This window comes from Massilia putida (assembly GCF_001941825.1).
In the GTDB taxonomy this organism is placed as follows: domain Bacteria; phylum Pseudomonadota; class Gammaproteobacteria; order Burkholderiales; family Burkholderiaceae_D; genus Telluria; species Telluria putida.
Genome location: NZ_CP019037.1, coordinates 172,546 through 403,231, shown reverse-complemented (window position 1 = coordinate 403,231; position 230,686 = coordinate 172,546). Strand labels below are relative to the sequence as shown.

At 65.2% G+C, this 230,686-nt stretch carries 197 protein-coding genes, 6 pseudogenes, 1 riboswitch and 3 other annotated features (2 of these 207 running past the window's edge); of the genes and pseudogenes, 111 read left to right on the top strand and 92 right to left on the bottom strand.

Translation table 11 applies throughout. The annotated features are described in order from the left end of the window. Together BVG12_RS02190 and BVG12_RS02185 are read left to right on the top strand one after the other, a co-directional pair. On the top strand, positions 1-242 hold the 3' portion of the coding sequence (locus tag BVG12_RS02190) for a bifunctional 3-(3-hydroxy-phenyl)propionate/3-hydroxycinnamic acid hydroxylase (RefSeq protein ID WP_075790952.1). 1,324 nt of this gene lie to the left of the window's left edge; 242 of the gene's 1,566 nt are visible here — the last part of the coding sequence; its start codon lies off the left edge, out of view; it ends in the stop codon at positions 240-242. 103 nt (positions 243-345) lie between these two features. Further along, positions 346-1,431, top strand: coding sequence for a porin (locus BVG12_RS02185; RefSeq protein ID WP_075790951.1), 1,086 nt, complete (start codon positions 346-348; stop codon positions 1,429-1,431). A gap of 93 nt (positions 1,432-1,524) precedes the next feature. Here the strand turns inward: BVG12_RS02185 and BVG12_RS35755 are convergent, their stop codons facing one another. Beyond that, entirely contained in the window at positions 1,525-1,956 is a 432-nt protein-coding gene (locus BVG12_RS35755; RefSeq protein ID WP_370662808.1) for an IS1595 family transposase, read from the bottom strand. A 538-nt stretch (positions 1,957-2,494) separates the two neighbouring features. Here BVG12_RS35755 and BVG12_RS02175 point away from each other — a divergent pair. From BVG12_RS02175 to BVG12_RS02110, 14 genes are all read left to right on the top strand, one after another. Further along, the gene (locus tag BVG12_RS02175) at positions 2,495-3,619 is read left to right on the top strand and encodes an FAD-dependent oxidoreductase (RefSeq protein WP_075790950.1); all 1,125 of its coding nucleotides are present in this window, start codon (positions 2,495-2,497) and stop codon (positions 3,617-3,619) included. Positions 3,620-3,648: 29 nt separating this feature from the next. Then, the gene (locus BVG12_RS02170; RefSeq protein ID WP_075790949.1) at positions 3,649-4,584 is read left to right on the top strand and encodes a VOC family protein; all 936 of its coding nucleotides are present in this window, start codon (positions 3,649-3,651) and stop codon (positions 4,582-4,584) included. After that, complete coding sequence (locus tag BVG12_RS02165; protein ID WP_229503628.1) at positions 4,581-4,949, top strand: Rieske (2Fe-2S) protein; 369 nt, start codon at positions 4,581-4,583, stop codon at positions 4,947-4,949. The genes BVG12_RS02170 and BVG12_RS02165 overlap by 4 nt, the downstream gene beginning before the upstream one ends. A gap of 81 nt (positions 4,950-5,030) precedes the next feature. After that, positions 5,031-6,314 carry a histidinol dehydrogenase gene (gene hisD / locus BVG12_RS02160; RefSeq protein ID WP_075790948.1) on the top strand — a complete coding sequence of 428 codons (1,284 nt, stop codon included), beginning with the start codon at positions 5,031-5,033 and terminating at the stop codon, positions 6,312-6,314. Continuing rightward, positions 6,311-7,069, top strand: coding sequence for an SDR family NAD(P)-dependent oxidoreductase (locus tag BVG12_RS02155; protein WP_075790947.1), 759 nt, complete (start codon positions 6,311-6,313; stop codon positions 7,067-7,069). Before hisD ends, BVG12_RS02155 begins: the two co-directional genes overlap by 4 nt. Positions 7,070-7,159: 90 nt before the next feature. Further along, entirely contained in the window at positions 7,160-8,152 is a 993-nt protein-coding gene (locus BVG12_RS02150; RefSeq protein WP_075790946.1) for a fumarylacetoacetate hydrolase family protein, read from the top strand. Then, on the top strand, positions 8,149-9,093 hold the full coding sequence (locus tag BVG12_RS02145) for an NAD-dependent epimerase/dehydratase family protein (protein WP_075790945.1): 945 nt from the start codon (positions 8,149-8,151) through the stop codon (positions 9,091-9,093). Before BVG12_RS02150 ends, BVG12_RS02145 begins: the two co-directional genes overlap by 4 nt. Positions 9,094-9,111: 18 nt before the next feature. Next, positions 9,112-10,287: an alpha/beta hydrolase family protein gene (locus BVG12_RS02140; RefSeq protein WP_075791025.1), complete on the top strand. Its 1,176-nt coding sequence runs from the start codon at positions 9,112-9,114 to the stop codon at positions 10,285-10,287. A 79-nt stretch (positions 10,288-10,366) separates the two neighbouring features. Next, a complete protein-coding gene (locus BVG12_RS02135; RefSeq protein WP_075790944.1) occupies positions 10,367-10,666 on the top strand; it encodes an antibiotic biosynthesis monooxygenase family protein in 300 nt (99 codons plus the stop codon). Positions 10,667-11,042: 376 nt separating this feature from the next. Continuing rightward, a complete protein-coding gene (locus tag BVG12_RS02130; protein ID WP_229503627.1) occupies positions 11,043-12,722 on the top strand; it encodes a DUF1302 domain-containing protein in 1,680 nt (559 codons plus the stop codon). A 16-nt stretch (positions 12,723-12,738) separates the two neighbouring features. Further along, positions 12,739-14,091, top strand: coding sequence for a DUF1329 domain-containing protein (locus tag BVG12_RS02125; RefSeq protein WP_075790943.1), 1,353 nt, complete (start codon positions 12,739-12,741; stop codon positions 14,089-14,091). Positions 14,092-14,125: 34 nt separating this feature from the next. Then, complete coding sequence (locus tag BVG12_RS02120; protein ID WP_075790942.1) at positions 14,126-15,226, top strand: WD40/YVTN/BNR-like repeat-containing protein; 1,101 nt, start codon at positions 14,126-14,128, stop codon at positions 15,224-15,226. After that, positions 15,226-17,673: an efflux RND transporter permease subunit gene (locus BVG12_RS02115; RefSeq protein WP_075791023.1), complete on the top strand. Its 2,448-nt coding sequence runs from the start codon at positions 15,226-15,228 to the stop codon at positions 17,671-17,673. Before BVG12_RS02120 ends, BVG12_RS02115 begins: the two co-directional genes overlap by 1 nt. A gap of 25 nt (positions 17,674-17,698) precedes the next feature. Continuing rightward, the gene (locus tag BVG12_RS02110; protein ID WP_075790941.1) at positions 17,699-18,877 is read left to right on the top strand and encodes an MFS transporter; all 1,179 of its coding nucleotides are present in this window, start codon (positions 17,699-17,701) and stop codon (positions 18,875-18,877) included. 2 nt (positions 18,878-18,879) lie between these two features. On the opposite strand, the gene BVG12_RS02105 is transcribed toward BVG12_RS02110, so the two are convergent. Next, positions 18,880-19,791, bottom strand: coding sequence for a LysR family transcriptional regulator (locus tag BVG12_RS02105; protein ID WP_075790940.1), 912 nt, complete (start codon positions 19,789-19,791; stop codon positions 18,880-18,882). A gap of 185 nt (positions 19,792-19,976) precedes the next feature. Between BVG12_RS02105 and BVG12_RS02100 the strand changes: the two genes are divergently transcribed. Both BVG12_RS02100 and BVG12_RS02095 read left to right on the top strand, forming a co-directional pair. Then, on the top strand, positions 19,977-20,993 hold the full coding sequence (locus BVG12_RS02100) for an SMP-30/gluconolactonase/LRE family protein (protein WP_075790939.1): 1,017 nt from the start codon (positions 19,977-19,979) through the stop codon (positions 20,991-20,993). An 85-nt stretch (positions 20,994-21,078) separates the two neighbouring features. Continuing rightward, positions 21,079-22,638, top strand: a complete 1,560-nt coding sequence (locus BVG12_RS02095; protein WP_075790938.1) for a methyl-accepting chemotaxis protein — start codon at positions 21,079-21,081, stop codon at positions 22,636-22,638. A gap of 478 nt (positions 22,639-23,116) precedes the next feature. Here the strand turns inward: BVG12_RS02095 and BVG12_RS02090 are convergent, their stop codons facing one another. The 3 genes from BVG12_RS02090 to BVG12_RS02080 all read right to left on the bottom strand — a co-directional run bounded on the left by BVG12_RS02090 (position 23,117) and on the right by BVG12_RS02080 (position 25,301). Continuing rightward, positions 23,117-24,103, bottom strand: coding sequence for a hypothetical protein (locus tag BVG12_RS02090; RefSeq protein WP_075790937.1), 987 nt, complete (start codon positions 24,101-24,103; stop codon positions 23,117-23,119). 281 nt (positions 24,104-24,384) lie between these two features. Next, a complete protein-coding gene (locus BVG12_RS02085; protein ID WP_075790936.1) occupies positions 24,385-24,843 on the bottom strand; it encodes an RES family NAD+ phosphorylase in 459 nt (152 codons plus the stop codon). Then, entirely contained in the window at positions 24,840-25,301 is a 462-nt protein-coding gene (locus tag BVG12_RS02080) for an Xre family toxin-antitoxin system antitoxin (protein WP_075790935.1), read from the bottom strand. Before BVG12_RS02080 ends, BVG12_RS02085 begins: the two co-directional genes overlap by 4 nt. A gap of 142 nt (positions 25,302-25,443) precedes the next feature. Here BVG12_RS02080 and BVG12_RS02075 point away from each other — a divergent pair, with 142 nt between their 5' ends. After that, positions 25,444-25,683 (top strand): hypothetical protein, encoded by a 240-nt coding sequence (locus BVG12_RS02075; protein ID WP_075790934.1) that lies wholly within the window; start codon positions 25,444-25,446, stop codon positions 25,681-25,683. A gap of 12 nt (positions 25,684-25,695) precedes the next feature. On the opposite strand, the gene BVG12_RS02070 is transcribed toward BVG12_RS02075, so the two are convergent. The 4 genes from BVG12_RS02070 to BVG12_RS02055 form a co-directional block, all read right to left on the bottom strand. Next, entirely contained in the window at positions 25,696-26,256 is a 561-nt protein-coding gene (locus BVG12_RS02070; protein ID WP_075790933.1) for a LuxR C-terminal-related transcriptional regulator, read from the bottom strand. Positions 26,257-26,389: 133 nt separating this feature from the next. Continuing rightward, positions 26,390-28,012, bottom strand: coding sequence for a bifunctional 3-(3-hydroxy-phenyl)propionate/3-hydroxycinnamic acid hydroxylase MhpA (mhpA, locus tag BVG12_RS02065; RefSeq protein ID WP_075790932.1), 1,623 nt, complete (start codon positions 28,010-28,012; stop codon positions 26,390-26,392). 27 nt (positions 28,013-28,039) lie between these two features. Next, on the bottom strand, positions 28,040-28,987 hold the full coding sequence (locus BVG12_RS02060; protein WP_075790931.1) for a VOC family protein: 948 nt from the start codon (positions 28,985-28,987) through the stop codon (positions 28,040-28,042). Positions 28,988-28,990: 3 nt separating this feature from the next. Further along, positions 28,991-29,827 (bottom strand): fumarylacetoacetate hydrolase family protein, encoded by an 837-nt coding sequence (locus BVG12_RS02055; RefSeq protein ID WP_075790930.1) that lies wholly within the window; start codon positions 29,825-29,827, stop codon positions 28,991-28,993. 145 nt (positions 29,828-29,972) lie between these two features. On the opposite strand from BVG12_RS02055, the gene BVG12_RS02050 reads away from it, so the two are divergent. Continuing rightward, positions 29,973-30,668, top strand: a complete 696-nt coding sequence (locus BVG12_RS02050; protein ID WP_075790929.1) for a TetR/AcrR family transcriptional regulator — start codon at positions 29,973-29,975, stop codon at positions 30,666-30,668. 7 nt (positions 30,669-30,675) lie between these two features. On the opposite strand, the gene BVG12_RS02045 is transcribed toward BVG12_RS02050, so the two are convergent. Next, a complete protein-coding gene (locus tag BVG12_RS02045) occupies positions 30,676-31,941 on the bottom strand; it encodes an MFS transporter (protein WP_075790928.1) in 1,266 nt (421 codons plus the stop codon). Positions 31,942-31,969: 28 nt separating this feature from the next. After that, positions 31,970-32,863 (bottom strand): SphA family protein, encoded by an 894-nt coding sequence (locus BVG12_RS02040; protein ID WP_075790927.1) that lies wholly within the window; start codon positions 32,861-32,863, stop codon positions 31,970-31,972. 208 nt (positions 32,864-33,071) lie between these two features. On the opposite strand from BVG12_RS02040, the gene BVG12_RS02035 reads away from it, so the two are divergent. Together BVG12_RS02035 and BVG12_RS02030 are read left to right on the top strand one after the other, a co-directional pair. Further along, positions 33,072-33,641, top strand: coding sequence for a nuclear transport factor 2 family protein (locus BVG12_RS02035; protein WP_075790926.1), 570 nt, complete (start codon positions 33,072-33,074; stop codon positions 33,639-33,641). A gap of 107 nt (positions 33,642-33,748) precedes the next feature. Next, positions 33,749-35,254: an amidohydrolase family protein gene (locus BVG12_RS02030; protein ID WP_075790925.1), complete on the top strand. Its 1,506-nt coding sequence runs from the start codon at positions 33,749-33,751 to the stop codon at positions 35,252-35,254. Here the strand turns inward: BVG12_RS02030 and BVG12_RS02025 are convergent. Together BVG12_RS02025 and BVG12_RS02020 are read right to left on the bottom strand one after the other, a co-directional pair. Further along, positions 35,242-36,195 (bottom strand): sensor domain-containing diguanylate cyclase, encoded by a 954-nt coding sequence (locus tag BVG12_RS02025; RefSeq protein WP_075790924.1) that lies wholly within the window; start codon positions 36,193-36,195, stop codon positions 35,242-35,244. The genes BVG12_RS02030 and BVG12_RS02025 overlap by 13 nt on opposite strands. A 73-nt stretch (positions 36,196-36,268) precedes the next feature. After that, positions 36,269-37,351, bottom strand: coding sequence for a porin (locus BVG12_RS02020; protein WP_075790923.1), 1,083 nt, complete (start codon positions 37,349-37,351; stop codon positions 36,269-36,271). A 145-nt stretch (positions 37,352-37,496) separates the two neighbouring features. Here BVG12_RS02020 and BVG12_RS02015 point away from each other — a divergent pair, with 145 nt between their 5' ends. Continuing rightward, positions 37,497-38,429 (top strand): LysR family transcriptional regulator, encoded by a 933-nt coding sequence (locus BVG12_RS02015; protein WP_229503626.1) that lies wholly within the window; start codon positions 37,497-37,499, stop codon positions 38,427-38,429. Positions 38,430-38,447: 18 nt separating this feature from the next. Here the strand turns inward: BVG12_RS02015 and BVG12_RS02010 are convergent, their stop codons facing one another. The 4 genes from BVG12_RS02010 to BVG12_RS01995 are packed head-to-tail and all read right to left on the bottom strand — an operon-like array spanning position 38,448 to position 43,272. Then, on the bottom strand, positions 38,448-39,785 hold the full coding sequence (locus BVG12_RS02010) for an MFS transporter (RefSeq protein ID WP_075790922.1): 1,338 nt from the start codon (positions 39,783-39,785) through the stop codon (positions 38,448-38,450). A gap of 36 nt (positions 39,786-39,821) precedes the next feature. Beyond that, complete coding sequence (locus BVG12_RS02005; protein ID WP_075790921.1) at positions 39,822-40,739, bottom strand: VOC family protein; 918 nt, start codon at positions 40,737-40,739, stop codon at positions 39,822-39,824. Between the two features lie 25 nt (positions 40,740-40,764). Then, a complete protein-coding gene (locus BVG12_RS02000) occupies positions 40,765-41,601 on the bottom strand; it encodes a fumarylacetoacetate hydrolase family protein (RefSeq protein ID WP_075790920.1) in 837 nt (278 codons plus the stop codon). A gap of 36 nt (positions 41,602-41,637) precedes the next feature. Beyond that, a complete protein-coding gene (locus BVG12_RS01995) occupies positions 41,638-43,272 on the bottom strand; it encodes an FAD-dependent monooxygenase (RefSeq protein ID WP_075790919.1) in 1,635 nt (544 codons plus the stop codon). A gap of 111 nt (positions 43,273-43,383) precedes the next feature. On the opposite strand from BVG12_RS01995, the gene BVG12_RS01990 reads away from it, so the two are divergent. Continuing rightward, entirely contained in the window at positions 43,384-44,313 is a 930-nt protein-coding gene (locus BVG12_RS01990; RefSeq protein WP_075790918.1) for a LysR family transcriptional regulator, read from the top strand. Here the strand turns inward: BVG12_RS01990 and BVG12_RS01985 are convergent. After that, positions 44,304-45,926, bottom strand: coding sequence for a methyl-accepting chemotaxis protein (locus BVG12_RS01985; protein WP_075790917.1), 1,623 nt, complete (start codon positions 45,924-45,926; stop codon positions 44,304-44,306). The genes BVG12_RS01990 and BVG12_RS01985 overlap by 10 nt on opposite strands. A gap of 297 nt (positions 45,927-46,223) precedes the next feature. On the opposite strand from BVG12_RS01985, the gene ppsA reads away from it, so the two are divergent. Then, positions 46,224-48,578: a phosphoenolpyruvate synthase gene (ppsA, locus tag BVG12_RS01980; RefSeq protein ID WP_229503639.1), complete on the top strand. Its 2,355-nt coding sequence runs from the start codon at positions 46,224-46,226 to the stop codon at positions 48,576-48,578. A 2-nt stretch (positions 48,579-48,580) separates the two neighbouring features. Beyond that, on the top strand, positions 48,581-49,621 hold the full coding sequence (locus tag BVG12_RS01975; RefSeq protein ID WP_075790915.1) for a PrpF domain-containing protein: 1,041 nt from the start codon (positions 48,581-48,583) through the stop codon (positions 49,619-49,621). A gap of 83 nt (positions 49,622-49,704) precedes the next feature. Here the strand turns inward: BVG12_RS01975 and BVG12_RS01970 are convergent. Next, positions 49,705-50,927 (bottom strand): IS3 family transposase gene (locus tag BVG12_RS01970; protein ID WP_156895495.1). Its coding sequence is split into 2 segments (ribosomal slippage): positions 49,705-50,639 and positions 50,639-50,927, totalling 1,224 coding nucleotides; the frame shifts between segments, so codons are not numbered across the junction. Continuing rightward, positions 50,533-50,649, bottom strand: a sequence feature (AL1L pseudoknot). Its footprint overlaps the gene before it by 117 nt. A 120-nt stretch (positions 50,928-51,047) precedes the next feature. Between BVG12_RS01970 and BVG12_RS01960 the strand changes: the two genes are divergently transcribed. The 13 genes from BVG12_RS01960 (at position 51,048) to BVG12_RS01900 (ending at position 67,338) form a co-directional block, all read left to right on the top strand. Beyond that, entirely contained in the window at positions 51,048-51,839 is a 792-nt protein-coding gene (locus BVG12_RS01960) for an SDR family NAD(P)-dependent oxidoreductase (RefSeq protein ID WP_075790913.1), read from the top strand. Between the two features lie 101 nt (positions 51,840-51,940). Further along, positions 51,941-52,348 carry a c-type cytochrome gene (locus tag BVG12_RS01955; protein WP_083684401.1) on the top strand — a complete coding sequence of 136 codons (408 nt, stop codon included), beginning with the start codon at positions 51,941-51,943 and terminating at the stop codon, positions 52,346-52,348. Further along, complete coding sequence (locus tag BVG12_RS01950) at positions 52,345-52,893, top strand: hypothetical protein (protein WP_075790911.1); 549 nt, start codon at positions 52,345-52,347, stop codon at positions 52,891-52,893. The genes BVG12_RS01955 and BVG12_RS01950 overlap by 4 nt, the downstream gene beginning before the upstream one ends. Before the next feature lie 11 nt (positions 52,894-52,904). Further along, entirely contained in the window at positions 52,905-54,443 is a 1,539-nt protein-coding gene (locus BVG12_RS01945) for an FAD-binding oxidoreductase (protein ID WP_075790910.1), read from the top strand. Positions 54,444-54,467: 24 nt separating this feature from the next. Beyond that, entirely contained in the window at positions 54,468-55,421 is a 954-nt protein-coding gene (locus tag BVG12_RS01940; protein WP_075790909.1) for a LysR family transcriptional regulator, read from the top strand. A 159-nt stretch (positions 55,422-55,580) separates the two neighbouring features. Further along, complete coding sequence (locus BVG12_RS01935; protein ID WP_075790908.1) at positions 55,581-56,864, top strand: MFS transporter; 1,284 nt, start codon at positions 55,581-55,583, stop codon at positions 56,862-56,864. 78 nt (positions 56,865-56,942) lie between these two features. Beyond that, positions 56,943-58,616 carry a DUF1302 domain-containing protein gene (locus BVG12_RS01930; protein WP_075790907.1) on the top strand — a complete coding sequence of 558 codons (1,674 nt, stop codon included), beginning with the start codon at positions 56,943-56,945 and terminating at the stop codon, positions 58,614-58,616. A gap of 25 nt (positions 58,617-58,641) precedes the next feature. Further along, positions 58,642-59,985: a DUF1329 domain-containing protein gene (locus BVG12_RS01925; protein ID WP_156895494.1), complete on the top strand. Its 1,344-nt coding sequence runs from the start codon at positions 58,642-58,644 to the stop codon at positions 59,983-59,985. Positions 59,986-60,050: 65 nt separating this feature from the next. After that, on the top strand, positions 60,051-61,133 hold the full coding sequence (locus BVG12_RS01920) for a WD40/YVTN/BNR-like repeat-containing protein (RefSeq protein WP_075790906.1): 1,083 nt from the start codon (positions 60,051-60,053) through the stop codon (positions 61,131-61,133). Beyond that, positions 61,130-63,574, top strand: coding sequence for an efflux RND transporter permease subunit (locus BVG12_RS01915; protein ID WP_083684398.1), 2,445 nt, complete (start codon positions 61,130-61,132; stop codon positions 63,572-63,574). The genes BVG12_RS01920 and BVG12_RS01915 overlap by 4 nt, the downstream gene beginning before the upstream one ends. A 129-nt stretch (positions 63,575-63,703) precedes the next feature. After that, the gene (locus tag BVG12_RS01910; RefSeq protein ID WP_229503625.1) at positions 63,704-64,927 is read left to right on the top strand and encodes an FAD-dependent oxidoreductase; all 1,224 of its coding nucleotides are present in this window, start codon (positions 63,704-63,706) and stop codon (positions 64,925-64,927) included. 63 nt (positions 64,928-64,990) lie between these two features. Further along, positions 64,991-66,241, top strand: a complete 1,251-nt coding sequence (locus BVG12_RS01905; protein ID WP_075790905.1) for an acyl-CoA dehydrogenase family protein — start codon at positions 64,991-64,993, stop codon at positions 66,239-66,241. 38 nt (positions 66,242-66,279) lie between these two features. After that, entirely contained in the window at positions 66,280-67,338 is a 1,059-nt protein-coding gene (locus BVG12_RS01900) for an alpha/beta hydrolase (RefSeq protein WP_075790904.1), read from the top strand. A gap of 14 nt (positions 67,339-67,352) precedes the next feature. Here BVG12_RS01900 and BVG12_RS01895 read toward each other — a convergent pair whose 3' ends face one another. Beyond that, the gene (locus BVG12_RS01895; RefSeq protein WP_075790903.1) at positions 67,353-70,103 is read right to left on the bottom strand and encodes a winged helix-turn-helix domain-containing protein; all 2,751 of its coding nucleotides are present in this window, start codon (positions 70,101-70,103) and stop codon (positions 67,353-67,355) included. Between the two features lie 379 nt (positions 70,104-70,482). Between BVG12_RS01895 and BVG12_RS01890 the strand changes: the two genes are divergently transcribed. The 12 genes and pseudogenes from BVG12_RS01890 to BVG12_RS01830 all read left to right on the top strand — a co-directional run. After that, a complete protein-coding gene (locus BVG12_RS01890) occupies positions 70,483-70,986 on the top strand; it encodes a cupin domain-containing protein (RefSeq protein WP_075790902.1) in 504 nt (167 codons plus the stop codon). 58 nt (positions 70,987-71,044) lie between these two features. Beyond that, positions 71,045-72,052, top strand: a complete 1,008-nt coding sequence (locus tag BVG12_RS01885; protein ID WP_075790901.1) for a hydroxyquinol 1,2-dioxygenase — start codon at positions 71,045-71,047, stop codon at positions 72,050-72,052. A gap of 50 nt (positions 72,053-72,102) precedes the next feature. Then, on the top strand, positions 72,103-73,566 hold the full coding sequence (locus BVG12_RS01880; protein WP_075791018.1) for an aldehyde dehydrogenase family protein: 1,464 nt from the start codon (positions 72,103-72,105) through the stop codon (positions 73,564-73,566). A gap of 32 nt (positions 73,567-73,598) precedes the next feature. Next, positions 73,599-74,729: a maleylacetate reductase gene (locus tag BVG12_RS01875; RefSeq protein ID WP_083684392.1), complete on the top strand. Its 1,131-nt coding sequence runs from the start codon at positions 73,599-73,601 to the stop codon at positions 74,727-74,729. Beyond that, positions 74,729-75,598, top strand: a complete 870-nt coding sequence (locus BVG12_RS01870) for an intradiol ring-cleavage dioxygenase (RefSeq protein ID WP_075790900.1) — start codon at positions 74,729-74,731, stop codon at positions 75,596-75,598. Before BVG12_RS01875 ends, BVG12_RS01870 begins: the two co-directional genes overlap by 1 nt. A gap of 2 nt (positions 75,599-75,600) precedes the next feature. After that, on the top strand, positions 75,601-75,828 hold the full coding sequence (locus BVG12_RS01865) for a 3-hydroxyacyl-CoA dehydrogenase NAD-binding domain-containing protein (RefSeq protein WP_075790899.1): 228 nt from the start codon (positions 75,601-75,603) through the stop codon (positions 75,826-75,828). Positions 75,829-75,875: 47 nt separating this feature from the next. Then, positions 75,876-77,074 (top strand): IS3 family transposase gene (locus BVG12_RS01855; protein WP_156895493.1). Its coding sequence is split into 2 segments (ribosomal slippage): positions 75,876-76,167 and positions 76,167-77,074, totalling 1,200 coding nucleotides; the frame shifts between segments, so codons are not numbered across the junction. Then, positions 76,157-76,273, top strand: a sequence feature (AL1L pseudoknot). It overlaps the preceding gene by 117 nt. A 70-nt stretch (positions 77,075-77,144) precedes the next feature. After that, positions 77,145-77,885 carry a 3-hydroxyacyl-CoA dehydrogenase NAD-binding domain-containing protein gene (locus tag BVG12_RS01850; RefSeq protein WP_083684389.1) on the top strand — a complete coding sequence of 247 codons (741 nt, stop codon included), beginning with the start codon at positions 77,145-77,147 and terminating at the stop codon, positions 77,883-77,885. A gap of 165 nt (positions 77,886-78,050) precedes the next feature. Next, positions 78,051-79,736 (top strand): methyl-accepting chemotaxis protein, encoded by a 1,686-nt coding sequence (locus tag BVG12_RS01845; protein ID WP_075790897.1) that lies wholly within the window; start codon positions 78,051-78,053, stop codon positions 79,734-79,736. Continuing rightward, the gene (locus tag BVG12_RS01840; protein WP_075790896.1) at positions 79,733-80,035 is read left to right on the top strand and encodes a Dabb family protein; all 303 of its coding nucleotides are present in this window, start codon (positions 79,733-79,735) and stop codon (positions 80,033-80,035) included. The genes BVG12_RS01845 and BVG12_RS01840 overlap by 4 nt, the downstream gene beginning before the upstream one ends. Positions 80,036-80,232: 197 nt before the next feature. After that, positions 80,233-80,361 (top strand): annotated as a pseudogene (locus tag BVG12_RS35960) (IS3 family transposase); the annotation flags it as partial. Positions 80,362-80,427: 66 nt separating this feature from the next. Continuing rightward, positions 80,428-81,317 (top strand): annotated as a pseudogene (locus BVG12_RS01830) (IS3 family transposase); the annotation flags it as partial. 130 nt (positions 81,318-81,447) lie between these two features. Here the strand turns inward: BVG12_RS01830 and istB are convergent. Both istB and istA read right to left on the bottom strand, forming a co-directional pair. Continuing rightward, complete coding sequence (istB, locus tag BVG12_RS01825; RefSeq protein WP_075790895.1) at positions 81,448-82,200, bottom strand: IS21-like element helper ATPase IstB; 753 nt, start codon at positions 82,198-82,200, stop codon at positions 81,448-81,450. A gap of 91 nt (positions 82,201-82,291) precedes the next feature. Then, positions 82,292-83,821 (bottom strand): IS21 family transposase, encoded by a 1,530-nt coding sequence (istA, locus tag BVG12_RS01820; protein WP_075790894.1) that lies wholly within the window; start codon positions 83,819-83,821, stop codon positions 82,292-82,294. Between the two features lie 207 nt (positions 83,822-84,028). Between istA and BVG12_RS01815 the strand changes: the two are divergent. From BVG12_RS01815 to BVG12_RS01805, 3 genes and pseudogenes are all read left to right on the top strand, one after another. Beyond that, positions 84,029-84,235 (top strand): annotated as a pseudogene (locus BVG12_RS01815) (integrase core domain-containing protein); the annotation flags it as partial. Between the two features lie 930 nt (positions 84,236-85,165). After that, the gene (locus tag BVG12_RS01810) at positions 85,166-85,936 is read left to right on the top strand and encodes a hypothetical protein (protein WP_075790893.1); all 771 of its coding nucleotides are present in this window, start codon (positions 85,166-85,168) and stop codon (positions 85,934-85,936) included. Beyond that, complete coding sequence (locus tag BVG12_RS01805) at positions 85,933-87,186, top strand: tyrosine-type recombinase/integrase (RefSeq protein ID WP_075790892.1); 1,254 nt, start codon at positions 85,933-85,935, stop codon at positions 87,184-87,186. Before BVG12_RS01810 ends, BVG12_RS01805 begins: the two co-directional genes overlap by 4 nt. Before the next feature lie 257 nt (positions 87,187-87,443). Here the strand turns inward: BVG12_RS01805 and BVG12_RS01800 are convergent. The 5 genes from BVG12_RS01800 to BVG12_RS01775 all read right to left on the bottom strand — a co-directional run bounded on the left by BVG12_RS01800 (position 87,444) and on the right by BVG12_RS01775 (position 91,372). Next, a protein-coding gene (locus BVG12_RS01800; protein ID WP_156895493.1) for an IS3 family transposase occupies positions 87,444-88,642 on the bottom strand; the annotation gives its coding sequence in 2 pieces (ribosomal slippage) (positions 87,444-88,351 and positions 88,351-88,642; 1,200 coding nt in all). Next, positions 88,245-88,361: a sequence feature (AL1L pseudoknot), on the bottom strand. It overlaps the preceding gene by 117 nt. A gap of 145 nt (positions 88,643-88,787) precedes the next feature. Continuing rightward, on the bottom strand, positions 88,788-89,216 hold the full coding sequence (locus tag BVG12_RS01790) for a hypothetical protein (RefSeq protein WP_075790890.1): 429 nt from the start codon (positions 89,214-89,216) through the stop codon (positions 88,788-88,790). Between the two features lie 84 nt (positions 89,217-89,300). Further along, positions 89,301-89,519 carry a hypothetical protein gene (locus BVG12_RS01785; protein ID WP_075790889.1) on the bottom strand — a complete coding sequence of 73 codons (219 nt, stop codon included), beginning with the start codon at positions 89,517-89,519 and terminating at the stop codon, positions 89,301-89,303. Next, positions 89,519-90,178, bottom strand: a complete 660-nt coding sequence (locus BVG12_RS01780; RefSeq protein WP_075790888.1) for a tyrosine-type recombinase/integrase — start codon at positions 90,176-90,178, stop codon at positions 89,519-89,521. The genes BVG12_RS01785 and BVG12_RS01780 overlap by 1 nt, the downstream gene beginning before the upstream one ends. 132 nt (positions 90,179-90,310) lie before the next feature. Next, positions 90,311-91,372: a ribonucleotide-diphosphate reductase subunit beta gene (locus tag BVG12_RS01775; protein ID WP_075790887.1), complete on the bottom strand. Its 1,062-nt coding sequence runs from the start codon at positions 91,370-91,372 to the stop codon at positions 90,311-90,313. Positions 91,373-91,423: 51 nt separating this feature from the next. Here BVG12_RS01775 and BVG12_RS01770 point away from each other — a divergent pair, with 51 nt between their 5' ends. The 6 genes from BVG12_RS01770 to BVG12_RS01745 all read left to right on the top strand — a co-directional run bounded on the left by BVG12_RS01770 (position 91,424) and on the right by BVG12_RS01745 (position 94,844). Further along, the gene (locus BVG12_RS01770) at positions 91,424-91,870 is read left to right on the top strand and encodes a VirB4 family type IV secretion system protein (protein WP_075790886.1); all 447 of its coding nucleotides are present in this window, start codon (positions 91,424-91,426) and stop codon (positions 91,868-91,870) included. Next, positions 91,867-92,538, top strand: coding sequence for a type IV secretion system protein (locus BVG12_RS01765; protein WP_075790885.1), 672 nt, complete (start codon positions 91,867-91,869; stop codon positions 92,536-92,538). Before BVG12_RS01770 ends, BVG12_RS01765 begins: the two co-directional genes overlap by 4 nt. Then, positions 92,535-92,843, top strand: a complete 309-nt coding sequence (locus tag BVG12_RS01760; RefSeq protein ID WP_156895492.1) for an EexN family lipoprotein — start codon at positions 92,535-92,537, stop codon at positions 92,841-92,843. Before BVG12_RS01765 ends, BVG12_RS01760 begins: the two co-directional genes overlap by 4 nt. Before the next feature lie 11 nt (positions 92,844-92,854). After that, the gene (locus tag BVG12_RS01755; RefSeq protein WP_075790883.1) at positions 92,855-93,880 is read left to right on the top strand and encodes a TrbL/VirB6 family protein; all 1,026 of its coding nucleotides are present in this window, start codon (positions 92,855-92,857) and stop codon (positions 93,878-93,880) included. 269 nt (positions 93,881-94,149) lie between these two features. Next, a complete protein-coding gene (locus BVG12_RS01750) occupies positions 94,150-94,518 on the top strand; it encodes a hypothetical protein (RefSeq protein WP_075790882.1) in 369 nt (122 codons plus the stop codon). Further along, positions 94,515-94,844, top strand: a complete 330-nt coding sequence (locus tag BVG12_RS01745) for a hypothetical protein (protein WP_075790881.1) — start codon at positions 94,515-94,517, stop codon at positions 94,842-94,844. The genes BVG12_RS01750 and BVG12_RS01745 overlap by 4 nt, the downstream gene beginning before the upstream one ends. Positions 94,845-94,876: 32 nt before the next feature. Here the strand turns inward: BVG12_RS01745 and BVG12_RS01740 are convergent. Further along, a pseudogene (locus BVG12_RS01740) lies at positions 94,877-95,155 on the bottom strand (IS3 family transposase); the annotation flags it as partial. Here BVG12_RS01740 and BVG12_RS01735 point away from each other — a divergent pair. Beyond that, a complete protein-coding gene (locus BVG12_RS01735; RefSeq protein ID WP_075790880.1) occupies positions 95,106-95,420 on the top strand; it encodes a diguanylate cyclase domain-containing protein in 315 nt (104 codons plus the stop codon). The pseudogene BVG12_RS01740 and the gene BVG12_RS01735 overlap by 50 nt on opposite strands. 67 nt (positions 95,421-95,487) lie before the next feature. On the opposite strand, the gene BVG12_RS01730 is transcribed toward BVG12_RS01735, so the two are convergent. Continuing rightward, positions 95,488-97,170, bottom strand: a complete 1,683-nt coding sequence (locus BVG12_RS01730; protein ID WP_370662807.1) for an electron transfer flavoprotein-ubiquinone oxidoreductase — start codon at positions 97,168-97,170, stop codon at positions 95,488-95,490. A 128-nt stretch (positions 97,171-97,298) separates the two neighbouring features. Here BVG12_RS01730 and BVG12_RS01725 point away from each other — a divergent pair, with 128 nt between their 5' ends. Then, positions 97,299-99,455 (top strand): molybdopterin-containing oxidoreductase family protein, encoded by a 2,157-nt coding sequence (locus BVG12_RS01725; RefSeq protein WP_229503623.1) that lies wholly within the window; start codon positions 97,299-97,301, stop codon positions 99,453-99,455. 11 nt (positions 99,456-99,466) lie between these two features. Here BVG12_RS01725 and BVG12_RS01720 read toward each other — a convergent pair whose 3' ends face one another. Next, positions 99,467-100,828 carry an MFS transporter gene (locus tag BVG12_RS01720; RefSeq protein WP_229503636.1) on the bottom strand — a complete coding sequence of 454 codons (1,362 nt, stop codon included), beginning with the start codon at positions 100,826-100,828 and terminating at the stop codon, positions 99,467-99,469. Positions 100,829-101,006: 178 nt separating this feature from the next. Between BVG12_RS01720 and BVG12_RS01715 the strand changes: the two genes are divergently transcribed. Next, positions 101,007-101,801, top strand: coding sequence for a tyrosine-protein phosphatase (locus BVG12_RS01715; RefSeq protein WP_075790878.1), 795 nt, complete (start codon positions 101,007-101,009; stop codon positions 101,799-101,801). Here BVG12_RS01715 and BVG12_RS01710 read toward each other — a convergent pair. Both BVG12_RS01710 and BVG12_RS01705 read right to left on the bottom strand, forming a co-directional pair. Beyond that, positions 101,798-102,643, bottom strand: a complete 846-nt coding sequence (locus BVG12_RS01710; RefSeq protein WP_083684383.1) for an SDR family NAD(P)-dependent oxidoreductase — start codon at positions 102,641-102,643, stop codon at positions 101,798-101,800. The two genes, BVG12_RS01715 and BVG12_RS01710, sit on opposite strands and share 4 nt — an antisense overlap. Continuing rightward, positions 102,640-103,422: a DUF2889 domain-containing protein gene (locus BVG12_RS01705; protein WP_075791013.1), complete on the bottom strand. Its 783-nt coding sequence runs from the start codon at positions 103,420-103,422 to the stop codon at positions 102,640-102,642. Before BVG12_RS01705 ends, BVG12_RS01710 begins: the two co-directional genes overlap by 4 nt. A gap of 188 nt (positions 103,423-103,610) precedes the next feature. Here BVG12_RS01705 and BVG12_RS01700 point away from each other — a divergent pair, with 188 nt between their 5' ends. From BVG12_RS01700 to BVG12_RS01665, 7 genes are all read left to right on the top strand, one after another. After that, positions 103,611-105,065, top strand: coding sequence for an aldehyde dehydrogenase family protein (locus BVG12_RS01700; RefSeq protein ID WP_075790877.1), 1,455 nt, complete (start codon positions 103,611-103,613; stop codon positions 105,063-105,065). A gap of 393 nt (positions 105,066-105,458) precedes the next feature. Continuing rightward, positions 105,459-106,295, top strand: coding sequence for a cytochrome P450 (locus tag BVG12_RS01695; RefSeq protein ID WP_156895491.1), 837 nt, complete (start codon positions 105,459-105,461; stop codon positions 106,293-106,295). Between the two features lie 3 nt (positions 106,296-106,298). Then, complete coding sequence (locus BVG12_RS01690) at positions 106,299-106,481, top strand: rubredoxin (protein WP_075790876.1); 183 nt, start codon at positions 106,299-106,301, stop codon at positions 106,479-106,481. A gap of 112 nt (positions 106,482-106,593) precedes the next feature. Continuing rightward, a complete protein-coding gene (locus BVG12_RS01685) occupies positions 106,594-106,914 on the top strand; it encodes a 2Fe-2S iron-sulfur cluster-binding protein (protein ID WP_075790875.1) in 321 nt (106 codons plus the stop codon). Next, positions 106,911-108,155, top strand: coding sequence for an SDR family oxidoreductase (locus BVG12_RS33335; protein ID WP_083684377.1), 1,245 nt, complete (start codon positions 106,911-106,913; stop codon positions 108,153-108,155). The genes BVG12_RS01685 and BVG12_RS33335 overlap by 4 nt, the downstream gene beginning before the upstream one ends. A gap of 108 nt (positions 108,156-108,263) precedes the next feature. After that, positions 108,264-108,491: a TetR/AcrR family transcriptional regulator gene (locus BVG12_RS35600; RefSeq protein ID WP_156895502.1), complete on the top strand. Its 228-nt coding sequence runs from the start codon at positions 108,264-108,266 to the stop codon at positions 108,489-108,491. A 69-nt stretch (positions 108,492-108,560) separates the two neighbouring features. Beyond that, positions 108,561-108,803: a hypothetical protein gene (locus BVG12_RS01665; RefSeq protein WP_156895490.1), complete on the top strand. Its 243-nt coding sequence runs from the start codon at positions 108,561-108,563 to the stop codon at positions 108,801-108,803. A 120-nt stretch (positions 108,804-108,923) separates the two neighbouring features. On the opposite strand, the pseudogene BVG12_RS01660 reads toward BVG12_RS01665, so the two are convergent. Continuing rightward, a pseudogene (locus BVG12_RS01660) lies at positions 108,924-110,072 on the bottom strand (IS5 family transposase). 164 nt (positions 110,073-110,236) lie between these two features. Beyond that, positions 110,237-110,812 carry a TetR/AcrR family transcriptional regulator gene (locus tag BVG12_RS33325; RefSeq protein WP_169926777.1) on the bottom strand — a complete coding sequence of 192 codons (576 nt, stop codon included), beginning with the start codon at positions 110,810-110,812 and terminating at the stop codon, positions 110,237-110,239. An 87-nt stretch (positions 110,813-110,899) separates the two neighbouring features. Here BVG12_RS33325 and BVG12_RS01650 point away from each other — a divergent pair, with 87 nt between their 5' ends. Continuing rightward, positions 110,900-111,850 (top strand): alpha/beta hydrolase, encoded by a 951-nt coding sequence (locus BVG12_RS01650; RefSeq protein ID WP_075790873.1) that lies wholly within the window; start codon positions 110,900-110,902, stop codon positions 111,848-111,850. A gap of 353 nt (positions 111,851-112,203) precedes the next feature. Further along, entirely contained in the window at positions 112,204-112,857 is a 654-nt protein-coding gene (locus BVG12_RS01645) for a TetR/AcrR family transcriptional regulator (protein ID WP_075790872.1), read from the top strand. A gap of 17 nt (positions 112,858-112,874) precedes the next feature. Here BVG12_RS01645 and BVG12_RS01640 read toward each other — a convergent pair whose 3' ends face one another. Continuing rightward, the gene (locus BVG12_RS01640; RefSeq protein ID WP_169926776.1) at positions 112,875-113,591 is read right to left on the bottom strand and encodes a TetR/AcrR family transcriptional regulator; all 717 of its coding nucleotides are present in this window, start codon (positions 113,589-113,591) and stop codon (positions 112,875-112,877) included. Positions 113,592-113,675: 84 nt separating this feature from the next. Here BVG12_RS01640 and BVG12_RS01635 point away from each other — a divergent pair, with 84 nt between their 5' ends. From BVG12_RS01635 to BVG12_RS01625, 3 genes are read left to right on the top strand one after another with little or no spacing between them, the layout of a single operon-like run. Next, entirely contained in the window at positions 113,676-114,695 is a 1,020-nt protein-coding gene (locus BVG12_RS01635; RefSeq protein WP_075791009.1) for a phosphotransferase family protein, read from the top strand. A gap of 17 nt (positions 114,696-114,712) precedes the next feature. Then, positions 114,713-116,008 (top strand): acyl-CoA dehydrogenase family protein, encoded by a 1,296-nt coding sequence (locus tag BVG12_RS01630; protein WP_075790871.1) that lies wholly within the window; start codon positions 114,713-114,715, stop codon positions 116,006-116,008. After that, positions 116,005-116,748 carry an SDR family NAD(P)-dependent oxidoreductase gene (locus BVG12_RS01625; protein ID WP_075790870.1) on the top strand — a complete coding sequence of 248 codons (744 nt, stop codon included), beginning with the start codon at positions 116,005-116,007 and terminating at the stop codon, positions 116,746-116,748. The genes BVG12_RS01630 and BVG12_RS01625 overlap by 4 nt, the downstream gene beginning before the upstream one ends. Before the next feature lie 2 nt (positions 116,749-116,750). Here BVG12_RS01625 and BVG12_RS01620 read toward each other — a convergent pair whose 3' ends face one another. The 7 genes from BVG12_RS01620 to BVG12_RS01590 are packed head-to-tail and all read right to left on the bottom strand — an operon-like array spanning position 116,751 to position 124,906. Then, positions 116,751-118,127, bottom strand: coding sequence for an FAD-binding oxidoreductase (locus BVG12_RS01620; RefSeq protein ID WP_075790869.1), 1,377 nt, complete (start codon positions 118,125-118,127; stop codon positions 116,751-116,753). Between the two features lie 32 nt (positions 118,128-118,159). After that, positions 118,160-118,960: an enoyl-CoA hydratase-related protein gene (locus BVG12_RS01615; protein ID WP_075790868.1), complete on the bottom strand. Its 801-nt coding sequence runs from the start codon at positions 118,958-118,960 to the stop codon at positions 118,160-118,162. Next, complete coding sequence (locus BVG12_RS01610; RefSeq protein ID WP_075790867.1) at positions 118,957-120,003, bottom strand: bile acid:sodium symporter family protein; 1,047 nt, start codon at positions 120,001-120,003, stop codon at positions 118,957-118,959. Before BVG12_RS01610 ends, BVG12_RS01615 begins: the two co-directional genes overlap by 4 nt. Before the next feature lie 9 nt (positions 120,004-120,012). After that, positions 120,013-121,455 carry an MFS transporter gene (locus BVG12_RS01605; RefSeq protein ID WP_075790866.1) on the bottom strand — a complete coding sequence of 481 codons (1,443 nt, stop codon included), beginning with the start codon at positions 121,453-121,455 and terminating at the stop codon, positions 120,013-120,015. Between the two features lie 12 nt (positions 121,456-121,467). Next, a complete protein-coding gene (locus BVG12_RS01600) occupies positions 121,468-122,835 on the bottom strand; it encodes a DUF1329 domain-containing protein (RefSeq protein ID WP_075790865.1) in 1,368 nt (455 codons plus the stop codon). 21 nt (positions 122,836-122,856) lie between these two features. Continuing rightward, complete coding sequence (locus BVG12_RS01595) at positions 122,857-123,645, bottom strand: SDR family oxidoreductase (protein ID WP_075790864.1); 789 nt, start codon at positions 123,643-123,645, stop codon at positions 122,857-122,859. A gap of 13 nt (positions 123,646-123,658) precedes the next feature. Next, positions 123,659-124,906 carry an amidohydrolase family protein gene (locus tag BVG12_RS01590; protein WP_075790863.1) on the bottom strand — a complete coding sequence of 416 codons (1,248 nt, stop codon included), beginning with the start codon at positions 124,904-124,906 and terminating at the stop codon, positions 123,659-123,661. Positions 124,907-125,033: 127 nt separating this feature from the next. On the opposite strand from BVG12_RS01590, the gene BVG12_RS01585 reads away from it, so the two are divergent. Both BVG12_RS01585 and BVG12_RS01580 read left to right on the top strand, forming a co-directional pair. Continuing rightward, on the top strand, positions 125,034-125,687 hold the full coding sequence (locus BVG12_RS01585; RefSeq protein WP_075790862.1) for a TetR/AcrR family transcriptional regulator: 654 nt from the start codon (positions 125,034-125,036) through the stop codon (positions 125,685-125,687). Positions 125,688-125,773: 86 nt separating this feature from the next. Beyond that, positions 125,774-127,018, top strand: coding sequence for an alpha-hydroxy acid oxidase (locus BVG12_RS01580; protein WP_075790861.1), 1,245 nt, complete (start codon positions 125,774-125,776; stop codon positions 127,016-127,018). Between the two features lie 84 nt (positions 127,019-127,102). On the opposite strand, the gene BVG12_RS01575 is transcribed toward BVG12_RS01580, so the two are convergent. The 14 genes from BVG12_RS01575 to BVG12_RS01510 all read right to left on the bottom strand — a co-directional run bounded on the left by BVG12_RS01575 (position 127,103) and on the right by BVG12_RS01510 (position 145,529). Continuing rightward, complete coding sequence (locus BVG12_RS01575) at positions 127,103-127,891, bottom strand: SDR family NAD(P)-dependent oxidoreductase (RefSeq protein ID WP_075790860.1); 789 nt, start codon at positions 127,889-127,891, stop codon at positions 127,103-127,105. Then, positions 127,888-129,615 carry a methyl-accepting chemotaxis protein gene (locus tag BVG12_RS01570; RefSeq protein ID WP_169926775.1) on the bottom strand — a complete coding sequence of 576 codons (1,728 nt, stop codon included), beginning with the start codon at positions 129,613-129,615 and terminating at the stop codon, positions 127,888-127,890. The genes BVG12_RS01575 and BVG12_RS01570 overlap by 4 nt, the downstream gene beginning before the upstream one ends. Before the next feature lie 130 nt (positions 129,616-129,745). Continuing rightward, on the bottom strand, positions 129,746-131,281 hold the full coding sequence (locus BVG12_RS01565) for an AMP-binding protein (protein WP_083684357.1): 1,536 nt from the start codon (positions 131,279-131,281) through the stop codon (positions 129,746-129,748). A gap of 1 nt (position 131,282) precedes the next feature. Next, positions 131,283-131,975 (bottom strand): phenylacetate--CoA ligase family protein, encoded by a 693-nt coding sequence (locus BVG12_RS01560; RefSeq protein ID WP_156895489.1) that lies wholly within the window; start codon positions 131,973-131,975, stop codon positions 131,283-131,285. Further along, positions 131,972-133,285 carry a phenylacetate--CoA ligase family protein gene (locus BVG12_RS01555; RefSeq protein ID WP_083684354.1) on the bottom strand — a complete coding sequence of 438 codons (1,314 nt, stop codon included), beginning with the start codon at positions 133,283-133,285 and terminating at the stop codon, positions 131,972-131,974. Before BVG12_RS01555 ends, BVG12_RS01560 begins: the two co-directional genes overlap by 4 nt. A 25-nt stretch (positions 133,286-133,310) precedes the next feature. Further along, positions 133,311-133,754 (bottom strand): Zn-ribbon domain-containing OB-fold protein, encoded by a 444-nt coding sequence (locus tag BVG12_RS01550; protein ID WP_075790856.1) that lies wholly within the window; start codon positions 133,752-133,754, stop codon positions 133,311-133,313. Between the two features lie 2 nt (positions 133,755-133,756). Continuing rightward, positions 133,757-134,923 carry a thiolase C-terminal domain-containing protein gene (locus BVG12_RS01545; protein WP_075790855.1) on the bottom strand — a complete coding sequence of 389 codons (1,167 nt, stop codon included), beginning with the start codon at positions 134,921-134,923 and terminating at the stop codon, positions 133,757-133,759. A gap of 25 nt (positions 134,924-134,948) precedes the next feature. Next, positions 134,949-137,480, bottom strand: coding sequence for an efflux RND transporter permease subunit (locus BVG12_RS01540; RefSeq protein ID WP_075790854.1), 2,532 nt, complete (start codon positions 137,478-137,480; stop codon positions 134,949-134,951). Positions 137,481-137,539: 59 nt separating this feature from the next. Next, complete coding sequence (locus tag BVG12_RS01535; RefSeq protein WP_156895488.1) at positions 137,540-138,643, bottom strand: WD40/YVTN/BNR-like repeat-containing protein; 1,104 nt, start codon at positions 138,641-138,643, stop codon at positions 137,540-137,542. 77 nt (positions 138,644-138,720) lie between these two features. After that, on the bottom strand, positions 138,721-140,097 hold the full coding sequence (locus tag BVG12_RS01530; RefSeq protein ID WP_083684350.1) for a DUF1329 domain-containing protein: 1,377 nt from the start codon (positions 140,095-140,097) through the stop codon (positions 138,721-138,723). Between the two features lie 19 nt (positions 140,098-140,116). After that, a complete protein-coding gene (locus BVG12_RS01525; RefSeq protein ID WP_083684347.1) occupies positions 140,117-141,769 on the bottom strand; it encodes a DUF1302 domain-containing protein in 1,653 nt (550 codons plus the stop codon). 173 nt (positions 141,770-141,942) lie between these two features. After that, positions 141,943-142,920, bottom strand: a complete 978-nt coding sequence (locus BVG12_RS01520) for a flavin reductase (protein WP_075790852.1) — start codon at positions 142,918-142,920, stop codon at positions 141,943-141,945. Positions 142,921-143,058: 138 nt separating this feature from the next. Next, a complete protein-coding gene (locus tag BVG12_RS01515) occupies positions 143,059-144,399 on the bottom strand; it encodes an aldehyde dehydrogenase family protein (RefSeq protein WP_229503622.1) in 1,341 nt (446 codons plus the stop codon). 20 nt (positions 144,400-144,419) lie between these two features. After that, positions 144,420-145,529, bottom strand: coding sequence for an NAD(P)-dependent alcohol dehydrogenase (locus BVG12_RS01510; protein ID WP_075790850.1), 1,110 nt, complete (start codon positions 145,527-145,529; stop codon positions 144,420-144,422). Positions 145,530-145,706: 177 nt separating this feature from the next. Between BVG12_RS01510 and BVG12_RS01505 the strand changes: the two genes are divergently transcribed. Further along, positions 145,707-146,738, top strand: coding sequence for an NADP-dependent oxidoreductase (locus BVG12_RS01505; protein WP_075791005.1), 1,032 nt, complete (start codon positions 145,707-145,709; stop codon positions 146,736-146,738). Positions 146,739-146,804: 66 nt separating this feature from the next. Here the strand turns inward: BVG12_RS01505 and prpF (BVG12_RS01500) are convergent, their stop codons facing one another. From prpF (BVG12_RS01500) to BVG12_RS01470, 7 genes are all read right to left on the bottom strand, one after another. Beyond that, positions 146,805-148,013, bottom strand: a complete 1,209-nt coding sequence (gene prpF / locus BVG12_RS01500; RefSeq protein WP_075790849.1) for a 2-methylaconitate cis-trans isomerase PrpF — start codon at positions 148,011-148,013, stop codon at positions 146,805-146,807. A gap of 59 nt (positions 148,014-148,072) precedes the next feature. Then, positions 148,073-150,673, bottom strand: coding sequence for a Fe/S-dependent 2-methylisocitrate dehydratase AcnD (gene acnD / locus BVG12_RS01495; RefSeq protein ID WP_075790848.1), 2,601 nt, complete (start codon positions 150,671-150,673; stop codon positions 148,073-148,075). A 10-nt stretch (positions 150,674-150,683) separates the two neighbouring features. Continuing rightward, positions 150,684-151,847 carry a bifunctional 2-methylcitrate synthase/citrate synthase gene (gene prpC, locus BVG12_RS01490; protein ID WP_075790847.1) on the bottom strand — a complete coding sequence of 388 codons (1,164 nt, stop codon included), beginning with the start codon at positions 151,845-151,847 and terminating at the stop codon, positions 150,684-150,686. A 15-nt stretch (positions 151,848-151,862) separates the two neighbouring features. Next, positions 151,863-152,753 (bottom strand): methylisocitrate lyase, encoded by an 891-nt coding sequence (prpB, locus tag BVG12_RS01485; protein ID WP_075790846.1) that lies wholly within the window; start codon positions 152,751-152,753, stop codon positions 151,863-151,865. Positions 152,754-152,923: 170 nt separating this feature from the next. Further along, on the bottom strand, positions 152,924-153,769 hold the full coding sequence (panC, locus tag BVG12_RS01480) for a pantoate--beta-alanine ligase (RefSeq protein ID WP_075790845.1): 846 nt from the start codon (positions 153,767-153,769) through the stop codon (positions 152,924-152,926). Positions 153,770-153,771: 2 nt separating this feature from the next. Next, positions 153,772-154,701 (bottom strand): electron transfer flavoprotein subunit alpha/FixB family protein, encoded by a 930-nt coding sequence (locus BVG12_RS01475; RefSeq protein WP_075790844.1) that lies wholly within the window; start codon positions 154,699-154,701, stop codon positions 153,772-153,774. Positions 154,702-154,906: 205 nt separating this feature from the next. Then, complete coding sequence (locus BVG12_RS01470) at positions 154,907-155,656, bottom strand: electron transfer flavoprotein subunit beta/FixA family protein (protein ID WP_075790843.1); 750 nt, start codon at positions 155,654-155,656, stop codon at positions 154,907-154,909. 111 nt (positions 155,657-155,767) lie between these two features. Here BVG12_RS01470 and BVG12_RS01465 point away from each other — a divergent pair, with 111 nt between their 5' ends. Then, the gene (locus BVG12_RS01465) at positions 155,768-155,977 is read left to right on the top strand and encodes a hypothetical protein (protein ID WP_075790842.1); all 210 of its coding nucleotides are present in this window, start codon (positions 155,768-155,770) and stop codon (positions 155,975-155,977) included. Between the two features lie 22 nt (positions 155,978-155,999). On the opposite strand, the gene BVG12_RS01460 is transcribed toward BVG12_RS01465, so the two are convergent. Next, positions 156,000-159,461 carry a pyruvate carboxylase gene (locus tag BVG12_RS01460; RefSeq protein ID WP_075791004.1) on the bottom strand — a complete coding sequence of 1,154 codons (3,462 nt, stop codon included), beginning with the start codon at positions 159,459-159,461 and terminating at the stop codon, positions 156,000-156,002. Positions 159,462-159,684: 223 nt separating this feature from the next. Here BVG12_RS01460 and BVG12_RS01455 point away from each other — a divergent pair, with 223 nt between their 5' ends. The 23 genes from BVG12_RS01455 (at position 159,685) to BVG12_RS01345 (ending at position 185,594) form a co-directional block, all read left to right on the top strand. Further along, positions 159,685-160,746: an acyl-CoA dehydrogenase family protein gene (locus BVG12_RS01455; RefSeq protein WP_169926774.1), complete on the top strand. Its 1,062-nt coding sequence runs from the start codon at positions 159,685-159,687 to the stop codon at positions 160,744-160,746. 8 nt (positions 160,747-160,754) lie between these two features. Further along, entirely contained in the window at positions 160,755-161,954 is a 1,200-nt protein-coding gene (locus BVG12_RS01450; RefSeq protein ID WP_075790840.1) for an acyl-CoA dehydrogenase family protein, read from the top strand. Between the two features lie 9 nt (positions 161,955-161,963). Further along, positions 161,964-163,136 (top strand): acyl-CoA dehydrogenase family protein, encoded by a 1,173-nt coding sequence (locus tag BVG12_RS01445; protein ID WP_075790839.1) that lies wholly within the window; start codon positions 161,964-161,966, stop codon positions 163,134-163,136. Further along, the gene (locus tag BVG12_RS01440; RefSeq protein WP_075790838.1) at positions 163,136-163,912 is read left to right on the top strand and encodes an SDR family NAD(P)-dependent oxidoreductase; all 777 of its coding nucleotides are present in this window, start codon (positions 163,136-163,138) and stop codon (positions 163,910-163,912) included. Before BVG12_RS01445 ends, BVG12_RS01440 begins: the two co-directional genes overlap by 1 nt. Before the next feature lie 9 nt (positions 163,913-163,921). Beyond that, positions 163,922-164,926 carry a phosphotransferase family protein gene (locus BVG12_RS01435; RefSeq protein ID WP_075790837.1) on the top strand — a complete coding sequence of 335 codons (1,005 nt, stop codon included), beginning with the start codon at positions 163,922-163,924 and terminating at the stop codon, positions 164,924-164,926. After that, positions 164,926-165,330 (top strand): DUF6285 domain-containing protein, encoded by a 405-nt coding sequence (locus BVG12_RS01430; protein ID WP_075790836.1) that lies wholly within the window; start codon positions 164,926-164,928, stop codon positions 165,328-165,330. Before BVG12_RS01435 ends, BVG12_RS01430 begins: the two co-directional genes overlap by 1 nt. Positions 165,331-165,357: 27 nt before the next feature. Continuing rightward, complete coding sequence (locus tag BVG12_RS01425; protein ID WP_075790835.1) at positions 165,358-166,539, top strand: acetyl-CoA C-acyltransferase family protein; 1,182 nt, start codon at positions 165,358-165,360, stop codon at positions 166,537-166,539. Positions 166,540-166,847: 308 nt separating this feature from the next. Continuing rightward, entirely contained in the window at positions 166,848-168,368 is a 1,521-nt protein-coding gene (locus BVG12_RS01420; protein ID WP_169926773.1) for a class I adenylate-forming enzyme family protein, read from the top strand. Between the two features lie 18 nt (positions 168,369-168,386). Then, the gene (locus BVG12_RS01415; RefSeq protein ID WP_075790834.1) at positions 168,387-169,241 is read left to right on the top strand and encodes an enoyl-CoA hydratase; all 855 of its coding nucleotides are present in this window, start codon (positions 168,387-168,389) and stop codon (positions 169,239-169,241) included. Between the two features lie 29 nt (positions 169,242-169,270). Next, the gene (locus tag BVG12_RS01410) at positions 169,271-170,560 is read left to right on the top strand and encodes an FAS1-like dehydratase domain-containing protein (protein ID WP_075790833.1); all 1,290 of its coding nucleotides are present in this window, start codon (positions 169,271-169,273) and stop codon (positions 170,558-170,560) included. Positions 170,561-170,564: 4 nt separating this feature from the next. Next, positions 170,565-171,779, top strand: a complete 1,215-nt coding sequence (locus BVG12_RS01405; protein WP_075790832.1) for an acyl-CoA dehydrogenase family protein — start codon at positions 170,565-170,567, stop codon at positions 171,777-171,779. After that, the gene (locus BVG12_RS01400) at positions 171,776-172,855 is read left to right on the top strand and encodes an acyl-CoA dehydrogenase family protein (protein WP_075790831.1); all 1,080 of its coding nucleotides are present in this window, start codon (positions 171,776-171,778) and stop codon (positions 172,853-172,855) included. Before BVG12_RS01405 ends, BVG12_RS01400 begins: the two co-directional genes overlap by 4 nt. Further along, a complete protein-coding gene (locus BVG12_RS01395; protein ID WP_075790830.1) occupies positions 172,855-173,298 on the top strand; it encodes a PaaI family thioesterase in 444 nt (147 codons plus the stop codon). Before BVG12_RS01400 ends, BVG12_RS01395 begins: the two co-directional genes overlap by 1 nt. A 20-nt stretch (positions 173,299-173,318) precedes the next feature. Then, positions 173,319-174,116, top strand: coding sequence for an alpha/beta fold hydrolase (locus tag BVG12_RS01390; RefSeq protein ID WP_169926772.1), 798 nt, complete (start codon positions 173,319-173,321; stop codon positions 174,114-174,116). Positions 174,117-174,202: 86 nt separating this feature from the next. Beyond that, positions 174,203-175,408 (top strand): acetyl-CoA C-acetyltransferase, encoded by a 1,206-nt coding sequence (locus BVG12_RS01385; protein ID WP_075790828.1) that lies wholly within the window; start codon positions 174,203-174,205, stop codon positions 175,406-175,408. 28 nt (positions 175,409-175,436) lie between these two features. Further along, positions 175,437-177,590 carry a 3-hydroxyacyl-CoA dehydrogenase NAD-binding domain-containing protein gene (locus BVG12_RS01380; RefSeq protein ID WP_075790827.1) on the top strand — a complete coding sequence of 718 codons (2,154 nt, stop codon included), beginning with the start codon at positions 175,437-175,439 and terminating at the stop codon, positions 177,588-177,590. Then, positions 177,587-178,372 (top strand): enoyl-CoA hydratase-related protein, encoded by a 786-nt coding sequence (locus tag BVG12_RS01375; RefSeq protein WP_075790826.1) that lies wholly within the window; start codon positions 177,587-177,589, stop codon positions 178,370-178,372. Before BVG12_RS01380 ends, BVG12_RS01375 begins: the two co-directional genes overlap by 4 nt. Before the next feature lie 10 nt (positions 178,373-178,382). After that, positions 178,383-179,540: an acyl-CoA dehydrogenase family protein gene (locus BVG12_RS01370; protein ID WP_075790825.1), complete on the top strand. Its 1,158-nt coding sequence runs from the start codon at positions 178,383-178,385 to the stop codon at positions 179,538-179,540. A gap of 16 nt (positions 179,541-179,556) precedes the next feature. After that, positions 179,557-180,528, top strand: coding sequence for an NAD(P)H-dependent flavin oxidoreductase (locus tag BVG12_RS01365; RefSeq protein WP_075790824.1), 972 nt, complete (start codon positions 179,557-179,559; stop codon positions 180,526-180,528). Positions 180,529-180,545: 17 nt separating this feature from the next. Further along, the gene (locus BVG12_RS01360) at positions 180,546-181,727 is read left to right on the top strand and encodes a lipid-transfer protein (protein WP_075790823.1); all 1,182 of its coding nucleotides are present in this window, start codon (positions 180,546-180,548) and stop codon (positions 181,725-181,727) included. Position 181,728: 1 nt separating this feature from the next. Next, complete coding sequence (gene fadB / locus BVG12_RS01355) at positions 181,729-183,864, top strand: fatty acid oxidation complex subunit alpha FadB (protein WP_075790822.1); 2,136 nt, start codon at positions 181,729-181,731, stop codon at positions 183,862-183,864. 7 nt (positions 183,865-183,871) lie between these two features. After that, complete coding sequence (locus BVG12_RS01350) at positions 183,872-184,747, top strand: alpha/beta fold hydrolase (protein WP_075790821.1); 876 nt, start codon at positions 183,872-183,874, stop codon at positions 184,745-184,747. Positions 184,748-184,826: 79 nt separating this feature from the next. Next, the gene (locus tag BVG12_RS01345; RefSeq protein ID WP_075790820.1) at positions 184,827-185,594 is read left to right on the top strand and encodes an enoyl-CoA hydratase/isomerase family protein; all 768 of its coding nucleotides are present in this window, start codon (positions 184,827-184,829) and stop codon (positions 185,592-185,594) included. A gap of 107 nt (positions 185,595-185,701) precedes the next feature. Here the strand turns inward: BVG12_RS01345 and BVG12_RS01340 are convergent, their stop codons facing one another. From BVG12_RS01340 to BVG12_RS01315, 6 genes are all read right to left on the bottom strand, one after another. Then, positions 185,702-186,916 carry an acyl-CoA dehydrogenase family protein gene (locus tag BVG12_RS01340; RefSeq protein WP_075790819.1) on the bottom strand — a complete coding sequence of 405 codons (1,215 nt, stop codon included), beginning with the start codon at positions 186,914-186,916 and terminating at the stop codon, positions 185,702-185,704. A gap of 35 nt (positions 186,917-186,951) precedes the next feature. After that, positions 186,952-188,073, bottom strand: a complete 1,122-nt coding sequence (locus tag BVG12_RS01335; protein ID WP_075790818.1) for an acyl-CoA dehydrogenase family protein — start codon at positions 188,071-188,073, stop codon at positions 186,952-186,954. A gap of 13 nt (positions 188,074-188,086) precedes the next feature. Next, positions 188,087-190,237: a 3-hydroxyacyl-CoA dehydrogenase NAD-binding domain-containing protein gene (locus tag BVG12_RS01330; RefSeq protein WP_075791002.1), complete on the bottom strand. Its 2,151-nt coding sequence runs from the start codon at positions 190,235-190,237 to the stop codon at positions 188,087-188,089. Positions 190,238-190,271: 34 nt separating this feature from the next. Then, entirely contained in the window at positions 190,272-191,480 is a 1,209-nt protein-coding gene (locus BVG12_RS01325; RefSeq protein WP_075790817.1) for an acetyl-CoA C-acetyltransferase, read from the bottom strand. 179 nt (positions 191,481-191,659) lie between these two features. Next, positions 191,660-192,499 (bottom strand): FadR/GntR family transcriptional regulator, encoded by an 840-nt coding sequence (locus tag BVG12_RS01320; protein WP_083684338.1) that lies wholly within the window; start codon positions 192,497-192,499, stop codon positions 191,660-191,662. A gap of 143 nt (positions 192,500-192,642) precedes the next feature. Beyond that, entirely contained in the window at positions 192,643-193,767 is a 1,125-nt protein-coding gene (locus tag BVG12_RS01315) for an NAD(P)H-dependent flavin oxidoreductase (RefSeq protein WP_075790816.1), read from the bottom strand. 183 nt (positions 193,768-193,950) lie between these two features. Here BVG12_RS01315 and BVG12_RS01310 point away from each other — a divergent pair, with 183 nt between their 5' ends. From BVG12_RS01310 to BVG12_RS01290, 5 genes are all read left to right on the top strand, one after another. Continuing rightward, positions 193,951-196,080 (top strand): acetate--CoA ligase family protein, encoded by a 2,130-nt coding sequence (locus BVG12_RS01310; RefSeq protein WP_075790815.1) that lies wholly within the window; start codon positions 193,951-193,953, stop codon positions 196,078-196,080. Beyond that, positions 196,077-197,615, top strand: coding sequence for an acetyl-CoA acetyltransferase (locus BVG12_RS01305; protein ID WP_075790814.1), 1,539 nt, complete (start codon positions 196,077-196,079; stop codon positions 197,613-197,615). Before BVG12_RS01310 ends, BVG12_RS01305 begins: the two co-directional genes overlap by 4 nt. After that, positions 197,612-198,430 (top strand): enoyl-CoA hydratase-related protein, encoded by an 819-nt coding sequence (locus BVG12_RS01300; protein ID WP_229503634.1) that lies wholly within the window; start codon positions 197,612-197,614, stop codon positions 198,428-198,430. The genes BVG12_RS01305 and BVG12_RS01300 overlap by 4 nt, the downstream gene beginning before the upstream one ends. Positions 198,431-198,472: 42 nt before the next feature. Next, positions 198,473-199,264 (top strand): enoyl-CoA hydratase/isomerase family protein, encoded by a 792-nt coding sequence (locus tag BVG12_RS01295; RefSeq protein WP_075790813.1) that lies wholly within the window; start codon positions 198,473-198,475, stop codon positions 199,262-199,264. Positions 199,265-199,394: 130 nt separating this feature from the next. Further along, the gene (locus BVG12_RS01290) at positions 199,395-200,474 is read left to right on the top strand and encodes an amidohydrolase family protein (RefSeq protein WP_075790812.1); all 1,080 of its coding nucleotides are present in this window, start codon (positions 199,395-199,397) and stop codon (positions 200,472-200,474) included. Between the two features lie 294 nt (positions 200,475-200,768). Here the strand turns inward: BVG12_RS01290 and BVG12_RS01285 are convergent, their stop codons facing one another. The 6 genes and pseudogenes from BVG12_RS01285 to BVG12_RS01260 all read right to left on the bottom strand — a co-directional run bounded on the left by BVG12_RS01285 (position 200,769) and on the right by BVG12_RS01260 (position 208,653). Continuing rightward, entirely contained in the window at positions 200,769-203,015 is a 2,247-nt protein-coding gene (locus BVG12_RS01285) for an acyl-CoA dehydrogenase family protein (protein WP_075790811.1), read from the bottom strand. A gap of 102 nt (positions 203,016-203,117) precedes the next feature. Further along, positions 203,118-204,341, bottom strand: coding sequence for a D-amino acid dehydrogenase (locus BVG12_RS01280; protein ID WP_075790810.1), 1,224 nt, complete (start codon positions 204,339-204,341; stop codon positions 203,118-203,120). A gap of 161 nt (positions 204,342-204,502) precedes the next feature. Continuing rightward, positions 204,503-204,596, bottom strand: a riboswitch (glycine riboswitch). A gap of 59 nt (positions 204,597-204,655) precedes the next feature. After that, a pseudogene (locus tag BVG12_RS34910) lies at positions 204,656-204,903 on the bottom strand (L-serine ammonia-lyase, iron-sulfur-dependent, subunit alpha); the annotation flags it as partial. A gap of 75 nt (positions 204,904-204,978) precedes the next feature. Then, complete coding sequence (locus tag BVG12_RS01270) at positions 204,979-206,244, bottom strand: MFS transporter (protein ID WP_075790809.1); 1,266 nt, start codon at positions 206,242-206,244, stop codon at positions 204,979-204,981. A 24-nt stretch (positions 206,245-206,268) separates the two neighbouring features. Beyond that, positions 206,269-207,444 (bottom strand): M20 aminoacylase family protein, encoded by a 1,176-nt coding sequence (locus BVG12_RS01265; RefSeq protein ID WP_075790808.1) that lies wholly within the window; start codon positions 207,442-207,444, stop codon positions 206,269-206,271. Positions 207,445-207,492: 48 nt separating this feature from the next. After that, positions 207,493-208,653, bottom strand: a complete 1,161-nt coding sequence (locus BVG12_RS01260; protein ID WP_083684335.1) for a porin — start codon at positions 208,651-208,653, stop codon at positions 207,493-207,495. Between the two features lie 146 nt (positions 208,654-208,799). On the opposite strand from BVG12_RS01260, the gene BVG12_RS01255 reads away from it, so the two are divergent. Next, positions 208,800-209,702: a LysR family transcriptional regulator gene (locus BVG12_RS01255; protein WP_075790806.1), complete on the top strand. Its 903-nt coding sequence runs from the start codon at positions 208,800-208,802 to the stop codon at positions 209,700-209,702. 64 nt (positions 209,703-209,766) lie between these two features. Here BVG12_RS01255 and BVG12_RS01250 read toward each other — a convergent pair whose 3' ends face one another. From BVG12_RS01250 to BVG12_RS01200, 11 genes are all read right to left on the bottom strand, one after another. Beyond that, positions 209,767-210,390, bottom strand: coding sequence for a TetR/AcrR family transcriptional regulator (locus BVG12_RS01250; RefSeq protein WP_075790805.1), 624 nt, complete (start codon positions 210,388-210,390; stop codon positions 209,767-209,769). Positions 210,391-210,580: 190 nt separating this feature from the next. After that, entirely contained in the window at positions 210,581-211,732 is a 1,152-nt protein-coding gene (gene prpF / locus BVG12_RS01245; RefSeq protein WP_075790804.1) for a 2-methylaconitate cis-trans isomerase PrpF, read from the bottom strand. Positions 211,733-211,842: 110 nt separating this feature from the next. Further along, positions 211,843-214,443: a Fe/S-dependent 2-methylisocitrate dehydratase AcnD gene (gene acnD / locus BVG12_RS01240; protein WP_075790803.1), complete on the bottom strand. Its 2,601-nt coding sequence runs from the start codon at positions 214,441-214,443 to the stop codon at positions 211,843-211,845. A gap of 127 nt (positions 214,444-214,570) precedes the next feature. Beyond that, positions 214,571-215,728: a bifunctional 2-methylcitrate synthase/citrate synthase gene (gene prpC, locus BVG12_RS01235; RefSeq protein ID WP_075790802.1), complete on the bottom strand. Its 1,158-nt coding sequence runs from the start codon at positions 215,726-215,728 to the stop codon at positions 214,571-214,573. Then, on the bottom strand, positions 215,725-216,630 hold the full coding sequence (gene prpB / locus BVG12_RS01230) for a methylisocitrate lyase (protein ID WP_075790801.1): 906 nt from the start codon (positions 216,628-216,630) through the stop codon (positions 215,725-215,727). Before prpB (BVG12_RS01230) ends, prpC (BVG12_RS01235) begins: the two co-directional genes overlap by 4 nt. 236 nt (positions 216,631-216,866) lie before the next feature. Then, positions 216,867-218,255 (bottom strand): diguanylate cyclase domain-containing protein, encoded by a 1,389-nt coding sequence (locus BVG12_RS01225; RefSeq protein WP_075790800.1) that lies wholly within the window; start codon positions 218,253-218,255, stop codon positions 216,867-216,869. 139 nt (positions 218,256-218,394) lie between these two features. Beyond that, positions 218,395-219,987, bottom strand: a complete 1,593-nt coding sequence (locus tag BVG12_RS35595; protein WP_075790799.1) for a methyl-accepting chemotaxis protein — start codon at positions 219,985-219,987, stop codon at positions 218,395-218,397. A 56-nt stretch (positions 219,988-220,043) separates the two neighbouring features. Then, positions 220,044-220,451 carry a type 2 periplasmic-binding domain-containing protein gene (locus BVG12_RS01215; RefSeq protein ID WP_075790798.1) on the bottom strand — a complete coding sequence of 136 codons (408 nt, stop codon included), beginning with the start codon at positions 220,449-220,451 and terminating at the stop codon, positions 220,044-220,046. A gap of 10 nt (positions 220,452-220,461) precedes the next feature. Continuing rightward, positions 220,462-221,589: a hypothetical protein gene (locus BVG12_RS01210; RefSeq protein ID WP_075790797.1), complete on the bottom strand. Its 1,128-nt coding sequence runs from the start codon at positions 221,587-221,589 to the stop codon at positions 220,462-220,464. Between the two features lie 244 nt (positions 221,590-221,833). After that, positions 221,834-223,102, bottom strand: a complete 1,269-nt coding sequence (locus tag BVG12_RS01205; RefSeq protein WP_075790796.1) for a cytochrome P450 — start codon at positions 223,100-223,102, stop codon at positions 221,834-221,836. Between the two features lie 18 nt (positions 223,103-223,120). After that, on the bottom strand, positions 223,121-223,672 hold the full coding sequence (locus BVG12_RS01200; RefSeq protein WP_075790795.1) for a glutathione peroxidase: 552 nt from the start codon (positions 223,670-223,672) through the stop codon (positions 223,121-223,123). Positions 223,673-223,798: 126 nt separating this feature from the next. Here BVG12_RS01200 and BVG12_RS01195 point away from each other — a divergent pair, with 126 nt between their 5' ends. The 3 genes from BVG12_RS01195 to BVG12_RS01185 all read left to right on the top strand — a co-directional run bounded on the left by BVG12_RS01195 (position 223,799) and on the right by BVG12_RS01185 (position 226,382). Next, positions 223,799-224,260 carry a bacteriohemerythrin gene (locus BVG12_RS01195; RefSeq protein WP_075790794.1) on the top strand — a complete coding sequence of 154 codons (462 nt, stop codon included), beginning with the start codon at positions 223,799-223,801 and terminating at the stop codon, positions 224,258-224,260. Positions 224,261-224,370: 110 nt separating this feature from the next. After that, the gene (locus tag BVG12_RS01190) at positions 224,371-225,771 is read left to right on the top strand and encodes an aromatic ring-hydroxylating dioxygenase subunit alpha (protein ID WP_075790793.1); all 1,401 of its coding nucleotides are present in this window, start codon (positions 224,371-224,373) and stop codon (positions 225,769-225,771) included. A 41-nt stretch (positions 225,772-225,812) separates the two neighbouring features. Next, a complete protein-coding gene (locus BVG12_RS01185) occupies positions 225,813-226,382 on the top strand; it encodes a 3-phenylpropionate/cinnamic acid dioxygenase subunit beta (protein ID WP_075790792.1) in 570 nt (189 codons plus the stop codon). Positions 226,383-226,430: 48 nt separating this feature from the next. Here the strand turns inward: BVG12_RS01185 and BVG12_RS01180 are convergent, their stop codons facing one another. The 5 genes in view from BVG12_RS01180 to BVG12_RS01160 are tightly spaced (at most 23 nt apart) and all read right to left on the bottom strand, a layout consistent with a single transcriptional unit that may run on beyond the window. Next, on the bottom strand, positions 226,431-227,627 hold the full coding sequence (locus BVG12_RS01180; protein WP_229503633.1) for a multidrug effflux MFS transporter: 1,197 nt from the start codon (positions 227,625-227,627) through the stop codon (positions 226,431-226,433). Then, entirely contained in the window at positions 227,628-228,662 is a 1,035-nt protein-coding gene (locus tag BVG12_RS01175; RefSeq protein WP_075790791.1) for an oxygenase, read from the bottom strand. Beyond that, positions 228,659-229,573, bottom strand: a complete 915-nt coding sequence (locus tag BVG12_RS01170; RefSeq protein ID WP_075790790.1) for a Rieske 2Fe-2S domain-containing protein — start codon at positions 229,571-229,573, stop codon at positions 228,659-228,661. The genes BVG12_RS01175 and BVG12_RS01170 overlap by 4 nt, the downstream gene beginning before the upstream one ends. A gap of 23 nt (positions 229,574-229,596) precedes the next feature. After that, complete coding sequence (locus BVG12_RS01165; protein WP_075790789.1) at positions 229,597-230,523, bottom strand: quinone oxidoreductase family protein; 927 nt, start codon at positions 230,521-230,523, stop codon at positions 229,597-229,599. Next, positions 230,523-230,686 carry the end of an SDR family NAD(P)-dependent oxidoreductase gene (locus tag BVG12_RS01160; protein WP_075790788.1) on the bottom strand. Its footprint extends 679 nt past the window's final position, so the window shows 164 of its 843 coding nt (coding positions 680-843); its start codon lies beyond the right edge, outside the window — the gene reads right to left on this strand; its stop codon occupies positions 230,523-230,525. Before BVG12_RS01160 ends, BVG12_RS01165 begins: the two co-directional genes overlap by 1 nt.

The window sequence follows — 230,686 nt, the reverse complement described above, 5'->3', positions numbered from 1 at the left end:
TGGCTGCGCGTGCGACGTCGCTGGGCACGCTCGTCAGCGTCACGCCACGCAACGCCGGATTCGCACGCGTTGCGGGAAGCATCGAGACCCGCGAACTGGACGGCGTCGTCGCCGGCTGGCTGGCGCGGCACGGCTGCCGTGCTGCGATCGTCCGGCCGGACCATTACGTGTTCGGCGTCGCCGCCAGCGCCGGTGCGCTGTTGGAGCTGCTGGGAGGGCTGGAATACCGCCTTGCAGCGTAGGCGGCGCAGGCGGCGCGGGCCAGGGGACGGCGTCCCCGCCCGCAGCGGTCGCACGGGCAGCCGGCGACACGATAACAAGGATTCGAATATCCAAAGGAGACACATGAAAAAGACGACCATGGCAGGATTCGCGCTCGCCGCACTCTCGTCGGGCGCACAAGCCCAGACGAATGTCACGTTCTACGGCCTGATCGACCTCGCCGTGCAATCCGGACGGACCAATGGCGTGACGACGACGCGCGTCGATTCCAGCGCCGTCGCGCCGACGCGCTTCGGCTTCCAGGGCAGCGAAGACCTCGGCGGCGGCACCCAGGCCATCTTCCGCCTCGAAAGCGGATTCAATGCGGACACCGGCGCACTCGCCAACAACGGCGTGCTGTTCGGCCGCGAGGCGTGGGTCGGGCTGAAGGGCAATCTGGGGCAGGTGCAGGTCGGCGTCAACTACACGCCGCTGTTCCTCAGTTATGTGACGTATTCGCTGGGCGAGTTGAACACGCTCGGTTGGGGCAACGCCACCAACAACTTCGTGTTCGTACCGGCGGCGCGCACCGCGAACTCGATACGCTATACCTCGCCCACCTTCGCCGGCCTGACGCTGCGCCTGTTCCACGGACTGGGCAACGAGAACGCCGACGGCCAGCCGCACGGGTTGGGCAAGACGAGTTCCGCCGCGCTGACTTACCGGAACGGTGCGCTCGCGGTGGACGTCGACTATTTGCAGCAGGCCTACGCGAACACGGCGGCTCTCACGGCGGCGACGCCGGCGAAGACCGGCCGCTATTGGCTGCTGGGCGCCTCGTACGATTTCGGACTCGTCAAGCCGGCCCTCATCTATCAGTCTCACTCTCGTAGCAACGATGTGGCGTCGGCGATTAACGCGAGCTTCGCCAATCCCGACAACCATTTCTACGAGCTCAATGCGCTCGTGCGGGCGACGCCGCGCGGCACGCTGCTGGTCAGCTACGGCCAGTACACGAAACGCGCGAGCAGCAGCGGCAATGCGAAGTCGTACGGCTTGCGCCACGACTACCTGCTGTCGAAACGCACGGGTCTGTACGGCGGCATTTCGCGCGTGCAGAACGAGAGCACGGCCAGCTTCACGGTCAGCTCGGCCGGCGGGCCCGGTATCGCGGTGGCCCCGGGACAGAGCATCAACAGCGTCATCTTCGGAACGATCCACCGGTTCTGAACCCCGCCATCTCCATGCCGATAGTCCGGCCCCGTTCGCCCGAACGGGGCCGTTTCATTTGGCTGTGTTCGCGATAATTGAGCAAATGGCCGCTTAACCGAGCTGAACTGCTGCGTACAGCAAGCGGGCGGGTGTCGTCAGTCGGCGCGCATCCAATAACCGCTGCCATCCCGAGTAATTGATTAGATAGCGACTCGCCACACCACGGAACCGCACCAGCCAGCTTTTGAATCGGCTGTGCCAGCTGTTCACATTTTGAATGTGGATCGCGCCGCGCGCCCGGACGCCGGCTTTCACATTCACCGCTTCATGCGTGATGCCGGCCTGCTCTGCGAAATGACGATAGGCGATGGCCCCGTCGCTGATCAGCAGAACGTCGGCGGGCAGCACGGGCGGGAGGTATCGATGCAGTTGCGCCACCGTCACCTGGCCGCGTCCCGTGTAAAAGTCGAGCGTCTGGCCGCTGCGGTCGCGCGCGACGAGCAGACAGTCGTGCTCCCGGTTGATGCCCCGCCGCTGCGCCACGCCACCGCGCCAGCGGTGTGCGGGTGAGTGCGTTATGGGTGCGCCTGCAACCGAGACAGCGGAAGCGCTGCAGTCCGCTCGCCTGGCCGCAGCGGTGCTTGCGGGCGCAACCGCAATGCGGACACGGCCGGCCCGCCGTCGCCTGTTCGATCAGGGCAATGCACTCGGACGGATGGCCGATGCTCGCGAGCCATTCTCGTAACCTGGCCAGGTCGTCTGCGGACAAAGCGACCGCCGACAACATGGCGAACAATTCGTCGAACGTCAGGCTGCGCATCGTTACTCCTCATGAGTTAACTCGACGATGCGTCTGACCTTCACAACGGGTTTCAGTTCACATAAATAACGCGAACACAGCCTTTCATTTCGATATCCCTTAGCGACTTTAACGAGACACCATGAGCTGCCATGGCGGCGTTACCGCATGCCGACGCACCGGATTTCTTGATGCCTCGAACCGTTATAAACGGTTTTTAAAAAGCCCGACGACTCTCTATGATCTCTCGCATGTATCTAACAACAAACGGAGCATGGAGACATGAAGAGCCAACGAGTATTGATCATCGGCGGTGGCATCGGCGGCATGGCCGCCGCCATCAGCCTGCGCAAACGGGGCGACCAGGTCGACCTGGTTGAGCTCGACTCCGACTGGCAGGTGTACGGCGCTGGCATCACGATCAGCGGACCGACGCTGCGCGCTTTCTCCACGCTTGGCATCATCGACCAGGTCATGGACCAGGGCTTTTGCGCAGACGGCGTGCGCCTGTGCGATGCGGATGGAACGCTCCTCACCGAATTGCCGACGCCCCGGCTGGCGGGTATCGATGTCCCGGGTGGCGGTGGCATCCTGCGTCCGGTCCTGGCCAGAATCCTGTCCCAGGCGACACTCGCATCCGGCACGTCGGTGCGCCTGGGCGTCACCTTCGTCGGCATCGAGCAGGACGAGGACGGCGTTGACGTGACGTTCACCGATGGCTCGCGTTCTCGTTACGACCTCGTGATCGGGGCCGACGGTCTCAGCTCCAAGGTGCGTCAGGCCGTGTTCCCGCACGCACCGAAGCCCGAATTCACGGGGCAGGGTTGCTGGCGCGCCCTGGTCCGGCGCCCTGCGGAGATTGACCGTCCACACATGTTCATGGGCCCGCGCGTGAAAGCCGGCGTCAACCCGGTTTCGCAGGACGAGATGTACTTGTTCTTTACCTTGCACGTGCCGGACAACACGTTCATCGATCCCAAGGAGTGGCCGCAGCGCCTGGCGACCGAGCTGGCTGGTTTCGGCGGTCCGGTCGGCGCGATCCGCGACGGCCTGAACGCGGACTCCCGCATCCTTTACCGCCCGCTGGAAACGCTCCTCATCACGTCGCCCTGGTATCAGGGGCGCGTGGTGCTGCTCGGGGACGCCGTGCATGCGACCACGCCGCACCTGGCCTCCGGTGCCGGCGCGGCCGTCGAGGACGCGCTGGTGCTGGCCGAGGAACTGGCGCGCCATCCGGCATCCCTGGCGACCGCACTCGAGGCTTACATGCAGCGCCGCCTTCCACGTGCCCGGCTGATCGTCGAAAACTCGGTGAAGCTAGGCCAGCTGGAACGCTCGCCGGACTCGCGGCAGGCGTTCTCGCAACTGATGCGCGATTCCCAGGCCGCCCTTGCCGGCCCGATCTGATCACAAGACCCAAACAAGGAGCCAATCCAATGAATATCCTCGGACCCGATACCCTGGTGTTCGGTGTCGACGATGTCGCCGCCTGCAAGCAATGCCTGAAGGACTACGGCCTGGTCGAGGTCGCGGCGTCGGACACGCATGGCGTATTCGAAGCACTCGACGGCACGTCGGTGGTCGTACGCCACGACAGCGACCCGGCCCTTCCGCCGCCGATCGGAAAATCGCCCAACATCCGCGCAGTGATCTACGGTGTGAAGGACCGCGCGACGCTTGCGCAGATCAAGGCCGAACTGTCGAAGGACCGCGACGTCCGCGAGGACGCCGACGGATCGATCCATGCCGTCGACGATATCGGCCTGGCGGTTGGCTTCCAGGTCAGCGTACGCCGTCCGTACGAGGCGCCGGCCGTGCCGGTCAACGTGCCTGGCCGTCCAGCCCAACGTCCCGTCAACCAGGTCGCGGCCGATCCCGATGCCGCGCTGCCGGTGCCGCGCAGCCTGTCGCACGTGGTGCTGTTCGTGCCCGACGTCGCTGTCGCCGAGCGTTTCTATGTCGAGCGCCTGGGCTTCCGTGTGTCGGACCGCTTCACCGGGACCGGACCGTTCCTGCGCCCGGCCGGCTGCGCCGACCACCATACGCTGTTCCTGATCCAGGCGCCCGCTTTCATGAAAGGTATCAACCACTTCACCTTTCACATGGGCAGCGTGCACGAACTTCTGCGCGCCGGCGCTGCTTTCGCCGCCAAGGGTTACAAGAGCTTCTGGGGGCCGGGCCGCCACATCTACGGCTCCAACTGGTTCTGGTACTTCAACTCGCCGCTGGGCGGCACGCTGGAGTACGACGCCGACATGGACACCCATGACGACAGCTGGACCCCGCGCGAGTGCACGGCGGCCGAGGACACGTCGCAGGTGTTCCTGTTCAGCCTGCGCGAGCCGTGGTTTCCGAGCGGCGGCAACCATTGAGTGCGGCGCCCCTGCCCGACGCGCCACAACCGCTGTGCCGCCTCGACCAGGTCCCGGACGGCACCGCGCGCGGCTTCGATCCAGGCGGTGCGGGCGAGGATACGGTCTTCGTCATCCGCCGGGGCGAGCGCGTGTATGCCTACCGGAACAGTTGCCCGCACAACGGCCGTCCCCTGGAATACATGCGGCACCGGTTCCTGACGCACGACGGGACGCAGATCATGTGCTATGCGCACGCGGCGCGCTTCGGGATCGAGGATGGGGTCTGCACCCATGGCCCCTGTCTCGGCGCGGCGCTCGACGCACTGCCGGTGCGGGTGGAGCAGGGCGAGATTTTCCTCGACCGGCGCGGTCCGGACGACTGACTGCGCGCCAACGAATACCAGCCACATACCAGCGACATCCTCACATCGAGGATTCACTTAAAACACATCACAGGTGACACCATGATCAAGTATCTGAAGAAGGGCAAGTCGGTCGAGGCCAAGGCGGAAATCAACGCGCAGGTGCGCACGACCGTCGAAAACATCATCGCCGACATCGAGGCGCGCGGCGAGCAGGCCGTACGCGAGTATTCGGAAAAATTCGACAAGTGGAATCCGCCCTCGCTGCGCCTGTCGCAGGAAGAGATCCAGGGCTGCATCGATTCGCTTAGCCCGCAGGCTCTGGAAGACATAAAGTTTGCCCAGGCCCAGATTCGCCGCTTCGCGCAGGTGCAGCTGCTGTCGCTGCGCGACGTCGAAGTCGAGACCTTGCCGGGCGTCGTCCTCGGGCACAAGAACATCCCCGTCAATTCCGTCGGCTGCTACATCCCGGGCGGTAAATATCCGTTGCTGGCGTCGGCGCACATGAGCGTGCTGACCGCGAAGGTCGCCGGCGTGAAGCGCGTGATCGCCTGCGCGCCGCCGTTCGACGGCAAGCCGTCGCCGGAAATCGTCGCCGCGATGGCGCTGGCCGGCGCCGACGAGATCTATGTGATGGGCGGGGTGCAGGGCGTGGCGGCGATGGCGATCGGTACCGAGAACATCGCGCCGGTCGACATGATCGTCGGCCCGGGTAACGCGTACGTGGCCGAAGCCAAGCGCCAGCTGTTCGGCCGCGTCGGCATCGACCTGTTCGCCGGCCCGACCGAGACCATGGTCATCTGCGACGATACCGTCGACGCCGAACTGGTCGCGGTGGACCTGCTCGGCCAGGCCGAGCACGGCCCGACATCGCCCGCGTACTGCGTGACGACGAGCCGCAAGATCGCTGAGGAATTGCCGGCCGCGATCGAACAAGTGCTGGCGCGCCTGGACACGGCGCCGGTGGCCAGCGCCTCGTGGCGTGACTACGGCGAGATCATCCTGTGCGATACCAACGAGGAGATGCTGCAGGAGTCCGAGCGCATCTGCTCCGAGCACGTGCAGGTGATGACGGAAGATCCCGACTGGTTCCTCGACCGCATGACGAGCTACGGCGGGCTGTTCCTCGGCCACCGCACGAACGTCTCCTATGGCGACAAGGTGATCGGAACCAACCATACGCTGCCGACGATGGGTGCCGGCCGCTACACGGGCGGCCTGTGGGTGGGCAAATTCATCAAGACGCACACCTACCAGCGCATCCTGACCGACGAGGCGTCGGTACAGATCGGCGAAGTGTGCTCGCGCCTGTGCGCGCTGGAGCACTTCTCGGGCCACAAGGAGCAGGCGGACATCCGCGTGCGCCGCCTGAAGAAGACGGCATGAGCACGCACGCGTTGCAAGGCAGGGTGGCGCTGGTGACCGGCGGCGCCGGCGGCATCGGCGCCGCCATCTGCCGCGAACTGGCCGCCCAGGGCGCGGCCGTCGTGGTGGGCTACAACAGCTCGGCCGACAAGGCTGCGACACTGGCGTCGCAGCTGCCGGTGGCGGCGCTGCCGCATGCGGCGCTCGCCGCGCCGGTCACCGACAGCGCGGCCCTGGCCGGCCTGGCGGACGAGATCGGGCGGCGCTACGGCCGCTGCGACATCCTCGTCAACTGCGCCGGCACGACGAGCTTCGTGCCGCACCACGACCTCGATGCGCTGGACGACGGGTTGATCGAGCGCATTCTGTCCACCAACGTGCGTGGGCCGTTCGCCGCCGTGCGCGCACTGCGCGCGCTTCTGGAGGCGAACGGGAACGGCCTGGTCGTGAACGTGTCGTCGATCGCCGCCGTCACCGCGATGGGCAGCAACGTGATGTATTGCGCGTCCAAGGCGGCCGTGGACAACATGACCAGATCGCTGGCGCGCGCGCTGGCGCCGGCGATCCGCGTGGTGTCGGTCTCGCCGGGCCTGTCGGACACGGAATTCGTCAAATCCATGGACCATGGCTGGCGCGACGAGCAGGCCGCCCGCACGCCGTTGAAACGCCTGGCCGATCCGCGCGAAGTGGCGCTGGCGGTGGTGGCCGTGGCCACGCACCTGACGTTCACCACCGGCGCCGTGATCCCGGTCGACGGCGGCCGGCCGCTCCAGTGAGCCGGACATGAACGACGACTTCGCCCCGGACCACGTCGAACTAATCGAGCTGATCCAACGAGGATCGGCATATCACCAAGGAGACAATCCATGAAACTGGCGACCCTGAGAGACGGCAGCCGCGACGGCCGCCTGCTGGTCGTATCGCGCGAGCTGCAGACGGCATGCAAGCCCGCGTGCGTGTCGACCATGCAGCAGGCGATCGACCGCTGGGACGAGGTCGAGCCCCTTCTGCAGGACATCTATGCGCAGCTCAACCGCGGCGAGGCTCCCGAGTCCTTCCGCTTCGATCCGCGCGCGGTCGCCGCGCCGTTCCCAAGGGCCTATCAGTTCATCGACGCATCGGCGTTTTTGAATCACGGCGACATCATGGAACGCGCCTACAACCTGACCGTCAAGAAGGACAAGGCGGTCCCGATCCTGATCCAGCGCCAGGCCGACGATTTCTACGGGCCCTGCGACGACTACCCGTTCCCGAGCGAAGCCGACAACGCCGACTTCGAGGGCGAGGTCGCTGTCGTGCTGGACGACGTGCCGTCCGGCACCAGGGCCGAGGACGCGCTGGGCCACGTCAAGCTGCTGATGCTGTTCAACGACGTCAGCATGCGCACCCACCTGTTCCGCGAACTGGGCATGGGCTTCGGCTTCATCCTCGCCAAGCCCGCCACCGTGTTCGCGCCCGTGGCCGTCACGCCGGACGAACTCGGCGATGCCTGGCGCGATGGCCGCGTCCATCTCGACTTGCGTGTCGAGCGCAATGGCGAATGGTTCGGCAATCCGAACGGGCGCGAGATGGACTTCAGCTTCGCCGACATCGTCGCCCACATCGCGTACAACCGCCGCCTCGGCGCCGGCACCGTGATCGGGACGGGTACGTTCTCGAACAAGGATGTCGGGAAGGTCGGATCTGCTTGCCTGGCCGAACGCCGTGCGCTCGAGACGATCGCCAACGGCGAGGCGTCGACCCCATTCCTGCGTTACGGGGAGCGCCTGCGTTTCGACATGCTCGACGGCGCCGGCCAGTCCGTGTTCGGCGCCATCGACCACCGCTTCGTGCCCGCCGCGCGCAAGGAGGTCCAATGAGAGTCCTCGTGACCGGCGCCAACGGCTTCGTCGGCAAGGCCCTCGTCGACCGTCTGCTGGCGACGGGCGCCGGCGGCCGGGCCGTCGAGTCCCTGAGCCTGATGGACATTGCCTTCGACGCCCAGGCGAAGGACCAGCGCGTGCGCCGGTTCGAAGGCAGCATCGCCGCCGAAGGGATGCTCGACGACCTGTTCGCCCAGCCGTACGACGTGATCTTCCACCTGGCCAGCGTCCCCGGCGGCGCGGCCGAGCGCAACTTCGAGCTCGGGCTCGAGGTGAACCTGCAGGGCACCCTGGCGTTGCTCGAGCGTAGCCGGCGCCAGGTGCAGGCACCGGTGTTCGTGTTCGCCAGCACCATCGCCGTGTATGGCCGGATGGGGGCGAAGGTCGATGATGCGACGCCGCTCGCACCGCAGCTGAGCTATGGCGCGCACAAGCTGGCCGGCGAGATCCTCGTGAAGGACTACAGCCGGCGCGGCTGGGTCGACGGCCGCATCCTGCGCCTGCCCGGCATCGTGGCGCGTCCCCCGGTGCCGAACGGCCTGCTTTCTTCGTTCATGAGCGACATCTTCTGGCGCCTGTCCGCCGGCGAACGCTTCACCTGCCCGGTGTCGCCGCAGGGCGTGGCATGGTGGATGTCGGTCGCCTGCTGCGTCGACAACTTCCTCCACGCAGCCGCGCTGGCGCCCGGGCAGGTCCTGGGCCGCCGGGAATTCACGCTGCCGGTGCTGCGCCTGACGATCGCGGAACTGGTGGACGGCCTGGCGGAGATGTATGGCGCCGACCGCCGCGGTCTCGTCACGTACGCGCCGAACCCCGAGCTGGAGGCCGCGTTCGCAAGCCAGCCGCCACTGGACGCCCGTACCGCCGAGGGGCTTGGCTTCCGTCACGACGGCTCGATCGGGGAACTGATCCGCAACGCATTGCAACGAACTCAATAGGAAGAATCAAACATGTCGATGTTCCAATATTTTCCCACGAATTACGTCTGGAGCCTGGCCGTCAACGCGGCGCTGGAAAGCGGTGGCAGGATCGGCGAGATCGACGAAGTCTGCCGCCCGCTGCGCGACCTCGCCACGCAGGGCGACGATCCCGGTACCGAAGCCTTCTTCCAGGCCTGGGTCGCCATGGGCGACAAGCTCGTCGACCTGGCGCAGGAAGACAAGGCGCTCGGGCGCCGCTACAGCGCCGGCGAAAAGCTCGACCGCGCGGTCCAGTATTTCGCCTGCGCGGAACGCATGCAGGCGCACGGCTTCGCGCCGCGCAAGGTGCTGTACCAGCGCTACGTCGCGCTATTCCAGGAAGCGCAGGAACTGATGGGCGTACGTTGCGAGCGCGTCGAGATCCCGTACGGCGACGCCAACCTTGCGGGGATCCTGTTCCATGCCGAGGGCGTCGCGCCGGACGCACGCCAGCCGGTCATGCTGTGCGTGAATGGCCTGGACAGCACGAAGGAAATGCTGGCACGCACGCAGATCACGAAGCAGTTGACCCAGCGCGGCATCGCCTGCCTGTACCTCGACCAGCCGGGCACCGGCGAGGCGCTGCGCCTGCACGCCATGCCGGCGCTCGTGAACAGCGAGGCCTGGGCGGGCAAGGTGGTCGACTACCTCGAGACGCGCGCCGACGTCGACCCCGGGCGCATCGGCATGATGGGTGTGTCGCTGGGCGGCTACTACACGCCGCGCGCGGTCGCCTTCGAGCCGCGTTTCGCACTTGGCGCCGTGTGGGGCGCCAACCACAACTGGGGCGAGATGCAGAAGCGTCGTCTCAAGCGAGAGGGCGAGAACCCTGTGCCGCATTACTGGGAACACGTGCGCTGGGTATGGGGTGCGAACGACATGGACGCGTTCATGGCCAAGGCCGAGCAGATACACCTGAACGGGATCCTGGACCGCGTGCAGGTGCCGTTCCTCGTCACGCACGGCGAGCAGGACCGCCAGATCCCGGTGGAATACGCGTACCAGACCTATGACCAGCTGGTGAATAGCCCGAAGCGCGAGCTGAAGATCTTCACGGATCGCGAAGGCGGCGTCCACCATGTCAGCCTCGACAACATGGCGAACGCCGGCGCGTTCATCGCGGACTGGATCGCGGAAAACCTGGGCGGCCGCGTCGGCGCAGAGTCCCGATGAGCGCCGACGATAAGCGGCGCCCAAATGCGCTCGACTTTTACCGTGCGACCGCTGGTGCGGCCGTTTAACAGGAGGGAATATGGTATTGGAAAGTGCAGACATCCTCGTAAAACCCGGCATGGAAGCCGTATTCGAAGCGGGCGTGGCGCAGGCGGCGCCGCTGTTCCGGCGCGCGCGCGGCTGCCTCTCCATGGTCTTGCAGCGCGGGATCGAAAACCGGCGCGCATACCGCTTGCTGGTGCGTTGGGAATCCCTGGAGGACCACACCGTGCATTTCCGGTCGAGCGAAGACTTCCAGGCGTGGCGCGCCCTGGTCGGTCATTGCTTCGACGGGCTCCCGGTCGTGACGCATCTGGAAACGGTCGTCAATGCCTTTTGAACAGTGATCGATTGATGTACCGATTTTCTTGATAGTTCAAACCGGAACAAACGGTTTTCAATGCGTGTGTCTCATGTCTATCATGGGATAACAAAAGGACTCCCACACGGAGCCAAAAGACCAACAAGGAGACATCGTCATGACCCCGTACCGCACCGACCCGGCGCAACCCGCCACCTTCGCTTTCCGGCCCGTGGCCGCACGATAGCGCCGGCTGACGGTGGCGCGACGCCCCTCCGTCAGCCGTCACGCAGTCCACCCGCTTCATAGATCGCCGCATGCGGCAAGCATGCGTTCGTCCGGTCGCGCCGACATCGGCGGCGCGCCGGGCCTGACACAAGAAGGCTGGTCATCCAGCCCACCTAAGGAGACATAGATGCAAAGCACCCGCGATTCATCCGATGCAGGCATGTCCAAGGCGCCGAAGGCGCGCTTGCTGACGGTCCTGCTGGCCCATCTGTTCATCGTGCCGGCCGTCCACGCGTCGGAGCTGGACAGCGGCAATCCCGATCTCAAGCTGCGCTGGGATAACACAGTGAAGTACAGCACGGGCGTGCGCGCGAAGAACGCGTCGGACGCGCTGAAGGTCGATCCCAACCAGGACGACGGGGACCGCAATTTCGACCGCGGATTCATCTCGAACCGTGTCGACCTGCTGTCCGAGTTCGACGCGAGCTACAGGCAGTTCGGCGTGCGGGTCAGTGGCGCGGCATGGTATGACTTCGCCTACAACACGTCGAACGACAACGACAGCGCGCCAGGCACCGTGAACGCCTTCGGTGTCGCGCATGACCGTTTTCCGAGCCAGACCCGGAAGTACAACGGGCGCGATGCTGAGATCCTCGATGCGTTTGTGTCCGGCCGCTTCGAACCGGCGGGCACACCGGTCACGTTCCGCCTCGGACGCCATGCGCTGATCTGGGGCGAGAGCGTGTTCTTCGGCGGGAACGGCATCGCAGCGGGCCAGGCGCCGATCGACGTCAACAAGGCGTTGTCGGTGCCGAATCTGCGCTTCAACGAATTGATCCGCCCCGACAACCAGGTGTCGGGCCAGATCCAGCTCACGCCGAACCTGGCGGTGGCCGGTTACTACAAGCTCGGCTGGGAAGAAAACCGCCTGCCGGGCCTCGGCAGCTATTTTTCCGGGATGGCGCCCGACTTCACGCTGCCCGGGTCCGACATGCTGTACGTGCCGGGTGCCGGCACGTCGATCTTCTTCCGCCGCGCGGCCGACATGAAGGGCGGTCGCTCGGGGCAGGGCGGCCTGCAGTTGAAATACCGGCTCGGGGACAGCGATCTCGATCTCGGCTTCTACGCCCTGCAGTACAACGACCGCAACTTCCAGGTCCTGGTCAAGCCGGGCTCGTTCAGCACGCCGCCGGTGGCGCCGAATCAGATCGGCGAGTACCAGCTCGCCTACCACGAGCATACCCGTACGTATGGCGTCAGTGCGAGCACGTCGGTCGGCAACGTGAACTTCGCGGGCGAGGTCTCCGTGCACCGCAACCTGGCGTTGCAGAGCGTCGCCCAGGTGGACCTGGCGGGCACCAGCGACAACAACCACAATCCGCTGTACGCCGTCGGCAACTCGCTGCAGGCCCAGTTCTCGTGGATCGCGTCGCTGGGTCCCAGCTTCATCGCCAGCGAGGCGAGCTGGGTCGGCGAGGTCGCGTGGAATCGCCGCACGAGCATCACGAAGAACGCCGGCGCGCTCGACCCGAACACGACGCGCAACGCGTGGTCGCTGCGCACTATCTACGAGCCCTCGTACCGCCAGGCCTGGCCCGGCATCGACATCAGCGTGCCGGTCGGTCTCGGCTACACCCCGAGCGGCAGGTCGTCGGTGGTGGGCGGCTTCGGCGTGTCGCACGGCGGCGACGTCAGCGTCGGCATCAACGGCGCCTACCTGGACACCTGGCGCATCGGCATCAACTACACGCATTACTTCGGACCGGAAGGCACGTTCCTGGTGCCGATTTCGCTGGCCAACCAGACCTTCAAGCAAAGCCTGAAGGACCGCGACTTCGTATCGCTGTCCGTGCGCCGCACCTTCTAACATCGAGGAGACAACTATGATTCGACCACACAAGACCGCGCTGGCGACCCTGTGCAGCCTGCTGGTGCTGGGCGCAGCCGCCCACGCGGCCATGCCCGATGAGGCGGCGCAGCTCAAGACCACGCTGACCCCGCTCGGCGGCGAGCGTGCCGGCAACAAGGACGGCACCATCCCCGCCTGGGACGGCGGCTATACGAAGGCCATTCCCGGCTTCGCCAACGGCGGCAAGCGCGGCGACCCGTTCGCGAACGAAAAGCCGCTGTACACCATCACGGCTAAGAACGCGGCCCAGTACGCGGACAAGCTGACCGACGGCGTCAAGGCCATGCTGAAGAAGCACCCGGACACGTTCCGCCTCGACGTGTATCCGACCCACCGCACGGCGGCCGCTCCGCAGTGGGTGTACGACAACACGTTCAAGAACGCCACCAGCGGCAAGCTGAACGGCATGGTACCGGAAGGCGTCTATGGCGGCGTTCCGTTCCCGATCCCGAAGAACGGCGCCGAAGCGATGTGGAACCACCTGCTGCGCTGGCGCGGCAGCGACTGGCACGCGGACTTCCGCGGCATCCAGGTGACCGCCGACGGCAAGCAGGTCACGACCGTCGACGGCCGCGGCGACTTCCAGATGCCGTACTACTTCAAGGACGGCAGCGCGGGCAACTACAACGGCGAATACTGGCTGATCCGCCTCGTCAATGCCGGCCCGCCGATCCGCGCCGGCGAAGCGATCGTCGGTCGCGAGAACCTGAACCCCGAGCGCACCCAGGCATGGGTCTACCTGACCGGCCAGCGCCGCGTACGCAAGCTGCCGATCGCCTGCTGCGACACGCCGACCCCGGCGACGGCCGGGATCATGTCGTTCGACGAGGTGGACGTCTTCAACGGCCGATTGGACCGGTTCGACTGGAAGCTGGTCGGCAAGAAGGAGATCTACATCCCCTACAACAGCAACAAGATGCTGCAGCCGAAGATCGCGGACCTGATCGGCGAGCACCACCTGAACCCGGACTACGTCCGCTGGGAGCTGCACCGCGTGTGGGTGGTCGAGGCCAACCTGGCGCCGGGCAAGCGCCACCAGGCGCCCAAGGGCCGCTACTACCTGGACGAGGATACCTGGGCGGCGGTACTGGGCGACCGCTGGGATGCCAACGGCCAGCTGTGGAAGACCATGTTCGCGAACCCGATCGTGATGCCCGACCTGCCGGCCACGGCGCCGCCGCAGGAATTCGGCTTCTACGACCTGGTTTCGGGTGCGTGGTACGTGAACGGCGTGCTGAACGAGAAGGCCGAGCAGTACAAGATCATGCCTCGCTACGGCAATACGGTGTTCACGCCGGAAGCGATGGCTGGGGAAGGTCAGCGCTGAGCATGTCGGCACGGTGGTTATCGCGGAGCGAATCATGAAGTTCAAGTATGTTGTTTCGATGCTGGCGGTGGCCGGCACGCTGGCGGCCGGTGCCGCCCACGCGGCGGTCCCGGTCGCGGATCCGTTGACGCGGCCCGCGACGATGGTGCGGCAGCCCGGCCGGGTCTTCCTGGCGGGGCTGGCGCACGCCGGCAAGCGTCTGGTGGCGGTAGGCGAGCACGGCGTCGTCGCGCTGTCCGACGACGGCGGCAAGTCCTGGCGCCAGGCCAGGGTGCCGACCAGCGTCACGCTGACGGCGGTCCAGTTCCCAACCCCACGGCAGGGATGGGCCACCGGACACTACGGGGTGGTCCTGCACAGCGCAGACGGCGGCGAGACCTGGTCGCGCCAGCTGGACGGCGTGCAGGCGGCGCAACTCGCGCTGCGCGACGCCCAGGCCGAGACCGGGGCGCCCCGTGCGGCGCGCGACCTGGCCGACGCCCAGCGCCTGGTCCGGGACGGACCGGACAAGCCCTTCCTGGCGCTGCATTTCGGCGACGCGCTCAACGGGATCGTCGTCGGCGCCTACAACCTGGCGTTCCGTACCCGCGACGGCGGCAAGACGTGGACGTCGCTGATGGGCCGGCTCGACAACCCGAAGGGCAACCACCTGTATGCCGTGCGATCGACGGGCGACGTCGTCTACATCGCGGGCGAGCAGGGACTGCTGCTGCGCGCCACGGACGGCGGGCTGCATTTCGAACGCCTCGACACGGGCTACAAGGGGAGCTTCTTCGCCCTGTGCCTCCCCGGCGCGGACGAAGTCGTGGTGGGCGGCCTGCGCGGCAACGCATATCGCTCCCGCGACCGCGGCGCGAGCTGGAACAAGCTCGAATCGCCCACGCCGGCGGCGATCACCGCCATCGGGGTCCGTGGCGCCGACGGCATCGTGGCGGTCAACCAGGCGGGCCAGGTGCTCGCCGCCGGACCCGGCGCCACCGCGCTGGTCCCCTTGAACGTTCCGGCCCTGCCGCCGCTGAACGACCTGCTGGTCGACGCCGACGGCAGCATAATCGCCGCCAGTGTCTTTGGCGTGCTGCGCCTGCCGGCCGTCGCGCCATCCGCCGCTCCCACCGTTTCCATGGCCGCAAAATGATGCCGACAACCTCTACCGACCGCAACGCGCCGACCGATCTGGCGCGTTTCGACCCGCAGTCCGGTTCGTTACTCGAACGCCTGTTGTTCAACCATCGCCTGGTCGTCATCGTGCTGTGCGCCGTGATCACCGGCATCCTCGGTTTCCAGGCCAGCAAGCTGCGCCTGAACGCGAGCTTCGAAAAAACCATTCCGACCGGTCACCCGTACATCGCCAACTACCTGAAATACCAGAAGGAGTTGAGCGGTCTCGGCAACGCCGTGCGCATCGTGGTCGAGAACCCCGCGGGCACTATCTACGACGCCCGTTACCTCGCGACGCTGGCGAAGATCAACGACGAGGTGTTCCTGCTGCCGGGTGTCGACCGGCCGTTCATGAAGTCCCTGTGGACGCCGAACACGCGCTGGACCGGCGTGACGGAGGAAGGACTCGAAGGCGGTCCGGTGATCCCCGAAGACTACGACGGGAGCGCTCCCGGCCTGCGCAAGCTCGAAGCGAACGTCGCGCGCTCCAACGAGATCGGCCAGACCGTGGCGCTCGACGGCCGCTCCAGCGTGATCTACGTGCCGCTGATGGCCGTCGACGCGCATGGCAGGGCGCTCGACTACCGGGTCTTGTCCGCCGCGCTGGAAACGATCCGCGCCAGGTACGAGACGCAGGGCGTACGCATCCACGTGACGGGCTTCGCCAAGATCGTCGGCGACCTGATCGACGGCCTGCGCCAGGTGCTGCTGTTCTTCGGCATCGCGATCGCGATCGCGGCCGCCATGGTCTACTGGTTCACCCGCTGCGTGCGCTCGACCGTGCTGGTCGTCGTGAGTTCGCTGATCGCCGTCGTCTGGCAGCTCGGGCTGTTGCCCACGCTGGGCTATGCGCTGGACCCTTATTCGATGCTGGTACCGTTCCTCATCTTCGCGATCGGGATGAGCCACGGCGCGCAGAAGATGAACGGCATCATGCAGGACATCGGGCGCGGCGCCCACAAGCTCGTGGCGGCGCGCTTTACCTTCCGGCGCCTGTTCCTCGCCGGCCTGACCGCACTGCTGGCCGACGCCGTCGGCTTCGCCGTCCTGCTGGTGATCGACATCCGGGTCATCAAGGAACTGGCGGTCGCCGCCAGCATCGGGGTTGCCGCGCTGATCTTCACGAACCTGATCCTGTTGCCGATCCTGCTGTCGTACACCGGCGTCAGCCAACGCGCCGCCGAGCGCAGCCTGCGCGCCGAGGCAGCCGAGGCGTCCGGCGCCGACAAGGAGCGCCTGTGGCGCGTCCTCGACCTGTTTACGCGCAAGTCGTACGCGACGCTGGCGGTGCTGTGCGCCTGCGTCGTCGCCGCTGCCGGCCTGGCGGTGAGCCACCATCTGAAGATCGGCGACCTCGATCCGGGTGCGCCGGAACTCCGTCCGGATTCGCGCTACAACCGCGACGTGGCATACATGAACCAGCACTACGGCGCCAGCAGCGACGTCTACGCCGTCCTGGTCAAGACGCCCGACAACGGCGGCTGCTCGAGCTACGACGTGCTGAAGCGCGTCGACGCCCTCGAGTGGGAATTGCGCCAGCTCGACGGCGTGGAGTCGGTCAACACGCTGGCGTTGTTGAACCGGCGCATGCTGAGTGGCCTGAACGAGGCCAGCCCGAAGTGGTATGAGCTCGTGAAGAACCAGGACATGCTCAATACGGTGACGGCGGGCGCGCCGCGCGGCCTGTACAACGAATCCTGCGGCCTCCTGACCCTGTACGTGTACCTGAAGGATCACCGGGCCGACACCCTGGCGCGCGTCGTCGCGCACGTCGAGGGCTTCGCCGCGGCCAACAACAGCCCGGACGTCCAGTTCCTGCAAGCCGCGGGCAGCGCGGGTATCGAGGCCGCCACGAACATCGTCGTCAAGCGCTCGTGGTACGAAATGCTGTTCCTGGTGTATGGCGCCGTCGTCGTCCTGTGCTTCGTCACCTTCCGCTCCTGGCGCGCCGTCGTGGTGGCGATCCTGCCGCTGATGCTGACGTCGGTGCTGGCCGAGGCATTGATGGTGTGCCTGGGCATCGGTGTCAAGGTCGCCACGCTGCCCGTGATCGCGCTCGGTGTCGGCATCGGCATCGACTACGCGCTCTACATCCTGAGCGTCATGCTGGCGCGCATGCGTGACGGAATGAGCCTGTCGGAAGCCTATTACCGGGCCCTGCTGTTCACGGGCAAGGTCGTCATGCTCACCGGCGTCACGCTTGCCGTCGGTGTTGCGACATGGGCTTTCTCGCCCATCAAGTTCCAGGCCGACATGGGCATTCTGCTAGCCTTCATGTTCCTGCTGAACATGCTCGGCGCGCTGATCCTGCTGCCCGCGCTGGGACACTTCCTGCTGCGCCCGCGCATGGCCGCGCGGCACGCGCCGCCGGCGTGCACGGCCGACGGTGCGCCGGTCGCGGCCGGCACGCCGATGCCGGATTGATGTGCAGTACCCACTGGAGAAATCTATGAGCAGCAACCAAGCCACTCGTGGCACATTCGCCCTGATGCTGGCCCATGTGGCCGGCCTGATCGACCTCGTGGCCTTGCCGCTCTGGGTCGGCACCCTGGTCCAGCATTACGGACTCGATTTCGAGCACGCGGGCCTGACCGTCACCCTGTTCCTGCTTGGCGCGGTCGGCGCCAGCGTCTGGTCCGCGCCACGCTTCGACCGCGTTCCGCGTCGCCTCTGCGCGGCCGGCGGCTTCGCGGTGTCGGCGGCGGGGCTGCTGATGGCGTCACGGGCGACCGCATGGCCGGCACTGGTTGCCCTGCACATCGTCGCCGGGATCGGGACCGGCTGCGGCCTGTCGATGGCCCACGGTGCCATGGGACGGTCGGGCAATCCCCACCGCCTGTTCGCGCTGGCCGGCACCGCGCTCGGCGTATTTGCGGTCGTGTTCTATGCGCTCGTGCCCCGACTGATGGCCACCGCCGGCAGTCCCAGCCTGTTCGTCGTGATGGCGGGGCTGATGGCGAGCGCGGCGCTGGCATCGCTTGGCTTTCCCGCCGACCAGGCCAGCGGCGCCGGCGCCACGCGGCCGTCCGAGCCCGTGCGCGTTCCGCGGGCCGTGTGGCTGCTGGTGACGGGCGTCGCCTGCCTGGCGCTGAACCAGTCGATCATTTTCAGCTTCCTCGAGCGCATCGGGATGGCGCGTGGATTCGGGCTCGACCATGTAAACAGCCTGCTGGCGGCAATCGGCATCGTGAACCTGTTTCCTGCGCCGCTTTCCGGCTTCCTGCAGAAGCGCCTGCCGCAGGTCGGCGTGGCGATCGGCGCGACGTTGGTACAGGTTGGACTGGCGTTCACGATTTCCAGTTCGTCGAGTTTCGCCCCCTACGCCATGGCGGCGAGCTTCTACGCGTTCGTGATCATCTTCGCCCATCCCTTCGTGTTCGGGCTGACGGCGCGCCTGGATCCCAGCGGGCGCACCAATGCGTTGACCCCCGCGATGCTGATGATCGGTTCCGCGCTGGCCCCGGCGATCGCGGGCATCGTCGCCCAGCGCTTCGGCTTCGCGGGCCTCGGCATGGCGGTCGCCGGGTTCGGCGCCATCGGCGTGACGTGTTTCGCCCTGCTGGGCCGCGGCATGAAGCGCAGCCGGGCAGGCCAGGCGCCGTTGACTGCGGCGCCCGCCGCGGACTGAAGTCAACCGTGGATCGTCGCGCTGTGCTCGCGCAGCACCGAACGCATCCACGCCATGCCCGGATCGCTGTCCGCAAAGCGGTTCCACTGCAGGCCTGTGGAAATGGTGGGCAGCTCGAAGAGGTGGTCGACCACGCGGATCGGCAGCATCGTCGCGTAATAGTCCGCCAGCGTGCGCTGGATGGTCGCGATCCGGTTGGTGCCGACGATGGCCTGGGGCACGGCATAAAAGCCCATCGTGATCATCTCGATCCGGCGCTCGTTGCCGAAGCGCTTGAAGAACCATTCGTCGATGGAAGGCGTGCGGTTGTTGCCGAAGCGCGTGAGCACATGGCCCATGCGCATGAACTGCTCCAGGTCGATCGTGTCGCCGACCAGTTCGTTGTCCGTGGCGACGATGCAGACGAAGCTGTCATCGAACAAGGGTTCGCTGGGGTGGTCGGACGACAGGTAGGCCTGCGGCATGATCAGGAAGTCGGTCTCGCCGCGCGCGAGCGACTCCCACGGTACGGACGAATGCGGCAATACATCGAGCGTAACGTGCGGCGCGATTCGGCTCAGCGCCGGGGCGACCTTCGAGATCAGGACGGTGCTGATGTAGTCGCTCATCATCAGCGTGAACGAGCGGACGGCCGCGCCGGGATCGAAACTCGGCTTCGTATTCACCATCGCCTCCGCCTGCAGCAGCATGTTGCGGGCGGGGCCGACAAGGCTTTCGCCGAGCGGTGTCGGAACCATCTTCCGGCCGACCTGGATCAGCAGCTCGTCGTTGAAATAGTCGCGCAGCCGCCCGAGCGCGTCGCTGAGGGTGGTCTGGCTGATGTTCAGCCGCTGGCCCGCCCTGGTGACGCTGCGCTCCGCGAGCAGGGCGTCCAGGGCCACGACCAGGTTGAGATCGAGTCGTTTGAATCGCATGAGGTCTCCATTGTTTTACCGATTTTTTTGATAGTTTAAAACGATATAAACGGTTTTCCATAGGTTTTTTTCTTGCTTATGATCGTTCGACGAGCAAAGTGTTTTATCCGGACCGCATGCGCACCCTGTCGCAAGTCGGCAGAACGTGCGGACTACTCACTCAACTATTTGACAAAGAAGCAATAATGACGACAAATCCACTCAAGGGCTGGCAGGTCGACCGGGCACGGATCCGTACGGTTGGCCAGGATCTTCAGCGTCCGGAATGCATCCTTGCCCAGCGTGACGGCAGCCTGCTGGTCGCGGACGCGCGCGGCGGCGTGATGCGTATCGATGCCGACGGCACGCAGCGGCTGATCGTGCCGACACGGTCGGGCGACGCCGACACGCAACAAGGCTTCGAAGACCGGTATGTCATGGCCAAAGGCTCGCTGCCGAACGGGCTGGCGCTGTTGGAAAACGGCGACATCGTCATCGCCAACTGGGGCACCGACAGCGTCGAGTTGCTGACGCGCGAAGGGACGCTGCGCACGCTGTATTCGGAAATCGACGGCCGCCCGATTGGCAAGGCCAACTTTGTCGCGCGCGACTCGAAAGGACGCGTATGGCTCACCGTCACGACCCGCATGGTGCCCTGGACGGATTCGATCAACGCGGGCGTGCTGGACGGCTATATCGCGCTGATGGACGACAAGGGGATCCGCATTGTCGCCGAGGGCTTCGGCGGCACCAACGAGATCCGCTTCGACGCGAAGGAGGAGTGGCTGTATGTCGTCGAGAGCAACGCCCGCCGCATCTCGCGCCTGCGCGTTGCAGACGATGGTTCGCTGTACGGCCGCGAAATCTACGGTCCGTCGCAACTGGATGGATTCCCTGACGGCTTCGCCTTCGACGCCGCCGGCAACTTGTGGATTACGCTCATCATGAGCGACAAGCTGATCGCACTGACCCCCGACGGCGACGTGCTGACCCTGCTGGACGACGGGAACCCCGAGGCCACGGCCACCCTCAACCGCCATTACGCGGACAAGACCCTGACGCCGGAAATCATGCAGGCCGCGAAGGGCACGCTGGCGCCCTGGATGGCGAGCCTGACGTTCGGCGGCCCCGACCTGCGCACCGTGTACCTCGGCAGCTTGATGGGAAACACCATCCCGTATTTCCGGTCTCCGGTGCCAGGCCTTGCCCTGATTCACTGGTAAGCCGCCGGGCCCGCGTGCGCGTGGGCCCGTCCGGCGGATACGCCGCACGAAGACGGCGCCGTCGCATCGACCACAACGGAGACTCATGAACATCCATCTTTCCATCAAGGCCCGCCTGCTGGGCGGCTTGGCCATCCTTTCCATCCTTTCCGGCGTCGCGGGCGTCGGCAGCATGGTCAGCTTCACCGTCACCAAGGGATCCGTGGATACCCTCTACCAGCAAGGGTTCCAGGCGGTTCGGCTGGTGGGCCGCATGAAAATGGACCTCTTGGCCGCACGCGATCTGGCCTCTTCGGCTGGCGAAGCGCCGGCGATCGCAAGGCGGATGCAGGACCTGGCGCAGGCCTGGGCCGCCTATACCAAACTGCTGCAGAGCGACGACGCCAGGAGCGCGAACGCAACGTTCCACGCCGCGTGGACGAAGCTTGCCTTGGACGCGAAGTCGCTGCAGAGCGGTGCGGATGCCGCAGCCTTTCAGGACACGCTGGCGCAGGCGATCGGCGGCGCCGAACGCCTGGAGGTCGCGCAAGGCAGGCGAGTGGAGATCGCGTACGCGAAGGCTCAGGAGGACTATGCATTCTCGATTCAGTGCGCCTCGATCATCATGGTATTCAGCCTATTGACGGCCGGCGCCGTCGGCGTGTCGCTGGTGACGTCGATTTCCAGCCCGCTGCGCAAGATGATCGCGGCGATGAAGGCCGTCGCTGCGGGCGACCTGACCCAGCCGATCGACGTCGCATCGAGGGACGAGATCGGGCAGATCGCGGCGGCGCTCAAGCACATGCAGGAGGGCATCGGAAAACTCGTCGCCGATGTCAGGCATACGACCGAGGTGCTGCTGCCCCTGGCCGAGGAAATCGCCCAGGGCAGTGCTGCGCTCGCGGCCCGAAACGAGGCACAGGTGGGCTCGCTGTCGCGGACCGCGGCCTCCATGGAAGCGTTGACGGCAGCCGTGCAGCAGAACGCCGAGAATGCGGGGCGGGCCGACACGCTTGTCAGTCACGCCGCCGACGTGGCTGCACGCGGCGGTACGGCGGTGCACGAGGTGGTAACGACGATGGGCGAGATCGGCGCCGCGTCGACCAGGATCGTCGACATCATTGCCGTCATCGACGGCATCTCGTTCCAGACCAACTTGCTGGCCCTGAACGCCTCCGTGGAAGCGGCGCGCGCCGGCGAGCAGGGCAGGGGGTTCGCCGTGGTGGCCGCCGAGGTGCGCAACCTCGCGCAGCGCTCGGCGCTAGCGGCGAGGGAAATCAAGGCATTGATCGGCGAATCGGCCGCCAAGGTGGACGACGGCCAGCGCCTGGTCGGCGAAGCCGGCGCGACGATCGGCGAGGTGGTGGACGGCGTACGGCGCGTGACCGGCATGGTCGGCGATATCTCGGCGGCCAGCGCCGAGCAAACGCGCGGCATCGAGCAAATCGGCGAAGCGATCCTCTCCATGGACGGGGCGACTCGCCAAAACGCGGCCATGGTCCAGCAGGCCAGCGCGACTGCGGAAGCTATGCGCGAGCAGGCCCGCAAGCTGTCTCACATGGTGGCCCGCTTCAAGCTCGAACCGGGCCCGGACGGGGCCGTTCCCGAAGGGCATGCCGACCGCGTCGCGCGGGCTGAAGTCGTCTACGAACTGACGCAAGCATGAGCGCATGGCCCTTTTGATATTCCGGTCTTTAGGACAAATATGATTCCGGTCAGGGTTGCGCGATGATGATGTGCGGCCTCCAGCCTTTCCGCGCTGGGTGACGGGCCGGAAGATTCGCTGCTTTTAGCGACCAAAGGACTTCGGGCAGAAGTGCGTGGGCCGTAGCGTCAGTTCTTCTGCGAACACGGCCGCTATTTTTGTGCCAGGACTATAGTCGTGTACGTCCGCTTGGACTACCTCCAGCGCCAGGTGGACAGTGCGGCGAAGCCGGTCCTTAATGGCTGCCCAGTCCCGACCAGTTTACACCTTGTTGCTCTCGTTCCAGCACATCCCTTTTAGTCTTTCATCTTTGATCTTTGATCCACCGCTCATTCGTCTTTAAACCGACCTCGGCACACAAAATTCCTGACACCTCCATCACGCCGGGAACCTGAGGCGGTGGAGCGTACGCGATTTCGCTAAAGATGCCGAACCCTGTTCATCGGCAAAGCCGAATACGATCTACACCGAGTTCTCGGCACAACTCGTGTTCACGTTGCGTCAGCCATGCTTTAGCCTGATCGCGGCTACCTTCGATACCCGATTCATTCATTGCTCTTTTCGCAAGCCGAGCCCGTTCGCTTCTGTCATCGGTAAAAAAACAGTAAAGCCAGGCTTGATTGCGAAAGAAGCGGGTCACCACCCCCACCAGCTGCTCGGCCTGTACCAGCGCAGGCTCGCATTGTTCAATGTGGTAACCGAGCTTTGCCTTGATTGCCCGGTTCACCCGAGTGGAAGTTCTCGCCTCGACGAAGGCAGCCTTGATATGTTCCATTTCAACAGTAAGCCGCAGGAACTGCTGATAGTCGATTGCTGAAAGCCCATCAAGGACGCCAAGCGTATGTTTGATGATGCTGGTCTCAGGGGTATTTTTCCCCGACTTCTGGTCGTACCGAACTTTGACTCCTTCGATGACGACGCTGGCATTACCGGTCTTCGCCATGTTCACGATTCTCCGGCGGAACTCGTGTCCGACACTGCTCAGGAACTCGTCGAGCTGCATACGTGCTTGCCTGACCCGAACGATGGCTGCGCGCAACTCGTTCTCAAAATGCGTGCTTTGTTCGACCAGGCTTCGAACTTTATCCGCTCGTTCCTTCTCGCGCCTGGCGTTCATGGCAAGGCTGATGTCTTTAAACACTGTGCTGTCAGCGCCGAACTTATCGTTCGCACAATCCGCGCCCAAGATGGTAACCGTGCCGTCTTTTAGTTTTGCAACCCAAACATGGTTGTGCGGCGTGCCACACAAGGTGCCGCTTGCGCGTTGAACACAGCAGCATTGCTTTTCAACGAAGTGGTACCACCCGAGGATCTGCCGGTAGTTCTCATGGGTCAGCGGATTGTTGGGGCGGTACTCCGGCAGCGAGGTAATCTGCTCAAAGCTTTCGAAGTTGAGGAGCTCGGGGTTACTTCTGGCAGTTTGCATCCGGACCTCCAGTGATGAAGTTGACTCAATTTTACTGTATGCCAATACAGTATTGTCGAGCAATGTTGTTCAGTTGCGAAAAAATAGACGCCCTTTCTTGACCCCGGGGCGCTCGGATGGGGTCGAAAATCCGTCCGTGAAACGCTAAAACCTGTCGGCAAATCTATTCAACTTAGCTTGGACTACGTTGAATACAGCTATCTCTTCGGTATGGTTATACCGGTATTCATACCGCGGCTTTCAATACCTGCCCGGGACGACGATCGGCCGCGACGCTACGTTTACTGCTTGAACATGCGCTGGTCGAACGAAAACGGCCGGATGACGGTCAACTCCACGTGTTGAAAGTCAGGATGCCGCGGATTCAAAATCACGTTGCTTTCTTCCGGCAGCACCGCTGACGGCACGCGCATGGCGAGCGCTTCACCACGCTCGAGCCATTCGCGGCCGAGAATCTGCGCGCTGACCGAGGTCGGCAGTTCGTTCCAGTCGGACGGCAGTTCGGTCATTGCAGGAGTAAAAATATTGCTGTGATCGGGGATATTGACCGCGACCAGGACCAGCGGCGGTAGTGGTGCCGATCCAACGTGTACGAATTTCTCAAGCGCGCAGATGGCGATCGACGCACCGCAATACAGTGCAGGCAGCCCGACCGGATTCCACCGTCCGCCATACAGCGCTGAGCCGGCACATAAGCGGTCAAGTGCGTATTTGCGTTGGGCAATTCGCCATATCCTCATACGGCGCCGCCCGTGGCGATCGCGTTCAGAACATGGCGTACGGCTTTCGCACCCGGTTCCGTGTCAAGATAGTCGAGTGGGGCCGCACCCCGGAATGCCTGGTTGGGCGAGCGCAGCCACTGCTTGGCCGCCAACTCATCTTCAAACACATCTTCCGCCATGGCCGAGACGTCTGCCAGTCGCCAGAGCCGTTCGGAGGCCGACGCGTCCAGTAGCGCGTGACGCTTGACCAGTCTGTGGGCTGTGGTATCGGGCACCCGCGTAATGGCCCGGATCCGGGCTGCGGGAACCTCAAAATAGTCGCCGGCGGCTACCAGCAGGTCGGCTCCAAAACCAGTACGGATGGCTTGCACCAGGTCGCGCCCGAAACTCAGTTCGTGGCGCAAGGCCGCAAAGGGATTCTGGGCCGAACCCGGCTGTTGCGAATCAGTACTGTCGGGGGACGTGGCTTTTGTCATGATGCCTCCATTTGAAAATTCATGATATACCAAATGGAATGAGGCCGCCACATGCTCTCAATGGTGCTGGTTTTTGATAGTAGGCATGAGCCAGCCGAAGCTCGTCCGTTGAAGCAAAAACGCCCCAGCTTATGAAGTAAAAATGCCACTTACCGGTGGAGCGAAAATAGACCGCCATCCGCTGCAGGTGCTGGAAGGGCAGGGGATCGCGACCCGCAGCTATCACCCGCTGGCCGACGTGCAGGACGAACACGAGGTGGCGGACTACCTCGGCGACATCGCTGGCGTCATCGCGCAATGCGTCGACGTGATGCCGGCACATGATGTTTCCCTCGCGACCGTGATGGCCGGCATGACCGGGGAAATGCCGGCCCGTCGCTGATTTCCCGATGCGTCATGCCGCCGCGCCCGCCAACCTGTATGCCAGCTCGAGGGCCGTGGCCGCACCGAACTTTTTCATCATCCTGGCCCGGTGCATCTCCACCGTGCGGGGCGACAGATTGACGGAACGCGCGATCACCTTGCTCGTCTTGCCCTCCACCAGGAAGGCGGCGATCTCGCGCTCGCGCGGCGTCAACTGCGCCGTCACGGGGCGCGTCATGCTCACGTCTTCGAATGTCCAGATGGTGGGGCCCGCGGAATCGCGGGTGCCGGAGAGACAACCCGTTACGTGACACCAGAACAGGTCGCCGTCACGCCGGCGCATGATGCGCTCGTCCGAATAGCGTCCCGTTCGGTCGAGCATCGCCGTCACGCGGTCGCCGGTGCGCAGGAACTCGTCCATCGTGGGATACAGCACCGCGAACGAGCAACCGTGCAGCGTTTGCGGATCATGGCCGAACATCTCTTCCAGCGCGCGGTTGCACGCCACGATCGTGCGGTCGATGGCGACGCACATGCCCACCGGCGCATTCATGAAGATGGCGGCATAGTCGATAAAGAACGTTTGGTTCATGTCTACTTTGCGCAGATCAAAAAAAAGCTCGCATCCTGCGGACGCGAGCTTGAACTCCATGGTCTTCAACAAGAACCAGGAGAAGACGAACAAGACTATAGGTTGCGCCGTCGTGCCGGACAATAGCGTAGAACTACGATCCTGACGCCGCCGTGCAGGCAATGCCGCTCTCAACTGCAGACGGCTTGACGCCATACCGATCCAGTGCGGCCTCCAGGCGGCCCAGCAGACCTGCAATCCCCGACGACCGTGCTGTGCTCCCGTACACGTAAAAATCGGGGCGGACGAGCATCGCACGCGCGCCGTGACCATCCATGAACGCCCCGAACTTGCCGTCCAGGTCCAGCACGGCGCCGGGTGCCATGCCCTCGTCGTCGAGTTGGACGATGCGCACGCCGAGGCGTTGCGCGGCATCGGCGCTTGCCGGCGTCAGCGCCGCCTTCTCGGCCGGACCGCGCAGCACGAGCGTGAAGCCGAGACCGACCACATCGTCGAAGCGGCCGATGCGGCCCTGGTACCTCACCATGCCATGCGGGCTCAGCTTGCCCGCCACGCTGCCGCCGGCGCGGTCGATGAGTCCGGTGGTCAGCGACGGGAACGGCGGCGGCGGCGGCATGCTGCCGTCGAAGAATGCCTGGTCGCGCCGCGCGGCCGCTTCCGCATCGGGGATACAGATCACCTTGCCCAGGTACATCGACAGGTCGACGATGTCGCTGGCGTGGGGACGGCGCTCTTCCTGGTACGTGTCGAGGAGGCTGTCGTGCGCCTGTCCCGTCAGCACCAGGTGGAGTTTCCACGACAGGTTCCACGCATCGCGCAGGCCGGCGCACATGCCCTGGCCCATGAACGGCGGCATGACGTGGGCAGCGTCGCCCGCGATCAGCAGGCGGCCGCGGCGCCAGGTGTCGGCGATCAGCGAGCGGAAGGTATACAGCTTGTGGCGCACCATCGTCGCCTGATCCGGGCGCACCCATGGTGCGAGCAGGCGCCATGCGGTCGCCTCGTTTTCCAGCTCCTCGCGCGATTCGCCCGGCATGCGCATGAATTCCCAGCGGCGGTAGTGGCGGCCGTCGCACACGCCCGCCGGCACGATCGTGGTCGGGCGGGCCGGATTGCAGTACTGCGCGGCGGCGGGGACGTCCAGTGTCACGCCCTCGTTCGGCAGGATGTCGATGACGAGCCAGTCCGCTTCGAAGCCGCGGTCCTCGCGGGCGCCGCCGATGGCCTCGCGCACCATGCTGTTGGCGCCGTCCGCGCCGAGCACGTAGCGGGCGCGCGCGATGCGCAGCTCGCCGCTGTCGACGTGGCGCGCGACCACCTCGGCGTAGTCCGGCGTCTGGCGCACGTGCTGTACTTCCCAGCCGAGGTTGACCTCGATCTCGGGCCGTGCGCGCACCGCCCGGTCGAACATGCGTTCGAGGGTCGGCTGGTGCACGAAGTTCACCTCGGTGCCGCCGGAGATCGATTCGGCCGACCAGTCGATGTGCAGCAGTTCCTTCCACTCGGCGTTGAACCAGCGGTAGGGCGGGGCGGGATGGCTGACGCCCGGCAGCTCGTCGCGCAGGCCGTTGGCGGCCAAGACGCGGTAGATCTCGTGGTCGATACAGACCGCGCGCGGCAGCGGATAGCGTTCGGTCCAGCGCTCGAACACGGCCACGCGGTGACCCTGGCGCGCCAGCATCAGGGCGCTGATCTCGCTGACGGGGCCGTAGCCGATCTGGATGACGTCGTAGACAACGTCGTCGTTGGTGTTCATGTCTCTGCTCCTCTCTTCGTATTCTGTTCAGGTCACTTCGTAGTTGCGCGTGAAATCGGCGGGCGGCACGTCGCCCCATACGTACAGCGAGTCTTCCGGCGGATGGTCCGCCGCCGGCCAGTCCTGGGTGGCCGCGACGTGATCGATGTCGAACGAGTATTCGGCGTAGCTGCCCCACGGATCGCGCACGTAGCGGAAATAGTTCGACCCCAGCACGTGGCGGCCGAGTCCCCAGCCGTCGGCATAGCCCGCGGCCGCGCACTGCTGCTTGCCGAGGGCGACGTCGTCGAGCGAGGCCACATCCCAGCTGCAGTGGTGCAGTCCGTAGCCGGTCGACGACGCCAGCGCGATCAGGTGATGGTCGCTGCCGTGCGCCCCATGCATGAACGCGATGATCGAGCCGGACCGGTCGGACAGGCGCAGGCCCAGGATGTCCGTATAAAAGTGCAGCGCGGCGTCGACGTCGGCGCTGAAGGTCAGGATGTGTGACAGGCGGCGCGGCAGCACGGGGCGTACGTCGCTGCGGTGCGGCGCGCGTCCCGCCAGGCTTGCCTCGGGCGGGAAGGTGCGCGGCGACTTGGCGTCCGGCGTGCACTTGTCCGCCACGACCAGTTGTTGCGCCATGCCGTCCGGGCCGCTGAACCAGATCCCGCATGGGTCGGCGCCCGCCGGCGCCTGGATGCGTGCGACGCCGTGCCGGTCGAGATGCGCGGCAAACGCGGCGAGGTCGTCGGCGTAGATGCCCCAGCTGATCCAGGCGAGCCGCTTCGCCTCGCCCGGGAGGACGCGCGCCCAGCGGTGCGGGTGGCCGTAGGTGTACAGCGACAATCCGTCCCCCTCGGCCCGCACGTCCAGGCCGAAGCTGCGGTAGAAGTGCGCGGCGACGTCGAGGTCGGGCACGTCGAGCGCGAATTCATGAATCGAGTGCACGCCGAGGACGCCCGGCCGGCGTGCGCACGCGATGGCGGCGTCCATGGCTCAGACGACGCGCTGGGTCTGGGTGCCCAGTCCGTCGATGGACAGCGTCACGACGTCGCCCTTGCGGAGGAATTGCGGCGGTTTCATGCCCAGGCCGACACCGGCCGGCGTGCCCGTGATGACGATGTCGCCCGGCAGCAGGGTCATGAAGCGGCTCAGGTAGGAGACGAGTTCGGCGACGGAAAAGATCATGTCGGCGGTATTGCTGGCCTGCTTCACGTCGCCGTTGACACGCAGTTCCATCTGCAGCGCCTGCGGGTCGCGGATCTCGTCGGCGGTCGCCAGCCACGGGCCGATGGGGCCATACGTATCGAAACTCTTGCCCTTGCCCCACTGGCCGTTGCGCTTGAGCTGCCAGTTGCGCTCGGACACGTCGTTGGCGAGGCAATAGCCCGCCACGTGAGCCAGCGCGTCCTCGACCTTGACGTTGCGCGCCGTGGTGCCGATGACGAAGCCGAGTTCGATTTCCCAGTCGGTTTCTTCGGAGCCCGGCGCCAGTACGATGTCGTCGTCGGCGCCGGAGAGGGAGGTCAGGGCCTTCGTGAACACGACGGGTTCTTGCGGGATGGGCAGGCCGGATTCCTCGGCATGCTTGCGGTAGTTGAGGCCGATGCAGACGAACTGGCGCACGCCCGCGACCGGGACGCCGAAGCGCTGCTTGCCTTCCACGAGGGGCATACGGTCGAGACGGATCGCGGCCAGCGCCTGCAGGCGCGCCGGCGCGAGCCACTCCGGCGTGAGATCGGGCACCAGCAGGGACAGGTCGCGCAACTGGCCGTCGCTGTCGATGGCGCCAACTTTTTCCTGGCCCGGTTGGCCATAACGAAGCAATTTCATGGTGTCTCCAGATGTTGATATGACGAAGCGTCAATTTGAATAATCGTCCAATTTGACGATAATGTCAAATCAAAATCAGGGTTGGCCTGGAACGAATCGCGTAAAATCGCGATTGTTGCCGTATCGCCTCAAACTAGGACTCCGCATGGCCAGACAACCAATCCCGATCGCCAATCCCGACTACCGTGCCCGCGTGGGCCAGCAACGCCGCGAAAAGACACGTGCCCTCATGATGCAAAGCGCACTGCGGGTCTTCGCGGCGAAGGGGCCGGACGTTCCGGTGATCGATGATTTCATCGCGGCGGCCGGCGTTGCGCGGGGAACGTTCTACAATTACTTCAAGACGACGGCCGACCTGTTGGCGGCCGTGGCGGGGGAAATGAGCGATGAAGTATTGGGTACCATCGACCCTATCGTGCAGAAGTACGACGACCCGGCCTTACGGATCGCCGTCGGTACGCGTCTCTACGTGAGGATGGCGCTGCGTTATCCGATCTGGGGCGAATTCCTCACACGGATCGGCTCGCGCCACACGGTGCGGGGCAAGCTGCTCGATACCTATCTCACGCGCGACATCCAGGCCGGCATGGCGAGCGGGCGCTTCCCCAAAACGAACGCACTGGTCGTCCGCGACATCATCCTCGGCTCGATCTTCTACAGCATCGAAACGCTGCTGACCGAGCCGGGGCACCCGGACCATATCGAGGACATGCTTAGCACCGTCCTGCACGGCATGGGCCTGCCGCTCGACGAGGCGCATGCCATCGCCGCCATGCCGCTGCCGGCGACCGGCAGCGTGGACGGGCCGATCTTCTCCGTGCTCGAGCCCGGGCAGGACTAGCAGCGCGTCAGGTCACGTTGGACGGCGCGGTTCGACGCTTGCCCTGACTGGCCACGCGTGCCGGCGCGGTTTCGCGCAGCGCGAGCACGACGATGAAGCCGAGCACGAGGCTGCCGAGCGCGAGATGCAGGATGTATTGGATCCCGAAATGCTTGGCGACATAGCCCGCGATGGCCGGCGCCGCGCCGCCGCCGAAGATCTCGCCCGTGCCGATGACGATCCCCGACGCGGTCGACATCAGCGACGCCGGCACCGCCTCCGCGCTGAGCGGACCGACCGTCAGGCAGATCATGCTGAACGTGAAGAACAGCGTCACCAGCAGCGAGGCGAACAGGTACACCGGATCGCGGCCGCTCTGCATCAGCATCACGAGACCCGCGCACGCGCCGATGACCGACACGAGCATGACAGGCTTGCGGCCCAGGCGGTCGGACAGCGCCGGCATCGCCAGTGTCCCGAGCGTGCCGCCGAAGCCGATCGCGGACAGGATGAATCCCATCTGCGCCAGTTCGAGGTGCAGGTAGTCCACGAGATAACTGGGGAACAGCGCGCTCAGCACGACGAGGGTCGTCAGCCAGCACAGCATGCCAAGCATGTTCAGCGGGATGTTCCGGTAGCGGAAGACGTCCGTCCAGCGATGCCGTGCGACGTCATGCGTGGCCGTATGCAGCGCCGCCGTGGACACGGCCGTGTCGCGCAGCGTCTTGTGCAGCAGCCACGCGATGACGAGGCCGGGGATCGACACGAGTGCGAAGATCCAGTGCCAGTCGATCACCTTGAGCAGCTGCGTGACGAGGATGGGCGCGAAGCCGAGCCCGAACAGGGGCAGGGCCGTCTGCTGGATGCCGATGTTCAGGCCCTGGCGGGTCGGCTTCGAGGCGTCCAGCGTGGCGACGATGCTCGCGGGCGTGTACGCTCCCTCCGCAAAACCCATGCAGGCGCGGATCAGCATCAGCGAGCCGACGCCGGCGGCAAAACCGCTGAATCCTGCCAGCAGCGAGAAGACGACGATCGCCGGAATGATGACCTTGCGATGGCCGAAGCGGTCGGACAGGTTGCCCATGAAGAGCGCCGCGATGCCCCAGGCGACGGCGAGGATGCCGGTGATGTTGCCCAGGTCCTGGTAGTCGAGATGGAGCGCCTGCGCCATCACGGGAAACAGCGGCAGGATCATGAAACGGTCGATGCCGACCAGGCCGAAGCCGAGCGCCAGCAGCGCGACGGTTTTCCATTCGTAGCGTGCGTCCCACTGTGCGGAATGTTGTTGTGTCATTGCGATCTCCTCGATTGGATGTCGTTGCCTACAGCGGGAACACGGCCTTCAGCCAGACGGCGCTGCCCGCCGCCCGGTTGCGTACTGCCACCTCTTTCTGCCATTTCGCGGTCACGAACCAGCCGTTGCCGCTGTCGTATTTGACCGACGGACCGATGGCGACGGCCCGGCCACTGCCGGACGCGAGGTCGGTGCCGGCCTGGCGGTCGTCCGTCGTCTGCCGGTAGACATAGCCGCTGGCGCCCGCGGTCCAGTGGGGGCCGAAACCCCAGCCCAGGGCATAGTCGAAGTGGAATTCCTGGCCGGACCGGAATGTGGTGTCCCCGTTGGTCCGGTTGAACACATACCCCAGCTTGATGTCGGCATTCAGACCGGCCGGATCGATGCGGCTCAGGATGTAGACGGGTTCGGCCGCCCAGGTGTTGCGCCCGATGTTGGCCAGATCGGCCTTGTCGTAATGCCCGGACGGCACGAAGACGTCGATGCCGGCCAGGCTGTGCAGGTAGGGGCTATGGTGCCAGCCGATGGAAAAGCCGGCGGTGATGTCGCCGACGCCGCGCCGCGATTCGCGGCGCGGTCCGACCCGCACGTCCAGGTCGACGAGGGGCACGATCGTGTGGAAGGCGAGGTTGCCGCCCGCCACCGTCTGGCCCGTCACCCAGATTACGCGCGGGGCGACGACGTTGGCCGTCAGTTCGAACGGCACCGGCAGGGTATTGCCCGCGCCGTCCTTCAACGTATCCGCATGGTAGTGCTGCCCGAAGACCATGCCGTACAGGCCGGGCGGCGGCATCGCGCCGGCTGCGAAGTTCTCGACGCCGAGCGGGTAGACGGTGCCGCCGCCTTCGGTGGCGCCGGCCATCGAAGCGACTCCCAGGGCAAGAAGCGCAGCCGTGACGGACTGCTTGTTCAAAAAAGGCATATCCATGTCTCCAATTTAAGATTTTTTTGTATTGACGAATCGTCAAAATGGATACTGATCCAATTTGACGAGAATGTCAAAACAATTTTGAATGGGGTCCCGACCTCCATGAATCGCATGCATTCACGCCATGCCTGCCATTGCATGGCGAGCCGCACGACCTGCCCCTAGACTGAGTCAAGAACTCAACGCCGCGAAAGGACACACGATGCAAGTGGAAGACCAGATCCAGATTTCCGACCTCATCAATGGCTGGATGTACCGCGACCTCGGCGCGTGGGACAAGCTGCGCGGCCTGTTCCACGCGGACGGCACGATTGAAGTGACATGGTTCGAAGGTGCGTTCGGCGATTTCGTCGACGCGTCCGCGCGCATGGGCAGGTCGGCGCTGCGCACCAAGCATCTGATCGGTTCTCCCGTCATCAGCGCGCACGGGAACAGGGCGATCGTCGAGACGAATGCCGTCATCGTCGCCGACAACATCGAACTGGGCCTCGGGTGCGCCGCTCACAACCGGTTCATCGACCGCGCCGAAAAGCGCAACGGCACCTGGAAACTGCTCAGGCGCGAAAGCGTCTACGACATGGGGTCGTTCACGTTTCCGAGCGGTGTCGTCGAGGTGGCCCGGGATGCCGTCGCGCGCCACCCGCGCGAATATGCCGCGCTCGCCTACCTGCTGGAGCAGAGCGGGTTTCCGGTCAGGCGCGTGTTCGCCACCCGGGGGAGCGGCCTCGAACGAATGATGAAAGCCGAGGCGCGCGACTGGCTGCTGGGCTGAGCAATGTATTCATGCCGTGCATGGACGACATGAAGGGCATTGCATAGTGGTCAGCAATGGCCGTCTCTACACTCGTTCCCTCAAACAACGATAACCGAGGGGACAACATGAAACGCAAACAACTGGCCGCCGCGGCGGCACTCGTCGCGGCCGCGGGACTCATCGCCGCGTGCGCGGGCGGCGACAAGCTGCGCGTATCGAGCGGCACCGTGCTGCAGAACGCGACCGTCGTCGACACCCGCAGCGGCAAGGCGACGGCCGGCGTGTCGATCGTCATCGACGGGGGCCGCATCCTGGCGGTGACGGATGGGCCGGTCGAGCTGAGCGGCAGCGCCAGGGCAGTCGACGCCACGGGCAAGTTCGTCGTGCCGGGGTTTAACGACATGCACTCGCACGCGATGCAGTATGCGAACCAGTCGCCCACGTTCTGGCCGCTCCTGATCGCAAACGGCGTGACGGGAATCCGCGAGATGTCGGGTACGCCGGACACGATCGCGGCGGCGCGGCGCCTCAACGCGGACAGTGCGGCGGGGCGCGCCGACGCGCCGGAAATCCTGCTGGCAACGGGGCCGATCCTGGTCGGCATCGCCACGCCGGAACAGGGCGTCCAGGCGGTCCGCGCGACGAAGGCGATGGGTGCCGACTTCGTGAAGCTGTTCCAGGCATCGCGCGACGCCACCATCGCCATCTTCGCCGAAGCGAAGCAGGCCGGCCTGCCGGTGGCGGGCCATTTGCCGGGCGCAGCGGTCAGCGGGCGCGAAGCGAGCGACTGGGGGATGCGCGCGCTGGAGCACTACGGGGCGGGCTACGGTATCGGACTCGACTGCGCGGGGGACGAGACGGCGATCCGCGCGGCGCTCGTGGGCGGCAAGGGCGCGCCGACCCCGTACAACCCGAACATTGCGACCTACCGCGTGGGCGACGCCCCGTTCTACCAGCGCATCCTCGACACGTACAGCGAATCGAAGTGCGTCGACCTGGCGAAGACCTTCGTCAGGAACGACACCTGGATGGTTCCGACCCTGATCCGCCTGCGCACCATCGCGGACAGCGGCGATCCGGCGTTCATGAACGATCCGAACCTGAAATACGTGGACCAGGCACGGCGCCAGACGTGGCGTGCGTACGGCACCGCGACGCGCCGCGACATTCCGACGGCCGCCCAGGCGACCTTCGTGAATTACTATCCGTTCCAGCAACGGCTGACGAAACTGTTGAAAGCCAACGGCGTGCGCATGTTGACGGGGACCGAGGTGAACGCGGTGATGGTCATCCCCGGCTTCAGCCTGCACCAGGAATTCCGCGAGCTGGCCGGCGCCGGCCTGGCGCCGCTCGAGATCCTGCAGATGACGACCCTGAACGCGGCGCAATTCCTCGGCAGGGAAGCGACGATGGGCACCGTCGAGGCAGGGAAGAACGCGGATCTCGTCCTGCTCGACGCCAATCCGGTGCTGGACGTCGCCAACCTGGACAAGGTTGCTGGGGTCGTCCTTAAAGGCCGTTACCTGCCGGCTGCGGCGCTGGACAAGATGAAGGCGGACGTCGCGGCCGCGTATGCCAACTCCACCGCAACCGTGTCGGCACGGCTGGCGGATGACGGTCACCGCGACTGAGCGGGCGCGACCGCGTAGCCGTTCTTGCCGCCGCGCTTGACGGCATACAGTGCCGCATCGGCCTGCCGGTACAGGTCGGCGGCATTTTCCTTGTCCCCCGCCAGCGCGATGCCGATGCTGGCGCCGATGCGAATGTCATGGCCTTCCCATTGGATAGGCATCCTCAGTTCGGTAACGATGCGGCCGGCGATGCTTTCCAGATCGGGCTGCGCGGCCCCCTCGGCGATCAGCGCGAATTCGTCGCCGCCGACGCGGCACACGAGGTCGCTTTTGCGCTGGCAGGCCTTGAGCGCCGCCGCTACGTGGCGCAATACATCGTCGCCGGCCGCGTGGCCGAGCGTGTCGTTCACCTGCTTGAAACCGTCGAGGTCGATCAGCATCAGGGCCACACTCTGCGCCGGATGCCGCTCATGACGCAGCAGTGCCTGTGCGAGGCTGTGGTCGAGCATGGCGCGGTTCGCGAGACCGGTCAGCGGGTCGTGCTGGGCGCGATGCAGCAGTTCGGCCGCGCTCAGCCTGGATTCGGTGACGTCATGACCGACGAGGAACATGCCGGGGTCTGCCATGCGGATCGCCGGACAGCTCCACGAAATCCAGCGCCACGAACCGTCGGCATGCCGTATGCGAAGTTCGAAATTCCTGCTGTCCTCGCCCGTCAGCAGTTTCATTCTCTCCGCAAAGCTCTTGACGAATTCGTCGGGATGCATCAGGTGCTTGATCGACTGCCCCAGCAGCGCATTGTCGGGCAGGCCCAGGGCCTGCCAGAATGCCGGGTTGGCGCGCTTGACGATGGCCCCGTCGCCAAGGATGCAGACCAGTGCTGGCGTATGCTGGAACAGCCAGGCGCCTTCGTCTGCCGCGGCGCGCAGCCGGTCGATTTCCTGCTCGAGGAACGCGATGCGCGCGGCGTTGGCGCAAGGTGGATGAGATGGGTTCGCCATTCGAAAACTGTAACCCACCGGCGCTGCCGCCGCAAACGCAAGCGTGTGCCCGGCCGGGCGCACGCGCGTGGACTCAGAACGCCAGGCGCAGGCCGGCCATCACGCCGCTCTGGTCCATGCCGGCCAGCGTGGTGGCGCCGGGCGACACGGCGATGGCCGACGTGCCGCCATTGGCGATATGCCCGGCAGACAGGTAGGCGACCGTGCGGCGCGAGAACGCGTAGGTGGCGCGCACGGCCACGATGGTGGCGTCGTTGGGGCTGGCGTTGACAGCCAGCTTGCCCACCTGGCCGTCGAGCGTCCAGCGTGCATCGAGCGCCACGGTGACGCCCGCATGGAACAGGTTCGACTCGAAGCTGTTGGCGCTGAGGTTTTCGCGGTGCAGGATACCGCCCGTGAATTTTACATTGCCGGCCTTGACGTAGGCACCCAGCGTGGTGCGCGTGTCGCTGTAGCGCCCGCTGTTCAGGCCGAACAACGCGTTCGGGCCGCCGCGCATGCGGTCCCACGACGCCGCGACGCCGAAGCGCTCGGCCGAGTACTTGGCCATGACGGTCGCCTGGCGGCAGGCCAGGCGGTCGGTGGAAGACTCGCCCGCGCAGTTGGTGGCCTGCGGACCGGCCGGGCCGGCGGCGTCGCGGCCGCTGCTCCAGGTGGCGCCGTAGCTGAACGCGCCGGCATGTCCGAGCCAGCCGACGGCGTTGTCGGCGCGCGTGTTCGGCAGGTACGGGTCGAGGTTCGAGATCGCGTACACGTTCGGCCCCAGCGTATCGGTATCGAGCAGCGCGTGGAACGTCATCGTGTACTGGCGGCCCAGCGTCAAGATGCCCCACGGGCCAGCGAGCGCCACGTTCGCCTGGCGCCCGAACAGGCGGCCGCCGTAGTTCAGGGCGCCGCTGTCGAGCGCGATGCCGCTCTCCAGCACGAACGTCGCCTTCCAGCCATTGCCCAGGTCTTCGCCGCCGCGCAGGCCGAAGCGGGACGGTACGCTGCCCGTGATGTTCGGCATGCGGACCTGCGAGGCGCCGTTGGGGCCGGTGTGATTCAGGTATTCGATGCCGGTGTCCAGCAGGCCGTACAGCGTGACGTTCTGGGCGGACGCGGCGCTGGCCGCGCACAGGCCAAAAATGGCAGCGGCGATGGCTGACTTGTTCATGATGTCTCCTTCAATAGTTGTTGTGTACGAAGAAGCTTAGGGATGCTGCCCGACAAAACCTATGCAATGCACGTCATACGCTTTATGCACGCAATTAATAGTTTGGGCCCCTAGCCGCGTGACGGCGGTAAGATGGGCGCTTGTTATGAACACGCTGCATGCCATGAACTACGATGACCTGAATTTCCTGTACCTCATCGACGCGCTGTACCGCGAGCGCAGCGTATCCAGGGCCGCGTTGCGACTCGACCTGACGCAACCGGCCGTCAGCCATGGCCTGGCCCGGATGCGCGCCAAGTTCGGCGACGAGCTCTTCGTGCGCAGCGGCGCGGGCATGGCGCCCACGCCGGTCGGCGAACGGATCGCGCTAGGGGCGCGACGGGTGCTGGACCTGATCCAGTCCGACATTTGGGATGGGCCGACTTTCCACCCCGCCACGTCGACGCGCACGTTCGCGGTGGGCATGACGGACATGGGCGGAACGGTGATCCTGCCGCGCGTGATCAGCGCGCTGGCCGTGCAGGCGCCCGGCGTGACCATCAAGCCGGTCGCGGTACGTCCGCGCGAGGTGAGCGAACAGCTGGAGAGCGGGGCGATCGACGCCGCCTGGGGCTATTTCGGGAACCTGGGCGATGCGCTGTACCAGCAGACGCTGTTCCGGCGCGCACTGACGGGCATCGTCGGCAAGCAGCGGCGGGAAGCGGGGCCCATCGATTTCGACGCGTTCGTGCAGGCGCGCCACGTGATGGCGACGGCGACGACGCAGACGAACGCGCTGCTCGAGCAGAAAGTGAAGGAGCGCGGCGCGACCCTGCGCGTGGCGCTGGAAGTGCCGTACCTGCTGGCGATACCGGGCATCGTGGCTGGCTCGGACTACCTGGCCACGGTGCCGGCGGAACTGGCCGACCTGTTCCTGCGCCTGGCCGAGATCGAAGTGTTCGAACTGCCGCTGGCGATCCCCGCGATCGCGGTCAAGCAGTACTGGCATGCCCGCTACCATGTCGACGCGGGCAACCAGTGGTTCAGGTCGGTCGTGAAGGGGATTTTCGCCGCGGATGCGGACGACGGCGCGGCGTGATGCCGCGCCGTCCCGGGGTCAGTGCTTCGGGTACAGCTTGCCGGTCGTGGCCATCGCAATGGCGGCCACGGCGGTCGGGATGGCGAAGACGAGGAAGGTCGTGTTCAGCGACGGCAGGCTCGCGAGCATCAGGCCGCCCGTCGTGGCGCCCACGATGGAACCCACGCGTCCGACCGCCAGTGCCCAGCTGACGCCGGTGGCGCGCGCCGCCGTCGTGTAGAAGCCGGATACGAGCACGTTGGCGCCGGTCTGGGCGCCGGACAGGCCGAAGCCGATGCAGAACACCGCCACGTACAGCAGGGCCGGGTCGTCCATCACCGTACCGGTCGCGATGATGGATGCGCCCGCGAACAGGTACGACGCCGTCAGCACGAGGAAGGGATTGCGCCGGTCCATCAGCCACGCGTTGATGAGCGAGCCGATAGTTCCGCCCAGCGGCATCATGGCGCCGATCGTGGCCGCCTGCGTGATCGGGATGCCGGCGCCGGTCATCGCGGTCGGCAGCCAGCTGCTGATCTGGTAATACACCCACAGCGTGCAGAAGAACGCGAGCCAGAGGAGCAGGGTGCCCGAGCGGTAGTGGCGGCTGAACAGCGTGGCGACGATGCCCTCGCGCGCTGCCGGCGCGGCCGCCGCCTGCGGCGCGGCTTGCGCCGGTGCATCGGGATTGCCGGTCAGGCGCAGGCGCACGGCGCGGGCCTCGGCCGCAAAGCGCGGCTTGCCTTCCATGAAGCGCAGCGATTCCGGCATCCAGCGCCAGATGACGGGCACCAACACCAGCGGCGCCACGCCGCCGAACACGAATACGCCCTGCCAGCCATAGGCCGGGATCAGCACCGCCGCCAGCCCGCCGCCGCAGGCCAGGCCGAGGGTAAAGCCGCAGAACATCAAGGTGACGAGCCAGTTGCGGTTGCGCTCCGGGCTGAATTCGGACGACAGCGTGATCGCGGTCGGCATCGCGCCGCCCAGGCCGATGCCGGTCAGCAGGCGCAGCAGCGCCAGCTCGCCTGGCGAGCGCACGAGCGCACTGGCCAGGCTGCCGAGCGCGAACACGAACATCGAGACCAGGATCACACGCTTGCGCCCGATGCGGTCGGCCAGAGGGCCGAACACGAAGCTGCCGATGGTGAGTCCGAGCAGGCCGGCGCCGAACACCTGGCCGAGCTGCGCCGGCGTCGCCGACCACGCCTTCTTCAGCAGCGGCACGACGTAGCCGACGGAGGCGAGGTCGAAGCCGTCCGCCGCGACGACGAGGAAGCACAGGAACAGCGTGAGTTTCTGCAGCGGCGCCACGCGGCCGCCATCATGCGCGCCGGCTTGCGCGGCCGGCGGGGCTGCGGTGGTGGGTAGGTCCATGGTTGTCTCCTTTGTTGTCTATTTTGATGTGATTGGTCAGGCTTCGTAGTTCCGTACAAAATCGTCCGGCAAATCAGGTCCCCACACGTACAGCGAATCCTCGGCGGGGTAGTCGGCGGCCGGCCACACTGTGCCGGCGGGAATATGGTCGATGTCGAACGAATATTCCGCATAACTGCCCCACGGGTCGCGCACGTAGCGGAAGTAATTCGAGCCCAGCACGTGGCGGCCGACGCCCCAGCCGTCGCGGTAGCCCGCCTGCGCCATCTGGCGCGCCCCGAGTCCCACCTCGTCGAACGAGCCGACGTCCCAGCTGCTGTGGTGCAGACCGTAGTCGTCCGATTTTGCGAAGGCGACGAGGTGGTGGTCGCTGCCGTGCGGGCTGTGGAGGAAGGCGATGATGTCGCCCGAACGGTCCGACAGGCGCAGGCCCAGCGCTTCGGTATAAAAACGCAGGCTGGCGCCCACGTCCTTCGTGAACAGCAGGACGTGCGACAGGTGGCGCGGACGCACTTGCTGCACCTTGCTGCGCTGCGGCGCACGCCCGATGGTGCTCGCCGCCGGCGGAAAGCTGCGCGGCGCCTTGTCGGTCGGCGAGCACTTGGCGGCGACCTTCAGGCAGACGGGCAGGCCGTCGGGCGAGCGCACCCAGATGCCGTCGGCCGTCGCGCCGGCGGGCGGCGCGATGCGTTCGATGTCCAGCGCGGCGAGCCGGCGCACGAATGCGTCCACGTCGCGCTCGTAGATGCCCAGCACGAGCCACAGCAGGCGCTTGCGCGTGCCCGGCAGGACGTGGGCCCAGCGTTCGGCGCGACCCGCCGTGTAGAGGCCAAGGCCGCCGTCCTCGCGGCGCACGTCGAGCCCGAAGCTCGTATAGAACTGCCGGGCCGGCGCCAGCTCCGGCACGCTGAAGACGAATTCGTGCACCGAGTGCACGGCTGCGTTATCGTTCATCGTTCTCCTCCGTTGGCCAAGCGGCTTATACGACGTGCTGGATCTGGGTGCCCAGTTGGTCGATGGTCAGCATGACGACGTCGCCGCGGCGCAGGAACGTCGCCGGCTTGCAGCCGAGGCCGACCCCGGCCGGCGTGCCCGTCACGATCACGTCGCCGGGCAGCAGGGTCATGAACTGGCTCAGGTAAGAAACGATCTCGGCGACGGAAAAGATCATGTCGCTCGTATTACTCTTCTGCATGGTCTTGCCGTTGACCTGCAGCTCCATGTCCAGCACCTGCGGGTCGGGCAGCTCGTCGCTCGTGACGAGCCATGGGCCGATCGGCCCGAAGCTGTCGAAGCTCTTGCCTTTTCCCCACTGGCCGTTGCGGTGGATCTGCCAGTGGCGTTCCGAGACGTCGTTGGCCAGGCAATAACCGGCCACGTAACGCAGCGCCTCGTCCTTGCCGACCTTGCGCGCGGTCGTGCCGATCACGACGCCGAGCTCGATTTCCCAGTCGGTCTGCTCGGAACCCTGCGGCAGCACGATGTCGTCGTTCGGGCCGCTGAGCGACGTCAGCGCCTTCGTGAAGACGATGGGCTCCGCGGGCAGCGGCAGGCCGGATTCTTCCGCGTGCTTCCGGTAATTCAGGCCGATGGCGACGAACTGGCGCACGCCGGCGACCGGCGTGCCGATGCGGACGTCGTTCGCCACCAGCGGCATCTTCTCAAGGTCGATGGCCGTCAGTGCGCGCAGGCGCTCCTGGCTGAGCCAGTCGGGCGTGAGGTCGGGGACCAGCAGGGACAGGTCGCGGATGCGGCCGGCGGCGTCGAGAGCGGCGGGTTTTTCGGCGCCGACGGGGCCGTAGCGTAAGAGTTTCATCGTGTTTCCTTCGTTCGTTCAGGGGGAGTAATTCGATCAGTGACCGGTGACGCGCTGGAGCAGGTCGGCACCGGCGCCGGGCCAGGCGTCGCCGCGCCAGGCCACGTGCTGGTCGGGGCGGATCAGCGCCAGGCGCGCCCGGTACAGCGGCGCCAGGGCCGGGTCGCGCGGCATCAGTACGGTCAGCGGGATACCGAGTCGGTTGGCGTCGCGCATGGCGCGCTCGACGTCCGGCGCGTCCTCGTCGCCGCACACGAGCAAGGTGAAGCCCGTGCCGAAACCGTCGTATAGCGAGCGCCCGTCCGCCAGCCATGCGTGCGGCGCGAGGTTGCCCGGTCCCGCGTCCGGCTCGAAGCGGGTGACGTGATGGGCGGGCGGGCACGAGCCGTCGTCGACGACGATGGGCGAGCCCCGGTAGGTGTAGCCGAGCACGACACCGAGCGTCTTGAATTCGCGGATCTTGGTGTCCTGGATGGCGGCACCGACCTCGGCGCGCAGCCGGGCTCCGGCCGCGTCGTCGTCCTCGATGCCGGGACGGGCGAGCTGGCTGCCGAGCAGGGCATGGTTGGCCACTGCCTCGTCCATGACGAACTGGTGCACGGGCCGCCGTTCGGCCTCGTAGGTCGACAGCAACTCGGCGCCGCCCCAGCCGCGCAGGACGGCGGCGAGCTTCCAGCCCAGGTCGACGCCGTCCGCGATGCCCATGTTCATGCCGTAGCCGCCGAACGGCGGATGCAGGTGGCAGGCGTCGCCGATCAGGAAAGCACGACCCAGCTGGTAGCGGTCGGCGATGAGGCGGCTGGCGACCCACTCGTCGGTGCTCAGCACTTCATAGGGCAGGTCGATGCCGGTGGCCTGGCGGATCAGGTCGGCGGCCGCGTCGCCTTCGACCTTGAAATCGGCCGGGACGTCCGTCGGCATGAAGAACCAGGTATCGTTCACGTCCATGGGCCCGATCAGGCTGGGCACGTCGCCGTTGACCTGCCAGTACATGATGGCGCGGCCATGCGGGTGCGCCTCGGCCAGGCCGGGCGCGCGGAACACGATGTTGTAGTTGCGCGAAAGGCCATAGCGGCCGTCCATCCTGGCGCCGATGGCCTGGCGGACTGTGCTGCGCGCGCCGTCCGCGCCGACCAGGTAATCGCAGCGGACGCGCCCGGTCTGGCCGCTCTGCAGGTCGCGTACCGTGGCCTCGACGCCGTCGTCGTGCTGCTGGAACGATTCGAGTTCGGTGGCGAAGCGGAATTCGACGCCGGGCAGCGTCTGCGCATGCGCCTTCAGCACGCGCTCCAGCGTGTATTGCGGAATCCATTGCGCGTGTTCCGAATACAACGCATGAGGCGCCGGTGCGCAATAGAAGGCGTTGTCGAACCGGGCCAGCAGATGCCCGTTGAGCCGCGTGACGAAGGCGACGTCGGACGGATAGTCGAGGCCCAGCGGCGATGCCTCCGCCAGCTTGCCGGCAATGCCCCAGCGGCGCATGTGTTCGCGGGTGCGCACGTTCGTCGTCTTGGCGCGGGGCGCGTGGCCCACGCGCTCGTTGCGTTCGACGACCACGCAGTGGATGCCGCGCGTGCCCAGTTCGATGGCCAGCGCGAGCCCGGCCGGACCGGCACCGACGATCAGGACTTCCGTGCGGATGTCGAGGGAAGAGGAGGGGGGTGTGTTCATTGTGCGTCTCCGAAATGCGCGTTCGTTTATTGTTGGAATCAAGCTTATCCAGACGGTACTGATCCCGAAAGATGGCATAATTAGCTCACTGATACCCAAAAGCTATCGCTCATGAAACTCAGCCAATTGCGTAATTTCCTCGCCGTCGCCGAGATGGGCAGCGTGCGGGCCGCGGCGCGCCACCTCGGCCTGGCGCAGCCCGTCGTGTCGCGCGGACTCCAGGAGCTGGAGCGCGAACTGGACGTGTCGCTGTTCGAACGGAATGCGCGCGGCGTCACCCTGACGGCGATGGGCGTGCGCCTGCTCGACCGGGCGCGGACGATCCAGAACGAGATGCGCCGCGCGCAGGAAGACATCGCGCAGCTGCGGGGCGGGACGGAGGGGACGCTGAACGTGTGCCTGTCGACGGTGCCGCACATCGCGCTGCTGCCGTACGCCTTGAAGACGTTCCGGCAGCGCTATCCGGACGTGCAGCTGGACGTGCTCGACGGCGTGTTTCCGGCCGCCGAAGCGAAACTGAAGAATGGGGAGCTGGACTGCTATGTCGGGCCGGCACCCGAGCAGCCGCCGGGGTCCGACCTCGTCGTGGAAAAGCTGTTCGACAACACGCGCGTCGTCCTGTGCCGGCGCGGCCATCCGCTGTCGAAGGCGCGCTCGCTCGCCGACCTGCAGGGCGCGGAATGGATCAGCACGACGGTGACGTTCAAGCCGGAGGAAGAGTTCGCGCCGCTGTTCGAGCAGCACGGACTGCCCGTTCCGCGCCTCGTCATGCGCGCGCATTCGGCGCTCACCTACATTACGACCATCGCGTATTCCGACTTCCTTGCGATGCTGCCCGTGCAGTGGGCCGAATTCGAGATCACGCGCAACGCCCTCGACATCATCCGTGTGAAGGAGGTCCTCCCGGCGCCGCCGATCTGCATCGTACGGCGCGGCGACCTGCCGCTCACGCCGGCGGCGCAGTATTTTTGCGACATGATCCGGCGCGCCGGCATCCACCTCGAGCAGGAGCGGACACGCCGGAGCGGGCGTCAGGCGTAACCGAGGCGCACCGCGGGAGCAGAAGCGCGGCGCGGCTGCGATGCCGGCGGCGTGCGGTCGCGAGGGACGGTCTCGTCCAGCACGAACAGGCTGACCGTGCCCGTCAGCGCCTCGGTCTGTTCCTGCATCGATTCGGACGCGGCGGCAGCTTCCTCGACGAGGGCGGCGTTCTGCTGCGTCACCTGGTCCATCTGGGCCAGCGCCGTGTTGATCTGGACGATGCCCGCCGCCTGTTGCTGGCTGGCCTCGTCGATGTGCGCCATCAGCGCCGCGACCTGCGCGATCCGGTCGACCATCGCGCCGATGGTGCGGCCGGCACGGTCCGCGTCCGCGCGGCCTTCGTCGACGCGCGCCACCGATTCCTCGATCAGGGCCTTGATTTCGCGCGCGGCGGTGGCGGAGCGCTGCGCCAGGTTGCGCACCTCGCTCGCGACGACGGCAAAGCCGCGTCCCTGTTCGCCGGCCCGCGCCGCCTCGACCGCCGCGTTCAGCGCGAGGATATTGGTCTGGAAGGCGATGCCGTCGATCATGCCGGTGATGTCGGCGATCTTGCGCGACGACGCGTCGATGGCGGCCATGGTCTCGACCACCTGGCCGACTTCTCGTCCGCCGGTACGCGCCGTCTCGAGGGCTTCGCCGGCGATCCGGTTCGCGTCGCGTGCATACTCCGCGCTGTCGCGCACGGCGCCGGTCAATTCTTCCATCGACGAGGCGGTTTCCTCGAGCGACGCGGCCTGCTCTTCCGTACGCGACGACAGGTCCGCCGTGCCGCTGGCGATCTCACCGGCCGCCGTACGGATCGCATCGGCGCCGCCGCGCACTTGTCCGACGATGTGGCACAGCCCGGCATTCATCGTGCGCAGCGACTGGAACAGCTGCGCGATTTCATCCTTGCCAGTCACCTCGATCCGGCTGTCGAGCCGGCCGTCGGCGATGGCGCCGGCGATGCCGACGGCCTGGCGCAGCGGCGCCGTGATGCTGCGACTGATCAGCCACGCCAGCGCCGCCGCCAGCAGGAGGCCGGCCGTGCCCAGGGCCACGCTCAAGGTGCGCGCGTTGCCATAGGCCTGCTCCGCTTCCGCACCGCTCTTCGCCATCAGCTTGCCGCCGATGCCGACGAGTTCGCGGACTTGCGCGACGTAGGCGGCCTGGTTGACGGCCATGCCCGTCGACAGCCAGGCGGAGGCCTCGTCGCGCTTGCCGGCGGCGACGAGTTCCAGCACGCGCGCCCGGTCGGCATCGCAGTGCGCCTTGAGTTCGTGCAGTTTGGCCATGATCTGACGCCCCTTGTCCGTGGTGGCGTTGCGCTCGACCCATGCCAGGTCAGCCATCACCTCGGCATCGCGCGCCTTCAGTTGGACGAGCTCGGCCTCGGCTGCGGCCGGGGTGGCGGCGAGGACGATATTGCGCGTGGCGATCGACACGTCCTTGATGCCATCCAGCGCCGCGGTGCTGCGCATGACTTTCGGAAAACGGTCGTTGATGACGAGCGACAGCGCCCCGTTGACGGAGGCGAGGCTGGCGATGCCGAGCACGGCCATGCCGCACAACAGCAGGAGGATGGCGCCAAATGCGGCGCCCAGGCGGGTCTGGATGGTGATGGTGCGTAGCATGGTGTCTCCGGCATTGTTAGTTTCCTTATGGAATCATGATGCTACAAGCCGTTCCCGTCTTTACGCCAGATGACAGAAATGTCGAGGTGATACCCAGGATGTATCACTATCAGTGAACGCCGCGCTTCCGCGCGATATTCGCACATGCGATGGCTGTCGTGGATAGGGTACTTCTACGGTATTGACCGGGCTGGCCGGGCTTCGGTAAGTTGCCATCCAACTTGGGATTCCATCATCAAAAGGCGTTTCACCATGACCCACCAATCCACTTACGTCGCCTCGTTCGACGATCTACGCATGACCGACGTCGAGTCGGTCGGCGGCAAGAACGCGTCGCTCGGCGAGATGATCAGCCAGCTGGCCGAGGCCGGCGTGCGCGTGCCGGGCGGCTTCGCCACCACGGCCCAGGCGTTCCGCGACTTCCTGGACCACTCGGTCGACGGCGGGGACTCCCTCGGCGAGCGCATCGCCAAGCGCCTCGAAGGCCTGGACGTGGACGACGTCCGCACCCTGGCCGCCAGCGGCGCCGAGATCCGCCAGTGGATCATCGACACCCCGTTCCAGCCGCGCCTGCAGGCGGAAATCGAAGCCTTCTACGACCGTCTCGTGGCCGATTCGGACACGGAAGTGTCGTTCGCCGTCCGTTCGTCCGCCACCGCGGAAGACCTGCCGGACGCCTCGTTCGCGGGCCAGCAGGAGACGTTCCTGAACGTCGTCGGCATCGACAACGTGCTGGAAGCGATGAAGCACGTGTTCGCGTCGCTGTACAACGACCGCGCGATCTCGTACCGCGTGCACAAGGGCTTCACCCACGCCGAGGTCGCGCTGTCGGCCGGCGTGCAGCGCATGGTCCGTTCCGACACGGGCGCCGCCGGCGTCATGTTCACCATCGACACGGAATCCGGTTTCAAGGACGTCGTGTTCGTCACGTCGAGCTACGGCCTGGGCGAGACCGTCGTGCAGGGCGCCGTCAACCCGGACGAGTTCTACGTGCACAAGCCGATGCTGGAGCAGGGCAAGAAGCCCGTCATCCGCAAGAACATCGGCTCCAAGCTGATCAAGATGGAATTCACGAAGGAAGCCAAGGCCGGCCGCTCCGTGCAGACCGTCGACGTGCCGATCGAGCAGCGCAACCGTTATTCGCTGACCGACGAGGAAGTCGTCGAGCTGGCCAAGTATGCCGTCATCATCGAGAAGCACTATCAGCGCCCGATGGACATCGAGTGGGGCAAGGATGGCCGCGACGGCAAGCTGTACATCCTGCAGGCGCGTCCGGAAACCGTGAAGTCGCAGCAGAAGGCGACGGATTCGCAGCAACGCTTCAAGCTGAAGGGTACCGGTACCGTGCTGACGTCGGGCCGCGCGATCGGCCAGAAGATCGGCGCCGGTCCGGTCCGTGTCATCAACGACCCGTCCGAAATGGAACGCGTACAGCCGGGCGACGTCCTCGTTGCCGACATGACCGACCCGAACTGGGAACCGGTCATGAAGCGCGCCTCGGCCATCGTCACCAACCGTGGCGGCCGCACGTGCCACGCGGCGATCATCGCCCGTGAACTGGGCGTGCCGGCCGTCGTCGGCTGCGGCGACGCGACCGGGCTGCTTGCGGACGGCACGTTCGTGACCGTGTCCTGCGCCGAAGGCGACGAAGGCCGCATCTACGAGGGCGAACTCGCGTTCGACATCACCCACGTGAAACAAGGTGAACTGCCGAAGATCCCGGCGAAGATCATGCTCAACGTCGGCAATCCGCAGCTCGCGTTCGACTTCCAGTCCGTGCCGAATGCGGGCGTCGGTCTCGCCCGCCTCGAGTTCATCATCAACAACAACATCGGCGTCCATCCGAAGGCAATCCTCGCCTACCCGGACATCGACGCCGACCTGAAAAAGGCCGTGGAATCGGTGGCGCGCGGCCATGCATCGCCGCGCGCGTTCTACGTCGACAAGCTGGCCGAAGGCGTGGCGACGATCGCCGCCGCGTTCTGGCCGAAGCCCGTCATCGTGCGCCTGTCCGACTTCAAGTCGAACGAGTACAAGAAGCTGATCGGCGGTTCGCGCTACGAGCCGGACGAGGAAAACCCGATGCTGGGCTTCCGCGGCGCCGCGCGCTACCTGGCCGAGGACTTCGCCGAATCGTTCGAGATGGAATGCATGGCGCTGAAACGCGTGCGCGACGAGATGGGTCTGACGAACGTCGAGATCATGATCCCGTTCGTGCGCACGCTGGGCCAGGCCGAGAAGGTTGTCAACCTGCTGGCGAAATATGGCCTGAAGCGCGGCGAGAACGGCCTGCGCGTCATCATGATGTGCGAAGTGCCGTCGAACGCCATCCTGGCCGAGCAGTTCCTGCAGTACTTCGACGGCTTCTCGATTGGTTCGAACGACCTGACGCAGCTCACGCTGGGTCTCGACCGCGACTCCGGCGTGGAGTTGCTGGCCAAGGACTTCGACGAGTCGGATCCGGCGCTCCAGGCGCTGCTGACGCTCGTCATCTGGGCGTGCCGGTCGAAGAGTAAATACATCGGTATCTGCGGTCAGGGGCCGTCGGACAATCCTGAGTTTGCGGCCTGGCTGATGGAGCAAGGCATCGAATCGATGTCGCTGAATCCGGACTCTGTGATCGATACGTGGCAGAAGCTGGCGGCGATTTAATCATGAACATTCCAACTCATATCGATATTCCGGTAAGCCGGATGGAAGGCGACTCGGGCGAAGTCTTGTTGTGCCGCCTCGAGGACTTGCCGGCGAACGCGCGCGTGCCGGGACCTGCGCGCGATGACCTGTTCGTGCGCTTGGCCGATGTCCAGCGCACGCGACACATGCTCGTCGTGTCTGCGAGCATGCGCCCCTGCCATGACGTGGATTGCGTCGCCGCGTATGTCGCCGACGACGGGACGAACATCAACTGGGACCGCGACTGTATCGGCCATGCCGCCGCGATCGGCGTGTTCGCGATCCGGCAAGGTTTCATTCATCGCGAACGGCTGCCCCGGGAGGGAACGTTTGCCGTGCGAATCTGGCAGCAGAACGTACGCAAGACGATCATCGTTCATGTCCCGGTCGCGGACAACGCGGTCGAAGGCGTTCGCGTCGAACTCGTCGATCCTGTCGCGACGCCGCGGCCGGGGACGGGCTCCATCTTCCCTACCGGCAACGCCGTCGACCGGTTCGACTTGCCGGGATTTGACACGGTGAGCGCCACGTTGATCGATATCGGTACGCCGACCATGCTGGTCGACATCGCAGACAGCGGCGCGTCCGGAGCCGGTGGCGCGGGTGCGGAGCTCACCCGTGTCTTGCGTGCCGCCGGCGCGGCACGGATGGGCAGGGCCAGTCCCATCCCGCGCATCGTATATGTGTCGGCACCGCGCGCATTTGTGGCCGCTGATGGCGCCCATGTCGCGGGCTGCGATGTCGATTTATGCGCGTGGGGTGCGGTGCCGGACTTGCTTGAGTCCGCGCCTGACGTAGTCACAATTGGCATCGGGGCAGGCATACCCGGTACTGTCGTTAACCGTAAAATGGAGTCCGTTGCGCGGAACACGATCAGAGTGGGTTATCCCGAGGGTATCGTGTCGGTAGTTGCTTCAGTGCGGTGCATGGATGGAGAATGGATCGTGACCAGGGTGCTCTTGCGTGGATCCGCCCGCGCTCTATCCGAGAACATCGTGCGTTTGCTGAATCAGGCGGGTTAGAGCAATACGGTGTCAGAGAGCAATCAGCGCACTCCTGAAAGGTTTGAACCGCCCCGGCTTTCGTGGAGGCCGGTTAGTGTGAGTCAGGCCGGGATGGCTTGACTGCTCAGTTGCTTGTAATAGTTTGCCTCAGCTTCGGCCGGCGGTATATAGCCGAGTGGCTCAAGCAGGCGGTGGTGGTTAAACCAGGACACCCATTCCAGCGTGGCCAGTTCGACGGCCTCACGCGTCTTCCAAGGAGCGCGGCGGTGGATCAACTCAGCCTTGTAGAGTCCGTTGATGGTCTCGGCCAAAGCGTTGTCGTAGCTGTCGCCCTTGCTGCCCACAGACGGCTCAATGCCGGCTTCTGCCAGACGCTCGCTGTACCGAATCGACACGTATTGCGAGCCGCGGTCGCTATGGTGTACCAACGCGTTTCGTTCCGGCTGACGCGCGTACAAGGCCTGCTCCAAGGCGTCGAGGACGAAGTCTGTCCGCATCGAGCTGCTGACACGCCAGCCGACGATGCGCCGGGCAAAGACGTCGATGACGAAAGCTACGTAGACGAAGCCCTGCCAGGTCGAGACATAAGTGAAATCGCTGACCCACAGCTGGTTCGGCCGCTGCGCCTTGAATTGGCGGTTGACCCGGTCGAGCGGGCATGGCGCCTTCGCATCCGCTACCGTGGTGCGCACGACCTTGCCGCGCATGACGCCTCGCAGGCCGGCCTTGCGCATCAAGCGCTCCACCGTACAGCGGGCCACATCGGTTCCCTCACGCCGCAGTTGGCGCCACACTTTGTCGGCCCCGTAGACCTGCAGGTTCGCCTGCCAGACCCGTTCGATCTCGACGCTCAGCACGTCGTCGCGCTGGACTCGTGAACAGCGCAGTGCCGGATTGCGCTGCTGCGCCGCGTGTCGCCAGTAGCCCGACGGCGCGACCTGCATCACCCGGCAGATCGGCTCGACACCGTAAGCATGGCGGTACTGGTCGATGAATGCCCTCACGATTTGAAGCGGCGGTCGAGCTCCGCCTGGGCGAAAAACGCACTCGCCAGACGCAGGATCTCGTTTGCCTTGCGCAGCTCGCGCACTTCACGCTCCAGCGCCTTGATGCGCTCCTCCTCGGCGGTGGTCGGCCCTGGACGCTGGCCGGTATCGCGCTCCTGCTGGCGTACCCAGCGACGTAGGGTTTCAGGTGTGCAGCCGATCTTGGCTGCGATCGATTCGATGGCTGCCCACTGCGAGTTGTACTCGCTGGCGGCCTCGCTGACCATGCGCACGGCGCGCTCGATGACTTCTGGGGAATACTTGGGTTGCTTCTTCATAGCTCCATTTTCTCAAACAATGGAGCCTCTACAAAACCCGGGGCGGTTCAATCCACCGCGGGCTATCTTTCGATAGGAGACCGTCTCTGTCGGCGCTTTCAGAATACTGAGAAAGCAATTATGAAAATTAACGGAGACATTGTGGACAGATTCAACAATCAAGTAGTCGTGATCACCGGTGCTGCTTCCGGCATCGGCGCCGCCACTGCCGCGCTGTTTGCCCGGGAGGGCGCTTCGGTCGTAGTGGCGGACATCGCGTCGACGGCATCGACAGTGCAAGCAATCAAGGATGCCGGCGGTGCTGCTATTGGTATCGAAGCTGATATCGCTACCAGCGCTGGCGCGCAAGCCACTGTGCGCTGCGCTATCGAACGTTTCGGACGCTTGGACATTCTTATCAACAACGCCGGCATTGGCACCGCGGCGATGACCGAGGCAACGACCGAAGAGGCATGGGACAAGTATTTCGACGTCAATGTCAAGTCGGGCTTCCTGTGCACCAAGTTTGCCTTACCCCATCTGCGCGAAGCCGAACGTCCCGTGGTCCTGTTCACCTCCTCGATCGCCGGCTTGGAGGGCGTCACCGGATTGATGGCCTATTGTGCATCCAAGGCTGCCGTGATCAATATGGCGCGATCGATGGCGCTCGAGTTCGCCGGGGAAGGAATTCGAGTCAACGTGGTTTGCCCGGGCGCCACCGAAACTCCGATGCTGCGCGGTGCTGCCATTCCTCTGGATGTCTTCGCCAACCAGCTCCCGCTGAGACGGTTAGTGCAGCCGGAAGAGATCGCGCAGGGTTTCGCTTACCTGGCCTCAAGCGCTGCAGGCTCGATCACTGGTCAGGTCCTGACCATCGACGGCGGATTCACGGCTGGAGACTTCAAGTCGGGCGCGTTTTCGGATAAGGCCTGACGCGGTTTAGTAACCAGTCAGGTTATTTCATTCATACATGGAGGCGGGACGCCGCCGTGCGTCTGCGCGCCGCAATATTCTCTTTAACTCGGGGTACAAGCATGTTTCGAGCACTTCACGCCATTTCTGTCGTGCGCCGCTGCGCACTGAGCGCATGGGGCGCCGCTGTCTTCATGGCCTCGCTTCCGACGCTTGCCCAAGCGCAGGCCGCAGGCGAATGGCGCAGCCCGCAACACATCTTCAAGCAGACCTGTGCGTTTTGCCACGGCACCGGTGTCGGTCCGGAGTTGCGCGGACGTCAGCTGCCGCCGGAGTACATCTCTTACGTCATGCTCAACGGCCTGCGCGCAATGCCGGCGTTTCGTCCAACGGATTTTTCACCGGCCGAAGTCGCCGCCGTGGCCAAAATGCTCCATGAGAGTCCCGCACCAACGGACGCAAAGGGCGTAATAGCTGGCGGCACGCCGACAGCTGATGCAGGATCGAACAGTGTGGGAGCTGCCAAATGAGTCTGTCGCGTCGACAATTTGTCTCCGGGTCCATTTTGCTGGGCGCAAGCCTCGCGGCTGGGTCAACGCTCGCGAAAACCCTGTCATCGGTCCGGGCCTCGGGGACTTGGGCGGCTGATTCACCGTTACTGATCCGTACTGGCCTGCCGCTCGATCAAGACCTGGCGAACGGTACTGCCGCAGCCATGCGTGCGCTCGGCGGTGGCGCAGTCCGCGAACTCCGATTGCCCGCGCGCCTCGAGGGCGGCCTGGATGCGCTGGCTGCCCAGCTGGAGCCATACCGCAAGCAGTGCCTGGTGGGCATCATGATCGATTCGTCGTTCATGCTGCTCCAGGAGGCCGTGCGCGATTTTTCCGGCGCAGTGTTGTGGCACAGCGCGCATATGGCGGGCCGGTGTATATCGGGAGCCGAGTTGGGGCACGGGTTGGTTCAGGTCGCTGCAGGGCTGAATGGCGCTTCCGAGGTTCTGGGCCGTCAGTGCGAGGCGCATCGGACAGGCCCAGTCCAGGAAGCGAGCTTCGTTTCGTTCGTCATTGAAATTTAAAGGATCATCGTATGGAATCGTTTGCCGCGTTGCCACCAGGCGTATCGAAAGAGAAGTTCAGCCAGGCGCTCAAGGAATACCGGGCCGCTCTCGGCGAGGAAAACGTTATCGCGCAGATCGAGCGCTTGGTGCCCTACACGAAGATCATGATCCCGGAAAGCGAGACACTGCACCAGCCTTCGGGCGTGGTCGTGCCGCTCAACGTGGAGCAGGTTCAGCGGGTCTTGGCAATCAGTAACAAGTACAAGGTGCCGGTCTGGCCCATTTCGATCGGGCGCAATCTGGGCTATGGATCCGCCGCACCGGCATCGCCGGGCCAGCTGGTGATGGACCTGCGCCGCATGAACAAGATATTGGAAGTCGATCCCGTCATGTGCACGGCGCTCGTGGAGCCCGGGGTGACCTATACACAGCTGGACAATTACCTGCGCGAGAAAAACTATCCCTTGTGGCTCAGCTTCCCATCTTCGGGCGGAATCACTGGCCCGGTGGGCAATACGCTCGACCGCGGTGTTGGCTATAACCGCTATGGTCAGCACATGGCCAACTTCTGCGGCCTGGAAGTCGCGATGGCCAGCGGGGAGCTGCTGCGCACCGGCATGGGCGGGGTGGCGAATTCGAACACGTGGCAGTCGTATCGCTGGGGTTACGGTCCCTGGCTCGACGGCCTGTTCACTCAGTCGAACCTTGGTGTCGTAACCAAGATGGGCTTGTGGCTGATGCCGGCGCCACCCGCCAACAAGGCTTTCGTGGTTGGCTGGGCGGACGACGAAGGGGCGGCGCGAGGCGTTGACGTCGCGCGCCAGCTGACGTTGTCTGGCGTGCTGGAAAATGGCGTGCTCGGTCACGCGCTGTACGGCCTGGCATCGGAAATGCGCCGGACCGAGATTTATACCGGGACGGGTTCGATCCCTGATGAAGTGGTGGCACGGCTGTGCAAGAAGCTCGGCATCGGTCTATGGAATTTCGTCGGGACGCTGTATGGCACCCAGGAGCAGGTCGACGTCAACTGGAAGATCGTCAAGTCGGCATTTGCCGCCAGCGGCGGCCAAGTGTTCGCCAAGGACGAGATCAAGGAATCGTCCATGCTGAATCACTGGCACGGCAATATGACCGGAAAACTCGACCTGTCCGAATTCGGTATCTATAACTTCCGGGGCGGCGGTGGTTCGTCCTGGTTCGCGCCAGTCGTGCAGGCGCGCGGTAGCGAAGCGCTCAAACAGATCAAGATGACCAAAGCCGTGATGACCGAATTTGGCTTCGACTATCTGGGAGGCTTCCTGATGGGGGGGCGCCACATGGATCATGTCAGTGACGTGCTGTTCGACCGCAGCAATCCGGACGAGATGAAGCGCGCTTATGCCTGTTTCGACAAGCTGATAGCAGTCAACGCTGCGGCTGGTTATGCCGTGTACCGCACGAACACGGCGTTCATGGAGAAGGTGGCGGATACCTATGGCCCCGTGCAGCGCGCGATCCAGAAAAAACTCAAACGCGCGCTCGACCCGAACGGGATCATCGCGCCGGGAAAATCCGGCATCCGTATCTGACGTTCATCCTGCGGCGCTCGATAGATGGACCGGCTGCTGTCGATCGAAGCATTCGTCACGGTGGCGAATGCGAAGAGCTTTGCCGGAGCCGCGCGCCAGATGCGGGTCTCGAACTCGGTGGTGTCGACCCGTGTGCGCCAACTGGAGGAATATGTCGGCGGCGCGCTGTTTCATCGTAATACTCGCAGCCTCCAGTTATCCGAGCTGGGCGCTGCGTTCCTGTCCGAGTGTTCGGACATCGCCTTGCGCGCCGACCGCCTGGTCGACCAAATGCGTGACGTCCGAGGCTCGGTCAGCGGCCGCCTCAAGGTACACGCTTTGCCCGGTTTCGTGTTCGGCCACCTCGCTGAACACCTGCGTGATTTCCAGGATCGCCACCCCTCCATTGGTCTCGACCTCATCGTCAGCGACGACGTGATCGATCCTGTCCGGGATGGCATCGACTGTGCCCTCCAAATCTTCAACCCCGCGTCAGACGAACTGATCGGGCGCAAGGTATTCCAAGTGCGAAGGGTGCTATGCGCCTCGCCACGGTACTTGGAAAAACATGGTCAGCCACAGATTCCTGCAGCCTTGCGCGCGCACCGTTTAGGCCTGTATTCAGGCTATCCGACTCGGGACCGCTGGGTCTTCGCGCGCGATGGCCAGGAGATACGCATGGATCTGGAGCCGGTCCTGCGTACCAACAGCGTCCATCTGCTCAAGGAATACGCGATCGAGCATGCCGGAATCGTATGCGTGCCGACGGTCGTGGCGGCGGATGCCCTGCTCAGCGGCGAATTGGTCCCCGTTCTGGTCGAGTGGTCACTGTCTTCTTTCTGGCTTTCAGTCGTGTACGCGCGCTCGCATCGCGGCGGCGCCAAGCTGCGGTTGTTCATCGACAGCCTGCTTGCCCGATATACCGACGAGCCGCCTTGGGACGCGCAGCTGGTTGCCCGCGGGATCCTCGGCGCGGTCGACGGACAACGCGTCGAATAGGTCGCGTCGCTCCGCGTCCGGGCTGTCTTCTCCTACTATCCGGGCGAGCTATCTTTGGGTAGGTGCCGCATCCGTTCCGCGCACATATCTTGTGTTCATAACCAGCGTTCACACAATCGGTGCGGTGCCTTCGGTATCCGCAGAACTCAAGGAGACAAAATGCAACAGCGCGGATTCTGGCGTTACGAGAACGGCCTGCTGGCCATGATGTGCATGACCTTCGGCTTCGTTTTTTTCGATCGCATGGCGATCGTCTTCATGTTCCCATACATCGTCAAGGATATCGAGCTCACCAATACTCAGATGGGAATGCTGACCTCGATGCTGTCGTTGATGTGGGCGGTATCGGGCTACATGATTGGCGCATATGCGGACCGGCGAGGAAATCGCAAGGCCATTCTGGTGGCCATGGTTACCGTGTTTTCGATATGTTCCTTCCTGTCCGGGATGGCGACCTCGTTCCTGTTTCTGCTGCTGTTTCGCGGCGTGATGGGACTGGCGGAAGGGCCGGTACTGCCAATCGCACAGTCCATGATGGCAGAGGAGTCCTCTCCCGCCCGGCGTGGTTTCAATATGGGCCTGTTGCAGAACGGTGCGGGCAGTTTGATGTCCCTGCTGCTTGGCCCAATCATTGTGGTGGCACTGGCCGAAACCTTTACTTGGCGCGTCGCTTTTTTCATCTCCGGAATTCCAGGATTGATCATCGCTGCGCTGCTGTGGCGCTTCGTGCGAAAGAACCAAGCCGGGCAGGGCGGGCTTGAGGCACCGATCATGACTCGGCCGACGAGTGCCATGGCCTTTGGCCAGTTGCTGGCATACCGCAATATCGTCCTGTGTGTACTGATCAGCTGCGCATTCCTGACGTGGTTCATCGTTCTCGTCACGTTCGCACCAATCTATCTGGTCAAGCAGCGCGGTCTGTCGCCAGAGTCAATGAGTACCGTCATGGCGGCGCTTGGCATGGCCGCCGTGATCTGGGGCTTCGTCGCCCCCGCGCTGTCGGACCGCTTTGGACGCCGCCCGATCGTGGTGTTTTTCTGCCTGGTGTCGATACTGGCGCCGCTGTCGATCATCCACGTCCATGGCTCCGCCATGGTGATGGCGTGCGCAATCTTCTTCACCTACGCCGGTGCAGGCTGTCTTCCGCTGGTCATGGCGACCATTCCATCCGAAACCATTCCATCCCGTTATGTTGCCACAGCCCTGGGCTTGATCATGGGCGCGGGCGAAGTCATCGGCGGGGTGATTTCCCCGGTAGTCGCGGGTATGGCGGCGGATCGCTTTGGTGCCGAAGCGCCGTTCTGGATGTCGGCGGGCGGTGCGGCGCTAGCGACTGCGCTGGCACTGTGCCTAGTGGAGACCGCACCGGCGGCCCTTGAGCGCCGCCAGCGCATGGCTCCTGGCATTCCGGATTTGCGGTCGGGATTATCCGAGGACGCCTGATTTTCACGGTGGGGCAGGGCCACCACAACACTGTACAACAATCAAGTCGCACAACAACTACAAGGACAAGGAGACTGTATGCAAGCTCGCAACAACTGCAATCACGCAGGCAATGATCACGGCGGTCGTCTCAAGATCATCGCGCGTTCCATCGCCGGCGCCATGATACTGCTCGGGAGTGCAGGCATCGCACGCGGGACGGACATCCCGACTGGCAATCCCGACCTGAAGATCAGGTTCGACAATACCATCAAATACAGCGCCGCCTGGCGCGTCAAATCGCTCGATGAGCGAGTCGCCGCGCCAGGCGGCGACTATACCATCGCCAACCCGAACCTGGACGACGGCGATCGCAATTTCGGGAAGGGGCTGATCTCGAACCGCGTCGATCTGCTGTCCGAATTCGATATGGCGTATCAGGCGTATGGCCTGCGCGTCAGCGGCGCTGCGTGGTACGACGATGTCTACAACAGTCACAACGACAATCCGGGCCTGCCGACGTTGAACAGTGCGAGCGTAGGTGCCGGCAGTTTTACGGAAGCGACGCGTCGCCTGCATGGCCGTAAGGCCGAACTGCTGGACACCTTCGTGTACGGTAAATTCGATCTCGGCTCGATGCCGCTGACGGTGCGCGCAGGGCGCTACAACCTGTTGTACGGCGAGACGCTGTACATCGGGGGAAACGGCTTTTCCAACGCCCAGGTACCGATCGACGTCATCAAAGCCTTGTCGGTGCCGAACGCACAGTTCAAGGAGATCGGGATGCCGGTCGGCCAGGTGTCCGGCAATTTGCAAGTGGCAGCCGGTGTCTCGGTCGGTGCCTACTACCAGTACAAATGGCGCAAATACCGGTTGCCGGCCTCGGGTAGCTACTTCAGCTTTGCGGACTTCCTCGACGAAGGTGGCGAGCGTCTGCTGGTCGGACCTGGTGTGGCCTTCACGAGGACCAGAGACCAGGAGGCGCGCAATTCCGGGCAAGGCGGGATGCAGATCAAGTTCAAGCTGCCAGGCTCAGAAACGGAATTTGGCTTATACGCGGCCCAGTACCATGACAAGGTGCCGCTGCTGCAGATCCGTCCGGCTTCGGGCACCTATCAGCTGGTTTATCCGGAGGGGATCAAGACCTACGCGGCAAGCTTCTCGACGTTGTTCGGCGAAACCAACGTGTCGGGCGAGATCTCGGTACGCCGCAACACCCCGTTGGCACCGCTCGGCGGGGTTGTCGTCGCCCTCGATCCGAGCGCCGACAATGCTGGCAATCCGGCATACCCTACCGGGAATTCGTTCCATGCGAACACGTCCTTCATCACGCTGCTGCCGGCCAACAGCTTGTGGCAAGGAGCCCAACTGGTGGGTGAGCTCGCGTTCAACCGCCGCACCAGCATTACTCGCAATGCGGCCGCCTTGGACACGAACACCACACGTGACGCCTGGGCGACCAAGCTGGTGTTCGAGCCCTCGTACTTTCAAGTGCTACCGGGCGTCGACATGACCGTGCCGCTGGGTCTCGGCTACCAGCTGAGAGGTCGTTCGTCGGTGTTCCAGTACGCGCCGGAGCATGGTGGAGACGCCAGCATCGGTGTGAACGTCGATTACCAGAAGACTTGGCGCGCCAGCCTGCAGTACACGCAGTACCTGGGTCGCGCCGGTGCCGTCCTGTCCGGGCAGGGACTGCCGGGACAACCCTTGTCCTTTGCCCAGGTCTACAAGGACCGTAACTTCATTTCGCTCTCGGTCCAACGCACCTATTAATCGAAGAACCACGTCAGGAGACTCCATGAACCATCAAATGCATCGCGTCGGGCTGGCCGCTGCCCTGTGCCTGTCCAGCAGCATGCTGTACGCAGCTGTCGGCGCCGACGAGGCGGCCCAACTCAAGACCACGCTGACTCCGCTCGGCGCGGAGCGTGCCGGCAACAAGGACGGCACTATTCCGGCATGGCAGGGAGGCATCACCAAGGCCGTTGCGGCGAGCGGCAAACTGCCGGCCGATCCGTTCCCTAACGAGAAGCCAGTGTTGCAGATCACCGCTGCCAACATGGCGCAGTACGCCGACAAGCTGAACGACGGTACGCGTGCCTTGCTGAAGAAGTACCCCTCCTATCGCATCGATGTCTACCCGACGCATCGGACTGCCGCCGCGCCACAGTGGGTATACGAAAATACCTTCAAGAACGCCACCAACGCCAAGCTGACTCAGAATGGGTTGTCGATTACCGGCGCTTACGGCGGCGTGCCGTTCCCGATTCCTAAATCCGGTATCGAACTGTATTGGAATCACACCCTGCATCCGCGCGTGGCGTCCAACCAGTTCGGCTTCCGTAATATCGTCGGATCGGCCGACGGCCGCCGTACGCTCGCATCGCGCTCGGACAACAACAATCAGTTCCCGTACTACTTCAAGGATGGCTCGGCCGAGAAGTGGGACAAGAACTACCTGCTGTCGCGCTTCATGACCACGGAACCTCCTTTCAAGGCCGGCGAATCGCTCGTCGTCCGAGACAGCATCGACACTGCCAATGCGCGCGCTGCGTGGCAGTACCTGGTTGGCCAGCGCCGCGTGCGCCGCGCGCCGACGGTGGGCTATGACACGCCGGACTTCGTTGCCTCGGGAGCGAACTATTTCGATGAGGTCATCGGCTTCTGGGGAGGGCCTGACCGCTACGAGTGGAAGCTGATCGGGAAGAAGGAAATGTATATCCCGTACAACGACAACCGCTTCTTCAACACACCCGAAAAAGAAGCCTTCGTAGCGTTCCACACCAATCCCGACAAGGTGCGCTGGGAACTGCACAGGGTCTGGGTGGTCGAGGCCACGCTCGCGCCGGGCAAGCGTCACGCGATCCCGAAACGCACGTTCTACTTCGACGAGGACACCTGGGCGGTTGCGGGTATCGACGGTTATGACGCTGAAGGCAAACTGTGGCGCACCACCCAGGTGTTTCCATTCGTAGTGCCCGAAGTGCCGATCGTCGCCGCTGACGTCGTGATGGTCTACAACCTGCAGGCCGGCACGGTCAGCTGCATCCAGTGTCTGAATGACGAGTACTGGAAGCCGGTGGCGTCACGTCCGGACAGCTTCTTCACCGGCGACTCGCTCGGCGCCGACGGGGTGCGCTGAACCGCGCATCTGATGACCTCCCGCCCGGTCCGACCGGGCTGTTATCGACTGCTTACATCGATCCCATGACGTTCACATTCTTTCAACGCGGCCGTGCCGCGTGCCTGCTCGGCTGCATGCTGACGGTGCTGCTCGCAGGCTCCGGGCCGGCGGAGGCCGACACATTGAGCACACCGGCGAAAATGAGCACCCGCTCGAGCCAATCCGTATTACTCGCCGTTGCACGCGCCGGCAAGCGCCTCGTGTCGGTCGGCGAACGTGGTGTAGTTCTCCTGTCCGACGACAACGGCGGGTCTTGGAAACAGGCACACGTGCCAGTCAGCGTTGCCTTGACCGGTGTGACCTTCGCCACGGCGAAGAAGGGCTGGGCGGTAGGCCATGGCGGCGTGGTGCTGCATAGCGTCGACGGCGGTATGACCTGGGCCAAGCAGCTGGACGGGAACCAGGCGGCTGCCGCCATGCTGGCGGCAGCCGAGGCTGGCGCCAAGGATGCGCCTTCCCTGTCCGAGGCGAAGCGCATGGTGGCTGACGGAGCCGACAAGCCATTCCTGGATGTGTACTTTGCGGATGAACAGCACGGCATGATCGCCGGCGCCTACGGGCTGTTCTTTTCCACTGAAGATGGCGGTCGCAGCTGGATTCCGCGCCAAGGGGCAATCGACAACCCCAGAGGCAAGCACTTGTACCGCTTCCATGCTGGCGACCGTGCCTGGTATCTCGCGGGGGAACAAGGCGCGTTGTTCCGCTCGCAGGACCGAGGCCACAGCTGGAGCGCCTTGGCCACCCCCTACAACGGCACGTTCTTCGGCGTGCTGGAAGGCGCCAACGGCGAGCTGGTGGCATACGGCCTGCGCGGCAACGCGTGGTGGAGCGCCGATCAGGGCGCGAACTGGACCAAGAGCGAAACCGGTATGCCTGTCACTCTGACTGCCGGCGTGCGTGCCGGCGGTGCCTTGCTGCTAGCTGACGAAGCTGGCCATGTGCTGCGCAGTACCGATGGTGGTCGAAATTTCAAGCCGGTACCGGTAGCGCAGGCCGCACCGTTTACCGACGCCGTCATCGGCGCCGACGGCGCGCTGGTGCTGTCGGGCGCGCGCGGCATCAGCCTTGTGCGCGCGGACACCTTCACGATCGGAAGCAAACCATGAAACACGATACTTCGCTCGATGAGCATCCGGTGATCCGGGATCTGAAGAATTTTGACCTGCAATCAGGATCGCTCGCTGAACGCCTGCTTTTCAACAACCGGCTCGTGGTGATGGCGCTGTGTGTGCTGGTGACGCTCTTGCTTGGCCACCAGGCGCTTCGCCTGCAGCTCAACGCCAGCTTCGAGAAAATGATTCCGGCGAAGCACCCGTACATCGTCAACTACCAGGCGAACAAGGCTGAGCTGGCCGGCCTGGGCAATGCGTTGCGTGTGGTGGTGGTGGCGCGCCAGGGCAGTATCTTCGATGCGACCTACCTGGACACGTTAAAGAAGCTCAATGACGAACTGTTCCTGCTGCCGAGTGTAGAGCGTCCATTCATGAAGTCGCTGTGGACGCCCGCCACCCGCTGGGTCGGCGTGACCGAGGAAGGCTTGGACGGCGGCCCCGTCATCCCCGATGACTACGATGGCTCCGCGGCGAGCCTGGAAAAGGTGCGCTTGAACGTTGAGCGCTCGGGAGAAATCGGCCAGCTGGTAGCCCAGGACTACCAGTCAAGCATCATCCTGCTGCCCTTGAGCGAGTCGGCGGATGCCAACGGCAAGCCACTCGATTATCACGCGCTGTCGCAGCGGCTCGAACAGCTGCGTGCGAAGTATTCGAACGACAACATCGAAGTCCGGATCACCGGCTTCGCCAAGGTGGTGGGCGACCTGATCGACGGCATGCGCGAAGTGCTGATGTTCTTCGCCATCGCGATCGCGATATGTACCGCGATCCTGTTCTGGTACACGCGCTGTGTGCGCAGTACCGTGCTGGTCGTTCTGTGCTCATTGGTGGCCGTGGTCTGGTTGCTTGGGCTGTTACCGTTGCTCGGCTATGTGATCGATCCGTTTTCCGTCCTGGTGCCGTTTCTGGTGTTCGCCATCGGCATGAGCCACGGCGCCCAGAAAATGAATGGCATCATGCAGGATATCGGCCGTGGCACTCATCGGCTGGTGGCGGCGCGCTACACCTTTCGTCGCCTGTTCCTGGCGGGTCTGACGGCGTTGATGGCCGATGCGGTCGGGTTCGGCGTGCTGATGGTCATCCAGATCCAGGTCATCCAGGATTTGGCCGTCACTGCGAGCATCGGCGTGGCCATGCTGATCTTTACCAACCTGGTGCTGCTGCCGATCCTGCTGTCCTTCACCGGCGTAAGCGCGGCGGCGGCCCGGCGCAGTCTCGAGAGCGAAACGGCAGCCACCGGCAGCGCCCCCAAACATGCGTTCTGGGCTTTTCTCGACCTGTTCAGTCAGCGCAAGTGGGCCAGCGTCGCCATCGTGGTGGCGGCTGTCCTGGGCGTGCTCGGCTTTGCCGTCAGCCATCACCTCAAAATCGGCGACCTGAACCCGGGCGCTCCGGAACTGCGTCCAGATTCGCGCTACAACCAGGACAACGCTTACATCGCGCGGCATTACGCAGCCAGCAGCGACATCTACGTGGTGATGGTCAAGACCCCGCAGTTCCATTGCGCCCACTATCGTACCCTGGAGCAGGTCGATGCGCTCGAGTGGCAGCTGCAGCAGCTGCCGGGCGTGGCGTCGACCAAGTCGCTGGCTTCGCTGTCCAAGCTTGCGGCAGCAGGCATGAATGAAGGCAGCCTGGAGTGGTACGAGATACCACGTACGCAGGACATGCTCAACGCCATCATTACTCGTGCGCCGCGCGAGCTGTTCAACCAGAACTGTGACCTGCTCACCGTATATGCCTACCTGAAGGACCACAAAGCGGACACGCTCGACAGCGTGGTGCGCACCGTTGAGGAATTCTCACGCGCCAACGAACTGAAGGACGTGAAATTCTTGTCGGCGGCGGGCAATGCCGGCATCGAGGCGGCTACTAACATCGTCGTCAAGCGCGCCAATACCGAGATGCTGCTGCTGGTCTATGCGGCGGTCATCGTGCTGGCATTCATTGCCTTCCGTTCCTGGCGCGCGGTGGTGTGCGCTGTCCTGCCGCTCATGCTGACCTCCGTGCTGTGCGAAGCCTTGATGGTCGCACTCGGCATTGGTGTCAAGGTCGCGACTTTGCCGGTGATCGCGCTCGGGGTCGGGATCGGCGTCGACTATGCCCTCTATGTACTGACGGTGACGCTGGCGCACCAGCGGGCAGGCCTCTCGTTGTCCGAGGCGTACTACAAGGCCTTGCTGTTCACCGGGAAGGTGGTGGTGTTGACAGGGATAACGTTGGGCATCGCGGTAGCAACCTGGGCATTCTCTCCGATCAAATTTCAGGCCGACATGGGCATTTTGCTTGCCTTTATGTTTGTCGGGAATATGTTTGGGGCATTGATTTTGTTGCCCGCGCTGGGGCACTTCTTCCTGCGGTCAAAACCCTCCACCACCGTCACCCCCGACAGTGGGCGGCAGACGCCGCGCGCCGCCTCGGGCGCAAGCGTTTGAAAGCATGAGTCCGAGGGTCCGGTCGAAAGATAGGTGACCCGCGCCCTGCGCGGCCGTGTAATGGGAGCAGGAATACCGGTACTGATCGGTTCTGTTTTACTGATGTGTAATTGAACAACGAATGGAGAAATGATGGAGACGATAGATGGCGTTCTAGTGGCCGGTGGTGGCCCGGTGGGCTTGCTCACGGCACTCAAGCTGGCACGTGCCGGCGTTCCGGTAACGGTGCTCGAAGCCGAGGCCGAGGTCCTGAATTCGCCGCGTGCGATTGCTTACCAGCCGCCCACCACGGCCGCCCTGGAGCGTCTGGGACTGCTGGACGACGTACTCAAACGCTCGGTCAAGAGTCCCGACGTGGCGTTCCGTCGTGTGGACGGCTCACCGCTGGCGATTCTCAACTGGAGCGTTTTAAAGGACACCACGCCGTACGACTACATGCTGCTGATCGGTCAGGATACGCTGTCGCGCGTGATCGTCAGCCATCTGAAACGCTACGCACACGTGGAGATCCGTTGGGGCCATCGGGTGTCAGGTGTCAGCCAGAACGCAAACGGCGTGACTGTCAGCGCCGCAACCGCAAATGGTGAAGTGCGGATCCAGGCCCCTTGGTTGGCAGCCACTGACGGAGCCCGCAGCCCTGTACGGGAAAGTCTCGGGATTGCCTTCGAGGGCATTACATGGCCGGAACGCTTTGTCGCCACGAACGTCTTCTACGATTTCCATCTGCACGGCTATTCGCGGGCCAACTTCATCGTCGACCCGGTCGACTGGGCCGTCATCGCCCAGATCGACAAGACGGGCCTATGGCGCGTCTGCTATGGCGAGGACGCGTCGCTGTCGGGAACCGAGATACGCGCGCGCCTGCCTGAGCGCTTCAAGCGTCTGTTGCCGGGGGCGCCCGAGCCCGAAAGTTACCGGGTCGACCTGTGCAATCCCTACCGTGTGCATCAGCGCGCCGCTGCCCGCTTCCGTGAAGGGCGCGTGCTGCTGGCAGGCGATGCTGCGCATGCGACCAATCCGATCGGTGGTCTTGGCCTGTCTACCGGGGTGCTGGACGCCGAACGCCTGGGCGAGGTGTTGGCCGCGGTATGGCTGGGCAAGGCTTCCGAGGATCTCCTCGACGCCTATGCTGCCGACCGCCGCCGCGTGTTTCTGGAGGTGTCCAGCCCGATTGCCAGCGAGAACAAGCGACGTATTTCGGAAAGCGATCCAGCCAAGCGCGCGCAGGATGAAGCCGGCCTTGCGGCGGTCAACGCGGACCCCGCCTTACAGTTCAATATTCTGTCGGGGTTCGAGGCGCTTAACGGGCGCTGGTTCAATGAACGGGATCATCAGTCCGGGCGTGCGGACTGATCAGGGTTGAATCTTGGGCGCCGGGCCCGCACCGGTCCGGCCCTCAATCATGAAGGAGCGCTCTTGGCTGCCACCGACATCGTCGATTCACCCGCCCAGCCCGTTTTTTCCGTGCCTCGCCCGCATACTGCCGGCATCCAGGCGCGTGCGGCAGCATTGCTGCCACTGTTGCGCGCCCAGCAGCGGGATAACGCGGCGCGCGGCCATGTCTCCGAAGTGCTGCACCAGCAATTCGTCAAAGCCGGGTTTTACCGTATGTTGCAACCACAGCGCTTCGGCGGCCTGGAGCTCGATTACCTGAGTTTTGCCCGCGCCATGCAGACGATTGCGCGCGGCGACCCGGCTGTCGCCGCTGTCCTGGCCCAGACCGTCGCGCAACCGGCGTTGCTGGCTTCCTACTGGCCCGAGTCGACTCAGAAGGACCTGTTTCTTGGTGATGGGAACATTATTGCCGCGCACGCGTGCTCGCCAGCCGGCAGCTGCGTTGCCGTCGACGGCGGTTATATGGTGGAAGGGTTGTGGACGGACTGCGCCGGCGTCACGCATAGCACGCATTTCATCGGATCTTCGATCCTGCGCGCATCCGACGGGCAGCAGTATCAAGCCCGCTTCGTTCTGGACCACGGTTGCTACACCGTGCTGCACCAGAATCAGCGTCGGGGGCCAAGCTGCTCTAGCGTCAAGGTGACGCGCCAGTTCGTCTTGGCCCGACGGGTGGTCCTGTTCAGCCATTGCACACGCATTCGCTACGACGAAATGCCCGGCTTGGCCGTGCACCCCAACCCAATGTATTTGGCGACAGGAACGGTGCTGGTAGAAGTTGCAGCGGTGAGCCCCATGATTGGCGCGGCGTTGGCGGCACTGGACGAATACCGTGCCATCGTACTTTCCCAGCGGGCGAACATCCCGGAGGGAAAGGGACCGCACGACAGGCGCCTGCTGCACGGCACTTTCGGCCGCGCGGTTGTGCTTGTCGACTGCGCGGAGACGCTGCTGGAGCGCGCCCTTCATACCTACCAGGAGCAGTGTGAGGACTGGCAGCGCAGTGGCACGCCCACCGGCACCGAGGCCAGCATGCGCGTTTGGGCCATGCTCGACAGCGCCGGGCGGATGGCGGCTGAAGCCACCGAAGCGCTGTACATGGACGGCGGCACAGCTCCGGTTGGCGGAGATCGCCGGATGCAGCGCTACCTCGACGATGTGCACCTGCAGCTAGAACATCATGGCCACCTGCAAGCCGACCTCCTGATCCGCATTGGCCGTGCTCAGCTCAACCCGTCAGAACGCACCCGGGCACAACAACCCGATGAATGACCACCCGACCATCCAATTCAAACCATGAGGATTGCAGTATGAATCAACACAAGGAGCAGGAAGTGCAGGCATTAACGCTTGCCGAGCAGGGGCACTTTTGGGTCAACATCGAGCGCCGCGCCCTGGATGGCGCCAGCGTGGCTTGTGGCCAGATGTTCGTGCAGTATCAGATCCCGGCACAGCAGCGCCATCCGCACCCGATCGTCATGGTGCATGGCGGCGGCGGTCAAGGGTTGGACTACCTCGGCACGCCGGACGGCCGTCCCGGCTGGGCCACCTGGTTTCTGCGCCAGGGCTACGCGGTGTACGTGGTAGACCGGCCTGGCCATGGGCGCTCTCCGCTGCATCCCGATGCGATGGGCGCAATGACCCCCTTGCCCAGCTATGAAATGATCAGCGCGCTGTTCACCGCGCCAGCGCCTGCCGCGTGGCCGCAGGCGGCTCAGGCCAGCCAATGGCCAGGGAGTGGCGTGCCGGGCGATCCAGCCCTCGACCAGCTGATGGCAGGCATGGGGCCGATGTTGGCCGACCTCAAGCTGAGCCAGTCGCTGATGCAGTCGGCCGGTGCGGCGCTGCTCGATCGAATCGGTCCCGCCATCCTCCTGACCCACTCGATGGGTGGACCGTTCGGCTGGCTGGTCGCTGACGTGCGACCGGAACTGGTCAAGGCAATTGTCGCGGTCGAACCGCTGGGGCCGGTCTTCGATGAGTTCGCGCCCGGCATCGGCCGCTTGGAATGGGGACTGACCGCGGTGCCGATGCAGTTCGATCCGCCGGCCGTGCACCCCAGCGAGCTGCGTACCGAGCGGCGCACGGCGCCCGGACCAGGGCAGGTGGATTGCTTACTGCAAGCAGAGCCGGCGCGCCTGCTGCCTAATCTGAAGGACTTGCCGATTCTGGTCGTGACTGCCGAGGCGTCGCTCTTCGCTCCGTTCAACCACGGCGCCGCAGATTTTCTGCTCCAGGCCGGCGCTGCTGCCGAGCATCTGCGACTGGAACAGGTCGGTATTTACGGAAACGGCCATATGATGATGGCGGAAAAAAACAGCGACCAGATCGCGCAGGAGATTGGCCGCTGGCTCGAACGGTGCGAGTGAATCCCGCCGGACAATTAGTGCAGATAGCCCATCTGGCGCGCCTTGTGCAGCGCCATGTGGCGCCGGCGCACCCCGAGTTTGCCGTAGATCTGCTGCAGGTACCATTTGACCGACCCTTCCGTCATGCCAAGTCGGTCGGCGATTTCCTTGTTGAGCAAGCTTTGCTCGACATACTTGAGGATGTCCATCTCCTTGGCGTTGAGCGGTTCGCAAGGCGCTTCCCGGTCCGGTATTTGCATTTGACCTGCCCGCAGCGGTGCCGTCGTCAGGACGTGAGTCGGGACGCTGGCCTGCAGCGCGTTGGCCAGTTGAGCGCCGAATTCAGCCAGGTCGATGGAATCGTCGATGTCGAGCACCTTGAGCAGTAGCGACTTGACCGGTTCGCCTTCTTCGACAAAACTGAGAACCATGCCGATCGGGGCGGCCGCCACCACCGCATCCTTTATCGCGCGCACTGCCGCACGTCCGTCGCCGCTCATCTGGTATGCGCGCGCCAATAGGATTTCCATGCGAATCCTGGTGCGCACGCAGCCGCGACCTTCCGCGAAGCTGATCCACTGACGTAGAACACGCAACGCTTCCCTGGCGGCGCCGGTAGCCATCGCTATCCGTACCCAAGTGATGGCAATGGCTTCGTGTTTGGTCGTCATCGTGGCTGTTGGCAGTACTTGGCTACCCGAGATCGGTAGTCCGGCATCGGTAGCGTGACGTACCGCGCCAATGACGTCATCACGCAGCAGGCACAGGCGCACACGTTCACTCACGATGTTCCAGAACAGTCGATAAAGCGAATGCGTCAGGGCGAATTCGAAACCTTCCGTGAGTACCCGATTGGCGCTTTCATGATCGCCTTTGACGGCTGCCAGCCGGGCGCGGCCAATATAACCAGCGATCAAGCTTTCGGTGAAGCCCAGACGCTGGGCCATTGGAAGATTGCGCTCCAGCAGCGTGCGGGCTTCATCGAATTCCATTCTTTCGACCTGCACCTCGGCAAGCATCAGCGACGGTACGAGCGCCAGCGGGACTTCGTCGATCCCGATACGCCCAATGTTGGCGATCTCGATGGCGTTGCGATAGCCGGCGATCGCGGCGTCGAAGCGACCCAGCTGCAGCAATGCCGGCCCGAGGATACACTCGTGCCACACCTTTCCAGGTTCGGCATTGGCCTTGTTGAAGGAGGCTCGCGCTCTGGCGTTCAATCGTTCGACATCGGCCAAGCGGTATTGCTCACGCTGGGCGTACAGCAAAGACACGTGTAACGAGCCTTCAAGAAAGCCATCGCAATATGGGAAATTCTCGAGAAGCTCTATGCATAGGCGTTCAACTTCAGGCATGTCATCGGTAAACTGAGCAATCATCATTTTCCGATGTTTGAGCAAGTGCGGCAACGAATAACGGTCGCCGCCGCTATCGGCCGTGGTCGGGTCGTGAGAATCCATCCGCTGCGCCACCGAATCGATCAGCGCGTGGGCCTCTTCAAAGCGCCACGACAGGGTCAGCAACCAGGCGCGCTCCAGCTGGATCTTCGGGTAGCGCGCCAGCACCTGCTCAGGCAACTGACGCGCCCAGCGAGTCAGGGTCCAGTGATTACCCTTGAGGTACAACTCATACCAAGCCTGTGTAAAAAGCTGGGCGGCAAAATCGATGGCGCCAGCCTGTATGGCATGCTGGAAGGCTTCGTCCGTCAGGCCGTTGGCAGCCAGCCAGCGACTGGCATTGCGATGCAGCGTGCTAGTCTCGCCCGCATGACGCTCGGTCAATTGATTAAACAGAAAGGCCGAGAACAGATGGTGGTACCTGTACCAGTGGCCGTGATCATCCAGCGAAAAGATGAACAGCCCGGACTTTTCCAGCAGCTTGAGCATGGCGCGTGCATCGTCGCGCCCGGTTACAGCGTTACACAGTTCCGCGCAAAAACGATTCAGGATGGACGTACACAGCAGGAACTGTTGCACCTCCGGCGCCAAGCGATTGAGCACATCTTCGGCCAAATAATTGCCGACATCGCGGTGGGAACCGGAAAAATCTTTCAGCAGTGCGCTGGCATCCGCGCAGCGCGCCAGTGCCAGCGATACCAGTTGCAAGCCAGCTGGCCAACCCTCCGTCTTGCGTACCGCCAGATCGACCAGCGCCAAGGGCACCATGGCACCGCCGTCGGTCGCGCTGATAAATTGCTGCGCCTCCTCAGGCGAGAAGCGCAGGTCGTCCACATCGATCTTGCCAACCGCACCCAGTACACGCAGGCGGCCCATGGTGAAACTGGGTTCGGCACGAGTTCCCAATATCAGATGAAAATTGTGCGGGCTATCGCTGAGGATCGCGCTGACTAACTGCTCGGCTTCGCTGCCAATGATGGCATGGAAATCGTCGAGCAGCAGGAACACCGGTTCGCGCACGGTCTTCAAAGCATTGCAGAAGTCTGCGGCATGGTCGCCCAGTGTGGCGCCATGGGCCAGCGTGGCGTCCACTGTTACCGCGGCGGCGAACCCGGCCACGCTTTGACACAACGCAGCCTGCAGATATTCCACCAGCTCAGCCATCGAGCCCGTGAACTCCTGCATGCTGAGCCAGGCCGCTTGCTGTCCGGTCCGTGTCAGGCTCTCATAACAGCTGACCATGGCGGTCGTTTTGCCGTAGCCCGCAGGGGCCTGGACCAACGTCAAACGGTGACGCATGACTTCGGTAAGCAACTGCGTCGAGCCGCGACGAATGATCAGGCTCCCGTCCTTGTGGGGCGGAAATAAGCGGGTGGAAATAATTCTCATCACACCCCCGGCTCAGCGAAGCGGTACCAATGGCCAAGAGTGGGGGGACAGCCCGATGTCCGGGCAGTTCGGTCGAGTCAAGGGCGTCATGAAGATGTCGTCTCCGCAGTATGACAACGGCTTATATTCTATATTTGGGATCAATATACCTATCTTACTCCCGAACTTACCTATCGAAAGATAGCGGCGAAGCCGGATCCAACAAGTAAACACGGGCTGTCACATGATGCCAACAATCATGTCCGACAGGGGAGGTTGATTATGCGGAAATTGCGACAGCTCTCTTCGGAAATTGGCTGCTATTCATGGTTACAGCGACTGGCTAGACTCTTTTCGCCAACGTCAACGTGTGTCAACAACAAACCATGATGGAGATAGTATGAGCGCCGCTTACGAAACCAAATTCGCCTCACTGGAGAATTACGAAAAAGGACACGTCGAAGTGATCGACGACGACGTCAAGCACTATGCGATGTCGAACTGCTTCGACATCGCCAGAAAATCTCGACCGTACGAGAAAGTTGTATTCGGTATTAACCAGATTTACGTGCTTGAAACCATTCGTGCGGAAGGCGACTCGCCATGGTACGCATGCGCCCACGACGAGTTCGTGATGAGCATGGATGGAGAGGTAGAGATTCATCTGGTCAAACTCGCGGCCCCAGCGACCGCCGATCCGGAAAAGAACGGCGCCGTGCTCGTTGGTGGTGAGCCTCAGGGTCAGAAAATGGGATGGATGAAGATTCGTCGCGGCCATCAAGCGCTGTTGCCAAAAAACTGCGCTTACCGCTTTCATTCGAACAGCCCGGCGGTGCTGGTCCAGCAGACCTGCAAAGGCGACCTGTCGATCGAGCGTTGGAGTGAAATTTGTCAGACCGCCTGAGCAATATTCCCGACCTGCCCGTACTTACGATTTCCAGTCAATCATCCGGAGACATACAATGAACGCACCCTCTGACCTGCAGAAAGTCATTTCCAGCCAGCCACATGCCGTGCTGGGCTATCGCGATTTCGACCTCGGTTCCTTCCGTTTCCAACGCGACGAGTATTTCGCACACATCCGCTGGACGACGCGAGACGGCCGTCCGATGAGTCATACCATCGATATCGGCAACTTCCTGCGCGCGCTGATGCGCGACGTTGCGTGGGGCTTCTTCTATGGCTGGGTCAATTTCGACGAGGTGTTCGGCACCTGCAACCACTACAGTTCGGTCGACCTGTTCGCAGGCACCTACAACCGGACCATGAAGGATGCTCAGGTCGATTGCATGGAGAATTTCCCCACCGAGCAGATCCGGTCGACGTTCGTGGAACTCCTGGATGACTGGACCAATGCCGGTTTTGATCCGTTCGCCGCGCCGCAAGAGACCGGTACACCCTATGGCCGCAAGAATGGCAACAATATGGAGGCAACTCATCGCGCGCGCGAGCTGGCAAAGCGCTGCGTAGGCTTGCGCGACGATCTAGGCCTGCGCTCGGACGCCAGTGGTGCACCCATCAACCGTGCTTTTGCCGACGTCCCGCAGGATCAGCCGGAGTTGCACCCGGAACCTGGCTTTGAAGACCAAGTGCACGCGTTCAACCTGTTTGCATTCTTGTCCCGCTCGCAGGTGACCTGGAACCCGTCCTTCACCTCGGTGGTCAAGCACAGCTACATGTGCCCAACGACCGAGGAGCACATCTTGCCCATTATCCATGGCAACGATCGGGTCGAATGGTTCTTCCAGATGTGCGACGAAATTCACTGGAATTGCGCCGACAAGAATACTGGGAAGCCGCTGGCGCGGGTCATCATGAAAGCTGGCGACATGGCCGCCATGCCGGCGTACTGCCGCCATCAAGGTTACAGCCCGAAGCGATCGATGCTTCTGGTGTGGGAGAACGGCTCGCCGTCGCTGGTCTATGAAATCCAAAAAGGCTTGTCGCCGGAAGTGCCGGTGTCCTTCTGATGAATACGCACCTTCATACCCTCGAAGAGCGCATGGGGTTGACCCAGCGCATCCGTCACCAGCTATTCATCGGTGGACGCTTCATGGATGCGGAGTCGGGCGACACGCTCGCCACCCTCAATCCGCACGATAACAGCTTGATCGCGCATGTCGCGATGGCGGGTCCCGCCGACGTCGACAAGGCGATAGCCGCTGCCAAGGCCGCGCAACCTGCCTGGGCAAGGATGGCGGCAATGGAGCGCGGGCGCCTGCTGCTCAAGCTGGCTGACGCGATCGAGGAAAACGCCGAGCAACTGGCGGTTCTCGAATCGATGGACACCGGCCACCCAATACGCGACACCCGTGCACTGGACGTGCCACGCACCGCAGTCACGTTCCGCTATTTCGGCGGGATGGCAGACAAGTTCGAAGGCTCGGTGATTCCGGTTGAGGCGGGTTTCCTGAACTATCTGGCGCGTGAGCCGCTTGGCGTGGTGGGCCAGATCGTGCCATGGAACTTCCCGCTGATGTTCACCAGCTGGAAACTCGCGCCAGCGCTCGCGGCCGGCAATTGCGTGGTCATGAAACCGGCTGAACTGACGCCGTTGTCGACCTTGCGTATTGCCGAATTGATGGCCGAGGTTGGGTTTCCTCCTGGCGTCGTGAATATTCTGCCCGGCCTCGGCCACGTGGCCGGGCAGTACATGGCCGAGCACGGCGAGCTGGCCAAGCTGGCCTTTACGGGCTCGACCGCGACAGGACGGCGGATCGTGCAGGCGTCGGCCGGCAACCTGAAAAAGCTGCAGCTGGAACTGGGCGGCAAGGGCGCGAATATCGTGTTCGGCGATGCCAACCTGACCGCCGCTGTCAACGGCGCCGCCTTCGCCATCTTCCACAACCAGGGCCAGGCGTGCATTGCCGGCTCCCGGCTGGTGCTGCATAGATCGATTGCGGATGAATTCATCGCCCGCTTCACCCAGCTGGCAGCGTCGATCAAGCTGGGTAACCAACTTGACCCGCGCACGGAGATGGGACCGCTGACCTCGATGCAACAGCGCGAGCGGGTGCTGTCGTATTGCGGCGTGGCACTCGAGCAGGGCGGGAAAATCCTGCTGGGCGGTAAAGCGCCGGCGGATCCGGCCTTGCGGCAGGGCTGCTATGTCGAGCCGACCGTGGTCCTGGCGGAGCCGGGTGACCGGGTCAGTCAGGAGGAAGTGTTCGGCCCGTTCGTTAGCATCACGACGTTCGAGACCGACCAGGAGGCGCTGCGGATCGCCAACGCCACCGAGTACGGACTGGGCGCCGGCCTATGGACCAGCAACCTGCAGCGTGCGCACCAGATGGCTGCCCGCATCAAGTCTGGCATGGTGTGGGTCAATTGTTACAAGCGGGTCAGCCCAGCATCTCCATTTGGTGGCGTCGGCCAGTCGGGTTATGGACGAGAGATGGGCTTTGAGGTGATGCGCGAATACACCCAAGCCAAGTCGGTATGGATCAATGTCGACGCCAACTTGGCGCCTTATTACCCACGGTAGCGAGTCTTCTTCGCGATGTGAAGGAATTCATGATGCAACAAGTGAGTAATAGCGCCACCCGCAGCGCGCCTGGTGTGGGGGCAGACATCGGTTCGTTCGTGTGCGCACCGCAGATTCCCAGGGTAGTGTTTGGCGCCGGTGCGATTGGCAATATCGAACGCGAGATAGACTTGCTCGGGGCCCGCCGAGTGCTCATCCTGTGCACGCCTGAGCAGCGCGGTAGCGCGGAACTGGTAGCGCGCACGGTTGGTACGCGCAGCGCCGGGATTTTCGATGGCGCCGTCATGCACGTGCCGATCGAAGTCGCTCGCGACGCGCGCGCCAAGGCTGCCGCGCTGGAAGCCGACTGCGCAATCGCCATCGGCGGAGGCTCGACCATCGGTCTGGGCAAGGCGATCGCGCTCGAGTCGTCGCTTCCGATCCTGGCTATCCCCACGACCTACGCTGGGAGCGAGATGACCAGCATCTACGGTATCACCGAAGGTGGCGTCAAGAAAACAGGGCGCGACGCCAGGGTGCTCCCCAGAACCGTCATCTACGATCCTCAGCTTACCGTGTCCCTTCCTGTTGGGTTGTCGGTCACCAGCGCAATCAACGCCATGGCCCATGCGGCCGAGGGGCTCTATGCACAGGACGCGAACCCATTGGCATCGATCTGGGCCGAGGAGGGGCTGCGCGCGCTGGCATCCGGGTTGCCTCGCATGGTACGCCAGCCCGACGACGTGGCCGCGCGCAGCGATTGCCTGTATGGCGCCTGGATGTGCGGCCTGGTCCTGGGTAATGTTGGTGTAGGCCTGCACCATAAGCTGTGCCACACACTGGGCGGCAGCCTCAATCTCCCGCACGCCGAGACACATACCGTGGTACTGCCGCACGCACTGGCCTACAACGCCGCAGCCGCACCCGAGGCGATGCGACGCATTGCACGTGCACTCGGCTGCACCGATGCCGCGCAGGGCATGTTCGATCTCGCCCAGTCACTAGGCGCGCCGACATCGCTCCGTGAGCTGGGCATGCAGGAATCGCAGATCGGGCCGTGTGTGGAGATTGCCATGCGTAACCCGTACTGGAATCCCGCCAGGCTCACGACCCCGCGCTTGTTGCAGCTGTTGGATGCTGCCTACCACGGCCGCCGTCCGGTACCCGCGCGAGAGGAATGTTGATGAACGGTGTTACTGCGGACAATATTACTGAAGTGGTCAACGAGCGACTGGAGCGGTGCACCAACCCGCGCTTGAAGCAGTTGCTAACGAGCTTGACCCGTCACCTGCACGACTTTGCGCGCGAGGTCAAGTTGACCGAGCCTGAGCTGATGGATGCAATTGCGTTCCTGACGGAGACGGGGCAGAAGTGTGACGAGCATCGGCAAGAGTTTATCCTGCTGTCCGATGTGTTGGGCATGACAATGCTGACCGTGGCGCTGGGCCAGCAGGATCGCGAGGGCGCCACCGAAGCCTCGGTGCTCGGACCCTTTTACGTGCAGGATGCCGCGCCGCATGATCACGGTGAAGATCTCGCTCACGGTGCGAGTGGGGTCCCGTGTTTTGTTGAGGGCCGGATACGCGGGGAGAACGGCACGCCGCTGGCCGGTGCGGTGGTCGATGTCTGGCATTGTGACGATGCCGGCTTCTATGATGTGCAGTATGCTGGCGGCTCTTCGGCCTGCAGGGGCCGGTTGCACGCTGATGACGAAGGGCGCTTCCACTACCGTACGGTTCGGCCGGTTGCCTATCCGATTCCGACTGATGGTCCAGTGGGGCGCCTACTGTCAGCTACCGGACGCCATCCATGGCGACCGGCTCACATGCATTTCCTGGTGCAGGCACCCGGCCACGCCACTTTGGTCACCCAAGTGTTCGACAAATTCGACCCATATATCGATTCGGACGCCGTGTTTGGCGTGCGACCTTCGTTGATCGGCGAGTTCGTCCCCCATGAATCGGAAGAGTTCTATCGTGGCGAAAAAATTGGGGAGCCGTTTTATACATTGTCGGTCGACTTGGTATTGTCGGCTGACCACCAGAAGAGGTGAGCATGACAAACGAAGTGACGGCAACAGAGTTGTTGGACGGCCGTGCCGTGACCGTAATCGGCACCGGGTTGGTGGGCGCCGGCTGGGCGATTGCATTTGCACGGGCTGGAGCCAATGTGCGTCTATACGACGCGCAGCATGGCGCGGCCGAGCAAGCAAGACGGTGGGCGGCCTCCCAGCTCGATGAGATGGCTGCGACTGGACTGGTGCAAGCGCCAGAGGCGATCTGAACCGCCCCGGATTTGATGGAGGCTCCAACTCTTGAGAGAATGGAGCTATGAACAAGAAGCCAAGCAAATTTTCGCCGGAAGTCCGGGAGCGCGCAGTCCGTCTGGTACGGGAGCAGCGTAATGAGCATCCTTCGCTGTGGGCGGCGGTCGAGTCAATTGCAGGGATGATCGGCTGCACGCCACAAACGCTGCATGAATGGGTCAAGCGCGACCAGATTGACCAGGGAGAGCGCGCAGGAGTGACAACAGAGGAGCGTGAGCGACTCAAAGCCCTGGAGCGCGAGAACAAAGAGCTGCGGCGGGCGAACGAAATCCTGAAGCTGGCAAGCGCGTTTTTCGCCCAGGCGGAGCTCGACCGCCGTTTGAAGTCCTGAAGGCCTTTATCGATCAGCATCGCGACACCTTCGGGGTCGAGCCGATCTGCAAGGTCTTGCGGATTGCCCCGTCGGGTTATCGGCGCCATGCGGCACAGCTTCGTGATTCGTCGAAGCGATGCGCGCGGGCGAAGCGCGATGAGATTCTGTGTCCGGAAATCAGCCGGGTCTGGCAGGCCAACATGAAGGTCTACGGAGCCGACAAGGTCTGGAAGCAGATGAACCGGGAACGCATCGCCATCGCTCGCTGCACGGTCGAGCGCTTGATGAAGCGGCTGGGTTTGCAAGGTGCTGTGCGCGGCAAGCGAGTCCGGACAACGATTCCCGATTCTGCCGCCCCACGTCCGCTGGATCGGGTGAATCGGCAGTTTAGGGCTGACCGTCCAAATCAGCTGTGGGTGTCGGACTTTACATACGTTTCGACGTGGCAGGGCTGGCTGTACGTAGCCTTCGTGGTGGACGTTTTCGCCCGGCGCATTGTCGGCTGGCGGGTCAGTTCGTCGATGACCACTGATTTCGTTCTGGATGCGCTTGAACAGGCATTGTATGCTCGCCAGCCCGGTGAAAATGGAACTTTAATCCATCATTCCGATAGGGGCTCGCAATATCTCAGCATTCGCTACAGCGAACGCCTGGCCGAAGCAGGTATCGAACCGTCGGTCGGCAATCGGGGAGACAGCTACGACAACGCACTGGCTGAGACGATCAACGGCTTGTACAAGACGGAATTGATTCACCGCCGAACCTGGAAAACTCGGGAATCTGTCGAGCTGGCAACCTTGGAATGGGTGGCCTGGTTCAACCACCACCGGTTGATGGAACCAATCGGCTATATCCCGCCCGCGGAAGCTGAGGCAAACTACTATCGGTAGCTCAAGATCGCTGCCGATGAAACCGCATTAACTTAAACCAACCAGCCTCCACTATTCCCGGGGCGGTTCAATCAGTGAACGTATCATTGTAAGCTCGACCCTCAAGCACGCCCTTGACGACGTAGCATATGTCCAGGAATCGATCTTTGAAGATCTGGGGCTCAAGCAGGTGCTGTACGCGCAGCTCGATGCGCTTCTCGATCCGGCAGCCATTGTCGGAAGTTCCACATCCGGCATTCCCGCTTCAGCTTTTACCACTGGGCTCGCAGTTTCGCCCAGGGCACTGATCGTTCATCCAGTCAATCCACCACATTTAGTGCCGGTGGTCGAGCTGGTGCCCTCGCCATGGACGGCGCCGGCGACGACAAAATGGACATCGCGCCTCATGGATACGCTCGGCATGAGCGTAGTGCATGTGCGGAAGGAGATCGAAGGCTTCGTGCTTAATCGGCTCCAGGGCGCGTTGCTGCGTGAGGCCTGGGCCCTGGTCGAGGATGGTGTGGCAAGCTGCGCGGATATCGACGCTACAGTGCGCGATGGCCTCGGCTGGCGCTGGTCGTTCATGGGGCCGTTCGAGACGATCGACCTGAACGCGGCAGGTGGCGTGGCCGACTATGCCCGCCGACTCGGAGCGCTCTACCAATCTATCGACCGGTCGCGAGACCACAGCCGGCCATGGAGCTCGGAATTGATTGCTGAAGTTGAACGGCAATGTCGCGAGATATTACCTCTGTCGCAGTTAAATGACCGGCGTGACTGGCGCGACCGCCGACTGATGGAAATTGCAGCGCGTCAGAAAAAGCCTTACTAAACGCCAAACAGACTCTATTTTTGTTGCGTTCTCGCACCAGCTATCTTTCGACAGGCTCAAATCGAATTTCATTTTGGCACTCTGGCGTGACGAAATGAAATTCTTAAGTCAGGCGATTGATCTTGATCTTGACTATTGTCGATGGCTTCTTAAAAGGTGTAGAGGATGAAAAACTTGAAGATTCGGGAACGTTTGTACACTGGCTTCGCGGCTGTGCTGGCGATAACCCTTACCGTAGCAGTGCTGAGCGCAATCATGCTGGAACGACTGCGTAGCAACTTGGACAACGTCGTCAATAGCAGCAACGTCAAGATCAAGACGGTCAACGTGGTACGCCACGTCGCTGTCAGCATCGCTGTCGACATGCGCGACCTTACTGCGGCCAAAAGCCCGGCCGAACTGGCGAAAATCGACCATCGCCTTGACCAGCAACGCACCGCTTGGACCGACGGATTCCAGAAACTCGAGCGGCTGCTTACCTCATCGCAAGAGAAACAGCTGTTCAACATGCTAAAAGAACGGTCGGCTGCCTCCGTACCATATTTTGAGCGCGCCGCGAAGCTGGCCCATGAGGGAAAAGGTGCGCTCGCTACTGAGATCCTGGTAACCCAAGGAGCGCCATCGCAGCGGGCAGCGCTGGAGGTGGCGGATGAATTGTTGAGGCACCAGGAACGTTTGGCCAAAGAAGAGTTCGATAGCGCCAGTGCGCAAATCGAAACTTGTCGCATGTGGCTGATTGGTCTTACCTTCGGTGGACTGGTGCTGGGAGGCGTGATTGCCTGGCAAATCGGTAACATGGTCTCCTCGTCGTTGAACGAGGCTCTACGTATTGCGCAACGAGTGGCTGAGGGAGACCTTACTGCAGACATTATTAGCCGTTCTCGAGACGAGACCGGGCAGGTAATCACCGCTTTGAGCGAGATGAACGGTAGCTTGGCGCGCATTGTTACGACGGTGCGCAACGAAGCGCATAGCATCGCTACCGAATCGGCGGAGATCGCTGACGGCAATGCTGAATTATCTGTCCGCACTGAGCAGCAGGCCGCTGCGCTGACCGAAGCATCGTCATCGATGAAAGTGTTGGTCGCACGGATCCGCGAAAATACTGAGCATGCACGTCGAGCCTTGGCGCTTACCGCAAGCTCGTCCGCAACGTCGGCTAAAGCCAGTGAAGTCGTGGGGACCTTGATCTCTACCATGAATACCATCAATGAATCGTCGAAGACCATCGTGCGCATTACCGACGTCATTGATGGGATTGCTTTTCAAACGAATATTCTTGCGCTGAACGCCTCGGTCGAGGCGGCACGTGCAGGGGAGCATGGCCGCGGTTTTGCTGTGGTGGCAGGAGAGGTGCGGGCTCTGGCTCAACGTTCGGCTGCCGCTGCGAGCGAGATCAAGACACTCATCAAAAACTCGGTCGAGCAAATAAGTGCTGGCACTGCACAAGCAATCCACGCAGAAACCGCCATGAATGGGCTCATCAGCGGCGCGGGTATGGTGAGCAGGATCATGTCCGAGATTGCGAGCGCGTCGGAGGAGCAAGAACATGGCATCAACGAGCTTAATATAGCAGTTGCTTCGATTGACCAAGTAACCCAGCAAAATGCTGCGCTGGTCGAGGAGGCCGCCAGCGCCACTGAGGCGATGCGTTCACGTACCACCACGCTGCTTGATGCTGTAAGCGTATTCAAGGTTGAGCTTGAGCAAGCACGAAAGTTTTCTGATGAGACCAAGTCAGGAAAGAGTGAACTCAGCGGCCGCTCCACGTGGTCTGAACCTTCTGCCCAAGCGGGGCAGCACGGATGGGTAGGCAGCCGGCCAACCCATCTTATTCAAGGAAAAACATGATTAGACATATCGTGATGTGGAGCTTGAAGGAAGGCGCCGACGGCTTTACTAAACCAGAAAATGCCTTGCGCCTGAAGGCATGGCTCGACGAATGTCGTGATGCCGTGCCGGGTATGTTGCGTTTTGAAGCGATCGTTGCACATGAAGGACTCGAGTCTACCTGTGACGTAATGCTGTACTCAGAATTTACCTCGCGAGCCGCGCTCGATGCCTACAATGCCCATCCTAAGCACGAGCGATTGAAGGCTCGGGTTGCCCCCCTTCGAGACGGTCGGCACAGCTTCGATTATGAGATATGAAGGCGGTGAACCGCCTCGGGTTTTGTACAGGCTTCATTGTTTAAGAAAATCGAGTGTGAGTGGCCACGAGTTCGGTAGACACCCCTGAGCCTATAATTGTAGGTTCAAGGAGAAAGTATAAGTGGCATGCGGTATCCAGAAGAATTCAAGATTGAAGCGGTCAAGCAAGTGACGGAACGCGGCCACCCGGCCACGGAGTAAGGTACGCCTTCATTCGCAATGCTCGCAATGAGCATTCGATCCTAAGGCTTAGCAAAATAATGGCGGTGCACCCCAGCGGTTTTTATGCTTGGTGTGCCGAGCCCGAAAGTCAGCGGGCTTTAGATGGTAATCCCCCCGCAAAAAGAGCGCGTTTAGAAGTAGAATTTTCTACTTAAGACAGAAAGCTCTACATGAAGACGTCCCGCTTTACCGACAGCCAGATCATTGCCATCCTCAAGCAGGCCGAAGCCGGCAGCCCTGTACCGGAGCTTTGCCGCGAGCACGGCATCAGCAATGCCACGTTTTACAAATGGCGCGCCAAGTACGGCGGCATGGACGCATCCTTGATGGCCCGCATGAAGGAACTCGAGGACGAAAACCGGCGCCTGAAGAAGATGTATGCCGAGGAGCGGCTCAAGGCCGAGATCGTCGCCGAGGCGCTGACAAAAAAGTGGTAGCGCCATCTCAGCGGCGAGAGATGGCGCAGTGGGCCGTGGCACAGCGGTCGGCCACGATTAACCTGGCGTGCCGGGCGTTTGGTATCAGCCAGACCTGCTACCGATACAAGGCCAAGCTGGACGCCGAAAACAGCGTTATCGCCGACTGGCTGGTACGGCTGACGAACAACCAGCGCAACTGGGGCTTCGGGCTGTGCTTTCTATACCTGCGCAACGTCAAAGACTTCAAATGGAACCACAAAAGGGTTTATCGGATTTACCGTGAGCTTGAGCTGAATCTGCGGATCAAGCCGCGCCATCGCCTAGTACGCGAGAAACCGCTGCCATTGGCCGTGCCGACTGCGATCAACCAGAGCTGGTCGATGGACTTCATGCATGACCAACTTTCCGACGGACGCAGCATTCGTCTGTTCAACGTCATCGATGACTTCAATCGGGAAGGCTTGGGGATCGAGGTAGATTTCTCGCTGCCATCCGAACGCGTCATCAGATCCCTGGACCGGATTATCGAATGGCGTGGCAAACCGAACGCGATCCGCTGCGACAACGGCCCAGAGTACATCAGCGCCGTGACGCTGGCCTGGGCCGCCAAACGCGGCATCCGCATCGATTTCATCCAGCCAGTGCGTATTCCGCCGAAACTGGACACTCGTTCCGCAGCAAACTGGACACGCATTCCAGCGCAAACTGGACACCTGTTCCAGGCGAAACTGGACACTCGGGGCGTGACGGCACGGGGTCGAGGTTTGGGTTTTACTCCTGATGAGCCGGGCTTGTCAAACCGGCCCGTTTTCTTCGCAGCGAATCTCCTTTCAAATTGAGCTGATGGGCATTGTGGACGAGGCGGTCAAGGATGGCATCGGCCAGGGTGGGGTCGCCGATGGCGGCATGCCAGTGCTCGATGGGTAGCTGGCTGGTCACGATGGTCGAGCGCGTGCCATGGCGGTCGTCGAGCACTTCGAGCAGGTCACGCCGGTGGGCGTCGTCTAGCACGGCAAGCCCCCAATCGTCGATCACGAGCGTGTCGATCCTGGCCAGTTGCTTGAGCAGCTTGCCGTAGCGGCCGTCGGCGCGGCCGATGCCCAGCTCGTCGAGCAGACGCGGCAAGCGCACGTAATAGGCGCTGTAGCCCTGGCGGCATGCCTGGTGCGCCAGCGCGCAGGCGAGCCAGGTCTTGCCCACGCCGGTGGGGCCAGTCAGTAGCACATTCTGTCTGTCAGTCAGCCATTGCCCGGCCAGCAGGCGCTGAAACAGCGCCTTGTCGAGGCCGCGCGGATGACGGTAGTCGATGTCCTCGGCGGCCGCATTGGGCTTGAGCCTGGCGCGCTGCAGGCGCAGGGCCAGCGCCTTTCCATCACGCTCGGTCACCTCATGGTCTACCAGCAGGCCGAGTCGCTCTTCGAAAGTCAGATGGTCCAGGTCCAGTGCGCTCTGCTCGGCGAAGGCGCGCGCCATTCCAAACAGCTTCAGGCGGGTCAGTTTTTCGTGGGTGGGGTGATGCAACATGGTGCGTCCTTTCATGGTTGCGGAAGCTGCGCGCCGGGGGCGCAGCTTCCGCGCACAATTCCTAAATTGTTTATACCGTTTGTTGTCGATGTCAGTGCAGCCGATGCGATTGGTAGTAGGCGGCGCCGCGCAGGTTCTCGTGCTCTGGCAGGTCGAGCGTGCGCTGCACGCCCTGCGGTTGCAGGTCGAGGCCGTTCTTGAGGATGGCGTGCACGCTCTTCCAGCTCACCGCGCTGTGCTTGAGGGCGCGGGCGCAGGCCGCCTCCAGCCGTTCGGCGCCATATCGCTGGCCCAGCGACAGCACACCGAGGCAGCTGCGGTATGCCTGCTGCGGATGGCGTCGCTGATGCAGCAGTCGTTCAACCAGCACCGCGCAACGCGGCCCGATGGCCTCTGCGCGCGCAGCCAGGGTGTTGGCGTTCCAGCCAGCGACTTCGCGGTGCGCCGCGGGCATGTGCGCGTCAATCGTTGTATGGCGTCCCTTGAAGGTGCAATAGGCGTGGCTGGCGATGCGCTGGCCGCGCTGGAAGACTTCGACAGTCGTCTTGGTCACGCGCACATCCACCTGGGCGCGCGCGTGCTGGCATGGTACCGAGTAGTAGTGCCCGTCGATCTCGACGTGGTAATCGACGCCCACCCGGGCCACCTTCCATTCGGCGTACTCGTAACGCTGTTGCGGAAGCGGTCGCAGGGCTGGCTGGTCCATCTCGGCGAAGGCGCTGGCGCGGCAGCCTGGCAGCTTCTTGAAGGGCCGCTGGTTCACATCGAGCAGCAGGGTTCGCAGTGCGCGATTGAGCTCATTGAGGCTGAAGAAGCGCTGGTGGCGCAGCCGCGCCAGCACCCAGCGCGTAATCACCAGCACGCCGTTTTCGACCTTCGCCTTGTCTTTCGGGCGCCGGGCACGTGCCGGCAGCACTGCCACGCCGTAGTGCTCGGCCAGGTCGTGGTAGGTCGGGTTGAGGTCCGGCTCGTAGCGCGATGCCCGCGACACGCCGCTGCGTAGATTGTCTGGCACCCACAGCGCGGTGCAGCCGCCGAAAAACTCGAGCGCGCGCACATGGCTGCCGATCCAGTCTGACAGCTGCTGGCTCCAGGTCGCCTCGAGGTAGGTGTAGTTCGACGCACCCAGCACGGCGACGAAGATCTGGGCTTCCCGGATTTCGCCGGTGGCGCCGTCGGTGACGCCGACGGTCTGGCCGGCGTAGTCGACGAACAGCCGTTCGCCCGGCGTGTGCGTCTGGCGCATCGACAGCGACAGCTGCTGGCGCCAGCGGCGGTAGTGGTCGCAGAACGCGCTGTACTGCAGGCCGTCTGGCTGCTCGGCCTTGTACTCTTGCCACAGCAGTTCGAGCGTGACGCCCTTGCGGCGCAGCTCGTTGTGCACGGTCGCCCAGCTCGGCGCCGGCCGCTTCACCGACGATGGTTCGCTCGGCGGGAACAGCCGCCACTCCAGCGCAGCGTCGTCGAGCTCCGGCGGCAAAGGAAAGGACAGGCCTGCCACCTTGGCACGGGCCAGGTAGTCCGACACGGTGGTCGGCGAGGCGCTGATGATGCGGGCGATCTCCCGCTTGGAGCGGCCGTGCTCGAAATGCAGCCGCAGAACTTCGTGGATTTTGCGCATGGATAACCTTTTATTGGCCAAGCAACCCTCCGGAAAAAATCCGCGAGAGTGCCATAGTTATCCCTTGCCGCCGGTCCCTTCAGGCCGCTTCAAACTGTCCAGTTTGGAGCGGAATCAGTGTCCAGTTTGCGCTGGAATGGGTGTCCAGTTTGCCGCGGAATCAGTGTCCAGTTTGACGTGGAATGGGTGTCCAGTTTGGTCCGGAATACGCAGCCAGGCCAGCCTCAGCAAAACGCTTACGTGGAGCGTTACAACAGGACCGTGCGGTACGATTGGCTGGCGCACCATCTCTTCGAAACGCTCGACGAGATCCAGGAATTTGCCACCCGCTGGCTGTGGACCTACAATCACGACCGGCCCAACATGGCGCTCGGCGGCATCACACCAAAACAGAAACTTACCCTTGCCGCTTAACCTCTACTTTTAGGTCGCTCTAAAAATGGGGGGATTACCGTGGGGCTCAAGAAGGCGAGGGGCCAGTATATAGAAAACTCGACAATATTTTTGGTAATGTCGAGTTTGCTACACAGTTTTATGAGAAATGGGTTGGGCGCATTTCAGGTATCACGAACCGTCATTGGACAGTTCTTGTGCGATGCAGCATCATGCTTATGTCTCCTCTATCTTCCTCCAAGAAAATAGATTCAACCCGCCTCTCGGCGGGTATTTTTTTGCCCGTTTCCCTCCTGTCTCAAGACTGCGGCGGCCAGTGTTCTTGATTCGCTTTGGCGCTAGGGGTGCTGAACTTCCACAATCCTATGGAGAACGCCAGCGCTTGGCCAAGCCGACTCGGTCGTTCTCACATCGACGAGTGTTTGCTGTCGGTCTCTCGACAAATTTTCGGGGCCGTCAGGTTTACGCGGCCCGTTGTTTAGTTCTTCCAACAGAGTCCAGTCAGGATGTATCGGAATGCCAGCACCGGGCTTGAGCATTCTTTCGCGACAGCGATCGCCTGCGATGCCCTGATGTGTCACGGAAAATCCGGAGATTCGAGTCGCTGGTTTCGGTACCCGCCGAACTAATCCGTGGCCTGTACAAGTCATGGCCGACAATCTCGCCCAGCCGCCTGGCTGTAAGTTGACGCCATCCGATCACTGCGCCAGGTCTGCTACGTCAGCTGGCTTACGCCTCGTTCCTGATCCGTTCTAAATAATTGCCCGTATGCAAAATTCGGCCGGCCGCTGGGCATTTCCCGCCCGCACACCGACACAAAAAACCGTCCGTGAAACGCTGAAATCATCCGGCAAATCTACTCAACATAACGCGGGCTATGTTGAGTAGTGTAAATTGAAAGTCATAAATATACCTGTTAAGATACCTGCACCTTGTTCCCCGACAGTCCCGATGAGCCGCCCACCTTTCCGCCTCCCAGACGACCAGGCCCGCCGCATTGCGCAAAAGGTCGCCGTGCTCGACCAGGACATCCCGCTCGACACCAGCAACCATCGTCCCTTCGTGGGCGCTTTTATCCAGGTCGTCCGTGACGCGACCGGAAATTATTTCAGTCCGATGATCTACCAGCGCCTGCTGCGTGCCTATGCGCCGGCGCGGCGACCATCGACCGCGACCATCGCCAGCGAACGTGCGCGTATCATGGATACAGCAGAGCAGCTCGAGCGGGCGGCCGGGCTTGATGACGTCCAGCGCGAGCGATTCACAGAGGCGATCAGAAACGTGATCGCCGACGAGCTGGAACAGCGCCTGGCCAGCTTGCCCGCAGCCGATACCACGACCGGATCCGCGCAGGTCGAGTTTTTCAAGAACCGGCTTGCGGAGTGTGAGAGCGAGTTACGGGCCTTGCGCGCCACCGCGGCGCAACTGGTCACCGACCTAGCTCTGAGTGCGCAGCGTGCTGAGATTGCAGAGCGCGAATTGAGTGAGCAGCGCCAGGCCAACGAAAAACTTGTTGAACAGCTTCGCGGCATCCAGGAAAGTTCCGATGGCAACCGCAGGTTTGCCTTGATGGCGATCGACGAGGTGCGTGGCGAGATGCGTCACTGGAAGGACCGTTGCGCAGACCTTGAATTGCAGCGTCAGCGCGACTTCCAGCAGCTCGATGCCATGCGTCGGCTGGTCAATGCACAAGACAAGGCAGGAAACAAAGGATTGCGATGACAAATGTTTTAGTACCGCTTACGCCTGCTTCAGGCCGGGAAGTCGGCAATGCCCTCGGCGTCGTCGCTGACGACTGGCATGCGGCCGAGGTCTGGCTCCAGGCGATCGCAAACCGCCCGCGGCGCAACTCGCCTCTAACTGTCGCGGCTTACCGGCAACATTTGGCGAAGCTGCGCTGGTACTGCGAGAACGTCAGTACGAACCTGCCATCAAAATGGACTGTCCAGGACGTCGACGCCTTCTATCGCTTTCTGAAGGAGTTACCAGAACACGCGCTGTGCGAGCGGGACTACGCGGGCCGCTATGCCGAACTGGGTGAAGCCGGGTACACCCCTTTTAGGTGCGTACCCTCGGCGAGCAGCCGTTCCGATATCCAGAAATGTGTGCACGCGCTGTTTCGCGCGTGGCGGGAAGTCGGCTATATCCAGGCCAATCCGATGGGTTTCCACGGCGCGGGCACGGAAAGAAAAATCAACGCCAACCGCGCCGTATCGCTTGACCTCTTTGACCTCGTGCTCGAGACCATGGAAGAACAGCCGAAAGACACGTTCGAAGCGCGACAGCGGCATGTGCGTGACCGCTTCCTCCTGATCGCGTTGCGTGAGCTCGGCCTGCGCTCGAGCGAATTGGTCAAAGCAAGCATGGGGGCATTCCGGCGCCTGTCTGATCCGAAATCGGGACGGACGTACTGGATCATGCACGTGACCGTGGAAACAGCAAAAGGCGGCTTAGAGCGCAAGATCCCGGTCACCCGGCAGGTATTCGAGGCGCTGGTGGCGTACCGCGAGGCGTTTGGCTTGCAAGCTTTACCAGGCCCTGCGGATACGACTCCCCTGCTGTTGTCGCCGCGGACGCACCGCAGCGCGACGACCTCCCGCGGCGTGCCCCTAAAAACCGTATCCACGCGGCGCGACTTCGGCAAATGGCGCGCGATCACGTCACGTCACGGTTTGTACTATGTCGTGAAGCAGCGCCTGGGCGCCGCGGCGGCGTTCCTCGAGTCGATCGGCGATCACGATCGCAAAGAGCAGCTCGAGCAGGCATCGCCCCACTGGCTCCGTCATACGTTCGCCAAGGCCGCGCTGATGCAGGGCGAAGACATGCGCAGTGTCGCCGCCTGGCTGGGCCACCGGGACATCGGCACTACGATGATCTATACCGAACAGGAGGCGCTCGACCTGATCAGGCAAACCGAACAGGTTCGGCCGGATGCCTTGGCGTTTGAAGCACAGTGGAGTGCGCCACGATAGCCACGACCGGATGCAGCGCTCGGCGCTGCACGCGATTTTTTCTCGGTTTACAAGTCGCCAAACAGGCTATGGAAGAAGTTGAGCGATTTGCGCCCGAAGTGACTGCTATTGTGATCACGCGAACGTCGTGGTGGTTTACCCAGGCGCTTAGGCGGCGGCTTCCATATGTATACCACCGCGGGCTTGTTGAACCGCCCCGGGAATAGTGGAGGCTGGTTGGTTTAAGTTAATGCGGTTTCATCGGCAGCGATCTTGAGCTACCGATAGTAGTTTGCCTCAGCTTCCGCGGGCGGGATATAGCCGATTGGTTCCATCAACCGGTGGTGGTTGAACCAGGCCACCCATTCCAAGGTTGCCAGCTCGACAGATTCCCGAGTTTTCCAGGTTCGGCGGTGAATCAATTCCGTCTTGTACAAGCCGTTGATCGTCTCAGCCAGTGCGTTGTCGTAGCTGTCTCCCCGATTGCCGACCGACGGTTCGATACCTGCTTCGGCCAGGCGTTCGCTGTAGCGAATGCTGAGATATTGCGAGCCCCTATCGGAATGATGGATTAAAGTTCCATTTTCACCGGGCTGGCGAGCATACAATGCCTGTTCAAGCGCATCCAGAACGAAATCAGTGGTCATCGACGAACTGACCCGCCAGCCGACAATGCGCCGGGCGAAAACGTCCACCACGAAGGCTACGTACAGCCAGCCCTGCCACGTCGAAACGTATGTAAAGTCCGACACCCACAGCTGATTTGGACGGTCAGCCCTAAACTGCCGATTCACCCGATCCAGCGGACGTGGGGCGGCAGAATCGGGAATCGTTGTCCGGACTCGCTTGCCGCGCACAGCACCTTGCAAACCCAGCCGCTTCATCAAGCGCTCGACCGTGCAGCGAGCGATGGCGATGCGTTCCCGGTTCATCTGCTTCCAGACCTTGTCGGCTCCGTAGACCTTCATGTTGGCCTGCCAGACCCGGCTGATTTCCGGACACAGAATCTCATCGCGCTTCGCCCGCGCGCATCGCTTCGACGAATCACGAAGCTGTGCCGCATGGCGCCGATAACCCGACGGGGCAATCCGCAAGACCTTGCAGATCGGCTCGACCCCGAAGGTGTCGCGATGCTGATCGATAAAGGCCTTCAGGACTTCAAACGGCGGTCGAGCTCCGCCTGGGCGAAAAACGCGCTTGCCAGCTTCAGGATTTCGTTCGCCCGCCGCAGCTCTTTGTTCTCGCGCTCCAGGGCTTTGAGTCGCTCACGCTCCTCTGTTGTCACTCCTGCGCGCTCTCCCTGGTCAATCTGGTCGCGCTTGACCCATTCATGCAGCGTTTGTGGCGTGCAGCCGATCATCCCTGCAATTGACTCGACCGCCGCCCACAGCGAAGGATGCTCATTACGCTGCTCCCGTACCAGACGGACTGCGCGCTCCCGGACTTCCGGCGAAAATTTGCTTGGCTTCTTGTTCATAGCTCCATTCTCTCAAGAGTTGGAGCCTCCATCAAATCCGGGGCGGTTCAGCGCCAATTACGGAATTGGGAATTTGTCGCGTCAAGTTTTCTAGTCTAGTTTGGTTTATCGGCCGGGGTAGTCGCCCGGAACTTTTCCGTTGCCGCTAGATAGCCGGGCGCCATGGTTCAGTGATCAATTCCCGTTCTTGGTTAGGACCACGCAGTAAGAACTTGCCGGTCTCGGCAGCGAACGACAACTCGAAAGTTTCATCGTCAATATTCTCTTCGTCGTACCAAGTACCGTCTTCGACGCTCTCGACAGACGGGGCCAGCCACAACAGGAACTCTTCAAGATCGTGACGCTTGTTCTTCAACTGAGCATTTACGACGACATAACGACCGTCATAGGTGATCCGTCCTTGCATCAAGTAAAAAGGCGCAGTTTCTAAGAAGTCCTGATCTGCGGGGTCGTCGATCTTGTCATCGACGGCCTTCCGATCTTCCGAGGTAATCAACCGAAGCCCGTGATCTATTTCTGAGTCGACTGGGCATTTCAGACGGATATGTGCTTTCAGTATCGTAAATCCGCTCATGGCTCGATTTCCCTGCTGTTCCGGCGCCGCCTTATGCGTCACCCCATGCTTTGCATTATACCGTTGGTATCAACGGTCGGCAAGCTATTTCAACACTTTTTTCGCCTTCTCGGCGACCAGCTTCTGGAGCACGTCGTTCCGGCTGGTTCCGATGCCGGCGGCGACTAGTCCATCCAGTTCGGCCAGCGCCGCAGCCGTCTTAAAACGCACCGTAAAGGCCGCACCGCCAGCCTCCTTGATGTTCGCGGCCATGCGGCTGCTGCGCTGCGTGCTGGTCTTGTCGTAAGGGTCTTTTTTCGCCATCAGATAACCCTCGCGACAATCGCGCCCAGGCGCACAGGATTGGCATCGATAAGTCGCTTCGTCGCTGTCAGGGTTTCGTGACCCAACAGCTCGTTGATGTGTCGCAGGTCGAAGCCGTTGTTCGCCAGGCGCACAGCGAACGTGCGGCGCCCGGACATCGCGCTTGCGCCCTCGATGCCGGCCTGCAGGTGAAGCTTGCGGAATAGCTGGCTCAACGAGTCGCATGAGTAGCTGGCCGCACCGCTGGTAGTACGGCGCTTGATGAGCCTGTACGGCTCGCCATCGCCGGTAAGAAAGAGCGGACCGTCGGGATCGAGGCCACGAAACGCTGTCGCCATAGGAGTCGTTCCTTGCTCATGCGCGGCGCGGTACGCCAGATACGCGTCGAGCGCGCTCACCACTTTCGCATTGGACCAGTAGATCGGGCGTTCCTTCCCGTTGTACGCGATGCCGGCATCAACGCAAGACTTCACGCGAACGGAGCCATCCCCGTTTAGGTAGGCACGGACCGTCAACCTGGCGATCTCGGTCAGCATCATGCCGGTGCCGTACACCGTCGTGAGAAGGGCCACATTGCGCAAGGGCGATTCACCCGAGACCGCTGCGACTTTCAGAAGGTGCCGCAGGCGACCTTCTTCAATATAGGGTGCTTTCGCCATTCGTTCTAAGCTTCCTTAACGTTCTATTCAGAGGCACTATCCGAGCAGATTACCGCGAAACGTGCTCCATAACAAGACGACAAGCGCCGTCCTCGGAAAAGCCTGAGTCATCGACAGTAATGGACGTGTGCCCTACTCCCAACTCAAGATGCCGCCGGTCTGGTACTCGGTCACGCGCATCTCGAAGAAGTTGCGCTCCTTCTTCAGGTCAATCATCTCGCTCATCCACGGGAACGGGTTTTCCTCGTTCGGGAACAGCGCATCCAGGCCGATCTGGACGGCGCGGCGGTTCGCGATGAAGCGCAGGTAGCCCTTGAACATGGCCGCGTTCAGGCCCAGCACGCCGCGCGGCATCGAGTCTTCGGCGTAGCGGTATTCCAGGTCGACGGCCTGCAGGAACAGGCCCTTGATCTCTTCGCGGAATTCCGGCGTCCACAGCTGCGGGCTTTCCATCTTGATCGTGTTGATCAGGTCGATGCCGAAGTTGCAGTGCATCGATTCGTCGCGCAGGATGTACTGGTACTGCTCGGCGGCACCCGTCATCTTGTTCTGGCGGCCCAGCGCGAGGATCTGCGTGAAGCCGACGTAGAAGAACAGGCCTTCCATCAGGCAAGCAAACACGATGATCGAGCGCAGCAGCTTCTGGTCGTTTTCCAGCGTGCCGGTGTGGAACGTCGGATCGTTGATGACTTCGATGAACGGGATCAGGAACTGGTCCTTGTCGCGGATCGACGGGATCTCGTTGTAGGCGTTGAAGATTTCCTTCTCGTCCAGGCCCAGCGATTCCACGATGTACTGGTAGGCGTGGGTGTGGATCGCTTCCTCGAACGCCTGGCGCAGCAGGTACTGGCGGCATTCCGGCGCCGTGATGTGGCGGTAGGTGCCCAGCACGATGTTGTTGGCGGCCAGCGAGTCGGCGGTCACGAAGAAGCCGAGGTTACGCTTGACGATGCGGCGCTCGTCTTCGGTCAGGCCGTTCGGGTTCTTCCACAGTTCGATGTCGCGCTGCATGTTCACTTCCTGCGGCATCCAGTGGTTCGCGCAGCCGGCCAGGTATTTGTCCCACGCCCATTTATATTTGAACGGGACCAGCTGGTTGACGTCGGTCTTGGCGTTGATGATGCGCTTGTCGTCCGCGTTCACGCGTGAACTACTGATCTGCCCTTCCGGCGGCTCATCGTCCCACAATAACATTTCAACTCTCCTAGTACGTTGGCGGTGTTCTTTTCGGAGTTCTGGAAGTCGATGGGCGACAAGCACTTTTCCGCTTTCATTAAGGATCTCTTGAAGACCTTGCGCAAGAAGAACGGCCTTGTCGTACTTGATTCGCAATCTCCGAGCGACGCCCTGCGGCATCCCATGGCACGCACGCTGATCGAGCAGGTCGCAACGATGATCCTGTTCCCCAATCCAGGCGCCGACTACGCAGAACACAGGGAAGGGCTCGGATTGTCGGACAGGGAGTTCAACCTCATCAAGACAGACCTGCCTGAAGGTTCCGGAATGTTCCTGCTGAAGCAGGGGCGCCATTCGGTCGTGGCCCGGCTGCCGCTGGCTGGGATGGACGATGACCTGGCGGTACTCTCCGCACGCACCGCCAACCTCAAACTCATGGATCGCCTTATCGCCAAGTACGGGGAAGACCCCGACACTTGGGCACCTCACTTCGACATCGAAAGGAAATCCGCATGAACCTCCGTATCCTCGCCGTCGCCACCGTGCTGGCCTGCGCATTCGAACAAACCCATGCCCAGTTGACCGTCATCGATCCCGCGGTGCTTTCGCAGGCGGTAATGCAGGTCAAGGCATGGACCGACCAGTACAAGCAGATGGCCATGCAGATCGACAGCATCAATTACCAGATCAAGTCCACGACTGGCGACCGCGGCATGTCGCGGCTCCTGCCTGCCGCCACGCCAGCGCTTCCTGCGGACTGGGCACGCTCGATAAGCGATCTTTCCGCGCTCGCTCAACAGATCCGTCAAGCGCAGGCGGTGCTTCGGCCCGACCAGGCCGCACGGCTGGCTCCCGAGCTCCAACGCTTTCTGGCGCAGGCGCAGGACATTTCCGCCGCCAATCAGGCGATGGCGCAAACCGCTTTCAACGATGCGACGGCGCGCCAGGCGCGACTGCAAATCCTCACCGACACCTTGGCACGGACCGAGGATCCCAAGGCGGCGTACGACCTCGCTAACCGGATCGCCATCGAGCACGCGGAACTGGTCAAGGACCAGAACCAGCTGGAGGCCGCGGCGAATGGTGCCGCCGCCCAGGAGCGCGCGCAGCGCCTGATGATCAGTCAGATGCGCGCCGGCGCGGTCGGGACGTCGATCCCGCGCATCGAGACGCCGCTGCCATGAGCGGCAAATCCCATCAACAATCGAAGGAGGCATTCATGAAAGCGACACTGGCCATCGTATCGATCGCGGTCTTGATGTGCGGATGCGGACGCGAGCCTGCCGGGACGATCCCGGAGCTGGGGGATCGCGTGCTTACCGTGGACGAGTTCTTGGCCCACCCGGCGCTGCGCGGCAAGGTGAGTGCGCTCTGCCGGAATGATCCCGGCCGAACGGGATTGACGCCGAACTGCGTCAACGTCCGGCGAGCAGACCACATCGCATCGATGGGGACTGCCGACAAGCTCCATCTCGACCTGAGCCACTAGGAGAATCGATCATGGCCGCGCCAACCCTCTATCGTGACGGCATGAATTACATCAATGCCGTGTGCGAAGGCTACGTCGGCGAGAACGTGGTGGCGGTCGCCCGGGTCGTCGGCCCGTTTTTGATGGCGATGCTCGGCCTTTACGTGGCGCTGTGGGGATTCGCCAGCCTACGCGGCTTGATCCGGGAGCCCGTCAACGAATTTATCAACCGGGTCGTGAAGCTGGCCGCGATTCTCGGCATCGGATTCAACGTCGCGAACTACAACACGCTTATCACCAATACGTTTTTACGTGGCCCCGATGAGTTTGTAGCCGGTTTGGCGCGGAGCCCTGGCGGCGACGGCGTCATCAGCGGTCTGGATGCGATGCTCAACGACGGGCTGCTGCTGACGACGCGATTCTGGGCCAAAGCCGGGGTGCTCGACGGCGACTTCGGAATGTACCTGATTGCCGCGGCGGTCATTGTCATGACCATCGTCGTCACCGCCTATGCGTTCTTCCTGATGGCGTTATCGAAAGTCGTGCTCACGGCAGTGGTCGCAATAGGCCCGGTGTTTTTCATCGGATTGCTGTTCGAGGCTACGGCGGGGTTCTTCAATTCCTGGCTGCGCCAGCTGGCGAACTACTTTCTGGTGCCGGTGCTGGTCGTCATGGTCAATTTGCTCGTCATGAAGCTGTTCGCGAGTGCGGCTAGCGGACCTGCCGCGATGACGTCGAGTGCCGAAGTCGCGGAGGTGTTTCCGTTCCTGGCCATGGGACTGGTCTGTCTTCTCGCGCTCGCCTCGGTGCTCAGTATTGCTGCCGGATTGGCGGGAGGCGTGTCCCTGTCTTCGTTCGGCATGGGGCGATTCGCGGGCAAATTGCTGAGCCTTGGAGGTATGGAACTCGGAAAGCAGATCGGCCTTCAAGGCACCCGTCCGGTGGCGTGGACCGGAAAGAAAGTCGCTCGTGGCGCCTGGAGCGCCTACCAGAACAGAAGCCGCAATTCGATTCGCCCGTCCAAGACCAAAGTGAAATTGCTGACCTACAAACCGTGAGGAACAAATGCGCAAACTTTTGATCCTGCTGGCCGCAGCCAGCGTACTCGGCGGGTGCGCGAATGCCCCATTGCCGGGATGCGATGGAAGCGATCGCCGCCCAATCAACGTTCCGGCCAGTGCACAGGCCGAATATCCCAGCTGCAGCGCATCCGTATAAAGGAGCATGCAATGAAAAGCCGATCCAACGCAGATCAACTGGTCGAAGAGTTAGCAGCTACGCCCCGTTCGATAATGGAAATTTCTTTCGCATATGAAGTGAGAAACCGATGAACACGAGCACAACTTTTAAAACCGAACAGCAGTTGCTGGAGATGGTCGCGCATGCAATCGCGTTCAATTTCCTGATGTACGTTCACGAGACTTACCCACACCAGAGCGGCCTGCTGTATAAGCCCCCGGGCGGACGCCAGCGGGTGTGGAATCCGCTGCTCAACAATGCCGATCTCCTGCAACTGGCGGTGGCGGCACCGACCGTCAATCTTCACGACATCATTGCCCAGGCGGCCGCGATCGACGGCGATGAGGCTGCGCGCCATGCGTACGTCCGCGAAGCATTCGTGCGCGCGGTCACGCTAAGCGTCGTCCCAATGGCTGAAACTCCTGCTGTCATCGACAACGCGACGCCTGCCCTATGATCCATCCTGCACCCGATACCCTTTGCCTGTACACGGACCCCGACTATAAGCCGGCGACGTCGGAGGACGTGCGTGCGGTGATCCAGATCCTCAACATGACCGGCGATCAAGTGGCCGGACTCGTCGGGGTACGGGACGGACGTGCCGTGCGCCGTTGGCTTGCTCCAGAATCATCGAAAACCCACGCCCAGATTGACTACGCCACCTGGCGTCTGTTGCTGCTTGAGGCCGGCCTAGTCACTCTAAAAAGGGTGCGCCCCAAGAGTGAAAAACCCTTGAGCGGGGCTAAATCAGTAGGTCTAAAAGACCTAAAATTAAATCTGTAACAACCGATACAAAATGAATCACCACGAGTTTTCTAGACACTCGACAGCCGCTGAAAATACTGCTTTTCGTACTCGACCGGCGACAGGTCATTGCTGAAGCTGTGCCGCCGCTTCGGATTGTAGAACATCTCGATATAGTCGAAGACGTCCTGCTTTGCCTCTTCACGGGTGCCATATGTTTTGCGTCGAATTCGTTCCCGTTTGAGCAACTGGAAGAAGCTCTCGGCAACGGCGTTATCGTGGCAGTTACCGCGCCGGCTCATGCTTTGCTGCAGGTTGTGCGCGTCCAGGAAGTCGCGCCAATCGGTTGAATCCGCCGCGCGTCTCGGCGGTGGCGAATTCGCTTACCTGATGGAGGATGCGGGTGCTGATTCGCCTGCGGCAATCGCAAGCCGCATACTGCTGGCAATCGGCGCCCCCATCCGCGTCCACGGTCTTCTGCTCGACGTCGGCTGCAGCATCGCCAGCCAGCCCGCCGGCACTTGGGACCGCCGCAGCCTGTTCGAAGCGGCGGACCAGGCCATCTACAAAGTCAAGACCAGCGGTAAAAGCGGCTACGGGGTATTTGCCGCCTGACGGTACAGCCACCGGACCTGATCATCCGCGACTACCGCACAGGTCCATCCGGACCATCCAGGCCGCCCTACATGTTCGGATAATTCGGTCCACCGCCGCCTTCCGGCGTCACCCACACAATGTTCTGTGTCGGATCCTTGATGTCGCACGTCTTGCAGTGCAGGCAGTTCTGGGCATTGATCTGCAGGCGCGCAGCGCCGTCGTCGGTACCGATGTACTCGTACACGCCGGCCGGGCAATATCGCTGTTCCGGACCGGCGAATGTCTTCAGGTTCAGTTCGACCGGCACGTCGGCCGAACGCAAGGTCAGGTGGGGCGGTTGCGCCTCGCTGTGGTTGGTGTTCGAGATGAACACGGACGAGAGGCGGTCGAAACTGATTTTACCGTCCGGTTTCGGGTACTGGATCGGTGTGAAATCGGTGGCCGGCCGCAGGCACTCGTGGTCCGCATGCTTGTGGCGCAGCGTCCAGGGCGCCTTTCCACGGAACAGCAACTGGTCGATGCCCACCATGAGGCTCCCCTTGTACAGTCCCTGCGCCATGAATGGCTTGAAATTGCGGCCCCGGTGCAGCTCGTCGTGCAGCCACGAGGCGCGGAACGCTTCCGGATACGCGGCCAGTTCGTCGGATGCCCGTCCGTTCGCGATGGCGTCGAACGCTGCCTCGGCCGCCAGCATGCCGGTTTTCATCGCCGCATGGCTGCCCTTGATGCGTGACGCGTTCAGGAAACCGGCATCGCAACCGACCAGCACGCCTCCCGGGAAGGTCAGTTTCGGCAGCGCTTGCAGGCCACCGGCCGCGAGCGCGCGAGCGCCATAGGAAATACGCTTGCCTCCCTCGAAGAACGTGCGGATCGCCGGATGGGTCTTGTAACGCTGAAATTCCTCGTAAGGTGACAGATAGGGATTCTGGTACGCCAGCCCGACAACGTAGCCCACCGCGACCTGGTTGTCCTCGAGGTGGTACAGGAAAGAGCCGCCATAGGTCGCGGCATCCAGCGGCCAGCCGGCGGTGTGGATGACCAGCCCGGGCTGGTGTTTCGCGGGATCGATCTCCCAAAGTTCCTTGATCCCCAGCGCGTAGGTCTGCGGATCGCATCCTTCGTTCAATGCATAATGGTCCATCAGCTGCTTGCCCAGGTGGCCGCGCGCACCTTCGGCGAAGAAGGTGTATTTCGCATGGAGTTCCATGCCGAGCTGGAAGTCGTCGCCCGGGTTGCCGCTACGGTCGATGCCCAGGTTCCCCGTCGCGACACCCTTGACCGCGCCATCGTCGCCGTACAGGACTTCGGCGGCGGAAAAGCCAGGGAAGATCTCGACACCAAGCGCTTCCGCCTGCTGCCCGAGCCAGCGCACGACGTTGGCCAGGGAAATCACGTAGTTGCCATGGTTCTGGAAACAGGCGGGGAGCGCCCATGCGGGCGTCTTGTAGGCCTTGCGCTCGGTGAGAAACAGGAAGCGGTCTTCCGTGACCTCGGTATGCAGCGGCGCGCCCATCTCCTTCCAGTTCGGGAACAGCTCGTTCATCGCGACCGGATCCATCACGGCGCCGGACAGAATGTGCGCACCGATCTCGGACCCCTTCTCGAGGACGCACACCGACATGTCGGTGCCGGTCGCGCCGGCCAGCTGCTTGAGGCGGATCGCGGCGGACAGACCCGCCGGGCCGCCGCCGACGATCACCACATCGTATTCCATCGACTCCCGCGGACCGAATTCGTCGAGGAGCCTGCTTGTCTCTGTCATGGTCATCAACCTTCTTCTTGCCAAACCTGGATAAATATACTCATAATCATATATATCATTAATATGATATTAAAGCATATCTTTTCATCTGTCAGCAACTAATTTTCACGACATCGCAGCCTTCGATCCCATTCATGACCATGACGACAAACAATGACGCCAGCGAGGACAACCGGGCGGTCCGCTCCTTTTGCCGCATCTGCTCCGGGCTGTGCGGTACGGTGGTCGAGCTGGACGACCGGCGCCGCATCGCCGCAATCCGCGGCGACAAGTCGCATCCGCTGTCGCGCGGCTACGCCTGCTTCAAGGGCTTGCAGTCCGGCGCCGCCCACAACGCGCCCGAGCGCATCCTGCGGCCGCTGAAGCGGATGCCGGACGGCAGCTTCGCTTCCATTCCCATCGAACAGGCCCTGGACGAGATCGCAGCTGGCCTGGCGGCGATCCGCGCGCGCGACGGCGCGGACGCGCTGGCGCTTTACCGCGGTACGCAGAATTACCTCAACGTCGCGGGCTTCACCATGTTGTATTCGTGGATGAAGGCGCTCGGCTCGCGCGCCTTCTTCTCCACGATGACGATCGACCAGTCCGCGAAATGGGTGGCGATGGAACGCCTGGGGCGCTGGGGCGCGGGACGCCATCATTTCCGCGAAGCGCAGGTATGGCTGTTCGCCGGCTACAATCCGCTGCTGTCGATCCAGGGCGGGTCCGGCTTCTTCACCGCCAATCCGACCAGGGAAATGAAGGACGCCAAGGCGCGCGGCATGAAGATCATCGTGATCGATCCGCGCCGCACCGAGACCGCCCATTACGCCGACCTGTTCCTGCAGCCGCGGCCGGGCGAGGACCCGACCGTGGCCGCCGGCCTGCTGCGCTGCATCCTCGATGCGGGCTGGCACGACGCCGCGTTCTGCGCCGACCACGTGGACGGCCTGGATGCATTGCGCGCGGCCGTGGAACCGTTTACGCCGGCCTACGTGGCGGCGCGCGCGGACGTGCCCGCGGACCTGCTGGTGCAAGCGGCGCGCATGTTCGCCTTCGAATGCCGCAGCGGTGCCGTCAGCACCGGTACCGGCCCCGACATGGCGGCGCGCTCCAACCTCGCCGAACACCTGTACCAGGCCATCAACGTCGTGTGCGGGCGCTTCCTGCGCGAGGGTGACGACGCCGGCAACCCCGGCGTGCTCGGCAAGGAAAAAACGCAGCGGGCCGAGGTCTTGCCGCCGCGCCGCACATGGGAGCACGGGGCGCGCGGCCGAATACGCGACAGTGCCATCCTGTTCGGCGAGATGATGACGGCCACGCTCGCGGACGAGATCCTGACGCCGGGCCCCGGCCAGATCAGGAGCCTCATCGTGGTAGGCGGCAATCCCGCCAGCGTGCTGCCGGACCAGCGCAAGGCCGTGCACGCGCTACGCGAGCTGGAGCTGCTGGTCAGCATCGAGCCTTTCATGACGACGACCGCAGCGCTGTCGCACTACATCCTGCCGCCGCTGATGCAGTACGAACGTCCCGACATCTCGCCCCCGGCATTCGAGGCATCCTATTTCGCGGTACCCTTCGCTCAGCACACGCCCGCCGCTGCCGCCGCGCCGGACGGGAGCGAACTCACCGAGGACTGGTACGTATTCTGGGCGCTGGCGCGCAGGCTGGGCCTGCAGCTGTCGATGGCGGGCAAGGCCCTCGACATGGACCGGCCACCGACCACCGAAGCATTGTTCGACATCCTGGCGCGCAGCGCCCGGGTGCCGCTCGATCAGTTGCGCGCCACGCCCGGCGGCATCGCACCGCGGCTGCCGCCGCAGCGGGTGGCGCCCGCGCGCGACCGCACTGCCCGTTTCGCCCTTCTGCCCGGCGACGTGGCGGCCGAACTGGCGGCCGTACTGGACGACGACGGCACCACGCCGGATTTCCCGTTCCGCCTCTGTTCCCGGCGCATGCGCGACGTGATGAACAGCGCCTTCCAGCAGCTGGCGCCGATGCGCGCGCGTACGGCCGGCAATCCCGCCTGGCTGCATCCGGACGACCTGGCCCGGCTCGGCATCGCGCCCGGCGCCACGGTCGAGATCGTATCTGCCCACGGCCGGCTGCGGGCGACGGCGGCGGCTGACGACACGCTGCGTCCGGGCATGGTCTCGATGAGCCACGGCTGGGGCGGCCTGCCCGACGGTGCCGGTCCGGCGTGGCCGGGCGCGAATACCGGGCTGCTGGTCAGCAACGAGCGCGATTGCGAGTCCATCAACGCCATGCCGCGCCTGTCGGCCATTCCCGTCGCGATTGTGCCGTGCGCCTGACCGCGCCGCCGTCAGGCGCGCGGGCGCTGCGCGGCGGCGGGAACACCGCCGGACCGTCCCGCCCGCGCGCGGCGCGGCAGGGTGATCCCCACGAGCAGGAGCAGCAGGCACAGGCCCGCGATGGTCCCGAACGCCCCGACGTAGGCGCCGGGCGCCGGATAGCGCACCGCGCCGCCGGCCGGAAACGCGATCGTGGTGCCGGCCATTACGAACCCGACCAGCTGCGAACCCACCGCCAGCGACACCGAGCGCACCACGGACAGGACGCCGGTGGCTTCGCTGACCCGGTCCGCCGGGACGTCTTCCACGATCAGGTTGGGAATCGCGGCGAACAGCACCGCCAGCCCCAGCGCCTGTACGTAGTCCATCCCGACCAGGAACACCAGGTTGCGGTGCTCCAGCAGGAGCGCACTCCAGCCCACGCACAGCAGCGCGGCGCCGGCCACCGTGGCCACGCGCGGACCATGGCGTGTGCTGAGGTAGCCGCTCCACGGCCCGCCCACGAGGTACAAGACCATCACCGGCAGTTGCAGCATGCCCGCCGCCGTCGCGCTGAGGCCGAAACCCTGGCCGCTCCCCGCCGGCTGCTGCAGCAGGATCGACATCACCTGCGGATACTGCAGCGCGCCCAGGCACAGAAGCGCCATCGCCGCATTGCCCAGCGCGACCTGGCGGCGCTTGAGCAGGCGCAGGTCGATCATCGGGTTCTCATGCCGCAATTCGTAGCGCAGCCATACCGCCAGCACCAGCGCGCCCGCCCCCAGTAAGGCAAGCGTGCCGTGATCGCTCCAGCCGGTGGCCTTGGCCCGCATCACGGCGTACATCAGCATGCTGATGCCAGGCACCAGCAGGACGCCGCCGACCAGGTCGAGCTTGCCCGCGCCGCGCTGGCCGGGCACCGCCGGGACCCAGGATGCGCAGGCCGCCAGCGCCAGCACTGCCAGCGTCGCGCTCACCCAGAAGATCGCCCGCCAGTGGAAGTGGTCCACCACCACGCCGCCCACCAGCAGGCCGACGCTGCTGGTCACCGTGGCCGACACCGCGACGATGCTCACCGCCAGCGGAATACGTGCCTGCGGCAGGCTGCGCCGCACCACACCGTAGGACAGCGGCACGAGCGCCCCCGCCAGGCCCTGCATGCCGCGGCCCACGATCATGAATGCCAGGCCCGAGGTCGTTGCGCTCAGCAGCGAGCCGCAGAGGGCGATCCCGAGCACGCACAACATCACACGCTTGAGCCCGTACAAGTCGCCGAGCCTTCCGCACACCGCCGCGCCGCCGGCGTAGACGAGGAAATGGGAGGTGATCACCCATTGCACGGCGGGATTGCGAGGGTATGCCTTCAGGATCGCCGGCAGCGCGCCGAGGGTCATGGTCAGCTCGAGCGCGGCCGTGCACTCGGCCAGGATCAGCGCAAGGAACAGCAACCCGATAGCATGCCGGGTGAGGGGTGGTTGCATGATGTCTCCGTCATCGTTGTGAAGTCATCTCAATTATATATATGATTAAAATCTTTTGATATCATTGGCGGCGTCGACAGAGGAGCCAACCATGCATGCATCCCCCCTACTTTCCAGTGCGCCCAACTTCCGCGATGCGGGCGGGTACCGCACGACCGACGGCCGCCAGGTCCGCCGCCGCGTGCTGTACCGTTCAGGCCACTTGTCCACATTGAGCGAAGGCGACCTGGCGCGGCTGCGCGCACTCGATATCCGTCTGGTCTGCGACCTGCGCACGGCGTCGGAGCGCCGTGCGCAGGCCAGCCGCTGGCCGCACGACAAGACACCGCTGGTCGTCGAGTTCGACATCGGGGCCGACCTGCGCGCCGGCGACGCGCACTGGACCGCCCGGTTTGCCGCGGATCCGACGCCCCATGGCGTCAGGCTGGGCATGCTGGCCGTCTACCGCAGCCTGCCGGCCGCATGCGCGTCCCACCTGAGCCGGCTGTTCGCCATGCTGCAGGACGAGGACAGCATCCCCATGCTGGTCCACTGCGCCGCCGGCAAGGACCGCACCGGTTTCATGATCGCGATGATCCTGCTGGCGCTCGAGGTCCCGCTCGCCACGGTGATGGACGACTTCCTCGCAACGAACGCGCAGAACCGCCACGACGACGGCGCGCTGCTGACCAGGATGCTCGGCCGGGTGCTCGGCGCCGCGCCCGATCCGGCGGCCGTCGCCGAACTGGCCCGGGTGCGCCGCGAAGACCTGCTCGCCGCCCTCGACCAGATCGCGCAGGACTACGGCACCGTGGCCGATTACCTGGCAGGGGCCTGCGGCATCGACGACGCTCGGCGCGAACGCCTGCACCGCCTGTTCCTCGTTCCCCGGGGCCTGGAAGCCTAGAGCGACAGCACGCCGGTGATCCCGCCATCGACCAGCAGATCGGTCCCGGTGATAAACGAGGCCCGTTCCGAACACAGGAATTCCAGCGCATCGCAGACTTCCTGCAGGCCTCCCTGGCGGCGCAGTGGGGTACGTTCCAGCAAACCCTGCTTTTGCGGACTGGCCTGGAATTCGCGCTCTCCCATGGGCGTGGCGATCAGCCCCGGCGACAGCGACACGATACGGTGGCCGGCCGCGCCCCAGGCCGGGGCCAGGCGCCGGCACATCCGGTTCAAACCGTATTTCGACACCATATAGCTGCGCGGCGCATCGATGGCACCGCCCAGCGCGGCCTCCAGGGCATCGACGAAACCCGGTTGCAACGGATCGTCGAGCAACAGGTGCAGGTGCCGCAGGTTGCCCGCCAGGTGGCCCGCGATGGAGGAAACGAACACCGCGACGCCCTGGCGCATCAGCGGCAGGACCGCCTCCGCCACCCGCGCCGCGCCGGGCAGGTTGACCGCCATGATGCGGCGCCAGTCGCCCGCCACCGGCGACAGCGCGACCACGTGCACCAGCGCCGCCAGCGGCCCGCCAGCGGCCAGTTCGTGCGCCATGCGCGCCACCGATTCCTCGCACGTCACGTCGCAGTGGACCGCGGCGGCCGCGATGCCCTCGTCCCTCAGCGCGGCCGCATGGCGCTGGGCCTGGGGCAGGTCGATATCGGCCAGCACCACGCTGTAGCGCTGGCCCATGCGCCGCGCGCACGCCAAGCCCATGCCCCCGCAACCGCCCACGATCAGGGCGCGCGGCAGGTCGGTACGCACGGCGCGGCCGGCGCCGGCGACAGCGTCCGCGCTCATGGCAGGCTGCCCAGGCTGGCGAGCATGCCGTCCGCCGACGCCTCGTAATTGCGCGTACTGCCGACCATGCGCACCGCCTGCTCGCGCCGCTGCGGCTGGAAGCTGAAGCACAGCGCCGGCAACTTCAGGGCGCCCGCGCTCGGCACCTGGTCGTGGTCGACCGCCCGGCCGCCCGCGACCAGGATGGCGCGGCGCAGGATGGTGGCATATTCCGCCGCCGGCAGGTCCATCGCTTCAGTCCAGGCGCGAAAGCCCGTGTCCAGCGCCTGGCCGGCGAACTGCTGCGGACCGACGATGACATTGTGGTCGACCTGCCAGGCCATCACACGTTCGCCGTTCAGGTCCAGGCGCGCCTCGGTGGCGCCGAATTGCGGCCGGCCGTTCTCCCAGCGCAGGATCTCCAGATCGTCCACAACGACCTCGTAGCGGCGCCGCGACTCGGCGCGCCGGATCTGCGCCAGCACCAGGCCCGCCAGGTCGAACACGTGGGTGCACTGCTCGCGCATTTCGACCAGGGTGCCGATCTCGGAGGCGCGCGCGACCAGCGGCTTGCCGACCAGGTCCTGCAGCGGTGCGCCGACCTGGGCGCAGGTCGCCCATGGATAGCGCACCGGGTCGACGCGCACCGCCGTCACCGTCGTGCCGTCATGCTCGACCGCCACGCCGAAGTGGTGAAAGTCGTCCTCCACCCACCCCACCGCCCGGCCCTCGTCCAGGTTCTCCAGGTCGATCAGCCGGCGCAAGCGCCCGCCGCGGCTGCCGTTCTCATGCTCCTGCATCGATTTCTCCTCGTGATTGACCGCGTCCGGAACGCCCAATGAATATTCGTATTAATGATACACATGATTATAGCGCAGGACAACGGCGGTCGATGCACGCGCAGGCGCGCAAACATTTTCCAAATACACAGTTGTATTTGAATTCAATATCGTATTTAATGGTCCCACCAAACAGCGAAGGAGACGACATGAGCCAAGCGCTATCCCATTCCATTCCGCCTGCAAAGATGTTCATCGGCGGCGAAGAGATCCTCGTCGGCAGCGCCGGCAACTACACCCACGTCAACCCTGCCACGGGCGCGGAACAGGCCCGGGTGCCGATGGCCGGCAGGCAGGAGGTCGAGGCCGCGGTGGCCGCCGCCAAGCGCGCGTCCGCCGCCTGGGCCGCCACGCCGCCCGTGCAGCGGCGCGACCTGCTCAACCGCCTCGCCGACCTGATCCGCGACAACGCCGACGAATTCACACGCCGCGCCGCGCTCGACATCGGCACGCCGCTGACGGTGGGCGCGGGCGGGCCGCGGCTGGCCGAGGAATGGACCCGCTACTACGCCGGCTGGGCCGATAAGATCGACGGCCAGGTGGTGTCGTCCTATCCTTCCGATGAACTGATCTACACGCTGCCGGAGCCGTACGGCGTGATCGGCATCATCGTGACGTGGAACGGGCCGCTGATCTCGCTGGGCATGAAGGTTGCGCCCGCCCTCGCGGCAGGCAACACCGTGGTCGTCAAGCCGGCCGAGCAGACCCCGTTCGCGGTCACCCTGTTCGGCGAGCTGGTGGCCCAGGCCGGCTTCCCGCCCGGCGTGGTGAACGTCGTGCACGGCGCCGGCGAAGCGGCCCAGGCGCTGATCGGCCATCCGGACGTCGACAAGGTCTCGTTCACCGGCGGCCCGGTCACCGCCCGCAAGATCCTGCACCAGTGCGCCGACCTGCTCAAGCCGGCCGTGCTGGAACTGGGGGGCAAGTCGGCCAATATCGTGTTCGAGGACGCCGACGTGGACGCCGTGGCGCAGTTCTCCGCGTTCTGGAGCGTGGGTCTCCTGAGCGGCCAGGGCTGCGAGCTGCCGACCCGTCTGCTGGTACAGGAATCGATCTACGACGAGATGGTTGCCAAGGTCGCCGCGGTCGCCGGCCACTTGCCGGTGGGCGATCCGTTCGACCCCGCTACCGTCATCGGGCCGGTGGTCAACGAAGCCGCCTGCGAACGTATCCTCGGCATGATCGCGCGCGCGCAACAGAGCGGCGCCGGGCGCCTGGTCCTGGGCGGGACGCGCCTGGAGCGCCCGGGCTGCTACATCGCGCCGACGGTGTTCGCCGACGTCGATCCGGCCAGCGAGATCGGCCGCCAGGAAGTGTTCGGCCCCGTGCTGGTCATCCACAAGTTCAAGGACGAAGCCGAGGCCATCGCCATCGCCAACGCCACCGACTACGGCCTAGGCGGCTACATCCAGACCAATGACCTCAAGCGCGCGCACCGCGTGGCCGCAGCCCTCAAGACCGGCTACGTGCACCTGAACGGCGCGCGCAACATTCCGGCCTGCGCGCCCTTCGGCGGGGTCGGCCTGTCCGGCTTTGGCAAGGAAGGCGGCCGTCCGGGCCTGGATGAATTCGTTCGTGTCAAAACCGTCGCCCTGTCCAAATAACGCAAGGATACATCGTGTTCAACGATATTCCGCTGGCCGAACGTCCGGCCCACGTGCCCCCCGAGCACGTCATCGACTTCGATATCTACAGCATCCAGATACCGGACGCCGAATACCAGGTCTTCCTGCGCACGACCCTGCAGGCTCCCGGCGTGCCGGACGTGTTCTGGTCGCCGCGCTACGGCGGCCACTGGGTCACGACCCGCGCCGCCACCACGCGCGACGTGCTGACCCGGCACGAGGATTTTTCGTCGAGCAAGCTGGTCGTCATCCGCGAACTCAACCCGAATCCCCCGTTCGCGCCGCTCCAGATCGACCCGCCCGACCACACGCTGTACCGCAACCTGTTGATGAAGGCGTTCTCGCCGCAGGCCGTCAGCGTGCTGGGCGAGGATGCGCGCGCTGGCCATCGAGCTGATCGAAGGGTTCAAGCGCAGGGGCGAATGCGAGTTCATCGGCGACTTCGCTTCCCACCTGCCGATCCGCATCTTCATGACGATGGTGGCCCTGCCCGAGGAAGACCGGCCGGAACTGCTGCACATCGCGGACCAGCTGATGCGCGGCCACACCGTGGAAGACCACAAGGCCGGCCAGCAGCGCCTGGCGGCCTATGCGATGCGCAAGATCGCGGAGCGGCGCGCCAACCCGGGCGAGGACCTGATCAGCGAACTGACCCAGGCCAGGGTCAAGGGCGAGCCGATTTCCGACTACCACCTGCTCGGCATGCTGACGCTGCTGCTGATCGCCGGACTCGACACGGTGGCCACCATGATGGGCTTCTTCGCCCGCTTCCTCGCACTGAACGAGAGCTACCGCAAGGAACTGATCGCCAACCCGGCCAAGGCCGCGACGGCGGTGGAGGAATTGCTGCGCCGCTTCCCCATCGCCAACCTCGGGCGCGAAGTGCGGCGCGACTGCGTGCTCGACGGCATGCAGATGAAGGCCGGCGACATGGTGCTGGTTCCGACCGCCGTGTTCGGCATGGACGATCGCCAGTTCGACGAGCCCGAGAAAGTCGATTTCGACCGCAAGAACAAGCTGCACGCCACCTTCGGCGACGGCCCGCACCGCTGCATGGGCTCCATGCTGGCGCGCGTCGAGCTCAAGGTATTCCTGGAAGAATGGCTGAAGCGGATTCCGGATTTCGGCCTCAAGCCCGGCGTGCAGCTGCAGGTCTCTTCCGGTTCGGTCGCGGGCCTGCGCTCGCTGCCGCTGGTATGGAAGGCCTGAACCATGACCGCTCCGTTCAAGCGCTGGCAATGCTTCTTCTGCGCCGCGATCTACGACGAGGCGCTCGGCTGGCCGGAGGACGGCATCGCGCCCGGCACCCGCTGGGAAGACGTGGATGAAAGCTGGATCTGCCCGGGCTGCGGCGCGGGCAAGTCGGACTTCATGATGCTGGAAATCCGGCCATGACAGAGCATCCGCATCCCATCGTGATCGTCGGCGCCGCCGGCGGCGAAGCCTATCCGCCCTGCCACATGGCACCCCTCGATGCCGCCAAGACGGCAGCCTGGCTGGAGACACCATGCCCAGAATTATCTTTATCACCCACAACGGCAGCGAGCACGTCGTCGATGCCCCGTGCGGCCGGACCGTGATGCAGGCCGCCGTCGACAGCCTCGTCCCCGGCATCCTCGGCCAGTGCAGCGGCGACTGCACCTGCGGCACCTGCCACTGCTATCTCGACGGCGATTGGCCCACGCGCGTGGCGCCGCCTTCGGACGACGAGCGCGCCATGCTGGAATTCACCCCCGGCGTGCACGAGAACAGCCGGCTCAGCTGCCAGCTGCCGGTCAGCGAACAGCTCGACGGCATCGTGCTGCGCCTGCCGGAGTCGCAACTATGAATCCGGACTTCATGCGCGCCGACGGCCGCGCGCGCGGCAATGTATTCGACCTACCAGCGCCAGCGCTGCCCGTGGTGCGCGACCTGAGCATGCCCGGGCCGGCCGGTCCGATCGCGCTGCGCCGTTACGACGCCCGTGCAGCGCGCACGGCGCCCTGCCCCGTCGTGCTGTTCTTCCACGGCAGCGGCTTTGTCCTGGGCGACCTCTCGCCCCACGATGCGCTGTGCGCCGCCATCGCCGCGGGCCTCGACCTGCCGCTGGTCTACGTCGATTACCGCCTCGCACCCGACCACCCGTGGCCGGCTGGTGCGGAAGACTGCGAGGCCGCGGCGCGCTGGATCGCGGCGCATCCGGATGAACTTGGCATCGGCGCCAGCGCGCTGGTGCTGGCCGGCGACAACGCCGGCAACTGCCTCGCGGTCAGTACCCCGCAATACCGCGCAAGGCGATCCCGCCTGAACGCGCACCATCACAAGGAGACAAGCATGTACGATTTCAAGAACAAGACTGCCATCGTCACGGGCGGTGCCCAGGGCATGGGCCGGGAATATGTCCGGCTGCTGCTGGAGAACGGTGCCAACGTCGTCATCGCGGACGTCAACGCCAACGTGGCGCAAGCCACCGTCGCCGCGCTGGACGCCCCCGGCCGCGTCGCGTTCGTGCACACCGACGTGTCGTCGCTGGAGGCCTGCGCCGCCTGCGTCCAGGCGGCCGAGGACCGGTTCGGCGGGCTCGATTTCCTGATCAATAACGCCGGCCTGCTGTCGGCCGCCGCCTTCCCGTCGCTGATCGACATCCCGATCGAAAAATACCACCAGATCATGGGCGTGATGCAGCACGGCCAGTTGTGGATGGCGCGCGCCGCGGTACCGGCCATGCGAAAGCGCGGCGGTGGCGCCATCGTCAACGTCTCCTCGATCGGCGCCTACCAGGCCACCGGCATCTACTCGTTGACCAAGCTGGGCGTGAACGGCCTGACCATCAACCTGTCGCGCGAACTGGCCAAAGACAACATCCGGGTCAATGCGATCGCGCCGGGCACCGTCGCCACCGAGGGCATGCAGCCGCTGATGTCGGTCGAGGGCATGGCGCAGTGGGGCAGGGCCCTGGGCCGCCCCACGGACCGCGTCGCTACGCCGGACCTGATCGCGCGCGTCGGCATGTTCCTGCTGTCCGACGAGGCCGCCTACGTGCGCGGCCAAATCATTGCCGTCGACGACGGCCAGCAGATCCGCGTGTAAGCACGGCCAGGATGGGCTGTCGTGTTGCATCGCCAGCAAGCTTCCAAGTAATCCTCACTTGATAAAACAGAAGTCCAGCCCAACCCGTCCAATCCGCGACGAAAGCCGCTGCGTCCCTATAGAAAACTCAAGGCTGCGGCGCTGGGCGAGTGTGACCGCGTCGGCTTCGCCTGCGCATCGGTCGACCGCATCTGCGAAGCGGCCGGCTACACGCGCGGCGCCTTCTATGCCAACTACAAGACCAAGCAGGAGTTGCTGCTTGATCTGTTGAGCGAATACCACGCCGCCGAGATTGCCGGGTGGCGCAGCACGATCGCCAGCGCGCATGACATGTAAAGCGTCCACGCAGCAATAGCCGCGCGCTTCGAGCGCTACGTTTCAAAGGCTGACTGGGAAATCTTCGCCGTGGAAGCCATGCTGCAGGCCAGACTCAACGCCAAATTCGCGGAAAGCCACCGCGCCTACCAGGAAGAAATGATGGCCAGCGTGACGCAGGCGCTGTCGATGATGTTCGAGAAGGCGGGCCGCCAGCCGCCGGCGCCCGTCGCCGACCTTACCGCCGCAATGCGCAGCGATACCACGGGCCTCAGTCTCGACTACGCCTGCACTCGGCTCACAACGATCCGCACACGGCATCGACGTTGCTGACGATTTTCCTTCGCGGCCTGATCGCGTAAGGCTCCATTTAGGCAAACAGCCCCTAATCGTCGAGCGCGCCGGCCGCCCCGTTGCGCCCCCTCGCGGCGGCCTGACAGGGTGTGGACGAAATCAACTTTGATAGGCGAGTCTGTTGAGTAGCATACGCGCCTCAGCCAGCCATACCCAGGCCTCTGACACAGAGAGTTTACGGTCGTGATGCATCACTGTACGGCGCCAGCGTTCGGTCCACGCGTGAGTTCGTTCGACGACCCGGCGCATTGGCAGTACCAGAAATCCTGCATTGATAACTGCGGCGGGCTCAGGTGCTGCCTTGGGACCATGCAGTGTTCCGATCGTGCTGTTACCTGGACGACGAACGACTTCGACACGAATATGATGAGCCTCTTCGATATCATGCGCGCATTTCCCGCTGTACGCGCCGTCGGTATAAAGCTTTCCCAGCCGAGGGCTCTTGACGCACGCTTGCGCAACCACGGCTGCGGCGGCATCCCGATCCTACACACTCGCGGCGGTTACAGTGACTGTAATGAGCAGTCCCATCGTATCAACGACGAGATTGCGCTTTCGCCCCTTGACCCTCTTGCCTGCATCGAATCCGCTTTCGCCGTCCTGCGGCGAGGTGCGAGTGGATTGTGCATCGATCACCGCTGCGGTTGACGTACTGGCGCGTCCCATTCGTGTACGCCATTGTTCACGCAGCCGGTTCTGCATCTGTTCAAATACGCCGGCGCAAACCCAGCATGAAAACACCTTGTACACCGCCTGCCAAGGTGGGAACGTCTCGGGTAACAATCGCCAGGCGCAGCCCGTTCGTAGCACATACGAGCATGCATTCAGGAGATCGCGGCGGCTGTAATGCACAGGCGTTCCTCGTTGTCCCGGTACTCGCTCGAACAAATCGGCGACCAGTTCCCATTCGGCGTCTGTCAGGTTGGTACTGTACGGAGATATGCCCTCGCGTCGCTGAGCTGTCTTGTAGCTATATCGTTTGGCGCCCTCGGCTCGCTCCATGCACGCCCTGCGCACTGGCTTGAGCCGTACGATGCTTTGTGCACGCAGCGCACGACGAATCGTTGCATCGCAGACGCGTAACCCGCATCGGAGGTGTAACTCGTTGGCGATTTCCTGCAGGCTGGCCTGAGCGCGCTCTTTCACGATATCGTGCAAAACCGCGATATGCTCTGGTTTCAACGCCGGCGGCCTGCCGCCGACGTTGCTTGACGGCTCCGTGCCGTCGAGTGGATCTCTCGTCGCCATGGCATGCTCCTTCCATATTGAGACAGCATGCCACAGCTACGTTATTGATTTTGTCTACACCCTCTGAGATCGGATGCAAAGGAAATGAAGGCCTCGCAAGAGTCAATTCGTTTCAAATACCGGAATCTTGACCATGCCGGACAAGCACGTCGTTCGCGCCATTGTCATCGGCAGTCCACCTGGTCCTGAAGGGCTTGCGCCAGCCACTCGCGCGTGGCAGAGACGTCGGTCGCTGAACGGTCCGCGACCGGCAGCAGCAACTGATAGGTCAGGTATCCGCTGGACAACATCATGATGCGTACCGCGCGTTCGCGGGCGTTGCGTCCGCACAGCCATCGTGCCAGAGGCTCGGTCACATGCGTCGTCAGTCGTTCCAAGGTCACGGCACGTGCAGCGGCATCGGACATCGCCAGTAACATCATGGCCAGCGGATTGGGCGAATCCCCGGACGCGTCGGTAAGCAGGTGTGCGAGCCGATCGCCGAACGCGTTGCGCTCGCCCGCAATCAGACGATCAATGTCCAGGCTCTTCAGTAGCGCGGCCTCGAACAGGCACTCCTTGCTGCCGAAGTAGCGAACCACGAGGGCGACGTTGATTCCGGCATCCGAAGCGATCTGGCGTACCGTCGCCTGCGCATAGCCATGAACCGCAAAAGCGTGGCATGCGGCTCGCAGGATGTCTTCGCGTGTCAGGTCGGCATTGCGCGGGCGCGGGGGGGGCTGGACAGGATCAGGCATCATGGGCACATTATACGTAAACGCTTGTTGACATGCGACCCGTCCTCTACCACAATATGTAAACGATTGTTTACTTAAGGCCAGATCCCCATGTCTCCTGTTTTGATTCACATTGACGTCACCGACGCGCTCCCCGCAGTTATCTCCGCAGGTCAGCGCCTCCATGTCGGCGCCTGGATCTTCATGCCGGCGCGCCTGCCATACCGACCGACCGTTTCGGTCTGGCTGAACGGAGGTACCTATGACAAGCGTTACTTCCACGCCGAAATTCCCAGACACCCTGGTTACAGCATGGCCGAACATCTTGCCGCGCGCGGTCACATTGTCGTGTTGCCCGACCACTTGGGTATCGGCGACAGTTCGCAGGCCCCGCGCCAGATGGACGTGACCCGGCAGGTAGCGGCGAAAGCCAACCACGCTGCGATGACACAATTGTTCGCGCGGTTGCGCGAGGGCACGCTGTACCCATCGCTCCCTGCGATACCGCAATTCGTCAAGCTGGGCGGGGGCCATTCGATGGGCGGTATGCAGACGATCACTCAACAGGCCGCTCACCGCACATACGACCGTATCGCGGTGCTGGGTTACACGGCGGTCGGCGTGCATCTCACGTTGGATGGGAAGTTGCACAGCGCGGATCCCGGACCGCTGGACTTCAGCATGCCCGACTACCCGGTGATGAACCGCAGCCGCCTGCGCAGCACGTTCCACTGGGATGATGTGCCGGAGGCCGTGCTCGCTGCCGACGACGCTTTGCTCGTGCCCGTACCCTATGTGCTATCGATGCAGTCGATTACTACCGGCATCGTGACCCAGGATGCCGGATCCATCGACGTGCCGATATATCATTGTCTGGGCGAGCGTGATGTTTCTCCCGATCCTTGGGCCGAGGCGGCGCACTTCCGTTCTTGCCGCGACTACACACTGCATGTGTTACCGAAGAGTGGCCATTGCCAGAACTTCGCATCCACACGTACGGAAATGTGGAATCGTATCTGGGCGTGGAGCGAGGGCCTCGATGTGCCGGATCGGCCTGCGTGAAGGCGATCAAACGTCCGAAGTGAATTCTGGACCGGGCTGAATTGGAGGAAATGCAGCGGTCCGACTCTGGCTGAACTTGGCCGGTGGCATGACAATGGCACCGGCCACGCATCTCGCGACTACTGCCCGGCCATGTGCGCATCAGGCGATCCTCGATGATGTGCGGCCTATCCGTCCAATCCAATTCCAGGATCAAAGCACCTTACCGAGGCTGCACGCATTGTCTTTGGCCAGCAGCCACGCTTGAACAGGCTGCCGATCAACCTGTCGGGCGAACTGGCCAAGGGCAAGATCCGGGTCGATGCCATCGCTCCGGGCACGGTCACCGCCCAAGGCATGCTAATCTCCGTGCCATGACACAGAATCCCATTGCCCCCCGCCTGACCCGCGACGAAAGTCGCGGGGTCACCATCGAACGACTGAAGACCGCCGCGCTGGGCGAGTTCGTCCGCGTCGGTTTTGCCGGCGCATCGGTCGACCGCATCTGCGAAACGGCCGGCTACTCGCGCGGGGCCTTCTATGCCAACTACAAGACCAAGCAGGACCTGCTGCTCGACCTACTGAACGACTACAACACCGACGAGATCGCAAACTGGCACAGTACAATCGGCCGTGCGCGCGACATGGACAGCATCTATGCCGACATGGCGGCTCGCTTCGAGCGCTATGTGTCCAAGGCGGACTGGGGCGTATTTGCCGTCGAGATGATGCTGCAAGCTCGGCGCAACGCTGACTTCGCGGTTACCTACCAGGCGTACCAGGAAAAAATAATGGACGACGTCGCACGGGCCCTGAGCCTGATGTTCGACAAGGCCGGCCGCCGCCCCCCCGCACCCGTCGCGGGTCTCGCCACTGCATTGCGCAGCTATGCGACCGGTCTCAGCCTCGAGTACAGCCTGCACTCGGCCCACCGCGATCCCAAAGCGGCGTCGACCCTGCTCACGCTGTTCCTGCGCGGCCTGGTCGCGCAGGGCACCGCCGTCGCCACGTCGCGTACCGGATCTTAGCGCCCCGGCAAGCGCCCCTACGATCCGATTACGGCGCCCTGGCCGGCCGGCGACGGCGCCAGCAAGCCCGGCATCACGAACTCCACCACCCGGTCGATCACGGCCTCGGGATCGCTGAGGTCGCAGGCACCGCCGGACACCGCCTGCAAGCGCCGCGCCTCATTGTGCAGCGCATGCTCGATGCCGAGGATGAAGTGCAGCCGCCACTGCACCTCCGCGAGGGGCAGACCGGGCAGCAAGGCGCCCAAGGCCGCCACGAAGGGCTGCAGGTAGGCGGCCTCGCCCTCCAGCATGCGCCGCACCGGTTCCGGACCGTCCAGCCGCACGCGCGCCAGGAACGGCACGTAGTAGTGCTGCGTTTCCGGCAGCGCGCTCCAGCGGATCACCGGCCCGATCAGTGCCCGCACCACGGCGGCCAGCTTGCGCTCGCGGCTGTCGTCCATGGCCAGCGCCGCCTGCAGCAGGGCCGCCCGCTCGGCGATCAGGGCGGGGGCGGCGCGCGTAAACAGGGCCTGCACCAGCCCGTCCTTGGAACCGAAGTGGTAATTCACCGCCGCCAGGCCGACGCCGGCGGCCTCGGTGATCTCGCGCACATTCACCTGTGTAAAGCTGCGTTCGCCGAACAGCCGTTGTGCCGCAGCCAGGATACGTTCGCGCGTTTCGTTGTCGGCCGGTAGCGGCGGCCTGCCGCGGCGCGCAGCGGCTGCGGGCGCGGAGCGATCGTCGTCGTTCAATGCATTTCCTTGTTGATTTATTAGAACAGCTGTTCCACAATAGATTTAATGGAACACATGTTCGATAATACCACCGGAGACAAGATGAGCGAGACACCCACCCCGATTCCCGACCAGGCGCGACTGCGCGGCTGGCTCGAAGCGCACCTGGGCCCGGCCCCGGGCTTCGAGATCGTTCCGCTGCAGGGCGGTGCCAGCAACCTGATCTACAAGGTCACGCTGGGCGCCGCAACGTATGCGCTGCGGCGCCCGCCGCTGGTCGGCAACGATCCGACGTCCAACAACCTGTTGCGCGAAATGCGCCTGCTGCGCGCGCTGGCGCAGACCACGATCCCGCACACCCGCCTGGTACTGGGCTGCGAACAGCCAGACGTGATCGGCGCACCCTTCGAGCTGCTGGAATGGCATGCCGGCTTTGCCGCCAAGGCCCCCCTGCCCCCCGGCTTCGAGCAGCCGGAAGCGCGCCGCCGCATGGCGTTCGAACTGGTGGACGCGCTGGCGACGGTCTCGAACGCCGATTGGCGGGCCATCGGCCTGGACGGCTTCGGCAAGCCCGAAGGTTTCCTGGAGAGGCAGGTGGAGCGCTGGCTGACCCAGCTCGAGCGCTACCGCGTGCGCAACATCCCCAGCCTGGACCGGCTGGCGCTCTGGCTGCGCGAGAACACGCCGGAGATGCAGCGCGCGTCCCTGGTCCATGGCGACTACCAGTTCATCAACGTGATGTACGAACCGGCGCTGCCGGTGCGGCTGTCGGCGATCGTCGACTGGGAATCGGCCACCATCGGCGACCCGCTGCTGGACCTCGGCTGGATGCTGGCGGGCTGGCAGGAACCGGGGGAGGAAGCCAGCTTCGCGTCGTACATCGACTGGCACGGATTCCCGGGCCGGCGCGAGCTGGCCGAACGCTACGCGGCGGCGACCGGCCTGTCGCTGCAGGCGCTGGGCTACTACATGGCGCTGGCCATGTTCAAGCTCGGCATCATCATGGAAGGGGCCTACGCCCGCTACGTCAAGGGCCGCTCCACGCTGCCCCTCCACGCCCGGATGGAACACGACGTGCCGATGATGATTGCACGTGGGCTGCGCTTCAGCCAGGCCTATTGAAAACAAGGAGACATACGATGTGGGACTTTTCTACCGAACCGGAATTCCAGCAAAAACTCGACTGGATGGCGCGCTTCGTGCGCGAGGAGGTCGAACCCATCGACCTGCTGTTCCCCGACATGAGCGACCCGTATGACACCGGCAACCGCCAGGCGCGCGCCATCATCAGGCCGCTGCAGGAAGAGGTCAGGCGCCAGAGACTGTGGGCGTGCCACCTCGGGCGGGAGCTTGGCGGCCAGGGCTACGGCCAGATCAAGCTGGCCCTGATGAACGAGATCCTGGGCCGTTCCAGCTGGGCGCCGACCGTGTTCGGCACGGCCGCCCCGGACACCGGGAACGCGGAGATCCTGGCCATGTTCGGCACCGAGGCGCAACGCGCCGCCTACCTGGAACCACTGCTGGCCGGCGACATCGTCTCGTGCTACTCGATGACCGAGCCGCAGGGTGGCGCCGACCCGGCCGTGTTCCAGACCACCGCCGTGCGCGATGGCGACGAATGGGTGATCAACGGCGAAAAGTGGTTCTCGTCGAACGCCCGCTACGCGGCCTTCCTGATCGTCATGTGCGTGACCGACACCACCGTGCCGGTGGCCAAGGGCGCGTCCATGTTCCTGGTGCCGTCCGATACGCCGGGCATCGAGATTGTGCGCAATCCCGGCGTGTTCGGCGAAGCGCCCGGCAACGGCGCCCACGGCTACCTGCGCTACCACAACGTGCGCGTGCCTGCCTCGGCCCTGCTGGGCGAGGCGGGACAGGGCTTCGCGGTGGCGCAGGCGCGCCTCGGCGGCGGCCGCATCCACCACGCCATGCGCACCGTCGGCCAGTGCCAGAAAGCGCTCGACATGATGTGCGAACGGGCGCTCAGCCGCAACACCAAGGGCAGCAGCCTGGCCGACAAGCAGTTCGTGCAAGGGTATATCGCCGATTCCTACCTCGAGCTGCAGCAGTTCCGCCTGCTGGTGCTGCACACCGCGTGGCTGATCGAGCAGGGCCACGACTACAAGGCCAACATGATTTCCATCGCCGCCATCAAGGTGCAGGCGGCGAAGATCTACCACGACATCGTGCAGCGCGCGATGCAGGTGCATGGTTCGCTGGGCGTGTCCGATGAAATGCCACTGGGCCGCATGTGGACCTACGCAGCCTGCATGGGCCTGGTGGACGGCCCGACCGAGGTACACCGCACCACCATCGCGCGCCAGCTGCTGCGGCGCTACCGGCCGGTGGACACGCTGTTCCCGAGCGAGCACATCCCTACCCGGCGCGCCGCCGCGCTGGCAAAATTCAAGGACTACCTGACGGAGCCGGCATGAAGGATCATCTCGACCTGGGCGGCAAGATCGCGCTGGTCACCGGCGGCAGCCGGGGACTGGGCCGCGAGATCGCCCGCGCCTACGCTGCCCATGGCGCCGACGTGATCGTCGCCAGCCGCAAGCTCGAGGCCTGCGAGGCGGTGGCCGGCGAAGTGCGCGCGCTGGACCGGCGCGCACTCGCCCTGGCCTGTCACCTGGGCCGGTGGAACGACATCGACGCCATGGTCGACACCGTCTACGCGCAGTTCGGCCGCGTCGACATCCTCGTCAACAACGCGGGCATGTCGCCGCTGGCGCCCTCCTCCCACGAGACCAGCGAAGAACTGTTCGACAAGGTGATGGCGGTGAACTTCAAGGGTCCGTTCCGGCTCGGTGCACTGGTGGCGGCGCGCATGGCGGCCGGCGCCGGCGGCGCCATCATCAACGTCAGCAGCACGGGGGCGCTGCGGCCGCTCCCCGCCGTGGCGCCGTATTGCGGCTCGAAGGCGGCGCTGAATGCGATGACGGAATCGTTTGCCAAGGAATACGGTCCGAAGGTGCGCGTGAATACGCTCTCGGCGGGCCCGTTCCTGACGGACATCGCGAAGTCCTGGCCGGCCGCGGCGCGCGAGCGCTTCGCGAATGCGCTGGGAAGGCCGGGACAGCCGGAAGAAATCATCTCCGCGGCGCTGTTCCTGGCAAGCCCGATGTCCAGCTACGTGACCGGCAGCCTGGTGCGGGTCGATGGCGGGATACCCTGAGGTCAGAGTGCGACCACCCTGCCTGGATTGAGGATGTTGTGCGGATCCAGGCAGCGCTTCAGCGTCCGCATCAGTGCCAGTTCCTCCTCCGTCCTGGAATAGTGCAGCGACGCGACCTTCTCCCTGCCTACGCCGTGCTCGGCCGCGATCGAGCCATGAAACGCCGTCAACGGCGGATACACCATGCCGCACAGTGCCTCGTAGGTAAAGTCCAGCGGGGCCTCGTCCATCGTGACGAAGACGTGCAGGTTGCCATCGGCGATATGGCCGAACACGATCAGTTCCGCCCGAGGCCAGCGCGCCGCCAGGTCGCGTTCCAGGTCGGCGACATAACGCTCCATTTCGCGCACGGGCAGGCTCAGGTCGAACACATGCCGTACCGGGCGCCGTACCAGCCATTCGACCCGCTCGCGCACCGCCCAGATGGCCTGCTTGCGCGCCCGCGAATCGGACATGGCCGCATCCTCGAACATGCCGTCTTCCAGCGCACGCGCCAGCGTATGCTCGAAGTGGGCTGCATCCGCGGCGGGATCCGTGCCGCGTGTCTCGACGATCACGTAAAAGGGATGAAGATCGGGCAGCGGCGCGCCGCCTTCCGCCGTCGCATGCATGTAGAAACGCTGCCACATGACCTCGAACGATGTGAGGACCCCGGCATAGCGCTGTTCGCAATACGCCAGGAAGCCGCGTACCTGCTCGAAACTGGACATCGCCAGCAGCGCGACATTGTCCGACAGCGGCTGCGGCCGCAGGCGCAGGATCGCGCGCGTGACGACGCCAAGCGTACCCTCGGTACCGATGAACAGCTGCTTCAAGTCATAGCCGGCGTTGTTCTTCAACATCCGGTTCATCGACGAGATCACCGTGCCGTCCGCCAGTACCGCTTCCAGGCCCAATACCTGCTCGCGCGTCATGCCGTAGCGCAGCACGTTGAGTCCGCCGGCATTGGTGGAGATGTTGCCACCCAGCGTGGCCGAGCCGCGTCCGCCGTAGTCGACACCATAGTACAGGCCGTGTGCCGCCACCGCTTCGTGCAGATTGTGCAGCAGGCAGCCCGCCTGTACCAGCACGGTCCGCCCGGCGCTGTCGATCTCCTCCACGGCCGCCATGCGCTCCAGCGAGATCGCGATCTCGTCGGCGGCGCTGATCGCGCCGCAGCTGCCGCTGATACCGCCTTGCACGGTGACCGGTTGGCGGTGCGCGTGACAGCGTTTCAGAATCTGGCTCAGTTCCGCCGTCGACCGCGGGCGCAGCAGGCCGATGGCGGTACGGGGTTGCGATTGCCTGTTCAGCGCGGCAGGACGCTGCGCGCACTGCGCGGCGTCCAGGATGCCGGCCGGATCCAGCAGGTCGCGGAATGCGTCGATGCTCAGTCCCATGCTTGTTTTCCGATTCGTTGCTGGCTGTATCGCTACGATGTCTTGACACGCTTTGCGGCAAACGCCATGGCGGCCTGGCGGTGCTCGTCGGTGGCCTTGCAGGCGGCGAAAGTGGCGATTTCCACGTCGATCGCCTCATCCACGGACAACTCGGCGGCCGCGTTCAGGTTCCGCTTCACGCAGCCCAGCGCGAACGTCGCGCTGCGCGCCAGTTGCGCGGCCAGTTCGGCGCCCAGCCCGTGCAAATCAGCGTCGGCGCAGACGCGGTTGACCAGGTTCAGCCTGAGCGCTTCTTCAGCGCCGATCAGCGGCGAGAGCAGGCAGAATTCCCGCGCGCGCGAGGTGCCCAGCAGCTTTTCCAGCAAATAGCTGGCGCCGAAGTCGCCCGACAGGCCGATCTTCGGATAGGCGAAGGTGAACCGGGCCGATGCGCCGCACATGCGGATGTCGCAGGCGGCGGCCAGCGCCAGGCCGCCGCCCGCCGCCACGCCGTTGATGACGGCGAGCGTCGGCTTGCCCATGCGGTGCAGCAGCATGGCGGTGTCGGCGCCGTGGCGCAGCACCTGCTCCTGCGACAACGCCGCGGCGCCGGGAGCCTGCCCGCCGGGCTGGGCGACGCCGGCGATGGCCTGCATGTCGCCGCCCGCACAGAAGTCCTTGCCCGCGCCGGTCAGCACGATGGCCCGCACGGCGGGGTCGTCCGCCGCGCGCCGCAGCGTGGCGTTCATCAGCGCCATCATCTCGCGCGTGACGGCGTTCTTGCGTTCGGGACGGTTCAGGGTCAGCGTCAGGACGCCTTCTTTCAATTCTTCGAGGATCACGCTCTCGCTCATGGGGAAGTCTCTTTCAGCACGGTGTCGGCGCCTGTCGCGGCGCGCAAGGGAGTGGCGCCGCGCGCCGCATAGCGCTGCGCGAGCACGGAACACACCAGCAATTGCAGCTGGTGGTAGACGATCATGGGCAGCACGAAGATGCCCATGGCGGGGTCGCCCACGAACATGGCGTTGGCCATCGGCATGCCGTTGGCCAGGCTTTTCTTGGAACCGCAGAACACGGCCGCCACCTCGTCCTCGCGCGTGAAGCCGAGCCGCCGGCTGGCCCAGGTGGTCAGCAGCAGCACCGCCAGCAGCAGTGCACAGGACAGCGCCACCAGCAGCGCCAGGCTGTGCGCCGGGTAAGCGGACCAGACGCCGGCGCGCTGCGAATCGCAGAACGACGCATGGACGATGAGCACGATCACACCCCGGTCCAGATAGGTGAGCAGGCTCCTGGTGCGCGCCAGCCAGGCCAGGAGCGGGTGGCGCAGCAACTGCCCCAGCGCGAACGGCAGCATCAGCTGCAGCATGACGTCGGTGATGGCCGACGCCAGCGACACCGGATGCGCGGTGTGCGCCATCACCAGGCTCATCAGCACCGGTGTCAATGCCATGCCGATGAGGCCGGACGCGGTGGCGTTGAAGATCGCGCCGGCTACATTGCCTCTTGCCATGGCGGTCATCGCCACCGAGGAACTGATCGTCGACGGCAGGGCGCACAGGTAGAAGAACCCCAGCAGCATGTCGGCCGGCAGCAGGCTCCGTCCCCCAAAGAAAATCGCCGCACCGATCAACGGACACAGCGCGAAGGTGGACAGCTGGACGAACAGATGCAGGCGCCAGTGCGTCAGCCCCGCTTTCAGGCTGCCCGGCGAAAGGTTGGCGCCATGCAGGAAGAACACCAGCATGATGCCAGCATGGGTGAGCGCTCCCAGGTGCAGCGCGCCACCCTTGCCGCCCGGGCCGGGCAACAGCAGCCCCAGCGCGGCTGCGGCAAGGATGCACGCCATGTAGCCGTGCCGGCCAAGAATCGCCATGACGCTTTTCGTGTACGAATCCATGGTCCTTCCTCAGGGCTGCAGACGGGTGGAGGCGCTGGCCTGCGGCGCCATGCTGCCGCGTGCGGGCAGCAGCAGCGCGGCCAGGAAGGCCAGCGCGGAGAGGCCGGTGATCAGGTAGAAGGCCAGCTGGAAAGCCGGCGCGTCCGGATAGCGGCCAGGACCCAGCGCGGGATTGACGACGGTGGAACTGGCCAGCGCCACGGTAATCAATTGCGCGCCGATGGCCATGGACACCACCCGCACCACCTGGGTCAGCCCGGTCAGCTCGCTCGTGCGGGCCGGCGGCGCCACTTCCACGATCAGGTTGATGATGGCGCTGAACGCCACCGCGATGCCGAAGCCGGTGACGACGGTACCCAGCGCCACCATCCACACCGTACCGTGGTACAGCGCCAGCGCGGCCCAGCCTGCGGTTAGTATCCCGCTCCCGGCCAGCATGGCGCGGCGTGCGCCGCTGCGGCCCGCCAGCGTGCCGCCCCAAGGGGCAGCGACGGCTGCCACCAGCGCCGACGGCAGCTTGACCAGCGCCGCCACGGTCGCGCCCACGCCCAGGCCGACACCGGTCCACGCGGGCTGCTGCAACAACACGAACAGCACCTGTGCCAGCTGCATGGCGCCCAGTCCGAGCAGCGCGTGTCCGGCGTTGGTCAGGGCGATCTGGCGGTGGCCGAACAGCCTGACGTCGATCAAGGGATTAGGATGGCGCAACTCGTACCGTGCCCAGAACACCAGCAACAGCGCGCTGCTACCCAGCAGTGTCCAGGCGCGTCCGTCGGCCCAGCCCCAGCCCTGCCCTTTCGTCACCGCCAGCAACAAGCCGGCGATGGCCGGCGCGAACAGCAGGCCGCCGATGATGTCGACGCGCGCTCCGGCGGCACGCCGCGGCGAAGGCGGCAGGCACAGCGCCACCAGCACCACGCTGGCCGCCGCCACCGCGGTGCTGATGTAAAAGATCCAGTGCCAGGTGAAGAAGTCGATCATCAGGCCGGCCAGCATGAAACCGGCGCCGGCCGCCACCGAGGCGGTACCGGCGATCACCCCGATGCACCAGGCCACCTTCAGCTGCGGCATGCGTTCCCGTATCAGGCCGTAGCACAGCGGCAGCACTGCGGCCGCCACGCCTTGCACCGCACGCCCCCAGATCACGCCTTCCAGCGTGTTCGCCATGGCGCTCGTCAGCGAGCCCGCGGTGGCCAGCACCAGCAGCGCCAGCAGCACCCGGCTGCGGCCGTAGATGTCGCCCAGGCGGCCGCAGATGGCGGTGGCGGCCGCCGCCACCAGCAGGTAGGCGGTGATCACCCAGCCGACGTTGGCGGGGTCATGGAACAGCTTGTAGAACGTCGGCAGCGCCGCGAAGGTCATGCTCGATTCGAAGGCGGAGGCAGTCTCCGCAACCACCAGCACGCCCATGATGCACTTCCAGCGCTCGTCTTTTCCAGCGTCGTCCGTCATCGCGTTATCCCTTCAGCGCAGGCCGGACGCCGCCAGCGATTCCGGCGTCAGCGACTTTTCCGGGCGGCGCTCGGCCAGCGTACGGTAGAAACCGGACGGCATCGTCCCCATCAGGAATACCGCGACGTACTGCTGTTTCGGCAGGTCGTAGGCGGCGAAGAACGAGCCGGTCATGAACGCGCCGCTGGTGTAATCCGGCGCCGTGAACGCGTGCTGTACGCGATACAGTCTGTTGGCGTTGTCGTAGGCTTCCGCTTCGACGATGGCCCAGGAATCCTCGTCCAGGTAAAACACCCGCTTCGATGCGCTGTGGCGTGCGCCCGGCTTGCGCACCGCCTCGACGATCCAGACGCGGCGCAGTTCCCAGCGCTGCGCGCCCGGCTGCAAGTGCTGCTTGCCGAGAATCGCCGCGCGCTGGGCGCCGAACATGATCGCATAGCTGTTGGCATTGACGTATTTCTCCGTCTTGCCGACCAGCTTGAAGTCGAAGCGGTCCGCCCTTCCCGCGAACAGGCCCACCTCGTCGTAGTTGATGGCGCCCCCCATCGGCGCGGACGGCGTGTCGTACGAGAACTCAGGCGCCAGCCGCACGCGCCGCTGGCCGGGCGTGTAGGACCAGGTGCGCTGGTCCAGCTTGTCGTACTCGAGCGGGTAGAAGATCATGCTGACGTTGCCGGCGTCGCGGGCGGGACCGACGATCGTGTTCTGGAAGCGCTGGTAATACTGGCCGGGGCCCTGGTAAGGCTGCACCCCCTCGGCGTAGTAAGGGTATTCGTTATAGCCGCGCGACTGGTTCAGCAGCGTCTCGCCGCCCGAGTGGACCAGCCACAACTCGCCGGCAAATTCATTGGTCACGCGCCAGCGCGCCGTGTGATTCCACAAGGCCTCGTTGCCGCTCTTCGGGATCGGAAACGGCACGCCGCCCCAGCATCCGCGCAGGCCGGTACCGTCTGCGCTGAGCTTGCACTGGTCGTTGCCGGCGTTGCGGATGGAAGCTTCCTGCACCGCCTTGGGCGGCTCGGGAAAGCTGCGGTGGGTCGGATAGACATCGATACGGTAGTCCGGATAACGCTTCAGCAGTTCGATCGCCCCGGCGGTCAGTCGCGCCGCGTGCTGGGCGTAGTTCCTGGCATCGATCGAAAACAGTGGGGTTTCGTCGGCATAGGGGTTGGCCAGCCGGCCGCCGGCCGCCTGGATGTTCGATGGCGCCTTCACCAGGCCGCCCGTATAAGCGGGAATCGTTCCATCCTTGCTGGCGCCCTTCTCGGCGCCCCAGGGTGTCAATGCGCTGCCCAGCTGCTTCACCTCTTCGGGTGATACTGCCGCCTGCGCGCCCGCGGCCAGCGCCGACATGACAAGTGCTGCGACGATGTGCTGCATGATGTCTCCTTTTTTATGGATTCAGACGACCGGACAGAGCCCGCCGTCGATATTGATGGCCGCGCCGGTGATGTAGGAGGCGGCATCGGACGCGAGGAAACAGGCCAGGTTGGCGAATTCTTCCGCCCTGCCCACACGTCCCAGCGGAATCCCCAGCCTGGACGCGCTGGCCGCCAGGAACGCGTCGTAGCTGCGGCCCGGCCCCTCCTTCAGGTAGTGACGGTGCAGCTGGTCGCCGTCGATGACGCCGACGACCAGCCCGTTGACCAGCACGTTGAAGGGCGCGCCCTCGCCCGCCAGCGCCTTCGACAGCGCCATCGCCGCCGCCCGCGTCACGCAGGTCGGCGTCATGCCGGCCTTGGGCGCCTTGGCATAGATGTTCAGACCATTGATGATGCGCCCCCAGCGCCTTTCCTTCATCGCCGGCAGCACCAGGCGCGCGAAGCGGATCGGCGCCATCAGCTTCAGGTCGATGTCTTCCTGCCAGACGGCGTCGCTGGTGTCCTCGAAGACGCCGGAGCGGTGCGAACCGGCATTGTTGACCAGGATATCCACCTGGCCCAGTTGCGCCACGATACCGGCATGCGCGGCCAGGATGTCGCCGGCGCGCGCGACGTCGCAGGCGAAAGCGGCGACGCGGCCGCGGGCCGTCGCGCGGATTTGCCGTAGCGCCGTGTCGAGCGTGTCGGGATTGCGTGCCACGATGGCGACGTCGGCGCCTGCGGCGGCGAACCGGATCGCCGTCGCCAGTCCCAGTCCTTTGCTGCCGCCGGTGACGAGGGCGATGCGGCCAGTCAGATCGATGTGCATGAGCGTGTTCCTGTCAGAGGGCTTCGATGGGCTGCGTCAAGGGCGAGCAGGCTTCGTGGAGTTGGCCGGCGCGTACGCAGAAGCTGGCGCGCAACAGGCGTTCCGCGACCACGCTGCCGCCCGAGTTATCGCGCATGCGCCACTTGCCGCGCTGGTCGTCCAGCACGCTGATATCGGCAAGCGCGCCCACCGCCAGCGATCCCGCGCCGTCGCCGGGCCGCAGGAACAGCCGGGCCGCGCTGGCGGTTGCCATCGGCACCACGCGTTCCAGCGGCAAGCCGCACGCCATCAGCAGGTTCATGCCGTTGACGACGCCCGGCGTCGCCTGGAAGCGACCGATATTGCGCGGATTGATGCCCGGGTCGGGTGCCTGGGTGTTATACGCATGCAGGTCGGCCCCCAGGGTGTCGGGAACGAAGTCCTGGTCGATGCCCCGCTGCATGAGTTCGATCGAAGTCGCGGTGCCGTATCCCAGGTCGAAATGCATGCCCATCGCCCGCGCTTCACGCACCAGCGCGCGCACCTTGCCGCCGGCGTCGAAGTAGCCGCCCGCCTGTGCCGTGTACGGATGGGCGAAGATGTCGCCCGGCCGCAGGAAGGGCAATACCGTCTCCAGCACGCGGTCGGCCGGAAAGGCCGCTTTCACGGCATCGGGGGTCTTCCATAGTTCGCCCAGGTGCACATACATGGGTGCCTGGACCTCGTTGGCGATGCGGACCGTCTTCTCGATCGCCGCTGTGCCGAACTTGAGCAGGCTGGCCTGCTCGGCCCAGAATTTCATGCCGCGCGCGATGTCGCCGTGCTGCTCGAATGCGCGCAAGGTGAGATCGATGTCGATGGTATCCGGCGTGAACTGGTCGGGATACAGGAAACCGCCGACTCCGCCCGCGACATACGGCGCCAGGAAGGCGAACACGCGGTTGGCCTTGGCCTTGACCACGTACTCGGCGTAGCCCGGCAGGGTGGCGGCGCTGACGCCGCCCTGCTCCACCAGCGTGGTCACGCCGGACTGGATGCCGACCCAGTCCGCGTCCAGCCCCAGCGCGGCGGTCATGTAGCGGAACACATGGGCATGCGTATCGATCAGACCCGGCAGCACCAGTTTGCCGCTGACGTCGCGGGTCACCGCCGCCGCGCCGTTGCGCGCGATGTGCGGAGCGATCGCGGCGATACGGCCATCCTTCACGGCCACGTCATGGATGCCATCGAGGCCGCTGGCCGGATCGATCACGCGGCCGCCATGCAAAACCAGATCATGCATGCTGTCTCCCTGTTTTATCTGTCTTGTTGCGATGGGGTATAGTGTAAGAGCCCGGCTGCCCAATCCAATTCCGGATTCCGGCCTGCTCGAAACGCTGCAAGTAGTTGATCTATATGGGATTATTCGCGTGACTTCCACCACTTCCGGATTCGGGGGAGAACCCGTCCAACCGCGCAAGCTGCCGCAGCAGCGGCGCTCCGTCCTGCTGGTCGAGGCGCTGAAGACCGCGTGTCTGCGCATCCTCGCCGATGAAGGCAAGGAGGGGCTGTCGGCCGCCCGGCTGGTCGAAGTGTCGGGTGTCGCCACCGCGTCCATCTATGAATACTTCCCCAACCTGGAGGCACTGGTGGCGCAGGTGCTGCGCGAAGCGGCGCAGCAGTTCCATGCGACGCCCGGCGCCAGCGCCATGGCGCTGCCGGGCGATGCACCGCTGCGCGATGTGCTGGAGCACCTGGTGCGCCGCACCTTCGAAAAACGCAGCTACCTGGTCGGCCTGCACCGCCAGGTCTACCTGCGCCATACCGCGTATTTCGAATCCGTCGAAGTGAGCGATATCGAAAAGCTGCTGGAACGGCACGCTCACCAGATCGAGGTGCACGACCTGCGCATCGCCGCGCTGGTGGTCACCGGCGTGCTCCAGCAGACCACCCGCTCGCTGCTGCATGAAGACCTGCTCGAGACCATGCCGCAGCAAACGCAGCAGATGCTGGTGCGCATGCTGCATGCGGCCCTGGCGCCGGCGAATCCGGAATCGACCGGCGCGGGACCGGCCCGCGCCTAGACGATGCGGCGGCCAATCCGGAATTGGATTATCAGTTAGGCTCCTTAGAATAGTCCGCAAAACAACCGGACCTTCAGGAGACCACCTTGCACCTCCAGCAAACCGCCGACCTGGGCGATATCGTGCGCCTGGCGCGCCGCCGCATCCCGCGATTCGCATTCGATTTCCTCGACAGTGGCGCCGGCGAGGACGGCTGCGTGCGGCGCAATGCCGGCGCTTTCGAGAACGTGCTGCTGCGCCCGCGCTACCTGCGCGGCGTGAGCGCGGCAAGGGCGCGCACGGAGACCGAGCTGTTTGGCCGCAGCTATGCGCTGCCGTTCGGCCTGGCGCCCACCGGGATGAACCACCTGATCTGGCCGGGATCGGACCTGATGCTGGCCCGGCTTGCGGCGGCCGCCAACATCCCACTGGTGAACAGCACGCAGGCGAGCCGCAGCATCGAGGACGTTGCCGCCGCGGCCCCGGACGTGACCTGGTTCCAGCTCTACCCGCGCGTGGACGACGCCGTCAACGCCGACATGCTGCGCCGCGCCTGGGATGCCGGCGTGCGCGTGCTGGTGGTGACGGTCGACCTGCCCGGGGCGCCCAACCGCAACCGCGACTTTCGCAATGGATTTGGCGGCGTTCCTTTTCGATTCGGTCGTAACCTTGCGCTGGACGCGCTGACGCATCCGCGCTGGCTGCTGGGATGGCTGCGCCACGGCTCGTTCAGCTTCGCCAATCTCGCCCCCTATATCGGCTCCGGCACCGGCAACGCCACGCTGATGAAGATGGCGCGCAGTACCAAGTTCGATTTCTCCTGGAGCGACCTGCAGCAGCTGCGCAGGCTGTGGCGCGGCCAGCTGGTCGTCAAGGGCATCCTCGACGGCGAGGACGCCGCGCTGGCGGTGCGCGAGGGCGTCGACGGGGTGTGGGTATCCAACCACGGCGGCCGCCAGCTCGAATCCGCGCCTGCCGCGCTGCACTGCCTGCCGCAGGTGGTGGACGCGGTGCAGGGGCGGGCCAGGGTCTTGTTCGACAGCGGCGTGCGCAGCGGAGAAGACGTCGTCAAGGCGCTCGCACTGGGGGCGGATTTCGTGTTCCTGGGCCGTAGCCTGCTGTATGGCGCCGCCGCCGGCGGCGCGCCGGGTGCGGCGCGCGTGCTGGAGCTGTACCGCAAGGACCTCGTACGCACGATGACGCAGATCGGCTGTCCGGCGGCGACGCTGCTGGACCGGGATGCGCTGTGGGCCCCGGCCGGCAGGACGGCAGCCGCGGCTGGCGCCGCACCGGGGGGCGACCGCCCGTTCAACATGATGGCGGGACAGGCAGCCATCCAGACCTTGCCGTGAACCGGAGGCCGTCGTTTGCCGCCGCCGCGCGGATTGTTTGCGCGGCGCGCACCGCGAGTGTTCTTACGGAACCAGCCGTTCGGCTCAGGCCAGCATCGCACCGCCATCGACCACGACGGTCTGGCCGGTGACGAAATCGCCACCGCGGCCGGCCAGGTAGATCACGGCCGCGGCGATCTCTTCCGGCGTGCCCCAGCGGCCCAGCGGAATCCGCTTTGCGACCGCCGCGCGCATCGGCGAACCGGCGGCATCGAAGGCCTCCAGCTTTTCGGTGGCGATCGGTCCGGGCAGCACGGCGTTCACCAGGATGCCGTGCGGCGCCAGCTCCAGCGCGGCGTCGGCCGTCAGGCGGTTGACCGCCGCCTTCGACGCGTTGTAGGCCGCGCGGTCGGGCACGGAGGAACGGATCGACGCATTCGACGAAATATTGATGATGCGCCCGTATCCCTGCGCCTTCATGGCCCTGGCGGCCTCGCGCAGGCACAGGAACGTGCCGCGCAGGTTGGTGCGCTGGATGGCGTCCCACTCGGCGCCGCTGGTCGACAGGATGGCGCCCGCCGGGAAGATGCCGGCATTGTTGACCAGGATGTCGATGCGCCCCAGGCGCTCGCCGGCCAGGGCCATGGCGGACACCACCGAGGCTTCGTCGTCGACGTCCAGGCGCAACGCGCACGCCCGCCCGCCGGCCGCGCCGATCGCCTCGGCCACGCCCTGCGCCGCAGCCTCGTTGCGGGCGCCGACGGCCACCGTGGCGCCGGCGTCGGCCAGCAGGCCCGCGATCTCGCGTCCGATCCCGGCGCCGGCACCGGTCACGAGCGCTGTGCGCCCATCCAGTCCAAACAGCTTTTGCAGCAGAAGTTGCTTCGTTGTCATGCGGGGCTCCCTGTCTTGTCCATCTGCAGATCGGCGGCGGCCGCCGACCCAGCCAGGCCCAGCGAGGCCCGCATGCCGCCGTACCCGGGCAGCACCGGCGTCCCTTCGCCCGCTTCGGCCGGCGCATCCACGCGGAACACGCCGACGGCCCGGTCCAGCGCGAGTGCTTGGGATTTCAATTCCTCGCTGGCACCGAACGCCTCCTCCACCATCGCCGCATTCTGCTGCGTCACCTCATCCATCTGGCGGATCGACTCGTTGACCGATCCGATGCCCACGCTCTGTTCGCGGCTCGCTGCGGTGATGTCGCCGATCAGCCGTGCCACGGTCTGCACGGATTCCACGACCTCGTCCATGGTGCGGCCCGCATTGTCGACCAGCCCGGCGCCGACGTCCACGTTCGCCACCGACGCGCCGATCAGCGCCTTGATTTCCTTGGCCGACGCCGCCGAACGGTGGGCCAGGTTGCGTACTTCGGCGGCCACCACCGCGAAGCCGCGGCCCTGGTCGCCCGCGCGCGCCGCTTCCACCGCCGCGTTCAGCGCCAGGATATTGGTCTGGAACGCGATGCCGTCGACCACCCCGATGATGTCGGCGATGCGCTGGGACGACTGCTTGATCAGTTCCATGGTCTGCACCACCTGCGCGACCACCTCGCCGCCACGGGCGGCCGTTGCGGCGGCGGTCTGCGCCTGCCGGTGCGCCAGTTCCGCATTCGCCGCAGTGTGGCTGACGTTGCCCGCCAACTGGTTCAGCGAGGACGCGCTTGCGCCCAGTGCGTCGGCCTGCTGCTCGGTGCGGGCCGACAGGCTGGCGGTGGCCGCCGCGATCTCGTGGGAAGCGACATTGATCGAGCCCGTGCCCTGCCTGACCTGGCGCACGATGCCGGCCAGGCTGGCGTTCATCTCGCTCAGGGACCGCAGCAGCATCCCGGTCTCGTCCTTGCCGCCGGCGGGAATGGCGACGGTCAGGTCGCCCGCGGCCACCGTGTGCGCCACCGCCACCGCCTGCTTCAGCGGGTTGGTGATCGCGCGGGACACCAGCAGCGCGACCGCGACCGCCGCGGCGCTGCCGGCGCCCGTCAGCGCCAGCATGAGCACAAGCGCGCGCCGTGCCAGCTCGCTGGCACGGTCGCCCTCTTGCGCGGCGAGCTCTTCGTGCTGGCCGATCATGGTATCCAGGCTTTGCAGGTAGGCCATGGCGGACGGCTGCAGCTCGGTGTCGAGCACGGTGCGCGCCTGCTCCATGGCCTGTTGCGGGTCGCCGTCCTTCAGCGCCGCGACGAAACGCGCCAGTTTCGGTGCGAAGTCCGCATACGCCTGCTTCAGCTCCGCCGTGCGCTGCCGTTCTTCCGGCCGCAGGAACGGCGCCTTCTCCAGCTTGGCCATGCCTTCGGCCACGAACCGGGTCGCCTGGTCGATGGTCGCCAGCTCGCCGCCGATACTCTGAGGATCCCCGATGGCCACGATCTTGTTGGCCGCTGCCTGGATGTCGCGGAAGTCGTTCTTGACCGTGGCGATGGTCACGCCGTGCGGGATGCGTTCCCGCACCAGCACGTCGATGCCGGCGTTGACGCGGTACAGCACCAGCGTGCCGACCGCAGTCACGGCGACCATGCCGAGGATCGTAAGGCCGAAGCCTGCGCCCAGCCGCCGCCCGATGGTCCAGTCGGCCATGAACCGCGCGGCTCTCCAGCGCGGCAGCCTGATCGAAAGTCGTTTCACGTTTGTCTCCAGGTTCTGATGGGTGTGGGGCGCCGCGCGCATCGCGCCATGTCGATCGGCGGATGCGCGGGCTGCTGCGTATGGGTGTGGCCGGCCCCGCGCGCTCAGGCAACGCGCGGGCGGCGCTGGATCAGCCGGCCGACGGGTAGCCGCCACCGCCATGCGCGGCATCGACCGCCGCGCGGTCCAGCTGGAAGTCGGCGCCGCGCGGCAGCGACTCGACGAAGGTCACGATCTTCGGCTTCTTGTACGACGCCATGCGGGCGCGGCAATGCTCGATCAGCGCTTCGGCGGTCGCGCTCTGGCCTGGCTTGAGCACCACCAGCGCCTTCACGTTCTGGGTCCACACCGGGTCGGGTACCCCGATCACGCAGACGTCCTGCACCGCGGCGACGCCGCGCAGGCAGGCTTCGACTTCGGCCGGATAGATGTTTTCCACGCCGGACTTGATCATGGTGGTCTTGGGGCCGACGAACACGATCGAGCCGTCGTCGAGCCGCTTGCCGAGGTCGCGGGTGCGGTGCCAGCCGTCGCGCGAACGACGCGCATTTTCGTCGGAACGATCGTAATAGCCGCTCATCACCTGCGCCCCGCGCGCGCAGATCTCGCCGACCGTGTTCGGCGGCAGTTCCTTGCCGTCGTCGTCGGCGATCCGGACCTGGATCAGCGGCGAAGGACGACCCGCACCCTCTCCGCCCAGCCAGCCCATCACGGCGAAGCCCATGAGTTCGGTCTGGCCATAGACCGTCGGCTTGCGGTTGAACGGCACGCCGGCCGGCATCACGAGCGGATTGGCCCATTCCGGCGCCAGCGGCGAGGACCACAGGCTGCTGACGTCGTACTTGCCGTCGGCATTGATGCGGCGGATCTGCTCGATGGTCGGCTGGGCCACGAACGCATGGGTGACGCGCTCGCGCGCGATGTTCTGCAGCATTTCCTCGGCGTCGACCCGGGCCAGGAATACGTTGCGCCCGCCGAAGGTGAATACCGCCAGGGTCGACATCATCGTCCCCAGGTGGAACAGCGGCCCCGAATTGAGGAAGACGGATTGCTCCGTGATCGACTCGGCATGGGCGATCATCAGGCTCTGGTACAGCAGCGTCGAATGCGGCAGCAGCGCGGCGTTCGGCCGGCCGTCGAAGGCCGCGGTGTAGATGGCCAGCACCGGCAGTTCGGCGTCGATGCGCAGGTCGTCGTCGTCCTCGCCGGCCGCGGCCAGCCACGCCTCGTAGCCCTGCTCGTCCCCGCCGTCATGCTGCACCCACACGCAACGGTGGGCCGCCAGTTCGCGGCAGCGCGCCACTTCGGCACCGATCTCGGCCTGCTGCCAGATCGCCACGCGCGGCTTGAAGTCGTCCACCGCGTGCGCCATCTCGACGCCGCTCATGCGCCAGTTCAGCGGGCAGAACACGGCACCCAGCTTGGCCGCCGCCAGCAGTCCCTCGAGCAGCCGGAACGAGTTCTGGCCCAGCCACAGGACGCGTTCGCCCTGGACCACGCCGCGCGCGCGCAGCGCATTGGCCAGGCGCGTCACGCGCGCATCCAGCTGCGGCCACGTCAGGCGCACGTCGCCGTCGACCGCCGCGATCATCTGCGGGCGCGAACGCCGGTGTTCGCGCAGGATGTCGCCAAGTCCGTGCATGCGCACGGTCGGGTAGTCGTTCATGTCAATCTCCTGTGACGACGCGGGGATCGGGATTGCCGCACTTGCACACGCCATGCACGACATGGCCATGAACGCCGGTGTGCAGGCGCTCGAATTCGTGCGCGCGCTCCAGGCGGCTGCTGAGCACCACCTCGCCGTCGACCTCGTCGACGGTCCACTCGAAGCGGTCGATGTGAACGCCGGCGCCTTCGCGGCATTCAAGCGCGACCGCCGGGCCGATTTCCATCCAGCGGTACACCTTCAGGCCCGGCAAGGCCGCCAGGCGCTGGTAGGCGGCCGGCCGCGCCCAGACGATCTTGTCCGCGAACAGCCTGGCGGGATCGTGGCCGAGGCGCTCCAGCCCGTCCAGCGTGGCCTCGGTGATGCCGATCGCCGCCACCAGCTCGAAGCGGCGCAGGATCGATTCGACCCGCCCGGCATCGAAGGGCGACGAGTCCGCCGATACCACCACCATCCCGTAGGACATGACGGCGCGTTCCGCCCCCATGAGCTGGGCGCCTTCGTCCATCAGGCCCGTGACCAGCACGTTGCTGCCCGCGCGGAAGTGGAAGGTGCTCAGCACCCGCACCATCGCGCGGCGCGAGCGCTCGAGTTCCAGGGCGGAGTAAGGCAGCAGGCGGCGCTTGCCGTCCGCCGTGAAGTAGCGCCCCACCGCCATGGTGCAGGCCGAGCTTGCGTAGTCTTGTGTGCTCATGGTTTGACGACCCTCGGGATCTTGTTGGGTGGACCGTTCTTCAGCAGTTCGGCGTTCGGCAGCAGCTGCACCTCGACGGGGATGCCCAGCGCGGCCGAGAACGCCTCCTTGACGCGGGCGCCCAGGTCCGCTTCGCTGCCGGTCAGCGTGGCGGGCGCATACCCCACGCGCAGGCGCAGCGTGTCGGCCTCGCGCGCGGCCCGCACGAGCTGGAACAGGCCGGTGCAGGTTTCCGGGAATTGCTGCATCAGCGGGAAGATATCGAGTGGCAGCACCGAGCGGCCCTGGATGATCATCTCGTCGCCCTTGCGGCCCAGCGGCTTCATGCGGCCGTGCGTGCGGCCGCAGGTGCAGGGCTTCCTGGTGAAGCGGATCAGGTCGTCGGTGCGGTAACGGATCAGGGGCGCCACGTCGTCCATCAGCGCCGTCACCACCAGCTCGCCGCGCTCGCCGTCGGCCACCGGCTGGTCGCCGGCGGGATCGAGGTGCTCGATCAGGGCGATGTCTTCCCAGGTGTGCATGCCGTCGTGCGCCTTGCACTCCATGGTGGTGGCCAGGTCGCCCAGCGAGCTCAGCTCGAAGATTTCCAGGCCCCAGGACTCGACGATGGCGCGCAGGTTCGGGCTCATCGGCTCGCCGCCGAAGACGGCGCCCTGGTAGGAGGAGAACGCCTCGCGCAGGTCGTCGCCGGTGCTCTTCTGGTACGCGTCCAGCGTGATGATCAGGGGCGTCGACAGCATGAACATCGCTTTCGGGCGCAGCTGGCGCGACACCTCGACCAGGTGCGGCATCTCGCTCGGCAAGTGCTGGATGGTGACCGGCCGCATGCCCGAGTCCAGCCACTTGTCGGCGTTCAGGCCTTCGCGGAAGGTGAACAGCACGTAGGCGAAATAATCGGTCGGGCGCACGCCCATCTGCCACAGTTCGCGCTTGAGTCCGACCAGGGCGATATGGTCCTCGGACCGCGGCAGCGGCGTCGGGTCGCCCGTGGTGCCGGACGTGAAGCCGACGCCGCGCAGGTGGGGCGCGCCGGTGCAGACCAGGCCGCCGAACGGGTCGCCGTGCTGGTCGCGGAAGCGGCGGATCATGTCCTTGTCGATGAAGGGCACCTTGGCCTTGAAGTCGGCCAGAGAGCGGATGTCGGTGGGCTTCACGCCGGCGTCGTCCCAGACCGCCTTCACCAGCGGCGAGCGGTGGTAGGCGTAGGGCACGAGCTGCAGGATGCGCGCCTCCTGCAATTGCTCGATCTGTTCGCGCGGCATGGTCTCGACATCGGGGTCGAAATACCTGTCGGCTTCTCGTTTGTTCATGTTCTTGTCTCCTTGAATACTGCTGTCATTCGGCCAGGACGAAACGCGCGACCGTCACGCCATCGGCCCGGTCGTGCCAGCTTACCTCGACCGCCGCGCCCACGCGCAAGGCGTCGAGCGGTGCACCGACCACGTTCGAGATCAGCCGGTGGCCGCCGGCTCCTTCCAGTTCGACGACCGCCGGCACGTAGGGCACGCAATCGTTCATCGCCTCGATCAGCGGGAAGCGCACCACCGTGTACGAATACAGCGTGCCGCGGCCCGACAGCGGCTTCCAGGCGATGTCCTGGGACAGGCAATGGTGGCAGAACGGCGCCCCCAGTTCGCGCGCGGCGCCGCAGGCGGTGCAGGTCGGCCACACCAGGCGGTGTTCGCGCGCCGCCTGCCAGTAAGGCTCGGTCCACTGGTCCGTCGCCAGTTCGAACAGGCTGTCCGGCGGCGCCTTGGATACGAGTACGGGTTCAGTCACGCTTATCTCCTCAAAAGTAATCCGCTGACCGGCAGCGAGGCCGGCCCGCCGGTGACGAGCGCGATCTCGGCGCCGTCGACCTGGTTCACGGCCGTGCCGCGCATCTGCTCCACGGCTTCGCGCAGGTGCGTCATGCCGACGGCGTAGGCCTCGGACAGGTTGCCGCCGTGGGTATTGACCGGGATGCTGCCGCCGCGGTAGCGGATATTGCCCGCTTCGACGAAGGCCCCGCCCTCGCCGCGCTCGCAGAAGCCGTAGTCCTCCAGCTGCATGACGACCATCGGCGAAAAGTGGTCGTAGATTTCGGCCACGTCGACGTCGGCCGGGGTGATGCCGGCATCGCGGTACAGGTGCTGCGCCACCGAGGCGTGGCCGCCGGAGGCGAAATACGCTTCCGGCATGTTCATCGAGGCGATCGCCCTGCCCCACTCGCGCCGCCCGCCGTGTTCCGCGGCCATCACGTAGACGGGCTTCTGGCGCAGGTCGCGCGCGCGCTCGGCGCTGGTCAGCACGACCGCGATGGCGATGTCGTTCTCGAGGCAGAAATCGTAGCGGCACAAGGGATCGGCGATCATCGGCGCCTTGAAGTACTCCTCCAGCGTCAGCTCGGTCCTGAAGCGGGCTTCAGGGCGCGTCATGGCGTTCAGGCGGCCGGACATGGCCACCTCGGCGAAGGCTTCGCGCCGGGTCCCGTACAGGTGCATGTGGCGCCGGGCCAGCATGGCGAAGAAATGGCCGGGGCCCACCAGGCCGGACGAGGTATAGAAGGCCTTGTCGGGTGTCGGTTCGACGCGCGACATGATGGATCCGTAGCGCTTGCCGGCCGGTTGCTGCATGCAGAACACCACGACCATGGTATCGGCCATGCCGGCCACGATGGCCGAGGCGGCCAATCCCACCGCGCCCACCGAGCCGCCGCCGCCACTGGTCACCATGGCCGAGTAGCGCACTTCCGGGATGCCCAGCGTTTCCATCAGCGCCGGGGTGTCGAAGCCGCCGGAATAGTAGGCGAAGCCGTTGATGTCCCTGACGTTCAGGCCGGCGTCCTGCACCGCCGCGATGATGGCCTTGCAGCCCATCTCGTTCATGGTCTGCGGGTGCGATTCGCCGCGCCGGTAGTAGGGCGTGGCGCCCACGCCAACGATGGCTGTCTTGTTACTGATGCTCATGGTCGATCTTTCCTTGCTGATGAATTCAGATGCCGGACTTGAGACGCATGCGACGCGCGCGCCTGGCGGTCTCGGGGGCCGGCTGGCCGGGCGCTGCGGCGGCGGCAACCGGCGCCCGCTGCTGACCGACGCCCTTGAGCAGGAACGCCGACAATGCCGGGATCAGGGTCAGCGCACCCACCATGTTCCATACGAACATGAAGGTCAACAGGATGCCCATGTCGGCCTGGAACTTGATCGGCGACCAGGCCCAGGTGACCACGGCCGCCGCCATCGTGAAGCCGATGAGGGCCACGACCTTGCCGGTCAGCTGCAATGCGCGCTGGTAGGCCTGGGCCAGCGGCATCCCGGCCCGCTGCGCCGCCAGCTGCACGCTCAGCAGGTACAGCGCATAGTCCACGCCCACGCCCACGCCCAGCGCGATCACCGGCAGGGTCGCCACCTTGACGCCGATCCCCAGCGCCACCATCAGGGCCTCGCACAGGAACGACGTGATCAACAGCGGCACGATGGCCACCACCACCGCGCGCCAGTTGCGGAAGGCGATGAAGCACAGCAGGATGACGGCCAGGTACAGCAGGCCGAGCATGCGGTAGTTGGCGGCCTTCACGACGGTATTGGTGGCCGCCTCGATGCCGGCCGTTCCCGCCGCCAGCAGGAACTGGCGCTCCTTGGTGTCGTGCGCGCGGGCGAACGCCTCGGCCGCCGCGACCACGCGGTTCAGCGTCGCGGCCTTGTGGTCGGCCAGGTAGGCGACGACCGGCAGCAGCGAGCAGTCGGCGTTGACCAGCTCCGGGCTGCTCAGCGCGACATTCGAAATCGCCACGCCCGCCACCGAGGAATTGGAACTGATGCTCATCCATTTGGGATTGCCCTCGAACTGGCCGGACGTGATCACGCGCATCGAATTCGGCGCCGACATCACCGCCTGCACCCCCGGCACATGACGCAGCTCCCACGCCAGGCGCTCGGTCTCGACCAGGGTGTCATAGGTCCGGCACCGGTCCGGGGCGGTCTTGACCATGACCGCGAACTGGTCGCTCGACAGGCCGTAATGCGCATTCACGTAGGCCACGTCGCGGTTGTAGCGCGAATCGGCGCGCAGCTCCGGCGCGCCCGGATCGAGGTCGCCGATCTGCAGCCTGGTCAGGCTGACGCCGGCGGCGCCGATACCGGCCAGCACGGCCACCACCACGACCGGCAATGCAAGCCTGCGCTCGGTCAGGCGTGCGAGGACGTTCCAGATGCGGCCGATGCCGCCGCCCTTGCTGCTGGCAGTGTCGTAGCGCAGGCTGCGCAACGCGGCCTTGCGGCTCACGCCGGTGTAGGACAGCGCCACCGGCACCAGGAACAGCTTGGTGAACACCAGGATCAGCACCCCGATGCTGGTGGTGATCGCCAGGTCCTTGATGGCGGGGATGTCGATGATCATCAGCACGGCGAAGCCGACCACATTGGTCAACAGGGCCGTCAGCCCGGCCAGGAACAGGCGGCGGAACGTGTAGCGCGCCGCCACGTACTTGTGGGTGCCGCGGCCGACGTCCTGCATGATCCCGTTCATCTTTTGCGCGCCGTGCGACAGGCCGATGGCGAAGATCAGGAACGGGACCAGGATCGAATATGGGTCGAGGTCGTAGCCCAGCAGGTGCAGCAGGCCAAGCAGCCACACTACGCCAAGGGTCGCCACCGCGACCAGCAGGACAGTGCTGCGCAGGCAGCGCGTGTACAGGTAGATGTTGGCGGCGGCGATGGCGGCCGACACCAGGAAGAAGCCGACCACTTTCTCCAGACCCGCGATGAGGTCGCCCACCAGCTTGGCGAAGCCGATCACATGGATCTTGATCTTGCCGCTCTGCAGGCCGTGCAGCTCGCGGTCCAGCCGTTGCGCCATCTCGTACTTGGCACGCACATCCTTGTCGAGCATCCGCGACAGCATGGTGTAGTCGAGCGGCTTGCCGGTCTCGGGCAGCGTGTCAAGCAGCGGCACCGTGATCATGCTCGATTTCAGGTCGGTCGCCACCAGGCCGCCCGGCAGGCCGGCACGGATCACGTTGTTGCGCAGCTGCTCGATCGCGCGCGGCGACCCATCGTAGGCATCCGGCATCACGGGACCGCCACGGTAGCCCTCCTCGCTGACCTCCGTCCAGCGCACCAGCGGTGTCCACAGCGACTTCATCCAGGCACGGTCCACACCCGGAGTCAGGAACAGCCGGTCGTTGATCTGCTTGAGTACCTCTAGGTATTCCGGATCGTAGATGTCGCCCTGGGTGTTCTCGACCACGATGCGCAGTGAATTGCCCATGCCCTTGAGCGACTGCAGGTTGTCGAAGTAATTCTTGACGAAGGGATGGGACTGCGGAATGGTGCGTGCGTAGCTGGCGTTGACGGTCAGCTTCGTAGCGTGCCAGCCGAGGAACAGCGAGATCGCCGCGCACACCACCAGCACCGTGATGCGGTGGTTGAAGATCAGCCGTTCCAGCCAGTTGCCGGATTGTTTGTCAAAATCCTCGACCCGCTGGATGACCGGCAGTTCGATGTCGTCGATTGAAGCACTCATGATTTAATTCCAATGTATCGGCGCAGGTGCGCCGCGGCCCGTCTGGGTCCGTGGGGCGCCTAGGGTACGTTCGTCCCGATCGCCACGACCGTGCTGCCGCGCAGCCCGACCGCGAGCACGGTACCGGGTGCCGCCGGTGTCACGCCGGCGAACAGCATGGTGTCTCGCGGCGCGAGCGGCGCGATGCGGGCGCCGTCGGCGCTGGCCACCAGCAGCTTGCCGTCCTGGGTGGCCAGGACCATGCGGCCGTCCGCCAGCACGGTCCCCGCGTTAATGCCGGCATGTACCCCGGTCTGCACCGGTTGCCAGTGCGTGCCGCCGTCGGCGCTACGGTAGGCGACGCCGCCCAGGCCATAGGCCAGCAGCACCTCGTCATTGCCGACGATGCCGAAGAAGGAGCCACGATAGCCGGTGTCGAGCGCTTCGAACCGCGCGCCGCCCGACTTCAGGCGAAACACCGTGCCCTGCTCGGCGGCGATGTACAGCGTCTGGCCGACGGCCGTGATGGCATTCAGGTGATAGCCCTTGGGGTTGTCGACGCGCTCCATCCATGGCAACCAGGACTTGCCGCCGTCCTCAGTCTTCATGATGGAGTTGAACGCGCCCACGACATACCCTTCGCGCTCGTTCAAAAAATGTACGCCCAGCCAGGGCAGCTCGGGGCCGTTTGTCGTATTTGCGCGCGCATCCGCGAGCGTCTTGGCGATCCCCGGGTCGCCGTGCGCGGCAAGCGCCTCGTAATAACGCACGGTGGCGGCGCCGAGCGAGCGACCATCGGCCTGGCGTACCCAAGTACGGCCGCCATCGCTGCTGTGCAGGATAACGCCACCGTGGCCCACCGCCCATCCCTGGGCCGGGGTGGGAAAGCCGAGGGCGACGAGATCTACGCTGACCGGCACCGTGGCCTGGGTCCAGTGCCTGCCCTGGTCGTCGGATATCACGATATGGCCGCGCCAACCGGCGGCAACCAGGCGCTGCCCGGCATGGGCGACCGCAATCAGTGGCGAGACCGCCGCATAAGGCGTGGCGCGGGCAGCTATGTCCAGTGGCGGCACAAACGCGGGCGTCGGCGCCGGCACGGACGCTGGTGCGGCGGCATGCAAGACAGATGCGGCGCCGCAGCCAAGCGCAGCGAGCATGACGGTGATGGGGGTCGCTCTCACGGCGATGTCTCCGGTGTTTGTTATGCTGTGTTCGCTGCGCCGGCACTGTCACGTGCCGGCGCGCATGGCGCTGCGGGTTACCGCAGGCCGGACGACGCTAGCGATTCAGGCGTAAGCGAACGCTCTGGACGACGTTCGTTCAGCTTGCGATAAAAGCCGCCGTCCGTGATGCCGATCAGGTTCACTGCGGCGTACTGCGACTTCGGCAGATCGTAGCTGATGAAGAACGAGGCGCTGATCCACGTTCCGGTCGTGTAGTCCGGCAGCGAGCAGCTGTGCTGCACGCGCGTCATCTTGCCCGAACTATCGTACACTTCGGTCGCCAGCACCGTCCAGGAATCCTCGTCGATATAGAAGGTGCGCTTGGGTGCAACGTGGCGTTTCCCGGGCTTGAGCGTGGCCTGTACAACCCATACACGGCGCAGTTCGAAGCGCATGACGTCGGGATTGATGTACTGCTTGCCGAGGATCTTCGCTTTGTTAGTGCCGAACAACAACGCATAGGTATTCGACGGAACGTATTTTTCTTCGCGGCCGACGAGCTTGAAATCATAACGGTCCATCTTTCCCGAAAACAGGCCGATCTCGTCGAAGTTCATGGCGCCCCCCATTTGCGCCGATGGCGCGTCGTAGGCGAACTCGGGTGCGAGACGAACCCGACGCTGGCCGGGCGTGTAAGACCAAGTACGCTGGTCCATCTGGTCGCTCTGCAAGGGATAGAACACCATTGTTACATTGCCAGCGTCGCGTGCCGGTCCCAGGGACAGGTTGACGAAGCGCTGAAAATACTGCCCGGCACCCTCGTAGCGACTAACGTCGGAATCAAAATACGGATAGTCCGAATAGGCCTGCGACTGGTTCAGCAAGGTCTCACCGGAAGGGCTGACCAGTACCGACTCTGCCCGGTACTCGCTCGTAGCCCGCCAGCGCGCGACGTGGTTCCACATGACCTCGTAGCCGTTGTGCGGAATGGGGAACGCCACACCGCCCCAGCAGCCGCGCAGTCCAACCCCATCCGGCGTGGTCTTGCATTCGGGATTGGCGGCGTTCTTGATCGAGGCCTGCTGGATGGCCTTGGGCATCTCGGGGAAGCTGCGGTGGGTCGGATAGATGTCCATCCGATAACCCGGAAAGCGCCGGATCAGCTCCTGCTGGCCGGGGGTCAGCTTGTCCGCATATTGCTGGGCGTTCTTCGCATCGATCGAGAACAGCGGCTTTTCACCGACATAGGGATCGGGAAGCTTGGGCGCTGGGGTGATGCCGGCCGGCGTCTTGGTGAGGCCGCCCGTGTAAGCAGGGATGCTGCCGTCCTTATTGCCGGCCTTTTCGGCGCCCCAGGCGGTCAGCGTGGTGCCGAGCTGCTTGAGTTCTTCCGGGGTGGCGGTCGCACCTGCGCCGCCACCGACCAGCGCCGCGACGGCCGCGGCGAGCATTCGATGGTTCAGTTTCATCATGCTGTCTCCAATGTTTGTATTAGAACGATGCTTTGACAGTGAGCGACACCCAGCCGCGATCGTTGGTGGTGTAGCCCGGCTGCCCCGAAGCGGCGACACCGTTGACCACCTTGGCAATCGGCGAGTAGGTATCGGCATAACGCAGCGACACGATGCACGACTTGCGGACGTCGGCCTCGATCCCGAGCGACCACGAGAACACACCTTCGTTCACCCCGCCGAAGGCAGACGAGTTGCCGCGCAGTCCTTTGGAAAACGTCAGGGGTACGGTCAGGTCGACGCCGTCGAACACGCCCAGGTATTGCGGCGCGATCCGCAGCGCGACGCCGACTGCGTTGCGGGTGGCACAGCCATCCTTGCGGGTATTGCCGGTGCCGCAGGCGGCGGTACCCTCGCCGCGGTACAGGCTGGCGTTGCGGGTCACCTTGTCCAGGTGTTCGAAATTCAATTCGGCGGCCACGACGCCAGTATCCCACAGCGGTGCGTTCGGCAGCGAGAACGTGGTGTTGACGTCGCCGTGCCAGGTGTTGCCTCGTGCACCTTCAGCCACGGCCGCCAGCGGTATCGATTGCAGGCCGGCGTTGCGGCGCATGGCCAGTTCGGCACCGACAGCATAAGGGCCGATGGTGCCGTCGTAGCTCAGGCCGATCAGCTTGGTACCTTGCGGATAGACGGCGCGGTATTGCAGCGGCGCGGCCGGATTGCGCAGCAGCCAGAACAGCTTCTCGTCGAAACCGCGGTAGTACAGGCCGATGGTCGCGCCATTGAATCCCTCCGGAGTCCACTTCGCATTGACGCCCCAGTTGCCGCTGTTGCCGGGCTTGTCGTCGACGCCGTGCACGAACGGCAGGCTGCCGCCGAGCTGCGGGCCACTGAGCAGGAAATCGGTACTCCCCAGGTAGGTGCCGCCTTCCGGAATACGCGTTTCCTTCCACTCCAAGTAGTACTGCGCGTTGAGCGACACGGTGTCGGAGACCTGGGTCTGGACGTTCAACTGGGTCAGCGGCAGGAAGGTTTCCTTCACTTCGATCCCCGGGTTGGCCGCCGCCTTGCGGCCGTCGACCGGCTGCTGGCCGTAGGCGATGCCGCCGCCGTAGAACAGCGCCATGCCCCAGTAGGTGCTCAGGCGACCCGTCTTGACCGCCACCGGCATGCCGGCCACATCGAAATTGCCAAATGCGAAGGCGTCCAGCAGTTCGCCCGACGGGCCATGGTAGTAGCGGTCGGTAAAGCTGCTGTACTTGTTGCCGATGTAGCTCGACGGACTGTTCAGCGCGGGATTCGTGTTGACCGTGTCGTTGCGGTAAGCGTGGTCGTACCAGGCGGCGGCGGAGATGCGGGCGCCGAAATCGCGCTTGTAGACGATGTCCATCTCGCTGAACAGGTCGAGCCGGTTGGCGACGAGCTGCCCCTTGTCGAACTTGAAATCGCCCTCGTCCGCCGTGGGGTTGTTGGCGATGCGCGGATCGCGTCCTTCGGCACGCACGCCGACAAGGTAGCGTAGCGTGTTGTCCCAACGGATCGACAGGTCGGGGTTGCCCGTCGCGATTTCCACCGCCGAGGCAGTCGAGGCGACGCCTCCCAGCATCGCCACCGCGAGGCAAGCCGCCAGCGGCGACATCCTGGGTTGTTTGCCGAACATGGACGCCTGGCGTCCGGTCTCCTTGTGCATTCTTATTCTCCTAGTCGGGCATCGCTGCCACTGGTCTGGTATGACGTTGTCGTGCGCTGCCGGTCAGCATTTTTGTGGCCAGGACCCTGTCTCCGAAGTCCTGTTGCGCGACCCGGCGCGATCTAAATATAACATAAAGATATATATGATTGAGATCTTTTATTTGGAATTTCTCATTTCCACAGCAACTGGGGCGCGACAGCCGTCTTGCGCACGATTCGTTTCAGCAGTTGTTTGAGCAATTGCACCTCGCTGTAGTCGAGCGCCGACTCCGCCGTCGCTTCGGCCAGCTTGGCCACCGCCAGCAGCCGCAGTTCCAGCGCGCGTCCGGCCTCAGTCAGGGTCAGGCGCGGTGCGCCGTCCGCGCCGGCGCACTCGCGCAGCAGGCCACGCCGGCACAAGCCCTCGCGCACCTCGGCACTGGCGCTGCGCCCGGAGATGGACAACAAGGTATCGAGTTCGGCCAGGCTACGGTCGTCGCCGATGCCCAGGATGCTGAGGACCAGGTAGTCGTCCTCCGACAGGTCCAGCGCATCGAGTTCCTTGCGGATCGGCTGGAAGACCTGCTGGTAGGACGCACCCAGCAGATAGCCGAGGAAGTTCTTGTTGAAGCTCCCCTCGCCTTCGCGCGCGTTGCCCGGGTGGGCCGGCGGCGGCACCTGCTTTTTCACTACCAGGCCATAGCCGCCGCTGTGATAGACCAGCGGTGCACGGGCCTCGTCGGTGAAGCCGACGACCTCGCCGACGAAGATCACGTGGTCGCCGCCCTCGTAGCGGAAGGTCGTCTTGCATTCGAAGTAGGCAGAGCACCCGGCCAGCAGCGCGACGCCGCCGATGCCGCGCGCCACCTCCACGCCGGCGAACTTGTCGATCCCGCGCCGGGAGAACGTGTTCGACAGCGCCTCCTGCTCGGCCGACAGGATATGGACGGCGAAATGCGCGCTTTCCATAAAGGCCGGCAGCGCCGCCGACGTCTTGGCCAGGCTCCACAGCACCATCGGCGGGTCGAGCGATACCGAATTGAAGCTGTTGGCGGTCAGCCCGACGTCCTTGCCGTCAGCGTCGCGCGTGGTGACGATGGTGACGCCCGTGGCGAACGAGCCGAGGGCGTTGCGGAAACTGCGTGAATCGAAACTTGCGTTGCTGGTCATGGACTGTCCCCTGTGACTGTATGGCTTCTAATTACATTAATAGTATATATCTTTATTGTCATTAGCAAGCGTCTGGAAGACGAAAAAAAGCCGCCGGCAGCGCGAGGCTGGCGGCGGCGAAGTGGCACGCGGGAAGAGTCAGGCCGGCGCCGCCTGCACGAAGACCGAGCGGCCGTTGGACAGCTCGCGGAAGCCGGCCAGGCCCTTGTAGCGGCCGATGCCGCTGCCGTTGACGCCGCCGAACGGCAGGCGCGACTCGGCGTAGTGCATCATCACGCCATTGACCGTGACGCCGCCCGAGGACGTCTTCAGCAGCACCTCGTCGATGAAGGCCTGGTCAGGACTGAAGATATAGGCGGCGAGCGGCTTGCCGCCGGCATCGACGACATCGGTCACCTGGTCGAGCGAGGTGTAGGTCAGCACCGGCAGGATCGGACCGAAGATCTCTTCTTGCATCACTTTCGCGTCCAGCGGCACGTCGACCAGGATGGTGGGGTCGATGGTCAGGTCGACCGGATCGCGCTCGCCGCCGCAGGCAACACGCGCGCCGCGCGCCACCGCATCGTCGATATAGCCCAGCACGCGCGCGAAGTTGCGGGCATCGACAATGTGCGGCAGCCGTTCCTTGACCAGATGCCCGTCGGCGTAGAACATTTTGGCGATCACGCCCTGTGCCACCTGCACGAACGGGTCGCGCAGCGACTCGGGCACCCACACGTGGTCGACCGACAAACACAGCTGCCCGGCGTTGCGAAAGCGCGCCGCCACCACCATCGAGGCGGTTCGGACCAGGTCCACGCCCTGGTCGACGATGGCCGGGCACTTCCCGCCCAGCTCCAGCGTCACGGTGGCCAGGTGGCGCGCCGCCGCGGCCATGATGCGCTTGCCCACGGCCGGACTGCCGGTGAAGAAGATGTGGTCGACCGGCAGCTCGAGCAACTGCTCGGCCAGCGGCACGCCCCCCTCGAACACGGCCACTTCCTGCTCCGGGAACGCGGCGCGGATGATCCTGGCCGTCACGGCGCTGGTATGGGGCTGCAATTCGTTCGGCTTGACGATGCACGCATTCCCTGCGGCGACGATTTGCGCCAGCGGCGCGAACACCAGCGAGAACGGGAAATTCCAGGGGCCGAACAGCAATACCACGCCGCGCGGCTCGTAGCGGATGAACGTCTGGTTGCCCTTGAAATGCGGCGAAGGTTCGACCGCCTCATCCTCCATCCATTGCGCCAGGTTGGCCAGCGCGGTGTCGATCTCGTCCAGCGCGGACACCACCTCGGTGTTCCGGGCGCCCTCACGTGCCTTGCGCAGGTCGAGATACAGGGCCTCGGCGATCTGGTCGATATGGGCGACGATGGCCTCGCGCAGCCGACGCAGGCGCGCACAGCGCTGGGCCGCGGTCGATGCCTTGAGCGCGGCGCGCTCGCCGCGCTGCAACTGGAAGATGCGCTCGATATCGGATTTTAAGTTCGCTTGCACGGCAGTCTCCATGGTTCCCCTCATTGCGGAAGGCGCATGACCGGCTTGACGGTGCTGCCGTCGTGCGCGTCATGGACCGCCTGGTTGATCTGGTCGAAACTGTAATGCTTCACCAGTTTTTCGATCGGCAGCAGGCCGCGCTGCCAGAAGTCGATCAGTTCCGGGATGAACACGTCGGGCACTCCGTGGTCGCCGGCCATGATGGATCCCTTGATCGTGATGCGCTTGTTCTGCAGTTCCATCGGATTGAAGGAGACCGAGGCCGTGGCCCCCGCCACGCCGACCAGCGCCACCGTGCCGCCGATACCCAGCGCTTCGATCGCCTGCGCCATGACGGCCGGGATGCCGGTCGCCTCCACGGCGTAGTCGGCCCCGGCGCCCGTGATTTCACGGATGGCGGCGACGGCGTCGGCCTGGCCCGCGTCGATCGCGTGCATGGCGCCAAGCTCGCGCGCCAACTCGAGACGCGAAGCCAACCTGTCGACCGCGATCAAGGTCGTGCAACCGGCCAGCTTCGCCGCCATCAGGGCGGACAGGCCGACCGCGCCCGCGCCGAACACCACCAGGCTGCTGCCGGCGCTCGGCCGCAAGGTATTCAGGACGGCGCCGACGCCGGTCTGGATACCGCAGCCAAGCGGGGCAAGCAGGTCCAGCGGCAAGGCCTTGTCGACCTTGATGAGGTTACGCTCGCCCGCAAGCACATGGCTGGCGAACGAGGATTGTCCCAGGAAGCGCCCGTACACCGGCTTGCCGTGCTGGCTGTGGCTGCAGCCGCCGTCGCGCCGGAACCCGCCCGACGTGTTCAGGGCGCGGAAGTGCACGCAATACGAGGGCTGGCCGGCCACGCAGCTCTTGCACGTGCCGCAGGAGCTGGTGGTCATCAGCACGTGGTCCCCTTCCACGACCTTGGCCACGCCGGCGCCGACTTTCACGACCACGCCGGCGCCTTCGTGACCCAGCACGGCGGGCCAGGGCAGAGGCGCATGGGCGAGGACGGTGAGGTCGGTATGGCACAGGCCGGTTGCGACGACGCGCACGATGACCTCCCCCGGCCCCGGTTCGGCCAGGTCGATGTCCTCGATCCTCAGTTCGGCATTGTTGGCATGGGCCAGTGCTGCTTTGATTTGCATGGCATGTCTCCTTGTAAGAATATCTAAATCATATATATCATTAGACTGTATATCAAGCAACAATTAAGTCCTTTCCCAGTAGCCGCAGCGCGGGCGGTGGCGGTCCTCGTGCGCATCTTCTTGCCAATAAACATATTAATGATTAATATGTTTATTTTCACGAAGAAGAGGTATCTGATGGAATTTCAGAACCAGACGATCCGTGTGGCAAAACAGGTTGCACCGGGCAGCCTGGAGGCGGACGCGTTCGAATTACGCGCGAACGCGGTTCCGGAACTGAAGGATGGCGAGATCCTCGTGCGCATCATCTACATCTCGATCGACGCAGGCAGCCGCGCGCAGTTCGACGACCGTGCCGACTATGTGTTCAAGACTGCGGTCGGGCAGATGCCCGGCAGCTCGGGCGCGGTTGGAGAAATCGTCGCGAGCCGCGATCCGCAATGGCCGATTGGCGAACTGGTCGCGACCGGCCACACGCGCTGGCAGCGTTACCAGAAGTTCAGGCCGGGCCGCGAACAGTTCCTCGTGCGTATCGACCCGGCGCACGGTCCGCTGCCGCTGCACCTGGGCGCGCTGGGGCTGGTCGGATTCACGGCCTACATCGGCGTGTTCGACATCGGACAGCCCGCGCCCGGCGAAACTTTCCTGGTGTCGGCCGCCGCCGGCGCTACCGGCGCGCTGGCCGGGCAATTCGCCAGGATCGCCGGCGCGCGCGTCGTTGGCATCGCCGGCGGCGCCGCGAAGTGCGCCTTCGTCCGCGACGAGCTCGGCTTCGACGACTGCGTCGACTATAAGCAGGGCGGACTGCGTGAGGCGATCGCGCGCGCCTGTCCGGCCGGGGTCGACGTGTACTACGAAAACGTCGGCGGCGAGATTCAGAAAGCGGCCTTCGCGAACATGAACGACTTCGGCCGCGTGGCGCTGTGTGGCCAGGTCGCCCAATACAGCGGCGGAGGCGAAGCGCCGGGCCCGAACCTGATGACGCTCGTCCTGAAACGCCTGACCGTGCGCGGGTTCCTGGCGATGGACCATATGGCGCGCCACCATGAATTCATCGCCAGGGCGTCCGCATGGTATCGCGAAGGCAGGCTGAAGCACCACGCCACCATCACGCCTGGCCTCGAGAATATGCACGAAGCGATCAATTCGCTGGTCGAGGGACGCAACCTCGGCAAGCAGCTATGCCAGGTCGGGCCGGAACCATCATAAGCCGGGGCGGGTCGCGAGCGTCGCGATCCACCCTGCAGAGCCGCACCCCTTGCCTCGATGCCGGGTTCAGACGCCCGACCGGGATGAGAAAGCGTCGGCTGGAACTCGCACCCAGCCCTCCATCAACACGCGGCTGCTGCGGCTCATCACCGCCTTGGTGACGACCCAGTCCCCTTTGATCCGGCGCGCCACCGCGCCGACCCGCAATGTGCCGGAGGGGTGCCCGAAACGCACGGCCTCCTGGCCCCCACCGCCTGCGGCAAGGCTGACCAGCGTCCCCGGGATCGCGGCTGCCGTGCCGATCGCGACAGCCGCCGTACCCATCATCGCGTGGTGCAGTTTGCCCATCGACAGCGCCCGCACGAGCAGGTCGACGTCCTGGACTTCGATGCGCCTGCCGCTCGATGCGGTGTACGGTGCCGCCGGCGCGACAAACGCGACCTTCGGCGTATGCTGGCGTCGTGCCGCCTCGTCGACATGCGATATGAGTCCCATGCGCACCGCCCCGTGGGCACGGATAGCCTCGAACATCGCCAGCGCCTTCGGATCCCCGTTGACATCGTCCTGAAGTTCGGTACCAGTGAACCCGATGTCGCGCGCGTTCACGAAGACAGTGGGAATGCCCGCGTTGATGAGCGTGGCCTTGAGCGTGCCGACGCCTGGTACCTCGAGGTCGTCGACGAGGCTCCCGGTCGGGAACATCGCGCCACCGCCATCGCCCTCCTCCGCGGCCGGATCCATGAATTCCAGCCGCACCTCGGCAGCCGGGAACGTGACGCCATCGAGCTCGAAGTCTCCCGTCTCCTGCACTTGCCCGTGCGTGATGGGCACGTGGGCGACGATCGTCTTGTTGATGTTGGCCTGCCAGATGCGCACGGTGAACGTGCCGTCTCGCGGAATGCGCTCGTGATGAACCAGGCCGCTGCTGATGGCGAACGCGCCGACCGCCGCCGACAGGTTGCCGCAGTTGCCGCTCCAGTCGACGAAGGGCTTGTCGATCGATACCTGGCCGAACAGGTAGTCGACGTCGTGGCCGGGACGGCTACTGCGCGCGACGATCACGGCCTTGCTGGTGCTGGACGTCGCACCACCCATCCCGTCGATCTGCTTGCCGTAAGGGTCGGGGCTGCCGATCACGCGCAGCAGGAAGTTGTCGCGCGCTGCACCCGGCGCCTGCGCGGCTTCGGGCAGGTCTTGCAGGCGGAAGAACACGCCTTTGCTGGTGCCGCCGCGCATGTAGACGGCGGGGACTTTGATCTGGGGTACATGAGTCATAAGTGTTATCCCTGGTCCGTCGCCCCCGCGAAGGCAGGGGCGACGTTCATATGTTGCGTTTAAGCGGCGACCTTCGACGAGGCCAGGAAGTCCTGCGCAAACCGCTGCAGCACCCCGCCCGCCTCGTAGATCGATACTTCCTCGGCCGTGTCGAGGCGGCAGATTACCGGCACCTTGACGGTCTCGCCGTTGCGCCGATGGATCACGAGCGTCAGCGTTGCGCGCGGCGTCCGCTCGCCCACGACGTCGAACGTTTCCGTCCCGTCGATGCCCAGCGTGAGGCGGGTGGTCCCCGGCTGGAATTCCAGCGGCAGCACGCCCATGCCGACGAGGTTCGTGCGGTGGATGCGCTCGAAGCCTTCGGCCACGATGGCCTCCACGCCCGCCAGCCGCACGCCCTTCGCGGCCCAGTCGCGCGACGAGCCCTGGCCGTAGTCGGCACCGGCGATCACGATCAGCGGCTGCTTGCGCTCCATGTACGTCTCGATCGCTTCCCACATCCGGGTCACGGTGCCCTCCGGCTCGATACGCGCGAGCGAACCGGCCTTCACGCTGCCGTCGGCACTGCGCACCATCTCGTTCTTTAGGGTCGGATTCGCGAACGTGGCGCGCTGCGCCGTCAAGTGGTCGCCGCGGTGCGTCGCGTACGAATTGAAGTCCTCCTCCGGCAACCCCATCTTTGCGAGGTATTCGCCCGCCGCGCTGTCGAGCATGATCGCGTTCGACGGCGACAGGTGGTCGGTCGTGATGTTATCGCCCAGGACCGCCAGCGGCCGCATTCCCGACAGCGACCGCTCGCCGGCCAGCGCACCTTCCCAGTAGGGCGGGCGGCGGATGTACGTACTATGCGCGCGCCAGTCATACAGCGGACTGACGATGTCGCCATTGCCTTCGCGGCGTGCGAACATGATGTCGTACACGTTCCGGAACTGCTGCGGTTTGACGGCCCGCGCGACGACGGCGTCGATCTCCGCATCGCTCGGCCAGATGTCCGCCAGCCGCACCGGATTGCCTTCGGCATCCGTCCCCAGCACGTCCTTCTCGATGTCGAAGCGGATCGTGCCCGCGATCGCATACGCGACGACGAGCGGCGGCGACGCGAGGAACGCCTGCTTCGCATACGGGTGGATGCGGCCGTCGAAGTTGCGGTTGCCCGACAGGACCGCGGTCGCGTACAGGTCGCGCTCGACGATCTCCTGCTGGATCGCGGGCTCCAGCGCGCCCGACATGCCGTTGCAGGTCGTGCAGGCGAAGGCGACGACGCCGAAGCCCAGTTGTTCCAGCTCCGGCAGCAGGCCCGCCTCTTCCAGGTACAACGGCACGGCCTTGGAACCCGGCGCCAGCGAGGACTTCACCCACGGCTTGCGCGCGAGCCCGCGCGCGTTCGCGTTGCGCGCGAGGAGGCCTGCGGCCACCATGTTGCGCGGGTTGTTCGTGTTCGTGCAGCTCGTGATGGCCGCGATGATCACGGCGCCGTCCGGCATCAGTCCCGGCTTGTTCTCAACGACGCCCGTGATGCCGTGCTGCGCCAGCTCCGTCGTCGCGACGCGCTTGTGCGGGTTCGACGGACCGGCGATGTTGCGCACGACCGTGGACAGGTCGAAGTGGAGTGTCCGCTCGTACTGCGCGTTCTTGAGCGTGTCCGCCCACAGGCCCGTTTCCCTGGCGTACAGCTCGACGAGCCTGACCTGATCGTCGTCGCGCCCGGTGAGCTTCAGGTACGCGATCGTCTGCTCGTCGATGGCGAACATGGCCGCGGTGGCGCCGAATTCCGGGGCCATGTTCGAGATCGTGGCACGGTCGCCCAGCGTCAGGTTGGCCGCGCCAGGACCATGGAACTCGAGATAGGTCGACACTACCTTTGCCTTGCGCAGGAATTCGGTCAGCGCCAGCACGATATCGGTGGCGGTGATACCTGGTCCGGGTTTGCCGGTGAGTTCGACGCCGACAATGTCCGGCAGGCGCATCCAGGATGCGCGGCCGAGCATCACGCTTTCCGCTTCCAGGCCGCCGACGCCGATCGCGATCACGCCCAGCGCATCGACCATCGGTGTGTGCGAGTCGGTGCCGACGAGCGTGTCGGGAAAGGCAATGCCGTCCTTCACCTGCACGACGGGGCTCATGCGCTCGAGATTAATCTGGTGAAGGATGCCGTTCCCCGGCGGGATCACGTCGACGTTGCGGAAGGCGTTCCGGGTCCATTCGATGAAGTCGAAGCGGTCTTCGTTGCGGCGGTCCTCGATGGCACGGTTCTTCGCGAAGGCATCCGGATCGAAGCCGCCACACTCGACGGCCAGCGAATGGTCGACCACGAGCTGGGTGGGCACGACCGGATTGACAAGGCGCGGATCGCCGCCCTGGGCGGCGATCGCGTCGCGCAGGCCGGCCAGGTCGACGAGGGCCGTCTGGCCGAGAATGTCGTGGCACACGACGCGCGCCGGGAACCACGGGAAATCGAGGTCGCGGCGACGCTCGATCAGTTGCCGCAACGACGGGACCAGCGCTTGCGGGTCGCAGCGGCGCACGAGGTTTTCGGCGAGCACGCGCGACGTGTACGGGAGCGTGTCCCAGGCGCCGGGCCGGATCTCCTCGACGGCCGCTCGCGCGTCGAAGTAATGCAGGCTCGTGCCGCTCAGGGGTTTGCGATAATGGCTGTTCATGTCGTCCCGATCACTTGCGCTCTGCCAGCGGGATGAATCGCAGGTCTTCCGGACCGACGTAGTTCGCGCTCGGCCGGATGATCTTGTTGTCGATGCGCTGCTCGATCACGTGCGCCGCCCAGCCCGACGTGCGCGAGATGACGAACAGCGGCGTGAACATCGCCGTCGGCACGCCCATCAGGTGGTAGGACACGGCCGAGAACCAGTCCAGGTTCGGGAACATCTTTTTCACTTCCCACATCACCGATTCAAGGCGCTCGGCGATGTCGAACATCCTCGTCGAGCCGGCCTTGTCGGACAGGCGCCGCGCCACCTCCTTGATCACCTTGTTGCGCGGATCGGAGATCGTGTAGACCGGGTGACCGAAGCCGATGACGACTTCCTTGTTGGCGACGCGGTTGCGGATGTCGGCCTCGGCCTCGTCCGGGCTCTCGTAACGCTTCTGGATCTCGAGCGCGACCTCGTTGGCGCCGCCGTGCTTCGGCCCGCGCAGCGCGCCGATTGCCGCCGTGATCGACGAGTAGATATCCGAACCCGTGCCGGCAACGACGCGGGCCGTGAAGGTCGACGCGTTGAATTCGTGCTCGGCATACAGGATCAGCGAGGTATGCATCGCCTTGACCCACTCTTCCGGTGGCTTGCTCCCGTGCAGCAGGTGCAGAATATGGCCGCCGATCGAGTCGTCGTCCGTCTCCACGTCGATGCGCTTGCCGTTGTGGCTGTAGTGATACCAGTACAGCAGCATCGAGCCGAACGACGCCATCAACCTGTCGCCGATGTCGCGCGCGCCGGCGATGTTGTGGTCTTCCTTCTCGGGCAGCACGCAGCCGAGCGTGGACACGCCGGTGCGCATCACGTCCATCGGATGGCTGCTTGCGGGCAGTGCCTCCAGCGCGGCCTTGACCGACTGCGGCAAACCGCGCAGCGCTTTCAGCTTGGTCTTGTAACCCTTCAGTTCGGCCGCATTCGGCAATTTCCCGTGAACCAGCAGGTAGGCGATTTCCTCGAATTCGCAGGCATCGGCCACATCCAGGATGTCATAGCCGCGGTAATGCAGGTCGTTGCCGGAACGGCCCACCGAGCACAGTGCGGTGTTGCCGGCGGCCACGCCGGACAGGGCCACGGATTTCTTCGGTTTGAAGGTCGGCGTATCGGATGTCTTTGCTTCGCTCATGTCGGTCTCCTCGAATTATTTGGCTTTGTTTTGCGCGAACAGCGCGTCCAGGTTCTGTTCGTAACGGTGATAGTCGATGCGCTCGTACAGTTCGGCGCGGGTCTGCATCGTGTCGACGACGTTCTTCTGCGTGCCGTCGCGGCGGATCGCTTCATAGACGTTTTCCGCAGCCTTGTTCATCGCGCGGAACGCGGACAGCGGGTACAGCACGATGTCGACGTCGGCGCCGCGCAGCTCGTCCACGGTGAACAGCGGCGTCGAACCGAATTCCGTGATGTTGGCGAGGATGGGCACCTTGACCGCCTTCTTGAATTGCGCGTACATCTCGAGGCTCGTGATGGCTTCCGGGAAGATCATGTCGGCGCCCGCCTCCACGCAGGCGACCGCGCGCTCGACGGCTCTGTCGAGACCCTCGACGGCCAGCGCGTCGGTTCTCGCCATGATGACGAAGTTGTCGTCCGTGCGCGCATCGACGGCGGCTTTCACGCGGTCGACCATCTCGCCCAGGCTGACGATCTCCTTGCCCGGACGGTGGCCGCAGCGCTTGGCGCCGACCTGGTCTTCGATGTGGCAGGCACCGGCGCCGGCCTTGATCAGCGAACGGACGGTGCGCGCGACGTTGAAGGCGGAAGAACCGAAGCCCGTGTCGATGTCGACCAGCAGCGGCAGGTCGCACACGTCGGTGATGCGGCGCACGTCGGTCAGCACGTCGTCGAGACCGGAGATGCCGAGGTCCGGCAGGCCCAGCGACCCGGCCGCCACGCCGCCGCCCGACAGGTAGATGGCGCGGTAGCCGGCCCGCTTGGCGAGCAGCGCGTGGTTGGCGTTGATGGCGCCGATGACCTGCAACGGATGTTCTTCCTGGACGGCGCGGCGGAACGCTGCGCCTGCTGAGGTCTGGCTCATGGTATTCCCTTCACATTAATGATTTATATGATTATTGTGGATTTCTGGGCGCGGGTCAACGAGACCGCGCGTGCCCGATGGCCCAGGGTGATGGCGTAGCGCGGCAAGGCCTGGGGGCGGATGGCAGATCCATGCCCGAAATCGGGCGCGGCCGGACCCGCACCCCGTTTCTAGCGCTCGATTTCCAGGTTGTCGATCAGGCGCGTCGCGCCCAACCTGGCCGCCGCCAGTACGAGCAGGCCTGCGCCGGCTGCGTACTCCTCGCGCGTCGGCGGCTTCAGGTCGGCGCGCTTGCGGATCGACACATAGTCCGGCTGCCAGCCGCGCGCGGACAGGTGTGCCATCGCCTCCCGTTCCAGCGCCGGCAGGCCGGGGTGGCTGGCGCGCACACGCTCGGCCACGTCCTGCAGCGTTCGATACAGCGCCGGCGCCTCGGCGCGCTCGGCGGCGTCCAGATAGCCGTTGCGTGAGGACAGCGCGAGGCCATCCGCGGCGCGGACCGTCTCGGCGCCGATGACCTCGGTCGGCATCGCGAACTGGCGCGCCATGTTACGGATAATCATCAGCTGCTGGTAATCCTTCTTGCCGAACACGGCCACGCGCGGCTGCACGCACGAAAACAATTTGGTGACCACCGTGCACACGCCCGGGAACATTGCCGGGCGAAATTCGCCTTCCAGCGTTCCGCCGAGGTCGTCCGGGGGTTGCACACGGTATTCCTGCGGCTCCGGGTACAGGTCCTTCTCGGTCGGCGCGAACAGCACGTACACGCCTTCCTTCTCCAGCTTCTCGGCGTCGGCCTCGAAGGTGCGCGGGTACTTGTCGAAGTCCTCGTTCGGACCGAACTGGAGCCGGTTGACGAAGATCGACGCTACCACCGGGTCGCCGTGTCTGCGTGCGAGGCGCATCAGCGACAGATGGCCTTCGTGCAGGTTGCCCATTGTGGGAACGAAAGCGGTGCGCAGTTGTCCGCGCAGCTGGTCGCGCAGTTCGTCGATGGTCGAAATGATTTTCATGATCAGCCGAGCTCGGCCACAAGTTGCGGCACGATCTCGAACAGGTCGCCGACGATGCCATAGTCGGCCACCGAGAAGATCGGCGCTTCAGGATCCTTGTTGATGGCGACGATGGTCTTCGAGTCCTTCATGCCGGCCAGGTGCTGGATTGCGCCGGAGATACCGACGGCGATGTACAGCTGCGGCGCGACGATCTTGCCGGTCTGGCCGACTTGCCAGTCGTTCGGCACATAGCCCGCGTCGACGGCGGCGCGCGACGCGCCCATGGCGGCGCCCAGCTTGTCGGCCAGCGGCTCCAGGATCTTGAAAGCCTCGCCGGATCCCATGCCGCGGCCACCCGACACGATCACCTTCGCCGCCGTCAGCTCGGGGCGGTCGGAGGCGGCCAGTTCACGTTCGAGGAAGGTGCTGCGTCCACCGTCCGGTACCGGCGCGACGGTCTCGATGGCCGCCTGGCCGCCGCTGCCCGCCGTATCGAAACCCGTCGTGCGCACGGTGATCACCTTGACCGGATCGGACGACTGCACGGTCGCGATGGCATTGCCCGCATACACGGGACGTTCGAAGGTATCGGGGCCGACCACCCGCGTGATTTCCGAGATCTGCGCGACGTCCAGACGCGCGGCGACGCGCGGCAGGATGTTCTTGCCGTAGGCGGTCGCCGGCGCCAGGATGTGCCCGTGACCTGCAGCCACGGCCAATACCTGTTCCGCCACGTTTTCCGCCAGGCCGTCCGCGAGATGCGGCGCGTCCGCCACCAGCACCTTGTCCACGCCGGCGATGCGCGCCGCCGCTTCGGCGACGCCGCCGCATCCCCCTCCCGCCACCAGCACGTGTACCGGGGCGCCCATCTGGACGGCGGCGGTGATCGTGTGCAGGGTGCTGCCCTTGAGGCTGCGATTGTCGTGTTCGGCGATGACCAGTGTAGTCATTTGCTTCCTTTCAGTTGTTGGTTCGGGCCGGCAGGCATTCCGGACGCCCCGTAGCGCCATCCAAGCTGGTGCCGGACCTGTTCGCATGCCGGAAATGGGGCGCCGGCCTGACGGCGCTCGGCAAGCCAGGCCCGGATCTGCTCCTTGGTTGGACGCGTGCAATGTGCCATCGAATGTTCCATGCCCATGTGGTTGAAGTGGTGGGTTACAGGACCTTCGCCGTGTTGCGCAGCTTGTCCACGAGCGTGGCGACGTCGGGCACGACGATCCCCGCCGAGCGTTGCGGCGGCTCGACGACCTTCAGCGTCTTCAGGCGCGGCGCGACGTCCACGCCCAGTTCCGCCGGCTTCACGGTCTCGAGCGGCTTTTTCTTGGCCTTCATGATGTTCGGGAGGGTCACGTAGCGCGGTTCGTTCAGGCGCAGGTCCGTCGTCACCACCGCGGGCAACGCCAGCGACACGGTTTCGAGGCCGCCGTCCACTTCGCGCGTGACGGTCGCCTTGCCGCCTTCGAGGCGCACGACCGAGGCGAACGTCGCCTGCGGCCAGCCGAGGAGCGCGGCCAGCATCTGGCCGGTCTGGTTGCAATCGTCGTCGATCGCCTGCTTGCCCAGAATGACGAGCGCGGGCGCTTCCCTGTCGACCACCGCCTTGAGCAGCTTCGCCACGGCCAGCGGCTGCAGTTCGGCGTCGGTCTCCACCAGCACGCCGCGGTCGGCGCCCATCGCCATCGCGGTGCGCAGGGTTTCCTGGCACTGCCCGACGCCGCACGACACGGCCACCACATCGGCAACCGTGCCCCCCTCCTTCAGGCGAACGGCCTGTTCGACCGCGATCTCGTCGAACGGGTTCATCGCCATCTTCACGTTCGCGAGTTCCACCCCGCTGCCGTCGGACTTCACCCGCACCTTCACGTTGTAGTCGACCACGCGTTTGACTGCCACTAATGCTTTCACGATTCCGCCTTTCTCACTGTACCAATTAAATCGGATTTGACAATACAAACATCTAAACTATACTAATCATCATAAGGATTACGAATACCAGACATTCACCGGGAGACTTTCATGGCGATCCTCAAGATCACGTTGTGCGCCGCCGCGGCGGCAACCGCCGGCTTCACGGCGCTGTACGACGGCCGAACCGCGACCGACGCCGTACCCCAGATCCAGGCCGAGGCCCGGTCGGAGGCCCCGCACATGCAGGTCCATCCGGACCGGGGGATAGGACCGTCCTCGGTCGACATCAACCGGCTCGCCGACGCGCGCTGGAACTGACCGGCGACACGGGACCGGCGTTTCATTCGCCCAGCTCCAGCAGCAGGTCCTTCGCATTGACCACCCGGCCCGGCGCCACATGCAGGCGCCGCACGACGCCGGCGCGGTCGGCGCGCAGCATGGTCTCCATCTTCATGGCCTCGAGCGACAGCAGCGGGTCGCCCTTGTTCACGCGCTGTCCGGCGCTCACGGCCACCGTCGCGACCATGCCCGGCATCGGCGCGCCGACGTGATCGGGATTGCCCTCCTCCGCCTGCGGCTGCGCTGCGACGGCGGCGATCCCCTTGTGGCGGATACGGACCACGCGCGGCTGGCCATTCAGCTCGAAGAACAGCTTGCGCTCGCCCTCGTCCGGCGACTCCGCCGTGCCCTGCAGCCGCACGATGAGCGTCTTGCCCTTGTCGATGTCGACGGATGCCTCCTGGCCGTCCGCCAGGCCATAGAAAAACACCGGCGTCGGCAGGACGGCGACGTTGCCGAACGTGGCGCGGTGCGCGGCGAATTCAGTGAATACCTTCGGGTACATCAGCCAGGACGCCAGGTCCTGGTCGCCGAGCGCATGCCCGACGGCCGCCGCGCCGGCGGCGCGCGCGGCATCCAGGTCGACCGGCGCCAGGGTCGCGCCGGGCCGGCCCTCGAGCGGCCGTGCGCCCTGCAGGACCTTGGCGCCGAGCTCCGCCGGGAACCCGTCCGGCGGGAAGCCCAGTTCGCCCTTGAACAGAGACACGACCGATTCCGGGAACGCGATTGGCCGGGCCGGATCGGCGACGTCCTCCGGCGCCAGGCCATTGGCCACCATGAACAGCGCCATGTCGCCCACCACCTTGGACGTCGGCGTGACCTTGACGATATCGCCGAACAGCCGGTTCACGTCCGCATAGGCTTGCGACACGTCGCTCCAGCGCTGTTCCAATCCCATGGCGCGGGCCTGTTCGCGCAGGTTGGTGTACTGGCCGCCGGGCATCTCGTGCCGGTACACGTCGGAGGTGCCCGAGCGGATGTCGGCTTCGAACGGCGCGTAGTAGCGGCGCACGCCTTCCCAGTACTGCGAGATCGCGAAGATCGCGGAACGGTCGAGCCCGGGGCCGCGGGCGCTGCCCTCGAGCGCCGCCGCGATCGCGCCCAGGTTCGGTTGCGACGTCAGGCCGCTCATCGCATCCATCGCGCCGTCGACCGCGTCGCACCCGGCCTCGATCGCCGCGAGCACGGAAGCGGCCGAGATACCGCTCGTGTCGTGCGTGTGGAAATGCACCGGCAGGCCGACTTCTTCCTTGAGCGCACGCACCAGGCGCCGCGCCGCCTCCGGTTTGCAGATGCCTGCCATGTCCTTGATGCCGATGATGTTGACGCCCGCCCGTTCCAGCTCCCTGGCCATCGACACGTAGTATTTCAGGTTGTACTTGTCGCGCTTGGCGTCGAGCAGGTCGCCGCTGTAGCAGATCGCCCCTTCGGCCAGCGCGCCCTCGCCGCGCACGGCATCGATTGCCACCCGCATGTTCTCGACCCAGTTGAGGGAGTCGAAGATGCGGAACAGGTCGATGCCGCCGCGGGCCGCCTGGCGCACGAAGTACTCGACCACGTTGTCGGCGTAATTCGTGTACCCGACCGCGTTCGACGAGCGCAGCAGCATCTGGAACAAGGTATCGGGCACCCGCTCGCGCAACAGCGCCAGGCGCTCCCATGGATCTTCCTTGAGGAAGCGCATCGCCACGTCGAAGGTGGCGCCGCCCCAGCATTCCAGCGAGAACAGGTCTGGCAGCAGGCGCGCGTAATGTGGCGCGATGGCGACCATGTCGGCGGTGCGCATGCGTGTGGCGAACAGGGACTGGTGGGCGTCGCGCATGGTCGTGTCGGTCAGCAGCACCTGCGGCTGCTCCAGCATCCACGCGGAAAAGCGTTCGGGGCCGAGTTGACGCAGGCGGGTGCGCGTGCCCGGCCGGTCCGCGGCACGCGTCCCTTCCGGCAAGCGCGGCAGCAACGGCGCGGGCAGCGGCAGCGGCGGCGGCGTCCGTCCCTTCATCTCGGGGTTGCCGTTGACGCTGACTTCGCCGATGAAGCGCAGCAGGCGCGTGGCGCGGTCGCGGCGCTTGGCGAACGTGAACAGTTCCGGCGTCGTATCGATGAACCGCGTCGTGCATTTCCCGGAGCGGAACAGGTCGTGGTTGATGACGTTCTCAAGGAACGCCAGGTTGGTCGACAGGCCGCGGATGCGGAATTCGCGCAGCGCGCGGTCCATTCGGGCGATGGCCTCGTCCGCTTCGGGCGCCCAGGCGGTTACCTTGACCAGCAGCGAATCGTAGAACGGCGTGATGACGGCCCCGGCATAGGCGGTGCCGCCGTCGAGACGCAGGCCGAAGCCGGACGCGCTGCGATAGGCCGTGATGCGGCCATAGTCGGGAGTGAATCCATTCTCCGGATCCTCGGTGGTGACACGGCACTGCAGTGCATGGCCGTTCAGGCGGATGCCCGGCTGACGCGGCACGCCGGCATCGACGCCGATCTCGGCGCCCTCGCTGATGCGGATCTGCGCCTTGACGATGTCGATTCCCGTCACCTGCTCCGTCACGGTATGTTCGACTTGGATGCGCGGATTGACCTCGATGAAATAGAACGCGCCGCTGTCGACGTCCATCAGGAACTCGACCGTTCCCGCGTGGGTGTAGCCCACCGCGCGGCCGAGGCGCAAGGCGGCCTCGCACAGGGCGGCGCGGCTTGCGTCGTCGAGATAGGGCGCCGGCGCGCGCTCCACGACTTTCTGGTTGCGCCGCTGCACCGAGCAATCGCGTTCGTACAGGTGCACCAGGTTGCCGTGGCGGTCGCCCAGCAGCTGCACCTCCACGTGGTGCGCGCGGCGCACCAGCTTTTCCAGGTACATCTCGTCGTTGCCGAACGCCGCCAGCGCTTCGCGGCGGGCGACATCGAGCTGAGCCTCGAGGGCCGCCTCGTCGTCGATGGACCGCATGCCGCGCCCGCCCCCGCCCCAGCTGGCCTTGAGCATCAGCGGGTACCCGACGCTGGCCGCCATCGCCTTGGCTTCTCCGATATCGCGCGGCAATGCGGTCGTCGCCGGCACGACGGGCACCCCGGCCGCGATCGCCGCAGCGCGCGCCGCCACCTTGTTGCCCAGCGTGCGCATCACATCCGATGCCGGGCCGATGAACGTGATCCCGTGCGCAGCGCAAGCGTCGGCGAAGTCCGGGTTTTCGGACAGGAACCCGTAACCTGGATGGATTGCATCCACCCCCGACTCGACAGCGATACGAATGATATCGTCGATATCGAGGTAGGCGGCGATCGGTTTCCTGCCGGCGCCGACCAGGTAGCTTTCGTCGGCCTTGAAGCGGTGGAGCGCAAACCGGTCTTCGGCGGCGTAAATCGCGACAGTGCGGATCCCCAGTTCGGCGGCACCGCGCATGACGCGGATTGCGATCTCGCTGCGGTTGGCGACGAGAATTTTCTTGATGGTGGGCGTGCGGGTTGACATGAAGAGTGCCTGTTCCATTTCCGGGTTCGTTATACGTCTTAATCATGTGTATGATTGATACGATAATATGGCAAAACGCGTCGCTTGTCAGCAAAAAAAGCGTGCGGGGACCTGCGAGGCAATTACTGCTTGCGCGAAATGGTCGCACGTGTAATGATATATATGATTATAGTGATAATGACCGGAGGCGGAGATGAACTTCGAGTTTTCTGAAGAGCAGCAAATGCTGCGAGATAACGCCCGGCGCTTCCTGAGCGAGACCGCGACTTTCGAACGGTGGCGCCGCCACCTGGACAGCGGCGCCGGACTCGATCGGGCGCTCTGGCGCGAGGTTGCCGAACTGGGCTGGAGCGGCGCCGCCGTGCCGGAAACGTTCGGCGGCCTGGGCCTGGGGCCCATGGAGTTGTGTGTGCTTGCCGAGGAACTCGGCCGGGTGCTGGCGCCCCTGCCCTTCATCGGCACCGCCAGCATTGCGGTAGATATCCTCAGCCGCAGCCCGACGCCCGAGGGCAACGCGCTGCTGGAACGCATCGCGACCGGCGACGCGGTCATCGCGGTGGCCGGCCTGGATGCCGACCAACCTGCATCCAAACTGGTGTTGCGCGACGGCCGCGTCGACGGCAGCCTGGGCGCCGTGGCCTGGCTGGAACAGGCCGACTACGCCATCGTGTACGCCGGCGAACCGGACACGCCGTCGCTGCTGCTGGTGGACCTGGCAGGCGCCGGCGTGGAGCGACGCACGCTGAGGCTGATCGATCCGCTGCTGCCGCACGGCTCACTGACGCTCACGCAGGCGGCGACGACGGTGCTTGCCCGCGGCGCGCAGGCGCGCGAACTGCATGCACGGGCACGCAACCTCGGCGCGGTGCTGACCGCTTTCGAGCAGATCGGCGCCGCCGACACGGCCTGCGCACTGGCCGTCGCTTACGTGAAGGAACGCCATGCGTTCGGCCGCCCGGTGGGCGCTTATCAGGCGGTCAAGCACAAGCTTGCCGACATGGCGGTGAAGACTGAGCTGGCACGCTCGAACTGTTACTTCGGTGCCTGGGCGCTGGTGGACGGTCCCGACGAGCTCGACCTGGCGGCGGCGGCGGCCCGCGTCAGCGCCATCGACGCCCTCGACTACGCGGCGCAGGAATGCCTGCACCTGCACGGCGGCATCGGCTATACCTGGGAAGCCAACTGCCACTTCTACTATACCCGCGCCCGTGTCCTCGCGAGCTCGCTGGGCAACGCCGCGCTCTGGGGCGAACGCCTGCTGCACGCCGCCACCGCCCAACGATAGGAATTGCCATGGACTTCAACGACACCCCACAAGAGGCCGCGTTCCGCGCCGAGGTACGCGACTGGCTCTCCAGCCATGCGAACGCCTACCGCCAGCCGCTGCCCGCCGACATTACCGAAGCCGATTTCATCGCCCGCGCGCGCTCCTGGCAGAAAGTCAAGGCGGAAGCCGGCTATGCCGCCATCCGCTGGCCGCGCTCCGAAGGCGGTCTCGACGGCACTCCGATCGAGGAAGTCATCTTCGCCGAAGAAGAAGCACGCTACCACGTACCGGTCGGCCCATTCGTCACCATTGGCACCCACCTCGCCGTCCCCACGTTCCGCGTGCATGCCACGACCGAGCAGGTCGCCCGCTTCACCCGCCCGACGCTGTACGGCGACCTGCTTTGGTGCCAGCTGTTCTCCGAACCGGCTGCCGGGTCCGACCTCGCCGGACTGCGCACCCGTGCCGTGCGCGATGGCGACGACTGGGTGATCAACGGGCAGAAGGTGTGGACCTCGTGGGCCCACGTGGCCGACTGGGGCATCCTGATCGCCCGTACCGATCCGGGCGTCGCGAAACACAAGGGCCTGAGCTACTTCGTGGTGGACATGAAGACGCCCGGCATCGAGGTACGCCGCATTCGCCAGATCTCAGGCGAGTCCGAATTCAACGAAGTCTTTCTCACCGACGTCCGGATCCCCGACGCCAATCGCATCGGTGCCGTGGGCGAGGGCTGGAAGATTGCCATGACTACTCTGATGAACGAGCGCTTCAGCGTTGGCGGTGAAAGCCAGGACGAGCCGCAGGCGGCGGACCTCGCCGCGCTGCTGCAGCGCGCGGGCCCGGCCGGACTGCCGTATCGCCTGCGCGCCGCGCAGTTGCTGGCCCAGGAACAAGGTCTGAAGTATTTCCGCTGCCGCCAGATCACGGCCCTTTCGCGCGGCGATACGCCGGGCGCGATCGCGGCCATGGGCAAGCTGGTGCAGTCGAACGTGATGCAGGAAATGTCGCGTATCGCGCTGGACGTCACGGGAACCGCTGCGCTCGCCTGCGCCGGCGACGACCCGGCGATTAGCAAGTTCCAGCACGGCTATTTCTGGTCCGCCGCTCTGCGGATCGCCGGCGGCACCGACGAAATCCTGCGCAACCAGATCGCCGAACGCGTTCTCGGCCTGCCGGGCGACATCCGGGTCGACAAGGACCTGCCTTTCTCCCAGCTCAAATAAGGATTCGCGATGGATTTCGAACTTTCCCCCGCGCTGCGCGACCTGCAGGCACGGACGCGCAGTTTCATTGCCGACCAGATCATTCCCTACGAAACCGATCCGCGCTGTACGCCGCACGGCCCGACCGAGGACTTGCGCCGCGAGCTCGTCGCGCTCGGGCGGGCGGCCGGCCTGCTGTCGAGCCACGTGTCCAAGGAAATGGGCGGTCTCGGACTCGACCACCGTGCCAAGGCCATCCTGTTCGAGGAAGCGGGCTATTCGCCGCTGGGCCCGGTGGCCTTGAACATCCACGCGCCGGACGAAGGCAATATGCACCTGCTCGAGGAAGTGGCCACCCCGGCGCAGAAGGAGCGCTGGCTGCGCCCGCTCGCGGCGGGCACGATCCGTTCCTGCTTCTGCATGACCGAACCGGCGCCGGGCGCGGGCGCCGACCCGAGCATGCTGCAGACCACGGCCGTCCGCGACGGCGACGACTACGTCATCAACGGCGTCAAGTGGTTCATCACCGGTGCCGAGGGCGCCTCCTTCGCCATCATCATGGCCAAGCTGGAGGACGGGAATGCGACCATGTTCCTGGCCGACATGGACCGCCCCGGCATCGTGGTCGAGCGCCTGATGGACGCGCTCGATTCCTGCTTCGCCGGCGGGCATGCGGTGGTCCGCTTCGACAACCTGCGCGTGCCGGCGGCCGACATCCTGGGCGCGCCCGGCGAAGGCTTCCGCTACGCGCAGGTGCGTCTGTCGCCGGCGCGCCTGACCCACTGCATGCGCTGGCTGGGCGCGGCCCGGCGTGCGCACGACGTCGCCACGCGCTATGCGGCACGGCGCCACGCGTTCGGCAAGACCCTCGGCCAGCACGAAGGGGTCGGCTTCCAGCTGGCCGACAACGAAATGGACCTGCATGTCACCCGGCTGTCGATCTGGCACTGCGCCTGGGTGCTCGACCAGGGCCATCTCGGCAAGCACGAGTCGAGCATCGCCAAGGTGATCGCCTCGGAGGCCGTGTGGCGCGTGGTCGACCGCAGCGTGCAGGTGCTGGGCGGCCAGGGTGTGACGCACGAGACCATCGTCGCCCGCATCTTCGCCGACGTGCGCGCCTTCCGCATCTATGACGGTCCGTCCGAGGTGCACCGCTGGAGCATCGCGAAGAACATCCTGCGTCCGTACCGGGAGCAGGCGTGATGGGCGCCGTCGACAGCATCTTCCGCCTCGACGGCAAGATTGCGCTGGTCACCGGCGCATCCAGCGGCCTGGGTCGTCACTTCGCGCTGCTGCTGGCGCGCGCCGGCGCGGCCGTCGCGATCGCCGCGCGGCGCGCGGACAAGCTGCACGACCTGGCACGCGAGCTGGAGGCACTGGGTGCCCGCGCGCAGGCCGTGGACCTGGACGTCACCGATGCCGCAAGCGTGGTGGCGGCCTTCGACCGGCTGTGCGGCACGCTTGGTTGTCCGGACGTGATCGTCAACAATGCCGGCGTCACCGTCACCAAGCCGCTGCTGCAGCAAACCGAAGCGGACTGGGACAGCGTCATCGACACCAACCTGAAGGGCGGCTGGCTGGTTGCGCAGGAAGGGGCGCGCCGCATGGTCGCGGCGGGCAAGACCGGTTGCCTGGTGAACGTGGCGTCGATCCTCGGCGAACGCGTCGCCGGCGGCGTGGCCCCGTACGCGATCTCGAAGGCCGGCGTGGTGCAGGCGACCAGGGCGCAGGCGCTGGAACTCGCACGCCACGGCATCCGCGCCAATGCGCTGCTGCCGGGCTATATCGTGACCGACCTGAATCGCGACTTCCTGGAAAGCGCGGCCGGCGACAAGCTGCGCGCCCGCATTCCGACCCGCAAGTTCGGCCAGCTGCACGACCTCGACGGGCCGTTGCTGCTGCTGGCGAGCGATGCCGGCCGCCACATGAGCGGCGCGGCGATCGCCGTGGACGGCGGCCACCTGACCAGTTCTTTGTAAGGAGCGTCCATGCAACAAGCCATGCAGGAAGCCATCTGCGCATTCGTCGCACGCGCGAGCGGCGCCCGCAGCGCCGCTATCCTCGCGCTCAAGCAGTTGTCCGGCGGCGCGATCCAGGAAAACTGGCTGGTGCAGTTCGCGCTGGACGGCGGTCCGTACGCGGGCACCCTTGACACCGTGGTACGCACCGATGCGCCGTCCGGTGTCTCGCTGAGCCATTCGCGCGCCCAGGAGTTCACCCTGCTGCGCACCGTCCACGCGGCCGGCGTCACGGTGCCGGAACCGCTCTGGCTGTGCGAGGACAAGGACGTGATCGGACGCCCGTTCTTCGTCATGCGGCGCGTCGGCGGCACCGCGAGCGGCCATGTGCTGGTCAAGGACGCGCCCGGCACCGACGGCCTGGCTTACCGGCTCGGCAGGGAACTGGCGCGCATCCACAGCGTACGCCCGCCGCAACCGGCGCTGGGTTTCCTGCCGCGCTACGACGAGAGCCCGGCCATGCACCTGGTCGGCAAGTTCCGCGCTTTCCTGGACCGCCATCCCGTTCCCTATCCCGCGCTGGAATGGGGCTTGCGCTGGCTCGAGCGCCACGCGCCGCCGGCGCGGGACCTCGTGCTGTGCCATCGCGATTTCCGCACCGGCAACTACATGGTCGACGAGCACGGGTTGACCGGCATCCTCGACTGGGAATTCGCGGGTTGGAGCGACCCGCTCGAAGACATCGGCTGGTTCTGCGCCAGGTGCTGGCGCTTCGGCGCGGTCGCCAGGGAAGCCGGCGGGATCGGCGCGCGCGCGGACTTCTACCGCGGCTACGAGGAGGAAAGCGGCACGCCGGTCGCGCGCGCGCTGGTGCCCTACTGGGAAGTGATGGCGCACGTGAACTGGGCGGTGATCGCCATCCAGCAGGCGCAGCGCCACGTTTCCGGCGAGGAGTCCTCGCTGCTGCTCGCGCTGACCGGGCATATCGTGCCTGAGCTGGAATGGGAAATACTCAACCTGACGGAGCAAGACTGATGCGAGAAGAACCGAGCGGTGCCGCCCTGCTACAGGCAGCCACGACATTGATACGGGAAGACCTCCTGGCCGCCCTTCCCGATGACAAGCGCCACAACGCACTGATGATCGCCAATGCGATGTCGATCGCCATGCGCCAGCTGGAATACGGCGGCGTGCCGGAAGAAGGCGAGATGATCGCGCTGCGCGAGCTGCTCGGCATCGGCGCCGGCGATGGCGGCACCGGGACGCCGATGCGCGCCATGCTCGCGTCGCTGAACCGCGAACTGGCCCAGCGCATCCGCTGCGGCCAGGCCGACCCCGGCGCCCCGCTGCACGCGCCGGTCCTGGCCCACCTGCGCTCGGCAGCCCGCCAGCGCCTGCTGGAAAGCAGCCCCAAGACCCTGAAAGCCAGGGCCGCCTGATCCGGCCCCAACCCAAAAGGAAACATCATGCAACGAGAAGTCGTCATTGTCAGCGGTGTACGCACCGCCATCGGAAGCTTCGGCGGCAGCCTGAAGGACTTCGCCCCGACCGACCTCGCGGCGCGCGTCACGCGCGAAGCGCTGAAGCGCGCCGGCGTCGGCGGCGAGGAAGTCGGCCAGGTCGTGTTCGGCAACGTCATCCACACGGAAGCGAAGGACATGTACCTGTCGCGCGTGGCCGCCGTCGACGCCGGCATCGGCCATGCGACGCCGGCCCTCACCCTGAACCGCCTGTGCGGCTCCGGCCTGCAGGCGATCGTCTCGGCCGCCCAGTCGGTACTGCTGGGCGACTGCGACATCGCGGTGGCGGGCGGCGCCGAGGTGATGAGCCGCGCCCCGCACGCCACCGGCGCGCTGCGCTGGGGCACCCGGATGGGCGACGTCGGCTTCACCGACATGATGACCGGCGCCCTGACCGACCCGTTCCACCAGGTCCACATGGGCATCACCGCGGAGAACGTGGCGGAGAAATTCGGGGTCACACGGGTGCAGCAGGACGCGCTCGCGGCCGAATCCCACCGCCGCGCGGCGCAAGCCACCGCGGCGGGCCATTTCAGGGAACAGATCCTGCCGATCGCCATCAAATCGCGCAAGGGCGAGGTCGTGTTCGACACCGACGAGCACACGCGCGCCGACACGACGGCGGACAGCCTGGCGACGATGCGGGCCGCGTTCAAGAAGGACGGCAGCGTCACGGCGGGCAATGCTTCCGGGATCAACGACGGCGCCGCCGCGCTCGTGCTGATGGACCGCGCGGTCGCCGAGCAGCGCGGCGTGCGGCCGCTGGCCCGCCTGGTGTCGTATGCGCTGGCCGGCGTCGATCCGCAGTACATGGGCATCGGGCCGGTGCCGGCCAGCCGCAAGGCGCTGGAACGCGCCGGCCTGACGATCGCCGATATCGACGTGGTCGAGGCGAACGAAGCCTTCGCCGCCCAGGCCTGCGCCGTTGCCCGCGAACTGGGGCTGGACCCGGCCAAGGTGAATCCGAACGGCTCGGGCATCGGCCTCGGCCATCCGATCGGCGCGACCGGCGCAATCATCAGCGTGAAGGCGCTGTACGAACTGCAGCGCAGCGGCGGCCGTTATGCCTTGGTGACCATGTGCATCGGGGGCGGGCAAGGTATCGCTGCCATCTTCGAACGTCTGTAACACGGCTTGCGGCGTGCGCCGGCCCGGCGCCACGCCGCCTCACGGCTGGCTGGCCGCCGGCGCACCAGACGTACCCCTCCTCCTTTTCGTACCGTCCCTGCCTCCCCCGTCGCCTTGCCGGCCCCCGGTCCTTCCGCCCGATCACGGCCGTCCGTCACATCTATGCACCGGTATGCCACGCCAGCTTCTGACACCGGAACTTTCCCCTTGCGTAATCGTATATATGATTGATAGAATTAGGATCATTATGATCAATGTATCAAACGTGTCCGCGTCCCCAATGGACGCTTCGAAAAAAGGATAAGTACATGTCACTCGGACTTGCGGAACGCATCACAACGGTATTGGCACTCGAGCCCGGGAAGGGAGCGATCGAATTCAACGGCGCCTGGCACAGCTGGGAGGAAATCCGCGACGCGATGCGCCAGCTCGACGACCTGCTGACCAGTGCCGGACTCGGTGAGGGCACGCCCATCGGCATCATCCTGCGCAACCGGCCGGCCCATTTCCCGGCCCTGCTGGAGGTGCTGGCTTCCGGCCGTTGCGTGGTGACGATTAACCCCTTCCAGCCCGCGGAAAAGCTCGCCAACGACATCCGCAAGCTGCGCCTGCGGGCCATCGTCGCGGACGCCCAGGACTGGGCGCTGCCCGAACTGGGCCAGGTCGTGCGGGAACTGGGGAGCCTCGCCATTCGCGCCGACAGCGCGCCCACGCTCGGGATGTCCCTGCTGGCGCCGGGCAGCGGTACAGCGGACGGCTTCCACGAGCCCATGCACGGTACCTGCATCCTCATGCTAACGAGCGGCACGACCGGACCGGCCAAGCGCATCCGCCTGCCGTTCAAGCACTTCGAGCGCGCCATCTTCGACGCCGAGTATTACGAGACCAAGGGCGGCGCGATGAAGCTGCAGATCAAGGACACGCCAGCCGTGCTGGCCACGCCGCTGGTCCACATCGGCGGCATGTATGCGGCGGTCGCGGCCGTTGCGTCCGCCCGTCCGACGGTCATCCTGGAAAAGTTCAGCGTGGCCGAATTCCGGCGCGTGCTGGCGGCGTACGGCCCGAAACTGATCGCGCTGCCGCCGACCGCCGTGCGGATGATCCTCGACGCCGGCGTGCCGCGCGAAGAACTGGCGTGCCTGCGGGCGATCCGCACCGGCAGCGCGCCGCTCGATCCGGCGCTGCAGGAATCGTTCGAGTCGCACTACGACGTACCGCTGCTCGACGCCTATGGCGCCACCGAGTTCGCGGGCGCGGTGGCCGGCTGGACCCTGAAAGATCACCAGCTCCACAGCAAGACCAAACGCGGCTCGGTCGGACGCGCCCAGCCCGGTTGCCAGTTGCGCGTCGTGGCGCTCGACACGTTCGAACCGGTTCCCTGCGGCACCGTCGGCCTGCTCGAAGTCAAGACCAGCCAGGACGCCGGCGCCTGGATGCGCACGACCGATCTGGCGGAGATCGATGCCGACGGCTTCGTCTTCATCCGCGGCCGCGCCGACGACGCCATCGTGCGCGGCGGCTTCAAGGTGCTGCCGCGCGAGGTCGAAGCCATCTTCCGCAAGCATCCCGCGGTGAAGGACGCCTGCGTGGTCGGGCTTCCGGACACCCGCCTGGGCGCCGTACCGGTCGTGGCCATCGAACTGCTCGAGGACAGCGCCGCGGTGACGGCGGACGAACTGGTGAATTTCGCCCGCAAGGACCTGGTGTCGTACCAGGTGCCGGTCCAGGCGATGATCGTGCAGGCCCTGCCGCGCACGCCGTCGCTGAAGGTGAGCCAGCACGAAGTCCGTAACCTGTTCCTGTCGGCCCAGCAGCCGCAGGTTGCCTGACCCGTGGGAGCGATCGACATGCAAGCCGACAAGTCCGAACAACTGGTACTCGAACACCTGGAAGACGGCGTGCTGACGCTGACGCTGAACCGTCCGGAACGCCTGAATGCCCTCAACCCGCCGCTGATGCGCGCCCTCACCGACGCGGTCAAGGCGGCCGCCGTCAACCACCAGGCGCGCGTCGTCGTCCTCACCGGCGCCGGCAAGGCGTTCTGCGCGGGCGGCGACATCGGCGGGAAACCGGAGAAGAAAAACCTGACGCCGGAGGAGGAAGCGGCAGCCGCAGAGCGCGCCGCGCGCCGCCCACCCGACAACGTCGCCAGCCGCATCGACTGGTTGCGCGGCAACATGGAGGCGGCGCAGGTGCTGTACGAGATGGGCAAGCCGACCATCGCCATGATCCGTGGCGCTACCGTCAGTGTCGGCATGGCGCTGGCTGCCGCCTGCGACTTCCGCGTGGTATCCGAGCGTGCCAGCTTCACCACCGCGTTCATCAAGGTGGGCCTCACGGGCGACTATGGCGCCAGCTGGTTCCTGACGCGCCTGCTGGGCAACGCGCGCGCGCGCGAGCTGATGTTGCTGTCCGACACCGTCGATGCCCGCCGTGCCGACGCGCTCGGCATGGTCAGCCGCCTGGTGCCGGACGAGGAACTGGAAAACGCGACGCTGGACCTGGCCCGCCGCCTCGCCGCCGGTCCCCCGGTGGCCTATCGCTTCATGAAGAAAAACCTGGCCGCGGCCGCTGAGGCATCGCTGGCGGACCTGCTCGACCTGGAAGCGCGCCACATGGTGCTGGCCGCGCAGACCGCTGACCACCGCGAAGCCGTCAAGGCCTTCGCCGAGAAGCGCCCACCCGTATTCACCGGCTCCTGAGCCTTCCCTAAACGATAACGGAGACACCCATGTCCGACGCCAGTATCAGCGACGAATTCAAAAAAGCCACTTCCTACGAGCTGACCGACAGCGACATCGAGCGCGCCAGGCTGCTGCTCCACCACGACCTGGCCAGCCGCGACCAGGAACAGATCTCGACCGCTACCGAGGACAACATCCGTAGCTTCGCCTATGCCTGCGGCAGCGACGATCCCCTGCATTGCGACCCCGCCTGGGCCGCCGCGACCCGCTGGGGCTCGGTCATCGCGCCGAGCATGATGGCCGGTGTGATCAACAAGCCGATGCTCGGCGACCCGTACCCGCCGGAGCTGAAGCAGGCCAGCAAGAGCCTGTTCCGCGGCATCCACATGTTCATCTCCGGCGGCGAGTGGACCTTTTATCGTCCGATCTTCCCGGGCGACACCCTGTACAGCTTCGGTGGCGAGGACGGACTGGAGGTCAAGCAATCGGAATTCGCCGGGCGCTCGGTCACGCGCTTCAACAGCCAGGTCAAGGTCAACCAGCGCGGCGAAGTGGTCAGTGTGTATCGCTACCGCGCCATCCTCACGGAACGCAAGACCGCCCGTGAAAAAGGCAAATACGCGGACATCAAGCCGGCCGAGTACAGCGACGAGGACATCGCCAGGATCGACGGGATCTACGCGGCCGACACGCCGCGCGGACTGGACAAGCGTTACTGGGACGATATCGAGACCGGTGAACCGCTGCGCGCGGGCGCATCCGGCCCGCTGACCGTCACCGACATCGTCACCTTCCATGCCGGGGGCTACGGCTTCGTGCCGTACGGCCTGCGCGTGGGCCGCATCTGGCACAAGAACCGCCAGCGCATCGCGCCGTTCTACGTCAAGAACAAGTACGGCATCCCCGACGTCGCGCAGCGGCTGCATTGGGACAACGAATGGGCGCAGGCCATCGGCAACCCGATGGCCTACGACTACGGTGTCATGCGCGAGAACTACCTGTTCCGCTACATCAGCGAATGGGCCGGGGTGGACGGATGGGTCTACAAGCAATACGACGAAATCCGCAAGTTCAACTACATCGGCGATACCCAGTTCATCAGTGGCGAAGTCACCGGCAAGCGCCAGGAGAACGGCCTGAACCTGGTCGACCTGTCGGTCAAGATGACCAACCAGCGCGGCGAAATCACGGTGCTGTGCACGGCCACCGTCGCGCTGCCCAGCCGCGCCGCGCCCCAGGTCCTGCTCCCCGAGGTCCCGCAGGCGCTGCAGCAGCGCGCCGCGCGCATGATGGCCCGGCACTGGGAACTGACGGCCGAAAAGAATCGAAAGGGCTGATCCCATGGACTTGAGCTACAGCGCGGAATCGGACGCCTTCCGGCGCGACGTCGCCGCCTTCCTGAAGGCCAACTGGGATGCAGCCGCGGCGGCAGCCGCGCCGGACCGGCGCGAGCGCGAAGCCGCCCTCCGCCGCAAGGCGGTCGAACACGGTTACCTGTACCGGGGCATCCCGCGCCAGTACGGCGGCTCGGAACAGCAGCCCGACATCCTCAAGGCGCACATCATCCGCGAGGAATTCGGCAAGGCGCGCGCGCCCATGGAAATCCCGGGCGTCGGCGTGCAGATGGTCGTGCCGACGCTGCTCGAATGCGGTAGCCAGTGGCAACGCGATTTCTTCGTGGCCAGGACGCTGAACGGCGAGTTCCGCTGGGCCCAGGGCTACAGCGAACCGGACGCCGGCAGCGACCTCGCCTCGGTGCGCACCTCCGCCGAACTGGTGGACGGCCACTGGGTCATCAACGGCCAGAAGACCTGGAGTTCGCTCGCGCACAAGGCGCACTACATGTTCGCCCTGGTGCGGACCGACCGGACCGCCCGCAAGCATGCCGGCCTGAGCTACCTGCTGCTGGACCTGAAGCAGCCGGGCGTGACGATCCGGCCACTGAAGCAGATCACCGGCGACGCCGAATTCTGCGAAGTGTTCTTCGACAACGTGCGCACGCCGCAGGACTGGATCGTCGGGGCACCGGGCGAGGGCTGGGCGGTCTCGAAGACCACGCTGTCGCACGAGCGCAGCGGTTTCATCGGCTCGGCCGCGACGTCCGTCGCGCTGTTCGGCAAGCTGGTCGAACTGGCCCGGCACACGATGTTGAACGGACGGCCCGCGATCGAGGATCCCCTCGTGCGTGAACGCTTGGGCGTGCTGGACGGCTACGTCAGCGCCCACCAGTACTCGAGCTACCGGCAATTCTCGATGGCGGCGCACGGGCAGGACGCGGGCATCGCCCCGCTGATGAACAAGCTGGTCAACACCCGGATCGCGGACGACGTCGCGGCGATCGCCCGCGACCTGATCGGTTCGAGCCTGATGCTGGCGCCGCCGCTGGCGGGCGGGCGCGGCGCCGGCAACGAGAAGTGGGTGAACCAGTTCATGGGCTCGCTGGGCCTCGCGATCGCCGGGGGCACCTCGAACATCCAGCGCAACCTGATCGCCGAGCGCGGGCTCGGCCTGCCGCGCGATCCCAGCAACGCCGATTCCGCCGTGGTGAACGCATGAATTTCCTTCTCTCCCCCGAACAAATCGAGATCCAGACCGCCGTCGCGCGCTACCTCGACGCGGAATGCCCATCCACCCGCCTGCACGAACTGTTCGACGCACCCGACGGTCGCGCCGACCCGCGGCTCTGGCGTGGCCTGCTCGACCTCGGTGTCGCCGGGCTCGCCCTCCCGGAGGCATATGGCGGCATGGGCCTCGAACTGGTCGACCTGGCGCTGGTCGCGGAAACCCTCGGCAGCCGCGCGGCACCGACTCCCTTCCTGGGCCATGTCATCGCCGCGCTCGCGATCAGCCTGGCCGGCAGCGAAGCGCAGAAGCAACGCTGGCTGCCGGGCCTGGCCGACGGCAGCATCACCGCCACCGTCGCCCTCGCCGAGGACGGCGCGGCGTGGCAACCGGAGCAATGGCGCGTCGCCGCCGCCTCCGCGCTCACGGGGCATAAATCCTTCGTGACGCACGCTGCGCAAGCCGACCTGATCGTCGTCGGCCTGGAGGGCGGCCGCTTCGGCATCGTGCGGGCCGGCGCCGACGGCCTGTCGATCACGCCCCAGGACGGTATCGACCGCACCCGTCCATGCGCAGTCCTGGCCTTCGACCGGACCCCGGCCGAATTGCTGGAAGGTGGGGCCGATGCCGCTGCGCGGCTATGCGACGCCGCCCTGGTGCTGGCGGCGGCGGACGCGTTCGGCGGAGCCAGCCGTTGCGTCGAGATGGCGGTCGACTACGCCAAATTGCGGCGCCAGTTCGGCGTGGTCATCGGCCAGTTCCAGGCGCTCAAGCACCAACTGGCCGACATGGCGACCGATATCGAGCCCGCGCGCGGCCTGTACTGGTATGCCGCGCACGCATGGGACCGGCTACCTGAGCAGGCGAGCCGCAGCGCCGCCCAGGCCAAGGCCCACCTGGCGGACCGCTACCTGCACGTCGCGCGCCGCACGGTGGAGGCGCACGGCGGCATCGGCTACACCTGGGAATTCGACGTGCAGATCTACCTCAAGCGCGCGATGTTCGACTACGCGTGGCTCGGCGTGCCAGCCCTGCACCGTTCGCGCGCCGCCGCGCTGGCAGGCTGGTGATGACGTCCGATACCGACCTGCCGCTCGATCCGCCGCCCGGGTTCGAGCCTTTCGTCCGGCCCCATGTCGGCTTCGCGAACCTGGTCGGGCCGCTGTTCCTGCGCGAGGCCGACGGCCGGGCGACCCTGGGCTGGCGGGTACAGCGCCGACACTGTAACGCCTTTCCGATGGCACACGGCGGCATGACCGCCGCGTTCGCCGACATCGTGACGAGCTTTGTCGTGTATTCGCGCCAGCAACCGCGTGGCGAAGTATTGACCATCAGCCTGACCGTCGATTTCCTGAGCGTGGCGCCGCTCGGCGCATGGGTCGAAGGCACCGGGACGGTGGTCACGATGGGCAGCACCGTCGCGTTTTCCACCTGCGACATCCGCGCCGATGGCAAGCTGATCGGGCAGGCGTCGGGCAAGTTCAAGATCCGCGCCAAGCCAGGCGCCGCCTGAACGTCATGGCCTACGCATGCGTGAACGGCACCGAACTCTTCTACACTGACGAGGGCAAGGGCCCGCCCCTGCTGCTGGTGCACGGCTGGGGCTGTGACTCGCACGACTGGAACTGGCAGCTGGCGCACTTCGGCCAGCGCCACCGCGTGCTCGCGGTCGACCTGCGCGGCCACGGGCGCTCGCAGGTCACCGAATACGGCTACACCCCGGCCGGGTTCGCCGCAGATCTCGCGGTGCTGGTGCGACAGCGCGCCTGCGGGCCGGTGGTGGCGATCGGCCACTCCCTGGGCGGCGTGATCGTAAACGTCCTGGCGGCCGAACACCCCAGGCTGGTACGCGGCGTGATCGGACTGGATCCGGCGTACGGCGAATCCGACGCGGAGCGGCTCACGTCGGCGGCGCTGCTGCGGGCGCTGCGGGTCGCGCCCGGCCGGGTCCTCGCGGCCTCCGCCTTCGCCCAGGCCGACGACGACGGCACACCACAGCACCTGCGCATCTGGCACCGCAGGCGTGCCCTCGGCATGCCGCACCAACCTTTCATCCAGAGTTTCGCCAGCCTGTACGAAGGCCCGGACGCCATTGCGCCACGGGCCGGCAGCGCACTGCTGCTGGCTCGGCGCCGCTGCCCCTTCCTCAGCGTTTACATGGCGCGCCGGCGCGACTGCGCCGAATGGGAAAACGGCCTGCGCCGCCATCCGGCCGACCGGGTCGTCTGCCTGGACACCGGCCACTGGCCGCACCAGCAACGGCCGGAGCTCCTGAACACGATGATGGACGAGTGGATGGCATCCCTGGAAGCCCCGATCACCGCCAAATAAACCTATATATCATTGCGATCTTTATGATATATTTTGTCGGTAGACGCCCTTACGGGCATTCAACGACACAATAAGGAGCCAGGCTTGTGACTGAAGCTTTTATCTACGATCACGTGCGCACGCCGCGCGGCAAGGGACGCCCGGACGGTGCGCTGCACGAAGTACCGGCGATCCAGCTGGCCACGCAGGTGTTGCAGGCACTGCGCGACCGCAGCGCGCTCGACACCGCGCTAGTGGACGACGTCATGATGGGCTGCGTGATGGCGGCCGGCGAACAGGGTGGCAACGTCGCCCGCGTGGCCGCCATCAACGCCGGCTATGCCGAAACCGTGCCCGGCTTCCAGCTGAACCGCTATTGCGCCTCGGGCCTCGAAGCCGTGAACCTGGCCGCGGCCATGGTCGCGGCAGGCCAGGCCGATGCCGTCGTCGGCAGCGGCGTGGAGTCGATGTCGCGCGTACCGATCGCGTCGGACGGCGGCGCCGTCTACACCGATCCGCAACTGGTCTGGAACACCTGGTACATCCCGCAAGGCATCGGTGCCGACCTGATCGCCACGCAGGACGGGTATACGCGCGAAGACCTCGACGCCTTCGCCGTCGAGAGCCAGCGGCGCGCGGCCGCGGCCCGCCAGGCCGGCCATTTCGACGCCTCGCTCGCTCCGGTGCGCGACATCATCGGCACGCCGCTGCTGGCGCGCGACGAGACGATCCGCGAAGTGAGCGGCGCCGACCTCGCCAAGCTCAAGCCGGCCTTCGAGGCAATGGGCGAGCAAAGCGGTTTCGACGGTGTGATCCTGCAACGCTACCCGCGCGTGGAGGCCGTGCGCCACGTGCACACGGCCGGCAACTCGAGCGGCATCGCCGACGGCGCCGCCGCCGTGCTCGTGGCGAACCGGGCGTTCGGCGAACGGGCCGGCATGCGCCCGCGCGCACGCATCCGCGCCTACGCCTCGATCGGGTCCGAACCCGCCATCATGCTGACCGGCCCGGCCGCGGCCACCGAGAAAGCCCTCCAGCGGGCCGGCATGACCATTCGCGACATCGACCTGTTCGAGGTGAACGAGGCGTTCGCGTCGGTGGTGCTGCGCTACATGCGCCACTTCGACCTGCCGCACGACCGGGTGAACGTGAACGGCGGCGCGATCGCCATGGGCCATCCGCTGGGTGCCAGCGGTGCCATGCTGCTCGGTATCCTGCTCGACGAACTGGAGCGGCGCGGCCTGCAGACCGGCCTGGTCACGCTGTGCGCGGCCGCGGGCATGGCGACGACGACCATCATCGAGCGCGTCTGAGCGCACGACAAACCAAGCAAGGACCAGCATGACTACTCTCCACTTTGACATCGATGCCGATGGCGTGGCCCTGATCCGCATCGACCTGCCCGACCGTCCGGTGAACGTCTTCACCCCGGCGCTGACGGCCGACCTGGCCGCCGCCGTCGAACGCGTGCTCGCCACGCCCGCGATCAAGGGCGCCGTCCTTACTTCCGCCAAGCCGACGTTCATCGCCGGCGCCGACCTGAAAGACCTGGTGCGCGCATTCGACGACGGCATCACGCTGGCGCAGGCGGCGCAGCGTTTCGCGGCGGAGAACGCCCTGATGCGCCGCATGGAAACCGGCGGGAAACCGTTCGCCGCCGCGATCAACGGCCTGGCGCTCGGGGGCGGCCTCGAACTGGCGCTGGCCTGCCATTACCGCGTGCTGAGCGACGATCCGAAAGCGGCGGTCGGCCTGCCCGAAGTGTCGGTTGGCCTGTTGCCGGCAGGCGGTGGCACGCAGCGCCTGCCGCGCCTGATCGGGATCGAGAAGGCGCTGCCGCTGCTGACGCAGGGCACCCAGTTGTCCGGCTCCGCAGCGCTGGAACTCGGGATCGTCGACGCGTTGGCGCCGGCCGACCGGCTGGTGGACCGGGCGCGCGATTGGGTGCTGGCCCATCCCGATGCGCAGCAACCATGGGACGTGAAGGGCTTCCGCGTTCCCGGTGGCGCCGGCTGCCTTGCACCGTTCGCCAACAAATCATTCCAGGCCGGCACCACGCTCGCGCGCCGCGCCGGCTACGGCAACCTGCCCGCGCCGCTGGCCATCCTGTCGGCCGTGTTCGAAGGCACCCAGCTGCCGATCGACAAGGCACTGGGCGTGGAAGCGAAGTACTTCGCGCGCCTGTTCGCCGACCCGGTGTCGCGCAACCTGATGCGCACGATGTTCGTCAACAAGGGCGCGGCCGACCGGCTCGTGCGCCGTCCGGCCGGGATCGACAAGACCCGGGTCGCGCGCCTGGGCGTGCTGGGCGCGGGCATGATGGGCGCCGGCATCGCGTACGCCGCCGCCGCCGCGGGCATCGACGTGGTACTGCTCGACGCGACCGCCGAGGGCGCGCAGAAAGGCAAGCAGTATTCGGCATCCTTGCTCGACCGCGACGTCGCCAGGGCCCGCACCACGCGCGACAAGGCCGACGTCCTGCTCGCCAGGATCCGTCCGACCGCCGACTATGCCGACCTCGCGGGCTGCGAACTGGTGGTGGAAGCCGTGTTCGAGAACCGCGCGGTCAAGGCGGACGTGACGGCGCGGGCCGAGGCATTCCTGGGCGACGACGCGGTCTTCGCCAGCAATACCTCGACGCTGATGATCACCGGCCTCGCCGAATGCTCGCGCCGTCCCGCCAACTTCATCGGCATGCATTTCTTTTCGCCGGTGGAACGCATGCCGCTGGTCGAGATCATTCTCGGCGCCCAAACCAGCGAACGGACTCTCGCACGCGCCCTCGACCTGTGCGGGCAGCTGCGCAAGACGCCGATCGTCGTCAACGACGGCCCGTCCTTCTACACCACCCGGGTCTACTGCACCTACGTCGACGAGGGCATGCAGATGCTGGCGGAAGGGGTCGAACCGGCGCTCATCGAGAACGCGGCGCGCATGGCCGGCATGCCGGTCGGCCCGCTGGCCGTCATCGACGAAACGACGATCGACCTGCGCTGGAAGGTCATCCAGCAGGCCGAGGCCGACGGCCTGGACGCCCGCTATACGCGGCCCCCGGGCTATGCGGTCTGCAAGACGATGGTCGAGGACATCAAGCGCCCGGGCCGCCGCTTCGGCGGCGGATTCTACGAGTATCCCGAGGGCGGCAAGAAACGCCTGTGGCCGGGGTTGCGGGACGCTTTCCCGCCGGCGCGCGAACAGCCTTCCGCCGAGGCGCTGAAGCGGCGCTTCCTGGCCATCCAGGCGCTGGAGGCGGCGCGCTGCATGGAAGAAGGCGTGCTGGTGCACGCCGAGGACGGCGACCTGGGCTCCGTGCTGGGCGTCGGCTATCCGGCCTGGACCGGCGGCGCGCTGTCGTACATCGACACCGTGGGTATCGGCGCCTTCGTGGCCGACTGCCGGCGCATGGCGGATGCCTGCGGGCCGCGCTACCTGCCGGGTGCATGGCTGGAAGCGCGGGCGGCGCAAGGTGCGCGGCTGGTGGGGAGCCCGGCATGAGCTCGCCCTGCGCCCTGCCGCACAGCGAGCACGTCCTGAGCCGTGTCGAGGACGGCGTGCTGCATATCACGCTGAACCGCCCTGAACGGCGCCACGCCCTGACGTTCGACATGTACCTGCAGCTCGCGTGGCTGCTGAACATGGCCAACAGTACCGAGGCCGTGCGCGTTGTCCTGCTCAGCGGTGCCGGTGAATATTTTACCGGCGGGAACGACCTGGCCGACTTCATCGGCTTCGAGGACGGCGAGGATTTCGTGCCCGCACATTTCCTCGGCGCGCTGTCGCGTTGCGAAAAGCCTGTCGTGGCCGCCGTCGAAGGCGGTGCGATCGGCGTGGGCAGTACCCTGCTCCTGCATTGCGATGTCGTGTATGCGGGCCGGTCGACACGCTTCCTGATGCCCTTCATTAATTTTGCACTGTGCCCCGAAGGCGCCTCCAGCCTGCTGCTCCCGCGCGCCGCGGGCTACAAGCAGGCGGTGCGCTGGCTGATGCTGGGCGAGCCCTTCGACGCGGCGGAAGCGCAACGCGCCAGCCTGGTGACCGAGGTGGTCGACGACGGCAGCGCGCTCGGACGCGCGGCGGCGACCGCGGCCCGGCTGGCGGCCCTGCCGCATGCCGCCGTCCTCGAGACCAAGGCGCTGATGCGGCGCGCGGAAGCCAGGCTCGTGCAGTCGGTCCTGGACGACGAATGCCACGCCTTCGCGACGCTCCTTGCCGCCCCGGCCGCGCAGGCCGCGCTCAAGGCCTTCACCAACGCGGCCGCGCGCCGCGCCACCGCCTGAGGAGCACAAGATGCGTAGGCATATCTTTGAATCCGAACACGAACTGTTCCGCGATAACGTACGGCGCTTCATGCTGCGCGAAGTGGCGCCGCATGTCGACGACTGGCGCGCGCAGGGCTGCTGCGACCGCGCGGTCTTCCGCAAGGCCGGGGACCAGGGCCTGCTGCTGATGTGGGCGGATGAACAGTACGGCGGTGCCGGCGTGGCGGACTTCCGCTACGAGCAGATCATCTACGAGGAGGCGATCCGCCATGGCGACATCGGGCTGTATCTGAGCCTGCATTCGCGCATCGTCGGCCCTTACCTGGAACGCTTCGGCAATGCCGAACAAAAAGCGCGCTTCCTGCCCGGCTGCATCAGCGGCGAGACCATCCTCGGGGTGGCGATGACGGAACCGGGCGCGGGCTCCGACCTCGCGGGCATGCGCTCGCGCGCCATCGACAAGGGCGACCACTGGCTGCTGAACGGCGCCAAGACCTATATCTCGAACGGCATCAACGGCGACCTGTTCGTCGTCGCCGCGCGTACCGACCCGGACGCGAGATACGGCATCGGGCTGTTCCTGGTGGAGCGCGGCATGCCCGGGTTCGAGCGAGGACGGCGCCTGCACAAGATGGGCATGGATGCGCAGGACACGGCCGAACTGTTCTTCCATGACGTGAAGATCCCGAAGGCCAACCAGCTCGGCGATCCGGTCAAGGGTTTCGCGTACCTGGCGCAGGGGCTGGCCGAGGAGCGCCTGCTGTCGGCCTGCCAGTCGATGGCGCATGCGCAGGTGGCGTTCGACCTCACGCTCGAATTCGTCAAGGAGCGCCGCGCCTTCGGCAAGCCGATCGGCGCCTTGCAGCACACGCGCTTCAGGATGGCCGAACTATGGGCCAGCCTGAACGCCCTGCAGACCTGGGTCGACACGCTGGTCATGCGCCATAACGACGGCGAACTGGATGCCGAGACGGCGGCGGCGGCCAAGCTGCTGACGTCGGAACTCGAAGGACGCGTCACCGACGAATGCGTGCAGCTCCACGGCGGCGCCGGCTACATGGACGAGTACCGCATCAGCCGCATGTTCCGGGATGCGCGCGTTTCGCGCATCTACGCAGGTACGTCGGAAATCATGAAAGAGATCATCGGGCGCGGCCTCGGCCTCGATGAACGAAAAATGCAATGAAAGGGAAGGAAGCAACATGGAAACGCGCGTAACCGAACTGCTGGGCATCAAGTATCCGATCATCCAGGGCGGGATGCAATGGGTGGGACTGGCCGAACTGGCGGCGGCCGTCTCGAATGCGGGCGGCCTGGGCATTCTCACCGGACTGACGCAGCCCACGCCCCAGGCGCTGCGCGTGGAGATCGCACGCTGCCGGGCCATGACCAGCAAGCCGTTCGGGGTCAACATGACGATTTTTCCGACCATCAAACCGCCGCCGTACGAGGAATACATCGATGCCATCATCGACAGCGGGGTCACGATCGTGGAAACGGCCGGCAACAAGGCCAGCGAATACTTCCCCAAGCTGAAGGCGGCCGGGGTCACGATCATCCATAAATGCGTGGCGGTCCGCCATGCGCTGACGGCGGAGCGGCTCGGCGTGGACGCGATCAGCATCGATGGCTTCGAATGCGCCGGCCATCCGGGCGAGGAGGACATTCCCGGCATGGTGCTCATTCCACTCGCGGCCAAGGCCCTGAAGATCCCCGTCATCGCGTCCGGCGGCATCAGCGACGGTGCCGGCCTGGCCGGCGCGCTCGCGCTCGGCGCGGAGGGCATCAACATGGGCACGCGCTTCTGCGCCACCGTGGAAGCGCCGCTGCACGACAACATCAAACAGGCGCTGCTCGCGGCCACCGAGCGCGACACCAACCTCATCTTCCGCACCATGAAGAATACCGCCCGGGTACTGAAGAACGCGGTGTCGGACGAAGTGGTCGCGCTGGAACGCCGCCCGGGCGGATGCGAATTCGGCGATATCCGCCACCTTGTCAACGGACAGCGCGGCGTCGAGGCATTGCGCGCCGGCGACCCGCAGGGCGGCATCATCACGGCCGGCATGGTGGTCGGACTGATCGACGACATCCCGACCTGCGCCGAACTGCTGGAGCGCATGGTGCGCGAGGCACGCCTGCGGCTGCAGCGCGCAGCCGGATACATGGAATGACGACGAGAGGAGCAGACATGAGCAGCAAAGCAGTGGTGGCAGGCGTCGGAATGATCCCGTTCGTGAAACCCGGCCGGAGCGCGACCTACGACGCGATGGCCGCCGAGGCGATCCGGTTGGCGCTGGCCGACGCCGGCGTCGGCTACGATACGGTGCAGCAGGTCTTCGCCGGCTATGTGTATGGCGACAGCACCTCGGGCCAGAAGGCGGTGTACCGCGCCGGCATGACCGGGGTCCCCATCTTCAACCTTAACAACAATTGCGCCACCGGATCGTCGGCGCTGTTCCTGGCGCGCCAGGCGATCGAGGCCGGCATCATCGATTGCGCGCTGGCGGTCGGCTTCGAACAGATGTCGCCGGGCGCCCTGCCGACCATCTACGCGGACCGCCCGAATCCGCTGGAGGACTGGAACCTGCAGTCCCAGCGCCTGCAGCCTGCGCTGGATGCCTATCCGGCGCCGCACCTGTTCGGCGGCGCGGGCGTCGAATACAGTGCCCGCTTCGGCACCCGTCCCGAGACGTTCGCGAAGATCTCGGAGAAGGCGCGCCGGCATGCGCAGCACAACGAGCGCGCCATCTTCCGCGACCTGGTGACGGTCGAGGAGGTCATGGCGTCACCGACTATCTACGGCGTGCTGACCAAGCTGCAATGCTGCCCGCCGACCTGCGGCGCGGCGGCGGCCATCCTGGTCAGCGAGCGTTTCGCGCGTCGCCACGGCATCGCCACCGACGTCGTCATCCTTGGCCAGGCCATGGTCACCGATTACCCGTCCACCTTCGGGGCCGACTCGATGGTCAAGGCGGTCGGCTACGACATGTCGCGCGATGCCGCCCGGAGCGTGTACGAACAGGCCGGCGTCGGCCCGGAGGACCTCGACGTGGTGGAACTGCACGACTGCTTCACGGCCAATGAGCTGATCAGCTACGAAGCCCTGGGGCTGGCGCCCGAAGGCGGCGCCGAGCAGTTCATCTGGGACGGCGACAACACGTATGGCGGGAAGGTCGTGACCAACCCGTCCGGCGGCCTGCTGTCGAAGGGCCACCCGCTGGGCGCGACCGGACTGGCGCAGTGCACCGAACTGGTCGAGCAACTGCGCGGACGCAGCGGCAAGCGCCAGGTCGACGGGGCCCGCCTGGCACTGCAACACAACATCGGCATCGGCGGCGCCTGCGTCGTCACACTGTACGGAAAGGCATGACATGTACAAAGGAACCACTCTCTCCGTCGACGTCGTCGACGGCATGGCCGGCGTCGCGGAACTGTGCTTCGACCGCCAGGGCGCATCCGTCAACAAACTCGACCGCCTGACGCTGCAAGAACTGAATGCGGCGCTCGATGCCGTTGCCGCCAACAATTCGGTGCACGGACTGCTGGTCTCGAGCGCCAAGGACAGCTTCATCGTCGGCGCCGACATCTTCGAGTTCGTCGAGATGTTCGGGAAATCCGAGGACGACCTGGCCGCCTACAACGCCGGCTGCTCCACGGTCTTCACCCGGCTCGACGACTTGCCCATCCCGACCGTGGCGGTGCTCGACGGGCTGGCGCTGGGCGGCGGCTTCGAACTCGCGCTCGCCGCCGACTACCGTGTCATGGCGGACAGCGCGCAGGTCGGGCTGCCCGAGGTCTCGCTTGGCATCTTCCCCGGCTATGGCGGCACCGTGCGCCTGCCGCGCGTGGCCGGCATGGCGACCGCGCTCGACTGGATCGTCTCGGGTGCGTCGAAGACCGCCAAGGCCGCTCTGGAGGCGCGCGCCGTCGACCAGGTGCATCCGCGCGAACAGGCGCGCGAGCAGGCGCTGACGCTGCTGCACGCCGCGATCGCCGGCGAGGAAGACTGGCGCGCGCGGCACCGGCGCCGACTGGGCGGCGTCGAATCCGACGCCGCCGCGCTCGCGCAGGCCAGGAAGACAGCTGGTCGCAACGCCCGCCATCTCCCGGCCGCGCTGGCCGCGGTTGAACTGATCGAGCGCGCTGCGGCCGAGGGCCGCGACCAGGCCCTGGCGCTGGAATCGCGCGCCTTCGCGCGCATCGCGAAAACGCAGGCCGCCTCCTCGCTGGTCGGCATCTTCCTGAACGACCAGTTCCTGAAAAAGAAAGGCAAGGAATACGCGCGGATCGCGCGACCGGTCAGGCAGGCGGCGGTGCTGGGCGCCGGCATCATGGGCGGCGGCATCGCCTACCAGAGTGCGGTGCGCGGCACCCCGGTGCTGATGAAGGACATCGCGCAGAAGCAGCTCGATATCGGCAAGAGCGAGGCGGCCAAGCTGCTCAACCGGCAGGTTGAAGGCGGCCGCATTGGGCGGGACAAGGCCGACGCGGTCCTCGCGGCGATCCGTCCGACCCTGGACTATAGCGGCTTCGGCGCGGTCGACGTCGTGATCGAGGCCGTGGTCGAGAACATGGGCCTGAAGAAGAAAGTACTCGCCGAAGTGGAAGCCCTGACCGGCAATGATGCGATCCTGGCGTCGAACACGTCGTCCCTGTCGATCGCCGAACTTGGCGCGGACCTGAGGCGCCCGCAGAACTTCGTCGGCATGCATTTCTTTAACCCGGTGCCGGTGATGCCGCTCGTCGAGGTGATCCGCGGGCCGCGGACCAGCCCGGAAGCCGTCGCCACCACGGTCGCGTATGCGGCGGCCATGGGAAAGACCCCGATCGTCGTCAAGGACGGCGCCGGCTTCCTGGTCAACCGGATCCTCACCGCCTACATCCTGGGCTTCGTGGGATTGGTCCGCGACGGCGCCGATTTCGAGCAGGTCGACGCTGCCATGGAAGCCTTCGGCTGGCCCATGGGCCCGGCCTACCTGCAGGACGTGATCGGCATGGACACGGCGTCGCACGTGGTCGAGATTATCGCCGCGGCCCATCCGGGGCGCATGGATGCGGGTGCCAACAACGCTGTCAGCCTGATGGCCGGACTGGGCCGTTTCGGCCAGAAGAACGGCATCGGATTCTATCGCTACGAGCCCGACCCGCGCGGCAAGCCGGTCAAGTCGCCGGCAGCGGACACGCATGACATCCTGTCCCGGATCCAGCCGCACGGGCGCCGCGCCTTCACGCCGGCGGAGATTGTCGAGCGCACCATGCTGCCGATGGTGATCGAGGCAGCGCTGTGCCTGGAAGACGGGGTGGCGGAATCGGCCCAGGAAGTGGACATGGCGCTGATCCTCGGCCTCGGCTTCCCGCGCCACATCGGCGGCGCGTTGCGCTATGCGGACTTCCTCGGCCTGAGGCACGTCGTCGAGCGCTGCGACGCGCTGGGCGAAGCCGATCCGCTGTATCGCCCGACCGCGCGCATGCGCGCCATGGCGGCCGCCGGACAGACCTATTTTTGACGGCGCCATGAGCATCAGCACCACCATGCAGCCGGCGTTCTACACCGGATACCAGGGCGTGCGGCTAGCGGCCGACGTCGGCGGCGATCCGTCGGCGCCGCCGGTGATCCTGTTGCACGGCGGCGGCCAGACCCGTCATTCATGGGGCAAGGCGGCGCGCGAACTGCTCGCCGCCGGCTACCACGTGCTGACGCTCGACCTGCGCGGCCACGGCGACAGCCAATGGGCGCCCGACGGCGATTACTCGATGAACGCCTTCGTGGGCGACCTTCTGGCCGTCGTGCGCACGCTGCGGCGCGCGCCGGCCCTGGTCGGCGCATCGCTGGGCGGCGCCACGTCGATGATCGCGGTCGGGGAAGCGGACGGCCCGGTGGCCAGCGCGCTGGTCCTGGTCGACGTCGTGCCGCGCATGGAGCAGCAAGGCATCGCGCGCATCCGCAATTTCATGCGCGGTAACCCGGACGGATTTGCCAATCTCGATGAGGCGGCCGCCGCCGTGACGGCCTACAACCCCACGCGCCCCCGCCCCGCCAGCAACGCTGGACTGATGAAGAACCTGCGGCGCGGCGCCGACGGCCGCTTGTACTGGCATTGGGATCCGGCGTTCCAGAATGGCAGGAGCGACCGCGGCACCGGTGCCGTGTACGACCGCATGGATGCCGCCGCCGCGCGCATCCGTATTCCCACCCTGCTCGTGCGCGGCAAGGCCAGCGAAGTCGTGAGCGAAGCTGGCGCGCGCCACCTGCACGGCCTGATGCCGCACGCGGACACCGTCGACGTCGAAGGCGCCGGCCACATGGTCGCCGGCGACAAGAACGATGCGTTCAACGGCGCGGTGCTCGGCTTCCTGGGGCGCACGCTGGGGTCGCGCCATGCCGCCTGACGGCGCCGGCGGCCGCAAGGCGCGCCCAGGGTATCTGCGGCGCGACATCGGCCGCCCTCATTCACAGAAGGAGAAATCCATGAACGATGCCGTATTGATCGAGCGCCAGGGCGCCGTCGCGGTCCTGACCATGAACCTGCCACAGCGCCGCAACGCACTCTCGCCCGCGTTGTACCAGGGGCTGGAACGCCACCTGCGTGAACTGGAGGACGATGCAAGTTGCCGCGCGATCGTCATTACCGGAGGCCCGCATTTCTGCGCCGGCGGCGAACTCGACGGCTTGAGCGACGTCGCGCTCGACATGCGCGCGGCGATGCGCACCGGACATCGCACGGTGCGCGCCATCGTCGGCGGCCGTCTGCCCGTGATCGCGGCGGTGGAAGGCGCCGCATTCGGAGCGGGCCTGTCGCTGGCCGCGGCGTGCGACTTCGTGGTGGCCGACAGCCGCAGCCGGTTCGGCGCTGTCTATGGCAAGGTCGGCCTGATGCCCGACTGGGGAGCCCTGTGGACGCTGCCGCAGCGGATCGGCCTGGCCCGCGCGCGCCGCCTGGCGATGTTCGCCGAAGTGCTGGACGGCGCCCAGGCGCACGCCATCGGGCTCGTCGATTTCCTGGCCGAGGATGGCGGCGTGCTCGACCACGCGCTGCAGCGTGCACGGCGGCTCGCCGGCGCGGCGCCCGGCGCCATCGCCGCGACCAAGGCATGCCTGGCGCGCGGTCCCCAGAGCCTGGATACGTTGCTGGACTGGGAAGCCGATACGCAGGCACTGCTGATCGGCTCGGCCGATTTCGCCGAAGGCTGTGCCGCGTTCGCCGGCAAGCGCGATCCTGTCTTCGCGGGCAAGTGATACAGTGGACGTCCGGCCGGCCATGCTCCGGTCCCGTCATGTACGGACAAAAAAACCGGGCCGGCGATTCGTATCGCCGGCCCGGTTTTTTGCGCCCCCGCCTGGCGTTATGCGCTGCCGATCTTGTTGAACGGGATGTCGCGGTCGACGCGGATGTCGGCCGGCAGGCCGAGGACGCGCTCGGCGATCACGTTGCGCAGGATCTCGTCGGTGCCTCCCGCGATGCGCAGGCCGGACGACCACATGTACCAGTAGTTGTATCGGCTGGCGGCGCTGGCGGGGCGGTTGTCGATCGCGTCGGCGCCCATCATCTCCAGCGCGAACGCACTCATGTCCTGCAGGGTCTTGGCCATCACGAGCTTGCCGATCGACGCTTCCGGCCCTGGCACGTCGCCGCGCGAGACGGCGGTCATGGCGCGCATGCGCGTGAGCGCGACCCCCTGGTCCGTCACGTAGAAGCGGGCGAGCGCTTCCTCCAGTCCGGGTGTGTCCAGCACGTCCGCCGTGCCGGCGCGCGCACGCGCCAGCTCGAGCAGATCGCCGACGCCCGGCGCCTGCGCCGGCTTGCCGCCGACCGCGAAGCGTTCGAACATCAGCGTCGTCAGCGACACCTTCCAACCGTCGCCGACCTTGCCCAGGCGCTGGCTGTCGGGGATACGCACGTCGGACAGGAACACCTCGTTGAACTCGGCATCGCCCAGCATGGTGCGGATCGGACGCACCTCCACGCCCGGCGCGCGCATGTCGATATAAAACATCGTCAGTCCCTTGTGCTTGGGGACCTCGGGATCGGTGCGCGCCAGCAGGATGCCGAATTGCGACTGGTGCGCGTACGACGTCCACACCTTCTGGCCGTTGACGACCCAGTCGTCGCCGTCGCGTACGGCGCGCGTGCGCACCCCGGCCAGGTCGGAGCCGGCCGCCGGCTCGGAAAACAGCTGGCACCACAGCTCCTCGCCGCGCATGCCGGGCTTGACGAAACGTTCCATCATCGCGGGCGTGCCGTGCGTAAAGATCGTCGGCAGGCACATGCCCATGCCGACGTGGTAGGGGATGGTCGGCAGCGAGAACCGTTCCTCTTCCTGGTGGAACAGCACGTGCTGGATCGGGGTACCGCCCTGGCCTCCGACGGCCTCGGGCCAGTGGATGCCCACGTAACCCGCGTCCGCCTTGCGGGCCTGCCAGCCGCGCGCCTTGTGCATATAGGCTTCCTCGTCCGCCGGCGTGCCGGGCGGTACCTCGAATGGCGGGGCGTTCTCGGCCAGCCAGTGGCGCACGCGTTCGCGATACGATGCTTCTTCGGGACTGTCTTTGAAATCCATCTGTGACTCCGGTATGTTGCTTGTTGGGGCGGTGGCTACGCCACGCCGACGCCGTGGGCGACGAGCGCATGGGCCAGGCGCCTCGACCACACCGCCCTGCTTCCCAGCGCGGCCGCCAGCAGGCGCGCGCGCCGGTAATACAGCTGGCAGTCGCTTTCCCAGGTAAAGCCGATGCCGCCGTGCAGCTGGACCGATTCCTCGGCGGCCGCCGTGAACGCATCGGTCGCCGCCAGCCGCGCGCCGGCCGCGCACACCGGCAGCTCGGGCACGTCGTTCAGCAAGGCCCAGGCGCCGTAGTACGCATGGCTGCGCGCCAGCTGGACCTTCACGTACAGGTCCGCCAGCTTGTGCTTGACCGCCTGGTAACCGGCGACCGGACGGCCGAACGCCTGGCGCGTCTTCACGTAGTCGATGGTCATCGCGAGCGCGGCCTCGGCACCGCCCAGCTGCTCGAACGCGTCGTACACGGCTGCGCGGTCGAGCAGGTCGCGTACGAGCCCTGCACCCTCGCCCGCGCCCCCGAGCCGCGCGGCAGGTACCCTGTCGAACGCGAGCGTGGCATGCCGGCGCACGCAGTCGATCGCCTCGACACCGGTGCGCGTGACGCCAGGCGCATCGAGATCGACCAGCCACCACCCGTAACCGTCCTCGTCGTCCGCTGCGCGCGCAGACACCACGGCGAACCCGGCGTAACTGCCCTCGGCCACCGCCGTCTTGACGCCCGTGAGCCGTCCGGCCTCGACCCGCGCCGCCGGGATCGCATCCCAGCGGCCGCCTCCCTCTTCCGCGAACGCCACCGTGGCGATGGCGCCACCCTCCGCCAGGCGTCCCAGCGTCGCACCCGCGAGCGGGTCCGCTGGACACAGCTTGAGCGCCTCGGTCGCGTGCAGCACCGAGGTCGCGAACGGAACCGGCGCCAGCGTGCGGCCCGTTTCCTCGGCCAGCACGCACAACTCGAGGGGACCCAGCCCCAATCCGCCCTGCTGTTCCGGGATCGCCGCGGCGGGCCAGCCCATGTCCACGATCTGCCGCCACAATGCCGCGTCATGGCTGGCGCCGTGGTCCAGCGCGCCGCGCGCCTTCGCCAGGCCGTCCGCCAGCAGGCGGCGCGCCTGGCGCCGCAATTCTTCCTGCTCGTCCGAAAATTCGAAGTTCATGGTGATTCCGGGCTCAGGCGGCCGACGCGGCCGGATAGAATGGTTCGCCGCGGGCGGCCCGTGCCTTCAGCCAGGCGCTGGGGCGATACCGCTCGCCGTAGCGGTCGGCCAGCTGCTCGCATTGCTCGACGAAGGTGCGGATGCCGACCGTGTCGATCAGGGAAAATACGCCGCCGGTGTAGGCCGGGAACGCAATTCCCAATACGGAGCCGACATCGCCCTCGGCCGGATCGGCGATGACGCCCTCTTCGAAGCAGCGGGCGGCCTCGAGCGACTGGATATACAGCATGCGCCGCTTCAGCTCGTCGACGGCGGGTTGTTCCGGCGCGGGCGGATAGACCGCGTCCAGGCCCGGCCACAAGGTCTTCCTGCCATCGATGTAGTCGTAGAATCCCTTGCCGTAGCGGCGGCCCTTGCGATCCAGTTCGGCCACGAATTTGTGTTGCACCGGATAGCCCGGCGGCGCGCGCCACGCTTCGCCCAGGTCGGCTTTTTCCTGGTTCATCGCGTTGTAGCCCAGTTCGATGGTCAGTTCATCCACCAGCGACAGCGGGCCGATCGGCATGCCGGCCAGCTTGGCCGCGTTGTCGATCAGCGCGGGTTTCACACCCTCGGCCAGCATGCCCATGCTTTCGGTCAGGTAGGCGCTGATGACGCGCGTGGTGAAGAAGCCGCGCGAATCCTTGACCACGATCGGCGTCTTGCGCAGCAGCTTGATGAAGTCCAATGCATGCGCCAGCGTCCGCTCCGCGGTCAGCGCGCCGGTCACCACTTCGACCAGCGGCATGCGGTCCACCGGCGAGAAGAAGTGCAGGCCGATGAAGCGCTCGGGATGCGACACGCCTTCGGCCAGGCCGGTGATCGGCAGCGACGACGTGTTGCTCGCGATGATCGCGTCCGGCGCCAGCACCTCCTGGAGCTTGCGGAACACCTGGCTCTTGACCTCGCGGTTCTCGAACACCGCTTCGACCACCAGGCCGCAGCCGGACAGTTGCGCATAGTCGGCGGTCGGGACGATGCGTGCCAGGATCCCGTCCACCTTGTCTTGCGCCATGCGGCCGCGCTGCACCAGCTTGGCATAGACGTCGGCCAGGCGCTGCTTGCCGGCCGCGGCCTGCTCCAGTGTCGCATCGACCAGCCTGACCTCCAGGCCGGCGGCGGCACACACTTGCGCGACGCCGCCACCCATCAGGCCGGCGCCGATCACGCCGACCTGCGACAGCTTGCCCGGAGGGATATCCCTGGGCCGGCGCGCCAACTTGTCGAGCTCGCCCTTGCTGACGAAGCTCGTGCGCACCATGTTGCGGGCGACCGGGTCCAGCACGAGCTTGGCGAAGTGGCAGGATTCCAGGTGCAGCGCCGCGTCCATCGGCAGCATCACGCCGCGCGCCACGACCGTCAGCAGGGCGATCGGCGCAGGATAGTTGCGTGCCGTGTCCTTGGCGATCGACGTCGCCGTCAGGTTGTACGCCGCGCCCAGGTCGACGTCGAAGAATCCCGCGCCGCCGGGCACCTGATAACCCTTGCGGTCCCAGGGCTGAACGGGATTGGCGGCCGCGACCATGGAACGCGCAACCTTGACCAGGTCGGCGCCGGCGACGTTGTCGACCAGGCCCAGCTCCTCGGCCTGGCGGACGCCGAGGACCGTCCCCTTGAGCAGGAGGGGCAATGCCTTCTGCACCCCGATCAGGCGCGGCAGACGCTGCGAACCGCCGGCACCGGGGATCAGCCCCAGCGTCACCTCGGGCAGCGCCAGGCGCACCTGGGGCGAGTCCAGCGCCACGCGCGCATGGCAGGCCAGCGCCAGCTCGAGTCCGCCGCCCATCGCGGGGCCGTTGATGGCCGCGACGAACGGCTTGCCGCTGGTTTCCAGCTTGCGCAGCAGCGGACTCATCAGCGTGGCGATACGGAATGCCTCGTCCTTGGTAAGCGGGGCCGAAAATTGCTCGACCATGGCTTTCAGGTCACCGCCGGCCATGAAGTCGGCCTTGGCGGACGTGATGACGGCACCGACCACGCCGGCGTCGCTGCCGACCCGGTCGATCACCGCCGCCAGGTCGGCGCGGAATGCCGGCGTCATCACGTTCGCCGTGCTGCCGGGCACGTCGATGGTCACGACCGCCACGCCATCGGCGCCGACTTCGAGATTGAGAGTTGTGTACATGGATTGTTCGTCGCTCAAAAGTAGTGGGGCGCGCTCACAGGCGCTCGATGACGGTGGCGGTGGCCATGCCGATGCCGACGCACAGGGACACGACGCCGTAGCGCTTGCCGCTGCGTTCCAGTTCGTCCAGCAGGGTGCCGGCCAGCATCGCGCCGGTCGCGCCCAGCGGATGTCCCATGGCGATGGCGCCACCGTTGACGTTGATGCGCTCGTGCGGGATCTCGAGCACGCGCATGTATTCCAGCACCATCGACGCGAAGGCTTCGTTCAGTTCGAACAGGTCGATGTCGGCCAGGGTCAGTCCGGCATTGCGCAGCGCCTTGCGGGTCGCCTCGGCGGGACCGGTCAGCATGATGGTCGGCTCCGAACCGACCGACGCGAACGCGACGATCCGGCCGCGCGGTTTCAGGCCCAGCTGCTCGCCGATGGCGCGACTGCCGACCAGCACGCCGGCGGCGCCGTCCACGATGCCGCTCGAATTGCCGCCGGTGTGCACGTGCTTGATCTCGAGCAGGTCAGGATAGCGCTGCAGGGCGATGGCGTCGTAGCCTCCTTTTTCCCCCATCAGCGCGAAGGCCGGCTCCAGCTTGGCGAGATCGTCGAGCGTGGTACCCGGACGCATGTGCTCGTCGCGCCGCAGCACGGGGAAGCCCAGATCGTCCGTCACCGGAATCACGGACCGGTCGAAATAGCCCTGGTCCCAGGCATGCGCGGCGCGCCGCTGGCTCGCCACCGCATAACCGTCGATATCGTTGCGCGTGAATCCCGAACGGGTCGCGATCAGGTCTGCACCGATGCCCTGAGGCGCAAAATACGTCCGGTAGATCACCGATGGGTCGCGCGCCCAGGCCCCGCCCTGCGATCCCATCGGCACGCGCGACATCGATTCGACGCCGCCGCCGACCACCAGTTGCGATTGGCCGGACATCACCTGCGCGGCTGCCATGTTGACGGCATCCAGCCCCGACGAACAGAAGCGATCCAGCTGCATGCCCGGCACCGATTCCGAATAACCCGCGATCAGCGCGGCCGGACGGGCGATATCGCATCCCTGCTCGCCCACCGGCGTGACGACGCCCAGCACGACGTCGTCGACGAGAGCGCTGTCGAGGTCGCTCCGGTCGCGCAGCGCGCCCAACACCTGCGCCGCGAGTTCGATGGGCGGTATCTGGTGCAGTGCGCCGTTCGCCCTGCCACGCCCGCGCGGGGTGCGAACGTGATCGTAAATGTATGCCTCTGCCATGCTATCTCCCTTGGTCTTGGCCTTCGTCCAATGCGGGCAGGCTGAATGCCGGCCCAATTACATTAATCATATCAATGATTAATGTTTTTGGAAAGCATATCCGGTCCATAGGCGGTAAACGACAACGGGGCCTGCACGGCATCGTGCAGGCCCCGTCGGGCTGGGCCGGATCGACCGGTTCAGTCCGGGAACAGTTCGAGGATCTTCATGCCTTCGAAACCGGTCAACCATGTTTTGTAGGCCATTTCGCTATGGGCACGCCAGTGAGCGGCGGCCCCGTCGGAATCATGCGCCTCGATGAGGTCGATCATCTTCTTGTGCGATTTCAGGCCCTTGGCCGCGAACTCGAGGTTCCCCGCCTTGTCTTTTTGCTGGCGCCTCTGCGTCACTACCATCGTCTGGTAACGCTTGACGACCTCGTTGAGCGCACGCACCAGGTGTATCAGCGGACGGTTGTTCGACAACTCGACGAGGGTGCTGTGGAACGCGACGAGTGCGGTCGCGAAAGCCTGCGGATCGCTGAGCGCTGCGTGCTCGTCGTCCAGACGTGCACGCAGCGTCTCGATGTCCGCCGAGGTGGCACGGCCGGCCAGTTGGCGAACCACGCTGGGCTCGAAGAAGTTCCGGGCCAGATAGACCTCGTCGATGGTCGTCTCTTCCGACTGCAGCACCAGCAGAAGATAGTACGAAATCAGGTTCGCATCCGGCTCGTGGACGACGGCGCCGCCACGTGCGCCGCGCGCGACCGATACCAGCTTTTCGGTTTCGAGGATACGGAAAGCTTCCCGGATGGTAGGACGGGAGACCCCGAACTCTTCCATCAAACGCGACTCGGAGGGCAGCAGGTCGCCTTCGTTCAACTCTCCCCGGACAATCTGCTTGCGGATGTTGTGCGCCACGATTTCCGAAGCTTTGGGAATGTGCAGCGTTTTCTTGGCAACAGCGGCGACGGCAGGCTTGTCGACCGGCTGGGCTGCGGCAATCGGTTTCGCTGCTTTTGCAGCGGTCGTAGTACTCATTGGATATCTTTCTGTGACACGGATTAGGAGTTTCGCCCTATATAACATTTTGGCGAAAACTTTGCAATCATTATAATCATTGCCGCGCGTTCAGTTTACGCTTTTGCCGACTCGAATGGAGGGCCAACGCACGGCGGCCCTGATCATGTCGTCAGAAGCGCATGCAGGCGCTCGGTCGCTTCGACGAATTCGGTCAGCATGTCGTACACAATTGTGCGTACACTTTGTTCTTCGTGCATGTCGCCAACAATCTGTCCAACCGGGTAGGTCGCGAACTCGCGCGCGGCCTCGCGGTCACGGTCGATACGCAGTTTCGCTTCCGCGACCAGGATCGACTGGAACGGCATCGGTAGCGGCTCCGGAGCGTCCGGTTGCTCCCATGCCTCCGTGAATTTGCTCTTCAAGACGCGACAGGGCTTGCCCGAGATACTCCTGCTCTGGACGGCGTCCTCGGAGCCGGCGGCAAACAGGCGCTCCTTGATCTCCGGCGTGACTTCGCTGCCGGTCGTTCCCAGCCAGATCGAACCGCACCACACGCCGGACGCCCCCAACGCCAGCGCCGCCGCCATCTGGCGCCCCCGTCCGATGCCGCCCGCGGCCAGTACGGGTCCCGGCGCGAATGCATCCACCACCTGCGGCCACAGCACCATCGACGTGACACTGCCGGTATGGCCGCCCGCCTCCATGCCCTGTGCGATCAGCAGGTCGACGCCCGCTTCCTTCTGCGCAGCCACATGCCCCAGCTTGCCCACTATCGACCCGACCTTGATGCCGTTGGCGTGCGCGCGCTCGACGAGGTGCCTGGGTGGCGCACCAAGGGCGTTCACCAGCAATTTGACGTTTGCGTGGCGAAACGCGACGTCCACCAACATCTCACTCTCGGCAGGCGTCATCTGGATCTGCGCCACCTTGGACCCAACAATCCTCTTGGCTTCCGTTTCCGGCAGCGGGGCAATACCCGCATAGTCGCAAATGCCACGGACGAAGTCGAAGTGGGCCTTGGGGAGAATCGACTCGAGATCGAGCTTTTTGGCGGGCGCCACCTTTTCGTAGTTATTCGGCATCAGGATGTCGATGCCGTAAGGCTTCCCGCCAATATGCTCATCGATCCAGTTCAGTTCGACCTCCAATTGCTCGGCGGTGAACCCCGCTGCCCCGAGCACGCCCATGCCGCCGGCACGCGACACCGCGACGACAACGTCGCGGCAGTGGGAAAAAGCAAAAAGGGGCAGGTCAATGCCCAGCATTTCACAAACCTGGGTCCGCATGATGTCTCCTCGTTCTGATTCCAGTCGAGTCTGTTTGAGTGTGGGTCCTCCGGTCCATATCGTTGCCAGAGGTATCGCGTCGGACGGCCGGACTGCAACCGTTACTTGCGCATATTAATATTAATCATTAAGATAATTAGACACAACTGAATAATTTTGGACAGCGCAACTGAGGAGATAACGGTGACGACTTCCCATTCGTCCGGGCGCAAGCGCGACCTGGCGGCATTTTTCAATCCCCGCAGCATTGCCATGGTAGGCGCCTCCGAGCGCTCGTCCTGGTCGATCGGCGTTGCCGGGCGTTTCCGCGACTACGGCTATGCCGGCAAGGTATTCGCGGTCAACCGCAACGGCAACGACGCGCACGGCTATCCTGGCTTCAAGTCGTGCAAGGACATCGGCGAACCGGTCGACTTCGCGTACCTGATGGTGCCGGCCGAGGTCACGCTCGATGCGCTGGCCGACGCCGCCGACGCCGGAATCAAGCACGTCTCCATCCTGACCTCGGGCTTCGCCGAAACCGGTGACGCCGGCGTCGAGATCCAGGACAGGCTCCTGGCCTACGCCGAGGAGCGGGGCATCACCTTCATGGGCCCGAATTCCCTGGGCTTCGCGAATATTTCGAAGCGCACCATGGCGACCTCGATCCCGACCCGGCTCCCGGTGCTCGACGGCAGCGTCGCCCTGCTGTCGCAGAGCGGCGCGGTGGTCGCCGAGGTGTGCAAATTCGCGCACCAGCAAGGCGTCGGCCTGAGCTTCGTCGCCGCGACCGGCAACGAGGCCCAGTTGGGACTGACGGACGTGATGGACTATCTGGTGGACGACCCCGCGACCCGTGTGATCGGCGTGTTCGCCGAATCGATCCGCGATCCGCAGGCGTTTCGCGCCGCCGCGCGGCGTGCGCTGGCGGCGCGCAAGCCCATCGTCATCCAGAAGGTCGGCAAGAGCGACATCAGCGCGGCGATCGCCCAGGCGCATACCGGATCGCTGGTCGGCGACGACAAGGTGTTCGATGCCGTGTGCCGGCAGTTCGGCGTGATCCGCGTCGAGTCGATCGAAGAGCTGGTGGCGACTTGCGACCTGATGTCGCGCATGCCTCCCCTGGCCCAGCCGGGCATCGGCGTAGTGTCGATCTCGGGCGGCGCATGCGGCATGTTCGCCGACCAGGCGCAGGCCGCTGGCGTCGTTCTGGAACAGTTCACGCCGCAAACCCAGGCACGGCTCAAGGAAGTGCTGCCGGAATTTGCCTCCAGCCTGAACCCGCTGGACATCACCGGCGCCGTGTTTCGTGCTCCCGAGATCTGGGAAAAAACACTGCCGGTCGTGGCCAGCGACCCCAAGGTCGGCATGGTGGCGATCATCAATTTCATGCCGGCGACAGAAAAGGAACTGGCGGGGTTGCGCGAGACCGTGATGGCGATGGGGCGCGGCTTTGCCGCCTGCGGCAAGCCCGGCATCGTCGTACTGCCGACCTCGCAACCGGTGGGCGCTGTGATGACCGGTATCGTCAAGGAGGCCGGGTTACCGGGCCTGGGGTTCGGCACCCAGCTGACGGTACGCGCAATTGCCGGCCTCGTGCAATGGTCGGCCCGGGTGGCCAACCCGGAAACGACGGCAACCGCGCATCCGGCCGAATCCGCGCCGGCATCGGCCGTCCGCCCCGGCACGGAACGCGAAGTCCTGGACTTCCTCGCATCGCGCGACGTGCCCGTGATCCCCGCCAAGGTGTCGCGCAGCGCCGCCGAAGCGGTGGCATTCGCGCGCGACATTGGCGGCAAGCTGGCCCTGAAGATCCTGTCGGCCGACATCCAGCACAAGACCGAGGTCGGCGGCGTGAAGTTGAACGTGGAAGGCGACGACGCGGTGACGGCGGCCTGGAACGCCATCGACGCTTCGGTGCGACAGCACTGTCCGCAAGCCGCCATCGACGGCATCATCGTCTCGCCAATGCGGTCGAGCGGCGTCGAACTGTTCGTCGGTACCGCGCGCGATCCGCACTGGGGTCCGGTACTGGCCGTGGGCCTGGGCGGGGTCTGGGTCGAAGTCATGGCCGACACGGCGGTGCGTCCGCTGCCGGTCACGCCCGCCGACGTCAAGGACATGCTGGGCAGCCTGCGCGGCGCCAGGCTGCTACAGGGGTTCCGCGGCAGCAAGCCGGCGGACCTGGATGCGGTCGCGCAGGCGGTGGCGCGCATCGGCGACGCCGCGCTCGCTCTGGGTCCGGATCTGCTCTCGCTCGAGATCAACCCGCTGCTGGTCGACGGCGATCGCGTCGAGGCGCTGGATGGCCTGTGCGTATGGAGCCAGGCATGACGACGCACCTTGCCGCCATCGACGACAGCCGTGCGGAACGTGTGCCCGTCATCATCGGCATCGGCGAGGTGACGGAACGGGTGCAGCCTGAGCAGATCGGCCGCGAGCCTTTGGCCCTCGTCGCCGAAGCGATCCGGATCGCCCTGCAGGACAGCGGTGCGCCTCCCGGCGCGGCGCTGGCCGACAGCATCGGCGCACTCGAGCTCGTCAATCAGATGGGTTGGCGTTACGAGGACCTGGCACGCAGCGCCGCAGACGCCGCGGGACTGCATGCCGCCCACGCGAGACAGAGTCCGGTGGGCGGCAACATGCCGACGAAGCTGCTGGGCGACCTCGCCCAGCGCATTGCGGCGGGCGAACTGGTCGCGGGCCTGGTCTGCGGCGTCGAAGCGACGGCCTCGCTGGCGAACGCGGGCAAGCTGAAGCAGGCGCCACCCTGGACACCGCAGCCGCCGGCCGCACAGGGCGTGCGCCGGCCAGACTTCTTCCATCCGGAATTACTGAAATACGAACTGTTCGCGCCGGTCGACGTCTACCCGTTCTACGACAACGCTCTGCGCGCGCACTGGCAGCAGAGCTACGCCGAGGCGCAGGCCGAATCCGGGCAGATCGGTGCGCTCATGGCCCAGGCCGCCGCTTCCAATCCCTACGCCTGGCTGCCGCAAGCGCGCGACGCCGCGGAAGTGGCGACGCCGTCTCCGGCCAACCGCATGGTGGGCCACCCCTACACCAAGTGGATGGTCGCGAATCCGATGGTGAACCAGGCCTCGGCCGTAGTGGTCACCAGCCTGGCGCATGCGCGCCGGCTGGGCATACCGGACAGCCAGGTCGTATTCGTGTGGGGCGGCGCCGGTGGCGCGGAACCGCGCGACATCCTCGGTCGCGTCAGGTTCACCGAGGCACCGGCCATGGAAGCGGTCCTGCGGCGCACGCTACACGTCAACAGCCTGGACGCGCGCGACATCGACTTGCTGGAACTGTACAGCTGCTTCCCTTGCGTGCCCAAGCTGGCACGGCGGGTACTGGGCGTGCCGGCGGACCGGCCGTTGTCGGTGACCGGCGGTCTCGTCTTCTTCGGTGCCCCGGTCAACAACTACATGGGCCACGCCATCTGTGCCATGGTACGCGCGCTGCGCAGCGGCCAGGGCCGGACCGGCCTGTTGTACGGTAACGGCGAATATGTCACCAAGCACCATGCGCTGGTGCTGGCCGACCGCCCCGCCCCGGAACTCGTCTCGGTGCGCAACCTCGACCTGCAGGACGAACTGGACACCATGGTGCGCGGCGTGCCTGCCGTGGAGACCGCTTACAACGGCCCCTCGCGGATCGAGACCTACACCGTCAAATATGGCCGTGACGGCACGCCGGAACGCGGCATCGTCATCGGCCGCACCACCGGCGGCAAGCGCCACCTGGCGCGTGTGACCGATGCTGCCGCGCTGGCCGCGCTGGTCTCGCCCTCGCACGAGGCCGTCGGCCTGGCCGGGCAGGCGCGCACGCGCGAGGATGGCTACACTTATTGGGAGCAGGCATGAACAACGAAGTCAACATCGGGTCGACCATGACATCTGAAGACAGCGTGCTGTACGAGCAGGTTGGCGAGCACATCGCCGTGGTCACGCTTAACCGGCCTCAAGCGCGCAACGCCATCAACCCGGAAGTCGCGCAGGCGCTGCATCGTATTCGCGAACAGATCGACGCAGACGAGCGGATCCGCGTCGCCATCCTGACCGGCAGCGGCACCGGGGTGTTCTGCGCCGGCGCCGACCTGAAGGCCGTGACGACCGGCCGCGCCGGCGCGTCCGGCCTCTCGACCGAGGGTGGCGGCTTCGCAGGTTTCGTCAAGGCGCGCCGCGCCAAGCCCTGGATCGCAGCGGTGCGCGGCAAGGCTTACGGCGGCGGCTTCGAACTGGTGCTCGCCTGCGATCTTGCCGTGGCTGGGCAGAGCGCCCAGTTCGCGCTGCCGGAAGCGAAGATCGGCGTGCTCGCGGCTGCCGGTGGCGCATTTCGTATCGCGCAGCTGCTGCCGCGTGCCCTGGCCAACGAGATCCTGGTGACCGGCAACGCGATCTCGGCGGGCCGGGCGTACGACCTCGGCCTGCTCAATCGCGTCGTCGACGACGAGGAGGTATTGGCGGAAGCGCTGCGGCTCGCCGCCGACATCGTCAAGAACGCGCCGTTGTCGGTCAAGGCGTCGCTGGACATCGTGCGCGCCGCGGCCAGCCCGGGCGAGGACGCCATGTGGCAGATCAATGACGAGTGGGCTCAGCGCATCGTCCATAGCGAAGACGCCAAAGAAGGACCGCGGGCGTTCCTGGAAAAACGCGCACCAAGGTGGGCTGGCCGCTAGGCCGGCGCCCACCGAATCGAAAAAGCATCCTGGAGATACCAGATGGACTACAACACGATCCTGTACGAGGTGACGCCCGACCGCGTCGCCACCGTTACCATCAACCGACCCAAGGCATTCAACTCCTTTACGGTGGAAATGCGGCGCGAATTCGAACATGTCTGGCAACGCATCAAAGAGGACCCGGCCGTCCACGCGGTCGTCCTGCGGGCAGCGCCCGGCAAGGCATTCTCGACCGGTGCCGACGTCAAACTGAACACGCCTGCCATCATTACCGGTTCCGAGAACGTCTGGGACCAGTCCGACCCCGGCGAGAGCCTCGGCCCCAAGGCGAACCGGCTCTGGAAACCCGTGGTGACGGCGGTGCACGGCCTGTGCTGTGCCGGGGCATTCTACTGGCTCAACGAAAGCGACATCGTCATCTGTTCCGACGATGCGCAATTCTTCGATCCGCACGTTTCCTACGGGATGGTCTGCGCCGTCGAACCGATCGGCCTCGCGCGCCGGCTCCCGCTGCAGGAAGTATTGCGCATCGCCCTGCTCGGCAACGACGAACGCATCAGCGCGGCGACCGCGCTGCGTATCGGCCTGGTGAGCGAAGTCACGTCGCTGGATACCCTCTGGGAGCGGGCCCACACCCTGGCCGCCAAGATCGCCACCAAACCCACCGCCGTCATCCAGGGCACGGTGCGGGCGATCTGGGAATCGCTCGACCTGCCGCGCACGACGGCGATCTCGAATGCGCTCAAGTACTGCCAGCTGGGATACAACCTGCCGGAACAGGCCGACGTGGCCGAATTGGCGAAGCAGCCTCGCACGTACGAGGTGCGCTGAGCGGCGTGGCGGCAGCCGGCCGCTGTGCCGCCGCCCGCGCATAATCATATATATCTTTACATTCATTTATAGGTATGTGAGAATATTCCGGCAACCTCACATCCGGGGATGACACCAACAGGAGACCCTCATGTCACGTTTTGTATTCAGCGCCGATTCCCACATCAGCGAGCCCGCCAAGATCTATCTCGAGAAACTGCCTGCGTCGATGCACCACCTGGCGCTGCGTACGGACAAGCAGGAGAAGACCTTCATGGTCAAGATGGGCGACACCGTCCTTCTGAAGCTCCAGCTGGGCGACGGCTTCTCCGGTTCGCCGCGCCACGGTTCGAACGACCTGGTATTGCGCCGCAAGGACATGGAACTCGACGGCATCGACGCTGAAGTCCTGTTCCCCAATCTCGCCCTGATGCTGTACAACATCCCCGACTGGGAAATCGAACTGGCCACCGCCCAGATCTACAACGACTGGTGCATTGCCCACGTGGAAGGCCACCGCGACGCATTCGTGCCGACCGCCGTACTGCCTGTGGGCAAGCTGTCGGAAACACTCAACGAGTTCAAGCGCATCGCCGCGCTGGGCTACACCGCCGCGATGCTGCCCGTCGTGACACCGAAGGACGTGCCGCGCTATAACAGCGAGGAATGGGATCCGATCTTCGCCTTCGCTGCGGCCGCGCGCATTCCCCTGATCTATCATACGGGTACCGGTCTGGCTGACGTCGTCGTCGAGCGTGGTCCGGGTGCCGCCATCTTCAACTATACGCGCCAGATCAGCGACGCGATGGACACGTTCAGCCTGCTGATCGCCGGAGGCGTGCTGGACCGCAACCCCGAAGCGAAGGTGGTCGCGATCGAGTCAGGCGCCTCGTGGCTGGGCGCCCTCGGCGAGCGCATGGATGAAGTGGCGCGCGCCCACGATTTCTATGTGCGCCCGAAGCTCAAACGTGCGCCGAGCCAGATCATCCGTGACCAGATCGCCTGCTCCTTCCAGTTCGACCGCGCGGGGATCATGGCGCGCCACGTCACCGGCACGCAGGCGTTGCTCTGGGCGTCCGACTATCCGCATATGGAAGGCACCTTCCCGAATTCGCGTGACGTGCTGGGCAAGCTGTTCGACGGCATCGACATCAGCGAGGAAGAAAAAGCCGCGATTGTCGGCGGCAACGCAGCGCGCCTGTTCCGCCTGGACCGCGCTGGCGCCGCGTAACCCTGCAGCAAGCCCGCCCGGGCCGCCCTCCGGCCCCTCCGGGCAGTTTCGCCCATCGAACGCAACAGTCTTCCCTTCCCTGCTGCATCCTGGATACGCGCTGTCCGCAACACCCAACCAAGCCCACGGTACGTCCGCACAGTCGCCGCGCCGCTCTGCGTCCATCCTGCAAACCCGATTGCCTCGGCGCGTCGGTTTCGTCGCACTGACGGCGGGCCAAAAAAAAGCCGCCAGGTCCCGAAGAGGCTTGGCGGCAAATGGAGGAATAGAAGTGTTCGCTGATGCGCTTCGCCCTCAGCGGGGAAGATCGAGCCCTCGCTGCGCGATCAGGGTGCGCTGGATTTCATTGGTGCCGCCGCCGACCACGATCATGATCGAATGGCGCAGCATATGCTCCAGGCGCCCATCCGTGATGGCGCCGAGCGCGCCCTGGCTGAGCGTCGCTCCCGTGCCGAGCATATCCAGCGCGGCTTCACCCAGGCGCTGCATCAACTCGCCGCTGAACACCTTGCTCATCGCCGCTTCCCAGGTCGCGACCTGGCCTTGCTCGGCCATCGCGACGCTGCGCGTCAGCAGTTGGCGCGCCGCTTCGATTTCCGCGGCCAGCGTGCCGATCCGGTCGGCCGCAACCGGATCGATCGTACCCGCCGCACGCAGCGCCGCGACGACCTGCTCGAAGGCGGCACGCGCCGCCGCGACGAAGCCGCCCATCACGATACGCTCGGTCGCCAGTGCCGCGGTCAGGATCGCCCAGCCCTGGTTGACTTCGCCGACCAGGGCGGTGGCCGGAACCCGGACGTTGTCGAGGAACTCGGTGCAGAACGTATGCCCATACATGGCCATCGACGGTCGGATCGTGATGCCGGGTGTATTCATGGGCACGATGAACACGCTGATTCCGGCATGCTTCGGTTTCGCATCCGGATCGGTGCGCGCGGCCAGCCACATGTAATCGGCATACTCGGCACCGGTGGTCCACAACTTCTGGCCGTTGATGACCCATTCGTCGCCATCGCGCACGGCGGTGGTCTTCAGCGCCACCAGGTCGGAACCCGCTTCCGGCTCGCTGTAGCCAAGGCAGAATGTGATCTCGCCGCGCGCGATACGCGGCAGGAATTCGTCCTTCTGCTGTTGCGTGCCATAGGTCATCAGCGCATGGGCCTGGATACCGCCACGGCTGTTCGGGGCACCCGCCAGCTGGCATTCCTCGATGAACGCCAGTTGCTCGAACGGCGTGCGGGCCTGTCCGCCGTACTCCTTGGGCCAGCTCAGCGTATTCCAGCCCTGCTCGCCCAGGCGCCGCGCGTACTCCGGGTCGTAGCCACGCTTCTCGGGCGGCAGCTCTTGCTGCACGAGCTTGCGGTCCGTGGTCCAGTTGTCTGCGATCCACGCCCGTACCTCCTGCCGGAAAGCATTGCCGACCTCGCCCAGATCGTATTCGGGCAACGGCGTGCCGTCACGGAGGAGCCATTGCGCCAGCTCCGCACGTGCGCGTTGCACGCCGCCGCAACGCACGAGATCCCCATGCGTCCGGCGGAAATGGCGCGGCGCTTCGTGTTCCTCGGCATATCCGATCGCGGCAAAGACATGATGCGTCTCCAGCGATACCTGGCGCAGCGCCGGACCGGAAAACGCCAGCGCAGCGGATGCGTAATAGCGCCAATCGCTGCCGCCGCGGTCGCGGCTGGCGGCCGCATTGTCCAGTGTCAGCCGCGCGCCATCCAGCCGGGTCAGGCAATCCGCCAGCTTGTGCTGTACCGCCTGGAAGCGGCCGATCGGTTGACCGAACTGCTTGCGCTCGCGTGCGTGTTGCAGGACCAGATCGAACCCCCTGCCTGCTGCGCCCAATGCACGGGCCAGCAGGCTCAAACGCACGACGAGACCCGCCTCATCCAACGCCGCGGAAGTCACCTCCACAACTGTTGCGGGCGCGTTGTCGAAGTGCAGCTGCGCGAGCGGTGGGACTGACAGGCCGGGTGTCGATACCACGGTAACCCCGGCCGCGTCGGCCTCGACGATCGCGATCACCGGTGTCCCGTCGGCACGTTCGGCTCGGACCAGCAGGTGCGTGGCCCCGGCCGCGCCTTCCGCGAAGGCCAGCTCGCCTTGCAGGCTTGCGTCGCGCAGCACGGCGCGACCGGCACGTGCGTCGCCATCGTCGGCGCCCAGCGCCAGGCCCAGCCTGGCTTTGCCGGCTTCCACAGCGTCCAGCAGGGCATCGACTTCAGCGTCGGCGCCACGCCCCAGCAGCATGTTGGCAACCACGGCGGCCGTGACGGGCGCCGGACAGGCCGCGCGCCCCAGTTCTTCCATCGCAACCAGTACTTCGCGCAAGCCGCCATAACCTTGCTCGCCGCCCAGCGCGAGCACGCCGAGCGATCCGAGCCGCAGCGTGATCGCCGCGACAGCCGCCGGATCGGCGGCGTGGTCCAGTGCGCGGTCGGCCGGCCAATGCTCGGCCAGCATATTGCGCAGACTATCGCGTAGCAGCGCGCGGTCTGCGTCAGTTGTCTGGCTGGCCGGGTGAAGCAGTGCATTCATGAATGTCTCCGTCTGGATGAGCGATCCCGAAGTGTATCCAGACGGGTCGCACGCTGTCAATAAACATATATATGATTAATATCCTTTTCTCGTCCGACCGCATCAGGTCGGCAACATGCCTGCCATGAGGTCGGCCGTCATCTCCGCGGTCGCTGCCGACAGTGTCCAACCTAGATGCCCATGCCCGGTATTGTAGAGGACCGACGGACGCTTGCCGCGGCCGACGCGCGGCATCAGGTCAGGCATCATTGGCCGCAATCCGGCCCATGGTACGACGCTGCGTGTGCTCACGCCGGGGAAGCATTGCCTTACCCAGTCAATCAGCGGCGCAATGCGGTCGGCTCGGATATCGCGATTAAAACCATTGAACTCGGCCGTCCCGGCAACACGAAAGCGCCCCACGCCAAGCCGGCTTGTCACCAGCTTGGTGGCATCGTCGAGCAGACTGACATTGGGAGCAGCGGCCCGGCTGGCGTCATCCGTAAGGTTGACCGTAATCGAATAGCCCTTTACCGGATACACATTGACACGGTCGCCCACGCGGGCGGCCAGGTCGCGACTCGCCGTCCCGGCGCAGATCACCACCGCATCGCAGAGCACCTTATCGTTGGCACCATCTTGCAGCACATCGACCTCGGCACCATGCGCGGTGGCAGCGAGATCGATCACCCTGCACCCGAATCGCATCTTCACGCCGAGGCGCTGGGCGGCTGACGCGAGACCGAAGGTAAACTTGTGGATGTCGCCGGTACTATCGCTCTCGGTGTAAAAGCCACCGTAGTACGTGCCGGCCAGCGTGGGCTCGATCGCACGCATTTCAGGCGGCGTGACGGCGCGCCGCGGCAGTCCGCCTTGTGCCAGCAGCTTCGATACCTGCCAGGCGTGGTCGAATCCGGCGCGGTCGCGATAGATGTGCAGGATGCCTTCGCGCTTGTGGTCGAAGTCGATGCGTTCGTCCGCAGCCCATCGGAACAGGTGCTCGCGCGCGGCGACCGCCAGCCTGGCGGTGACGATCGTGTTGTCGCGGTAGCGCGGCATGGCGGCGACGAATTCGGCGAACCACGACAGCTTGTGCCAGCTCGGTTTGGGATTGACGAGCAGCGGCGCATCGTTCTTCAGCATCCACTTCAATCCCTTGAGCACGGTGGAGGTGTGGTTCCAGACTTCCGCATTCGAAGCGGACAACTGGCCGCCGTTGGCGTACGATGTTTCCATCGCTGCATAGGGGTGCCGTTCCAGCAGGGTGACGGCGTAGCCGCGCTTCGCGAGCGCATAGGCAGTGGTGACACCGGTGATGCCGCCGCCGATGATGGTGATGGTTCTCATGAGGATAACTCCCGATCGTCAAAGGTCGATCATTGCGCACCTGCGCAGTGACACCCCCTCTGTTTTGGACCTGAGAGATTCACGCGGGCCGTTGTAAAGGCCTGCACTTGCTCCTGCGGTGTACCCGGCGACGTCGGCCGGGCAGCTCTTCAGAGTGTTCAGCATCGGTACCGGTCCTTTTGCCTGAGAGTTTCCGGGGCGGTTGCTCCTTCGGCGCTGTTCCGCCTGGCGGACAGTCTCTCCCGATACGATGGCGGCGTCGAGCCGCGATAGTAGAACCTGATGCGGCCGCACCGGGCGGTCGCGAAGATGTGTCAACACTCGACGATATTGACGGCCAGGCCGCCACGCGACGTCTGCACGAGCCCGCCCAAGGGGTCGCAGGTCAGGCCCAGGTGGTGTTCCATGCCCATCTCCGCCGCGTTCCCGACCTGGCCCAATCTGGCGCCCAGCTGTAGAGCATACCGACGGCGCCGGCCGTCAGAAGGAAGTCGACGATGCCGTCATCGGTCGCGCCCGGGACGGGGCGGTCATCGTCGCGCAGCACGGCCGGGATGATGCCGGTACAGTTCGGGCCATTGGGTGTTCCGCGAAGACCGTGCGTGAACTCGAGGGCCCGATGCCGACCTTGGACAAATCAAATACGCTGACGGCCATACACCTTTTCCTTTGCTTCCGCGCCGTCAGGCTGGATCCACGCGAGCCCAATCAGGCTGCCGATAAAGGCAACGATCCCAAACACGGCAAAGAACAGTTCCATGCCCGCGCTGACGTCGCCACCCGAGCGTGCGATGAGCAGTCCAATCGCAGCCGGGGCGACGATGCCTGCGCTGGTCACCACGCCGTTGTGAATCGCGAGCATGGCCCCACGCTTCTCCGGCGCCGCGATGTGCGCCACGATGGCGTAGCCGAATACCGGCAGCAGGTTGATTGCCAGGGAACCGATGAAATACAGGGCCAGCACGGCGCGCATGTCGCGGTGCGCCAGGTGCATGGAAAAATAGGCGGCGGCGCCCACCGCGCACCCCAGCATCGGCGGGACAACCATCGCTTTCCGGAACGATGTCCCTGCCTTGAGCGCACGTTCCGCCAGCCAGGACGCGATGTAGCTCAGTACGATCACGGCCAGCGTCAGGGTCGTGAGGTAGATGGCCATCGTGCCCGGCGCAAGCCCCACGCCCTGCTGCAGATAGACGGCCAGCCAGCTGAATCCGAGCACGTTGGGCATGTACCCGATGAAGCCCAGGAGGGACACGGTGATGAAGGTTCGGTTCAGCAGGAGCTGCCGGTACGTGGCCGACTTGCCTGCTGCGCCGTGCGCGCGGTCGTCGACCTGGCCTTCGCGGCCGAAGACCAGCCACAGCGCGATCCAGACGAGGCTCAGGACGCCAAGGGCGACATACGACTGTCGCCAGCCATATTTCAGGATGGCCAGCGGCAGCACCGCGCCGGACAAGAGCCCGCCGATGGCCAAGCTGATCTGGAGGAGCGACGAGATCCTCACCCGTTCGCCCGGCGCGACCCATTTGAACCCGGCGTGCTGGGTGATCGCGGTGGCCGGACCGGTGCCGATGCCCAGCAGCAGGCGGCTGACCACCAGCGAAGCAAAGCCGGACGCGAAGTTGACGATGAACTGCGAGGTCGCCCACACCGCCGACATGCCTACCAGGATCCATCTGGTCTTGACCCGGTTCGCGAGAAAGCCCAGCGCGATGCCGGACACCGAGTACAGGAAGAAGAATGCGCTGCCAGCGAATCCGAACTGCACTGGCGTCAATGCGAGATCGCGGATGATCGCCGGCCCCGCGAATGAAAAGATCAGCTTGTCGCAGGCACTGATGACGACCACGCACATCAGCAGCAGTATCGTGATCCGGCGGTGGCCGGTGTGGGGGGTGCTCATGTCGATATCTCCTCGTGGGTATCGTTATGCCGGCGCGAGCACAGTCTCGACAAGCGCGCCCCAGAAACCGGCGCCGATCGGGATGATCTCGTCGTTGAAATCGTAGCCGGGGTTGTGCACCGAACACCCGCCGAAGGTGCCGACGCCGTTGCCAAGTGCGATATAGCAGCCCGGCCGCGCTTCGGCCATGGTGGCGAAGTCTTCGCTGCCGAGACCGCCCTTGCGCTTGACGGTAATAACGTTCTGCTCGCCGAGCAGCTTGGTCAGCACTTTCCTCGAGACCGCCGTCGGCTCGGGATGATTGACCAATACCCCGATGCAGTGTTCGAATTCGATCTCGAACGACACCTCATAGGTGGCGCACACGCCCGCCACGACCCCGTTGATCCGCTCTTCGAGCTGGTTGCGTACCTCGGGCGTGCAGGCACGTGTATTGAGTTTGACGACGGCTTCGTCGGGAATCACGTTGAAGGTCTCGCCCGTGTGGATGGCACCCACGCTGATGACGGCCGTCTCGTCGGGCGACACGTTGCGTGCGACGATGGACTGCAGGGACATCACGAGGGCTGCCGCGGCCAGGACCGGATCCCGGGTCAGATGCGGCATGGCGCCGTGGCCGCCCTTGCCGCGGATGCGCACGGTGGCGCGATCCGACGACGCGGTGATGGGCCCTTCCAGGCAGACCGCCTGGCCGACCGGCAACCCGGGCGCATTGTGCATCGCATAAACGGTATCGCACGGGAAGCGCTCGAACAAGCCGTCTTCGATCATCTTGCGGGCGCCATCCAGGGTTTCCTCCGCCGGCTGGAAGATCAGGTGCACGGTGCCGTCGAAATCAGCATGCCTGGCGATGTAATCCGCACCGCACAGCAAGGTTGCCGTATGGCCGTCATGGCCGCAGGCGTGCATCTTGCCGTCATGGACGCTGCAGTAGGCACGCCCCGGGGCTTCCCGGATGGGTAACGCGTCCATGTCGGCGCGCAGGCCGATGCTGCGCGTCGAGTTGCCGCGCTTGAGGGTGGCGACGACGCCCGTGCCGCCGACGCCCTCGGTCACGTCGTACCCCAGTTCGCGCAGCTTGGCGGCGACCAGCGTGCTGGTTTCCTGTTCTTCGAATCCGAGTTCCGGATGGCGGTGGATCCACTGGCGGATGGTGGTGTATTCGGGCGCCATTTGCCTGGCTTTTTCGATGTGACTCATGATGAACCTGTGTTGGGTTGTTGATAGGCTGAACGGCGTGTTGCGCGGTCAGAAGTTGTGGTACATGCCAACCGCGAGATCGGAGACCCTGGCGCCGGCAGTCGGGAGCGGCGACCCGCTCGCGTAGTCGATCGTCATCGCGGATTTGGCGCCGTTCCGGATCAGGGAATAGCGGAAATACAGGGCTGTGAGCCTCGACAGGAAGTACTCGTCGCCGAGGGTGGTGGCGAAGGCGTGGTTGCGGCTCTGCGTGGTATCGCGGTACACGACCGACAGCTTCCACAGGTTGGCGCCGAGCCGTGCCGTACCGCCCAGCGAGCTGACGCGGGCCATGTAATTTCCCACGCGCTTCGGGGCGATCAGCTGGTAGGAAGCGGACACCACATATTTGCTCATGTCATAGACAAGCGCCGCCCCGGATGCATCGGTGCGCACCGTGGTATCGGTACAGGTCACCTGGCTGGGATCGCCGGATTTCGGATCGCACCAGGTCTGGTTGAACGACGCCACGCTGTACAGACGATGGCCGCCCGGTGTGGTCACCCAGGTCAGGTTCACGCCGCGGTTTTGCGTGGCAGGTCCGCCCTGCGACCGGTCGGTCTTGACCGCATACAGCCACTGGGTGCTGAGACCCGCGATGGTTGGCGACATGTAGACGATCGACTTGTTGACCCGGGATTCCACCGTGCTGGACCCTTTGCCGAGATCGGCGGCACCGCTCAGGTAGGCCCAGGGCGAAATCTTCGCATTGCCGAGGAACGGGTCGACGTACAACTGCAGGCCGACACCAAACTGCTTACCCATCTGCAGCGTACCGTAGCGCGGATTGGTCATCGCGATCGTGGACTGGCGATTGAACAGCGTGCCCGCCTGTTGCAGCGTGCCGTCATCCGCATTCAGTCCCGCCTCGAGATCGAAGAACACTGCGGTGCCACCGCCCAGCTCTTCCCGTCCGTAGAAGCCGAGCTTCGACGTCCATGTGCCGCCGCTGAGCATGCGGTTTACCGTCGTACCACCTGCATCGAGACGGTCGAGATAAAGGTCAACCGATCCGTAAACCTTGAACGCATCGCCGGCCTTCGGTATCAAGCCAGGATAAAAACCGGGCAGGAACGATTCAAACACACCTTGCGCACACACTGCCCCGTGTACTGCGTACAAAACCACTGCCAGCGTACCCACCTTCAGTTGAATCTTCCGCGCTTCCACTGCCGTCCCCCTGTCCTGGTTAAGTCGTTTCCGTAATCGTTTATGACAGGACGATTAAACGACAGCTGCATTTTTCCAACAAAGGAAAAGTTTTCACTGGTATAAAATTTGGTTATATTTAAAGGCGTTTCCCGTTCGGAGCACTCATGAAGTTGAACCAGTTGAAAGCGCTGGTGGCGATCGCCAAGGCCGGCAGTATCCAGGAAGCGTCACGGTTGATGAACGTCACCCAGCCGGCGCTCAGCAAGTCGATCATCGAACTCGAACGCGAGCTTGGCGTTCCCCTGCTCATCCGCGCTGCCAAGGGAGCGACCCTCAATTCGTACGGCACGATGATTGCGAAGCGGTCGCGCGCTATCCAGAAGGAAGTGGATAAGATCTACGAAGAAGTGGATGCCCTGCGTGGTGACCAGAGCGGACGGGTAACGATCGGATTGTCGCCGCCGGTCGGCGGCGCGATCGTGGCGGAAGCGGTCGGCACTTTTCGCAAACAGCGCCCGTCGACGCTCCTGCATCTGCTGGAATTGCGGCCGTCGCAGATCATCGACGGACTGCGCGATGGCATGCTCGACTTCGGTATCGTCAGCCATTACGGCGAAACCGGGCCAGCGGGCCTGAAATGGGTCAAGCTCTACAGCACGGCGTCCAGGCTGGCAATCGGCGGTACGCGCGCGCGCGCGCGCCACACCATCGAGGAACTGGGAGGATTGGAATGGCTTGTCATGGATGCGCCCGACGACGCGTTCAGTTTCATGCGTACGCTGTTCTCCAAGCTCAACGTGCCGTTGCCGACACAGGTCCTGCATTGCTCGTCGGTTACATTGTATTTTCAACTGGCACAAAGGCTGAATGCCGTGAGTGCCTGGGGCGAGATGGCATTTACGACGCTGGACGAGCTGTTTCGGCGAGGGGTCATGAGCCCGATCGAACTCGACACGGAATTGCCGGGGATGAACATATTCCTGGCGTATCAGGACGAAGACTTGCTGACGCCGGCCGCAGCAGCGTGTATTCGATGCCTTCACGCCACTGCCGCCAAGCGCAGATAAGTATGGGTATATCGCCAGGCCAGCATTTCCAGCAGTAGTATTTTCCTCCAGGCGATCGTTTCTGTTACAGAGTAGCCACCGAAGTCAGGAACCTCCGCGTTACGCCGTCCGCCATTGCCTTCAATTCTGCCTCGTCAAAAACGGAAGGCGGGTCCGACTTGAGTGCTCTCGACTGGGCGCCCATGACACATCCCAAAAACATATCCGACATCACTTCCGGCCCGCATGCGAGGCACAACCGATCCGACCATACGGCCGTGGCGAAGTAGTGCTCCAGGTGCCGTCGCCATGGACCACAATGAACAGGATCGATTTTCTGCGCGAGGGGGATGTCACGCGCAGCCATGGCGTCGGCGTACAACCGGCGCGCCACTGGTGAAAGCGTTTGGCGAAGCAGGTGGAGCGCAATCGTGCTCAAGGTGATGTCGACGCCTTGGTGCCTGTCCCGCAACTCGGCCGAACAGGCGATGTCGCGCTCGAGTTCACGATCGATGATCTTGCACAGCACGCCATGTTTGCCACCGAATTGCGTATAAATCGTCCGTGTGGCCACGCCCGCAGCACGCGCAAGCGACTCGATGCTGACTTGGGCGAATCCCCGTTCGAAAAACAGATGTTTGGCCACGTCGAGCAAGGCATCGTCGCGTTCGTCCACCCGGCACAGTGGCGTCCTGCCCGCTTTGCCCATGCTAGACTCTCCAGGGTCGACGGAAGGGCACAGGCTTTTGCGGAAGGACCGCAGATATCCCTTCCGCGAAGTCATCGTATTGCGTCGTCCCGGCACATGCGGCAAAACGTTCGCCTGCCGGCGACACTGTCAGTACCGAACCGTGACACATCGTTGGTATCACCATCAGGACGGGAATGGCTGGATCGATTCAAACCGTTTCGTCCGGCACGCCAACGTGGCCTTCCATCAGCACGCGCGCGCTTTGGCGCATCATGGTTTTGATCACGATCCATTCTCCCCCTATCTGGAGCACGTCGCCGCCCACGCGTAACGTGCCGGATGGATGGCCGATGCGTACCTCGCGGTCATCGCCAGCCGCAGCCTGGCCGACCACGGTGCCGTGAATCGCGGCGGCGCTGCCGATTGCCACCGCCACCGTGTCCATCATGGCGTCGTGCAATTTGCCCATCGAGAGTACGCGTACCACCAGATCGATATCCCCTGCTGCAATTTGTCGGCCGCTTGTGGACACGTAATCGGCGGGCGGGGCCACGAAGGCGAGCTTTGGAACGTGCCTGCTTCGTGCCGCCTCTTCCACCTGCCCGATCAGGCCCATGCGCACGGCACCGTGGGCGCGGATCGTCTCGAACATCGCCAGCGCCTTCGGGTCGCCGTTGATGGTCTCCTGGAGTGCCGTACCCGTGTAACCAATATCGGTCGCGTTGACGAAGATCGTCGGGACGCCGGCGTTGACGAGGGTCGCGGGCAACGTGCCGATGCCCGGGACGTCCAGTTCGTCCCACAGCTTCCCGGTCGGGAACATGGCACTGCCAGTCCCTTTGACGTCTACGACCGGGTCGATGAATTCCAGCTGGAAGTCGTCCGTCTCCTGGGCCTGCCCGTGCACGACAGGGACGCGAACAATGATCGTCTTGCCGATGTTGGCCTGCCAGATGCGCACGTCCACGATGCCGCCTCGACGAAGACGCTCCCGATGAATGATGCCGCTGCCGATGGCGAAAGCGCCGACCGCCGCCGACAGGCTGCCGCACTCGCCATTCCAGTCGACGAAGGAGTTGCCGACGTCGACCTCGCCGAACAGGCAATCGACATCGTGGCAAGGACGTGCGCTTCTCGACACGATGACGGTCTTGCTCGTGCCGGGCGTGGCGCCGCCCATGCCGTCGATGTGCTTCGCGTACGGGTCCGGGCTGCCGATCACGCGCAGGAGGAATTTGTCGCGCGCTTCGCCCGGGACCCGTGCCGCTTCGGGCAGGTCTTGCAGGCGGAAGAACACGCCTTTGCTGGTGCCGCCGCGCATGTAGACGGCGGGGATTTTGATTTGGGGTGCGTGAGTCATATGTGTTGTCCCTAGCCCGTCTTCCCCGCGCAGGCGGGGACCCAATTTGCACGCGCCGTCGAGATGCGTAAGAAATTGGGCCCCTGCCTGCGCAGGGGCGACGGTTTTTTTTATGCTGCCACTTTGGATGAAGCGAGAAAGTCCTGCGCGAACCGCTGCAGCACCCCGCCCGCCTCGTAGATCGACACTTCCTCGGCCGTGTCGAGACGGCAGATCACCGGCACCTCGACCGTCTCACCGGACTTGCGATGGATGACGAGGGTCAGCGTCGCACGGGGCGTGCGCTCGCCGACAACGTCGAGCGTCTCCGTGCCGTCGATGCCCAGCGTGAGGCGCGTGGTCCCCGGCTGGAATTCCAGCGGCAGCACGCCCATGCCGACGAGGTTCGTGCGGTGGATGCGCTCGAAGCCTTCGGCCACGATGGCTTCCACGCCCGCCAGCCGCACACCCTTCGCGGCCCAGTCGCGCGACGACCCCTGGCCGTAATCGGCACCGGCGATCACGATCAGCGGCTGCTTGCGCTCCATGTACGTCTCGATCGCTTCCCACATGCGCGTGACTTGGCCTTCCGGCTCGATGCGCGCGAGCGATCCGGCACGCACGCTGCCGTCCGGATTGCGCACCATCTCGTTCTTCAGGGTCGGGTTCGCGAACGTGGCGCGCTGCGCCGTCAGGTGGTCGCCACGGTGCGTTGCGTACGAATTGAAATCTTCCTCAGGCAGGCCCATCTTCGCGAGGTATTCGCCCGCGGCGCTATTCATCATGATCGCGTTCGACGGCGACAGGTGATCGGTCGTGATGTTGTCGCCCAGGACCGCCAGCGGGCGCATGCCGGTCAAAGTCCGTTCACCCGCGAGCGCGCCTTCCCAGTACGGCGGACGGCGGATGTAGGTGCTCATCGGGCGCCAGTCGTACAGCGGCGCGACCTTGTCTTCGGTGGCTTCGCGGCGCGCGAACATGATGTCGTAGACCTTGCGGAACTGCTGCGGCTTCACGGCGCGCTCGACGACGGCATCGATCTCCGCATCGCTCGGCCAGATGTCCGCCAGGCGCACCGGATTGCCGTCGGCATCCAGGCCCAGCACGTCCTTCTCGATGTCGAAGCGGATCGTGCCCGCGATCGCATACGCGACGACGAGCGGCGGCGACGCGAGGAAGGCCTGCTTCGCATACGGGTGGATGCGGCCGTCGAAATTGCGGTTGCCCGACAGGACGGCGGTCGCGTACAGGTCACGCTCGACGATCTCCTGCTGGATCGCCGGGTCCAGCGCGCCCGACATGCCGTTGCAGGTCGTGCACGCGAACGCGACGACGCCGAAGCCCAGCTGCTCCAGTTCCGGCAACAGGCCCGCTTCTTCCAGGTACAGCGGCACGGCCTTGGAACCCGGCGCCAGCGAGGACTTCACCCACGGCTTGCGCGCGAGCCCGCGCGCGTTCGCGTTGCGCGCGAGGAGACCCGCAGCGACCATGTTGCGCGGGTTGTTCGTGTTCGTGCAGCTCGTGATCGCGGCGATGATCACGGCGCCGTCCGGCATTTTCCCTGGCTCGTTCTCGACGATGCCCGTGATGCCGTGCTGCGCCAGCTCCGTCGTCGCCACGCGCTTGTGCGGGTTCGACGGGCCGGCGATGTTGCGCACGACGGTAGCCAGATCGAAGCGCAGCACGCGTTCATATTGGGCGTTCTGCAGCGTGTCCGCCCACAGGCCCGTTTCCTTCGCATACAGCTCGACCAGTTTCACGAGCTCGTCGTCGCGGCCCGTCAGCTTCAGGTATTTGATCGTCTGTTCGTCGATGGCGAACATCGCCGCGGTCGCACCGTATTCCGGGGCCATGTTGGAGATCGTCGCGCGGTCGCCCAAGGTGAGATTCGCGGCGCCCTCGCCGTAGAACTCGAGGTAGGCGGACACCACTTTCGACTTGCGCAGGAATTCCGTCAGCGCCAGCACGACGTCGGTCGCGGTGATGCCGGGGCCCGGCTTGCCGGTCAGCTCGACGCCGACGATGTCCGGCAGGCGCATGTACGACGCGCGGCCCAGCATGACGCTTTCCGCTTCCAGCCCGCCGACGCCGATCGCGATGACGCCCAGCGCATCGACCATCGGCGTGTGCGAATCGGTGCCGACGAGCGTGTCGGGGAATGCCACGCCATCCTTGACCTGCACCACGGGGCTCATGCGCTCCAGGTTGATCTGGTGGAGGATGCCGTTCCCCGGCGGGATCACGTCGACGTTCTCGAACGCCTGTTTCGTCCATTCGATGAAGTGGAAGCGGTCCTCGTTGCGGCGGTCCTCGATGGCGCGGTTCTTCGCGAACGCGTCCGGATCGAAGCCGCCACACTCCACCGCCAGCGAATGGTCGACGACGAGCTGCGTCGGCACGACCGGGTTCACGAGGGCCGGATTGCCACCTTCAAGCGCGATGGCGTCGCGCAGGCCGGCCAGGTCGACGAGGGCCGTCTGGCCGAGGATGTCGTGGCACACGACGCGCGCGGGGAACCACGGGAAGTCAAGGTCGCGCTTGCGCTCGATGATCTGCTTCAGCGACGGCACCAGCGCCATCGGTTCGCAGCGGCGCACGAGGTTTTCGGCCAGCACGCGCGAGGTGTACGGCAGGGTGTCCCAGGCGCCGGGCTGGATCTCCTCGACGGCGGCGCGCGCATCGAAGTAATGGAGGCTGGTGCCGTGCAGGGGTTTGCGGTAATTGCTGTTCATGATGAAGAACCTTGTAAATTCAAACGTCGTCCCTGCGGAGGCAGGGACCCAAGTTCTGCGTGTGCCGTCGAGATGCATGCAAAATTGGGCCCCCGCCTTCGCGGGGGCGACGGCATTTCGCGCGGGCTTACTTCCGTTCCGCGAGCGGCACGAACTTCAGGTCTTCCGGACCGACGTAATTCGCGCTCGGGCGGATGATCTTGTTGTCGATGCGCTGCTCGATGACGTGCGCGGACCAGCCGGACGTGCGCGAGATGACGAACAGCGGCGTGAACATCGCCGTCGGCACGCCCATCATGTGGTACGAGACGGCCGAGAACCAGTCGAGGTTCGGGAACATCTTCTTGACTTCCCACATCACGGATTCAAGGCGCTCGGCGATGTCGAACATTTTGGTCGAGCCAGCCTTGTCGGACAGCGAGCGCGCCACTTCCTTGATCACCTCGTTGCGCGGGTCGGAGATCGTGTAGACCGGGTGGCCGAAGCCGATGACGACTTCCTTGTTCGCCACGCGGCTGCGGATGTCCGCTTCCGCCTCGTCCGCGTTCTCGTAGCGCTTCTGGATCTCGAACGCGGCTTCGTTGGCGCCGCCATGCTTCGGACCGCGCAGCGCGCCGATCGCGCCCGTGATCGCCGAATAGATGTCGGACCCGGTGCCGGCGATGACGCGGCCGGTAAAGGTCGACGCGTTGAACTCGTGTTCCGCGTACAGGATCAGCGACGTGTGCATCGCTTGCACCCATTCCTCCGACGGCTTCGTGCCGTGCAGCAGGTGCAGGAAGTGGCCGCCGATCGAATCGTCGTCCGTTTCGACATCGATGCGCTTGCCGTTGTGGCTGTAGTGGTACCAGTACAGCAGCATCGAGCCGAACGACGCCATCAGGCGGTCGGCGATGTCGCGCGCGCCGGCGATGTTGTGGTCCTCTTTTTCCGGCAGCACGCAGCCCAGCACCGACACACCCGTGCGCATCACGTCCATCGGATGCGCGCCGGCCGGCAGCGCTTCCAGCGCGGCTTTTACCGCGTGCGGCAGGCCGCGCAGCGATTTCAGCCTGGCCTTGTAGCCGCGCAGCTCCGCCTCGTTCGGCAGCTTGCCGTGCACGAGCAGGTAGGCGATTTCCTCGAACTCGCTGTTGCCGGCGACGTCCAGGATGTCATAGCCGCGGTAGTGCAGGTCGTTGCCGGAGCGGCCCACCGAGCACAGCGCGGTATTGCCGGCGGCGACGCCGGACAGCGCCACGGATTTCTTCGGTTTGAAGGTAGCGCCCTCTTGTGCTTCACTCATTTCTTGGTCTCCTGTGTAGATTTGTTCTGGGCGAACAGCGCGTCGAGCTTCTGTTCGTAGCGGTGGTAATCGATGCGCTCGTACAGTTCGGCGCGGGTCTGCATGGTGTCGACGACATTCTTCTGCGTGCCGTCGCGGCGGATGGCCTCGTAGACGTTTTCCGCGGCCTTGTTCATCGCGCGGAACGCGGACAGCGGGTACAGCACGATGTCGACGTCGGCGCCGCGCAGCTCGTCCACGGTGAACAGCGGCGTCGAACCGAATTCCGTGATGTTGGCAAGGATGGGCACCTTCACCGCCTTCTTGAATTGCGCGTACATCTCCAGGCTCGTGATAGCTTCCGGGAAGATCATGTCGGCGCCCGCCTCCACGCACGCGACCGCGCGCTCGACGGCTTTATCGAGACCCTCGACGGCCAGCGCGTCAGTGCGCGCCATGATGACGAAGTTGTCGTCCGTGCGCGCGTCGACGGCGGCCTTCACGCGGTCGACCATTTCTCCCTGGCTGACGATCTCCTTGCCCGGACGGTGGCCGCAGCGCTTGGCGCCGACCTGGTCCTCGATATGGCAGGCGCCCGCGCCGGCCTTGATCAGCGAACGGACGGTGCGCGCGACGTTGAACGCGGACGAACCGAAACCGGTGTCGATGTCGACGAGCAGCGGCAGGTCGCACACGTCGGTGATGCGGCGCACGTCGATCAGCACGTCTTCGAGCCCGGAAATGCCGAGGTCCGGCAGGCCCAGCGACCCGGCCGCGACACCGCCGCCGGACAGATAGATGGCGCGATAGCCGGCCCGCTTGGCCAGCAGCGCGTGGTTGGCGTTGATGGCGCCGATGACCTGCAACGGGTGTTCTTCCTGAACGGCCTGCCGGAACGCGGCGCCTGCGGAATATTGGAACATTGCTTACCTTTCGCACGGTTTCAGAGTTGAATTCACTGCTCAACTGCAAACGCCGTGCCAAGGTTCAATAATTCACTGTTTTTTCCTTTAATTCAGTAACTTAATCATACTGGCCAGCTATGGGTGCCGATCCCGCGCCCACGGAATGAAACATATTTTGTTTCAGACTGTGCAACTCGAACTGAAACATGCGACACTGGCGCTACGTGAAACGACAGCATGAAACACACAGCGATTTACGCCGGGATGTGCCCATGCTCCTTGGACGAGGCTGTGCCGTCGTAAGGTTTGAGCCGGTAGGTCGCGCGCCCCTCCCGCTTGGCCTGGTAGAGCGCGATGTCGGCGCACTCGAGCAGATCGGCCGTGACGATGCGGGCACCTGCGGCGAACGCCAACCCGATGCTCGAACTGACCCGCAGCGCGCCACTGGACAACATGAATGGGGGCTTCATCGCTTCGACAATCTTGGCGCCCACGATGCCGAGCATGGCGCTGTCGCTGACGTCTTCCAGCACGATCAGGAATTCATCGCCGCCGAGGCGGGCGACGACGTCGGTCTGGCGCACACAGCTCAGCAGGCGCCTGCTGAATTCGCGCAGCACCTGGTCGCCCACTGCGTGGCCGAGGGTATCGTTGATCTGCTTGAAATAATCGATGTCCAGGAAAGCGACGCCCATCGGACGACCGTTGCGGCTGCTGCGCCGTGCAGCCTCTTCCAGTTTTTCGTCGAGATGGAGGCGGTTCGGGAGGCCTGTGAGCGCATCGAAGCGCGCCATGTTGGCGAGCTCCTGCTGCGCCTGCTTCAGATGGGTCACATCGGTACTGAGAAGATAGAGACCGGCGACCTGGCCCGTCCCATCGGTCTCGGGTATGAAGTTCAGTTGCAGCCAGCGATCGTTCCGACCGGGTGTCGGTTGCAGTTCGAACTCGACCCGTTCCCCGGCCAGCGCACGCGACAGGAACGGCTTGACGACCTCGGCACGGCTGGGATCGGTGACATCGATCACGTCCATCAGGCTGCGTCCGACCAGATCATCCGGGCGCATCCCGGTCCATTCGGTAAACGTCGCATTGCAGAACTCGAAATGCAGTTCGCGATCCACGTAGGCGATCAGGACCGGCAGGTTATCGGTGATCACGCGCAGGCGTTGTTCGCCGGCGGCGTGGCGCAGCTCGATCGCCCTGCGTTCGGTCACATCCTGCCATATCGAGAATACGCTGAGCAGCTTGCCGTGCGGATCGATTTCAGGAACGAAATTGCAGGCATAGTAGCGCTGGATCCCGTCGACCGCGACCGCGAATTCGAACGTGAAGCCTTCTCCCGTGAGCGCCTGGTCGAAATGCGTTTTCAGCGCTCCATATGTCTGTGCTGACAGGGCTGTCGATATGTGACGCCCCAGCAACTCCTCGTAGCTGAGAATCAAGCGCGCTCGCATTGCGGCGTTGGCGAACAAGACATTCCCGTGCGGATCGAACTGGCAGATTAGCGCCGGCAAATTATCGGTGATTGCCAGCAAACCGGCATCGCGCACATTCACTTCCGGCGCGCCCGTATCACCAGCCACGCCGGACCACAGCCACCGCGCCAGCGCGCGTCGCGATCGGGCAAACAGTCCAAGTTCCATTTCCACATTCCCTCGTACAAGCCGGCTGCTGTACTGAAACAATCGTGGGCCGATTATAGGGTCGGGATGCGGGATATACGATCTTTAGGACAATTTTTGTAGTCTGTAGGCAACGCTATGCACGCCAACTAATTATTTTTTATGCAATATTACCCGCGACTTTATCGAATGCGACCGCCATACGTTCGGGATGATGGCGCTTGGACCGGGGCATTGCATGGTCGAGCTTGAACTGCGCCAGCGCCAACGATAGCTGGCCAGTTTGCTCGGTCAGCGATTCCGCGGCCGCCGATGCTTCCTCGACCAGCGCCGAGTTCTGTTGCGTCATCTGGTCCATGTCGTCGATCGCGCGGCCGATCTGTTCGATGCCCTCGGCCTGGCACTGTCCCGCAACACTGATCTCGGCCATGATGTCGTGCACCTTGCGGACCGAGGCGACGATCTGTTCCATCGTGGCGCCCGCTTCATCGACGAGCGCGGTGCCGGCGTTGACCTTGGCGACGGAATCGCCGATGAGTTCCTTGATTTCCTTGGCGGCGGCGGCGCTGCGCTGGGCCAGCGTACGCACTTCGCCCGCGACGACGGCGAAGCCGCGTCCCTGTTCGCCCGCGCGTGCTGCTTCCACCGCCGCGTTCAATGCCAGGATGTTCGTCTGGAAGGCAATGCCATCGATCACGGTGATGATGTCGACGATCTTCCTGGCAGACGTGTTGATCGCGCCCATGGTGGCGACGACGTTGCCCACCACCTCGCCACCCCGGGTGGCGATGCCCGTCGCGGATACCACCAGCTGATTGGCCTGACTGGCATTGGCGGCGTTGGCACGCACGGTGTCCGTCAGGGATTCCATGGCGCGCGCCGTGTTTTCAAGGCGTCCAGCCTGCGATTCCGTGCGGCTGGCCAGGTCGGCGTTGCCGCTGGCGATCTCGGCGCTGGCCGTGGCGATGGTCTCGGCCGACGTCTTGATGCCGGAGACCATCGTCGCCAGGCGCGTGCGCATTTCCTGCAGCGCGGCCAGCAGGCTGTGGTCGTCGCCCTTCTCGAGGCGGATGTCCATCGACAGGTCGCCGGCCGCAACAAACCGCGTGATCTCGCGTGCGTATTCCGGTTCGCCGCCCAGCTGTTGCCAGATGGTGCGGATCACGAACCACGACACGCCGATCAGGGTGGCGATCACGATCGACGCCGTGATGATGGTGACAGACAGCACGCGGCGCACGCTCGAGCTGCTGCGCGCGATGCCGTCCTTGAAATTCTGTTGCGCCTGCTCGTTGAGCTTGGCGACGTCGGCATTGAGCACCGTCAGCGCGCCCTGCATACGTTGCACGGTCGCCTGCGGATCGCCCTGCTCGAGTTCGAGCATGATCCTGGCGGCCGAGACGGCCGGCGCATAGTAATCCTCGAATTCCTTGGTCAAGCGTTTGCCGGTCGCATCCATGCCCGGGATCTTCGTGACGTCGGCGAGCTTGCCGCGGACCTTGTCGGCCTGGTCGCCGATCTGGGCGATGCGGGCCTTGTCGCCTTCGGAGACGGCATCGCGCAGACCGTCGGTGATGCCCTGCAGGTCCGCGGTCAACGCCTTCGCCGTGCCCAGGGCCGGATAGTCGATGGTCTCGGTCGTGTGGATCGAGTCCAGGGCGCCGCTCGCGATGCTGGCGGAGACCGCCACGCCGAGGCCGAAGATGATGGTCGAGATGACCGGGAGTGCCCAGATCTTGCGCTTGATGCTCATGCTGCCGTCTCCTGAAACGCATGTTCGCCGCCCGGTGGACCGGGCGGTCGTCACGCTTATTGTGCGGTATAAATCACCTTGACCGATGCGTCGACCGCGCTCTTCTCGATGTAGCCGATGGCCTTCGAGTCGCTTGCCACGATCTTCTTCACGGCGGCACTATCGGCGGCTTCCTTGGGCATCGTCGCCTTGCCGGTGAACACCAGCTTGGACCACAAAGCCTTGACCTGGGACGCTTCCTTGTCCGTCACCTTTTTATAGAACTCGGCACGGATCGGGGCGCTTTCCGGCTGGTCGACCGGGCTCAGAGTGCTCGATTTACCGAGAAAAAATTGCGCAACCTCATCCTTCGTCATCGAGGATTCGGCGGCTTTCGGGTTCACGACGACTACCACTTCGGCGCTGGCCGGCAGGGCCAGAGCGAGCGCGGCGGTACCGAGCCAAATCTTGATCAGTTGTTTCATCACGGCTTCCTTAGAATACGAAATCGAGGGCGACGGCGCCGACGGTGACCGGGCCGTGGAAGCCCGTCTTTGGATTGAGCAATAGACCGGTCCCGTTGGGGCGCACGCGGTCGAATTGCACTTTCAGTGCCAGCGAGCGGTAGAAGTCCCAACGCACGCCGACCGAGTCGGTGGTTTGTTCGCCCGCGCCCGTGGCGTTGTTGATCTGGCTGAGACGTGCCGCCACGGCAGTAGGGAGCGCCGCGATGTTGGCCACGGCGCCCTCGCTCCTCAGCTCGGAATGCGTAAAGTACGGCAGGACTTTGCCGAAGCGGTAACCGCCCATGACGTACCACGCCTTGGAGGGTGCCACGCCGCCGGTTTTGCGCTTGGCATATTCGGACTGCGCGACGATGTTGTTCCAGTCCAGGCCGATACCGGCCGAGGTGAACGTCCCGTGCCCTGCGCTCGGACGACTGGTATGCGTCGGCGCATCGTAGACCGTCGTCCGGTGAGCCTCGGCGCGACCGAGGCGCAGCGTGAGCGGGCCGTGCTCGGCGACCAGGTTCAGGGCACCCACCCTGCGCGAGTCGACCGTGAGGCCGCCGGAGAGGTCGGCTTTGGACCGGCCGTAGGCGAACTGGGCCGTGTACGTCGTGTCGCCGTAGCTGTGCTGCCAGGTGATGTCGGCGCCATCGATGTCCTTGTAGGGAACTTGCGAATACAGTTCTTCCGGCGCACGCAGGAACGTGTTGGCGTAACCAACGTTGCGGTAGTCCGAGATCATGAAGACCGGCACGCCCAGGCGCCCAACCCGTACACCGACGTCGTCCGACAATTTGGCCTTGGCGAATGCCCATGTCAGTTCGGCACCGAAATCGTCCTCCGCATCCTTGCGCACCAGCCCCTGGGCAGTTACCGACAGCCAGCTGTTGACGGCATAGTAGGCCTGCAGCCCCAGGTTCGAATCGACGCCCGTCACGGGATTCTTTTTGGCACCGCTGGCCTGGTTCGGACGGGAATATTCCGCACCGTCGGTATCGGTCCAGGTAAGAGCGCCGGTGCCGAATCCGGTAATGCGGACCGGGGAAGTGTCCTGCGCATGGGCGATCGAGACAGCCAGCGGCAAGGTGAGCAAAGTAAGAGCGATAGCCTTCATATGACCTCTAGAGTTAAGACAAATAAGTTTCGCTTTGGAAACCCTCTAGAAATTCTAGGATTTTCTTGTTTGATTTCCTATAAGAATCACCCGTTGGTTGCGTATATACATCGTTTTATTTACACAAATTCAATTTCTGTGCAATTTAACGACGATCACACCAAGTCGGCGGCCCGACGGCTGGATGTCCTGGCGGACGGAGGCAACGCGTCTGTGAGGTGAAAGACTGCCTCGCAGGAGGGACTCAGGCTTCGCTGCGCACCGTCATGCGCGCCAGCCCGCGCAGTCCCGCGTTGCCGTTCCACTGCGGCGACGAATCGGCCAACCGGAGTGTCGGCCAACGCCGCATGACGTCGCGCAGCGTGACCTCGGCTTCCAGCAGCGCGAGCCCGGCACCGATACACACGTGCGGACCGCTCCCGAACGACAGGTGACTGCCCTCGCGCCGGTGGATGTCGAAGGTATCCGGGTCGGCAAAGCGGTCCGGGTCACGATTGGCGGCACCGATCATGGCCAGCACGAGGTCGCCGCGGCGCAGCGTGTGCCCGTGCAAGGTCAGCTGGCTGGCGACCCGGCGGCCCGTGTATTGCACCGGACTGTCGTAGCGGAGCACTTCGCGCAACGCGGCGGGCATCGATGCCGGCTCGCCGCGCAACCGGTTCCACTGCAGCGGATGCGACAACAGGGTATGGAGGCCATTGCCGAGCAGGTTGCGGGTGGTTTCATGCCCGGCGAACAAGAGCATCGCGCATTGCGCCGCCAGCTCGCCGTCGGCGCGCAGTTCCCCGGCGTCTTCGGCCTGCACGAGCCTGCTGACGAGATCCTCGCCCGGCGCACGCCGCCGCACCGGCACCAGGGCGTCGAAGTAGCGCACCATCTGCAGCAGGGCGTGCCGCGCGGCGCCAAGCTGCGCCAGCGACGGCTGCAGGGCGCCGATGAAGGTCGCAAGCGCCTCCGACCATGCGACGAACTCGTCCTCGTCCCGCCGGTCAATGCCCAGGATCAGGCCGATCACGCGCGACGGCAGCGGACGGGCGACGGCCTGGATGAAATCGAAGCCCGCCCGCGCGTCCAGCGGATCGAGCAGTTCCTGCGCGAGGTGCTCGACCTGCGGTTTCAGCCCGCGGACGATGGACGGATGAAATCCCGCCGCCATCGCCCTGCGTACGCGCCGGTGGTCGGGCGCGTCGAGGAACACCATCGCACGCGCGAACGTGCGCTGGAAATCGTCCAGCGCGGCCTGCGCCCGCCCACCGCGCGGCCCTGCGTCGGCACCGGGGATACGCTTGACCCAGCCGCCCGTGCGCTGCGCGGAAAAGCGCGGGTCGCGCAGCGCGAACTCGACATCGGCGTGGCGGGTCAATACCCAGGCGCCCTGGAACACGTCGTCACGCCACAGCACCGGTTCCGCATCGCGCCACGCCTTGTAGGTGGGGTAGGGATCGCTCAGGAAGGCGGCGTCCAAAGGCGTGCCGCAAGCATCGGTGTCGGGAGTTGGCGCGCGCGCGTCCATCGTCCATCCCTGCCCGCTTCAGCCGCGCAGGGCGCGGTCGATCGCTTCCAGCAGCAGCGGATCGTCGGGCGCAACGTCGGGATTGAAACGCGCGACGACCTGGCCATCGCGGCCGATCAGGAATTTCTCGAAATTCCACAACACGTCCGACGGGTCGCCCGCCTCGTAGCCGTATTCGCGCAGTTTCAGCCGCAAGGCGCCTTGCGCGGGATCCAGTGCGGCGGGCCGCTCCACGGTCAATGCCGCGTACAGGGGGTGGCGCTCCGGCCCCTTGACCGAGACTTTCTCGGCAAGAGGAAATGCCACGCCATACCTGGCGCTGCAGAACTGGGCGATCTCTTCGTTGCTGCCCGGTTCCTGAGCGCCGAAATCGTTGGCGGGGAAGCCGATCACCACCAGCCCGGCCGCGCGCTTGTCCTCGAACAGGCGCTCCAGGCCTTCGTATTGCGGCGTCAGCCCGCACTGCGACGCCACGTTCACCAGCAGCACGACCTTGCCGCGGTAACTGGACAGGGTCGCGTGGGTTCCGTCCATCAGGCGGAACGGTATCGTGTCGATCTGGGTTTGCATCGATGCTTCTCCATGGATGATTGGCAGGTGGCGCCTGCGGGCCGACTCATGCTAACATTTATTCGACACTTTTTGAAAAAGTGTAATCAAAATCTCCCGACCAGCCCTTACGCGAAAGCCGGCACCATGTCAGCGACACCCCAACCAGACTTCACCTGGACCGACCAGTTCCTCCTCGGCTACGACCAGATGGACGCCACCCATCGCGAATTCGTCGACCTGGTCGCGGCCCTGCTGGCGGCGCCCGATGTCGAGCTGGCGCACCGGCTCGATGCGTTCGCCGAGCACGCCGAACGCCATTTCGACGAGGAGCGCGAGTGGATGGTCTCCACCGGCTTCCCCGCGACCCAATGCCACATCGACGAACACGCCGCGGTCCTGGCGTCGGTGCGCGAGGTGCGCGCCCTGCTCGCCGGCGGCGGTCCTGCGGATACCTGCCGCGCCCTCGCGCGCGAGCTGGCGCGCTGGTTTCCCGGCCATGCCGACTACATGGATGCGGCACTCGCCCAGTGGATGGCCAAGCGCCGCAGCGGCGGCATTCCGGTCGTGCTGCGGCGCGGCAGCGCGGTGCCGGCCGAGACGGACTGATTCCTGCGGACCACGGCGGCAAAAATATATTCGTCGCCGGGATCATCGTTTGTTGAACAAAATTCTTATTTGTGTACAATTCGAAGAGCAGGAAAACAAAGGAGACAACGATGCACCAGCATGCCGAAACGACACTGCGGGACGGGACCACGATCTCGGACCTGATCAACCACGAGACACGCGAAGTCAAGGTACGCGCCCTGTCCGACCCCGAGCTTTATGAACTCGAGATGGAGCGGATCTTCGCCAAGACCTGGATCTTCCTGGGCCATGAGACCGAAATCCCGAACAAGGGCGACTTCGTCACGCGCGACATGGGCTCGGACGCCGTCATCGTCGCGCGCGACCGCGACAACGAGATCCACGTCTCGCTGAACGTCTGCCCGCACCGCGCGATGCGCGTGCAGACGCACGACGCCGGCAACACCAACGTCCACATGTGCATCTACCATGGCTGGGCCTTCAAGCCGAACGGCGACTTCATCGGCGCGCCGATCGAGAAGGAATGCATGCACGGGAAGATGACGCCGAAGGATCAGCTCGGCCTGAAGAAGGCGCGCGTCGCGCTGTATGGCGGACTGATCTTCGCGACCTGGAACATCGACGGCCCCAGCCTGGAAGAATTCTTCGGCGACGCCAAGTACTATTTCGACACCCTGTTCCTGCGCACCAAGGGTGGACTCGAAGTCCTCGGCCCGCCGCAGCGCTTCCGCATCAATGCGAACTGGAAGACCGCCTGCGAGCAGTCGGCCGCGGACGGGTTCCATACCCTGACCCTGCACCGCTGGCTGGGCGAAGTCGGTCCGTACGCGAAAAAACCGGATGCGGAAGGCAAAGGCGCCGACCTGTCGCCCGAGATGTACGGCAGCGAAGTCTGGACCGACCACGGCCATGCGCTGCGCTGCATCGAACTCGACCGCAAGATCGTGCGCCTGACCGGCAAGGACCCGGCCGAGCTGACCCCGGCCGAAAAGCTGACCGTGCTGCCGCCGCCCGGCATCACCCCCGCGATGGTGCCGGAACTGCTGGAGCGCTTCGACGACGGCCAGCTCAAGCTGATGTCCTGGCGCCCGCCCCAGGTCGGCGGGTTCTTCCCGAACGGCCTGTTCGAGTTCATCTACCTGCCGCAACCGGACGGCACGATCATCGGTGCCTGCGCCCTGCACGCCTACATCCCGAAAGGTCCGGACAAGCTCGAGTTCATGAACTGGATCTTTGCCGAAAAGGACACGCCGCCCGAGCTCAAGGCGCGCATGCTGCGCCAGTCGGTGCAGATGCTGGGCACCTCCGGCATGGTCGAGATGGAAGACTCCGACACCTGGCCGCACCAGACCGAAGTGGCGAAGGGCGCGATGAGCAAGACCATCACCATGAAGTACCAGGCCCTGTTCGAGAACGGCGCGCCGGAAGGCTGGCCGGGACCGGGCCATGTCGGCGACGGCTTCACGAAGGACGACACCCAGTGGGCATGGTGGAAGTACTGGCACGAGCTGATGACGAGCGAAAAATGAGCCGGCAACCCGACCACCAACAACATCCCCAGGAGACACCCATGGAAAAGAACCCGCTCGAGCCAAGACCGTTGCCGCCGTCGCTGCGCGCCAACCGGGTCCCGGTCGGCAGCCCGCTGTACAACGACATGGTCGAGTTCATGTACGACGAGGCGGAGCTGTTCGATACGCTGCGCCTGCGCGACTGGATCGCGATGGTCGCCAAGGACATCGAATACACGGTGCCGCTGCGGCACACCCGCGCCACACGCGACCAGGACAAGTCGGTCGTGCGCACCGTCCAGCACATGTACGACGATTACCGTTCGATCATGCTGCGCGTGATGCGCGTCATGGATACCCGCAGCGCCTGGGGCGAGGATCCGCCGTCGCGCACCAAGCACATGGTGTCGAACATTCGCGTCTACCGCACCGACAAGGAGGACGAGTTCAAGGTGCACAGCTACCTGCTGATGACCCGGAATCGCTTTGACCACGACAAGTTCGACCTGATCCCGTGCGAGCGCCATGACGTGATCCGCAAGACCGAATCGGGCTACCAGCTGGCCCGGCGCGAAGTCATCATCGACCAGGCGGTGCTGGGTACCCCTAATCTCGGCATCTTCCTGTAAGCGCCTGCACCTTGACCTCCCGCCCCCGTCTTGCGGGCGCGGGCGGTTTTACGTGCGCGCGGCCAGCAGCGCGCCGGCGCCCGCACACACGAACAACGCGGCCGCGCCGAGCGCGAGCGACAGCAGCGATCCCCACAGCAGGGGCGCCAGGACGGCGGCGATCACGGCGTTGAAGCCCGTCTGGACGAACAGTTGCACCGACGATCCCAGGCCGCGCCGCTCGGGGACGCAGTCGAGCCCCCGGATCGTCAGGGTCGGCATCGCCAGCGCCATGCCGAGATTGAACACGAACAGGTGCAGCACGTACCAGCCGGCGCCCGCCGGGGCCGCCAGGCAGACCGCGAGGTCGCAGGCGATCGCCGCGCCCATCAGTGCGAACCCGACCTGCAACGTGAGCCGCACCGGCCAGCGCGCGGCGGCCTTGCCGGCCAGCGCCGAGCCGGCGACCAGTCCGACCGTCGCGGGTCCGAACAGCCACAGGAAATCCGCTTCGCCCAGGCCGAGGTGCCGCATCAGGAACACGGGCGCCGACAGCACGTAGATGAAGAACGCGCCGAACATCGCGGCGTACGACAGCGACCAGGTCATGAACGCGCGGTTGCCCAGCACCCGCGCATAGCCTTGCGCGAGCGGCGCGAGCCGGAACGGCTGGCGCGCCTGCGGCGCCAGGGTCTCCGGCAAGCGCAACGCCACCGCCGCGAACAGTGTGGCCGCCAGCAGCGCTAGGAACAGGAACACGGCACGCCATCCGAACGCCCGCTGCAGCGCTCCGCCGGCCAGCGGCGCGACCGCCGGCGCCAGCCCGTACATCATGACGACCTGCGACATCATGCGCCGCGCGAGCGGCCCCTCATGCAGGTCGCGCACCACCGCGCGGCCGATCACGATGCCGGCGCCGGCGGACAGGCCCTGCAGCGCGCGCAACGGCAACAGCTGCCCGACGCGCGTGGCGAACGCGCAGCCCAACGAGGCCAGCGCATACGTGGCCAGTCCGGCCAGCACCACCCTGCGCCGCCCGCAGGCATCGGCAATCGCGCCGTGCCACAGCGACATGAACGCGAACGCGGCGAAATACACCGAGATCGTCTGCTGCAGCGCGACCCGGTCCGTGTGCAACGTCCGCTCCATGTCCGGGAACGACGGCAGGTAGGCGTTGATCGAGAACGGTCCCAGCATCGCCAGCCCGGCCAGGATCAAGGTAATGCCAGGCAGGCCGGACGCCCGGACGACAGGGCCGGCCTGCACCTAGGGCCGCATCCCGAGGACGGCGGAAATATCCTGCGCCGGATCGGCATCAGCACCGTAGCCGAAGTCGCCCGCGCGCTGGCGTTCGGCCAGGCGCGTCATCAGCACCCGGTAGCGGTTGCCTGGTGCGTCGAAGCGCGAGCTGAGATCGCGCCGCTGGCCCGGGTCGAAGTAGCGCGCGTTCTGCGGCCGCAGCACCGAGTTGTCCTGCGGCTGGATGACGTAGGAGATGCGCGGCATCAGCCAGCGGAACGGCGCCGGCGCGTGCACCGTGTAGTTGGTCTGGTCGACGCGCGAGCGGTGCTTCCCGACGGGCACGAACGGCTGCACGTTGGGTATCGCGTAGCCGGGCGTGAAGCTGGGATACGAAATGCACAGGTTGTTGCGCAGGTGGACGTGCAGCACCGCGCGCAGGTCCTGGTACTGCGCGCGCACGCCGCCGATCCAGCGCATCACCGGCGCCACCGACTTGCGGGTGACGACGCGGGTGCGCGTCAGCGTCTCGGACGTCGAGCTGAACTCGACCACGTCGCTCTCCGATTGCCCGTCGCCGATGGTATTCGCATGCAGGAAATCGGCATGCGTGAGGTCGATCAGGTTCTCGACCGACAGCGGCGACGCGGCATCGAACCGCACCGAGCGTTGGGTGTAGCGCGGGATGCCCGCGCCGTCCGCCGGCAGGAACGGAATCAGCGGGATCAGGTCCGCGTGCGCGTTGTCGGGATTGCCGTACCAGATCCATACGTAGCCGTAGCGCTCATGGACGCGGTAGTAGCAGGAACCGCCGGTGAAGGCGGTGGCGCCGGCGCGCCGGCTCTCCAACAGGTCGGGCCGGAACTCGGCCGCGCGCACCCGTCCCAGCTCGCGCCACAGGTAGACGTCCTGCGCGTGCACGATCCGGCGCAACGGGCGGTTGCCGACGTCGGCGCTGTAGGCCACCGGGAACCAGGTGTCGCGCAGGTCGATGTTACCGGGTATCCAGTCGCGTTTCGCGTCCGGCGCGGCGAAGCGCGCCGCCTTGTCATCCATGTTCATGCGACATCCTCCAACAGGTCCCGCCGTTCGCGCGACGGCGCCGCTTCGAGGGCCGCGATGGCGCGTCCATCGATGCAGGCCCGCACCGTGAACGGGGCCGCCCCGGCCAGCCGGCGCAGGCGCCATCCCGGCGGCGCAGTTTGCGCGCCCGCATGGGCGAAGCCTCGCCATACGAGGCCGGTGGTCCCGCGCCGGTTGGCGCTGGCGGCGACCAGCAGCGTCACCAGCGGCCGTTCGGCCGCGTCCAGCAATTCCACCACGACGTCGCCGCCCGCCAGCGGCACGCGGGTGCGCACCAGCAGCGGATGGTCGCGCACGAATGCCGGACCGGGTCCCCTGCCCTTCCAGACGGCGCCGCGGTCGAGCACGAGATGCGTGCCATCGCGGCGCGGATCGCCGATGAAAAAATCCGTGATCGTCACGCCCGGGAAATCGAGCAGGCATTCCGGACCGTCGAGCATGACGTCGAGGTAGTCCGCAAATGCGATGGCCGCTACCGCCGTCCCCGTAAACTCTCGTCCCGCCGCCCGGTAAGCCGCGCCGGGGAGCGTGCCCGGCATGTCGCCGGTGCCGGTATGCACGTGGATGAAGCCGTTCAATTCGGCAACCGGATAGGCGCGCGCCGCCGCCGGCGGGATCTTCTCGTCACGCCGCAGGTTCGGGATATCGGTGCACAGCCCGCTCGCGCCGTCGAAGGTCCAGCCGTGGTAGGGACACTGCAACCCGCCCGGCCTGACCTGCCCCGGCGACAGCAGCACGCGCCGGTGCGGGCAGCGGTCTTCCAGAGCGAACGCTTCGCCCGCGGCGCTGCGGAACAGCGCCACCTGCGCGCCGTCACAGACCACTGCCAGCGTCTTGCCCGGCGCCAGCTGCTCCGACAGCGCGACGATCCACCATTGCCCTGATGTCATTGTGTCCCTCTCCGCGCCGGGCTTCAGCCGCGCACCCGCGCGGTGATCTTCGCGTGCGGTCCGGCCACCTGCGCCGCCCAGGCCGCGCCCGCGTCGTCGAGCGCAAAATCGCTGTAATCGATCCGGATGTCCTGCTCGCGCGCGATGCGCAGCAGGCGCTCCCAGATCGCGCGGCGGTCGGCCGGCGGCCGCTGGCCGGTGCCGATGCACGACAGCGTGCGGAACAACAGGTCGGCGATATCGAGGTTGACCTTGCGCCCGGCCCCGGTGCCGATGGTCATGATGCGCGCGCCCCAGCGCGTCGCCTTGAGGGCATCCAGCATCGGCTGGCCGCAGACCAGGTCGAGCACGACGTCGAAGCCCTCGTCCGTGATCGCCTGCAGTTTCGCGGCATCATCGTCGCCGCCCAGCACCACGATCTCGTCGGCGATGCCGCGCGCCTTCAGCCGCGCCAGCGCGTCGGCCGAACGGGCGGCGGCGACCACGCGCCCGGCGCCAAGGTAGCGTGCCAGCTGCAGCGCGATCTGGCCCAGCGTGCCGGTCGCACCCAACACCAGCACCTGTTCACCCGGCTGGATCTTCGCCTGCTCCAGCGGCACCAGCGCGCCGGTGGCGGCGATACCCATCGCGATCGCGGTGCGGTCGTCGACGTCGTCCGGCACGTCCCAGACTTCCTCGACCGGTACCAGCGTGCGCTCGGCCCAGGCGCCGTACGGCAGCACGGAGCGTTCGCCGAAGTAGACGCGGCGCCCGTCCGGCGCGCGGCCCACGCCCTCGCCGCGGATCACGCACGGGTATTGCACGCCGAGGCGGTACGCGCCCAGCACGTCCCAGCCGCCCAGGCCGGCCGTGTCGACGTCAATCAGGACCGCGCCGTCGCGTGGCGCCGGTTCCGGAAACTCGGCGATGACCGGTGCCGCGCCACGTTCATGAATGACGGCAGCTTTCATCACATCCCTTTCGCGCCGGTTTGCGCAAACAAGGCCTTCATCGCCACCAGCGAAGGCGTATGGCTGCCGAAACCCCCGTCCGCCACCAGCGTGGTGCCCGTGACGAAGGCCGATTCGTCGGACGCCAGGAACGCCACGACATCGGCGATCTGGCGCGGCGTGC

Bases quoted from the DNA above. Each gene is read 5' to 3' on its own strand.
- BVG12_RS01540 (WP_075790854.1), bottom strand. From the start codon at position 137,480: ATGAGTGCTTCAATCGACGACATCGAACTGCCGGTCATCCAGCGGGTC.
- BVG12_RS01845 (WP_075790897.1), top strand. From the start codon at position 78,051: ATGAAAAACTTGAAGATTCGGGAACGTTTGTACACTGGCTTCGCGGCT.
- BVG12_RS01215 (WP_075790798.1), bottom strand. From the start codon at position 220,451: ATGAAACAACTGATCAAGATTTGGCTCGGTACCGCCGCGCTCGCTCTG.
- BVG12_RS01420 (WP_169926773.1), top strand. From the start codon at position 166,848: ATGTCACTCGGACTTGCGGAACGCATCACAACGGTATTGGCACTCGAG.
- BVG12_RS02010 (WP_075790922.1), bottom strand. From the start codon at position 39,785: ATGGACCTACCCACCACCGCAGCCCCGCCGGCCGCGCAAGCCGGCGCG.
- prpB (WP_075790846.1), bottom strand. From the start codon at position 152,753: ATGAGCCAGACCTCAGCAGGCGCAGCGTTCCGCCGCGCCGTCCAGGAA.
- BVG12_RS01810 (WP_075790893.1), top strand. From the start codon at position 85,166: ATGAGCCGCCCACCTTTCCGCCTCCCAGACGACCAGGCCCGCCGCATT.
- BVG12_RS01335 (WP_075790818.1), bottom strand. From the start codon at position 188,073: ATGAACTTCGAATTTTCGGACGAGCAGGAAGAATTGCGGCGCCAGGCG.
- istB (WP_075790895.1), bottom strand. From the start codon at position 82,200: ATGTTGCATCACCCCACCCACGAAAAACTGACCCGCCTGAAGCTGTTT.
- BVG12_RS33325 (WP_169926777.1), bottom strand. From the start codon at position 110,812: ATGATGCCTGATCCTGTCCAGCCCCCCCCGCGCCCGCGCAATGCCGAC.
- BVG12_RS01775 (WP_075790887.1), bottom strand. From the start codon at position 91,372: ATGTTATTGTGGGACGATGAGCCGCCGGAAGGGCAGATCAGTAGTTCA.
- BVG12_RS01400 (WP_075790831.1), top strand. From the start codon at position 171,776: ATGAATTTCCTTCTCTCCCCCGAACAAATCGAGATCCAGACCGCCGTC.
- BVG12_RS01615 (WP_075790868.1), bottom strand. From the start codon at position 118,960: ATGAGCGAGAGCGTGATCCTCGAAGAATTGAAAGAAGGCGTCCTGACG.
- BVG12_RS01955 (WP_083684401.1), top strand. From the start codon at position 51,941: ATGTTTCGAGCACTTCACGCCATTTCTGTCGTGCGCCGCTGCGCACTG.
- BVG12_RS01475 (WP_075790844.1), bottom strand. From the start codon at position 154,701: ATGACTACACTGGTCATCGCCGAACACGACAATCGCAGCCTCAAGGGC.
- BVG12_RS01685 (WP_075790875.1), top strand. From the start codon at position 106,594: ATGCCCAGAATTATCTTTATCACCCACAACGGCAGCGAGCACGTCGTC.
- BVG12_RS01285 (WP_075790811.1), bottom strand. From the start codon at position 203,015: ATGAATGCACTGCTTCACCCGGCCAGCCAGACAACTGACGCAGACCGC.
- BVG12_RS02100 (WP_075790939.1), top strand. From the start codon at position 19,977: ATGACGACAAATCCACTCAAGGGCTGGCAGGTCGACCGGGCACGGATC.
- BVG12_RS01605 (WP_075790866.1), bottom strand. From the start codon at position 121,455: ATGACGGACGACGCTGGAAAAGACGAGCGCTGGAAGTGCATCATGGGC.
- panC (WP_075790845.1), bottom strand. From the start codon at position 153,769: ATGAAAATCATTTCGACCATCGACGAACTGCGCGACCAGCTGCGCGGA.
- BVG12_RS01650 (WP_075790873.1), top strand. From the start codon at position 110,900: ATGTCTCCTGTTTTGATTCACATTGACGTCACCGACGCGCTCCCCGCA.
- BVG12_RS01265 (WP_075790808.1), bottom strand. From the start codon at position 207,444: ATGAGTCACATCGAAAAAGCCAGGCAAATGGCGCCCGAATACACCACC.
- BVG12_RS01175 (WP_075790791.1), bottom strand. From the start codon at position 228,662: ATGAACATGGATGACAAGGCGGCGCGCTTCGCCGCGCCGGACGCGAAA.
- BVG12_RS01645 (WP_075790872.1), top strand. From the start codon at position 112,204: ATGACACAGAATCCCATTGCCCCCCGCCTGACCCGCGACGAAAGTCGC.
- BVG12_RS01170 (WP_075790790.1), bottom strand. From the start codon at position 229,573: ATGACATCAGGGCAATGGTGGATCGTCGCGCTGTCGGAGCAGCTGGCG.
- BVG12_RS01895 (WP_075790903.1), bottom strand. From the start codon at position 70,103: ATGAGAATTATTTCCACCCGCTTATTTCCGCCCCACAAGGACGGGAGC.
- BVG12_RS01460 (WP_075791004.1), bottom strand. From the start codon at position 159,461: ATGTCAACCCGCACGCCCACCATCAAGAAAATTCTCGTCGCCAACCGC.
- BVG12_RS02185 (WP_075790951.1), top strand. From the start codon at position 346: ATGAAAAAGACGACCATGGCAGGATTCGCGCTCGCCGCACTCTCGTCG.
- BVG12_RS01365 (WP_075790824.1), top strand. From the start codon at position 179,557: ATGGAAACGCGCGTAACCGAACTGCTGGGCATCAAGTATCCGATCATC.
- BVG12_RS01790 (WP_075790890.1), bottom strand. From the start codon at position 89,216: ATGAGCGGATTTACGATACTGAAAGCACATATCCGTCTGAAATGCCCA.
- BVG12_RS02095 (WP_075790938.1), top strand. From the start codon at position 21,079: ATGAACATCCATCTTTCCATCAAGGCCCGCCTGCTGGGCGGCTTGGCC.
- BVG12_RS01190 (WP_075790793.1), top strand. From the start codon at position 224,371: ATGCACCAGCATGCCGAAACGACACTGCGGGACGGGACCACGATCTCG.
- BVG12_RS01445 (WP_075790839.1), top strand. From the start codon at position 161,964: ATGGATTTCGAACTTTCCCCCGCGCTGCGCGACCTGCAGGCACGGACG.
- BVG12_RS01510 (WP_075790850.1), bottom strand. From the start codon at position 145,529: ATGCAAATCAAAGCAGCACTGGCCCATGCCAACAATGCCGAACTGAGG.
- BVG12_RS02125 (WP_075790943.1), top strand. From the start codon at position 12,739: ATGATTCGACCACACAAGACCGCGCTGGCGACCCTGTGCAGCCTGCTG.
- BVG12_RS01565 (WP_083684357.1), bottom strand. From the start codon at position 131,281: ATGAACGACTACCCGACCGTGCGCATGCACGGACTTGGCGACATCCTG.
- hisD (WP_075790948.1), top strand. From the start codon at position 5,031: ATGATCAAGTATCTGAAGAAGGGCAAGTCGGTCGAGGCCAAGGCGGAA.
- BVG12_RS01625 (WP_075790870.1), top strand. From the start codon at position 116,005: ATGAAGGATCATCTCGACCTGGGCGGCAAGATCGCGCTGGTCACCGGC.
- BVG12_RS01920 (WP_075790906.1), top strand. From the start codon at position 60,051: ATGACGTTCACATTCTTTCAACGCGGCCGTGCCGCGTGCCTGCTCGGC.
- BVG12_RS01715 (WP_075790878.1), top strand. From the start codon at position 101,007: ATGCATGCATCCCCCCTACTTTCCAGTGCGCCCAACTTCCGCGATGCG.
- BVG12_RS01520 (WP_075790852.1), bottom strand. From the start codon at position 142,920: ATGACCAGCAACGCAAGTTTCGATTCACGCAGTTTCCGCAACGCCCTC.
- BVG12_RS01440 (WP_075790838.1), top strand. From the start codon at position 163,136: ATGGGCGCCGTCGACAGCATCTTCCGCCTCGACGGCAAGATTGCGCTG.
- BVG12_RS01455 (WP_169926774.1), top strand. From the start codon at position 159,685: ATGCTGCGAGATAACGCCCGGCGCTTCCTGAGCGAGACCGCGACTTTC.
- BVG12_RS01380 (WP_075790827.1), top strand. From the start codon at position 175,437: ATGACTACTCTCCACTTTGACATCGATGCCGATGGCGTGGCCCTGATC.
- BVG12_RS01875 (WP_083684392.1), top strand. From the start codon at position 73,599: ATGCAACAAGTGAGTAATAGCGCCACCCGCAGCGCGCCTGGTGTGGGG.
- BVG12_RS33335 (WP_083684377.1), top strand. From the start codon at position 106,911: ATGAATCCGGACTTCATGCGCGCCGACGGCCGCGCGCGCGGCAATGTA.
- BVG12_RS02070 (WP_075790933.1), bottom strand. From the start codon at position 26,256: ATGAACCAAACGTTCTTTATCGACTATGCCGCCATCTTCATGAATGCG.
- BVG12_RS01330 (WP_075791002.1), bottom strand. From the start codon at position 190,237: ATGTACACAACTCTCAATCTCGAAGTCGGCGCCGATGGCGTGGCGGTC.
- BVG12_RS01590 (WP_075790863.1), bottom strand. From the start codon at position 124,906: ATGCATGATCTGGTTTTGCATGGCGGCCGCGTGATCGATCCGGCCAGC.
- BVG12_RS01890 (WP_075790902.1), top strand. From the start codon at position 70,483: ATGAGCGCCGCTTACGAAACCAAATTCGCCTCACTGGAGAATTACGAA.
- BVG12_RS01985 (WP_075790917.1), bottom strand. From the start codon at position 45,926: ATGCTACGCACCATCACCATCCAGACCCGCCTGGGCGCCGCATTTGGC.
- prpF (WP_075790849.1), bottom strand. From the start codon at position 148,013: ATGACTCATGTACCCCAGATCAAAGTCCCCGCCGTCTACATGCGCGGC.
- BVG12_RS01200 (WP_075790795.1), bottom strand. From the start codon at position 223,672: ATGCAAACCCAGATCGACACGATACCGTTCCGCCTGATGGACGGAACC.
- BVG12_RS02030 (WP_075790925.1), top strand. From the start codon at position 33,749: ATGAAACGCAAACAACTGGCCGCCGCGGCGGCACTCGTCGCGGCCGCG.
- acnD (WP_075790803.1), bottom strand. From the start codon at position 214,443: ATGAACAGCAATTACCGCAAACCCCTGCACGGCACCAGCCTCCATTAC.
- BVG12_RS01325 (WP_075790817.1), bottom strand. From the start codon at position 191,480: ATGGCAGAGGCATACATTTACGATCACGTTCGCACCCCGCGCGGGCGT.
- prpF (WP_075790804.1), bottom strand. From the start codon at position 211,732: ATGACTCACGCACCCCAAATCAAAATCCCCGCCGTCTACATGCGCGGC.
- BVG12_RS01805 (WP_075790892.1), top strand. From the start codon at position 85,933: ATGACAAATGTTTTAGTACCGCTTACGCCTGCTTCAGGCCGGGAAGTC.
- BVG12_RS01770 (WP_075790886.1), top strand. From the start codon at position 91,424: ATGGGCGACAAGCACTTTTCCGCTTTCATTAAGGATCTCTTGAAGACC.
- BVG12_RS02150 (WP_075790946.1), top strand. From the start codon at position 7,160: ATGAAACTGGCGACCCTGAGAGACGGCAGCCGCGACGGCCGCCTGCTG.
- BVG12_RS01315 (WP_075790816.1), bottom strand. From the start codon at position 193,767: ATGCGGACCCAGGTTTGTGAAATGCTGGGCATTGACCTGCCCCTTTTT.
- BVG12_RS01250 (WP_075790805.1), bottom strand. From the start codon at position 210,390: ATGGGCAAAGCGGGCAGGACGCCACTGTGCCGGGTGGACGAACGCGAC.
- BVG12_RS01465 (WP_075790842.1), top strand. From the start codon at position 155,768: ATGGCGATCCTCAAGATCACGTTGTGCGCCGCCGCGGCGGCAACCGCC.
- BVG12_RS02015 (WP_229503626.1), top strand. From the start codon at position 37,497: ATGAACACGCTGCATGCCATGAACTACGATGACCTGAATTTCCTGTAC.
- BVG12_RS01185 (WP_075790792.1), top strand. From the start codon at position 225,813: ATGGAAAAGAACCCGCTCGAGCCAAGACCGTTGCCGCCGTCGCTGCGC.
- BVG12_RS01435 (WP_075790837.1), top strand. From the start codon at position 163,922: ATGCAACAAGCCATGCAGGAAGCCATCTGCGCATTCGTCGCACGCGCG.
- BVG12_RS02120 (WP_075790942.1), top strand. From the start codon at position 14,126: ATGAAGTTCAAGTATGTTGTTTCGATGCTGGCGGTGGCCGGCACGCTG.
- BVG12_RS01595 (WP_075790864.1), bottom strand. From the start codon at position 123,645: ATGCACATCGATCTGACTGGCCGCATCGCCCTCGTCACCGGCGGCAGC.
- BVG12_RS01430 (WP_075790836.1), top strand. From the start codon at position 164,926: ATGCGAGAAGAACCGAGCGGTGCCGCCCTGCTACAGGCAGCCACGACA.
- BVG12_RS01700 (WP_075790877.1), top strand. From the start codon at position 103,611: ATGAGCCAAGCGCTATCCCATTCCATTCCGCCTGCAAAGATGTTCATC.
- BVG12_RS02000 (WP_075790920.1), bottom strand. From the start codon at position 41,601: ATGAAACTCTTACGCTACGGCCCCGTCGGCGCCGAAAAACCCGCCGCT.
- BVG12_RS02130 (WP_229503627.1), top strand. From the start codon at position 11,043: ATGCAAAGCACCCGCGATTCATCCGATGCAGGCATGTCCAAGGCGCCG.
- BVG12_RS01280 (WP_075790810.1), bottom strand. From the start codon at position 204,341: ATGAGAACCATCACCATCATCGGCGGCGGCATCACCGGTGTCACCACT.
- BVG12_RS01960 (WP_075790913.1), top strand. From the start codon at position 51,048: ATGAAAATTAACGGAGACATTGTGGACAGATTCAACAATCAAGTAGTC.
- BVG12_RS02110 (WP_075790941.1), top strand. From the start codon at position 17,699: ATGAGCAGCAACCAAGCCACTCGTGGCACATTCGCCCTGATGCTGGCC.
- acnD (WP_075790848.1), bottom strand. From the start codon at position 150,673: ATGAACAGCCATTATCGCAAACCCCTGAGCGGCACGAGCCTGCATTAC.
- BVG12_RS01405 (WP_075790832.1), top strand. From the start codon at position 170,565: ATGGACTTGAGCTACAGCGCGGAATCGGACGCCTTCCGGCGCGACGTC.
- BVG12_RS02075 (WP_075790934.1), top strand. From the start codon at position 25,444: ATGCCACTTACCGGTGGAGCGAAAATAGACCGCCATCCGCTGCAGGTG.
- BVG12_RS01415 (WP_075790834.1), top strand. From the start codon at position 168,387: ATGCAAGCCGACAAGTCCGAACAACTGGTACTCGAACACCTGGAAGAC.
- BVG12_RS02025 (WP_075790924.1), bottom strand. From the start codon at position 36,195: ATGGCGAACCCATCTCATCCACCTTGCGCCAACGCCGCGCGCATCGCG.
- BVG12_RS02175 (WP_075790950.1), top strand. From the start codon at position 2,495: ATGAAGAGCCAACGAGTATTGATCATCGGCGGTGGCATCGGCGGCATG.
- BVG12_RS01360 (WP_075790823.1), top strand. From the start codon at position 180,546: ATGAGCAGCAAAGCAGTGGTGGCAGGCGTCGGAATGATCCCGTTCGTG.
- BVG12_RS02060 (WP_075790931.1), bottom strand. From the start codon at position 28,987: ATGGACGCCGCCATCGCGTGCGCACGCCGGCCGGGCGTCCTCGGCGTG.
- BVG12_RS01950 (WP_075790911.1), top strand. From the start codon at position 52,345: ATGAGTCTGTCGCGTCGACAATTTGTCTCCGGGTCCATTTTGCTGGGC.
- BVG12_RS02140 (WP_075791025.1), top strand. From the start codon at position 9,112: ATGTTCCAATATTTTCCCACGAATTACGTCTGGAGCCTGGCCGTCAAC.
- BVG12_RS01305 (WP_075790814.1), top strand. From the start codon at position 196,077: ATGACGACGCACCTTGCCGCCATCGACGACAGCCGTGCGGAACGTGTG.
- BVG12_RS01425 (WP_075790835.1), top strand. From the start codon at position 165,358: ATGCAACGAGAAGTCGTCATTGTCAGCGGTGTACGCACCGCCATCGGA.
- BVG12_RS01935 (WP_075790908.1), top strand. From the start codon at position 55,581: ATGCAACAGCGCGGATTCTGGCGTTACGAGAACGGCCTGCTGGCCATG.
- BVG12_RS01885 (WP_075790901.1), top strand. From the start codon at position 71,045: ATGAACGCACCCTCTGACCTGCAGAAAGTCATTTCCAGCCAGCCACAT.
- BVG12_RS01395 (WP_075790830.1), top strand. From the start codon at position 172,855: ATGACGTCCGATACCGACCTGCCGCTCGATCCGCCGCCCGGGTTCGAG.
- BVG12_RS02105 (WP_075790940.1), bottom strand. From the start codon at position 19,791: ATGCGATTCAAACGACTCGATCTCAACCTGGTCGTGGCCCTGGACGCC.
- mhpA (WP_075790932.1), bottom strand. From the start codon at position 28,012: ATGAACACCAACGACGACGTTGTCTACGACGTCATCCAGATCGGCTAC.
- BVG12_RS01270 (WP_075790809.1), bottom strand. From the start codon at position 206,244: ATGAGCACCCCCCACACCGGCCACCGCCGGATCACGATACTGCTGCTG.
- BVG12_RS02115 (WP_075791023.1), top strand. From the start codon at position 15,226: ATGCCGACAACCTCTACCGACCGCAACGCGCCGACCGATCTGGCGCGT.
- BVG12_RS02145 (WP_075790945.1), top strand. From the start codon at position 8,149: ATGAGAGTCCTCGTGACCGGCGCCAACGGCTTCGTCGGCAAGGCCCTC.
- BVG12_RS01695 (WP_156895491.1), top strand. From the start codon at position 105,459: ATGCGCGCGCTGGCCATCGAGCTGATCGAAGGGTTCAAGCGCAGGGGC.
- BVG12_RS01555 (WP_083684354.1), bottom strand. From the start codon at position 133,285: ATGAACAAACGAGAAGCCGACAGGTATTTCGACCCCGATGTCGAGACC.
- BVG12_RS01350 (WP_075790821.1), top strand. From the start codon at position 183,872: ATGAGCATCAGCACCACCATGCAGCCGGCGTTCTACACCGGATACCAG.
- BVG12_RS02020 (WP_075790923.1), bottom strand. From the start codon at position 37,351: ATGAACAAGTCAGCCATCGCCGCTGCCATTTTTGGCCTGTGCGCGGCC.
- BVG12_RS01730 (WP_370662807.1), bottom strand. From the start codon at position 97,170: ATGACCATGACAGAGACAAGCAGGCTCCTCGACGAATTCGGTCCGCGG.
- BVG12_RS01870 (WP_075790900.1), top strand. From the start codon at position 74,729: ATGAACGGTGTTACTGCGGACAATATTACTGAAGTGGTCAACGAGCGA.
- BVG12_RS01300 (WP_229503634.1), top strand. From the start codon at position 197,612: ATGAACAACGAAGTCAACATCGGGTCGACCATGACATCTGAAGACAGC.
- BVG12_RS01785 (WP_075790889.1), bottom strand. From the start codon at position 89,519: ATGGCGAAAAAAGACCCTTACGACAAGACCAGCACGCAGCGCAGCAGC.
- BVG12_RS01340 (WP_075790819.1), bottom strand. From the start codon at position 186,916: ATGGATTTCAAAGACAGTCCCGAAGAAGCATCGTATCGCGAACGCGTG.
- BVG12_RS01735 (WP_075790880.1), top strand. From the start codon at position 95,106: ATGCTTTGCTGCAGGTTGTGCGCGTCCAGGAAGTCGCGCCAATCGGTT.
- prpC (WP_075790802.1), bottom strand. From the start codon at position 215,728: ATGAGTGAAGCACAAGAGGGCGCTACCTTCAAACCGAAGAAATCCGTG.
- BVG12_RS02005 (WP_075790921.1), bottom strand. From the start codon at position 40,739: ATGAACGATAACGCAGCCGTGCACTCGGTGCACGAATTCGTCTTCAGC.
- BVG12_RS01710 (WP_083684383.1), bottom strand. From the start codon at position 102,643: ATGAGCGCGGACGCTGTCGCCGGCGCCGGCCGCGCCGTGCGTACCGAC.
- istA (WP_075790894.1), bottom strand. From the start codon at position 83,821: ATGCGCAAAATCCACGAAGTTCTGCGGCTGCATTTCGAGCACGGCCGC.
- BVG12_RS01545 (WP_075790855.1), bottom strand. From the start codon at position 134,923: ATGAGCATCAGTAACAAGACAGCCATCGTTGGCGTGGGCGCCACGCCC.
- BVG12_RS02085 (WP_075790936.1), bottom strand. From the start codon at position 24,843: ATGAGGATATGGCGAATTGCCCAACGCAAATACGCACTTGACCGCTTA.
- BVG12_RS02050 (WP_075790929.1), top strand. From the start codon at position 29,973: ATGGCCAGACAACCAATCCCGATCGCCAATCCCGACTACCGTGCCCGC.
- BVG12_RS01995 (WP_075790919.1), bottom strand. From the start codon at position 43,272: ATGAACACACCCCCCTCCTCTTCCCTCGACATCCGCACGGAAGTCCTG.
- BVG12_RS02055 (WP_075790930.1), bottom strand. From the start codon at position 29,827: ATGAAATTGCTTCGTTATGGCCAACCGGGCCAGGAAAAAGTTGGCGCC.
- BVG12_RS01760 (WP_156895492.1), top strand. From the start codon at position 92,535: ATGAGCGGCAAATCCCATCAACAATCGAAGGAGGCATTCATGAAAGCG.
- BVG12_RS02135 (WP_075790944.1), top strand. From the start codon at position 10,367: ATGGTATTGGAAAGTGCAGACATCCTCGTAAAACCCGGCATGGAAGCC.
- BVG12_RS01600 (WP_075790865.1), bottom strand. From the start codon at position 122,835: ATGCAGCACATCGTCGCAGCACTTGTCATGTCGGCGCTGGCCGCGGGC.
- BVG12_RS01990 (WP_075790918.1), top strand. From the start codon at position 43,384: ATGAAACTCAGCCAATTGCGTAATTTCCTCGCCGTCGCCGAGATGGGC.
- BVG12_RS01975 (WP_075790915.1), top strand. From the start codon at position 48,581: ATGAACATTCCAACTCATATCGATATTCCGGTAAGCCGGATGGAAGGC.
- BVG12_RS02170 (WP_075790949.1), top strand. From the start codon at position 3,649: ATGAATATCCTCGGACCCGATACCCTGGTGTTCGGTGTCGACGATGTC.
- BVG12_RS01375 (WP_075790826.1), top strand. From the start codon at position 177,587: ATGAGCTCGCCCTGCGCCCTGCCGCACAGCGAGCACGTCCTGAGCCGT.
- BVG12_RS01930 (WP_075790907.1), top strand. From the start codon at position 56,943: ATGCAAGCTCGCAACAACTGCAATCACGCAGGCAATGATCACGGCGGT.
- BVG12_RS01745 (WP_075790881.1), top strand. From the start codon at position 94,515: ATGATCCATCCTGCACCCGATACCCTTTGCCTGTACACGGACCCCGAC.
- prpB (WP_075790801.1), bottom strand. From the start codon at position 216,630: ATGTTCCAATATTCCGCAGGCGCCGCGTTCCGGCAGGCCGTTCAGGAA.
- BVG12_RS01725 (WP_229503623.1), top strand. From the start codon at position 97,299: ATGACCATGACGACAAACAATGACGCCAGCGAGGACAACCGGGCGGTC.
- BVG12_RS01255 (WP_075790806.1), top strand. From the start codon at position 208,800: ATGAAGTTGAACCAGTTGAAAGCGCTGGTGGCGATCGCCAAGGCCGGC.
- BVG12_RS01940 (WP_075790909.1), top strand. From the start codon at position 54,468: ATGGACCGGCTGCTGTCGATCGAAGCATTCGTCACGGTGGCGAATGCG.
- BVG12_RS01290 (WP_075790812.1), top strand. From the start codon at position 199,395: ATGTCACGTTTTGTATTCAGCGCCGATTCCCACATCAGCGAGCCCGCC.
- BVG12_RS02040 (WP_075790927.1), bottom strand. From the start codon at position 32,863: ATGCCTTTTTTGAACAAGCAGTCCGTCACGGCTGCGCTTCTTGCCCTG.
- BVG12_RS35595 (WP_075790799.1), bottom strand. From the start codon at position 219,987: ATGAGCATCAAGCGCAAGATCTGGGCACTCCCGGTCATCTCGACCATC.
- BVG12_RS01765 (WP_075790885.1), top strand. From the start codon at position 91,867: ATGAACCTCCGTATCCTCGCCGTCGCCACCGTGCTGGCCTGCGCATTC.
- BVG12_RS01755 (WP_075790883.1), top strand. From the start codon at position 92,855: ATGGCCGCGCCAACCCTCTATCGTGACGGCATGAATTACATCAATGCC.
- BVG12_RS02035 (WP_075790926.1), top strand. From the start codon at position 33,072: ATGCAAGTGGAAGACCAGATCCAGATTTCCGACCTCATCAATGGCTGG.
- ppsA (WP_229503639.1), top strand. From the start codon at position 46,224: ATGACCGACGTCGAGTCGGTCGGCGGCAAGAACGCGTCGCTCGGCGAG.
- BVG12_RS01195 (WP_075790794.1), top strand. From the start codon at position 223,799: ATGTCAGCGACACCCCAACCAGACTTCACCTGGACCGACCAGTTCCTC.
- BVG12_RS01630 (WP_075790871.1), top strand. From the start codon at position 114,713: ATGTGGGACTTTTCTACCGAACCGGAATTCCAGCAAAAACTCGACTGG.
- BVG12_RS01910 (WP_229503625.1), top strand. From the start codon at position 63,704: ATGATGGAGACGATAGATGGCGTTCTAGTGGCCGGTGGTGGCCCGGTG.
- prpC (WP_075790847.1), bottom strand. From the start codon at position 151,847: ATGAGCGAAGCAAAGACATCCGATACGCCGACCTTCAAACCGAAGAAA.
- BVG12_RS01560 (WP_156895489.1), bottom strand. From the start codon at position 131,975: ATGAGCACACAAGACTACGCAAGCTCGGCCTGCACCATGGCGGTGGGG.
- BVG12_RS01210 (WP_075790797.1), bottom strand. From the start codon at position 221,589: ATGAAGGCTATCGCTCTTACTTTGCTCACCTTGCCGCTGGCTGTCTCG.
- BVG12_RS01840 (WP_075790896.1), top strand. From the start codon at position 79,733: ATGATTAGACATATCGTGATGTGGAGCTTGAAGGAAGGCGCCGACGGC.
- BVG12_RS01610 (WP_075790867.1), bottom strand. From the start codon at position 120,003: ATGGATTCGTACACGAAAAGCGTCATGGCGATTCTTGGCCGGCACGGC.
- BVG12_RS01865 (WP_075790899.1), top strand. From the start codon at position 75,601: ATGACAAACGAAGTGACGGCAACAGAGTTGTTGGACGGCCGTGCCGTG.
- BVG12_RS02045 (WP_075790928.1), bottom strand. From the start codon at position 31,941: ATGACACAACAACATTCCGCACAGTGGGACGCACGCTACGAATGGAAA.
- BVG12_RS01620 (WP_075790869.1), bottom strand. From the start codon at position 118,127: ATGGGACTGAGCATCGACGCATTCCGCGACCTGCTGGATCCGGCCGGC.
- BVG12_RS02080 (WP_075790935.1), bottom strand. From the start codon at position 25,301: ATGACAAAAGCCACGTCCCCCGACAGTACTGATTCGCAACAGCCGGGT.
- BVG12_RS01410 (WP_075790833.1), top strand. From the start codon at position 169,271: ATGTCCGACGCCAGTATCAGCGACGAATTCAAAAAAGCCACTTCCTAC.
- fadB (WP_075790822.1), top strand. From the start codon at position 181,729: ATGTACAAAGGAACCACTCTCTCCGTCGACGTCGTCGACGGCATGGCC.
- BVG12_RS01915 (WP_083684398.1), top strand. From the start codon at position 61,130: ATGAAACACGATACTTCGCTCGATGAGCATCCGGTGATCCGGGATCTG.
- BVG12_RS02155 (WP_075790947.1), top strand. From the start codon at position 6,311: ATGAGCACGCACGCGTTGCAAGGCAGGGTGGCGCTGGTGACCGGCGGC.
- BVG12_RS01370 (WP_075790825.1), top strand. From the start codon at position 178,383: ATGCGTAGGCATATCTTTGAATCCGAACACGAACTGTTCCGCGATAAC.
- BVG12_RS02090 (WP_075790937.1), bottom strand. From the start codon at position 24,103: ATGCAAACTGCCAGAAGTAACCCCGAGCTCCTCAACTTCGAAAGCTTT.
- BVG12_RS01945 (WP_075790910.1), top strand. From the start codon at position 52,905: ATGGAATCGTTTGCCGCGTTGCCACCAGGCGTATCGAAAGAGAAGTTC.
- BVG12_RS01925 (WP_156895494.1), top strand. From the start codon at position 58,642: ATGAACCATCAAATGCATCGCGTCGGGCTGGCCGCTGCCCTGTGCCTG.
- BVG12_RS01295 (WP_075790813.1), top strand. From the start codon at position 198,473: ATGGACTACAACACGATCCTGTACGAGGTGACGCCCGACCGCGTCGCC.
- BVG12_RS01780 (WP_075790888.1), bottom strand. From the start codon at position 90,178: ATGGCGAAAGCACCCTATATTGAAGAAGGTCGCCTGCGGCACCTTCTG.
- BVG12_RS01575 (WP_075790860.1), bottom strand. From the start codon at position 127,891: ATGACAACGAAGCAACTTCTGCTGCAAAAGCTGTTTGGACTGGATGGG.
- BVG12_RS01205 (WP_075790796.1), bottom strand. From the start codon at position 223,102: ATGGACGCGCGCGCGCCAACTCCCGACACCGATGCTTGCGGCACGCCT.
- BVG12_RS01165 (WP_075790789.1), bottom strand. From the start codon at position 230,523: ATGAAAGCTGCCGTCATTCATGAACGTGGCGCGGCACCGGTCATCGCC.
- BVG12_RS01320 (WP_083684338.1), bottom strand. From the start codon at position 192,499: ATGAGTACTACGACCGCTGCAAAAGCAGCGAAACCGATTGCCGCAGCC.
- BVG12_RS01525 (WP_083684347.1), bottom strand. From the start codon at position 141,769: ATGCACAAGGAGACCGGACGCCAGGCGTCCATGTTCGGCAAACAACCC.
- BVG12_RS01750 (WP_075790882.1), top strand. From the start codon at position 94,150: ATGAACACGAGCACAACTTTTAAAACCGAACAGCAGTTGCTGGAGATG.
- BVG12_RS01720 (WP_229503636.1), bottom strand. From the start codon at position 100,828: ATGACCCTCGGCGCGCTGCCGGCGATCCTGAAGGCATACCCTCGCAAT.
- BVG12_RS01900 (WP_075790904.1), top strand. From the start codon at position 66,280: ATGAATCAACACAAGGAGCAGGAAGTGCAGGCATTAACGCTTGCCGAG.
- BVG12_RS01530 (WP_083684350.1), bottom strand. From the start codon at position 140,097: ATGATGAAACTGAACCATCGAATGCTCGCCGCGGCCGTCGCGGCGCTG.
- BVG12_RS01690 (WP_075790876.1), top strand. From the start codon at position 106,299: ATGACCGCTCCGTTCAAGCGCTGGCAATGCTTCTTCTGCGCCGCGATC.
- BVG12_RS01450 (WP_075790840.1), top strand. From the start codon at position 160,755: ATGGACTTCAACGACACCCCACAAGAGGCCGCGTTCCGCGCCGAGGTA.
- BVG12_RS01225 (WP_075790800.1), bottom strand. From the start codon at position 218,255: ATGGAACTTGGACTGTTTGCCCGATCGCGACGCGCGCTGGCGCGGTGG.
- BVG12_RS01635 (WP_075791009.1), top strand. From the start codon at position 113,676: ATGAGCGAGACACCCACCCCGATTCCCGACCAGGCGCGACTGCGCGGC.
- BVG12_RS01345 (WP_075790820.1), top strand. From the start codon at position 184,827: ATGAACGATGCCGTATTGATCGAGCGCCAGGGCGCCGTCGCGGTCCTG.
- BVG12_RS01705 (WP_075791013.1), bottom strand. From the start codon at position 103,422: ATGCAGGAGCATGAGAACGGCAGCCGCGGCGGGCGCTTGCGCCGGCTG.
- BVG12_RS01505 (WP_075791005.1), top strand. From the start codon at position 145,707: ATGGAATTTCAGAACCAGACGATCCGTGTGGCAAAACAGGTTGCACCG.